The 230686-nt window shown below is 61.0% G+C and carries 195 protein-coding genes, 1 tRNA gene and 5 pseudogenes (2 of these 201 cut by a window edge); 102 read left to right on the top strand and 99 right to left on the bottom strand.

The features are described 5' to 3' along the window. A protein-coding gene (locus HGP31_RS18205; RefSeq protein WP_168758339.1) for a tripartite tricarboxylate transporter permease crosses the window boundary here: on the top strand, positions 1-982 show its 3' portion. 527 nt of this gene lie to the left of the window's left edge; only the last 982 of its 1509 coding nucleotides appear in the window; the start codon falls outside the window, past its left edge; it ends in the stop codon at positions 980-982. Positions 983-1119: 137 nt separating this feature from the next. Here the strand turns inward: HGP31_RS18205 and grxC are convergent, their stop codons facing one another. Both grxC and HGP31_RS18195 read right to left on the bottom strand, forming a co-directional pair. After that, positions 1120-1371 carry a glutaredoxin 3 gene (gene grxC, locus HGP31_RS18200; protein WP_020797723.1) on the bottom strand — a complete coding sequence of 84 codons (252 nt, stop codon included), beginning with the start codon at positions 1369-1371 and terminating at the stop codon, positions 1120-1122. A 27-nt stretch (positions 1372-1398) separates the two neighbouring features. After that, a complete protein-coding gene (locus HGP31_RS18195; RefSeq protein WP_020797724.1) occupies positions 1399-1917 on the bottom strand; it encodes a carboxymuconolactone decarboxylase family protein in 519 nt (172 codons plus the stop codon). 131 nt (positions 1918-2048) lie between these two features. Here HGP31_RS18195 and HGP31_RS18190 point away from each other — a divergent pair, with 131 nt between their 5' ends. From HGP31_RS18190 to HGP31_RS18165, 6 genes are all read left to right on the top strand, one after another. Further along, positions 2049-2861 (top strand): AraC family transcriptional regulator, encoded by an 813-nt coding sequence (locus HGP31_RS18190; protein WP_168758338.1) that lies wholly within the window; start codon positions 2049-2051, stop codon positions 2859-2861. Between the two features lie 87 nt (positions 2862-2948). Further along, positions 2949-3821, top strand: coding sequence for a mechanosensitive ion channel family protein (locus HGP31_RS18185; protein WP_033044521.1), 873 nt, complete (start codon positions 2949-2951; stop codon positions 3819-3821). 87 nt (positions 3822-3908) lie between these two features. Continuing rightward, positions 3909-6719 (top strand): amino acid adenylation domain-containing protein, encoded by a 2811-nt coding sequence (locus HGP31_RS18180; RefSeq protein ID WP_020797726.1) that lies wholly within the window; start codon positions 3909-3911, stop codon positions 6717-6719. Positions 6720-6816: 97 nt separating this feature from the next. After that, positions 6817-7197, top strand: a complete 381-nt coding sequence (locus HGP31_RS18175; protein ID WP_033044524.1) for a RidA family protein — start codon at positions 6817-6819, stop codon at positions 7195-7197. A 505-nt stretch (positions 7198-7702) separates the two neighbouring features. Continuing rightward, a complete protein-coding gene (locus HGP31_RS18170; protein ID WP_168757130.1) occupies positions 7703-8872 on the top strand; it encodes an IS4 family transposase in 1170 nt (389 codons plus the stop codon). A gap of 597 nt (positions 8873-9469) precedes the next feature. After that, complete coding sequence (locus HGP31_RS18165) at positions 9470-11467, top strand: peptidase U32 family protein (RefSeq protein WP_083349303.1); 1998 nt, start codon at positions 9470-9472, stop codon at positions 11465-11467. 58 nt (positions 11468-11525) lie between these two features. Here the strand turns inward: HGP31_RS18165 and katG are convergent, their stop codons facing one another. After that, positions 11526-13778: a catalase/peroxidase HPI gene (katG, locus tag HGP31_RS18160; protein WP_168758337.1), complete on the bottom strand. Its 2253-nt coding sequence runs from the start codon at positions 13776-13778 to the stop codon at positions 11526-11528. A 492-nt stretch (positions 13779-14270) separates the two neighbouring features. Here katG and HGP31_RS18155 point away from each other — a divergent pair, with 492 nt between their 5' ends. Beyond that, entirely contained in the window at positions 14271-14810 is a 540-nt protein-coding gene (locus HGP31_RS18155; RefSeq protein ID WP_168758336.1) for a hypothetical protein, read from the top strand. 4 nt (positions 14811-14814) lie between these two features. Here HGP31_RS18155 and msrA read toward each other — a convergent pair whose 3' ends face one another. From msrA to HGP31_RS18140, 3 genes are read right to left on the bottom strand one after another with little or no spacing between them, the layout of a single operon-like run. Continuing rightward, on the bottom strand, positions 14815-15321 hold the full coding sequence (gene msrA, locus HGP31_RS18150; RefSeq protein WP_033044096.1) for a peptide-methionine (S)-S-oxide reductase MsrA: 507 nt from the start codon (positions 15319-15321) through the stop codon (positions 14815-14817). A 53-nt stretch (positions 15322-15374) separates the two neighbouring features. Next, positions 15375-15863, bottom strand: a complete 489-nt coding sequence (locus HGP31_RS18145; protein WP_168758335.1) for a copper chaperone PCu(A)C — start codon at positions 15861-15863, stop codon at positions 15375-15377. Next, positions 15863-16468 carry an SCO family protein gene (locus HGP31_RS18140; RefSeq protein ID WP_020800942.1) on the bottom strand — a complete coding sequence of 202 codons (606 nt, stop codon included), beginning with the start codon at positions 16466-16468 and terminating at the stop codon, positions 15863-15865. The genes HGP31_RS18145 and HGP31_RS18140 overlap by 1 nt, the downstream gene beginning before the upstream one ends. Positions 16469-16708: 240 nt before the next feature. Between HGP31_RS18140 and HGP31_RS18135 the strand changes: the two genes are divergently transcribed. The 4 genes from HGP31_RS18135 to HGP31_RS18120 all read left to right on the top strand — a co-directional run bounded on the left by HGP31_RS18135 (position 16709) and on the right by HGP31_RS18120 (position 21863). Beyond that, on the top strand, positions 16709-16909 hold the full coding sequence (locus HGP31_RS18135) for a YbdD/YjiX family protein (RefSeq protein ID WP_033044098.1): 201 nt from the start codon (positions 16709-16711) through the stop codon (positions 16907-16909). Positions 16910-18455: 1546 nt separating this feature from the next. Continuing rightward, entirely contained in the window at positions 18456-21017 is a 2562-nt protein-coding gene (gene nirB, locus HGP31_RS18130) for a nitrite reductase large subunit NirB (RefSeq protein ID WP_168758334.1), read from the top strand. Then, complete coding sequence (gene nirD, locus HGP31_RS18125; RefSeq protein ID WP_020796362.1) at positions 21017-21391, top strand: nitrite reductase small subunit NirD; 375 nt, start codon at positions 21017-21019, stop codon at positions 21389-21391. Before nirB ends, nirD begins: the two co-directional genes overlap by 1 nt. A gap of 31 nt (positions 21392-21422) precedes the next feature. After that, complete coding sequence (locus tag HGP31_RS18120; protein ID WP_020796361.1) at positions 21423-21863, top strand: CBS domain-containing protein; 441 nt, start codon at positions 21423-21425, stop codon at positions 21861-21863. 87 nt (positions 21864-21950) lie between these two features. Here the strand turns inward: HGP31_RS18120 and HGP31_RS18115 are convergent, their stop codons facing one another. Next, positions 21951-22382 carry a nuclear transport factor 2 family protein gene (locus tag HGP31_RS18115; RefSeq protein WP_168758333.1) on the bottom strand — a complete coding sequence of 144 codons (432 nt, stop codon included), beginning with the start codon at positions 22380-22382 and terminating at the stop codon, positions 21951-21953. A gap of 170 nt (positions 22383-22552) precedes the next feature. On the opposite strand from HGP31_RS18115, the gene HGP31_RS18110 reads away from it, so the two are divergent. The 3 genes and pseudogenes from HGP31_RS18110 to HGP31_RS31010 all read left to right on the top strand — a co-directional run bounded on the left by HGP31_RS18110 (position 22553) and on the right by HGP31_RS31010 (position 24940). Beyond that, positions 22553-23227, top strand: coding sequence for a DUF2238 domain-containing protein (locus tag HGP31_RS18110; protein WP_420850700.1), 675 nt, complete (start codon positions 22553-22555; stop codon positions 23225-23227). A gap of 51 nt (positions 23228-23278) precedes the next feature. Continuing rightward, positions 23279-24085 (top strand): annotated as a pseudogene (locus tag HGP31_RS31015) (MCP four helix bundle domain-containing protein); the annotation flags it as partial. Further along, the gene (locus HGP31_RS31010; RefSeq protein ID WP_414896149.1) at positions 24077-24940 is read left to right on the top strand and encodes a methyl-accepting chemotaxis protein; all 864 of its coding nucleotides are present in this window, start codon (positions 24077-24079) and stop codon (positions 24938-24940) included. The pseudogene HGP31_RS31015 and the gene HGP31_RS31010, both read left to right, overlap by 9 nt. A 133-nt stretch (positions 24941-25073) precedes the next feature. Here the strand turns inward: HGP31_RS31010 and ilvD are convergent, their stop codons facing one another. Then, positions 25074-26756 carry a dihydroxy-acid dehydratase gene (gene ilvD / locus HGP31_RS18100; protein WP_083349297.1) on the bottom strand — a complete coding sequence of 561 codons (1683 nt, stop codon included), beginning with the start codon at positions 26754-26756 and terminating at the stop codon, positions 25074-25076. A 371-nt stretch (positions 26757-27127) separates the two neighbouring features. Between ilvD and mqo the strand changes: the two genes are divergently transcribed. Beyond that, complete coding sequence (gene mqo, locus HGP31_RS18095) at positions 27128-28771, top strand: malate dehydrogenase (quinone) (protein WP_020796356.1); 1644 nt, start codon at positions 27128-27130, stop codon at positions 28769-28771. A gap of 450 nt (positions 28772-29221) precedes the next feature. On the opposite strand, the gene HGP31_RS18090 is transcribed toward mqo, so the two are convergent. The 5 genes from HGP31_RS18090 to HGP31_RS18070 form a co-directional block, all read right to left on the bottom strand. After that, positions 29222-29674 (bottom strand): hypothetical protein, encoded by a 453-nt coding sequence (locus HGP31_RS18090; RefSeq protein WP_020796354.1) that lies wholly within the window; start codon positions 29672-29674, stop codon positions 29222-29224. 100 nt (positions 29675-29774) lie between these two features. Continuing rightward, a complete protein-coding gene (locus tag HGP31_RS18085) occupies positions 29775-30269 on the bottom strand; it encodes a PaaI family thioesterase (RefSeq protein ID WP_020796353.1) in 495 nt (164 codons plus the stop codon). 148 nt (positions 30270-30417) lie between these two features. Next, entirely contained in the window at positions 30418-31596 is a 1179-nt protein-coding gene (locus tag HGP31_RS18080) for a trans-sulfuration enzyme family protein (protein WP_168758330.1), read from the bottom strand. Next, positions 31593-32969, bottom strand: coding sequence for a pyridoxal-phosphate dependent enzyme (locus tag HGP31_RS18075; RefSeq protein WP_168758329.1), 1377 nt, complete (start codon positions 32967-32969; stop codon positions 31593-31595). The genes HGP31_RS18080 and HGP31_RS18075 overlap by 4 nt, the downstream gene beginning before the upstream one ends. Positions 32970-34230: 1261 nt before the next feature. Further along, a complete protein-coding gene (locus HGP31_RS18070) occupies positions 34231-34893 on the bottom strand; it encodes a glutathione S-transferase family protein (protein WP_168758328.1) in 663 nt (220 codons plus the stop codon). 362 nt (positions 34894-35255) lie between these two features. Here HGP31_RS18070 and HGP31_RS18065 point away from each other — a divergent pair, with 362 nt between their 5' ends. Further along, complete coding sequence (locus HGP31_RS18065; RefSeq protein ID WP_033044026.1) at positions 35256-36356, top strand: polyamine ABC transporter substrate-binding protein; 1101 nt, start codon at positions 35256-35258, stop codon at positions 36354-36356. Positions 36357-36476: 120 nt separating this feature from the next. Here HGP31_RS18065 and HGP31_RS18060 read toward each other — a convergent pair whose 3' ends face one another. From HGP31_RS18060 to HGP31_RS18045, 4 genes are all read right to left on the bottom strand, one after another. Continuing rightward, complete coding sequence (locus tag HGP31_RS18060) at positions 36477-36932, bottom strand: MarR family winged helix-turn-helix transcriptional regulator (protein ID WP_020801216.1); 456 nt, start codon at positions 36930-36932, stop codon at positions 36477-36479. Between the two features lie 140 nt (positions 36933-37072). Continuing rightward, positions 37073-37525: an Ohr family peroxiredoxin gene (locus HGP31_RS18055; protein WP_020801215.1), complete on the bottom strand. Its 453-nt coding sequence runs from the start codon at positions 37523-37525 to the stop codon at positions 37073-37075. Positions 37526-37590: 65 nt separating this feature from the next. Continuing rightward, complete coding sequence (locus tag HGP31_RS18050; protein WP_168758327.1) at positions 37591-38043, bottom strand: Ohr family peroxiredoxin; 453 nt, start codon at positions 38041-38043, stop codon at positions 37591-37593. 238 nt (positions 38044-38281) lie between these two features. Then, the gene (locus HGP31_RS18045) at positions 38282-38737 is read right to left on the bottom strand and encodes an outer membrane lipoprotein (protein WP_033044023.1); all 456 of its coding nucleotides are present in this window, start codon (positions 38735-38737) and stop codon (positions 38282-38284) included. Positions 38738-38934: 197 nt separating this feature from the next. Between HGP31_RS18045 and HGP31_RS18040 the strand changes: the two genes are divergently transcribed. The 3 genes from HGP31_RS18040 (at position 38935) to HGP31_RS18030 (ending at position 42477) form a co-directional block, all read left to right on the top strand. Beyond that, entirely contained in the window at positions 38935-40155 is a 1221-nt protein-coding gene (locus tag HGP31_RS18040) for a helix-turn-helix domain-containing protein (RefSeq protein WP_168758326.1), read from the top strand. A 35-nt stretch (positions 40156-40190) separates the two neighbouring features. Then, positions 40191-40820 (top strand): Vgb family protein, encoded by a 630-nt coding sequence (locus tag HGP31_RS18035; RefSeq protein ID WP_033044022.1) that lies wholly within the window; start codon positions 40191-40193, stop codon positions 40818-40820. Positions 40821-41466: 646 nt separating this feature from the next. After that, positions 41467-42477 (top strand): GlxA family transcriptional regulator, encoded by a 1011-nt coding sequence (locus HGP31_RS18030; RefSeq protein ID WP_205896175.1) that lies wholly within the window; start codon positions 41467-41469, stop codon positions 42475-42477. Positions 42478-42523: 46 nt separating this feature from the next. Here the strand turns inward: HGP31_RS18030 and HGP31_RS18025 are convergent, their stop codons facing one another. The 7 genes from HGP31_RS18025 to HGP31_RS17995 form a co-directional block, all read right to left on the bottom strand. Beyond that, complete coding sequence (locus HGP31_RS18025; protein WP_020796433.1) at positions 42524-43384, bottom strand: CAP domain-containing protein; 861 nt, start codon at positions 43382-43384, stop codon at positions 42524-42526. Positions 43385-43680: 296 nt separating this feature from the next. Next, positions 43681-44052, bottom strand: coding sequence for a RidA family protein (locus HGP31_RS18020; RefSeq protein ID WP_168758325.1), 372 nt, complete (start codon positions 44050-44052; stop codon positions 43681-43683). A gap of 28 nt (positions 44053-44080) precedes the next feature. Continuing rightward, positions 44081-44794, bottom strand: coding sequence for a DUF3726 domain-containing protein (locus HGP31_RS18015; protein WP_033042035.1), 714 nt, complete (start codon positions 44792-44794; stop codon positions 44081-44083). 1 nt (position 44795) lies between these two features. Further along, complete coding sequence (locus HGP31_RS18010) at positions 44796-46511, bottom strand: hypothetical protein (RefSeq protein ID WP_020796436.1); 1716 nt, start codon at positions 46509-46511, stop codon at positions 44796-44798. Positions 46512-46534: 23 nt separating this feature from the next. Further along, the gene (locus tag HGP31_RS18005) at positions 46535-48088 is read right to left on the bottom strand and encodes a BCCT family transporter (protein WP_240963492.1); all 1554 of its coding nucleotides are present in this window, start codon (positions 48086-48088) and stop codon (positions 46535-46537) included. A 126-nt stretch (positions 48089-48214) separates the two neighbouring features. Beyond that, positions 48215-49201, bottom strand: coding sequence for a dipeptidase (locus HGP31_RS18000; RefSeq protein ID WP_168758324.1), 987 nt, complete (start codon positions 49199-49201; stop codon positions 48215-48217). A 13-nt stretch (positions 49202-49214) separates the two neighbouring features. Further along, positions 49215-50657: an aldehyde dehydrogenase family protein gene (locus tag HGP31_RS17995; protein WP_033042041.1), complete on the bottom strand. Its 1443-nt coding sequence runs from the start codon at positions 50655-50657 to the stop codon at positions 49215-49217. Positions 50658-50748: 91 nt separating this feature from the next. On the opposite strand from HGP31_RS17995, the gene HGP31_RS17990 reads away from it, so the two are divergent. After that, on the top strand, positions 50749-51672 hold the full coding sequence (locus HGP31_RS17990; RefSeq protein WP_168758323.1) for a LysR family transcriptional regulator: 924 nt from the start codon (positions 50749-50751) through the stop codon (positions 51670-51672). On the opposite strand, the gene HGP31_RS17985 is transcribed toward HGP31_RS17990, so the two are convergent. From HGP31_RS17985 to HGP31_RS17975, 3 genes are all read right to left on the bottom strand, one after another. Then, a complete protein-coding gene (locus HGP31_RS17985) occupies positions 51635-52264 on the bottom strand; it encodes a helix-turn-helix transcriptional regulator (protein ID WP_033042045.1) in 630 nt (209 codons plus the stop codon). The genes HGP31_RS17990 and HGP31_RS17985 overlap by 38 nt on opposite strands. Positions 52265-52283: 19 nt before the next feature. Further along, positions 52284-52919, bottom strand: coding sequence for a hypothetical protein (locus HGP31_RS17980; RefSeq protein ID WP_168758322.1), 636 nt, complete (start codon positions 52917-52919; stop codon positions 52284-52286). A 330-nt stretch (positions 52920-53249) separates the two neighbouring features. Then, positions 53250-54038, bottom strand: coding sequence for an alpha/beta hydrolase (locus HGP31_RS17975; protein WP_168758321.1), 789 nt, complete (start codon positions 54036-54038; stop codon positions 53250-53252). A gap of 52 nt (positions 54039-54090) precedes the next feature. Between HGP31_RS17975 and HGP31_RS17970 the strand changes: the two genes are divergently transcribed. The 3 genes from HGP31_RS17970 (at position 54091) to HGP31_RS17960 (ending at position 57081) form a co-directional block, all read left to right on the top strand. Further along, positions 54091-55368 carry an NTP/NDP exchange transporter gene (locus HGP31_RS17970; RefSeq protein ID WP_033043839.1) on the top strand — a complete coding sequence of 426 codons (1278 nt, stop codon included), beginning with the start codon at positions 54091-54093 and terminating at the stop codon, positions 55366-55368. A gap of 10 nt (positions 55369-55378) precedes the next feature. Continuing rightward, positions 55379-56323 (top strand): aldo/keto reductase, encoded by a 945-nt coding sequence (locus HGP31_RS17965; RefSeq protein ID WP_168758320.1) that lies wholly within the window; start codon positions 55379-55381, stop codon positions 56321-56323. Between the two features lie 104 nt (positions 56324-56427). Then, complete coding sequence (locus HGP31_RS17960; protein WP_020796455.1) at positions 56428-57081, top strand: peroxiredoxin; 654 nt, start codon at positions 56428-56430, stop codon at positions 57079-57081. A 551-nt stretch (positions 57082-57632) separates the two neighbouring features. Here the strand turns inward: HGP31_RS17960 and HGP31_RS17955 are convergent. From HGP31_RS17955 to HGP31_RS17925, 7 genes are all read right to left on the bottom strand, one after another. After that, positions 57633-58580 (bottom strand): IS110 family RNA-guided transposase, encoded by a 948-nt coding sequence (locus tag HGP31_RS17955; protein WP_168757207.1) that lies wholly within the window; start codon positions 58578-58580, stop codon positions 57633-57635. Positions 58581-59178: 598 nt separating this feature from the next. Next, on the bottom strand, positions 59179-60066 hold the full coding sequence (gene yghX / locus HGP31_RS17950) for a YghX family hydrolase (RefSeq protein ID WP_020801338.1): 888 nt from the start codon (positions 60064-60066) through the stop codon (positions 59179-59181). A 54-nt stretch (positions 60067-60120) separates the two neighbouring features. After that, positions 60121-60522 (bottom strand): heme-binding protein, encoded by a 402-nt coding sequence (locus tag HGP31_RS17945; RefSeq protein ID WP_151142606.1) that lies wholly within the window; start codon positions 60520-60522, stop codon positions 60121-60123. Between the two features lie 19 nt (positions 60523-60541). Continuing rightward, positions 60542-61762 carry a glycolate oxidase subunit GlcF gene (gene glcF / locus HGP31_RS17940; protein ID WP_033044510.1) on the bottom strand — a complete coding sequence of 407 codons (1221 nt, stop codon included), beginning with the start codon at positions 61760-61762 and terminating at the stop codon, positions 60542-60544. Positions 61763-61765: 3 nt separating this feature from the next. After that, the gene (glcE, locus tag HGP31_RS17935) at positions 61766-62830 is read right to left on the bottom strand and encodes a glycolate oxidase subunit GlcE (protein ID WP_020801335.1); all 1065 of its coding nucleotides are present in this window, start codon (positions 62828-62830) and stop codon (positions 61766-61768) included. Beyond that, on the bottom strand, positions 62830-64329 hold the full coding sequence (gene glcD / locus HGP31_RS17930; protein ID WP_168758319.1) for a glycolate oxidase subunit GlcD: 1500 nt from the start codon (positions 64327-64329) through the stop codon (positions 62830-62832). The genes glcE and glcD overlap by 1 nt, the downstream gene beginning before the upstream one ends. Positions 64330-64524: 195 nt before the next feature. Then, complete coding sequence (locus HGP31_RS17925; protein ID WP_020801333.1) at positions 64525-66288, bottom strand: L-lactate permease; 1764 nt, start codon at positions 66286-66288, stop codon at positions 64525-64527. A 178-nt stretch (positions 66289-66466) separates the two neighbouring features. Between HGP31_RS17925 and HGP31_RS17920 the strand changes: the two genes are divergently transcribed. Together HGP31_RS17920 and HGP31_RS17915 are read left to right on the top strand one after the other, a co-directional pair. Beyond that, a complete protein-coding gene (locus HGP31_RS17920; RefSeq protein ID WP_020801332.1) occupies positions 66467-66703 on the top strand; it encodes a hypothetical protein in 237 nt (78 codons plus the stop codon). A gap of 250 nt (positions 66704-66953) precedes the next feature. After that, positions 66954-67901, top strand: a complete 948-nt coding sequence (locus tag HGP31_RS17915; RefSeq protein ID WP_168757435.1) for an IS110 family RNA-guided transposase — start codon at positions 66954-66956, stop codon at positions 67899-67901. A gap of 83 nt (positions 67902-67984) precedes the next feature. On the opposite strand, the gene HGP31_RS17910 is transcribed toward HGP31_RS17915, so the two are convergent. From HGP31_RS17910 to HGP31_RS17850, 13 genes and pseudogenes are all read right to left on the bottom strand, one after another. Next, a complete protein-coding gene (locus HGP31_RS17910; RefSeq protein WP_083349285.1) occupies positions 67985-69409 on the bottom strand; it encodes a gamma-aminobutyraldehyde dehydrogenase in 1425 nt (474 codons plus the stop codon). A 176-nt stretch (positions 69410-69585) separates the two neighbouring features. Then, positions 69586-71121, bottom strand: a complete 1536-nt coding sequence (locus HGP31_RS17905; protein ID WP_083349284.1) for an APC family permease — start codon at positions 71119-71121, stop codon at positions 69586-69588. 201 nt (positions 71122-71322) lie between these two features. After that, positions 71323-72363: a heme-dependent oxidative N-demethylase family protein gene (locus HGP31_RS17900; RefSeq protein WP_151142600.1), complete on the bottom strand. Its 1041-nt coding sequence runs from the start codon at positions 72361-72363 to the stop codon at positions 71323-71325. An 18-nt stretch (positions 72364-72381) separates the two neighbouring features. Beyond that, positions 72382-73350 carry a PDR/VanB family oxidoreductase gene (locus HGP31_RS17895; protein WP_168758318.1) on the bottom strand — a complete coding sequence of 323 codons (969 nt, stop codon included), beginning with the start codon at positions 73348-73350 and terminating at the stop codon, positions 72382-72384. After that, positions 73347-73949 (bottom strand): dimethylamine monooxygenase subunit DmmA family protein, encoded by a 603-nt coding sequence (locus HGP31_RS17890; protein WP_168758317.1) that lies wholly within the window; start codon positions 73947-73949, stop codon positions 73347-73349. The genes HGP31_RS17895 and HGP31_RS17890 overlap by 4 nt, the downstream gene beginning before the upstream one ends. Positions 73950-74881: 932 nt before the next feature. Continuing rightward, complete coding sequence (locus HGP31_RS17885; RefSeq protein WP_033043092.1) at positions 74882-76318, bottom strand: sigma-54 interaction domain-containing protein; 1437 nt, start codon at positions 76316-76318, stop codon at positions 74882-74884. Continuing rightward, on the bottom strand, positions 76315-77445 hold the full coding sequence (locus HGP31_RS17880; RefSeq protein WP_020800830.1) for a PAS domain-containing protein: 1131 nt from the start codon (positions 77443-77445) through the stop codon (positions 76315-76317). Before HGP31_RS17880 ends, HGP31_RS17885 begins: the two co-directional genes overlap by 4 nt. A gap of 593 nt (positions 77446-78038) precedes the next feature. Then, complete coding sequence (locus HGP31_RS17875; protein ID WP_083349281.1) at positions 78039-78458, bottom strand: organic hydroperoxide resistance protein; 420 nt, start codon at positions 78456-78458, stop codon at positions 78039-78041. Between the two features lie 152 nt (positions 78459-78610). Next, entirely contained in the window at positions 78611-79378 is a 768-nt protein-coding gene (gene phnE, locus HGP31_RS17870) for a phosphonate ABC transporter, permease protein PhnE (RefSeq protein ID WP_020800827.1), read from the bottom strand. Further along, positions 79375-80202: a PhnE/PtxC family ABC transporter permease gene (locus HGP31_RS17865; RefSeq protein WP_110755220.1), complete on the bottom strand. Its 828-nt coding sequence runs from the start codon at positions 80200-80202 to the stop codon at positions 79375-79377. Before HGP31_RS17865 ends, phnE begins: the two co-directional genes overlap by 4 nt. Continuing rightward, positions 80196-80993, bottom strand: coding sequence for a phosphonate ABC transporter ATP-binding protein (locus HGP31_RS17860; RefSeq protein ID WP_020800825.1), 798 nt, complete (start codon positions 80991-80993; stop codon positions 80196-80198). The genes HGP31_RS17865 and HGP31_RS17860 overlap by 7 nt, the downstream gene beginning before the upstream one ends. Beyond that, a complete protein-coding gene (locus tag HGP31_RS17855; protein WP_020800824.1) occupies positions 80990-81841 on the bottom strand; it encodes a putative selenate ABC transporter substrate-binding protein in 852 nt (283 codons plus the stop codon). The genes HGP31_RS17860 and HGP31_RS17855 overlap by 4 nt, the downstream gene beginning before the upstream one ends. A 104-nt stretch (positions 81842-81945) precedes the next feature. Beyond that, a pseudogene (locus HGP31_RS17850) lies at positions 81946-82251 on the bottom strand (LysR substrate-binding domain-containing protein); the annotation flags it as partial. Between HGP31_RS17850 and HGP31_RS17845 the strand changes: the two are divergent. Next, a pseudogene (locus tag HGP31_RS17845) lies at positions 82239-82449 on the top strand (extracellular solute-binding protein); the annotation flags it as partial. The pseudogenes HGP31_RS17850 and HGP31_RS17845 overlap by 13 nt on opposite strands. A gap of 74 nt (positions 82450-82523) precedes the next feature. Here the strand turns inward: HGP31_RS17845 and ahr are convergent. Next, positions 82524-83555 (bottom strand): NADPH-dependent aldehyde reductase Ahr, encoded by a 1032-nt coding sequence (gene ahr / locus HGP31_RS17840; RefSeq protein WP_168758316.1) that lies wholly within the window; start codon positions 83553-83555, stop codon positions 82524-82526. 849 nt (positions 83556-84404) lie between these two features. Here ahr and HGP31_RS17835 point away from each other — a divergent pair. After that, positions 84405-84854, top strand: coding sequence for a cupin domain-containing protein (locus tag HGP31_RS17835; protein ID WP_020798423.1), 450 nt, complete (start codon positions 84405-84407; stop codon positions 84852-84854). A gap of 6 nt (positions 84855-84860) precedes the next feature. Here the strand turns inward: HGP31_RS17835 and HGP31_RS17830 are convergent, their stop codons facing one another. Next, positions 84861-86273 (bottom strand): MFS transporter, encoded by a 1413-nt coding sequence (locus HGP31_RS17830; RefSeq protein ID WP_168758315.1) that lies wholly within the window; start codon positions 86271-86273, stop codon positions 84861-84863. Positions 86274-86405: 132 nt separating this feature from the next. On the opposite strand from HGP31_RS17830, the gene HGP31_RS17825 reads away from it, so the two are divergent. The 6 genes from HGP31_RS17825 to HGP31_RS17800 all read left to right on the top strand — a co-directional run bounded on the left by HGP31_RS17825 (position 86406) and on the right by HGP31_RS17800 (position 93458). After that, positions 86406-87299: a LysR family transcriptional regulator gene (locus HGP31_RS17825; protein ID WP_168758314.1), complete on the top strand. Its 894-nt coding sequence runs from the start codon at positions 86406-86408 to the stop codon at positions 87297-87299. 604 nt (positions 87300-87903) lie between these two features. After that, entirely contained in the window at positions 87904-89208 is a 1305-nt protein-coding gene (locus HGP31_RS17820) for a TackOD1 domain-containing metal-binding protein (RefSeq protein WP_240963491.1), read from the top strand. Continuing rightward, entirely contained in the window at positions 89205-90533 is a 1329-nt protein-coding gene (locus HGP31_RS17815; protein ID WP_033039616.1) for a glycosyltransferase family 2 protein, read from the top strand. Before HGP31_RS17820 ends, HGP31_RS17815 begins: the two co-directional genes overlap by 4 nt. 1 nt (position 90534) lies before the next feature. Continuing rightward, positions 90535-91377: a hypothetical protein gene (locus HGP31_RS17810; RefSeq protein WP_020798428.1), complete on the top strand. Its 843-nt coding sequence runs from the start codon at positions 90535-90537 to the stop codon at positions 91375-91377. 6 nt (positions 91378-91383) lie between these two features. Continuing rightward, positions 91384-92508, top strand: coding sequence for an HlyD family secretion protein (locus HGP31_RS17805; protein ID WP_168758313.1), 1125 nt, complete (start codon positions 91384-91386; stop codon positions 92506-92508). A 2-nt stretch (positions 92509-92510) separates the two neighbouring features. Continuing rightward, positions 92511-93458 (top strand): NAD-dependent epimerase/dehydratase family protein, encoded by a 948-nt coding sequence (locus HGP31_RS17800; RefSeq protein WP_168759191.1) that lies wholly within the window; start codon positions 92511-92513, stop codon positions 93456-93458. Here HGP31_RS17800 and HGP31_RS17795 read toward each other — a convergent pair. Next, complete coding sequence (locus HGP31_RS17795; protein WP_020798431.1) at positions 93430-93690, bottom strand: hypothetical protein; 261 nt, start codon at positions 93688-93690, stop codon at positions 93430-93432. The two genes, HGP31_RS17800 and HGP31_RS17795, sit on opposite strands and share 29 nt — an antisense overlap. A gap of 436 nt (positions 93691-94126) precedes the next feature. Between HGP31_RS17795 and HGP31_RS17790 the strand changes: the two genes are divergently transcribed. After that, positions 94127-95191 (top strand): hypothetical protein, encoded by a 1065-nt coding sequence (locus HGP31_RS17790; protein ID WP_020798432.1) that lies wholly within the window; start codon positions 94127-94129, stop codon positions 95189-95191. A 15-nt stretch (positions 95192-95206) separates the two neighbouring features. Beyond that, complete coding sequence (locus HGP31_RS17785) at positions 95207-95560, top strand: DUF1428 domain-containing protein (RefSeq protein ID WP_020798433.1); 354 nt, start codon at positions 95207-95209, stop codon at positions 95558-95560. Positions 95561-95574: 14 nt separating this feature from the next. Here the strand turns inward: HGP31_RS17785 and HGP31_RS17780 are convergent, their stop codons facing one another. Continuing rightward, complete coding sequence (locus HGP31_RS17780) at positions 95575-95769, bottom strand: hypothetical protein (RefSeq protein WP_020798434.1); 195 nt, start codon at positions 95767-95769, stop codon at positions 95575-95577. Between the two features lie 110 nt (positions 95770-95879). Here HGP31_RS17780 and thpR point away from each other — a divergent pair, with 110 nt between their 5' ends. After that, complete coding sequence (gene thpR / locus HGP31_RS17775) at positions 95880-96425, top strand: RNA 2',3'-cyclic phosphodiesterase (protein WP_168758312.1); 546 nt, start codon at positions 95880-95882, stop codon at positions 96423-96425. Positions 96426-96707: 282 nt separating this feature from the next. Here thpR and HGP31_RS17770 read toward each other — a convergent pair whose 3' ends face one another. From HGP31_RS17770 to HGP31_RS17750, 5 genes are all read right to left on the bottom strand, one after another. Beyond that, positions 96708-97805: a polyamine ABC transporter substrate-binding protein gene (locus tag HGP31_RS17770; RefSeq protein WP_020798437.1), complete on the bottom strand. Its 1098-nt coding sequence runs from the start codon at positions 97803-97805 to the stop codon at positions 96708-96710. 157 nt (positions 97806-97962) lie between these two features. Further along, entirely contained in the window at positions 97963-98847 is an 885-nt protein-coding gene (locus HGP31_RS17765) for an ABC transporter permease subunit (RefSeq protein ID WP_020798439.1), read from the bottom strand. Further along, positions 98844-99725, bottom strand: a complete 882-nt coding sequence (locus HGP31_RS17760; RefSeq protein ID WP_162831853.1) for an ABC transporter permease subunit — start codon at positions 99723-99725, stop codon at positions 98844-98846. Before HGP31_RS17760 ends, HGP31_RS17765 begins: the two co-directional genes overlap by 4 nt. Positions 99726-99754: 29 nt before the next feature. After that, positions 99755-100897 carry a polyamine ABC transporter ATP-binding protein gene (gene potA, locus HGP31_RS17755; RefSeq protein ID WP_110755180.1) on the bottom strand — a complete coding sequence of 381 codons (1143 nt, stop codon included), beginning with the start codon at positions 100895-100897 and terminating at the stop codon, positions 99755-99757. A gap of 335 nt (positions 100898-101232) precedes the next feature. After that, positions 101233-101994, bottom strand: coding sequence for a gamma-glutamyl-gamma-aminobutyrate hydrolase family protein (locus tag HGP31_RS17750; RefSeq protein ID WP_033044669.1), 762 nt, complete (start codon positions 101992-101994; stop codon positions 101233-101235). Positions 101995-102274: 280 nt separating this feature from the next. Here HGP31_RS17750 and HGP31_RS17745 point away from each other — a divergent pair, with 280 nt between their 5' ends. The 4 genes from HGP31_RS17745 (at position 102275) to HGP31_RS17730 (ending at position 107486) form a co-directional block, all read left to right on the top strand. Continuing rightward, positions 102275-103651: a glutamine synthetase family protein gene (locus HGP31_RS17745; RefSeq protein WP_083349274.1), complete on the top strand. Its 1377-nt coding sequence runs from the start codon at positions 102275-102277 to the stop codon at positions 103649-103651. Between the two features lie 181 nt (positions 103652-103832). Further along, entirely contained in the window at positions 103833-105323 is a 1491-nt protein-coding gene (locus HGP31_RS17740) for an aldehyde dehydrogenase (protein ID WP_110755178.1), read from the top strand. 56 nt (positions 105324-105379) lie between these two features. Continuing rightward, on the top strand, positions 105380-106663 hold the full coding sequence (locus tag HGP31_RS17735; RefSeq protein ID WP_168758311.1) for an NAD(P)/FAD-dependent oxidoreductase: 1284 nt from the start codon (positions 105380-105382) through the stop codon (positions 106661-106663). A gap of 274 nt (positions 106664-106937) precedes the next feature. After that, positions 106938-107486, top strand: a complete 549-nt coding sequence (locus tag HGP31_RS17730) for a cupin domain-containing protein (RefSeq protein ID WP_007895886.1) — start codon at positions 106938-106940, stop codon at positions 107484-107486. Between the two features lie 30 nt (positions 107487-107516). On the opposite strand, the gene HGP31_RS17725 is transcribed toward HGP31_RS17730, so the two are convergent. From HGP31_RS17725 to HGP31_RS17715, 3 genes are all read right to left on the bottom strand, one after another. Next, positions 107517-107711: a PLDc N-terminal domain-containing protein gene (locus HGP31_RS17725; RefSeq protein ID WP_020798446.1), complete on the bottom strand. Its 195-nt coding sequence runs from the start codon at positions 107709-107711 to the stop codon at positions 107517-107519. A gap of 67 nt (positions 107712-107778) precedes the next feature. Further along, on the bottom strand, positions 107779-108204 hold the full coding sequence (locus HGP31_RS17720; protein ID WP_020798447.1) for a hypothetical protein: 426 nt from the start codon (positions 108202-108204) through the stop codon (positions 107779-107781). 619 nt (positions 108205-108823) lie between these two features. Beyond that, on the bottom strand, positions 108824-110239 hold the full coding sequence (locus HGP31_RS17715) for a purine-cytosine permease family protein (protein ID WP_020798307.1): 1416 nt from the start codon (positions 110237-110239) through the stop codon (positions 108824-108826). A gap of 232 nt (positions 110240-110471) precedes the next feature. Between HGP31_RS17715 and HGP31_RS17710 the strand changes: the two genes are divergently transcribed. Beyond that, positions 110472-111383 (top strand): LysR substrate-binding domain-containing protein, encoded by a 912-nt coding sequence (locus HGP31_RS17710; protein ID WP_020798306.1) that lies wholly within the window; start codon positions 110472-110474, stop codon positions 111381-111383. A gap of 15 nt (positions 111384-111398) precedes the next feature. Here the strand turns inward: HGP31_RS17710 and argE are convergent, their stop codons facing one another. Genes argE through HGP31_RS17690 form a run of 4 tightly spaced genes read right to left on the bottom strand, consistent with a single transcriptional unit; the run spans position 111399 to position 115014 of the window. Then, positions 111399-112550, bottom strand: coding sequence for an acetylornithine deacetylase (gene argE, locus HGP31_RS17705; protein ID WP_151142588.1), 1152 nt, complete (start codon positions 112548-112550; stop codon positions 111399-111401). Next, positions 112547-113224, bottom strand: a complete 678-nt coding sequence (locus HGP31_RS17700; RefSeq protein WP_020798304.1) for a DUF1028 domain-containing protein — start codon at positions 113222-113224, stop codon at positions 112547-112549. The genes argE and HGP31_RS17700 overlap by 4 nt, the downstream gene beginning before the upstream one ends. Positions 113225-113235: 11 nt before the next feature. Beyond that, on the bottom strand, positions 113236-113652 hold the full coding sequence (locus HGP31_RS17695; RefSeq protein WP_008058648.1) for a RidA family protein: 417 nt from the start codon (positions 113650-113652) through the stop codon (positions 113236-113238). Positions 113653-113703: 51 nt separating this feature from the next. Then, positions 113704-115014, bottom strand: a complete 1311-nt coding sequence (locus tag HGP31_RS17690) for a flavin-containing monooxygenase (RefSeq protein ID WP_020798303.1) — start codon at positions 115012-115014, stop codon at positions 113704-113706. A 298-nt stretch (positions 115015-115312) separates the two neighbouring features. Here HGP31_RS17690 and HGP31_RS17685 point away from each other — a divergent pair, with 298 nt between their 5' ends. Beyond that, complete coding sequence (locus HGP31_RS17685) at positions 115313-116116, top strand: hypothetical protein (protein ID WP_168758310.1); 804 nt, start codon at positions 115313-115315, stop codon at positions 116114-116116. Between the two features lie 34 nt (positions 116117-116150). On the opposite strand, the gene HGP31_RS17680 is transcribed toward HGP31_RS17685, so the two are convergent. Continuing rightward, positions 116151-116891 carry a hypothetical protein gene (locus tag HGP31_RS17680; protein ID WP_020798301.1) on the bottom strand — a complete coding sequence of 247 codons (741 nt, stop codon included), beginning with the start codon at positions 116889-116891 and terminating at the stop codon, positions 116151-116153. 411 nt (positions 116892-117302) lie between these two features. Between HGP31_RS17680 and tssB the strand changes: the two genes are divergently transcribed. From tssB to HGP31_RS17580, 20 genes are all read left to right on the top strand, one after another. Further along, positions 117303-117806 carry a type VI secretion system contractile sheath small subunit gene (tssB, locus tag HGP31_RS17675; RefSeq protein WP_020798300.1) on the top strand — a complete coding sequence of 168 codons (504 nt, stop codon included), beginning with the start codon at positions 117303-117305 and terminating at the stop codon, positions 117804-117806. A gap of 34 nt (positions 117807-117840) precedes the next feature. Then, entirely contained in the window at positions 117841-119403 is a 1563-nt protein-coding gene (tssC, locus tag HGP31_RS17670) for a type VI secretion system contractile sheath large subunit (protein WP_168758309.1), read from the top strand. Further along, positions 119400-120755, top strand: a complete 1356-nt coding sequence (tssK, locus tag HGP31_RS17665) for a type VI secretion system baseplate subunit TssK (RefSeq protein WP_168758308.1) — start codon at positions 119400-119402, stop codon at positions 120753-120755. Before tssC ends, tssK begins: the two co-directional genes overlap by 4 nt. After that, entirely contained in the window at positions 120752-121432 is a 681-nt protein-coding gene (tssL, locus tag HGP31_RS17660; RefSeq protein WP_168758307.1) for a type VI secretion system protein TssL, short form, read from the top strand. The genes tssK and tssL overlap by 4 nt, the downstream gene beginning before the upstream one ends. A gap of 1 nt (position 121433) precedes the next feature. Then, a complete protein-coding gene (locus HGP31_RS17655) occupies positions 121434-123164 on the top strand; it encodes an OmpA family protein (RefSeq protein ID WP_168758306.1) in 1731 nt (576 codons plus the stop codon). A 34-nt stretch (positions 123165-123198) separates the two neighbouring features. Further along, complete coding sequence (locus HGP31_RS17650) at positions 123199-123690, top strand: Hcp family type VI secretion system effector (RefSeq protein ID WP_020798295.1); 492 nt, start codon at positions 123199-123201, stop codon at positions 123688-123690. Between the two features lie 138 nt (positions 123691-123828). Then, positions 123829-126492 (top strand): type VI secretion system ATPase TssH, encoded by a 2664-nt coding sequence (gene tssH / locus HGP31_RS17645; RefSeq protein WP_168758305.1) that lies wholly within the window; start codon positions 123829-123831, stop codon positions 126490-126492. A 2-nt stretch (positions 126493-126494) separates the two neighbouring features. Continuing rightward, positions 126495-128873: a type VI secretion system Vgr family protein gene (locus HGP31_RS17640; RefSeq protein ID WP_168758304.1), complete on the top strand. Its 2379-nt coding sequence runs from the start codon at positions 126495-126497 to the stop codon at positions 128871-128873. Between the two features lie 28 nt (positions 128874-128901). Further along, positions 128902-131532, top strand: a complete 2631-nt coding sequence (locus HGP31_RS30575; RefSeq protein WP_168758303.1) for a hypothetical protein — start codon at positions 128902-128904, stop codon at positions 131530-131532. Further along, on the top strand, positions 131533-131973 hold the full coding sequence (locus HGP31_RS17630; RefSeq protein ID WP_042955691.1) for a hypothetical protein: 441 nt from the start codon (positions 131533-131535) through the stop codon (positions 131971-131973). A gap of 55 nt (positions 131974-132028) precedes the next feature. Continuing rightward, entirely contained in the window at positions 132029-132838 is an 810-nt protein-coding gene (locus HGP31_RS17625; protein WP_168758302.1) for a hypothetical protein, read from the top strand. A gap of 207 nt (positions 132839-133045) precedes the next feature. Next, a complete protein-coding gene (locus HGP31_RS17620) occupies positions 133046-134170 on the top strand; it encodes a hypothetical protein (protein ID WP_151140893.1) in 1125 nt (374 codons plus the stop codon). Then, complete coding sequence (locus tag HGP31_RS17615) at positions 134171-137539, top strand: ImcF-related family protein (protein ID WP_168758300.1); 3369 nt, start codon at positions 134171-134173, stop codon at positions 137537-137539. After that, positions 137536-139122 carry a type VI secretion system protein TssA gene (tssA, locus tag HGP31_RS17610; RefSeq protein WP_033040821.1) on the top strand — a complete coding sequence of 529 codons (1587 nt, stop codon included), beginning with the start codon at positions 137536-137538 and terminating at the stop codon, positions 139120-139122. Before HGP31_RS17615 ends, tssA begins: the two co-directional genes overlap by 4 nt. Positions 139123-139146: 24 nt before the next feature. Continuing rightward, a complete protein-coding gene (gene tssF, locus HGP31_RS17605) occupies positions 139147-140916 on the top strand; it encodes a type VI secretion system baseplate subunit TssF (protein ID WP_151142566.1) in 1770 nt (589 codons plus the stop codon). After that, positions 140880-141977: a type VI secretion system baseplate subunit TssG gene (gene tssG / locus HGP31_RS17600; protein ID WP_168758299.1), complete on the top strand. Its 1098-nt coding sequence runs from the start codon at positions 140880-140882 to the stop codon at positions 141975-141977. Before tssF (HGP31_RS17605) ends, tssG begins: the two co-directional genes overlap by 37 nt. Beyond that, positions 141958-142494, top strand: a complete 537-nt coding sequence (tssJ, locus tag HGP31_RS17595; RefSeq protein WP_168758298.1) for a type VI secretion system lipoprotein TssJ — start codon at positions 141958-141960, stop codon at positions 142492-142494. Before tssG ends, tssJ begins: the two co-directional genes overlap by 20 nt. A gap of 3 nt (positions 142495-142497) precedes the next feature. After that, positions 142498-142947 carry a type VI secretion system baseplate subunit TssE gene (gene tssE, locus HGP31_RS17590; RefSeq protein WP_020799570.1) on the top strand — a complete coding sequence of 150 codons (450 nt, stop codon included), beginning with the start codon at positions 142498-142500 and terminating at the stop codon, positions 142945-142947. Positions 142948-142962: 15 nt separating this feature from the next. Beyond that, positions 142963-144150 (top strand): OmpA family protein, encoded by a 1188-nt coding sequence (locus HGP31_RS17585; protein WP_168758297.1) that lies wholly within the window; start codon positions 142963-142965, stop codon positions 144148-144150. Positions 144151-144258: 108 nt separating this feature from the next. Beyond that, on the top strand, positions 144259-144927 hold the full coding sequence (locus HGP31_RS17580) for an ATPase (RefSeq protein ID WP_083349257.1): 669 nt from the start codon (positions 144259-144261) through the stop codon (positions 144925-144927). 4 nt (positions 144928-144931) lie between these two features. Here HGP31_RS17580 and HGP31_RS17575 read toward each other — a convergent pair whose 3' ends face one another. The 9 genes from HGP31_RS17575 to HGP31_RS17535 form a co-directional block, all read right to left on the bottom strand. Further along, positions 144932-145528 (bottom strand): cytochrome c3 family protein, encoded by a 597-nt coding sequence (locus HGP31_RS17575; protein WP_020799567.1) that lies wholly within the window; start codon positions 145526-145528, stop codon positions 144932-144934. Between the two features lie 9 nt (positions 145529-145537). After that, a complete protein-coding gene (locus HGP31_RS17570) occupies positions 145538-145996 on the bottom strand; it encodes a nitrate reductase cytochrome c-type subunit (RefSeq protein WP_414896148.1) in 459 nt (152 codons plus the stop codon). Between the two features lie 50 nt (positions 145997-146046). Next, a complete protein-coding gene (gene napA / locus HGP31_RS17565) occupies positions 146047-148551 on the bottom strand; it encodes a nitrate reductase catalytic subunit NapA (RefSeq protein WP_168758296.1) in 2505 nt (834 codons plus the stop codon). Then, a complete protein-coding gene (locus tag HGP31_RS17560; RefSeq protein WP_168758295.1) occupies positions 148548-148808 on the bottom strand; it encodes a chaperone NapD in 261 nt (86 codons plus the stop codon). The genes napA and HGP31_RS17560 overlap by 4 nt, the downstream gene beginning before the upstream one ends. A 32-nt stretch (positions 148809-148840) precedes the next feature. Further along, positions 148841-149008, bottom strand: a complete 168-nt coding sequence (gene napE / locus HGP31_RS17555; protein ID WP_020799563.1) for a periplasmic nitrate reductase, NapE protein — start codon at positions 149006-149008, stop codon at positions 148841-148843. Between the two features lie 644 nt (positions 149009-149652). Then, complete coding sequence (locus tag HGP31_RS17550) at positions 149653-150936, bottom strand: NAD(P)/FAD-dependent oxidoreductase (RefSeq protein WP_168758294.1); 1284 nt, start codon at positions 150934-150936, stop codon at positions 149653-149655. 152 nt (positions 150937-151088) lie between these two features. Then, positions 151089-152453 (bottom strand): glutamine synthetase family protein, encoded by a 1365-nt coding sequence (locus tag HGP31_RS17545; RefSeq protein WP_168758293.1) that lies wholly within the window; start codon positions 152451-152453, stop codon positions 151089-151091. Between the two features lie 401 nt (positions 152454-152854). Then, positions 152855-154207 (bottom strand): chromate efflux transporter, encoded by a 1353-nt coding sequence (gene chrA, locus HGP31_RS17540; protein ID WP_168758292.1) that lies wholly within the window; start codon positions 154205-154207, stop codon positions 152855-152857. Between the two features lie 373 nt (positions 154208-154580). Beyond that, positions 154581-155432 (bottom strand): CAP domain-containing protein, encoded by an 852-nt coding sequence (locus tag HGP31_RS17535; RefSeq protein ID WP_020799556.1) that lies wholly within the window; start codon positions 155430-155432, stop codon positions 154581-154583. A 144-nt stretch (positions 155433-155576) separates the two neighbouring features. On the opposite strand from HGP31_RS17535, the gene HGP31_RS17530 reads away from it, so the two are divergent. The 5 genes from HGP31_RS17530 to HGP31_RS17510 all read left to right on the top strand — a co-directional run bounded on the left by HGP31_RS17530 (position 155577) and on the right by HGP31_RS17510 (position 159946). Beyond that, a complete protein-coding gene (locus tag HGP31_RS17530) occupies positions 155577-156197 on the top strand; it encodes a cell wall hydrolase (RefSeq protein WP_151142539.1) in 621 nt (206 codons plus the stop codon). Positions 156198-156382: 185 nt separating this feature from the next. Further along, positions 156383-157345: an NAD-dependent epimerase/dehydratase family protein gene (locus HGP31_RS17525; protein WP_033044325.1), complete on the top strand. Its 963-nt coding sequence runs from the start codon at positions 156383-156385 to the stop codon at positions 157343-157345. A gap of 46 nt (positions 157346-157391) precedes the next feature. Next, positions 157392-158132, top strand: a complete 741-nt coding sequence (locus HGP31_RS17520) for a glycosyltransferase family 2 protein (protein WP_020799552.1) — start codon at positions 157392-157394, stop codon at positions 158130-158132. After that, positions 158129-158407 (top strand): lipid-A-disaccharide synthase N-terminal domain-containing protein, encoded by a 279-nt coding sequence (locus HGP31_RS17515; protein ID WP_168758291.1) that lies wholly within the window; start codon positions 158129-158131, stop codon positions 158405-158407. Before HGP31_RS17520 ends, HGP31_RS17515 begins: the two co-directional genes overlap by 4 nt. Before the next feature lie 3 nt (positions 158408-158410). Beyond that, complete coding sequence (locus HGP31_RS17510; RefSeq protein ID WP_168758290.1) at positions 158411-159946, top strand: ArnT family glycosyltransferase; 1536 nt, start codon at positions 158411-158413, stop codon at positions 159944-159946. A 581-nt stretch (positions 159947-160527) separates the two neighbouring features. Here the strand turns inward: HGP31_RS17510 and HGP31_RS17505 are convergent. After that, the gene (locus HGP31_RS17505) at positions 160528-164016 is read right to left on the bottom strand and encodes a hypothetical protein (protein WP_020800072.1); all 3489 of its coding nucleotides are present in this window, start codon (positions 164014-164016) and stop codon (positions 160528-160530) included. Positions 164017-164218: 202 nt separating this feature from the next. Between HGP31_RS17505 and HGP31_RS17500 the strand changes: the two genes are divergently transcribed. Together HGP31_RS17500 and HGP31_RS17495 are read left to right on the top strand one after the other, a co-directional pair. Continuing rightward, positions 164219-165151, top strand: a complete 933-nt coding sequence (locus HGP31_RS17500; RefSeq protein ID WP_033042903.1) for a GlxA family transcriptional regulator — start codon at positions 164219-164221, stop codon at positions 165149-165151. Between the two features lie 95 nt (positions 165152-165246). Then, positions 165247-166209 (top strand): Nit6803 family nitrilase, encoded by a 963-nt coding sequence (locus HGP31_RS17495; protein WP_020800070.1) that lies wholly within the window; start codon positions 165247-165249, stop codon positions 166207-166209. 52 nt (positions 166210-166261) lie between these two features. Here HGP31_RS17495 and HGP31_RS17490 read toward each other — a convergent pair whose 3' ends face one another. Together HGP31_RS17490 and HGP31_RS17485 are read right to left on the bottom strand one after the other, a co-directional pair. Beyond that, positions 166262-166777 carry an HvfX family Cu-binding RiPP maturation protein gene (locus HGP31_RS17490; RefSeq protein ID WP_020800069.1) on the bottom strand — a complete coding sequence of 172 codons (516 nt, stop codon included), beginning with the start codon at positions 166775-166777 and terminating at the stop codon, positions 166262-166264. A 211-nt stretch (positions 166778-166988) separates the two neighbouring features. Beyond that, the gene (locus HGP31_RS17485) at positions 166989-167780 is read right to left on the bottom strand and encodes an N-acetylmuramidase domain-containing protein (RefSeq protein ID WP_020800068.1); all 792 of its coding nucleotides are present in this window, start codon (positions 167778-167780) and stop codon (positions 166989-166991) included. Positions 167781-167944: 164 nt separating this feature from the next. Here HGP31_RS17485 and HGP31_RS17480 point away from each other — a divergent pair, with 164 nt between their 5' ends. Continuing rightward, entirely contained in the window at positions 167945-169447 is a 1503-nt protein-coding gene (locus HGP31_RS17480; protein ID WP_033042902.1) for an aldehyde dehydrogenase family protein, read from the top strand. A 605-nt stretch (positions 169448-170052) separates the two neighbouring features. Here HGP31_RS17480 and HGP31_RS17475 read toward each other — a convergent pair. From HGP31_RS17475 to HGP31_RS17455, 5 genes and pseudogenes are all read right to left on the bottom strand, one after another. Continuing rightward, positions 170053-170382 carry a hypothetical protein gene (locus HGP31_RS17475; RefSeq protein WP_020800065.1) on the bottom strand — a complete coding sequence of 110 codons (330 nt, stop codon included), beginning with the start codon at positions 170380-170382 and terminating at the stop codon, positions 170053-170055. Positions 170383-171016: 634 nt separating this feature from the next. Then, positions 171017-171508: a GNAT family N-acetyltransferase gene (locus HGP31_RS17470; protein WP_168758289.1), complete on the bottom strand. Its 492-nt coding sequence runs from the start codon at positions 171506-171508 to the stop codon at positions 171017-171019. A 50-nt stretch (positions 171509-171558) separates the two neighbouring features. Beyond that, positions 171559-171954: pseudogene (locus HGP31_RS17465) on the bottom strand (NAD(P)H-dependent oxidoreductase); the annotation flags it as partial. Continuing rightward, positions 171930-172085: pseudogene (locus HGP31_RS17460) on the bottom strand (ArsB/NhaD family transporter); the annotation flags it as partial. The pseudogenes HGP31_RS17460 and HGP31_RS17465, both read right to left, overlap by 25 nt. 76 nt (positions 172086-172161) lie before the next feature. After that, a complete protein-coding gene (locus tag HGP31_RS17455; protein WP_020800062.1) occupies positions 172162-172719 on the bottom strand; it encodes an ATP-dependent Clp protease proteolytic subunit in 558 nt (185 codons plus the stop codon). A 260-nt stretch (positions 172720-172979) separates the two neighbouring features. Between HGP31_RS17455 and HGP31_RS17450 the strand changes: the two genes are divergently transcribed. Beyond that, positions 172980-173330: a hypothetical protein gene (locus HGP31_RS17450; RefSeq protein ID WP_020800061.1), complete on the top strand. Its 351-nt coding sequence runs from the start codon at positions 172980-172982 to the stop codon at positions 173328-173330. Between the two features lie 75 nt (positions 173331-173405). Here the strand turns inward: HGP31_RS17450 and HGP31_RS17445 are convergent, their stop codons facing one another. From HGP31_RS17445 to HGP31_RS17430, 4 genes are all read right to left on the bottom strand, one after another. Next, complete coding sequence (locus tag HGP31_RS17445) at positions 173406-173696, bottom strand: hypothetical protein (RefSeq protein ID WP_020800060.1); 291 nt, start codon at positions 173694-173696, stop codon at positions 173406-173408. Between the two features lie 119 nt (positions 173697-173815). Then, a complete protein-coding gene (locus tag HGP31_RS17440) occupies positions 173816-175675 on the bottom strand; it encodes an ABC transporter ATP-binding protein (RefSeq protein ID WP_020800059.1) in 1860 nt (619 codons plus the stop codon). Positions 175676-175946: 271 nt separating this feature from the next. Next, on the bottom strand, positions 175947-176612 hold the full coding sequence (locus HGP31_RS17435) for a GIN domain-containing protein (protein WP_168758288.1): 666 nt from the start codon (positions 176610-176612) through the stop codon (positions 175947-175949). Positions 176613-176705: 93 nt separating this feature from the next. Beyond that, positions 176706-176793, bottom strand: a tRNA-Ser gene (locus HGP31_RS17430). Positions 176794-176916: 123 nt separating this feature from the next. On the opposite strand from HGP31_RS17430, the gene HGP31_RS17425 reads away from it, so the two are divergent. Then, positions 176917-177588: a Bax inhibitor-1/YccA family protein gene (locus tag HGP31_RS17425; RefSeq protein WP_008060078.1), complete on the top strand. Its 672-nt coding sequence runs from the start codon at positions 176917-176919 to the stop codon at positions 177586-177588. 68 nt (positions 177589-177656) lie between these two features. On the opposite strand, the gene HGP31_RS17420 is transcribed toward HGP31_RS17425, so the two are convergent. Further along, on the bottom strand, positions 177657-178094 hold the full coding sequence (locus HGP31_RS17420; RefSeq protein ID WP_007987480.1) for an Lrp/AsnC family transcriptional regulator: 438 nt from the start codon (positions 178092-178094) through the stop codon (positions 177657-177659). A 136-nt stretch (positions 178095-178230) separates the two neighbouring features. Here HGP31_RS17420 and HGP31_RS17415 point away from each other — a divergent pair, with 136 nt between their 5' ends. After that, entirely contained in the window at positions 178231-179124 is an 894-nt protein-coding gene (locus HGP31_RS17415) for a DMT family transporter (protein ID WP_033045090.1), read from the top strand. 6 nt (positions 179125-179130) lie between these two features. Here HGP31_RS17415 and HGP31_RS17410 read toward each other — a convergent pair whose 3' ends face one another. Then, positions 179131-180093, bottom strand: a complete 963-nt coding sequence (locus HGP31_RS17410) for an FUSC family protein (protein ID WP_052024714.1) — start codon at positions 180091-180093, stop codon at positions 179131-179133. Positions 180094-180197: 104 nt separating this feature from the next. Next, positions 180198-181823, bottom strand: coding sequence for an NADP-dependent glyceraldehyde-3-phosphate dehydrogenase (locus tag HGP31_RS17405; RefSeq protein ID WP_020799171.1), 1626 nt, complete (start codon positions 181821-181823; stop codon positions 180198-180200). A 260-nt stretch (positions 181824-182083) separates the two neighbouring features. On the opposite strand from HGP31_RS17405, the gene HGP31_RS17400 reads away from it, so the two are divergent. From HGP31_RS17400 to HGP31_RS17360, 9 genes are all read left to right on the top strand, one after another. Continuing rightward, the gene (locus HGP31_RS17400; protein WP_033042825.1) at positions 182084-182971 is read left to right on the top strand and encodes a Dyp-type peroxidase; all 888 of its coding nucleotides are present in this window, start codon (positions 182084-182086) and stop codon (positions 182969-182971) included. A 178-nt stretch (positions 182972-183149) separates the two neighbouring features. Next, positions 183150-183902, top strand: a complete 753-nt coding sequence (locus HGP31_RS17395) for a GntR family transcriptional regulator (RefSeq protein WP_033042528.1) — start codon at positions 183150-183152, stop codon at positions 183900-183902. Beyond that, a complete protein-coding gene (locus tag HGP31_RS17390) occupies positions 183899-185629 on the top strand; it encodes a fumarate reductase/succinate dehydrogenase flavoprotein subunit (RefSeq protein ID WP_168758287.1) in 1731 nt (576 codons plus the stop codon). Before HGP31_RS17395 ends, HGP31_RS17390 begins: the two co-directional genes overlap by 4 nt. A 26-nt stretch (positions 185630-185655) precedes the next feature. Next, positions 185656-185901 carry a 4Fe-4S dicluster domain-containing protein gene (locus HGP31_RS17385; RefSeq protein WP_168759190.1) on the top strand — a complete coding sequence of 82 codons (246 nt, stop codon included), beginning with the start codon at positions 185656-185658 and terminating at the stop codon, positions 185899-185901. 148 nt (positions 185902-186049) lie between these two features. Next, a complete protein-coding gene (locus HGP31_RS17380) occupies positions 186050-187456 on the top strand; it encodes an ABC transporter substrate-binding protein (RefSeq protein WP_168758286.1) in 1407 nt (468 codons plus the stop codon). A 129-nt stretch (positions 187457-187585) separates the two neighbouring features. Continuing rightward, entirely contained in the window at positions 187586-188359 is a 774-nt protein-coding gene (locus HGP31_RS17375) for an ABC transporter permease (protein ID WP_020800864.1), read from the top strand. Next, the gene (locus tag HGP31_RS17370; RefSeq protein WP_020800863.1) at positions 188359-189207 is read left to right on the top strand and encodes an ABC transporter ATP-binding protein; all 849 of its coding nucleotides are present in this window, start codon (positions 188359-188361) and stop codon (positions 189205-189207) included. The genes HGP31_RS17375 and HGP31_RS17370 overlap by 1 nt, the downstream gene beginning before the upstream one ends. Then, positions 189204-190166 carry a HEAT repeat domain-containing protein gene (locus tag HGP31_RS17365; RefSeq protein ID WP_033041999.1) on the top strand — a complete coding sequence of 321 codons (963 nt, stop codon included), beginning with the start codon at positions 189204-189206 and terminating at the stop codon, positions 190164-190166. The genes HGP31_RS17370 and HGP31_RS17365 overlap by 4 nt, the downstream gene beginning before the upstream one ends. After that, positions 190163-190447 (top strand): DUF971 domain-containing protein, encoded by a 285-nt coding sequence (locus tag HGP31_RS17360; protein ID WP_020800861.1) that lies wholly within the window; start codon positions 190163-190165, stop codon positions 190445-190447. The genes HGP31_RS17365 and HGP31_RS17360 overlap by 4 nt, the downstream gene beginning before the upstream one ends. 110 nt (positions 190448-190557) lie before the next feature. On the opposite strand, the gene HGP31_RS17355 is transcribed toward HGP31_RS17360, so the two are convergent. Further along, entirely contained in the window at positions 190558-191295 is a 738-nt protein-coding gene (locus HGP31_RS17355; protein WP_168758285.1) for a TorF family putative porin, read from the bottom strand. A 106-nt stretch (positions 191296-191401) separates the two neighbouring features. Beyond that, positions 191402-193144: an amidohydrolase gene (locus HGP31_RS17350; protein ID WP_168758284.1), complete on the bottom strand. Its 1743-nt coding sequence runs from the start codon at positions 193142-193144 to the stop codon at positions 191402-191404. A 103-nt stretch (positions 193145-193247) separates the two neighbouring features. Between HGP31_RS17350 and HGP31_RS17345 the strand changes: the two genes are divergently transcribed. The 5 genes from HGP31_RS17345 to HGP31_RS17325 all read left to right on the top strand — a co-directional run bounded on the left by HGP31_RS17345 (position 193248) and on the right by HGP31_RS17325 (position 200040). After that, positions 193248-194159: a LysR family transcriptional regulator gene (locus HGP31_RS17345; protein WP_020800858.1), complete on the top strand. Its 912-nt coding sequence runs from the start codon at positions 193248-193250 to the stop codon at positions 194157-194159. 149 nt (positions 194160-194308) lie between these two features. Beyond that, entirely contained in the window at positions 194309-194926 is a 618-nt protein-coding gene (lexA, locus tag HGP31_RS17340; protein ID WP_020795462.1) for a transcriptional repressor LexA, read from the top strand. Continuing rightward, positions 194926-195543 carry a translesion DNA synthesis-associated protein ImuA gene (gene imuA / locus HGP31_RS17335; RefSeq protein ID WP_020795461.1) on the top strand — a complete coding sequence of 206 codons (618 nt, stop codon included), beginning with the start codon at positions 194926-194928 and terminating at the stop codon, positions 195541-195543. The genes lexA and imuA overlap by 1 nt, the downstream gene beginning before the upstream one ends. A gap of 7 nt (positions 195544-195550) precedes the next feature. Next, entirely contained in the window at positions 195551-196966 is a 1416-nt protein-coding gene (locus tag HGP31_RS17330) for a Y-family DNA polymerase (protein ID WP_033041994.1), read from the top strand. After that, positions 196942-200040, top strand: a complete 3099-nt coding sequence (locus HGP31_RS17325) for an error-prone DNA polymerase (protein WP_168758283.1) — start codon at positions 196942-196944, stop codon at positions 200038-200040. The genes HGP31_RS17330 and HGP31_RS17325 overlap by 25 nt, the downstream gene beginning before the upstream one ends. Before the next feature lie 137 nt (positions 200041-200177). Here HGP31_RS17325 and HGP31_RS17320 read toward each other — a convergent pair whose 3' ends face one another. The 7 genes from HGP31_RS17320 to HGP31_RS17290 form a co-directional block, all read right to left on the bottom strand. Next, positions 200178-200840 carry a flavin reductase family protein gene (locus HGP31_RS17320; protein WP_020795458.1) on the bottom strand — a complete coding sequence of 221 codons (663 nt, stop codon included), beginning with the start codon at positions 200838-200840 and terminating at the stop codon, positions 200178-200180. Between the two features lie 12 nt (positions 200841-200852). Beyond that, a complete protein-coding gene (locus HGP31_RS17315) occupies positions 200853-202340 on the bottom strand; it encodes an amidohydrolase family protein (protein ID WP_033044732.1) in 1488 nt (495 codons plus the stop codon). Then, positions 202337-203533 carry an amidohydrolase family protein gene (locus HGP31_RS17310; protein ID WP_033044731.1) on the bottom strand — a complete coding sequence of 399 codons (1197 nt, stop codon included), beginning with the start codon at positions 203531-203533 and terminating at the stop codon, positions 202337-202339. Before HGP31_RS17310 ends, HGP31_RS17315 begins: the two co-directional genes overlap by 4 nt. Before the next feature lie 148 nt (positions 203534-203681). Beyond that, positions 203682-204734, bottom strand: a complete 1053-nt coding sequence (locus tag HGP31_RS17305; protein ID WP_033040925.1) for an extracellular solute-binding protein — start codon at positions 204732-204734, stop codon at positions 203682-203684. Between the two features lie 17 nt (positions 204735-204751). Beyond that, positions 204752-205540 carry an ABC transporter permease gene (locus HGP31_RS17300; protein ID WP_020795454.1) on the bottom strand — a complete coding sequence of 263 codons (789 nt, stop codon included), beginning with the start codon at positions 205538-205540 and terminating at the stop codon, positions 204752-204754. Continuing rightward, the gene (locus HGP31_RS17295) at positions 205537-206454 is read right to left on the bottom strand and encodes an ABC transporter permease (protein ID WP_020795453.1); all 918 of its coding nucleotides are present in this window, start codon (positions 206452-206454) and stop codon (positions 205537-205539) included. Before HGP31_RS17295 ends, HGP31_RS17300 begins: the two co-directional genes overlap by 4 nt. 1 nt (position 206455) lies before the next feature. Next, a complete protein-coding gene (locus HGP31_RS17290) occupies positions 206456-207538 on the bottom strand; it encodes an ABC transporter ATP-binding protein (RefSeq protein ID WP_033040923.1) in 1083 nt (360 codons plus the stop codon). Positions 207539-207678: 140 nt separating this feature from the next. Here HGP31_RS17290 and HGP31_RS17285 point away from each other — a divergent pair, with 140 nt between their 5' ends. The 14 genes from HGP31_RS17285 to HGP31_RS17220 all read left to right on the top strand — a co-directional run bounded on the left by HGP31_RS17285 (position 207679) and on the right by HGP31_RS17220 (position 228238). Further along, on the top strand, positions 207679-208368 hold the full coding sequence (locus tag HGP31_RS17285; RefSeq protein WP_020795451.1) for a GntR family transcriptional regulator: 690 nt from the start codon (positions 207679-207681) through the stop codon (positions 208366-208368). Between the two features lie 297 nt (positions 208369-208665). Continuing rightward, positions 208666-211062 carry a type VI secretion system Vgr family protein gene (locus HGP31_RS17280; protein ID WP_168758282.1) on the top strand — a complete coding sequence of 799 codons (2397 nt, stop codon included), beginning with the start codon at positions 208666-208668 and terminating at the stop codon, positions 211060-211062. Between the two features lie 16 nt (positions 211063-211078). Beyond that, the gene (locus tag HGP31_RS17275; protein ID WP_020795448.1) at positions 211079-211828 is read left to right on the top strand and encodes a toxin Tle1 chaperone Tla1; all 750 of its coding nucleotides are present in this window, start codon (positions 211079-211081) and stop codon (positions 211826-211828) included. A 186-nt stretch (positions 211829-212014) separates the two neighbouring features. Beyond that, entirely contained in the window at positions 212015-212524 is a 510-nt protein-coding gene (locus HGP31_RS17270; RefSeq protein ID WP_240963490.1) for a Tli1a family immunity protein, read from the top strand. Positions 212525-212585: 61 nt separating this feature from the next. Continuing rightward, positions 212586-213095: a Tli1a family immunity protein gene (locus HGP31_RS17265; RefSeq protein ID WP_083349236.1), complete on the top strand. Its 510-nt coding sequence runs from the start codon at positions 212586-212588 to the stop codon at positions 213093-213095. 61 nt (positions 213096-213156) lie between these two features. Further along, on the top strand, positions 213157-213666 hold the full coding sequence (locus tag HGP31_RS17260) for a Tli1a family immunity protein (RefSeq protein ID WP_083349235.1): 510 nt from the start codon (positions 213157-213159) through the stop codon (positions 213664-213666). A 61-nt stretch (positions 213667-213727) separates the two neighbouring features. Beyond that, on the top strand, positions 213728-214234 hold the full coding sequence (locus HGP31_RS17255) for a Tli1a family immunity protein (protein WP_083349234.1): 507 nt from the start codon (positions 213728-213730) through the stop codon (positions 214232-214234). Then, positions 214222-216576 carry a T6SS phospholipase effector Tle1-like catalytic domain-containing protein gene (locus tag HGP31_RS17250; RefSeq protein WP_168758280.1) on the top strand — a complete coding sequence of 785 codons (2355 nt, stop codon included), beginning with the start codon at positions 214222-214224 and terminating at the stop codon, positions 216574-216576. Before HGP31_RS17255 ends, HGP31_RS17250 begins: the two co-directional genes overlap by 13 nt. Further along, positions 216576-216839 (top strand): PAAR domain-containing protein, encoded by a 264-nt coding sequence (locus HGP31_RS17245; protein WP_083349232.1) that lies wholly within the window; start codon positions 216576-216578, stop codon positions 216837-216839. Before HGP31_RS17250 ends, HGP31_RS17245 begins: the two co-directional genes overlap by 1 nt. Before the next feature lie 167 nt (positions 216840-217006). Further along, positions 217007-217999 (top strand): hypothetical protein, encoded by a 993-nt coding sequence (locus HGP31_RS17240; RefSeq protein WP_042955213.1) that lies wholly within the window; start codon positions 217007-217009, stop codon positions 217997-217999. Next, positions 217992-221378 (top strand): ImcF-related family protein, encoded by a 3387-nt coding sequence (locus tag HGP31_RS17235; protein WP_168758279.1) that lies wholly within the window; start codon positions 217992-217994, stop codon positions 221376-221378. The genes HGP31_RS17240 and HGP31_RS17235 overlap by 8 nt, the downstream gene beginning before the upstream one ends. Positions 221379-221433: 55 nt before the next feature. After that, on the top strand, positions 221434-223203 hold the full coding sequence (gene tssF, locus HGP31_RS17230; protein ID WP_033041244.1) for a type VI secretion system baseplate subunit TssF: 1770 nt from the start codon (positions 221434-221436) through the stop codon (positions 223201-223203). A 151-nt stretch (positions 223204-223354) separates the two neighbouring features. Continuing rightward, the gene (locus HGP31_RS17225; RefSeq protein ID WP_080725303.1) at positions 223355-225466 is read left to right on the top strand and encodes a hybrid sensor histidine kinase/response regulator; all 2112 of its coding nucleotides are present in this window, start codon (positions 223355-223357) and stop codon (positions 225464-225466) included. Between the two features lie 132 nt (positions 225467-225598). Next, positions 225599-228238, top strand: a complete 2640-nt coding sequence (locus HGP31_RS17220) for an excinuclease ABC subunit UvrA (protein ID WP_083349229.1) — start codon at positions 225599-225601, stop codon at positions 228236-228238. 447 nt (positions 228239-228685) lie between these two features. On the opposite strand, the gene HGP31_RS17215 is transcribed toward HGP31_RS17220, so the two are convergent. Together HGP31_RS17215 and HGP31_RS17210 are read right to left on the bottom strand one after the other, a co-directional pair. Further along, entirely contained in the window at positions 228686-230629 is a 1944-nt protein-coding gene (locus HGP31_RS17215) for a response regulator (protein ID WP_168758278.1), read from the bottom strand. Continuing rightward, positions 230619-230686, bottom strand: partial view of a sensor histidine kinase gene (locus tag HGP31_RS17210; RefSeq protein ID WP_168758277.1) — the 3' end only. 808 nt of this gene lie beyond the right edge of the window; only the last 68 of its 876 coding nucleotides appear in the window; its start codon lies beyond the right edge, outside the window; it ends in the stop codon at positions 230619-230621. Before HGP31_RS17210 ends, HGP31_RS17215 begins: the two co-directional genes overlap by 11 nt.

Here is a 230686-nt window from a genome sequence, read left to right as displayed (position 1 = left end):
ATTGACCATCGGCCTGATCGGCCTCGATTCGACGTCGGGCATTGCCCGCTACACCCTGGGCGTACCCGAACTGGTGGATGGCATCGAGGTGGTGCTGGTGGCGGTCGGTTTGTTCGCGGTCGGCGAAGCCCTGTACAGCCTGCTTTATCAAACCGAGCAGGCGGAGGGACGGCATCGCCTGACGTCGTTGTGGATGACCCGCGCCGACTGGAAACGCTCGGTGCCTGCGTGGCTGCGGGGCACGCTGATCGGTTTCCCGTTCGGCTCGATTCCGGCTGGCGGCGCAGAGATCCCGACCTTTCTGTCCTATTCCACCGAACGCAAGCTGAGCAAATACCCGAAAGAGTTTTCGGCCAACAAAGGCGAGGGCGCCATCGAGGGGGTGGCCGGCCCGGAAGCGGCCAACAATGCGAGTGCCACCGGCTCGTTGGTGCCATTACTGACCCTGGGCATCCCCACGTCCGCCACGGCGGCGATCCTGTTGGCGGCGTTCCAGAACTACAAACTGCAACCTGGGCCGATGCTCTTCGAAACCTCCGCCGACCTGGTCTGGACCCTGGTGGCCTCGCTGTACATCGGCAACGTCATCCTGCTGATATTGAACCTGCCGTTGGTGGGCCTGTGGGTCAAGTTGCTGCAGATCCCCCGGCCTTACCTCAACGCCGGGATCCTGGTGTTCGCCACCATTGGCGTCTACGGCATGCGTCATTCTTCCTTTGACCTGCTGCTGATGCTGGCCATCGGTTGGGCTGGGGTGCTGATGCGGCGCTTCGACTTCCCGGTGGCGCCGGTGATTGTCGGCATGCTGCTCGGCCCGATGGCCGAGAAACAGTTGCGCAACGCCTTGTCGATCAGTGAGGGCGACTGGACGATTTTCCTGACCCAGCCCATCTCGGCGGTTTTCATGGCCCTGACGCTGTTGGTGCTGGTGGTGCCACCGCTGTTGCATGCACGTGGTATCAAGTTGCATGAGGATGACTGAGATGTCGGTCCCCTGTAGGAGCGAGCATGCTCGCGATGAACCTGAGAGCGCCACGGGGGGCCAGGCTTCCCGCGTCATCGTTGACGACCATCGTCGGAACGCCGCCTGGAGCATGCTCGCTCCCTACGAACAGGGGATCAGGCCAGCATGGACATCAGGGCACCCTGGCGGTCCAGTTTGGCCAGGTCGTCGAAGCCGCCGATGTGCGTGTCGCCGAAGAAAATCTGCGGCACGCTGCGCCGGCCGCTGCGACTGAGCATTTCTTCGAGTTTGCCGGGCGTGCGCTGAACGTCGATCTCCTGCGGTGTCACGCCTTTGCCGGCCAGTAACGCCTTGGCGCTGCGGCAGTACGGGCAGGTGTCGGTGGTGTACAGGGTTACCGTCTTCATGAAATTTTTCCTCTGCAGCAGAGTGGTTCAGGCGTCGATAGCCGGAAAGTCGATCTCGGTCAGGGCGACGTTGTTCAGGTAGTTGGTCAGCGTCTGCGAAGCGACATGGGCGACCACTTCGACGATTTTCGCGTCATCGATGCCAGCGGCGCGGGCCGCGGCAATTTGCTCGCTGCCCAAGTGGCCACGACTTTCGGTGATTTGCCGGGCGAGCAACGCGTAGGCATCGAGCTGGCCTTCACGGGCACTGAGTATCTCCTCGCTGGAAAGCCCCGCCTTACCGGCAAACAGCGTGTGCGCCGCGAGGCAGTAGTCGCAGCCGTTGACCTGGGAGGTGGCGAGGAAAATCGCTTCCTTCTGTTTGGCGCTCAAGGACGTCTTCGTCAATGCCGCCGAGTTCTGCAGGTAGGAGGCCAGTACCGCGGGGGCGTGGGCCAGGACCCGGAACACGTTGGGCAGGAAGCCGATTTTCTTCTGTACGCCGTCGAGCAATGGGCGGGAGTTCTCGGCGGCGTGTTCGAGGCTGACAGGGTTGATGCGTGGCATGGTGATTCTCCGTGGTTGATGCGCGACAAGCGCTGGGTACGGAGTGGATGCTAATGATTCGGGCTGGCCTATTGGGTGCAAATCGTCGACGATATGCGACAGATCGTCCAGAACTGCTGCCGGGGGCCTTCATGGATCGCCTGTCCACCTTGCTTGCGCATTTCGGTGTCAATGCCGGGACCTTTCACAGCGGTGCGTTTTGCGGCACGACAGCGTTCGATGGCCGCCAGGCCTGCGGTCATTTGCATTTGCTCCAGGCGGGCGAGTTGTCCCTCAGGCTCGCGGATGACCGTGAGCTGCACATCACCGAACCGACGCTGATGTTTTTCCCCCGGCCGTATCGCCACCGCCTGCTTGCCCCACAGGACGGCGATACGCAACTGGTATGCGCGACCCTGGACTTCGACGGCGGCGCGGGTAACGCCCTCGCCATGGCGCTGCCGGATTACCTGGTGCTGAAACTGGATGAAATCCCGGCCCTGGCCAACACGTTGCAATGGTTGTTCAACGAAGCCTTCGACGGTACCTGCGGTCGCGAGGCGGTGATGGATCGGCTGTTCGAGCTGGTGGTGATCCTGTTGTTGCGGCACATCCTGAGCAGTCGCAATCAGCAGCCCGGCATGATGGCCGGTCTTGCCGATCCTCGCCTGGCGCGGCCCTTGAACCTCATGCACGAGACGCCCGGCAAGGCCTGGAGCGTGGCCGAACTGTCGGTGGCGGCCAACATGTCCCGGGCCAGTTTCGCCGAGCACTTCAAACGGGTGGTCGGGCAGGCCCCAGTGGATTATCTGGTGAGCTGGCGTATTAGCCTGGCGCAAAAGCGCCTGCGTGAAGGCAAGCCCATTGCCTTGATCGCCGAAGAGGTCGGGTATGAAAGCCCTTCGGCACTGGCCCGGGCTTTTCGTCGCAAGACCGGGGTCAGTCCCCGGCAATGGCGAGGATAAAGGTGCAGGACCTGCGGCGGCGGACTGGCGGGCCATGGGAGCTGTGCTAGCGTCTTGGGGTGAATCTCTCATTTGCGAGCCTCTGCCATGGACGAGACAATCGTTAACGTGACCACCCAGAAGTTCAATGCCCTGATTGCCGTGGTACAGGCCTACGGCGCCGCATTCGCGGTCAAGCTGCTGACCGCCATCGCCTTCTGGATTGTCGGACGCTGGCTGATCGGCTTTGCCGTCGGCATGGTGCAGAAGGCCTTGGGCAAGCAGAAGGTTGATCCGACCGTGCTGCGCTATGTGGGCTCGGCGATCACCGTGACGCTGAACATCATTCTGGTGATCGGCATCCTCGGCTACCTCGGCATGCAGACCACCACGTTCGCGGCGCTGCTGGCCGCCGTCGGCCTGGCGATCGGCATGGCCTGGTCCGGGCTGCTGGCCAACCTGGCGGCCGGCGCCTTCATCATTGTGTTGCGTCCATTCAAGGTCGGTGACTTCATCAGTGCGGGCGGAGTGGTCGGTACCGTCACCGAGATCGGCCTGTTCGCGACGGCGATCAATACCCCGGACAACGTGCTGACCCTGGTCGGCAACAACAAGATCTTCAGCGATAACATCCAGAACTTCTCCCACAATATGTTCCGTCGTGTCGAACTGAAGGCGCAATTGTCTGGCGCGGCCGACTGGAAAGCGGCGGCGGCCTTGCTCAAGGAGCGCATCGCGGCCATCCCCAATGTGCTGGCCGAGCCGGCCGTGGATGTGGAAATTCTCGAGTTCAACCTGGTCGGCCCGGTACTGGCGGTGCGGCCTTATTGCCACAATGAACATTACTGGCAGGTGTATTTCGATACCAACCGCACCATCAAGGATGCCCTCGGCGAAGCCGGCTTCCCGGCCCCAATGCCAGCGCAGACGGTGATCTTCCAGCAAGGCGCCGCGTTACCGCAGGCGATGACAAAACAATGAGTGAGCAGGGCTCGGGGCGGTCTTTCCAGACAGGCCGCCATGGGCCTGCCGTTGTGTCTTACAGGCCATGGGGAGTCAATCAATAACATGCAGGATGCGCGCCCAAACCCGACGCTGGAACTGGCGTATTGCGTCGAACGTCCGATATTCATGGACTTCCTGCAACACGCTGGACGTACCCCCGATACCGTGGCCGTGGTTTCGCAAGAGGCCACGTGTAGCTACGGTGAGCTGGAGACGATAAGCCAGCGCCTTGCCTGCTTTCTGCTGGAACAGGGCGCGAGCGCATCCGATCGGGTCGTGATCGTCTCCAGTCGCTGTGCCGGCCTGGTCTACGCCATGCTCGGTGCCTCACGGGCCGGCTTGACGTTCACCGTGGCCGATATGGCCTATCCCCGTGCGCGCATCGAACAGATCATCCAGGCGCTCAAGCCGACCTTTGTCCTGGTCTGCGGCGAGGCCACCTATGAGCCAGATCCCCAACGCGGGTCCGTCGTACGCGTGGTCGACATACCGGAAATGCCCACCGACGCGCTCAAGGCGTTCGCCGTCGAGCCAAAGGCCTTGCCCGAGGTAAACCCTGGAGACCCGGCCTATATCACCTTCACTTCGGGCAGTACCGGTGAGCCGAAAGGCATCGTCACCCATCACTCGCCCCTGGTTCATTTCATCGAATGGCATAGCCAACGTCACTCATTGACCAGGGACAGTTGTTTTTCCCTGCTGTCGGGGCTGGGCCACGACCCGGTCTACAGGGATGTGTTCACGCCGCTCTCCATTGGCGCAAAAGTCATCATCCCGGCCCAGTCGACCGTGATCGATCCAGCCGCCTTGGCGAGGTGGATACACCAGCATGGGATCACCGTCATTCACCTCACGCCGCCCTTGGGCAAACTCATTGAAACCGGCGCGAAAATCAGTGGCTTGCAGTTCAACGCGCTGCGCTATCTGTTTTGGGGTGGCGATGCCTTGAGCAGCACCCTTTACGAGCAAATACGCGCCATCGCGCCCAACGCCGTCAGCGTCAACTTCTACGGCACGACCGAAACGCCGCAGGCGATGGCTTACCATCAACTCGATCCTGCGCTCGACAATGCCAAAATCCCTCTGGGCAAAGGAATCGAGGGCGCGCAACTGTTGCTGGTCAATGAAGCCAATCAATTGGTCGGCGAAGGCCAGGTCGGGGAAATCCTGATCCGCAGCCCGTATCTGTCCCTGGGGTACTACGGCGACGCAGCACTCACCCGGGAAAAATTCGTGGTCAACCCCTTCACCCATGCCGAGGGTGATATCTGCTATCGGACCGGCGACCTGGGCACTTACCTGGCCGATGGCAGTGTCATGTTCCGCGGGCGCGGCGATAGCCAGGTGAAGATTCGCGGCCATCGCATCGAGCTGGCCGAAATCGAAGCGTCGATCTCAAGGCATCCGCGGATCAAACAGTGCGTGGTGCTGGCCAACAACGACCGTTCGAACGTGAAACTGGTGGCCTGTTGCGTTTGCGCCAAGCCTGTTGCATCGGCTGAGCTGCGTGAACAGGTGGGGCAGCAGTTGCCGGACTACATGGTGCCGGCCTTGTTCGTGTTCGTGGAGGCGATTCCACTGACGCCGAACGGCAAAATCGACAAGCGGGCGTTGCAAGCGCTTGTCGATAAACAGGCGGCACCGGTCAATAGCAGCCAAGACCTGTCGCCGCTGGCGCTCAAGTTGAGCCAGGCATGGGCGGAAATTCTTGAAGTGCCGCGCATCGATCCAGCGTTGACGTTCGTGGAGCTGGGCGGGGACTCACTCTCGTTCGTTCAGGCGTCAATGGTGCTGGAAGAGCTTATCGGTCATCTGCCCGATCAATGGGAAATGATCCCGGTACTCGAGTTGTGTGAACTGGCCAGCGACACCAAGGCCTCGAGGTTTTCGATACGGGCAATGGAAGTGCCGGTGTTTTTACGCGTGGTTTCCATCGTGTTGATTGTGATGGGGCATTTCCAGGTCGTTGAACATTGGCCGATGTTCGGCGAAACAATGGCCTTGTTCCTGGTTTCCGGGCTCAGCCTGGCAAGGTTTCAATTCAAGGCCATCAAGGAGTCCGGCAGCGTGCGCACGCTGGTCAAGTCCGTTGCCAGTATCGCGGTGCCCACGATCCTGTACACGGTGTTGGTGCAGGTGCTGTTCGATAAGGTGCATTGGCAATCCTTGCTGCTGATTTCCAATTGGTATTCGCCGAACCTGATCGGCAACTTCGTCTATTGGTACATCGAAGTATTGGTGCAGATGCTGCTGATCATCGGGTTCGTCCTGTCGTTCGAGCGCGTCAGGAACATCATCAGTGCCGACCCGTTTCGCTGTTTCGTCATTGCGACTTGCGTGTTGGCGGTGGCTGACGTGCTGATCAGTCGCTATGTGTTCGATGCAAGCGCGCTGTTCAATCGGGTGCCACAGCATTACCTGGCGATCATGGTGCTCGGAATGGCCATTCACAGTGCCAATTCGACTACCCAGAAGTGGATCGTCACGCTGGTTGCCATCGTGGTGGTAGGTTGGCAGGACATGCAGGCAATGCTGGGGTTTGGACCCCTCGCTGCCGACGTCTGGAGCCATATCGATATCGCCGTGCCTGCCGCTCTCCTGGTGATCTGGGTCCGCTCCATTCCCGTGCCCGGCCTGATGGCGAGGGGCATGGCATTGATTGCCTCCTCGACACTGTATATCTACCTGACGCACTTCCAGTTCCTGTCGGTGGCCCGGCGCATCGGCGATTATCCGCTGCTCGGGGTGGTTTTCGCCGTCGTCGGTGGTGTCGTGGTGGCTTATGCCTGGAACAAGGTCGTGCGCTGGGTATTGATGCGTGGCAACTTTGATGCCAAGAAACGTCGCGCGGATAAAGTCGAGCGGGTGGCGTGAGGGTTCCGTAAACTGGCGGCGCAACAGGCGTTGCCGCATGAATGCCGCGGCTGACATGCTTGCGCCGCCGCCTTACCACCTCAAACAAGAGACCCCCATGGCTAACCAAGACCTGACCTTCGTTCCCGATCCCGATGCGGACTCCATCTCCTCCGACGTCGCCGGTTTCGCCGGCATGCTGGTCTCCACCCAGATTCCGACCCGTGCCGATGGCAGCCTTGAACTGGGCGATATCACCCTGCAAAGCGAGTGCACCCTGCAGGCGCTGAAAGTGGCCCTGGAGCGCGCCGGCAGTTCCATGGACCGCGTATTGCACTTGACTATCTACCTCACCGACATGGCCGACCGCGCCGCCTTCAACGAGGTCTACAAGCGCTTCTTCGCCAAGCCGTGGCCCGTGCGCGCGGCTGTGGGCGTGGCGTCGTTGGCGGTTGAGGGCATGCGGGTGGAAGTTACGGCGATGGCTGCGAAGGCCTGATCTGATCCCACGCGCGCTCTGTAGGAGCCAGGCTTGCCGGCGAAGAACGATGACGCGGTTTAATTGGGTACATATCCATTGCTGCGGTAACGGCCACTTATGGTTTCGCCCTTACGGCGAGTCCCTTTTGGCAAACGCCCCAAAAGGAACCAAAAGGTCTTGCCCACCACTCGGTGCCTCGCTAAGGCTCGGCATGCCCTCACTCCGGCATTGCTCCGTGGGTCGCCGCGATGGGCCATCCCTGGCCCAGCGCGGCTAAACCGGCGTCCTGCCGGTTTACCCACTGCGCAATGCCTGCGTTCGGCCAGCGTGGTTAACGGGGCGCCCGCGATCAACAGCAAAGCGAGGCGGCCTTAAAGCCGACCTGACTTTTCCGGTTACCCCCAATGATCGTTCCCACGCTCTGCGTCACTAGTGTCCGGTAAAAACCGAAGGGGGAGCTTGCTCCCCCTTGCTGTTGGCGGCCGTCAGTCATAATCGGATTTTTCAGACTCGATTTTGGCTCATGTTTACCAGCACCCGTTTAGCCCACCTGCTCAGTGCGATCCCGCGCCAGTTCTTTCGGCAATCCACCGAAAGGCACCAGGCTGATCGCTACGTCAAACGCTGCACGTCCTGGCAATTGCTGGTGACACTGGTCAGCGGTCATGTAACCCAAGCCTTAAGCCTGCGGTCCTTGGCGACTTTCTCCGAAACTCTAAGCCCGCATAGCTACCATCTTAAAGCGGGTCCCGTCGCCCGCTCGACCCTGTCGGATGCCTTGAACAAGCGTGACTACCGGCCATTCCAGGACCTTTGCGAGTTGCTGTTGCGCGGCATCAGCCGCCAGCAGCGCAAAGAAGTCGGTGCCATGGTTAGCCTGCTTGATTCCACGTCGATCACTTTGCGCGGACCTCACTTCGATGGCTGGACAGCCGCCACGAAAACCCGCATTACGCAGGGCTTGAAAGTACATGTCGGGCTAGATTTGGCACAGTTGGCCCCGGTGTACGTCAACATCACTCCTGCCAACGTCAACGACCTGAGCGATGCACTGGAAATGCCGATTCAGGCCGGCATGACGTATGTCTTTGACAAGGGCTATTGCGATTACAACTGGTGGCACCAGTTGCAGACCAAAGGCGCTTTTTTCGTCACCCGCCTGAAGAAAAACGCCAATATCAAAGTGCTGCACAAGCACTCGACCGTAGCCGAGCAAAGCCCGGTCATGACCGATGAAGTCATTCTGTTCGGCAAAAAGCATCTGGGCGGTAAGCGTCTGAATGACTACCGAGAAACGCCGGTAAGACGCGTGGTGGTTGAGCGCGAGGGACATGCCACGCCATTAATCCTAGTGACCAACGACTTCGCAAGAACAGCTGAAGAAGTCGCGGGCTTGTACAAAGATCGCTGGAAGATCGAGCTGTTTTTCAAGTGGATCAAGCAACATCTGAAACTCAAACGCTTCTATGCCTTCTCTGAAAACGCCGTGCGCCTGCAGATTTACAGTGCCTTGATCAGCTACTTGTTACTGCACCTTTTCCATCGTCGTTCAGGATTTACCGGTTCGTTGTTCGAGCTGACGGTTCGCATATCTCACGTCCTGCACGAACGGCCCGCTACTCCAGAACTGAGGGATCGACGAAGGCAGGAGCGAGAAAAGCTGAAGGCTGCCCAAGGCAGCCTTCAGCTATGAAACATGTTTACCGGACACTAGTGACGCTCTGCGTGGGAATGCATCCTGTGACGCTCCGCGTCACCGTTGCGCATTGCTCACGTCGTGTGTCGTCTGCGGAACGCGGAGCGTCCCTGGCGGCGTTCCCACGCAGAGCGTGGGAACGATCAATGCGCACGGCTCCCGATCAGGTCGGCTGTCAGGCCGCCTCGCTTTCGCGTTTGATCTTGATCTGGCTTTTGATTTTCTTGCCCCATCGCGGCGACCCACGGAGCAGGACCGGAGCGAGGGCATGCCGAGCACTAGCGAGGCACCGAACGCCAGGGGCAAGAGCCCTTGGTTACTTGGGGCCGGGCGGCGTTCCGTTTTTCCAAGTGACTCGCTGTAAGAGCGAAACCATAGGTGGCCGTTACCGCAGGAATGGATATGTACACCGTAAAAATAGATTCGCCTATAAGGCCGCCTTCGCCGGCAAGCCGGGCTCCTACAGGGTTTATGCGGTACATGCGATGTTGAAGGTTCGCTCCCGAACCCGCCACCTGGCAGTACACGGGTGCCCCGCGCTCATTTCACCGCTACAATGCGCGCCTCGACCGTGACAGCCTGACTAAAAAATATATGTCCCTGCCCAAACATCACCTGGAATTGCTCAGCCCCGCCCGTGACGTGGCCATCGCCCGTGAGGCGATCCTGCATGGCGCCGACGCCGTTTACCTCGGTGGCCCAAGTTTCGGCGCGCGCCACAACGCCTGCAACGAGGTGAGCGATATCGCCGCGCTGGTGGAGTTCGCCCATCGCTACCACGCCCGGGTGTTCACCACGATCAATACGATCCTGCACGACAACGAGCTGGAGCCGGCCCGCCAGTTGATCCATCAACTGTACGACGCCGGTGTCGACGCGCTGATCGTCCAGGACCTGGGTGTGATGGAGCTGGACATCCCGCCGATCGAGCTGCACGCCAGCACCCAGACCGATATCCGTACCCTGGAGCGGGCGAAGTTCCTCGACCAGGCCGGCTTTTCGCAACTGGTTCTGGCCCGCGAGCTGAACCTGCAAGAGATCCGCGCCATTGCCGATGAAACAGAGGCGGCGATCGAGTTCTTTATCCACGGTGCGTTGTGCGTGGCGTTTTCCGGCCAGTGCAATATTTCCCACGCGCAGACCGGCCGCAGCGCCAACCGCGGTGACTGCTCCCAGGCCTGCCGCCTGCCGTACACCCTCAAGGACGAGAAGGGCGGGGTGATCGCCTACGAGAAACACCTGCTGTCCATGAAGGACAACAACCAGAGCGCCAACATTCGTGCACTGGTGGAAGCTGGCGTGCGCTCGTTCAAGATCGAAGGGCGTTACAAGGACATGGGCTACGTGAAAAACATCACCGCCTACTACCGCCAGCGCCTGGACGCCGTGCTCGAAGACCGTCCGGACCTGGCCCGCGCGTCCAGCGGCCGCACCGCGCATTTCTTCCTGCCCGATCCGGACAAGACCTTCCACCGAGGCAGTACCGACTACTTCGTCAGCGAACGCAAGATCGACATCGGCGCCTTCGACTCGCCGACCTTCACCGGCCTGCCCGTGGGCGTGGTGGAAAAAGTCGGCAAGCGCGATCTGCTGGTGGTCACCCACGAGCCGCTGTCCAACGGTGACGGCCTCAACGTACTGGTCAAGCGTGAAGTGGTGGGTTGGCGGACCAACATCGCAGAAGCTAAAGGCGAGTTCGAAGAAGACGGCGAGAAGCGCTATCGCTACCGCGTCGAGCCCAACGAGATGCCCAAGGGCTTGCACCAGTTGCGCCCGAATCACCCGCTGAGTCGCAACCTGGATCACAACTGGGCCCAAGCGCTGCAAAAAACCTCGGCCGAGCGCCGGATCGGTCTGTCCTGGGTCGCCCGCTTGCGCGAGGAGCGCCTGGAACTGACCGCCACCAGCGAAGAGGGCGTCAGCGCCAGCGTTGCCCTGGACGGGCCATTCGGTGTGGCCAACAAGCCGCAGCAGGCCCTTGAGCAACTTCATGACCTGCTGGGTCAATTGGGCACCACCGAATACCACGCCACCGACATCAAGCTGGATGCACCGCAGGCGTACTTCATTCCCAACTCGCAGCTCAAGGCCTTGCGTCGCGAAGTGATCGAGGTGTTGACCGATGCACGCATCCAGGCCCATCCACGGGGTGGCCGCAAGGCCGAGACCAGCCCGCCGCCGGTGTATCCGGAGTCGCACCTGTCGTTCCTGGCCAACGTCTACAACCAGAAGGCCCGCGACTTCTATCACCGTCACGGGGTCAAGCTGATCGATGCGGCCTACGAGGCCCATGAAGAAACCGGCGAAGTCCCGGTGATGATCACCAAGCACTGCCTGCGGTTCTCCTTCAACCTGTGCCCCAAGCAGGCCAAGGGCGTGACGGGCGTGCGCACCAAGGTCGCCCCGATGCAGTTGATCCACGGCGACGAAGTGCTGACGTTGAAATTCGACTGCAAGCCGTGCGAGATGCACGTGATCGGCAAGATGAAGGGGCATATCCTCGATCTGCCGCAACCGGGCAGTGTGCAGCAGGTCGTCGGGCACATCAGCCCCGAAGACCTGCTCAAGACCATCCATCGCGCACCCCACTGAGTGACCGTCGAGCGCGCAGTCAAGGCTGCGCGCTCGTCAACTCACCCTACGGGGCTGCTCACCTCAAGTCGAAGCGGTCCAGGTTCATCACCTTGGTCCAGGCCGCCACAAAGTCCTTCACGAACTTTTCCTCGCCGTTGCTGGCATAGAACTCCGACAGCGCGCGCAATTGCGAGTTGGAGCCAAAGACCAGGTCGACTCGCGTCCCCGTCCACTTTTTCTGGCCGGTCTTGCGATCGCTTGCTTCAAACTCTTCCTGGGTGTCCGACACCGGTTTCCACTCCACGCCCATGTCCAGCAGGTTGGTGAAGAAATCGGTGGTCAGTGCCTCGGGCCGAGTGGTGAAGACGCCGTGGGAAGTCTGTCCGACGTTGGTGTTGAGCACGCGCATGCCGCCAATCAACACGGTCATTTCCGGCGCTGTGAGGGTCAGCAACTGTGCCTTGTCGATCAACAGCGACTCTGCCGATACGCGGTATCGCCCCTTGAGGTAATTGCGGAAGCCATCGGCAATCGGTTCGAGAAAACCGAAGGATTCGACATCGGTCTGCTCCTGGGAAGCGTCTGTGCGCCCCGGCGAGAAAGGCACCGTGATCGTGTGTCCGGCATTTTTAGCAGCCTGTTCAACGCCTGCACAACCGGCAAGCACGATCAGGTCGGCCAGGGAGATCTTCTTGCCACCGGCGTTGAATTCCTGCTGGATACTCTCCAGTTTTGAAAGTATCCCCGCCAGTTGCTCGGGCTGGTTGGCCTGCCAGAATTTCTGTGGGGCCAGGCGCAAGCGCCCTCCGTTGGCACCGCCGCGCTTGTCCGAACCGCGGAAGCTGGATGCCGCGGCCCAGGCCGTCGAGACCAGTTGCGAGACCGACAGTCCCGAGGCCAGCAGTTTGCTTTTCAGGGCCGCGATGTCGCTGTCGTTGACCAGCGGATGATCGACTGCAGGTATCGGGTCCTGCCACAGCAGTTCTTCATTGGGCATTTCCGGGCCAAGGTAGCGCGAGAGCGGGCCCATGTCGCGGTGCAGCAGCTTGTACCAGGCGCGGGCGAACGCGTCGGCCAGTTGATCGGGGTTCTGCAGAAAGCGCCGTGCAATCGGCTCGTAGATCGGGTCGAAGCGCAGCGCCAGGTCCGTGGTCAGCATGGTCGGGTTGCGACGTTTGGTTGGATCGTGCGCGTCGGGAATAATCCCGGCGCCAGCACCGTTCTTCGGCGTCCACTGATGGGCGCCCGCCGGGCTCTTGGTCAGTTCCCATTCGAAACCGAACACGTTCTCCAGGAAGTTGTTGCTCCATTTCGTCGGCGTGGTGGTCCAGGTCACTTCCAGGCCACTGGTGATGGTGTCGGGGCCTTTGCCGGTGCCAAAGCTGTTCTTCCAGCCCAGCCCTTGCATTTCGAGGCCAGCGGCTTCGGGTTCGGCACCGACATTGTCGGCAGGTCCAGCGCCGTGGGTCTTGCCGAACGCGTGACCGCCGGCAATCAGCGCCACGGTTTCCTCGTCATTCATGGCCATGCGGCCGAACGTCTCGCGGATATCCTTGCCGGCGGCTACCGGGTCCGGGTTGCCTTCCGGACCTTCCGGGTTGACATAGATCAGGCCCATTTGCACGGCCGCCAGCGGGTTCTCCAGATTGCGTCCTTGCTCGGTACGGCTCTCCTCATTTTCCCCGGGCTCAGCGACAAGTGGGCCTTCGCCGGGCTCCTGCATGGCTTTTTGCGCCTTGTCGTAGCGTACGTCGCCACCCAGCCATTTGTTTTCCGAGCCCCAGTAGACATCCTCGTCCGGTTCCCAGACGTCAGGCCGGCCACCGGAAAAGCCGAAGGTCTTGAAGCCCATGGTTTCGAGCGCGACGTTACCGGTCAGGACGATCAGGTCGGCCCAGGAAATGTTATTGCCGTACTTTTGCTTGATCGGCCACAGCAGGCGGCGGGCCTTGTCCAGGCTGACGTTGTCGGGCCAACTGTTGAGCGGCGCAAAGCGTTGCTGGCCAGAGCCGGCGCCGCCTCGGCCATCGCCTGTACGGTAGGTGCCCGCGGCGTGCCAGGACATGCGCACGAACAGCGGTCCGTAGTGTCCGAAGTCCGCAGGCCACCAGTCTTGAGAGTCAGTCATCAAGGCGGTCAGGTCACGCTTGAGCGCGGCAAAATCCAGGGCCTTGAACGCCTCGGCGTAGTTGAAACCCTCGTCCGCGGGGGAGGACAGGGACGAGTGCTGGTGCAGGATCTTCAGATTCAGCTGGTTCGGCCACCAATCGCGGTTCGTGGTGCCACCACCAGCGGCATGATTGAACGGGCATTTCGTTTCAGTTCCCATCTGTGAGCTACCTTTGGTCGTGTTCATTCAGCCATCGTTCCGTTTCGGGCACGATGGCGGTGAGTGAAATCAATGACTCAGGCTGTTGGCCCAGCAAGTCGATCAACTGATCATCGTGGCCAAATGGGCATCTCCGGCACTGGCAAGCGAATTGCCAACGGGATGACCCACGGTATGCCTAGTCGGTTTCTGACTCCCGCGTTATCTTCTTATCAGGTCTCGACCGGCCAGACGGCACCGGCGTTAGATAAGGCTAGACCGCCCTTGGGCAGACGGCTAATAGCTGGAGTATTTGTAGCCGATAGGCGGAATCTTTCAAGGCGTCTTCGATTACTGTCGAGCACCGCTCAGTTCCTTCCCCCAAGGCAGCTGAAAGGGGGCAGGTAAGGGCGGCGACGGATTGATAGCTATTTGCCACATCAGCCGACCATTGGCATGGCGAACAGCGCCTTCCTGTGCCTTACTCGGGAATCGGTCCGGGGAGGGCAGTGGATGCGACATAGAGGCGCACAATTCTGGCTTTGGCTCAATAAACGCCTGCCCGTCAAAAGCTACGAAGACGTACTGGTGGACGGCAGGCAGATCGAGGTCCAGGCCCGCATTACCCCGCAGGGCATGACCCAGGTATTCATCGGGATCTACGCCGCCAATGGTTCTTCGATTTGCGAAGAATTTCATGACCGCAGCCTGCGCGAGCCGTTTGCGCTGGCGCTGCAGTGGGGTGGTCAGCGGGCCAGGGCGATTCTCCTGGAGACCCAGCCGTTCATTGCGCCCCATCGAGCCCAATTGACCTTGAGCACGATCATCACTGACGAAACGGTATTGGCCTTGCGTCGTCTGGAGATGAGCAAGTACGAGCGCTTGAAAATCATGGCCGACGATGCCCAGGCCGAATACACGGCGGCACTGTCGGCCATGCTCGAGCTGATGCGTTCACCCAAAGTCGATCCCCAAGTGTGGGATGAACACAGTGAACGGTTGCGCCAGGCCATTGATCGACGGGTCTGCGTACAACGCAGTTATCTGTCTTGATTCATTATTTACGTCTGGGCAGTGTCCAGTTCGGTCGTATGAAGTGGCAGGTGTAACCGTTAGGGTAATGCTCGAGGTAATCCTGATGCTCGGGCTCCGCTTCCCAGAATGGGCCGGCGGGGGCTATTTCCGTGACCACCTTGCCGGGCCAGAGGCCGGAGGCGTCAACGTCGGCCACGGTGTCTTCGGCGATGCGTTTCTGCTCGTCATCCAGGTAAAAGAGTGCCGAACGATAGCTCGTCCCCAGGTCATTGCCCTGGCGGTTTCTGGTGCTCGGGTCATGGATCTGGAAGAAAAACTCGAGGATCTGGCGATAGCTGATCTGCTCCGGGTCGAAGACGATTTCGATCGCTTCGGCGTGGGTGCCATGGTTGCGATAGGTGGCATTGGGTACATCGCCCCCCGAGTAACCGACACGCGTGGAAATCACCCCCGGGTAGCGTCGAAACAGGTCCTGCATGCCCCAGAAGCAGCCGCCAGCGAGGATGGCGGTTTCAGTGTTCGTCGTCATCAGTACGCACCTCCCATCAAAGAGCGGCCTCCATGGCGGAGGCCGTCAGACCCTCAATGCATCTTGCTGTGATCCATATTGCCATGATCCATCGTATTCAGTGCCTTTGCCGGCGCGTTCACCTGGATCGTTTCTTTCTCGCCCTTGGCGTTTTCCACGGTCAGGTTCAGGGGCACGCTATCGCCTTCCTTGATCTGGCCCGTCAGGTCCATGAGCATGACGTGGTAGCCATGGGGATCGAAGCTCACCGCCTTGCCGGCCGGCAATGCCACGGACTCGACCTGCTGCATGCTCATCACATCGTCCTTCATGCTCGACTGGTGAACCTGCACCGTCTTCGCCACGGGCGATTGCACGCTGAGCAGCTTGCTGTCGCTGTCGGCCTGCAAGGTCATGAAGGCGCCGCTCGAAGGCTGGCCGGCCACCGTCGCCCTGACCCAGGCATCGTTGACCCTGGTTTGCGCGGACACCTGCCACGCCATGCCGATCAGGGCCATTCCCAGTACAAGCTGTTTAAAGCTTGGTGCGCAAAACGAAGTCATCAGCAAACCTCCATGACGGTGAGCAGGTCTTCTGCGCACTCTTGAGCGGTAAGGGACGCGGACAGGCCGAGGCGCAAATTGCCCCGGGAGTCGAACACGAAGCTGGTCGCGGTATGGGACAGGGTGTAGGTGTCGCCGCTTGGGACTTTTTCGAAGAATACGCCGAACTCCTTGGCGGTGGCGGCGGTTTCTTCCAGGGTGCCGTACAGCGCCTCGAAACTCGGGTCGAAGGCCTTTACGTATTTGTCGAGCAACTCGGGTGTATCGCGCTCAGGGTCCAGGGTGATGAAGATCACTTGCAGGCGCTCGCCATCGCGGCCCATCAGTTTTTTCGCCTGGGCGGCGCGGGCCAGCGTAGTCGGGCAGACCGCCGGGCATTGGGTGAAGCCGAAGAAGATCATCGGCATCATGCCCTGGTAGCTGCCGAGCATCCGGGTTTCGCCCTCGGTGTCCTTGAGCTTGAAGGAGCGGCCCATGATCTTGTCGCTCAGGTCCTTGCCGTACTTGAACGACAGCTTGCTGCTGTCATCGCAGCCGGCGAGCAGGCCGAGGCTCAACAGGCTCATGCCTTGCAGGACTGTGCGGCGGGAATACAACGTACTCATGGAAAAAAGCTTCCTGTGTGCAACAGAGAAAACACAGTGCCTGACGGATCAGGCGAAAAAAAGCGCAGGGATGTTAACAAACTGTTGCCCGTTGGCGCTCAATCGATGGCCAGCCGGTCATGCGCCAAAAGGTCGCGGGGGCTTGAATACATGAAAATACAATTGGCCGGGAAGCGGACACATTGCAGATACATCAGTGGGGTTATATCGGGCTGTCCAAATCTCATCGAGAGCACTGCCATGATCCGCAAATTGCAGCAAGCCGCCAGTTTCCTTAGCCAGAGCGCGCGTTTGATGGTGGGCGTTCCTGATTACGACAACTATGTCGCACAGAGGGCGATCAGCCATCCGGGCGAGCCGGTGATGACCTACGAGGCGTTTTTCCGTGAGCGTCAGGACGCGCGTTTTGGGCGCGGGAAATGTAATACGCGGTGTTGCTGACGCTGCAAATTCCCCCGCGCCCCGAGGATGTACTCGATCTACTGTGGGAGCGGGCTTGCTCGCGAAGGCAGCCTGACAGCCGACCAATCTCTCGCGGCTGTACGCGATCCACTGTAGGAGCGAGCCTGCTCGCGATGGCGGCCTGACAGCGTACATATCCATTCCTGCGGTAACGGCCACCTAGGGTTTCGCTCTTACAGCGAGTCACTTGGAAAAACGGAACGCCGCCCGGCCCTAAGTAACCAAGGGCTCTTGCCCCTGACGTTCGGTGCCTCGCTAATGCTCGGCATGCCCTCGCTCCGGTCCTGCTCCGTGGGCCCGCCGCGATGGGCCATCCATGGCCCAGCGCGGCTAAACCGGCATCCATGCCGGTTTACCCACTGCACAGAACCTCCACTCGGCCTCACGAGGGGGCAAGAAAATCAAAAGCCAAATCAAAAGCAACAGCCAAAGCGAGGCGGCCTGACAGCCGACCTGATGGCAGGTCTGTCCGCATTCCCCTGTGGGAGCGAGCCTGCTCGCGATGAACGTCCAGACATCGCGTTCATTCAGACAGGGCGCGTTATCGTTGACGTCCATCGCGAGCAGGCTCGCTCCCACAGGGGATCAGGTGTAACCGTAAAAGTCAGGTCGGCTATCAGGGCGCCTCGCGTTTGTTTTTGATCTGGGTGCCCCGTTAACCACGATGGCCGAACGCAGCATTGCGCAGTGGGGAAACCGGCAGGACGCCGGTTTAGCCGCGCTGGGCCAGGGATGGCCCATCGCGGCGACCCACGGAGCAATGCCGGAGAGAGGGCATGCCGAGCCACAGCGAGGCACCGAGTGGTGGGGCAAAGCCTTTTGCTTCCTTTTTGGCGTTTGAAAAAGGGAGTCGCCGTAAGGGCGAAACCATAAGCCGCCGTTACCGCAGCAATGGATATGTACTCCAACAACATCGCCCACAGGCTTCGACGCATCATGGATCAACGTTGGTAGAAGCGCCGATGGCAATCGTCACAGGTTGACGGACAGGCTCATGGCATGAGGGGGTAAGAAAATCAAAAGCCAACGCAACGACGAGGCGGCCGCTGGGCACCTGACACCCCTCGGCGCTCTCAGGTTCATCGCGAGCATGCTCGCTCCTACAGGTTTTGCGCACTTTTAAAGCGCGGTGACCGAAAGCGTGCACCAGTGCGAAGCGGGTTGCCGATGCATTTTTCTCTGCGACATTTACCACTGGCAGCACCATTCATTTCGCCAAAAACCTGCCAATCTGGCGGCCAGCAAGGACTAAACACTCACGTCTGCACCACCATGATGTCTTCTTGCGTTCGGCTGGCACAAACCCTGCATAAACCCCATCAAGCCCCTCTGAAAAAGATGGGCAGCCCTCTCGGTCAACGACGATCGACTGGCCGCACAGGTCGTGGGCAACATCGGTGGATCAGGCATGGCCGTCTGGTTTTCAACACCGCAAAAGAACAGGCAAAGACGCCTGGAACCGCAAGGTTTCAGGCGTTTTTTTTTGCTTTTTTTCACCGTGATGGGCTTAGGGCAGGTGTCGTTTATGAATTCCAATGTAGCCACTTTGAACAAACAGCAAACGCTGGTCGTGATCGGCAATGGCATGGTCGGGCATCATTGTGTCGAGCAGTTGATCGAACGTGGCGCCCTTGACCGCTATCGGCTGCATGTCTTCAGCGAAGAACCAATGCGTGCCTACGACCGCGTGCATCTGTCCGAGTACTTTTCCGGTCGCGACGCCGAGTCGCTGGCACTCAGTGACGCGGCGCTGTACGAGACCCAAGGCGTCACGTTGCACCTGGGGGTACCGGTGCTGGAAATCGACCGCGCCCGGCGCCAGGTGATCACCGCTCAAGGTTGCGTGGCCTACGACAAGCTGGTCCTGGCCACCGGCTCCTATCCGTTCGTGCCGCCGATCGAAGGCGCCGAAGGCGATTCGCGCCTGGTCTATCGCACCCTGGAAGACCTCGATGCCATTCGTGCCGCGGCGGCCAATGCCCGGCGCGGTGTGGTGGTCGGCGGTGGCTTGCTGGGCCTTGAAGCCGCCAACGCCCTGAAAAGCCTGGGGCTCGAAGCGCACGTGGTGGAATTTGCCCCGCGCCTGATGCCGGTGCAACTGGATGATCTGGGTGGCCTGGCGCTCAAGGCGCAGATCGAGCGCCTTGGCGTCGGCGTGCACCTGTCCCGCGCCACGCAATCGATCAGCGCTGGCGAGCAGTACCGCTACCGGATGAACTTCGCCAACGACGAATTCCTCGAAACCGACCTGATCGTGTTCTCCGCCGGTATCCGCGCCCAGGATGCGCTGGCCCGGCAATGTGCGCTGGAGATCGGCCCGCGCGGTGGCGTGGTGATCGATGACACCTGCCTGAGCTGTGACCCGAACATCTACGCCATCGGTGAATGCGCGTCCTGGAACGGCAGCCTGTTCGGCCTGGTCGCGCCGGGTTACCAGATGGCCCGCAGTGTCGCCGCGCGCCTGTGTGACGATGCCGCCGAGCCGTTCCAGGGTGCCGACATGTCGACCAAGCTCAAGCTGCTGGGCGTCGACGTTGGCTCCATCGGCGACGCCCACGCCAATACGCCTGGCGCGCGCAGCTATCAGTTCATCGACGAAACCACGGCCAGCTATCGCCGCCTGGTGGTGGATGCCAGCGGCAAACACGTGCTCGGTGCAGTGCTGATCGGCGACAACAGCTATTACGACACGCTGTTGCAATACATGCAGAACGCGATCGCCTTGCCGGCCGAACCCGCCGCGTTGATCCTGCCGTCGTCCGAAGGTGCACCAACCCTGGGGCCTGGCGCCTTGCCGGAAACGGCCACGGTTTGCTCGTGCCACAACGTGACCAAGGGCGCCATCTGCTCGGCCATCGACGGCGGTTGCACCGACCTTGGCCTGCTCAAGTCGCAGACCAAGGCCTGCACCGGCTGCGGCGGTTGCGCCGGGTTGCTCAAGCAAGTCTTCGAACATGAGCTGATTGCCCGTGGGGTCAGCGTCGACAAGAGCCTGTGCGAACACTTCGCCTACACCCGCCAGGAGCTGTATGCGCTGGTACGGGTAGAAGGGGTGATCAGCTTCGAAGAATTGCTGGCCAAGCATGGCCGTGGCCACACCGGTTGCGACGTGTGCAAGCCGGCGGTGGGCTCGATCCTGGCGTCGTGCTGGAACCAGCCGATCATGGACCCGTCGCTGGTGCCGCTGCAGGACACCAACGACACCTTCATGGCCAACATGCAGAAGAACGGCACCTATTCGGTCGTGCCACGCATTCCCGGTGGCGAGATTACTGCCGACAAGCTGATTGCCATCGGCGTGGTGGCGAAAAAGTATGACCTCTACACCAAGATTACCGGCGGCCAGCGCATCGACCTGTTCGGCGCCCAGTTGCACCAGTTGCCGGACATCTGGGGCGAACTGATTGAAGCGGGCTTCGAAACCGGTCACGCCTACGGCAAGTCGACTCGCACGGTGAAGTCCTGTGTCGGCAGCACCTGGTGCCGCTATGGCGTGCAGGACAGCGTGCAAATGGCACTGACCATTGAGGATCGCTACAAGGGCCTGCGTTCGCCGCACAAGCTCAAGTTCGCGGTGTCCGGTTGCACCCGTGAGTGCGCCGAGGCGCAAAGCAAGGACGTCGGCGTGATCGCCACCGAGAAGGGGTGGAACCTCTACATCGCCGGTAACGGCGGCATGCGCCCGCGCCATGCCGAGCTGTTCGCCACCGACCTCGATGACGCGACCCTGATCCGCTACATCGACCGCTTCCTGATGTTCTACATCCGTACCGCCGACAAGCTGCAGCGCACCTCGGTCTGGCGCGAAAGCCTGGAAGGCGGCCTGGATTACCTCAAGGACGTGATCATCCACGACAGCCTGGGCCTGGGCGCCGAGCTCGAGTCGCAGATGGAACTGGTGGTCAATCGCTACGAATGCGAGTGGGCAAATGCCCTCAAGGACCCGGAAAAGCTCAAGCGCTTCCGGACCTTCGTCAACGATAAACGCCCGGATCCGGACATCCACTTTGTCCAGGAGCGCGGCCAGCGCCGGCCGATCATGGCGGCTGAACTCAACCTGATCCCTGTTACCGAGGAGAGTGTCTGATGAACCCGTCCAATACCCTACGCGTTGAAGCCCCTGCGTCTGTCGTCTGGCAATCGGTGTGCAGCCAGCAGGACCTGGTCAATGACTCCGGTGTGGTGGTGTGGCTGGACGGTGCCCAGGTGGCGCTGTTCTACCTGCCGGGCATGGAAGGCAAACAACTCTATGCCATCGACAACCACGACCCGCAATCGGGGGCCAATGTCATCGGCCGCGGACTGGTCGGCAGCATCAAGGGCGACCTGGTCGTTGCCTCGCCGATCTACAAGCAGCATTTTCGTCTTGAGGATGGCAGTTGCCTGGAGTACCCGCAACAGCGCTTGCGGGTCTGGCCAGTGCGGTTGAACGAAGGGTTGGTGGAAGTCGGAGTGGCCTGACGTTGCAGGCCATTTACATCAGGAGACGAACATGAAGACAGCCGCACAGTTGCTCAAGCTCAAGGTCGTGGAAAATCAGCAGGTGCACAGCATCGCACCCGACGCCATGGTGTTGGAGGCCGTGCAGAAAATGGCCGAAAAGAACGTGGGCGCGTTGCCGGTGATCGAAAAGGGCCAGGTCGTCGGGGTGATCAGCGAGCGTGACTATGCGCGCAAGGTGGTGCTGCTGGGGCGTTCGTCAGTGGGCACGCCGGTCCGGGCGATCATGAGCTCGCCGGTGGTCACGGCCGACAGCCAACAGAGCATCGAGCATTGCATGGCGGTCATGACTGACAGCCATTTGCGGCATCTGCCGGTGGTGGAAAACGGCGAGCTGATCGGTTTGCTGTCGATCGGCGATCTGGTCAAGCAAGCCATTATCGAGCAGGCCGACCTGATTCGGCAGTTCGAGCATTACATTCGCGGGCACTGAAACCAGGGTCGGCACCAGCGCAACACCCAAGGGGCGGATCGGCGGGTAGACGCCCATTCGTCCCCTTCTTCCGGGGTCACCCCCACATCAGAACTTGAACGCCTGTCGTCCTACCAGTAGCCATTTTCCGCTTTGTTTCTGCCAGATCTGGAAGTTCTCGATTTCCGTCGGGACCACCTCGGAGCCCTTGAGAGCCTGGGCCGAAAAGTGGTGGCGAACCAACGCCACATCGCCGGAGACGGTGATGGTCTGGTTCTGCATCTCAAGGGTCTTGAAGGCGCTTTTGCCGGTTTCGATATCGGCGATGAATTGTTGCTTGTCCTGGATTTTGCCGCTGGAATGGCCGTAGCTGAGGTTTTCGGCCGTCAACGCATTCAGCTCGGCAATGTCCTTATGCAGCATTGCCTGGGTCAAGTGATCGACGGCTTTTGCCACGTCCTTGTCCGCGGCCGCCGGGCTGGCTGCGACGTAGCCGCAGAACAGGCACAGAAAACCAAGCAGCACCTTTGCTTTTTTCATGAGGGTTCCTTGTTGTTATGAGTGATCGGAGCGACCGGGTAATGCGGCTCATCGGTCATCGTACAACCTAGCATGAGTCAAAGGAAAAAAGCGAACTTGCGGCGAGGGTTCCTCTCGAAGTTAAAAGTCCCTATGGATCTTGAATTCACGGGTGTCGAGGAACTCACATGATGCAGCCCAGGGAACATCCGCGATACGAATTGACGCTGTTGATTCTGTTCATGCTGATTGTCATTGCGCTGGGCTATTCCCCACGTAGCCGGGTGGATTGGGCGCTGGAAAACCTGCTGGCGCTGCTGCTGGTGGGGACGTTGGTGGTGTTCTATCGCCAGTTTCGCCTGTCGGCGGCCTCCCTTACGCTGGTATTCGTGTTCTTGTGCATTCATGAACTAGGCGCCCATTACACCTATTCCCTGGTGCCTTACGATCGTTGGTGTTCGGCCTTGACCGGCGTCAGCTTCGACAAGAGCTTTGGCCTGCAGCGTAACCATTACGACCGGCTGGTTCATTTGAGCTACGGGCTAATGATGGCCTGGCCAATCCGCGAAGTGCTGCTGCAGCTGACACCGTTGCGCGGGCGCTGGCTGTTCTTCATGGCCTTGAACATCATTTTGTCGACCTCGGCCGTCTACGAACTGGTGGAATGGATTGGCGGGGCTTACTTGGGCGACGACACGGCAAAAGCCTTTGTCGGCGCGCAAAACGACCCCTGGGATTCTCAAAAGGACATGGTGCTCGCCGTCGCTGGCGCATGGGTGAGCCTGCTGTTGGTTTCACTGCGACATACGGCAGAAAAAGCCGCTTTACCTACCGCATGTCGCAAAAACAGAAATCAGTGGGGATAGCCTTCAATTCGCGCAGCGACCCGTCGATAACCTCTTGAGACGCCATTCGCGATGGCCGTTTGGCCCATCGACATACGTGCCAGAAAGAGGAACCACAGAGTGTCCATAAAACTGCGTTTGCTGCTGCTGATAGGGACGGGGTTGCTCACCGCGTTGATCATGGGCCTGGTCGGTTACCTGGGGACTGCCCGGATGGCGGATGCGGTGCAGGAAAACGAGGTTGGCATGACCGTGCTGCGCAACCACATGGAAGCCGACATGATGCACGACGCGCTACGTGCCGACGTGTTGTCCGCGATGTTGGTCGGGCTGGGTAAAAGTACCAGCAGCAAGGCCGAAGTGCGCACGTCCATCGAAGAGCACGCGGCACACTTTCGCGAAGTGCTCGGCGACAACCTGAACCTGGCGGTCAATGTCACCCTCAAAGACGCTTTGCACAAGATCAAGCCCAGCCTCGACACCTACATCGCTGCGGCCGAGCGCATTGTTGGAATCGCCCTGGAAAACCCCGAGGCCGCGCAGAAAGAACTGGGCGCCTTCAACAGCGTGTTCAGCCAACTGGAAGACCAGATGGCGGCCCTCAGCGAGCTGATCGAAAACAACACCCAACAGACCAGTGCAGGGACCCGTCAAGCGCTCGGCAGCGCCAACCTGGCCCTCGGCGCCGTGCTTTTCGCCAGCCTGTTGTTGCTGCTCGTTCAGGGACGCTGGGTGATCCTGAGCATCATGAACCCCTTGCAAACGGCCAGCCGCATCGCCGAACGCATCGCCCATGGCAACCTGAGCGAGACGATTGCAGTACCCGAGCGCAAGGACGAAGCCAGCACCCTGATTCGCAGCCTGGCGACCATGCAGCGTGATTTGCGCGACATGATCGAAGCAGTACGCAGCAACGCCCATGGTGTCAACGGCATGAGCACACGCCTGAGCGAGGGTTGCCACGAAGTGGCCGGCAGCAGCCAGCAACAAAGCGCCGCCGCCAGCACCATGGCCGCCGCTGCCAGCGAAATGACCGCGAGCATCGAGGAAATCACCCGGCATGCCGGAAGGGCGCTGGACATGGCCAACCAGGCCGAGGCGCTGGCCAAGGATGGTGGGCGGGTGATCCATCAGGTGGTCAGCGACATGGACGGCATCGCCCGTTCGGCGCAGCAGTCGGCACAGGTGATTCGCACCCTGGACAAGGAATCCGAAGGAATTTTCAGCATCATCCAGGTGATCAAGGGCATCGCCGACCAGACCAACCTGCTGGCGCTCAACGCCGCCATCGAAGCCGCCCGCGCTGGGGAGCAGGGCCGTGGTTTTGCCGTGGTGGCCGATGAAGTGCGCAGCCTGGCGGGCCGCACCAGCGCTTCGACCCAGGAAATCGCCGCCATGGTCTCGCGCATCCAGCAAAGCACCCGCGAAGCGGTGATCAGCATGGAGGAGGGCGTGTCCCAGGTCGACAAGGGCATGGCCGTGACCGCCGACGTCGAGCGTGCCATCCGCGAGATCCTCGAGGCCACGCTCAACACCACGCAACTGGTCAACGACATCAGCCGCACCATCGGCGAGCAGAGCCTGGCCAGCAATGAAATCGCCCATCAGGTGGAGATGATTGCCGGCATGTCCGAAGGCAACAGCAAGGTGATCGGGCAGACGGCTTTGACGACGGATGAGTTGTCTTCGCTGGCGGGGCAACTGTCGCAGTCGGTGGATCGCTTCCGCCTTTGATACATCCTTTCATTTTGCACTGCCTTTAAGGGCCCCTTCGCGAGCAGGCTCGCTCCCACAATGGAATGCATTAGAAAATGTGGGAGCGAGCCTGCTCGCGAAGGCGGTAGATCAGACAACACAAATCCAGGTTTCAAAGGTACTTGTCAGTCACCGCCCCCTCCGAAGCACTCGACACGGTCTTCGCATACTTGGCCAGCACCCCGCGCTTGTACTTCGATTCCGGCCGTACCCAACGGCTCTTGCGCTCGGCCAGTTGAGTATCGGACACATCAACGGTGATCTGCCGGGTTTGCGCATCGATGGTGATCCGGTCGCCATCTTCGATCAACGCGATCGGGCCGCCTTCAAACGCTTCGGGTGTGATATGCCCCACCACGAAACCATGGGAGCCACCGGAAAAACGCCCGTCGGTGATCAGCGCCACATCCTTGCCCAAACCCTTGCCCATCACCGCCGATGTCGGCGAGAGCATTTCGCGCATGCCCGGCCCGCCCTTGGGCCCTTCGTAGCGAATCACGATCACATCGCCCGCCTGCACTTCGCCGTTGAGGATGCCGGCCAGGGCGCCTTCCTCGCCGTGGTACACACGGGCCGTGCCTTCGAAGCGCAGGCCTTCCTTGCCGGTGATCTTGGCCACGGCACCGGTGGGCGCGAGGTTGCCGTGCAGGATCACCAGGTGCGAGTCCTTCTTGATCGGCTGATCGAAAGGCAGGATCACGTCCTGGCCAGCGGGGTAGTCGGGCACGTTTTCGAGGTTTTCCGCCAGGGTCTTGCCGGTCACGGTCATCACATCGCCGTGCAGCATGCCAGCGGCGAGCATGCGCTTCATCAAGGGCTGGATGCCGCCAATGGCCACCAGCTCGCTCATCATGTATTTGCCACTGGGGCGCAGGTCGGCCACCACCGGCGAAATCTTGCCCAGCTCGACGAAGTCATCCAGGGTCAGTTCGACATCCACGGCATTGGCCATGGCCAACAGATGCAGCACGGCGTTGGTCGAGCCGGCGAGGGCGATCACCACGCGAATGGCGTTTTCGAAGGCCTTGCGGGTCATGATGTCCCGGGGCTTGAGGTCCAGCTTGAGCAATTCCATCACTTGCTGGCCGGCGCGGAAACTGTCCGAGGCCTTGTCGCCGCCAACGGCGTCCTGGGAGCTCGAACCGGGCAGGCTCATGCCCAGCGCCTCGATGGCCGAGGCCATGGTGTTGGCGGTGTACATGCCGCCACAGGAGCCGGGGCCGGGAATTGCCACTTCCTCGATCTGCTTGACCTGGATCTCGCTGATGTCACCGCGCGCGTGCTGGCCCACGGCTTCGAACACGGAAATGATGTCGGTGTGGCCGGCGCCCGGGCGGATGGTGCCGCCATAGACGAAGATCGAAGGGCGGTTGAGCCGCGCCATGCCGATCAGGCAGCCTGGCATGTTCTTGTCGCAACCCCCCACGGTCACCAGCCCGTCGAAGCCTTCGCAGCCGACCACCACTTCGATGGAATCGGCTATCACCTCGCGGGACACCAGTGAATATTTCATGCCTTCGGTGCCATTGGCGATGCCGTCGGAAATGGTGATGGTGTTGAAAATGACGCCCTTGGCGCCGGCGGCATTCGCGCCTTTTTCCGCTTCGATCGCGAGTTTGTCGATGTGCATGTTGCACGGCGTGACCATCGCCCAGGTGGAGGCGATGCCGATCTGTGGTTTCTTGAAGTCTTCGTCGGTAAAGCCCACGGCACGCAGCATGGCACGGGCGGGGGCAGCCTCCACGCCGTCGATTACCTGGGAGGAATATTTGCGCAGATCGTCTTTGTCGCTCATGGCGGCTCCCACATGCTCAACTGATGACCAGTGAGTATAGTCGCCACCTACATCCATCACGCGCGGGCTGGGCTTGTCGTGATATTCTTCGCAACAACTTGGTTTGATCTATTCAGTTTTCCTGCCCTTGAGGCGGGCGAGCAGAATCACTGTCGCTCAAGTAGCTGAAGCCAAAAAAGATAAAAAGTCAGTTCAGTAGGGACATATAACTGGGGTCGATGCAGTCAATCGGCCTTGTGTGCCCACCTTCCAGCCGTCATGTGCAGCCGTTATGTACGAGAACCCGCGGCAGACTTGCCTGAATGCCGTGAGACAAGCGGCCTGCAACCGCAGTTGGAAGGGCGGATGGCGTTTTATCATAGGTGCTACAGATGTTTAAGAAAGTGAACACGGCCCTGCTGGGGCTGGCCTTGTCGTTGGGGATGACGACAGCCCAGGCCGAAGAAGCCAAGAAAGTCGACGTGCTGTTGATCGGCGGCGGCATCATGAGCGCAACCCTCGGTGTGTGGCTCAATGAGCTGGAACCCGGCACCTCGATGGAAATGATCGAGCGCCTCGACGGCGTCGCCCAGGAAAGCTCCAACGGCTGGAACAACGCCGGTACCGGTCACTCTGCCTTGGCCGAGTTGAACTACACCCCGGAAGACGAGAAAGGCAACGTCTCGATTCCCAAGGCCGTTGAAATCAACGAAGCGTTCCAGATCTCCCGTCAGTTCTGGGCCTGGCAGGTCCAGCAAGGCGTGCTGAAGAACCCGCGTTCGTTCATCAACTCCACACCGCACATGAGCTTCGTGTGGGGCGATGACAACATCAAGTTCCTGAAAAAGCGCTACGAAGCCCTGCAGGCAAGCCCGCTGTTCGCCGGCATGCAGTACTCCGAAGACCCGGCCGTGATCAAGAAGTGGGTCCCGCTGATGATGGAAGGGCGTGACCCGAACCAGAAAATCGCGGCCACCTGGTCTCCGATCGGTACCGACGTGAACTTTGGCGAAATCACCCGCCAGTTCGTTGCACACCTGCAGACCACGCCGAAATTCGACCTGAAACTGTCCAGTGAAGTGCAGGACATCAGCAAGAACGCCGACGGCAGCTGGCGCGTCAGCTACAAAAACCTGAAAGACGGCAGCAAATCCGAAACCGACGCCAAGTTCGTGTTCATCGGCGCTGGCGGCGGTGCCCTGCACCTGCTGCAGAAGTCCGGCATTCCTGAAGCCAAGGAATACGCAGGCTTCCCGGTGGGCGGCTCGTTCCTGGTGACCGAGAACCCGACCATCGCCGAACAACACCTGGCCAAGGCCTACGGCAAGGCTTCGGTTGGCGCACCGCCGATGTCGGTTCCGCACCTGGATACCCGCGTGCTGGATGGCAAGCGCGTGATCCTGTTTGGCCCATTCGCGACCTTCAGTACCAAGTTCCTGAAAGAGGGTTCGTACCTGGACCTGCTGACCACCACCACCACGCATAACGTGTGGCCAATGACCAAGGTCGGCATCAAGGAATACCCGCTGGTCGAGTACCTTGCCGGTCAACTGATGCTGTCGGACGAAGACCGCCTCAACGCCCTGAAGGAATACTTCCCGAATGCCAAGGCCGAGGACTGGCGCCTGTGGCAAGCTGGCCAGCGCGTGCAGATCATCAAGCGTGATGAAGCTGCCGGTGGCGTACTGAAACTGGGCACCGAAATCGTCGCTTCGCAAGACGGCACCATCGCCGGCCTGCTGGGCGCGTCCCCAGGCGCTTCGACCGCCGCACCGATCATGCTGACCGTGCTGCAGAAAGTGTTCAAGGACAAGGTCGCGACCCCGGCCTGGCAGGAAAAACTGCATCAAATCGTGCCGAGCTACGGCACCCAGCTCAACGCCAGCCCTGAAAAGGTTGCCGAGGAATGGGCCTACACCGCCAAGGTGCTGGAACTGACTCCACCACCTGCGATCGGCCAGGCTGTGGCTCCGGCTGTCGAGGCTGAAAAAGCCAAGGCACCGAAAGAGAATGCTGCGGCGGACATGGCGCTGTAACTGAGCGCTTGATCAAAAAGCCCACTGAGCCAGGGATGGCCAGTGGGCTTTTTTGTACACCTGCAATAAATCCCTGTAACTGTAGGAGCGAGCATGCTCGCGATGAACCTGAGATCGCCGCGGGGTGTCAGGTTTCCAACGTCATCGTTGACATCCATCGTCGGAACGCCGCCCGGAGCATGCTCGTTCCTACAGGTTCATGGGTTCGTTGGTTCCATCTGTTTCATCTGATCCGTATTTTTCAGCGCTTTCTGACGCTGTAATGCAATCAGTTCGAGCCCCACAATGACGGCAAGTTGCGCAGCGGTAGCCGCGGTGCACCGCACTTTCGAAATGTTGGAGGCTCTATGGGCAAGATGGCGATTTTCCTCGGTGGTTTTCTGGTGTTGACCATTCTGATCGGCGTGCTCGCAACGATTTCGCCGGTGTGAGGCCCGCAGGTGCAAGCGCCTACTTCGCCGGCCCTTGTGGCTTGATGTCCCCGCAGAAAATATCGACGTTGCCGTCTGTCGCTGCGGTTCGCACGACGATGTGGTAGTCGCCGGCCAGCAGCACAGACAAGGCCACAGGCGCGCTTCTCGAGAAGGTCCAGCCGCGAATCGCCTGGCGCTCGGTGTTGACCTTGTCATTCATGGCGTACGCGACGGGGCCGGGTTGCTGGCAGCTGCCTTTGTTGATGAAGCTGTAGAGACGCAGGGGCAGGGCGGCACCGCTTGGCACACCGCTGATGAAGAAACTGAGTCCGGTTTGCTTGTCCCAGTCCGACAACGCGACGTTGCCGATCTGCCCGGTGTTCTGCCGGGTGGCATTCAGCGTGACCGACACGCCCTCCTTGGATGAGGTGGCACAGCCGAGCAGGCTGGCGCAAATCAACAGCGCCGCCAGTGAATGTCTGAGCTTCATGGCCAAACTCCTGTGTTGAAAAACGGCAAATGGAGATTAGCGGGTATCGCTCATTTTTCGAGTGCTGGCGGCTTCCACAGGGATCTGCGGCAATAAACACCTACCGCCCGTGCGCGGTGTCTGCCAGTTGCGCGGTATCGACCCGTACGAAGATGGAGTCGCCCACCGCGGTCAGCACATCCCCGGCAAAGACTTCGCAGATGACCCGCGTCTTGCGTCCGACTTCACCTTCCACCCGCGCCCGCAGAGTGAGCGGGATGCCCATGGGCGTCGGCTTGATGAACTTGATGCCGAGGTTGCCGGTGACGCAATTGATGCGCGGCAGGCTGGCCACTTCGCGGTTTTCCGCGCGGTAGTGATAAGCCATGACCGCCCAGTTGGAGTGGCAGTCGACCAACATGGCGATCAGTCCGCCGTAGACCAGGTCCGGCCAGCCGCAGTATTTGGCATCGGGCACGTGCTCGGCCATGACATGCACGCCGTCCTCATGCCAGTAGCTCTTGATGTGCAACCCGTGGGGGTTGCTGCTGCCGCAGCCGTAGCACACGCCATCGGGCGCGGCGGCGTCTTGCAGGGAGGTGTCGAGGTTGGACATGTGTCGATTATCCGCAAAAATTTAGACCAATAATGGGTACCACCGTAGGAGCCAGGCTTGCCTGCGAACCAGACGCCGCGGTGTATCTGTCGCACCGCGTTATCGTTCTTCGCCGGCAAGCCTGGCTCCTACAAGATTTGTATACCCCTTAAATCCGGGTTAACGCCTGCGCCAAGTCTGCACGCAAGTCTTCGATATCCTCAACCCCCACGGACAACCGCACCAGCGCATCGCCGATGCCCAACTGCGCGCGGGTTTCCACCGGGATGGTCGCGTGGGTCATGATCGCCGGGTGTTCGATCAGGCTTTCCACGCCGCCCAGGCTTTCAGCCAGGGCAAAAATGTGCACGTTTTCCAGGAAGCGCCGGGAGCCGGCCAGGTCAGTGTTCAAGTCGACAGAGATCATCCCGCCGTAGCCGCGCATCTGCTGTCGCGCCAGCTCATGCTGCGGGTGCGAGGGCAGGCCCGGGTAATAGACGCGGGCGACTTGCGGTTGACGTTCCAGCCATTGCGCCAGATCCAGCGCATTGCTGCAGTGGCGCTCCATGCGCAACGCCAGGGTCTTGACCCCGCGCAGGGTGAGGAAGGCGTCGAACGGCCCGGCGATGGCGCCCACCGCGTTCTGCAGGAAGCCCAGGCGCTCGGCCAGCTCGGCGTTCTGCCCGACCACGGCGATGCCGCCAATGACGTCGGAGTGGCCATTGAGATACTTGGTGGTCGAATGCAGCACGATGTCGAAGCCCAGTTCCAGCGGGCGTTGTATCCACGGGCTGGCAAAGGTGTTGTCCGCCACGCAGATGATGCCGCGGTCGCGGCAGGTGCGGGCGATGGCGGCAAGGTCGGTGAGGCGCAGCAGGGGGTTGCTCGGCGTCTCGACCATGACCATGCGTGTGTCGTCCTGCAAGGCGGCCTCGAAGGCGGCGAGGTCGGTCAGGTCGACAAAGCTGAAGCGATGCCCGGCACTGCGCTGGCGCACCTTGTCGAACAGGCGGAAGGTGCCGCCGTACAGGTCATTTCCGGAGACGATGTGCGAGCCGGCGTCGAGCAGTTCCAGCACCGTGGAAATGGTCGCCAGGCCCGAGGCGAAGGCAAAGCCCCGGGTGCCGCCTTCGAGGTCGGCGACGCAACGTTCCAGCGCCCAGCGCGTCGGATTGTGTGAACGCCCGTAGTCCAGCCCCTTGTGCACGCCAGGGCTCTGCTGCAGATAGGTGGAATTGGCGTAGATCGGCGGCATCAGCGCGCCGGTCGACGGGTCCGGCGTTTGCCCTGCATGGATCACGCGGGTGGCGAAGCCCCGTGGCGGGGAATTTTCATCGTGCTGACTCATGGCAGGGATCTCCGCAGGTGATTGAGCATGTCGGTTCGGGTGATCAGGCCGTGGAAACCTGAGGCATCCTGGATGATCGCCACCAGCCCACGGCCCAGTTCCGCCTCCAGATCCGCCAGTGAGGCGTCGGGGGCCAGGGTTTGCAATTTGTCGGTCATTGCGCTGGAGACGGTCTTGCGAAAGTGCGTAGCGTCTTCATGCACGCCCAGCAGGATGTCGGACTCGTCGATTACACCGACCAGTTGCTTGCCGCTCACCAGCACCGGCAGTTGCGACACATCCGCCAGGCGCATGCGCTGGAACGCGGTGAGCAGGGTGTCGTCGGGGCCGACGCTGATCACCCGGCCGTCCTCGAAGCGCCGCGCGATCAGGTCGCGCAGGTCGCCGTACTGCTTGCTTTTCAGCAGCCCCTGATCGTTCATCCACTGGTCGTTATAGACCTTCGACAAGTAACGCGTACCGGTGTCGCAGACGAAGCTGACCACCCGTTTCGGTTGGGTCTGCTCGCGGCAGTAGCGTAATGCCGCCGCCAACAGGGTGCCGGTCGACGAACCGCCGAGAATGCCCTCGGCGCGCAGCAACTGGCGGGCATGATCGAAGCTTTCCTCGTCGCTGATCGAATAGGCGTGGCGCACGCTGGACAGGTCGGCAATCGACGGAATGAAGTCTTCGCCGATGCCTTCGACGGCCCAGGAGCCCGGCGTGCCAAGGGTGCCGCTGCGGCTGTATTCGGCCATCACCGAGCCGACCGGGTCGGCCAGGACCATTTCCAGTTCCGGTTGCACACGGCTGAAGAACCGGGTCAGCCCGGTCAGCGTGCCGGCTGAACCCACGCCGACCACGATGGCATCGACATCATGCTGGGTTTGCGCCCAGATCTCCGGTGCGGTACTGCACTCATGGGCCAGTGGGTTGGCCGGGTTGTTGAACTGGTCGGCGAAGAAGGCGTCGGGGATTTCACTGGCCAGGCGTCCGGCAACGTCCTGGTAGTACTCCGGATGGCCCTTGCCGACATCGGAACGGGTGATATGCACCTCGGCGCCCATGGCCTTGAGGTGCAGGACCTTCTCGGTGGACATCTTGTCCGGCACCACCAGCACCACCCGATAACCCTTGGCGCGGCCGACCAGTGCCAGGCCGAGGCCGGTGTTGCCGGCCGTGGCTTCGACGATGGTGCCACCGGGTCGCAGGCGGCCGTCGCGTTCGGCGGCGTCGATCATGGCAAGGCCGATGCGGTCCTTGATCGAACCGCCGGGGTTCTGGGATTCGAGCTTGAGAAACAGCGTGCACGGGCCGGTATCGAAACGGCTGACGCGCACCAGGGGCGTGTTGCCGATCAGTTCGAGTACGGCGGGGCGGGAGTCGTTGGGCATGTCGTCACCTCGTTGCGCTAGCACAATGGATGGACAAAAAAGGCCGGCGTCGGGTTGTCGCGCCGGTCGTGACAATGTTGTGTCTGGACCATAGGCCGGGATCGCCAGACTCGCAACCGTGCGGGTGAAAGTGGCCCTGACATTGGCAATGCTGTTCACTTAGGTATGGGGTTGTGTATAAAAACTTGGTGTGTACATATCCATTGCTGCGGTAACGACCACTTATGGTTTCGCCCTTACGGCGACTCCCTTTTTCAAACGCCGGAGTGCCGGCCCAGCAAAAAGGAAGCAAAAGGCTTTGCCCCACCACTCGGTGCCTCGCTAGGGCTCGGCATGCCCTCACTCCGGCATTGCTCCGTGGGTCGCCGCGATGGCCCGTCCCTGGCCCAGCGCGGCTAAACCGGCGTCCTGCCGGTTTCCCCACTGCGCAATGCCTGCGTTCGGCCATCGTGGTTAACGGGGCGCCCCAGATCAAAAACAAAAGCGAGGCGGCCTGACAGCCGACCTGACTTTTACGGGTGTACCTCGATCCCCTGTAGGAGCGAGCATGCTCGCGATGGACGTCAACGATTACGCGCCCTGTCTGGATGATCGCGTTGTCTGAACGTCCTTCGCGAGCAAGCCCGCTCCCACAATGGGATCGCGGACAGACCTGCAATCAGGTCGGCTGTCAGGCCGCCTCGCTTTCGCGATTGATCTTGATCTGGCTTTTGATTTTCTTGCCCCCTCGAGAGGCCGAGTGGAGGTTCTGCGCAGTGGGTAAACCGGCATGGATGCCGGTTTAGCCGCGCTGGGCCAAGGATGGCCCATCGCGGCGGGCCCACGGAGCAGGACCGGAGCGAGGGCATGCCGAGCCTTGGCGAGGCACCGAACGCCAGGGGCAAGAGCCCTTGGTTACTTAGGGCCGGGCGGCGTTCCGCTCTTCCAAGTGACTCGCTGTAAGAGCGAAACCCTAGGTGGCCGTTACCGCAGGAATGGATATGTACTCCGGCAACAAATAATAGGTCAGCTGTCAGGCCGCCTTCGCGAGCAAGCCCGCTCCCACAGTTGATTCGAGTACATCCGTCGAAGTCAGGTCGGCTATAAGGCCGCCTTCGCCGGCAAGCCGGGCTCCTACAGGCTTTTCCAAGTGACTCGCCGTAAGGGCGAAACCCTAGGTAGCCGTTACCGCAGGAATGGATATGTACACCTGAAGGAGGTGGCCGTTACCGCAGCAATGGATATACACCCGATAAGCGCCTTCAGTGTGCGCATGAGGTTGTTAGCGAAACCGTTGGGGAATGGCCTCGGCAAATGGATAGAAGGCGAACCAGGGCCTGGCTTCGTCGATGACGCGCCGGAATGAAGGCCGTTGTACCAGCCTGTCGAAATACGTGCTCAGGTGTTGGCAGTCGTCGGAGAAGGGCACCAGGGTACTGGCATAGAACAGGGCCGGGGCCGCGGCGCAATCGGCCAGGCTGAAGTCCGGGCTGGCCACCCAGGTTCGCGTAGCCAGCTGGCGCTCGAGCATGCCGTAGGCCGTGGTGAGCATGGCCCGTTCCCGGCTCAGGTCGCCGTTCGTCGCGCGAATGCGATCGGCGACTATCTGCTGCAGCGGTACTTGCACGTACTGGTCGAAAAACCGATCCCACAAGCGCACTTGCAAGGCAGTATCCCAATCACCGGGCAGCAGGCAGCGCCCACCTCCATGGAAGCGGTCCAGGTATTCGATGATGACACTCGATTCCGCCAACCCCTGCGGGTGCGTGTGATCGCGGATGACCGGGAACTTGCACAGGGGCCATAACGCCTCGAGCTCCGCGCGGTCTGCTGCACTGGAAAGATCGATGACTCGCCGCTGGAAATCGATGTCGTACTCGTAGAGGGCGATCAGCACTTTGTGGCAGAACGACGAAAGCGGGTGGTAATAGAGGGTCAGCGGCATCGGTCAACTCCTCGGGCGGGAGGGCGCCCCACGGGGTGATTGCTGTGACAGGCAGATTAAGTCGCAGGCACGGTATTCGCCATGCCTGCAGGTTTGCGCCGCATTCCAGGCTGCCGAAAACGTTTCGCGTAGCGACCATTGGCTATGCTCCCGGACACCGATAATGGCCATTACGATCTCCTTTTGGCCAACCCCGCGCTATGAACCTGCGGGGCTGTCGGCAAGAATCGAAAACCGGTGGCTGATGCGCAAGAGCCTCCCATCGATAACTATGAACCCGATCTTCCTTGCCTTGGCTGTTTTGCCGGGCGCTGCCGTGTACAGCACATAAAAACCATCGAGCTGACTTGGGGAATTGATCCATGGACACAATCAAACGCCTATTGGGTGCCACCGTTTGCGGCCTGACGCTGCTGGCCAGTGCCGTACATGCCGAGCAGCGCGAATTGCGGGTGTACAACTGGGCGGACTATATCCTGCCGTCCGTGCCCAAGGACTTCGCCGAGAAAACCGGGATCAAGGTCACCTGGGACACCTTCGACACCAACGAATCCCTGGAGGCCAAGCTGCTGACCGGCAACAGCGGCTATGACTTGGTGGTGCCGTCGAATCAGTTCATCGAAACCCAGATCAAGGCCGGTGTGTTCCAGAAACTGGACAAGACCAGGCTGCCCAACTGGAAACACCAGGACCCGGCGCTGCTCAAGTTGCTGGACAAGAACGACCCCGGCAACCAGTACGGCGTGCCTTACATGTACGGCACCGTGTTGATCGGCTTCAACCCGGCGAAGGTCAAGGCCGTCCTGGGCGAGAATGCACCGGTGGACAGTTGGGACTTGGTGTTCAAGCCCGAGAATATGGAAAAACTCAAGGCCTGTGGTGTTGCCATGCTCGACTCGCCCTCCGAGATTCTGCCGCTGGCCCTGCATTACCTGGGGCTGGACCCCAACAGCCAGAACCCCGAGGACTACGAAAAGGCCAAGGCGCTGATGCTGAAGATTCGCCCTTATGTCACCTACTTCAACTCGGCCAAGTACATGACCGATATCGCCAACGGTGACATTTGCGTGGCCATCGGCTACTCCGGCAGCTTCTACCAGTTCGGCAACCGCGCCAAGGAGGCCGGCAATGGCGTGGTGGTCGATTGGCGCTTGCCCAAGGAGGGCGCGCCGATCTGGTTCGACACCTTTGCCATTCCCAAGAGCGCGAAGAACGTCGATGAAGCCCACGCGTTTCTCAACACCTTGCTCGACCCGACCGTCATCGCACCGATCAGCGACTTCCTCGGTTACCCGAATGCCAACAAGGACTCGCTGGCGCTGATCAACAAGGAAATCACCGGCAACCCGAACCTGACGCCGACCCCCGAGGCTCTCAAAACCCTGTATGTCGTGCAGCCGTTGCCGCAGAAGCTGGAGCGGGTGCGCACGCGGGTGTGGACGGCGATCAAGTCGGACAAATAACCCTAAACCCCTGTCGGAGCGAGCATGCTCCGGGCGGTGTGCCGACGATGAGCCTGAGAGCGCCGCGGGGTGTCAGGTGCCCCGCGTCATCGTTGACGACCATCGCGAGCGTGCTCGCTCCTACACGGCTTTGGTGTTGCGGATGAGGTTGTTGCGCAACGCCACGATCGCCTGCTGCATCTGCACGAAATCGTCGGGATCGAGGCCGGTTTGCGGAAAGCCGTCTTCCGTCAGCTCTGTGCGCAGCTGGCGACCGGCGTCGGTCAGGCTGATTCGTACCTGGCGTTCGTCTTCCGGGTCGCGCTGACGCAGCAGGTAACCCATCGCTTCGAGCTTTTTCAGGATCGGGGTGAGGGTGTTGGATTCCAGGAACAGTTTTTCCCCGAGGCTGCCGACGGTCTGGTTGTCTTGCTCCCACAGCGCAACGAGGGTGATGTATTGCGTATAGGTCAGGCCGAGTCGTTCGAGCATCGGCTTGTAGGCCTTGCCAAAAGCGAGGTTGGTGGAATAGACCGCAAAACACAGGAAATCGGAAAGCTTGAGATCCAGGGCGGACGTTTTGTCGGTGGTTTTCATGGGGTCTCTCTTTGGGCAGGCTGCGACGCTGAAATTATACGTCGTATGCGATGGTGTCGGAAGTGCTCCAAACCTCCGGGTCCCGCCCCCCAAGCGGCCGGTTACCGGGGATAACCCTGGCGAACCGGCCGTGCGGTGCATCACGCGGTCTGCACGTTGATGCTCACGTCAATGTTGCCGCGGGTGGCCTTGGAGTACGGGCAGATCGCATCGGCGTTGTGCGCCAGTTCGGTCGCCACTTCATGTGACAGGCCTGGCACCCGCAGGGTCAATCGGGCTTGGAGGAAGTAGGCTGCGCCGGTCTGGCCCAGGTCGACTTCGATGTCCACGGCCGTGTCGGCCGGCAATGACACCTTAGCCTGTTGGGCGGCCAGGCCCACCGCGGCGATGTAGCAGGCCGACCATGCTCCGGCGAAGAGTTGCTCGGCCTTGGGGTGCGGTTGTACGCCGGTGAACACATGTGCCGGTGTGACGCTGCCAGGGGACGACAATTCGATGTCGAGGTTGCCCTTATGGCCGCGCGAGGTGGTGCCGGTGCTGCTCAGGGTGGTGTGGGTCTTGCCGGTGGCCAGGACTTTTTCGATCTTGCTCATGATGAGTTCCTCAAGTTTACTGTGGGTATATTATTCGTATACGCTAGCATCGCATGCGATATTAATTATGCGGTAATGACGTTCAGGGCAACGTCGATATTGCCGCGGGTGGCCTTGGAATAGGGGCAAATGGAGTCGGCGATATGCGCCAGTTCCGTTGCAACGTCCTGTGCCAGCCCCGGCACGCGCAGGGTCAGTCGGGCCTGGAGGAAGTACGCTGGGCCCGTCTGGCCAAGGTCCACTTCGATGTCGACCGCCAGATCCGCCGGCAGCGCGATGTTGCGCTCTGCGGCCACCAGGCCGACGGCCGCGGTGTAGCAGGCAGACCAGGCCCCGGCGAACAGTTGCTCGGCTTTCGGGTGCGGCTGGGTGGCGGCGAACACATGGGCTGGCTGGGCAGAGCCCGGGGTCGACAGTTCAATGTCGAGGTTGCCGTTGTGGCCGCGCAAGGCATTGCCGGCGCTGCTCAGGGTGGTGTGGGTCTTGCCGGTGGCCAGGACTTTTTCGATCTTGCTCATGGGTCAATCCTCAAGGGTGCGGTCAGGTTGTATGTAATGTCGTGTGCGCTTAGATCGCATCCGATGGAAATAATAGTCCTCCAGATCTCAATCGACGTCAAGCGGTATTTTCATGCCCGGACGACGGACGGTCGAAGCTAATGCTGTCCGCTTATTCAGAAAGAAAAATGCCCCGAGCTGTTCAGGCTCGGGGCATCAGCATTGACGCGTGACCATGGATTTCGAGTGCAACAGGCGATCAGCTTTGCGGCACTACCCGGGCTTCGTTGCCGGTACCTTCGATATAAACACTCTGGCCTTTGCTCAGTGCGGCATTGACCGGCTGCGTTACCGATACCAGGACGCCGCTCTTGGTACGCACGATAATTTGCTGGGCCTGTTGCGGTTGATCGTATTTTTTCTTCTCGGCGTAGTTGCCACCCGCCGCACCCGCAAGGGCGCCAGCGACCATGGCGACATCTCGCCCGGTGCCCGAACCGATCAGGCTACCGATTCCCACGCCCGCGAGTCCGCCAAGGATGGCGCCGACGCCGCTGTCGTGGTTGGTCTGCATTTGCGTCATGGTGATCTGCTCGATTTTTCCTGAGCGGATTTCCATCTCGCCGGCGCCACCGCTGCCAGCATCGACGGCGGCGCAGGCGCAAAGCACTAGACTTACAAGCGTGATCGTTAACCAGGAAGCGATGTTTTTCATGTTGAACTCCATCATCCGGGGGAAGCAGTTCGTTCAAACGCATCAGTGCGCGTTTGACGAAGGAGACTAGCACAGGGCCCTCGACGCGCTGCCCTGTGGCGGCGGGCCTGGCTGTACTGCCGGATACGCTCACTGAGGGGTGAGATAGACTCATACGGACTTATCACGGCAGGAGTGACACGCGTGGCAGGACTGCAATGGATTCGCTGATCACCGCCGCAGCGCAGGCGTTGGCGGCGGGCGATCCGCTGGGTGCGCTGGACCGGATCGCGCTGCGTGACGATGCGCCCGCGCTGGCACTGCGCGGTATCGCCATGGCGCAACTGGGGGATTTGGTGCGGGCCAAAGCGCTGGTACGCATGGCCTCGCGGGCCTTTGGGCCGAAAGAAGTCGTGGCGCGGGCACGCTGCACCGTCGCCGAAGCCGAGATCGCACTGGCCTCGCGGGATCTTGGTTGGCCGGTGAAGGCGCTGGAAGCGGCGCGGGTCACGCTGCAAGCCCACGGCGATCTTATCAATGCAGCCCACGCGCGTTATCTGGGCATCCGTCGCTTGTTGCTGATCGGCCGGCTCGATGAGGCCCAAGGGCAACTCGTTGACCTGGACCCGGCAACGTTGCCGCCACCCTTGCGGGCGACCCATGAGCTGGTCGTGGCAGGGATCGCGATGCGCCATCTGCATTCCCAGGCCGCACGGGCCGCGCTCGCCAGGGCCGAACTCGCCGCGCAACTCGCCGGCATTCCCGCGCTGTCTGCAGAAGTCGAAAGTGCATCCTCCATTCTCGACAGCCCCGCCGCGCACCAGCTCGTGCGTGGTGAAGAACGGCCTCTGTTGCTGGACGAGGTGGAAGCGCTGCTCGCCTCGACTTCACTGGTGGTGGACGCTTGCCGCTATGTCGTGCGTGGCGCGGGCATGTCGGTTTCCCTGTCCAGGCGTCCGATCCTGTTTTCCCTGGTGCGAGCACTCGCTGAGGCCTGGCCGGGCGATGTGCCCAGAGAGACCCTCATCGCGCAGGCCTTTCGGTTGAAGCTCAGTGATGAATCCCATCGAGCCCGGCTGCGGGTTGAAATCGGACGCTTGCGCGCGGCGTTGAAACCCTTGGCTACGGTGATCGCCACCCGACGCGGGTTCACATTGGTTGCGCAGGTTTCACCGGACGTGGTGCTGCTCACGCCACCGGTCGAAGAAAAGTATGCAGCGGTATTCGCCTTGCTTGGCGACGGCGAGTCCTGGTCGAGTTCGGCCCTGGCCCTGGCGTTGGGTAGCAGCCAGCGCGCGGTGCAACGCGCGCTCGAAGCACTGGCAGCCAAGGGCAAGGTGCAGTCGTTCGGACAGGGACGGGCACGGCGCTGGGTGACCCCGCCGGTGCCCGGTTTCGCGACGACCTTGTTACTCCCGGTTCCGCTGCCCGGTGGCTAGGATGATCCCGTCAACCCCTTTGGAGGAACACCGAGATGAAACAGTCAGCCGCCAAAATTGTGCGTGAATATGGCCCCTTTGCCGATGTCGACGATGTGCACGGCGTCACCTGGGACGGCCGGCAGGTGTGGTTTGCAACCACCGACAAGCTCTACGCCCTGGACCCCGACAGTGGTCGTACGGTGCGCTCGCTCGATGTCGCTGCGCATGCCGGGACCGCCTTCGATGGTAAGCATCTGTTCCAGATTGCCGAGGACCGCATCCAGAAAGTCGATCCTCGCAGCGGAGAAATCCTGGCCACAATCCCGGCCCCTGGCGGTGGCAACGATTCGGGGCTGACATGGGCCGAAGGCTCATTGTGGGTCGGTCAGTACCGCGAACGGAAAATCCACCAGATCGACCCCGAGACCGGGACTATCCTGCGCACCCTGCAATCCAACCGTTTTGTCACGGGGGTGACCTGGGTCGAGGGCGCGCTGTGGCATGGCACCTGGGAAGACGAGGAGAGCGAATTGCGCCGGGTCGACCCGAACACCGGCGAAGTGCTTGAAAGCCTCAGGCTGCCGGACGGCATCGGGGTGTCGGGGCTGGAATCCGACGGTGGCGAGCGGTTTTTCTGTGGGGGCGGCAGCAGTGGGCGGCTGAGGGTGGTGCAGCGGCCTTGATGGGTTGATTTGGATTGGGTGTATATCCATTGCTGCGGTAACGGCTACCTAGGGTTTCGCACTTACTGTAGGAGCCAGGCTTGCCGGTGAAGGCGTCCTGACAGACGATGATTGTCTTTCAGGTGTGCATATCCATTGCTGCGGTAACGGCCACTTAGGGTTTCGCCCTTACGGCGAGTCACTTGGAAGAACGGAACGCCGCCCGGCCCTAAGTAACCAAGGGCTCTTGCCTCTGGCGTTCGGCCCCTCGCTGGGGCTCGGGGTACCCTCGCTCCGGTCCTGCTCCGTGGGCCCGCCGCGATGGGCCATCCATGGCCCAGCGCGGCGACCCACGGAGCAGGACCGGAGAGAGGGCATGCCGAGCCCTAGCGAGGCACCGAGTGGTGGGGCAAAGCCTTTTGCTTACTTTTCGGCGTTTGGAAAAGTGAGTCGCCGTAAGGGCGAAACCCTAGGTGGCCGTTACCGCAGGAATGGATATGTACACCCCCAAGTTTATATACACAACCTCATGGTTAAGTGAACAGCATTGCGCTTGCTCATAGGGTACAACTGGCGTAAACAGAGCGCGCATCGATAGCCGCCGCGAGAGACGGCTATCGATGCGGGAAATATCTCATCTTGATCAACACGAAAGGCGAGGCGAACGTTGGTAGAGCGACGTCAGTTCAGCGGTGCCATGAAGGGTAAAAACCTTCGCTACCTCAAAGACCATGAAGGCCAGTCCGTGCGGGCCCGGGCCGGCTTCCTGTTGCTGGAACATTTTTCCTTGCCGGCGTTCACCCAGGCGCTCGACACCATCGTCACCGCCAACCTGCTGCGACCCGAGCTGTTTTCGACGAAAACCTTCGGGTTGTCCGAAGGGGAAGTCGTCAGCGACCTGGGGTTGGTGATTCGACCCGATGCGCGCCTGGACCCGATCGAAATACAAGCGCTGGACCTGTTGGTTGTCTGTGGCGGCTACCGCACGGCCCTCAAGGCCGACGACGGTTTGACCGGCTTGTTGCGCGACGCGGCCGAACAGGGGGTTGCGCTGGCTGGCATCTGGAACGGCGCCTGGTTTCTCGGGCAAGCCGGATTGCTCGACGGCTATCGCTGCGCCATACACCCGGAGCATCGTCCGGCGCTGGCGGAAATCGCCAGGCTCACCCAGGTCACCAGCGAAGCCTACGTGGTCGATCGCGACCGCCTGACGGCGTCCAGTCCAACGGGGACTTTCTACATGGCGCTGGAGTGGATCAGGGGTTTGCATGACAAGGCGTTGACTGACGGTATCGAAGATATCCTGGCGTTTGAAGCGTCCCGTTACCGGCGCATCAAACCCACCTTGAATGTGTCCGTCAGTGGCCCGCTGAGGGAGGTGGTCAATCTGATGGACGCCAATCTGGAAGAGCCGCTGGAGATGGAGGCGCTCTGTCTTTATGCCGGTCGATCTCGCCGGCAGATCGAGCGTCTGTTCAAGGAGCAACTGGGCACGACACCCCAGCGCTACTACATGGATCTGCGTATCACCGAGGCACGTCGATTGCTGCAGCACACCACGTTGACCATCGTTGAAGTCTCGGTGGCCTGCGGTTTCGTATCACCGAGCCACTTCAGCAAGTGCTACAGCGCCTATTTCGGTTACCGGCCGTCTCGGGAAACCCGGCTGGTGAAGTAACCGCTTGCCGAAGTACCGGGCATCGCGATGATGCCCGGTGCAGCGGTCATTGCGCGCCGAACAGCATCGTCCAGTAAACGCCTTGATCACTGCGTGCGTCCGTCGCATAGGCGGCACCCACTTGCGTGAATATCGGGTTCATCAGGTTGGCACAATGCCCGGGGCTGGCCAGCCAGCCGGCCATGGCCTTGTTCGGTGAACCTTGGCCGGCGGCGATGTTTTCACCAATCTGTCGGCCACGGAAACCTGCGGCGCGCGCGCGGTCGGCGGGCATGTCGCCATCGGGGTCGCGGTGGGCGAAGTAATTGCCGTAGGCCATGGCTTTGCTGTGCCCTTGCGCCGCCGCGCCGAGGCTGGCATTCCAGGCCAAGGGCCGCGCGGCGGCAAAGCGCTGGCGACCGCACAGGCGCGGTTTGGCCCGGGCGGCATTGACCTGGGCGAGCAAGGTTTTGCCGACGCTGCGCGGATCGCTCATCCGACTGTCCAGCACAGGCCGCGCCAACACCACTTGCCATTCACCGCGACTGCGACTGACGCCTATGTCGGCATACTGGTTATCCAGCAAGGCGGCGCAATGATCACTCTGCAGCATCTCAAAGGCCTCCTCGGCATCTTGGGCACCCACCACGCGAATGGAGCGCACCGCCACGGCCTGGTACCCGGAAGCTTTCAAGCGGTCGCGCAAGCCACCGCCGTAGCCGACCGGCAAGGCCAGGCTCGACTTCAGGGCCAGCGGCGACAAGCGTTGGGCGGGACGCCTTGCGCAATCTTCCGGATGGGCTCGGTAATCGTTGATGGCGTCCACCAATTGTCGCTCCGCACCGGCGTGGGCGGGGGTGGAAATCAGGGGCAGCGAGGTCAACAGGCACAGCGAAGTGAAGCGCAAGGCGAGGGCGGTTGGGCGCATGGTGCGGACAGCTCTGATGAGATGACAACGATGGGTAGGAGGAAAAAATGCCCGTCTAAGACTGGCGTCTTGGGACAAGGTTCAAGGCGGCGGGGAGGCGTTTTGCTTGCCGGATCGTGCACCCGACGAAGGGTATGGGGCGACTCTGTGGGAGCGAGCCTGCTCGCGATGGAGGAGCAAGCACCGCGGGGTGTCAGGCAGCCAGCGTTTTCGTTGACGACCATCGCGAGCAGGCTCGCTCCCACAGGGTTTTCATCAAACCCTAAGTGGCCGTTGCGGCAGCAATTGGTGGGCCGTCAGAGACAGGCGTACACCACCAGTTCCACCAACATCTCCTCCCGAGCCAACCCGGCCACGACAATGGCTGCCCGGTTGGGGTAGGGCGCCTGGAAATACTCGCCATAGATCGTGTTCACCGTCGCCAGGTAGCTACGGTCGGTGACGTAGATCAGCACCTGGGTAACCGCGTCCAGGTCGCTGCCGGCGGCTTGCAGGGTATGGCGCAGATTGTCCAGGCTCTGCCGGGTTTGCGCTTCGATGCCGCCGCTGACGACCTGGCCTTCGCGGTCGATGGGGATCTGTGCGGTGTACAGCGTGCCGTTGCCGACCACCGCCCATTCCAGTGGCGCGCGCGAGGCGAAAAGGTCAGTCTTGATCGCGTGTTTCATTGATTGATTCCTGGAACATTGCAAGGTTTTATCGGGCATCGCTGCTTTCGCCAGCACCGCGCCGACGCGACTCCTCGGTGCTTTCCACCAGCACCCGTTCGCCCAGTTTTTTCAGTTGGGTCCAGACGTCATCGTCGACGACCAGCCCCTCTGCGGGCTGCGGGTAGGTGGCAGGCAGGGCATCCTCGGCACTGAGTCGCGGCAGCAGCGCGAAGTGCCTGGAGATCAGCACATTGATGCTTTGTTCGTCGCTCTGCGCCAGTTGGGGCAGGTCATACACCCGCAGGGTCGGGCGGGTTTGCCCGGCGCTGAACGTGGCAACCATTTCCTGGCGTGCATCACGCCAGTACACGCAAAAATTCAGCGCCTCCGGGGCACAGCGCGCCAGGTAGCCGAGCAGCAGGATGCGGTTATGGCAATGGCGAATGCGGATCAACGCACTGCCGCCGCGCAACGCCTTGCCGACACCCAGCTCCACCGCCTGGGCGGCGCAGCGCAAGACACTTTGGCCGTGGGCATCGAGGGTCAACTGCGCGGCATCTTCGTAGCAGGTTTCGATCGGGCGATCGACTTCGTCGTGGAGAAAGGCCAAGGCCTTTTTCAACGCGCCGATGCCATCGAGGCCTTGCAGTTGCAGGCGCGCGATCATCTCGGCGGCGTCTTCGCAGTCACCGGGGGCGAAGCCGATACCCTCGAAGGCCTTGCGGCAGATCACCTGGATTTCATTGAGCGAGACGCGCATATCAGTGTTCTCCGGCAGCGGTGGGCAGTGTCGGCATCACGGCGAAATTCCAGTCATCGGCGAAAGGCTGGCCAATCTCACTGACCAGTGGCGCACCCTGGAACAAGGTGATGCGCACCCAGCGGCTGGACTTGGGGTCGAACTTGCCAGCGCCGAAGAACGCCAGTTTGCAACGCAGCAAGTGGATCGGCAGCATGTTGCGTTCCATCAGGTTGGCGCGGATTTCCCCGAAGGCGCAACGGGCCATGCCCTGCAGCCGGCATACGGTGCCTTTGAACGACGGCTGGGCGAGCAGGAAATGCGCGGTCAATTGCTGCGGATGGCGTTCGCGGTAGGCCAGCAAGGCACGGTGGCAACGCTGGAGGTTGTGGGCGATGCCCAACTGCATTTCCTTTTCCGCGCCAGGCTCCATGGCCCGTTCGCCCAGGCGTGGCTCTTCCTTTTCCGCCGAGCGATACCAGAAGAAGTGGTTGGCCTCGGCCCCTTCAAGGTCGTAGTCGAGCGCCCAGCGGTAGTGGGTCTCGATCAGGTTGCACAGCGCGTCCAGCGGCATCTCGGCGTTCAGGCGAAAGCCCTCGTTGACCGACATCTGCTCGGCCAGCGGATCGACCTGTTCGGGGTACAGCTCCAGCAGCAGGCTGACCAGCAGTTCCTGGCAGCCAAAGCCGGTGTTCAGCTCAACCCAGTCTTGCAGCCGTGACCACAGTTCGGCGCTGACGGGCTGACAGGCGAACCACTCGCTCAAGCGGTCGAGATCGGCCAGGGTCTGCCGATCGATCGCGCTTTGCCGTTGATCCTCGGTACTGGTTTGTTGCAGGTGTTGCCGAGCCCGCTGCAGCAGTGCCTGGAAACGCTGCGCGCGGGGCACGTCGGCCGGTTGAGCCACCACCTTCGCCAGTGCGGTTTCACGGGCACACACCCACTGATTGACCAGTTGTGGGTGATTGATCAGGAAGGGCGCCATGCCCAGCCCCGTGGAGTTGCCAACCCCCAGGTAGCGTTGCAGCTCGATGTCCAGCCCGACCGCCCGTTGCGGATTGCGCGCCCGGGCCATGTGCTCGATCTGCTCGATGCTGAAATGCCGCAGCAGGTACACGGTGAACATCTGCGCGCTGAACGGTTGGGTGAAGTCGGCATTGCCTTGCAGGCAACTGAAGTCGGCGATGCCGAACTTGCCGTTGCCGTACACGGCGGTGGTGCGATACAGGTAGCCGACCTCGGCCAATTGCCGTGGGTCTGGCTGGCAACCTTCCGCCAGCGCCCCGAGGAAGCGCTCGAAGTTGCGCAGGCTGCGGTTGGCCCGTGACAGCACCAGCACCCGCGCATCGAAACGCCCGGCTTCCTGCAACGGCACGTTGCGCCGCAAGTCGGCCAGTTGCGGCTCGTCGACATCGCCGGCCAACAGCACGAAGCTGACGTCCCACTGATCGGCAATGACCCGGTCACTGCGTTTTTCCGGCGGCAGGTACATCGAGAAAATCACGCAGTGATAGTGGGCACTGGCGGTGTCGATCCGATAGATCGCCGTGCCGAAGCCCTCGGCGTCAAGATCGAAGCGAGTGCGCTCGATACGCCATTGCTCGTTCATCATCTTGCGCATGCTGCTGCGCACGAAACTCAGGCGGCTCTGGAAGTGACTGCCCAGCCGTTCCAGGTCCATGACCCGGGCGGCGGGGCGCAAGGCCGAAGAGGTGTCTGTGTCGGTGTGCGACATCATTGCGATTCCTGGACTGTTCATTATCAGACTGCCTGTTCACGAGCCATCTGCCGGGCGATGCGCAGTGCATCCCAGAGCGAGGGCAGGATCAGCAGCGAAACCGGTACGGCAGTGATGACGATAAAGGATTGCAGCGCCGTGACCCCACCCGAGCCGATGGTGATCAGCACCACGGCGGCCAGGCCCATGCCGATCGCCCAGAAGGCGCGCAGCCATGCCTTGGGCTTGTCATTCGCGGACATCGCCATCGCCACGGTGAAGGCCATGGCATCGCCATTGGTGGCTACCGAGATGAAGCTCAGGAACAGGAACAGCGCCGAGATCAGCCCGCCCAAGGGCAGGTTCTGGGTCACGCCCAGCAGCAGGTCTTCCGGTTGCGCGCCGTGGGCGGTGACGATGCCCGGGTTCTGCAATTCCATGCCGATGCCGGCGCCACCGACAATGGTGAACCAGAACATGGTCACCAGCGGGGCGATGATCGACAGGGTCATGATCACTTCGCGGATGGTCCGGCCCCGGGAGATCTTCGCCACGTAGAGCGCCACCATTGGCGCGTAACCGATGAACCAGCCCCAGTAGAACACCGTCCACCAGTCGAGCCATTTCGGGTCGGCACGGAACAGGGTCATCGGGATGAACTGTTCAATGTGCAAGGCGAACGCCGTGGGGAAACCGCCGAGAATGAACGCGGTCGGGCCGAACAACACCATGAACACCGCCAGGCCGATCATCAGCCACACGTTGATTTCACTGACGAAGCGAATGCCCTTGAGCCCCACAAGGCACGATGTTGTGTACATCACCGTGACCAGCACGATGGTGATGGACTGCACCATCAGGTCGTTGGGAATGCCCCACACCGAGTGCAACGCGCTGCTGATCTGCAGGCCGAGGAAACCGATCGGGCCGATGGTGCCGGCGACCACGGCGATAATCGACGTGGCGTCGGCCAGGGTACCAATCGGCCCCTTGAGTGCACGTTCACCGAACAGTGGATAGAGCAAGGTACGCGGTGCCAGTGGCAAGCCTTTGTCGTAGTGCAAGTGCATCAGCACAATGGCCAGCAAGCTGCCCAATACCGCCCAGGCGAGGAAGCCCCAGTGCACGAACGATTGCGCGAGCGCGGTGTGGCCTGCCGCTTCGGTATGCGGTTGCATGCCCGCGAACAGCGGTGGCGGACTGGCGAAGTGCATCATCGGTTCCGCCGCCGCCCAGAAGGCACCCCCACCGGCGAGCAGGGCGCACATGATCACCGCGATCCAGTTGAAAGTACTGGTATCGGGACGTCGGTCGACGCCGCCGAGCCTTACGCGCCCGCACTTGCTGAAGCAGATGAACAGGCTCATGGCGAAGGTCGCGAGCATCAGGATCTGCCAGTACAAGCCAAAGAACTTCGTCGACCAGGCGAACAACGTGTTCACCAGTAGCGACACGCCGTCGATGTCGACCAGGGCTGCGATCAGGAAGGCGCCGAGGAAGCCGCCACTGATCAGGAACAGTGGCCAGTCGATGTTTGTTTTCGGCGGCGCAAGGTCCAGTGGCTGGACGTCGCCCTGCAGGGTGTCGGATGTTTTCATGATGCCTCCAAAATACGCGCCTGGGGCTGTGCACCGCCGCTTTGGGGGATGAACGGGAGGCTATTGTTATTATTTTTCATGCTGTGCTGTCCTCACGGTGTGAAACCAGGGTCAGTGGATCAAGGGTCAGTTTTTTGCAGGTGTCGCGCTTTCCAGCAGGCGCAACCAGTTGAGTCCCATGATGTTGCGTACCTCGTCCTCGGCGAACCCACGGTCGCGCAGGCCCTGGGCGATGACCGGGAAATCCCGGCTGTCGCGGAACCATTGCAGCGGTGACGGCCAGTGGGCGTTGTCCTTGGAGCCTTCGCCGTAGTCCTTGTCTTTGCTCCAGCGCCCGTTGCGCATCCATTCGAGCACTTGCAAAGGTTGCTGCTGGCACAGGTCGGTGCCGATGCCGATATGCTCCACGCCCATCAGTTCGGCCGTGCTGGCGACCATGTCGCAGAACGATTCCAGGCTGCAGCCCGAGGCTCCCTTGAGGTGGAACGGGTAAGTGCTGAAGCCGAGCAGGCCGCCAGACTCGGCAATCGCGCGCAGCACGGCGTCGGACTTGTTGCGTTTGGCGGCGTGGAAGCTCGACGGGTTGGCGTGGGAGACGATCACCGGCCGGCTCGACAGCTCAATGGCTTCAAGGGTGCTGCGCTCGGCGCTGTGGGACATATCAATGAGCATGCCGACGCGGTTCATCTCGGCGATGACTTGGCGACCAAAGCGGCTGATGCCGTTGTCTTCGTTCTCATAACAGCCGCTGGCCAGCAGGCTCTGGTTGTTATAGGTCAGCTGCATGATCAACACGCCGAGCTGGCGGAAGACTTCGACCAGGCTGATGTCGTCTTCGATGGGCGAGCAGTTCTGGAAGCCGAAGAAGATCCCGACGCGGCCTTCCTCGTGCGCCAGGCGAATGTCCGAGGCCTCGCGCACCGGGCGAATCAGCTGCGGCCAGGTTTCGAAACGGCGGTTCCACTCGCCGATGCGCGACAGTGTTTCCCGGGCGCTCTCGTGGTAGGCGATGGTGGCGTGTACTGCGCTCAGGCCACCTTCCTGCATCTGGCGGAAGATGTCTTCGCTCCAGTTGGAATATTGCAGGCCATCGATCATCAATAAATCGTGCATGGTGATCTCCCGTTCAAGGTCGCACGTAGGTGGTCTTGACCACGGTGTAGAACTCGCGGGCGTATTGCCCTTGCTCGCGCGGACCGAAGCTCGAGTTTTTGCGGCCGCCGAACGGCACGTGGTAATCGGTGCCGGCGGTGGGCAGGTTGACCATCACGCAACCGGTGCGGGCGCGGCGCTTGAAGTCGCTGGCATAACGCAGCGATTGGGTGATGATCCCGGCGGTCAGGCCGTACTCGGTGTCGTTCAACACGGCCAGGGCTTGCTCGTAGTCGCTCACCCGGATCACGCAGGCAATCGGTCCGAACACTTCTTCACGGTTGATGCGCATCTGGTTGGTGGTGTGGGTGAACAGCGCGGGGCGCATGTAGTGCCCGGCTGGTTCCAGGGCGAGCAATTCGCCGCCTTCGACCAGGGTCGCGCCGTCTGCCTTGGCCAGCTGCAGGTAATCAAGGTTCTGTTGCAGTTGGCGAGCTTCGGCAACGGGGCCAATCTGTGTTCCTTGTTCAAGGGCATGGCCGACTTTCAGCTGGCGCATGCGCGCGACCAGCGCCTCGACGAACCGGTCATGGATGCCATCGCAAACGATCAGGCGCGAGGAGGCGGTGCACTTTTGCCCGGTGCCGAAAAAGGCACCGTTCAAGGCGCATTCGACGGCGATGTCCAGGTCGGCATCGTCGAGCACCACCAGGGCGTTCTTGCTGCCCATCTCCAGTTGGCAGCGCACCAGGTTGCCGGCGGTCGCAACCGCGACGCGGCGACCGGTCTGCAGGGAACCGGTGAACGTCAGCGCATCGATATCGGCCGACTGGATCAGGCTTTCACCGACCACGCTGCCGCTGCCCATCACCAGGTTAAAAGTGCCTGCGGGCAAGGGCTGGCGGCTGATGATCTCGGTCAGGGCCCAGGCGCTGGCAGGCACCAGGTTGGCCGGCTTGAACACCACGGCGTTACCGAAGGCCAGGGCCGGGGCGATCTTCCACGCGGCGGTGGCCATCGGGAAATTCCACGGGGTGATGATGCCGACCACGCCTACCGGTTCGCGCTGGACGTCGATCTCGATCCCGGGGCGTACCGAGGCTGCCGTCTCGCCCATCTGGCGCAACACTTCGGCGGCGTAGTAGTGGAAGAATTGCGCGCTGCGATGGACCTCACCGATGCCCTCGGCCAGCGGCTTGCCCTCTTCGCGCGAGAGCAGTTCGCCGAGCTCTAGCTTGCGCGACATCAGCTCGTCGCCGATGGCCATCAGGATTTGCTGGCGTTGTTCCAGGCCGGTGGCGGCCCATTGCGGCTGGGCGTCACGGGCAGCCGCGATGGCGTCCTGGGTCTGTTCGGCGCTTGCCTGGTGGTAATGCCCGATCAGGTCTTCGACATCCGAAGGGCTGTGGTTGGCGACAAGGCCCTGGCCTTCACACCAGTTGCCGCCAATGTAGTTTTTGCAGGGTTGCAGTGCCATGGGAACCTCCGATTGCGTTGGTCCCATCTTGAGAGTATTACTCTGCAAATAAAAATTAATAATAAATATGAAACGATAAGGAAAACTAACCGTGCCACCCGAGCTGAAGATCACTCAACTGCGTTATTTCGTGCTCGTCGCCCAGCTCAAAAGCTTCCACGGCGCGGCGCGGCAGGCGTATCGCACGCAACCGGCGTTGTCGTTGGCCGTGCGCGAGCTCGAACAGAAGCTCGGCCAGCCACTGTTCGAGAAGGGCGGTAAAACCGAGCTGACGCCATTCGGCGCGCACTGTCTGCCGCTGTTCCAGGATTTGCTCGCCCATCACGATCGCATCGCCCGGGAAGTGAGCCTGCTGGCGCGGCACGAAATAGGCCAGGTGAGCATTGCCACGGTGCCGTCGGTCGCCAGCCGCCTGTTGCCGCACCTGCTCGCGAGGTTTGTGAGCGAGCACCCGAAAATGCAGATCAGCATCCAGGACGGCACCGCCGACAGCGTGCAGCAGTTGTTGGTCCAGGGGCAGGTGGACTTTGCCATCAGCAGCGTGTGGGTGGCGGATGACAACATCGAGTTCGTGCCGATCCTGAGCGACCGGGTGGGGGTGGTCTGTCGGCATGATCATCCGTTGGTGGCCAACGGCGCGGCGCTGCATTGGTCCAGCCTGCAAGCGTACCCGTTGGTGCGCAATGGCACCTCGCGCCTGCTGGCGGGAACCGAGGCGGAAAGCTTGCTCGACAACAGCCTGCTGTTCGTCTCCAACATGATTTCGCTGATCGCGATGCTCGAAGAAGGCATCGGCATCACCACGCTGCCGTCCCTGGCGTTTCCCAAGGGCAATGAACAGCTGGTGTTTCTGCCATTGGCCGAGCCCCGGGTGGAGCGCCAGATTGGCATCCTGTGTCGCAAGGGCCATAGCCTGTCGCCGGCAGCGGCCGAGTTGAGGGGGTTCCTGCGGGCGCAGATGCAGATGCCCGGGCAGGTCAGTGATGGGTCGGTGGTTCCGTCGGCCGCAGTTTGAAACGACAGACATTACCGCCGCGCACCATGCATTCGGTGTGCTCGACTTCAGCGCCGCCCAGCGCCCCGATCAACGCCAGGTCCAGTTCACAAACGACCGGGTGCGCGGCGGCGAGACGGTGGAACACGCAGTTGTGGGCGACGATTTCCTGATCGCCGGATGAGCGGAAAAACACCTCGGCTTCATAGCCCGCCTGATTCATGTGCTGCACGATCTTCGTTTCATCGACCACCTGCTGTTCGCGGTCCAGGGCCAGTTTGCGGCCCAGGTTGCGCATCAGCGTCGCCAGCGCCTCGGGGCCGATGATGTCGGCCACTTCATCGATCAGCGCGCTGGCGAGCAGTTGATACTGGCGCGGGAACTGTTCCCTGGCGTGGTCGGTGAGTTGATACAGCTGCTCAGGACGACGCCCCGTCGGCCGGGTTTCGCCGCGCAACACCAGGCCATCCCGCTCCAGCGCCGCCAGGTGTTGGCGAATCGCCGTACGCGTGACGGCCAGGTGCTCGGCCAACTCATCGATGCTCATGCCGCCGGCTTGATGCAGCAGCGCGTTGAGCAGGTCCTGCTGGGTTCGACCCAGTCCTTGCAGCATGGTGTACCCTCGCGCCGTGTCAGAACTTGTCGGGGAATTGCTTGACCAGCGCCGCGGTCAGTGCGTCCGCCAGCGCCAATATATGCGTGCGCATCATCGACCAGGTACGTGCTTCGCCGGCGTAATCGTGTGCGGCGAATTCATCGATCTGGGCGACGTGATGGCCGCCATGGGCCGACAGCAGATTGACCAGCGTCGCTTCCGGCAGATTCGGGTTGGCCCTGGCCAGGAACGCCGCTATCGCCTTGGCATTGCTGGTCAACTCGGCAACGGCGGCTTGTTTGCCTTTGCTGTCCTTGGCCACCGTGGCATCGCTGTAGTGTTTCACCGCGCCCCAGTGACCGGCAAGCAACTTGAGCAGTTGGTCGGCGGCCGGTTGGCCATAGAGCGGCGCGATGCTGTTGGCGATTTTAGTCGCGTTGTCGACCACCTGGTCAGTCGCCACTTTTGCCTGCTGGCGGTCGGCGGCCTGGTTGGCGAGCGCGTAGTTCCTGATCCAGAAGATGTGTTCGACCCAAAGATCCCGTAGCGCCAGGCGCGTTGTCAGCGCGGCGCTATCGGCGGTTGGAGCAGGCGCGGGAGCGGGCGCGGTCTGGCTCCAGGCCGGTGGCACGCAGAAAGCCAGGAGGATCAATGCAAGTGTCTTGATATTCATGACGGCAGCCTCTGAATGGGATGGATCGACAATATCAATTAAAGCATATAAATATGTTTTTATTGGGTGTGGCTGAAATCCCCGATCAATGGTGGCGCAAGAGGCTGGGCATTTCGGGTGAATCGGCGTGCCGGTGTCTTGGTTCGCCTGTAGGAGCCAGCGGTGCGGCGATCCGACTTGACGGCGAAGAACGATGACTCGCTAATACAGATACACCGCAGCGTCTGGTTCGCCTGTAGGAGCGAGGCTTGCCCGCGAAGAACGATAAAGCGGTAATACAGTTAAACCGCGGCATCCGGTTCGCCGGCAAGCCTGGCTCCTACAAGGTAGTTACAAACCATCCCTCAGTGCCTTGACGTAGTCGGGGCTATTACCTATCGAGTTGTGCCCGGTGCCTGCAATCACCTGCAGCGTCGCCACGCCCGGGCGGAAATGGCTGTAGAGGCGCCGGGTGCTTGCGCCTGGAATCACCTCGTCGTGCTCAGCGGCGATCAGGCGCGTCGGCACAGTGATGTGCTCGGCGTAGCGCCAGGATTCGAATTTATCCTTGAGCAGCCACCGCACCGGCAGCCAGCGGAACTGGCGCTCAGCCAATTCCTCCAGGCTGTTGTACGGCGTGATCAGCAGCAGTTTCGCCACCGGCCGATAACTGGCCAGGCGCACCGCGACCCCCGAGCCCAGGCTGCGTCCGACCACCGCCACCTGCGGGTGGTCGGCGTAGACCTTGTCGAACAAGCTCATGGCATCGCGAGCAATCGCTTCTTCGGACGGTGAACCGCTGCTGCCACCGTATCCACGGTAATGCAGCAGGTACAGGGCATGCTCGGGAAAGGCCCGGTCTAACTCCGGCAGGCTGCGCGAGACGTCTTCGGCATTGCCACCGAAATAAATCAGCGCCTTGGGCCCGGCATGCGATCGCACCGACACCAGCACCTGCGCCTCGTCCACGGGCAACGTCAGCAGTGTCTCGGGCGAGTCGACGGCGCGGGGCTGCGGGTAGTAGATCAGTGCGCGCTGAAACGCGAACAGGGCCGCGCAGAGCGCCAGGTACAGCACAGCGGCGATGACGACGAGTAACACCAGGGTACGAGACATTCGGCTAACGTTAGTGGGCAACATTGACGGCTCCGGGGTGCTGTCAGAGTGTAGCTGGCGGTAAAGGAGGGCACCGATGCCCATGGCGCTCAAGTGGCTCAACGTGTTGCCTGCAGAAAGAGCGGCCCTGGCCTTGGGTTTTGCGTTCCATTTCTGCGTGCTTGCCAGTTATTACCTGGTACGACCGTTGCGCGATGCCTTGGGTCTTGAGGGCGGTGTCGAGAAGTTGCAGTGGCTGTTCACCGCCACCTTCGTGGTGATGCTGCTGATGGTGCCGGTGTTTGGCACGCTGGCGTCGCGGTTGCCGGCCACGCGCTTCGTACCCTTGATTTACCGGGTGATTGCCGTGTCGATGCTGGTGTTTGGCCTGTTGATCGGCAACCACGTCGCGCCGGTGACGGTCGGGCGGGTGTTCTTTGTCTGGATCAGCCTCTACAACCTGTTCATCGTCTCGATTTTCTGGAGTGTGCTAGTCGACCGTTTCTCCAACGAGCAGGGGCGACGGCTGTTCGGCTGCATCGCGGCCGGCGGCACCCTGGGCACCTTTATCGGGCCCTTGCTGGCGGCGACCATGGCCACTCGTTTGGGCCCGCTGGCGTTGACCGTCGGCGCGGCGCTGCTGCTGGAACTGGCGGTGCATTGCTATCGGGGGCTGCTGGCGAGGACGCAATCGCAGCAGGCCAACCGGATATTGGACGAACGGCGCCTGGGGGGCAGCATGCTCGCCGGGATCACGCTGATCCTGCACTCGCCTTATCTCTTGGGGTTGGTGGCCTTCATGCTTCTGCACACCAGCGCCGCGACTTTGTTGTATTTCGAGCAGGGACGGATCGTCGCTGGCAGCTACGCTGATGTAGGCAGCAGGACGCAATTTTTCGCCGTGGTCGATTTGCTGGTGTCGGCGCTGACCCTGGTCTGTCAATTGTTGCTGACGGCGCCGTTGATTCGCCTGGTGGGCATTGGTGGCGCGTTGCTGGCGCTGCCCCTGGCGACAGTCGTGGCGTTTTGCGCCATGGCACTGGCACCGGTGCCAGCCAGCGTGGCACTGGCCCAGGGACTGCGCCGCGCGGTGGAGTTCGGCGTGGTCCGGCCGGCGCGTGAGGTGCTGTGGACGGTGGTCAGCCGTGAAGAGAAATACAAGGCCAAGAATGTGATCGAAACCCTGGTCTATCGTGGCGGCGACGCTGCCAGTGGTTGGCTGTCGGCCGGTTTGACGGCCCTGGGCGCAGGCTTCGGCCTGGTCGCGCTGGCGGTCGTGCCGGTGGCGGGAGTGTGGGGCGGGTTGTGCCTGTGGCTGGCCAGGCGCCAGGCGCGATTGGCCGAAGCTGGACCACAGGAGCCGGGCCACCGGTGAGGGAATCGTCATGAGCCATGCGCAAGGTTTGACCCGCAGGCAAATACTCACGCTGGCTGCCGCCGCTTCGGCGGTCTTCACGCTCGGCCCGAGCGGTGCGCAAACCTCGCCAGCGGCGGGAACAGGAGGCAAGACCATGATGACCCGCGTCATTCCTTCCAGCAAAGAGCCATTGCCCGCTGTCGGCCTTGGCACCTATCGCGGCTTCGATGTGGCGCCTTCGGATCCAGCGTACCGCAGCTTGCCAGCCGTGCTTGACGCGTTGTTTGAAAAGGGCGGCAAGGTCATCGACAGCTCGCCCATGTACGGTCGCGCCGAGCAGACCACCGGCGAGTTGCTCTCGATTCACGAGCCACGGTCGCCGGCGTTCCTGGCGACCAAGGTGTGGACCCGTGGCCGCGAGGAAGGCATTGCGCAGATGGAGCAATCGTTCAAGCTGCTGCAGACCGACCGCATCGACCTGATGCAGATCCACAACCTGCTGGACTGGCAAACCCACCTGCCGACCCTGCGCCAGTGGAAGGAAGAAGGACGCATTCGCTACATCGGCATCACCCATTACACCGCGTCGGCCTATGACGAAGTGGAGGCCGTGCTCAAGACTGAGCCGCTGGACTTCCTGCAGATCAACTATGCGCTGGATGATCGCGGCGTCGAAAAACGCCTCCTGCCACTGTGTCGCGACCGGGGTGTCGCGGTGATCTGCAACCGGCCGTTCGGCGGCGGTGGATTGATCGCGCGGTTGCAGGGCAAACCGTTGCCCGGTTGGGCCGCGCAAGTCGGGATCAAGAGTTGGCCGCCCCTGGCACTCAAGTTCCTGTTGTCGCATTCGGCGGTGACCTGCGTCATCCCCGGCACTGGCAACCCGCGCTACATGACGGAAAACGCCAGCGCCGGTTTCGGCCCGATGCTTACCGATGCGCAGCGTCATCAGTTGATCGCTTTGCTGGATTGACGCCAGGGAAGGTTTTGAAAAGCGTGTTCCTGACTACACTGATTGAGGTCCGAAAAACCTGAGCATGCAAGACATCCCCGACCATTACACCAAGGAGATCGAACATGACTATCCGCATTGGCGATGAGGCACCGGATTTCACCGCCGACAGTACCGAGGGGCCGATCCACTTCCACGAATGGATCGGCGACAAATGGGCCATCCTGTTCTCGCACCCCAAGGACTTCACGCCGGTCTGCACCACCGAGCTTGGCTATATGGCCCGGCTGAAGCCCGAGTTCGACAAACGCAACACCAAGATCGTCGGCTTGAGCATCGACCCGGTCAGCGACCACCGCGCCTGGGTCGGCGACATCGAGGAAACCCAGGGCCATGCGGTGAACTATCCGATGATCGGTGACGACAACCTGGTGGTGGCCAAGCTCTACGACATGATTCACCCCAATGCCAGCGGCGGCCAGCGCACCGCCGTGGACAACGCCACGGTGCGTTCGGTGTTCATCATCGGCCCGGACAAGAAGGTCAAGGCGATGCTGATCTACCCGATGAGCGCCGGGCGTAATTTCGACGAAGTGCTGCGCCTGCTCGACTCACTGCAACTGAACGCCAAGCACACCGTCGCCACGCCTGTGAACTGGCGTCCGGGCGAAGACGTGATCATTCCGACGTCGGTTTCCGATGAGGATGCGAGGAAGAAGTATCCGGATGGCTTCAAGACCCTGAAACCGTATTTGCGCGTGGTGCCGCAACCCAAGTAGGCCCTGGTGGGTGACCTGTACACCGCTCCTGCGGGGACGGTGTGCAGGGGAATGCTGTTCGATTTGATCGTTCCCACGCTCTGCGTGGGAATGCCGCCAGGGACGCTCTGCGTTCCATTGACGACGCGTTAATTGAGCCGTGCGCAGCAGTGATGCGGGGCGTCACAGGAAGCCCTGTGTGAAATTGGTTGTCGGAGTACATATCCATTGCTGCGGTAACGGCCACCTATGGTTTCGCTTTTACAGCGACTCCCTTTTTCAAACGCCAAAAAGGAAGCAAAAGGCTTTTGCCCCACCACTCGGTGCCTCGCTTAGGCTCGGCATGCCCTCACTCCGGCATTGCTCCGTGGGTCGCCGCGATGGGCCGTCCCTGGCCCAGCGCGGCTAAACCGGCGTCCTGCCGGTTTCCCCACTGCGCAATGCCTGCGTTCGGCCAGCGTGGTTAACGGGGCACCCAAATCCAAAGCAAAGCGAGGCGGCCTGACAGCCGACCTGACTTTTCCAGATATCCCCAATCCACTGTGGGAGATTCTATGGTTGAGGGGAAGCCCTCAACTGGTTTTCGGTTGGTATTCACTCTGCCCCTTCAGCAGGGCGAATACGATACGAGCGAGCTTGCGAGCCAGCATCACCAGGGCTTGAGTGGTGCTGAAACCCCGATTTCTTTGTTCTTGGTAAAACCCTTTCCAGGCTTCGGTTCGACTCGCCGACATAGCCGCATTGTGCAGAAGGCGGCGGGCTTCTGGATCGCCTCGCTTGGTCAAACTCCGGCGACCATCTTTTTGCCCTGATTTTGACACCCGCAAGTCCATTCCAAGAAAGGCGATAAAGGCATCTGCGTTTCGGAAGTCTCCGCGCTGGAACGCCGTGAGCAAGCGCGCGCCAGTCAAAAATCCAACCCCTTCAACTTTCAAGCAACGCTTCAACTGCCCCAGCAAACCGGCTTCTTTCAGCTGATCGTTGATCGTCTTTTCGATCAGCGTCTCAAGCTGCTGCATGGACTTTATTTGCTCGGAAAAAGCAGCCTTCAGCAAGGGCTCATTCGACCAGCTTTGCACTAGGCCGACCCTGGCCTGGACCAAGGCCGCCCGGCGGCGAAAAAGACTCAGGAGTTGGCGATACAGCGGTGTCGGCGGCGTCCATGGGTGAAGTTCTTCATGCTCGTTCTTCAGATAGCGAGCAAGCAGTTTGGCATCCAGTGCATCGGTTTTGGCACGGACCTTCACACCTTCTCGGTAATGTTTGAGCTCATAGCCGCCCACCATGTAAATCACGCAGCCGGCCTCAAAGGCCAGGTCAGCGAACTCCAGGTGGTAGATGTTGGTGGCTTCAATAGCAATAGCCACACTCCCCGGCAAGTCCTTTAACCACTTGTTGATGCTGGTTTTGTTGTTGGGAATCTCTTCAAGCAGGTCCAGTTCGGCGTGATAAATCACCAATTCTTTCTTGGCGACATCCACGCCCACGATCGGCTTTGAAACAGAAACCGGCATTGCCATAGGTTTTCCTCCGGGATAAGGTTTTAAGCACTTGAAGGGCTCACCCAGAGGCGCAGGCTTGTTCCTATCGTCGGTCTAGGCCAGATGCATTCTTTATCGGCGCTTGGGTGAAAGGAGGAGGGGCGAACTCTCCCACAGTCTGTACTGCGTCAACAGTCAGAATCGAGCCTTGTCCCTCCTCCTCCCTTCAAGTCCTACCATACAAGCGAGCCTGCTCGCGAAAAATGTCCAGACAACGCGTTCATCCAGAAAGGGCGCGTTATCGTTGACGACCATCGCGAGCAGGCTCGCTCCCACAGGGGGAATGCGAACAGACCTGCGATCAGGTCGGCTGTAAGGCCGCCTCGCTTTGGCTGTTGATTTGGCTTTTGATTTTCTTGCCCCATCACGGCGGGCTCTGTAGGAGCGAGCATGCTCGCGAAAAACCTGAGAGCACCACGGGGTGTCAGGCTTCCCGCGTCATCGTTGACCTCCATCGTCGGAACGCCGCCCGGAGCATGCTCGCTCCTACGGGCTTCTCCAAGTGACTCGCCGTAATGGCGAAACCCTAAGTGGCCGTTACCGCAGCAACGGATATACCTCCAATCCAAACATTCAATCAAACCAGATATTTACGAAACCATCCCAGCGTCCGCTCCCAGGCCAGCTTCGCCGCCGCCTCGTCATAACGCGGCGTGGAGTCGTTGTGAAAGCCATGGTTGGCGCCGGGATAGATATAGGCTTCATAGGTCTTGCCGCCGGCCTTCAGCGCCTGCTCATAGGCGGGCCAGCCTTCGTTGATGCGCGTATCCAGTTCACCATAGTGCAGCATCACCGGCGCCTTGATCCGGGGCACATCCTTGGCGTCCGGTTGTCGGCCGTAGAACGACACGGCGGCGCCCAGTTCCGGGTAAGCCACGGCTGCCGCATTGGTGACGCCACCGCCATAACAGAACCCGGTGATGCCGACTTTTCCACTGGCGTCGGGATGCTTCATCATCCACTCGACGGCGGCGAAGAAGTCATTCATGAGCTTTTGCGGGTCGACCTTTTCCTGAAGTGCACGGCCCTTGTCGTCGTTGCCGGGGTAACCGCCGACCGAACTCAGGCCATCCGGGGCGAGGGCGATGAAACCGGCCTTGGCCAAGCGCCGCGCGACGTCCTCGATGTAAGGGTTGAGCCCGCGGTTTTCATGGACGACCACCACCGCCGCGACCTTGCCGGCGGCTTTTGCCGGACGCACCAGATAGGCGCGCACCTGCCCGTTGCCCTTGGGAGAGGGGTAGGTGACGTACTCGGCGATGATGTCCGGGTCGGTGAATTCGACCTGTTCGGCAAGGGCGTAATCCGGGCTCAGGGACGCCAGCAGCGCACCAGCGGTCAAGCCACCCAGGGTGAACAGCGCGGCGCGGTCGAGAAATTCGCGCCGGTTGATCAGGCCATGGGCGTAGTAGTCGTAGAGTTCCAGCAGTTGCGGGGAAAAGTCTTTTGCAGTGAGACGGGGCATCGGTGCGCTTCCTCTTCGGCGGATTGATGGTTCTTGCAGCGACATGCCCTGTGGTCAACCGAGGCACTGCGCCCCGGCTTTCGCCACTTGTGCATCCTGTTCGGCCTTGACCCCGGACACCCCGACCGCGCCGATCACCTGGCCGTCGACCGTGATCGGTACCCCGCCTTCGAGCGAGGTCAGCAGCGGTGCCGACAGAAAGGCCGTGCGCCCGCCATTGACCATCTCTTCATAGCCTTTGGATTCACGCCGCCCCAGGGCCGAAGTGCGGGCTTTTTCGAGTGCGATGTAGGCGCTGATGGGCGAGGCGCCATCGAGGCGTTCGAGGGCCAGGGGATGCCCTCCGTCATCGACCACGACAATGGTCACCGGCCATTGGTTGGCCTGGGCTTCGGTGCGCGCGGCAGCGAGGATCCGGCTGATTTCGACCTGGCTCAGGACGGCTTTGCGGTTCATGGGCGTTCTCCAGTGGGCGTTATTGGGACAAGGCGTCTTCGACCAGTTCGATCCAGTGCCGAACGGGGGTGCGACCCGCGCCGTCGAGGTGCGACTGGCAACCGATATTGGCGGTGACGATGACTTCGGGGTAGCCGCTTTCCAGGGCATTCAACTTGTTGTCGCGCAGCTGTCGGGCCAGTTCCGGTTGGGTCAGCGAATAGGTGCCCGCCGAACCGCAGCACAAATGGCTGTCTGGAACAGTGGTGAGGTTGAACCCCAGGCGGATCAGCAGCTTCTCCACCGCGCCGCCGAGTTTTTGCGCGTGCTGCAAGGTGCAGGGGCAATGGAACGCCACGCGGTGGGCGTTGTGGATGCCCAGTTGTTCCAACGGTTCGTCGCGCAATACTTCCACCAGGTCCCGGGCCAGCGCGCTGACCTTTTTCGCCTTGTCGGCATAGGCTGGATCGCGTTCGAGCAGGTGCCCGTAATCCTTGATAAAGGCACCGCAACCGCTGGCGGTTTGCACGATGGCCTCGGCGCCTTGTTCAATACCCGGCCACCAGGCGTCGATGTTGTGCCGGGCCCGATCGAGGCCAGCCGCCTGGGCGTCCAGGTGATAATCCACGGCACCGCAACACCCGGCCTCGCGGGCCGGCATGACGCTGATGCCCAGCCGGTCCAGTACCCTGGCGGCAGCCACGTTGGTATTGGGCGACAGTGCGGGCTGCACGCAACCTTCGAGCATCAATACCTGCCGGGCATGGCGGGTGGCGGGACGCTGCTTGGGCACCGGGAGGTTGCGCGGCAGTTTGCCCTGCAGCGTACCGGGCAGCAGCGCGCGCAGTGTCTGGCCACTGTTGACCAGGTGTTTGAACAGGTCCGGATGCGGCACCAGCTTGCGCAGTCCCTCGCGCAACAGGCGCTGGCCAATCGGACGCGGCACCGCTGCATCGACCACGGCGCGACCAATGTCCAGCAAATTATGGTAATCGACCCCCGAAGGGCAGGTGGTCTCGCAGTTGCGGCACGACAGACAGCGATCCAGGTGCAGTTGGGTCTTTGCCGTGACTTCGTTGCCTTCCAGCACCTGCTTGATCAGGTAGATGCGCCCGCGCGGGCCATCGAGCTCATCGCCGAGTAACTGATAGGTCGGGCAGGTAGCGTTGCAAAAACCGCAGTGCACGCAGGTGCGCAGGATGCTGTCGGCTTCTTCGGCGCGGGGCAATCGGCGGGCGCGTTCGCTCAAGGTGGTCTGCATGATTCATAACTCCGCGTACAGGCGTCCGGGGTTGAAGATGCGCTGGGGGTCGAGTTGCTGCTTGAGGCTCTGGTGGTAACGCAGCAGCGCGTCGGGCAGTGGCTGGAAGGGCGTGTCCGTGAGCCCGTGGCTATAGCAGGTGACGTGCCCGCCAGCCTCGGCGACGACCTGGCGAATGAACGTTGCCCGGGCATCGGACTTGAGCCAGCGCTGGGCGCCGCCCCAATCGATCAGTTGCCGACCGGGCAGGGACAGGCGCGGTGTGTTGTTGGGCACGGACAGGCGCCACAGTGGCTGGTCTTCATCGAAGAACGCCAGGCGCTGTTCGTTGAGATCGGCCCAATACGAAGCGTCGAGCACCTCGCCACCCAGGCGATCGCGGGCCGCCGCCACCGAGCCTTCGCCGCCCTCGAGCCGCAAGTGCAGGCACTCGCCGTCATGACAGGCGGCGCTGATCGGCAGCGGTTGCTGGCCCCATTCCGCCAGGCGCAGCAAAGCTTGCTCGACGTTCATTTGCAGGCTGATGCTCAGGGCCTGCCGGGGCTTGGGCAGGACCTTGAGCGAGACCTCGGTGATCAGGCCCAAGGTGCCGTAACTGCCGGCCATCAGGCGCGACAGGTCGTAACCGGCGACGTTTTTCATGACCTCGCCACCGAAACGCAAATGCTTGCCCAGCCCGGTAATCACCCGCGTACCCAGCACGAAATCCCTCACCGACCCCGACCACGGCCGACGCGGCCCGGACAGCCCGCAAGCGATCATGCCGCCGACGGTGGCGTCATCGCCGAAGGCCGGCGGTTCGCAGGGCAACATCTGCTGCGCGGCGTCCAGCACGCTTGCCAGTTCCGTCAGCGGTGTGCCACAGCGCGCTGTGATCACCAGTTCTGTCGGGTCATAGCGGACAATGCCCCGGTGCGATCGTGTATCGAGTATTTCCCCCGCCGTCACGCGGCCCAGGAACGCCTTGCTGTTGGCGCCCTGAATCCGTAACGGCGTGGCGTTGGCCAACGCCTGGTTGACCTGCTCCAGCAGCGCTGTGCTGTCATCGAGATCAGCAGGTGGGTGCATCAGAAACGCTCCAGGTCGGGGAAGGGCAGTTTTCCTGCGTGCACATGCATGGCACCAAACTCGGCGCAGCGGTGCAGGGTCGGTATGTTCTTGCCGGGATTGAGCAGTCCGCCGGGGTCGAAGGCCGCCTTGACCGCATGGAACAGGGTCAGCTCATCGCTGTTGAACTGCGCGCACATCTGATTGATCTTTTCCCGGCCTACGCCGTGTTCCCCGGTAATGCTGCCGCCGACTTTCACGCACAGCTCGAGGATCTTGCCGCCCAGGGCCTCGGCGCGATCCAGTTCGCCCGGTGTATTGGCATCGAACAGGATCAGCGGGTGCATGTTGCCGTCGCCGGCATGGAACACGTTGGCTACTCGCAGGCCGTATTCGGCCGAGAGTTCGGCGATGGCCTTGAGCACGCCCGGCAGCTCACGACGCGGGATGGTGCCGTCCATGCAGTAGTAATCCGGCGACAGGCGGCCCACCGCCGGAAAGGCGTTCTTGCGTCCGGCCCAGAAGCGCACGCGTTCGGCCTCATCCCGGGCCTGGCGCACTTCGGTGGCGCCGGCCTGCTCGAGCACCTGGCGCACACGGTCGCAATCGTCACGCACGTCGGCTTCGACGCCGTCGAGTTCGCACAGCAGGATGGCTTCGGCCTCCACCGGGTAACCGGCGTGGATAAAGTCTTCGGCAGCGCGGATGGCCAGGTTGTCCATCATCTCCAGGCCGCCCGGGATGATGCCGGCGGCAATGATGTCGCCGACGGCGTGGCCGGCTTTCTCCACGGAGTCGAACGCGGCCAGCAGCACCTTCGCGGACTGCGGCGTGGGCAGCAACTTGACCGTGACTTCGGTGATCACCCCAAGCATGCCTTCGGAGCCGGTGAACAAGGCCAGCAGGTCAAGGCCGGGGGAATCCAGGGCGTCGGAGCCCAGGGTCAGGTGTTCGCCGTCGACGGTGAGGATGTCGACCTTAAGCAGGTTATGCACGGTCAGGCCGTACTTGAGGCAATGCACGCCGCCGGCGTTTTCGGCGACGTTGCCGCCAATCGAGCAGGCGATCTGCGAGGACGGGTCGGGCGCGTAGTACAGGCCGAACGGCGCGGCGGCCTGGGAGATCGCCAGGTTGCGCACTCCCGGCTGCACCCTCGCGGTACGGGCGGCGGGGTCGATCTGCAGAATCTGGTTGAAGCGGGCCATCACCAGCAGCACGCCTTTTTCCAGGGGCAAGGCGCCGCCAGACAGGCCGGTACCGGCACCCCGGGCGACGACCGGTACCCGGCGTGCGTGACACAGGCGCAATACGCCCTGGACCTGGGTGATGTCCCGCGGCAGCACCACCAGCATCGGCGTGGTGCGGTAGGCGCTCAGCCCGTCGCATTCGTACGGCTTGAGTTCTTCCTGCTGGTGCAGGATTTCCAGGTCGGGCAACTGCGTGCGCAAGGCCTGCAACAGCGCGGCCTTGTCGACCTCTGGCAGAGCGCCATCAACGCGTTCATCGTAGAGAATATTCATAGTCGTTTTACGATACTCCGTTCATGAAAGCCCGGGCGATTGCCGTAATGCTGGGTCACTGTAGGAGCGAGCATGCTCGCGATGGTCGTCAACGATAACGCGTGTTTACTGACTAAACGCAGCGTACTTGAGTCCATCGCGAGCATGCTCGCTCCTACAGTGAACAGCATTTGGGTGATTGCCCGGGTTGTCCGATCAATGGCCGCCCACCACCATATTGCTGAACGGTGCGACATAGGCCTGCAACGTCACCAGGCCGCCGACCAGGATCGCCAGGACGATCGAGTGGAAAAACACATAGCGCAGGATTTCCCCTTCATGGCCATACCAGCGGGTGGCGGTGGAGGCAACGACGATCGACTGGGCGTCGACCATCTTGCCCATGACCCCGCCGGAACTGTTGGCGGCGGCCATCAACACCGGGCTGAGCCCCAGTTGCTCGGCGGTGACTTTTTGCAAGCCGCCGAACAGCACGTTGGACGCGGTGTCCGAGCCGGTCAGCGCCACGCCGAGCCAGCCGAGCAGGGTGCCGAACATCGGATAGAAAATCCCTGTCGCGGCAAAGGCCAGGCCCATGGTCGCGTCCAGCCCCGAGTAGCGGGTGAGGAAGCCCAGGGCGAGCATCGCGGTAATGGTGACCAGTGAGTAGCGCACCACCCACAGCGTGCGTAGGTACTGGTGAACCAGCTGCGGGATGGAGTAGCCCATCAACAGCCCGCCGAGAATCGCCGACAGCAGAATGCCGGTGCCAGTGCTGGTGAACCACGTGAACTTGTAGATCGCTTCTTCGGTTTTCGGTGCAGGCACTACGGGCGGAATCTTTTCGATCTGCTGGTGAATCGTAGTGAAAGTCAGGACCGGGGCGAAAATCGGATTTGCCTCGCGCAACGGTTTACCCTGGGGATCCAGTTTGGCCGCGCTGGTGGCCGGATCGATCGCCGGGCGGGTGTCGAACATGTTCTTGAAGCCTTGGGTACCCCAGGCGAAAACGAAGACCGTGAGGATGATCCACGGCATCCAGGCGCGCATTACCGCGGGCTTGGCATCGCTGGCAAAGGCTGCGCTGGCGATCGGCTTTTCGTCATGCTCCTCGGCGATGGCCGAGTTATCGACGCGCCCGGACAGGGCGGCGGAGGTATGCACGGTGGCCGGTTTCCACACTTTGAGGAAACCCGTCAGGCAGGCCATGGAAATCAGCGCGGCGATCACGTCCACCAGCATCGGCCCGTGATAGTTGGACACGATGAACTGCGGGACGGCAAAACTGACCCCGGTCACCAGGATCGCCGGCCAGATTTCCAGCATCTTGCGCCAGCCGGCGAAGGCCCAGATCAGCCAGAAAGGCACGATTACCGAGAAGAACGGCAGTTGCCGTCCGACCATCATCGACAGCTCCATTTCATCGAGCCCGGTGACTTTGGCCAGGGTGATGATCGGCGTGCCCAGGGCCCCGAAGGCCACGGGCGCGGTATTGGCGATCAGCGCCAGGCCCGAAGCGGCCAGTGGTGAAAAGCCCAGGCCGATGAGGATCGCCCCGGTCACCGCCACCGGCGTACCGAACCCCGCTGCGCCTTCGAAGAAGGCGCCGAAACAGAAGGCGATCAGCAGCAATTGCAGGCGGCGATCGTCGGTGATCCGCGCCAGGGAGTCCTGCAGCACTTTGAACGAGCCGTTCTCGGTGGTCAGCCGGTGCAGGAAAATGATGTTCAACACAATCCAGCCGATGGGCAACAAACCGTTGGCGGCGCCGTACAACGCGGCCGACCCCGCCATGCCGGCGGGCATGCCGAAGGCGAAAATCGCGATCACCAGGGCCGAGGCCAGGGCGAGCAATGCCGCCAGGTGCGCCTTGACATGGAAGAAGGCCAGGGCTGCGAGCATCACCACCACCGGCACGGCTGCCATGAGGGTCGAAAGCACCGGGTTGTTGAACGGATCGTAGATTTGCTGCCAGACCATGTTCCACCTCTGCTTTTTTGTTGTTGGGAGTGCAGCCCCTTGGGGGGGAGGTGGCCTCTAGTATAGGTGCCATTGCGCCGCTGTCAGGGCGCGGTGGCCGTCGCCTCGATCAGCGCTTGGCAGGCGGCTGAGCTAGCATTGCCGATAGGTCGAAACCAACCGTGGGAGGGGAGCAGCAATGACTGAGCGCCATATCGAGCACAAGGAGACGCTTTCGAACGGATGCAGCATCAAGGTCAAGGCCGAGATACTGAAGGACGGCTCATTGGGAATGTTCATCGGTGTTTACCGGCCGGACGGCTCGGTCATTGACGAAAACCACGATCCAAAACCCCATATGCTGGACATGGAAGCAGCGATGGACTGGGGAATTGACATTGCCAAGGGTATCGGCAACAGCCAGAGAACCTTGTAACGCATGGCTGGGGATTGGCGATGCGATATTCGCGAGCAGGCTCGCTTGTATGGTAGGACTTGAAGGGAGGAGGAGGGACAAGGCTCGATTCTGACTGTTGACGCAGTACAGACTGTGGGAGAGTTCGCCCCTCCTCCTTTCACCCAAGCGCCGATAAAGAATGCATCTGGCCTAGACCGACGATAGGAACAAGCCTGCGCCTCTGGGTGAGCCCTTCAAGTGCTTAAAACCTTATCCCGGAGGAAAACCTATGGCAATGCCGGTTTCTGTTTCAAAGCCGATCGTGGGCGTGGATGTCGCCAAGAAAGAATTGGTGATTTATCACGCCGAACTGGACCTGCTTGAAGAGATTCCCAACAACAAAACCAGCATCAACAAGTGGTTAAAGGACTTGCCGGGGAGTGTGGCTATTGCTGTTGAAGCCACCAACATCTACCACCTGGAGTTCGCTGACCTGGCCTTTGAGGCCGGCTGCGTGATTTACATGGTGGGCGGCTATGAGCTCAAACATTACCGAGAAGGTGTGAAGGTCCGTGCCAAAACCGATGCACTGGATGCCAAACTGCTTGCTCGCTATCTGAAGAACGAGCATGAAGAACTTCACCCATGGACGCCGCCGACACCGCTGTATCGCCAACTCCTGAGTCTTTTTCGCCGCCGGGCGGCCTTGGTCCAGGCCAGGGTCGGCCTAGTGCAAAGCTGGTCGAATGAGCCCTTGCTGAAGGCTGCTTTTTCCGAGCAAATAAAGTCCATGCAGCAGCTTGAGACGCTGATCGAAAAGACGATCAACGATCAGCTGAAAGAAGCCGGTTTGCTGGGGCAGTTGAAGCGTTGCTTGAAAGTTGAAGGGGTTGGATTTTTGACTGGCGCGCGCTTGCTCACGGCGTTCCAGCGCGGAGACTTCCGAAACGCAGATGCCTTTATCGCCTTTCTTGGAATGGACTTGCGGGTGTCAAAATCAGGGCAAAAAGATGGTCGCCGGAGTTTGACCAAGCGAGGCGATCCAGAAGCCCGCCGCCTTCTGCACAATGCGGCTATGTCGGCGAGTCGAACCGAAGCCTGGAAAGGGTTTTACCAAGAACAAAGAAATCGGGGTTTCAGCACCACTCAAGCCCTGGTGATGCTGGCTCGCAAGCTCGCTCGTATCGTATTCGCCCTGCTGAAGGGGCAGAGTGAATACCAACCGAAAACCAGTTGAGGGCTTCCCCTCAACCATAGAATCTCCCACAGGGGAAATTCGATCAACTGTGGGAGCGAGCCTGCTCGCGAAGCGTTTGATTTTTAATGCTTGAACATCACATGCCGCACAACGGTGTAATCCTCCAGCCCATACATCGACATGTCCTTGCCATACCCCGACAACTTCTGCCCGCCATGGGGCATTTCGCTGACCAGCATGAAGTGCGTGTTGACCCAAGTGCAGCCGTACTGCAAGCGCGCCGACAGGCGATGCGCGCGGCCGACATCGGCGGTCCACACCGAGGACGCCAGGCCGTAGTCGGAATCGTTGGCCCAGCCCAGCACCTGTGCCTCGTCACTGAATTTGGTCACCGACACCACCGGCCCGAACACTTCGCGACGGACAATCTCGTCGTCCTGCTGCGCATCGGCCAGCACCGTTGGTTCGAAGAAGAAACCGTTGCCTTCCACGGCCTTGCCGCCGGTGACCAGGCGGATGTGCGGCTGTGCCACGGCGCGCTCGACGAAGCCGGCGACGCGGTCGCGGTGTTGCGCGGTGATCAGCGGGCCGAGTTCGGTCGATGGATCGTCCTGCAAGCCGTACTTGATGCTGCTCACGGCGGCGCCGAGCTTCTCGACGAATTTCTCGTAGATGCCTGCCTGGGCATAGATGCGGCAGGCGGCGGTGCAGTCTTGACCGGCGTTGTAGAAACCGAAGGTGCGAATGCCGTCGACCGCGGCGTCGATGTCGGCGTCGTCGAAGATGATCACCGGGGCCTTGCCGCCCAGTTCCATGTGCATGCGCTTGACGCTGTCGGCGGTGCCGGAAATGATGTTCGCGCCAGTGGCGATCGAACCTGTCAGCGACACCATGCGCACTTTCGGATGGGTGACCAGCGGGCTGCCAACCGTAGGGCCGCGGCCGAACACCAGGTTGAGCACGCCAGCCGGGAAGATTTCCGCTGCCAGTTGCGCCAGGCGCAACGCGGTCAACGGCGTCTGTTCCGAGGGCTTGAGCACCACGGTATTGCCGGCGGCCAGGGCCGGGGCGATTTTCCAGGCGACCATCATCAGCGGGTAGTTCCACGGCGCGATGGAGGCGATCACCCCGACCGGGTCGCGGCGGATCATCGAGGTGTGGCCGGGCAGGTATTCGCCGCCGGCCGAGCCGCTCATGCAACGGCTGGCGCCGGCGAAGAAACGGAACACGTCGGCAATCGCCGGGATCTCGTCGTTGAGCGCGGCGCTGTAGGGCTTGCCGCAGTTGTCCGATTCGAGCTTGGCCAGCTCTTCGCCGTGGGCCTCGATGGCGTCGGCGAGTTTGAGCAGCAGCAGCGAACGTTCCTTGGGCGGGGTCTGCGACCAGCTATCGAACGCGGCATCGGCGGCGCGCACGGCGGCATCGACCTGGGCTTCGCTGGCCTCGTTGATTTCCACCAGCACGCGCCCTAGCGCCGGGTTGAACACCGGTTGGGCGGGGCCTTCGCCGGTGAGCAGTTGGCCGTTGATCAAGAGTTGGGTTTGCATGACATCGTCCTCGTCAGAACTGTTGTTATTTCCCCTGAAGAAACCGATTCAAACTGTGGGAGCGGGCGTGCTCGCGAAGAGGCCATCACATTCAATATTGATGCTGGCTGATGCACCGCTTTCGCGAGCAAGCCCGCTCCCACATTGATTCGGTTTCCACAGTGGGTATTGGGTTGTCAGATCGCTGGTTTGTTTACCGCAGCACCGGAAAGCTCACCACCCTTGGCCAGCGGCTTGGAAAACTTCCACGCATCCCCCGCCGGCGCCGTGCCCTTGTCGTAGGGCTTGCCCAGCAGCATGTAGACCAGGCCCGCACCCATCACCACCAGCGTGGTCAGGATCATCGAATAGTTGATGTACCAGGCTGCATCCGGCGAGCGCGGCCAGACCATGTTGACGATGGCGCACACGCCATAGACCAGTGCGCCGAGGTTCACCCAGAGGCCCCAGGCCCCGAGGGTGAACTGGCCGTTCGGGCGCCAGCCCTTGGCGCGGGCGATCAACGCGGCAACCACGATCAACTGGAAGGCGACGTAAATGCCGATCGCAGCGAAACCGACGATCGTGGCCACCGCATCGGCCATGAACATTCCCAGGCAGACGATCGCTGCCGGCACCAGGCCGCTGACCAGCAGCGCGAACGACGGCACATGGTTGGCCGACAGGCGCTTGAACAGCGAACTGCCGACGATCATCTCGTCCCGGGCATAGGCGAACAACAGGCGGCTGGCGGCGGCTTGCAAGCTCAGCACGCAGGAGATGAACGACACCATCACCACTGCCATCACCAGGCGCGAACCGATCGGGCCGAAGGCATTGGCCAGGATCGTGGCGACCGGGTCGGTGTCTTCACCGGCCAGCACTTTGGCCATGTCCGGCACCGACAGGATCAACGCCAGGCACGCGAACATCGCTGCTGCACCGCCGATGTAGATGGTCATGCGCATGGCCTTGGGAATGCGCTTGCCCGGGTTCGGGGTTTCTTCCGCGACATCGCCGCAGGCTTCGAAGCCGTAGTACTGGAACAGGCCAGCCAGGGAGGCCGCAAGGAAGGCCGGCAGGTACGAGCCGTTTACCTCAAGATTGAAGGTGTCGAACAGCACGCTGATCGGTTGATGACGCTCGAAGATCAGCAGGTAGCCGCCGACCAGGATCGCGCCGACCAGTTCGCAGAGAAAGCCGAACATCGCTACCCGCGCCAGCAATTTGGTGCCCACCAGGTTCAGCGCGGTGGACAGCAGGATGATTGCCAGGGCGATAATGATGTTGGCATCCGGGCCGGGATTGAAGCCGAGCATGATCGCCAGGTACGGACCGGCACCCACCGCAACCCCGGCGATGGTTGCGCATAACGCCCAGGCATAGACCCAGCCGACCATCCACGCCCAGCGCTTGCCCACCAGGCGACGGGCCCAAGGGTAGACACCGCCGGAAATCGGGAACTGCGATACCACCTCGCCAAAAATCAGGCAGACCAGCATTTGCCCTGCACCGATCAGCAAGTAAGACCAGAACATCGGCGGGCCGCCGGCGGCCAGGCACAAGCCGAACAGGGTGTAGACCCCGACGACGGGTGACAGGTAGGTAAAGCCCAGGGAAAAGTTCTCCCACAGGCTCATGCTGCGATTGAAATCCGAGCTGTAGCCGAGGGCGCGCAGTTGTTCCGCGTCCTGATCGGCGCTGCTTGCACGCGTGTTGGATGAGCCACTCATGTTATTTCCTCATTATCAATGGCAGTGGATTAGTGCTGGCGGGTTGACCCCGCCGTTGCTCCTGTGGAGCTTGTTGTTATCAGGTTGTCGCCGACCCTATGTGGGAGCGAGCCTGCTCGCGAAAGCGGCTTATCAGCCAACATCAATGTTGAAGGTGATGGCCCCTTCGCGAGCAGGCTCGCTCCCACAGGGACTGAAGGTTCAGGCTTGTTTTTTTGTCTCGCTCTCACGCCCATCGTCGTACTGCGACAGCCACTCCACGGCAGCATCGCGATACCGGCTGAACCCCTTGTAATCGACCAATTGCTGATTCAAATCACGCAGCACCCGATGCATGCGCCGCGCCCATGCCGGGTTGGTGGCGATGTCTTCGAGGCTGAGCAGGTAGGTGCGGATCGGAAAGACAATCGCGTTGCTGCGCGGCAAGCGGTGCAGCGGTTGCAACTCGATGCGCAGGTACACCAGCTTGCCGGCGTTTTCGGCCGTCACGATGGTTCGGTCCGGTGCCCATTCGGGCAGGCTTTCGGCCGATACTTCAAGGCGCGGGTTGACCGTCAGCGACCAGTTAAGGCGGCGCACCGGGTGGCCGGTGCGCAGGCGCAGGAGGAATTTCAGGGCGCGGTCGAGCATGCCGATTTCCTTCACCAGCGGCACCGGGCCGTGGAATTCCTCCCAGCTCATGCCCAGGTTGAAGCGCAGCGAATAGTCGGCGCGTTGGGTGGCGATCCCGGCGCCCCAATACAGCGTACCGTCGCGTTCTTCCTGCAGTACCCAGTCGCCCTGGGCCTGGCGGGTCACGTATTCCATCGGCTCATACGGCAGGGTCGCCGGGTCGCCGAAGGTGAAGTGATCGTCGATGTCCAGCAGGCGGTTGATCCAGTGCCATTGGCGGCCTTCACGGGACAGGGTGAAGTACTGTGGGTAGTCGCGGGCGTAGGACTCCATGATCAGTTCCAGCAAGTCCCACTGCGCCTCCATCATGTGCGGCGCCGAGACGTAGTGCATGCCCGGGTCCTTCTCCAGGGTGATGGCGCGGTCCCGGCATTCGCTGATGTAGTGCTCGTCGATATCGAACGCTGCGCGGAAGGCGCCGTCGCCGACCGAGACATGGGGCTCGAGGTTCATCGAGTACATGTAGTCGTCATCGGGGAACGGGAAGGGCGCGCGGGCGATGGTTTCCGGGCTGTTGGCGAAGGTGTAGTCGTCGCGGTAGGTTTCGTCGCGGTTGAATTCGATAGTCATTGTTATGTCTTCCGTCGATCAGAGGTCGATGACCAGGCGATTGCATTTGGCGCGGGATACGCAGGGCATGATTTTCTTGCGGGCGGCTTTGTCGTCGTCCGACAGCCAGTCATCGCTGTGCAGCAGTTCGCCGTCGAGCTCCAGGACCTCGGTTTCGCAATGGCCACAGGCGCCGCCACGACACAGGTAAGGCATGCTGTAGCCCGCGGCCTCGACCGCTTCGAGCATGGTCTGGTCCGGCGAGACCTCGATGGTTGCGCCACTGCGACCTAAGGTGAAGCTGAAGGCTTCGCCGCCGCTGCTTTGCTCGAGGAAGCGCTCGAAGTGCACGTGACTGTCGGTCCAGCCCAGCTCGCGGGCACAGGCCAGGGTGGCGTCGATCATGCTGTCCGGGCCGCAGGCGTAAACGTGACTGCCGAGCGGGCGATTGGCGAGAATCCGCCCGATGTCCATGCGCGCTTCGATGCCTTTGCGATACAGGTTGACCTGCTTGCCGTAGGTGTCCTGCAACTCTTTGCCCAGCTGTGCGTGTTCATCGCCGCGAACCGCGTAATGCAGTTCGAAGGGCACCTTGCTCAGGCGCAACTCTTCGAGTTGGGAGATTACCGGGGTGATGCCGACACCGCCGGCAATGAACAGGTGCAGGCGCGCCTGCTTGATCAGCGGAAACAGATTGACCGGTGGCGTGACCTCGATCAGGTCGCCTTCACGGACATTGTCGTGCAGCGCGATCGAACCACCGCGGCCGCTTTCTACCCGGCGCACGGCGATCTGGTAGCTGCTGGTGTCATAGGGCGAACTCAGCAGCGAGTAGGGGTTGCGCAGCGTATTGTTCGGGTTGGCGATGAGTACCACCACGTGGCTGCCACCGGAGAACGCCGGCAGGTGCTCGCCGGTCGGCGAAACCAGGGTGAAGCGCCTGATTTCCGGCGTCACCTCTTCAATGCGAGCGACGCGCAGGTTCAAAGTCCCATTGTTCTGGCTCATGTATCGAGCTCCTCGGCTGGGGGCAGTTCGCCCGGTACTTCTGCATCGGCCTTGACCGCCTGGAAAGCCGCCAGGCGTCGGGAGTAGTGGTCGCGCACCACCAGCGTGAGGCTGCATCCGGGACATTCGTAGACGCGTTGGGTGACGTTCTCGGTGTAGGTGTCGCAGTGCACGCACCAGACCCGACGCACCAGCGTGCCGGAGTGTTCGCGAAGCACTTCGTCGCGATTGAGGTCGTAACGGGTGGCCACCTGCATGGCGCTGCCGAGGAAGCTTTCAGAGCCGGCGAGGTAGAGGCGGGTGCCCATCCGCGCGTTGCCGAGCAGGTCATCAAGGGCGTCAATCAAGGCCTGGTTGCTGGCATACACACGTAGATCGTGACCTGGACGCTGCTGTAATTGGGCAAGGAAGTCCTGCCCGGAAAACGACTCCTGGGAGTACAGCAAGGTCACGGGCTGCTCCAGCCCGGCCAACTCGTCGAGCAAACGCAACATGGCGTGCCCGCCACTGCCTTGCCCGGCAACGATGTGCCGCAGACCTCCTGGCAGAGGTTGCAACCGGTCGTAGACCGGTCGACTTTTGATCCCGGTGATCAACATTTCTTGTTATTCCTCCTGGCTATCGGCTCGACGGGTGAAACGTCGGCACAGATGCAAAGCCCAACGATGGTGGGTTGCATAGCAGGAGCACAGGGCGTGCCAAGTCTTTAAGGTGTTGATTTTAAAGGGTTAATGGTTTTTTGAGAGGAGAAGTGTAAGCAGAAATAACTATGGTTGTAGGCGTTTTTGCAGCGGTTTTTTGTAGGAGCCCGGCTTGCCGGCGATGGCGTCCTGACGGGCAATGGGAATTTTGTTGACTGCGTACATATCCATTCCTGCGGTAACGGCCACCTATGGTTTCGCTCTTACAGCGAGTCACTTGGAAAAGCCCCAAGTAACCAAGGGCTCTTGCCCCTGGCGTTCGGTGCCTCGCTAAGGCTCGGCATACCCTCGCTCCGGTCCTGCTCCGTGGGTCGCCGCGATGGGCCATCCATGGCCCAGCGCGGCTAAACCGGCATCCTTGCCGGTTTACCCACTGCGCAGAACCTCCACTCGGCCTCTCGAGGGGGCAAGAAAATCAAAAGCCAAAGCAACAGCAAAAGCGAGGCGGCCTGACAGCCGACCTGATTGCAGCTTTGTCCGCGATCCCATTGTGGGAGCGGGGGGTATCTGCAAAAGTCAGGTCGGCTGTCAGGCCGCCTCGCTTTTGCTGTTGCTTTGGGCGCCCCGTTAAACCACGATGGCCGAACGCAGGCATTGCGCAGTGGGTAAACCGGCAGGACGCCGGTTTAGCCGCGCTGGGCCATGGATGGCCCATCGCGGCGACCCACGGAGCAATGCCGGAGTGAGGGCATGCCGAGCCTAAGCGAGGCACCGAGTGGTGGGGCAAAGCCTTTTGCTTCCTTTTTGGCGTTTGAAAAAGGGAGTCGCCGTAAGGGCGAAACCATAGGAGGCCGTTACCGCAGCAATGGATATGTACTCCATCCCCCCAGTCAATCCCGTTGCAGCTTGCGAATCAGCGTCCCAATATCAATCCCCAAATGCTGCGCAGCCTTACGCTTGCTCCCACACAAATGCACCGCGCGCAAAATCACCTGCCGTTCAAAATGCTGAACCTGAAGCTTGAGGTTTTGCTGAGGGTCGTCCGAGGCTTCATCCTGCACGACTGAGGGGGCTGACTGTTCCCGTGAACGCACCGGTTGGAGGAGTTCAGCCGGCAGGTGATGCTCCTGCGCCTCATCGTCAGCCAGCACCGCCAGGCGTTCGAAGATGTTCACCAACTCGCGAATGTTGCCCGGGAAGTCGTAGCTCAGCAGACGCTTGCGACACCCGGCGGACAGGCTCAGGGACGGTACGCGATCGCCATTGATTCGGCTCAGCAGGATGTCGATGAGAAACGGCAAGTCATCGCGGTGCTGGCGCAACGGCGGAATCTCTACCGGCAGCACGGCGAGACGATAATAAAGATCGGCGCGAAACTCACCCATGTCCACCAGATGACGCAAGTCCTTGTTGGTGGCGGCAATCACCTGTACCTGCACGGATTTGCTCAGGGGCGAGCCGACCGACTGGATGGTGCTGTCTTCGAGAAATTTCAGCAGCTTGGCCTGTACGTGCAGCGGGATCTCACCGATCTCGTCGAGGAACAAGGTGCCGCCGGACGCTGCTTCGATATAGCCTTGCTTGCCGCCCGCCAGGGCGCCGGTGAAGGCGCCGCGCTCGTAGCCGAACATCTCGGACTCGAACAGGCTCTCCGGGATGCTCCCGCAATTGACGTGGATGAACGGACGATCCCCCCAGCCAGCCGCACGATGAATGTGCCGGGCGATGGCGGTCTTGCCGACGCCGGGTTCACCCAGCAGCAACAGACGCGCGCGCCGGCGAAAAGCCCGAACGCCAGTGTCGGCGATGCTCGACAGCTGCGGTGACAGGTGCAGGGCGTTGTCCTGGGGATCACGCAGGCCTTGAGGCTCCGGTGGCCGGGTATTGAGCGAAGCCCGGCGCTGCGGCTGGCTGGCGTCGAAGTCTTTCTGGGTGAGCATCCTGAACGGTTTTTCGTAGGCCCCCGTGGGGATCGCGTGGGTACTGCTGAGCAGCACCCGGCCTTCCCGAGAGCGGGTCAACGCACTGTTGCCACCGCGGTTCAACGCTGCCAGCAAATCGTCGTAGTTCAACGCCGAGCGCTGGAAAAAATCACTTTCGGACAGCCCCACGGCCTGCTGCTTGGACAGGCGGTTGACGCGTTCGGCGGCCAGGTTGATAAAGCGCAATCGGCCCTCGCCGTCAGTGACGATCAGCGCTTCGCTGAAGCTGTCGAGCAAGGCATGCAAGGCCGGCGTTTCCAGCAGCGCGCCCAGCACTTCGCTGCTGACATTGACCGAAGAACGCATGCCCATCTGCAGCGTGGGTGGCAGGTTGGAGTCTTTCATGGGTGCAACTCTTGGGGGGTGCGAACGCCCTGGCATGCGCGAAACACCGCCACGCGCCAGGCCACGCCTTCGCGAATCAGGATGCGCGAGCAATGCACATTGAAGTTCAGGCTGCGCCCGCTCAAATCCGGCAGGGGCAGGCTGTGCCAGGTGCGTTCGGGCAAGGCATTGTCCAGCAGCAAGCGGGCGATACCGGCGCCATGGGTGATGCCGAAGGTGTCCTCGAAGGCCGCGTTGCGCCATTGCGGCTGCAGGTGTTCATCGATGACCAGCACCGCGTCAGGCACGGCATCGAAGACCCGGCGCAAGGCGTCGATGCGCTGCTCGGCATCGTGCTGCATGCGCAACTCCTGGCTGACGTCACGAATACTGCCCCACATGCGCAACAGCTGGCCATTGACGATGGTGGCCCGGACGTCATTCTCCACGTAGGCAGGCGAACCGTCGTGGCGGCGATCCACCGACAGTGCTCCGTCGACATGGAACCCGGCCTCGATCAGGCGTCGCACGAATTCTTCGTTGGCCGGGCTGCGCGGCCAGTACAGGCGCACCGGTTGCTGGTTGAAGTCGACATCCGACGGCATCTCGTACACCTCGGCCATGGCCCGGTTGCACAGGCGCCAATGAGAGTCGTTTTCGAACACCTGGCGCACAATCTCATCCGGGGCATGGTTGATGTCCACCGCCTCGGCGAATTCGATGCACCAATAGGCGACCTTGGCGCTTTGCAGCATCTGGTTCATCACCTCATTGGCGTTATGCATCTCCCGCAACCGGTGCCCCAGCGTGCCCAGCGCAATCATCAACAGGTGCAGGCAGGCTGGTTGCACGTCACGCCATTGCAGCAATCCGCTGGCAATCACAGGCAGCAGGCCGCCGTTGCGCCGTATTAGCGTCAGTTCCAGGCTGTGGACCAGCTCGTCCGCGGGCGGGTTGGCAAGCAGCGCCTGTACCGTGCGCAACGATTCGAGACTCAGTACACGTTCGATCGGCTGATTGAGCAGTTCTTCAGGTGCATAGCCCAATTGATCGCTCAGGCTGGAGGACAGGCTGAGCAGTTGTCCGTCGGCGGCAAAGGTACTGGTCAGGGGCTGGGTTTTGTTTGCCAGCAAATTCAGGATATCCATCGGTGGATCGGCTCGATTCGGCTAATGGGACCTGGGCACACAGTGCCAGGGCAATTTGACAGGGCATTTCGCATGCCAACTCAAAAACCATTGAACAGGAGGGCATACGCGCAACCGTGATGATCGAGTGCTGCGTTATTGCAGCATAATCGGCAAACCCGCAGCGTGTTGAAAAATCAATGGTGATGCGCAGGCGCTGGGCTGTCAGTGAAGGCGTGGGTAAATTCACGTTCGCCATCAAGCCGGCGCCTACAGGAAAAAATCGATCTAAAAATACCGGCCCACACGCCGGTTGTTTTGCTAATCTGAGGTTGTAGGTGAGAACGCAGACTGATGCGCAAGCGGATAGCGAGGACGCGTGGGGCGCGCTCCGAAGGGTACACGGTTAGAAAGATCTCCGCGCTGAGATCCAGCCCTTATGCCGTGTGAAGCAGGATAGCGCTTATTGCTGTTGCTGTGGGAGTCCTGAAAAACCTCGTAAGCCAGAGACCAGCGCTGGCCACCTACTTGGCTCTTGAAGCCGACTTGTGCAGCTGGATATATACAGCTAGCCAAGATCAAATGCCCCGAACTCCGGGGCATTTGTTTGTCTGTCATACCAGGTTGATCGTGACATCGATATTGCCACGGGTTGCCTTGGAGTACGGGCAAGTCTGATGCGCCGCGTCCACCAGCGTCCTGGCCAACACAGGGTCCAGGCCCGGCAGGCTGACATTCAGGCGCGCCTGAAGGAAATAGGCATTGCCGGTATTGCCCAGGTCCACTTCAGTAGCAACGCTCACGTCAGCCGGCAAGCTCACCTTCAACGCAGTGGCTGCCTTGCCCATGGCGCCAATGAAGCAAGCCGACCAGCCCGCACCCAACAGCTGTTCCGGATTGGTGCCGCTACCGGAAGAACCGGGCGGGGATAGCTTGATGTCCAGGCGGCCGTCGTCGCTTCGCGATTCGCCTTGACGGCCGCCAGTGGTCACGGTCCTGCCGGTGTAAAGGACAGTTTCGATTTGATTGATCATGCAAGACTCCTGCTGAGGTTGGGGGCTTCAGTCCTGGCTGAAGTGCGACCCACCCACTGTTTCATCTTCATGTCATGGAAATGTGTCCTGAACCGACGGATGTGTATCGCTGTGTACGTTCGCTGGCGATCAATACACATTGATACAAAAGCTCAGGCTTTCACCCAGCGCTGGCGACTCCAGCTGCTCAGGGTGTCGACGGCAAACACCAATACCAGCATCGCGAGTATGACCGTACTGGCCTGGGCCTCCTGGAACAGGCTGAGGTTGAGGTAGAGCATTTGTCCCAAGCCACCGGCACCGACGAAACCGAGCACGCTGGCCATGCGGATGTTGTTTTCCCAGCGGTACAGGATATAGGCCAGCAACTGCGGGAACAGATTGGGCAGGGTGCCGTAGCAGAACGCCCCTATGGCGTTGCCCCCCTGCAGGCGGATCGCATCGGCAGGTTCTGGCGGGGTATTTTCCAGTGCTTCGGCAAATAGCCGGCCCAGCACACCGGTCGTGTGCAGCGCCAAGGCCAGGGTGCCGGCATTGGGGCCGAGCCCGGCGGCCAGGACCATCAGCACCGCCCACACCAGCTCCGGAATTGCGCGCAAGGCATTGAGTATCAGGCGCGACAGTCCCTGCAACGGCCAGCCGAATCGACCCGCCGCGGGCAACGCCAGCAGCAAGCCGAACACTGTTGCCAACAGCGTGCCCAGGGCTGACATCGCAAGGGTTTCCAGCGCGCCGCGGGCAATGGCCTGCAAATGCCCCGTGCTCAGGTCCGGGCTGAGAAAGCGCTGCACATAGGCGGCCATCTGTTTCAGGTTGCCACTGGCGCCCAGTTCACCGAGGTCGATACCCAGGTAGCGGAACGAAGTGAGCACCGCGGTGCCGATGCACAGCACCAGCAGCAGGTTGAGCAGGCGCTTCATGCCAGCCTCCAGCGCAGCAGCCTGCTCAACTGATCGGCGAACAGCACCAGGACGAGGAAGGTCAGCAACAGGCTGGCCACCTCACCGCCGGCGAACATGCGCATCGACAGGTCGATTTGCTGGCCCAGGCCACCGGCCCCGACGAAGCCCATCACCACCGAAGCGCGAATAGCGCATTCCCACCGGTACACCGTGTACGACAACAATTCCGCCGCGACATTGGGCAGGATCCCGTAGCTGAATGCCGCCAGCCGACCACTGCCGGCTTGCAGCAACGCGTGGGCGGGGCGTTGGTCGACCGACTCGAAGATTTCCGCGTAGACCTTGCCCAGCATGCCACTGTAGGTAATCGCAATGGCCAGGACCCCGGCCGTCGGGCCCAGGCCAACGGCGCGCACGAACAGCAGCGCCCAGACGATTTCCGGCACGCTGCGCAGGAAAATCAGCACGCCGCGCACCGGCCAGCGCAGCAGTTGCCCCCACTGGCTCGGGCGACCGGCGCGGGACGCAGCCGACAACGACAGCGCGCGGCTGGCCAGCAGGCTGGCGGGGATCGCCAGGAGCAGCGCCAGGGCCATGCCGGCCGTGGCGATGGCCAGGGTCTGCAAAGTGGCTTGCCACAACAGCTCGAGGAATTCTGCGCCATGGGCGGGCGGCCAGAAGGTCGCGACAAAGCGACCCATCTCGCCCCGGTTGTCACTGGCCAGCAACACACTCAGGTCCAGTTCGCTCAAGCGCATGCCCGGCCACAACAGGGCAATCGCCAACAGGCTTAGGAGCAGGCGTGGTCGGGCGGCGGGGTCACGGGTGTCACGGCTCAGCATCGGGGAATCTGCACACTCAAGGGGAGGACCGGGGGCGGTGAGGGCTGCAACTGTTCGTTGGCGTAGAGTGCATCGAGCTGCTCGCGGTCGACGGCGCTGGCCGGCAGGTCGAAGAGGATCTGCCCGTCACGCAAGCCGATGATCCGCGAGAAGTGCGCCAGCGCCAGGTCCACCGCGTGCAGGCTGGCGACCAGGGTCACGGCGTGCTCGCGCGCATGCTCGCAGAGGACCTTGAGCGTATGGCCGGCCAGCACCGGGTCCATGGCCGACACCGGTTCATCGGCCAGCAATACCTCGGGGGCCTGGTACAGCACCCGGGCAATGCCCACGCGTTGCAGTTGACCGCCGGACAATTGCTGGCACTGGGTGAAGAGCTTGTCGTGCAGGTCCAGCCTGGCCAATGCCGCGCGAGCCCCCGGGACATCCAGCGGATGCACCAGGTTCAACAGGCTCTTGCCCAATCCCCATTGGCCGATTTTTCCCGCCAGCACCGCAGTGATCACCCGCTGGCGCGGTGGCAGCGGCGGTGCTTGATGCACCAGGCCGATACGCGCGCGCAGGCGTTGGCGCTGGCGCGCCGACAGATGCCAGGGCTGTTCACCCAGCACCTGCAATTCGCCGTTGCCAGGGCGCAGGCCGGTGGCAAGGACGTTGAGCAGGCTCGACTTGCCAGCGCCGGACGGGCCGATGATGGCGACGTGTTCACCGGCTTCGATGTGCAAGTCCAGGCTGTGCAGCGCCTGTACGCCGTTGGCGTGGGTGAGGCTGACCCGGGTCAGGTGCAAGGTCATTTGAGCAGGTCGGCGGCGCGTGCGGCTTCCTCGATGCCCTTGTAGTTCTCAGGCTTGGTCTCGATGAAACGGCTGGCAGCCTGCAAGTCCAGGATCGCTTTTTGCTCAGGGTTCGCAGGATCGAGGGCGAGGAAGGCGGCCTTGATCTTTGCCGCCAGCGCCGGGTCGAGGGTGCCGCGCACGGTCCAGTTGTAGTCGTAGTAGGCCGGGGTGGTGGCAAAGACCTTGACCTTATTGGTGTCGACCTTGCCGGCCTTGACCAGCTTTTCCCAGACGCTGGCGTTCAGCACACCGGCGTCGACTTTGCCCGCCTGGACCCAGGCAACGGTGGCGTCATGGGCACCGGAGTAGCCCACGCGACTGAAGAACGTTTCCGGCTTGATGCCGTCCTGCAGCATGAAATAGCGCGGCATCAAGCTGCCAGACGTCGAGGACACCGAACCGAAGGCGAAGGTCTTGCCCTTGAGGTCGGCGAGGGACTTGACGTTCGGGTCGGCGGTGATGAACTTGCTGGTGAACTGGGCATCCTGTTCGCGCTGCACCAAGGGAATGGCATTGCCAGTCTTCAGCCGCGCCTGGACAAAGGTGAAACCACCCAGCCAGGCCATGTCGATCCGGTCAGTGGCCAGCGCCTCGACCACGGCCGGGTAGTCGCTGACAGGCACGAACTCGACCTTCATGCCCAATTGCTGTTCCAGGTAACTGCCCAGGGGCTGGAACTTGCGTAGCAGTTCGGTGGGGGCTTCATCCGGAATGGCGCTGACCTTCAGGGTGTCGGCCGCCTGCGCCAGCAGGGTGGAAAGCGACAGGGTCAAGCCGACAGCCAAGGCCAGGGTGCGTTTGAGCATGGAAGTTCTCCGGTTCATTAGCGCAAATATGTGCAAGCGCCTGACACGCATGGATAGCCGCCAGATGCTTGTTGAGGGTAGACGAAGTGCGGCGATTGTAAGGGTTACGGGCCATTGTTCCCACTACCCGTTTCCGGGTTTTGGGCTTGCAGCTGGCGCAGCAACCAATCGCTGAAGCTTCGCGCACTGTTCTCGCTATCACGATGGGTCAGCAGGGCCCAATTAGGTCCGCGGATGGTCGGTTCCACCATCGGCTGCAGCAAGCCATTGGCACAGGCTTGCCGGCTTAGCAATTGGCTGACCAGCGCAATGCCGAGCCCCGCGCAAGCCGCATCCAGCAACAGACCGGGATCGGAGAAGTTCATCCCCTGATCCTGCTGGCCGACATCCATGCCGGCCTCCACCGCCCAGGCATCCGGAGCATGCCTATACATTCATCAACTTCGTCATGCGCCCAAGAACATGGCCGCCATCAGCAACACAACCCTGACATCTACATCGACGAAGCCACGTATGCGCGGCTGATTCCCGGCAAGGATATCCCCCAGGCGGACATGCGGGCGCGCATGCGTACCTGGACCAAATTCAAGACGGCCACCGCGCCCTGACGTCATCGACCACTGCCCGCACGGGTACAACGCTGTAGCGCAAGGCGCATCGGGATAACCCGATGCGCCTTGTGTCATTTGCTGGCATCGAGCACGACGCGGTAACGCGCCTTGCCACTGCGCAGGTGATCGATGGCCGCATTGACCTGGCTCATGGGAAACATCTCGACCTGCGGCAGGATCTGATGACGGGCGCAGAACTCGAGCATGGTCGCGGTGTTGCTCGGCGAGCCGACCGGTGAGGCGGACAGGTTCTTTTGTTGGGGAATCAGGTCAAATACATGCACCGGGATGGCGTTGGGCACGATACCGACGAAATGCAGGCGTCCTTTACCGCGCAGGGTCGCCAGCATGGCCGGCCAGTCGAGGTCGGCATTGGCGGTGACCAGGAGAAAATCCAGGCTGCCGGCAATGGCTTTCAAGGCGTCGCTGTCGGTGGAGGCGACGACCTTGTGCGCGCCCAGGCGTCTGGCTTCGTCCTCCTTACCCTTTGATGACGTGAAGGCAGTCACTTCACAGCCCCAGGCGTTGAGGAAGCGCAGCGCCAGATGACCGAGGCCACCGATGCCCACCACACCGACCCGGTCGGTGGGCTTGATGGCGAACTCCAGCAGCGGGTTGAACACTGTGGAGCCTGCGCAGAACAGCGGTCCGGCCATCGCCGGATCGAGACCATTGGGTATTGCCAGGGCCCAGGCCCAGTGGGAACGCAGTCGATCGGCAAAGCCGCCGTTGCTGCCGATGATGGTCGGCTGTGCGGTGCGGCACAGATTATGTGAGCCTTCGATGCATGAGGAGCAATGCATGCAACTGCCCTTGTACCAGCCAATACCCACCCGTTGTCCCACTTCGAGACCGTGCACCTGTGCACCCGCGCGCACGATTCGGCCCACCACTTCGTGGCCGGGGATGAAAGGGTAGTGGCTGATGCCCCAATCGTTATCGATCAATGACTGGTCGGAGTGGCAAACGCCGCAGTACTCCACGGCGACTTCCACCTCTTCTTGCCCCAGCGGGCCGGGATCATAGCTGTAGCGCTCCAGCGGCGCGCCCGCCGCGGTGGCGGCCCAGCCGGTAAAGGTGGTGAGTTCGGTGTTGTCGCTCATGGTGTACCTCCAGATCCAGGGAAAGGGGCGGCGCACAAGCATTGTAGGAGCTAGCCAGCGGTGCGGCGTGCAGACTTGTTGGCGAAGGCGTCCTGGCAGCTGACCTGGATTTTGTTGACTGTGCACCTATCCATTCCTGCGGTAACGGCCACTTAGGGTTTCGCCCTTACGGCGAGTCACTTGGAAGAGCCTGTAGGAGCGAGCATGCTCCGGGCGGCGTTCCGACGATGGTCGTCAACGATGACGAGGGCTATCTGAATGCCCGTGTTGTTCTGGCGTTTTTCGCGAGCATGCTCGCTCCTACAGGGCCCGCCGCGATGGGCCATCCATGGCCCAGCGCGGCTAAACCGGCATCCATGCCGGTTTAGCCACTGCGCAGAACCTCCACTCGGCCTCTCGAGGGGGCAAGAAAATCAAAAGCCAAAGCAACAGCAACATCGAGGCGGCCTTAAAGCCGACCTGATTGCAGATCTGTCCGCGATTCCATTGTGGGAGCGAGCCTGCTCGCGATGGACTTCCAGACAACGCATTCATCCAGACAGGCCGCGTCATCGTTGACCTCCATCGCGACGGTGCGACGATTCGACATGCTCGCTCCAGCCCGGGCGGCGTGCCGCTTTTCAAAGTGACCCGCTGTAATAGCGGAACCCTAAGTGGCCGTTACCGTAGCGCTGGATCTACACCCCAAGTTCCCGATCATCCGCAAGACGTATCGCAACGTATCCGCCATTCACAAAGCTACAGTCACATACAAAAACCGGGGTGACAGGACACGAAGGCGTTACACGGCGAGTGCGTAATGCAACCGCCCCCTAACGGCTTTTACCTAACGCACACCGGAGAATCAGCATGTCCCGAACCCCCACCCGCTACGCGGCAGGCCTGCTCGGCGTTGCCCTCGTCACTGCAACATTGACCGCTTTCACCGGCCTTGCCCAAGCCCAGGAGGCGGGCCAGCCGCCGGCGAAAAACTGGCAGGCCGGCCTCAAGCGCACGGACCTGGTGCGCCGTGACCTGGATGTCGCCGGGCGCGAAGTCATCCAGGTGCGCGTTGATTTCGACCCGGGCGTGGTGTCGCCGAAACACTCCCACCCCGGGGTGGAAGTTGCCTACGTCATCGACGGCACCTTCGAGTATCAACTCGAAGGGCAACCGGCCGTTACGCTCAAGGCCGGTGACTCCTTGTACATCCCCGCCGGCACCGCCCATGTGGCCAAGAATGTCGGCCAGGGCAAGGCGTCGGAACTGGCGACCTACATCGTCAAGAAGGACACACCGCTGGTGGTACTGGAGCAGTAATCGCGTTTACCGCCCGTTAGCCTGCCTGCGCCATGCGATCAGGCAGGCGACGACGATCAGCCCCAGCGCGACCAGAAACGTCGTGCGCAGGCCGCTGGCGATGGCCTGCGGATGCGCGGTGCCGATGTCGACCGCCCTTGAGGCCAAGGCGAACACGGCGCTCAAGGCCGAGGCCCCGGTGACCAGCCCCAGGTTGCGCGAAAGGTTGAGCAGGCCAGACACTACACCGCGTTGATAAGGCGCAACGTCGAGCATCACGGCGGTGTTGTTGGCGGTCTGGAACACCGCATAGCCCAGGGTGAGGACGACCATGGGGGCGAGGTAGCCGCCCACGCCGAACGACTCGGGCACGAGCGACAACATCAAGCAGCCCAGCGCCATGCCCAAGAGCCCAGCGAGGGTCATGCCAGGGGCTCCGCAACGGTCGACGATGCGCCCGGCGGGCGCGCCGGTCAGCGCGGCGACCAGTGGCCCGACCGACAACACCAGGCCGATCTCCATTGCCGACAACCGCAGGGTCTGTGAAAGGTAGAACGGCCCGACCAGCAGCGTGGCCATCATTACGGTGGTCACCAGCAGGCTCATGGCGAGGCTGCCGCTGAGGCGGCTGTCACGAAACAAGGCCAGGCGCACCAGGGGTGCCGCGACCCGCGATTCAACCCGCACGAACAATCCGAGACCCAGGCAGGCCGCCAGCAGCAGGACGATATTCGGCAGGCCGAAGTGCGCGCGTCCAAGGGTCATGGCCAGGGCATAGGCGGCGAGGCTCAGGGCCAGCAACAGCGTGCCTGCCGGATCGAACCCCGTACGCCCGGATTGCGCCGGGCGATCATCGGGCAAGTAGCGTTGCGCGAGCAGCCATGTCGCCATGCCCAGAGGCACGCTGATGAGGAACATCGAACGCCAGCCGAATTCGCCGATCAGCACACCGCCGAGCGCCGGGCCCAGCGCGGTGCCAATGGCCGACATCGTCCCCAGCAGGCCCATGGCGCCGCCAGTCTTGCCCTTGGCCACCGTTTCGCCGACAAACGCCAGGGTCAACGCCATCATGATTGCCGCGCCCAGGCCTTGCAGCGCCCTGGCAGCGATCAGCAGACCGAGATTGGGCGCCAGTGCGCAGCAGGCCGAAGCCAATGTGAACAGGGCAATGCCGCACAGCAACAGGCGGCGTCGACCGACCAGGTCACCGAATCGACCGACGCTGACGATCAAGGTGGTAATGACCAGCAGGTAGGCGATGACGACCCACTGCACTTGTTGAAAGGACGCGCTGAATGCCTGGGCCAGGGATGGCAGGCCGACGTTGGCGATGCTGGTGCCCAGCGATGACAACAACATCGCCAGCGACAGGCTGGCCAGCGCGCCTTTCACCGACAACGACTGTTGAGTAACTGCGGCGACTGCAGAACCGTCATTCATGATGTTCTCCTCTCTGGTCACTCCCGATTGGAGCTAACAGAAATCTACGCCCGGGCCTAACATGGCGGAAGGCGCACGAATCGCACTTGATACATGCATACAGCGCCACATCAGCCGACCATGGGGCCACGTATGTCCACACCCGATCTCAACTTGCTGACTACCCTTGATGCGCTCCTGGCAGAAGGCAGCGTCGCCCGTGCCGCCAAGCGCCTGCGCCTGAGTCCATCGGCGATGAGCAGGGCCCTGGCGCGACTGCGTGAAACCACTGGCGATCCGCTGCTGGTCAGGGCCGGGCGTGGCCTGGTGCCTACACCGCGTGCGCTGGAGTTGCGCGAGCGGGTCGGTCAGCTTGTGCAGGAGGCAGAAGCGATGCTGCGCCCGGCCGAGCAACCTGACCTCATGCACTTGGTGCGCACATTCACGTTGCGCACCAGCGAAGGCTTTGTCGAAAACTTCGGCACCGCGCTGATCGCCCGCGTCGCTGAACAAGCGCCGGGCATACGCCTGCGCTTCATGCACAAGCCCGACAAGGACAGCGCTGCACTGCGCGACGGTACGGTCGATCTGGAAACGGGTGTGGTGGGCCAGGCCGCAAGCCCGGAACTGCTTACCCAGGGATTGTTCCGCGATCGTTTCATCGGCGTGGTGCGCACGGGGCACCCGCTGTGCGATGGCGAGATAACGCCCGCGCGTTTTGCCGCGCACGACCACATCAGCGTGTCACGGCGAGGACTGGACAAGGGGGCGATTGACGAAGCCCTGGAACTGCTCGGGTTGCAACGGCACATCGCGACCATGGTCGCCGGCTTCTCGACGGCACTGGCACTTGCCCGATCGAGCGATCTGATTGCCAGTGTGCCCGAGCGGCATACTGCCAATCTGCGGTGCGGTATGCACAGCTTTGCACTGCCATTGTCACTGCCTCCATTTTCCCTGGCCATGATCTGGCATCCCCGACTGAATGCCGATCCAGTGCATCGATGGCTGCGTGGCTGTCTGCGGGAAGTTTGTACTTTTGATTAACTACCGATTCACTTGTATTTACCTGATTTGATATTAAAGTAATGGCTGTATCATTGTTGTAACTGTTTGCGGATATGTTTTGGTTTGGTTATATGTCTCGGCTTCGATGATATAAAAAACTTTGAACTTATAAGATTGTTTGCGGTATTCGTGGATCATAGTGTGTTGGGAAGTTATTCTGAGTAATTGGAAGAGTCTCTCAGTTGCAATTGGGGCGCTTGAAGCTATCAATGTTCGATGCTCACCGGTAGTTTTGATTGATAGGGCTTTTTCTTAATTACAATGTTTAAATTTTTGATTTAAAACGTTTTTTGTAATAATTTGTTTGTATTGAAGGCGCCGTCTGTCTCATGAATGCCGCGTCAGAATTTATCGACGAATGGCGACGAATTTTTGGCGCTGGCCGAGTCAAAAAATAACTTGAACAATAAAATCGGACACTTCGCAAATGTGATGCTAGTGTTCCTTCCTCCAATTAACCGCACTTGTCTGTTTGTAGAGGACGTGCGTCATGCCGACTTCAAACCCCAGGGTTGCGATATTCGGTAACAGAGTTCCGAGCCTGAATCTTCCAGAGCTTGAGCACTTTACCGATCTGGGCAGCTTGCTGGCTGCCGAAGCATTTGATGTGGTGTTACTGGACATGCCAGCCGCGTATGCTGGCAAAGTGCTACGAAAATTGCGCACGCTTGCCCCTTACCGCTACACGCTGATTTTCTGCTGCCGTGATCAGGATGGCTGGTGTGAAGCCTTGGGCGATGGCGCGTGTCCCGTCGAGACTAGCGAAATAAAAAGGCTCTGGAGCGTGTGGCAGGAACGCTTCCGGCTGTTCGAACATGGCTCGGCCCCCGAACGTTTCGAAAGCCGGGTGCTTTCCTGGCTGTGGTTGCGCGAAGGCGCTCAGTTGCTTGCCTTACGCGATCCGGAGGTGCCTCAGCACTATCGTTATCCGTTGCTGGACGCCCTGGCAGACAGCGAGCAGGTCAACGCGTTCGTCTGGCTCAGCCTGATGGTGCAACAGGACTGGCTGGAAGAGGGGGTTCTGGTGGATCGCGTCCGGCTCTGTTCGGATTGTGGTTCGGGCCGCCTCAATTACATTGATGTGTGTACCGAATGTCACGCCATGGACATTGCACGGCAACCTTCATTGCATTGTTTTACCTGTGGTCATGTTGGCGCACAGGAGTCATTTCTCAAGGACGGGGTGTTGCTGTGCCCCAACTGTTTGAACCGGCTGCGCCACATTGGTAGCGATTACGACCGCCCGATGGAGAATTATCGTTGCCGGTCGTGTCAGGCGTTTTTTGTCGATGCCGAGGTGCAGGCGCGCTGCCTGGATTGCGGCCTGTCACACACACCCGACAAGTTGCGCATACGGGAAGTCAGGGATCTGCGCCTGTCCGAGGCCGGGCGATTCCGCTGCCGCCAGGAGTTCAGTGAAAAGACGGTTGAGCATTTCGGTCGGCTCAGTCTGTTAGGTGGCAAGGACTTCTATGATTTGCTGACCTGGCAGATGCAGATCGTGCGTCGCCACCCTGTGCCTGAGTTTTCACTGATCGGCCTGCGCTTCGTCAACCTTGCCGGTGCGTTGTCGCACCTGGGCGAACAACGCGGCCATGCCTTTATAGATAGTGTGGCCGATCGATTGCAGGAATCTGTCAGGGAAACGGACCGTTGCTCGCGCAGTACCGAAGAATTCTTCTGGATCATGCTTCCCCATACCGACGAGAAGGGGCTGGAAGTCGTCAAGCGCCGCTTGGGTCGGGTCGCCGAATTGTTTTCAGCGCCGGAGGTCAGCGACATTACCTTGCGTGTCATCAGTATCACTGCACCCCGGGATCTACTCGATCAAGAAGATGGCGAGCTGTTACTGGCGCGTATGGCCGGTGAGCTGGGTGACACGGCATGAGCCCATTCCTGGAGCAACTCTTGAGTGCACTCAGCGCGCTCGCAGGGCCGGATGGATTGAGCCGCTTGTTCTACATGCTTTTTCCAGCGTTCATCCTGTTCGAACTGCCCATGATCATCATCGTGTTGCTGGGCGTATTGCGTTGGTTCACCCGTCGGCGTACCAGTGTTCCGAAGATCAGTATTTACCGACCCAAGGTCTCTTGCATCATTACCTGCTACAGCGAGGGCATGGACGTTCAGACCACGCTGTTGAGCCTGTGTGAGCAAACCTATGGCGGCCACATCGAGATGATCCCGGTGGTGGATGGCGCCACGGTGAACCAGGCCACACTCAGCGCCGTTCGCAATTTCCATGTAGACCCGCAGTTATACCCCAAGCGCCATTTACGGCCGATCGCCAAATGGCAGAGGGGTGGCAGGGTGTCGTCCCTCAACGCCGGCCTGTCGCTTGCCGGCGGCGAAATCGTGATGGCGCTCGATGGCGATACATCCTTCGACAACAACATGGTCGCTTCCATCGTGCGGCATTTCGAGGACCCTAAGGTGCCTGCGGTAGCCGGTAGCCTGCGTGTGCGCAATGTCTGGGGTTCCTGGGTGACAGCGATGCAGGCGCTGGAGTACCTGCTGTCGATCCATATGTCGAAAATCGGTCTGGCCGAATGGAACCTGGTCAATAACGTTTCCGGGGCCTTTGGCGCGTTCCGTCGCAGTTTCCTGGTGAAAATCGGTGGCTGGAACACGCACACCGCGGAGGATCTGGACCTGACGTTGCGCATCAAGAGTTACTTCAAGCGGCATGACCTGAGGATTCCGTTCGAGCCCGAAGCGGTAGGACATACCGATGCACCGGCGACGCTGAGCCAGTTTCTGATGCAGCGCTTGCGCTGGGATGGCGACCTGTTTTTTCTCTATATCAGAAAGCACAACCACAATATCAGCCCCACATTATTGGGCTGGCCCACCTTTGTGATGATCCTGATCACGGGCTTTTTCTTCCAGTTGGTGCTGCCGTTTGTCATCTTCATTTATACCTTGCTGGCGCTGTTCATCCTGCCGGGCAAGACGCTGTTGTTCCTGTTTGCGCTGATCTACCTGCTGTACCTGTTGATCACCCTGCTGATGTTCGCAGCCATGCTGGTGATGGTCTCCGACCGGCCTCGACAGGACATGGTGCTGGGGTTGCTGGTGCCTCTGTTCCCGATGTTCATGCTGCTCCTGCGGTGCTGGAGCGTCGTGGCCATGCTCAACGAGATGTTTCGTCGCGGCCATGAAGAAAGCTCGATGGCGCCATGGTGGGTGCTTAAACGTGCCACGAGGTTTTGACATGCGATCGATAATTCTGGCCGCGTCGCTGTGGATGCCCACGGTGTTGCTGGCGGTACAACCCATGACGCTTGAAGCGGCACAGGCACAAAAATGGTCCCAGGCCAGTTATGTCTGGGACAGCGAGGTATTGCTCGATCCCGATCATCGCGCGGCAGAATTGACGGCCCTGCGCAGAGCCGGAATGGACAAGATTTATCTTGGCCTCAAGGGCGCGCAGTTGGAGGACCTCGCCACGACGCGCCAGCGCCTTGAGCAATTGCTGCAGGAGGCAGCCGGCGAGGGGCTGCAAGTGAGCCTGTTGCTGGGCGATCCTGAATGGATGAAGCCGCAGGAGCGCCACCAGCTCACCGAGCTGCTGGACAAACTCAAAGGGCTTTCATTCACCAGCCTGCACCTTGACCTGGAGGTCGAGCAGTTGGGCGTGCCTGTGCCTGACCAGCGTTTGAAGGACTTGCTCGATACCTTGCGCGCGGCATCCCGAGAGAGCCCTTGGCCGGTCGAGATTTCCAGCCATCATCGCTGGTTCGCCGAGACCAAGCCCGGACAAACCTGCGTGCCATGCGGGCTTCCCGCCGCCGGTGTGCGCCAGGTCAGCCTGATGATTTACACCCGCAACCCAAAAAACAGCGCTCGGATGGCAGAGCAGATAGCCCGGCGCTGGCCCGAACTGCAATTTCGCCTCGCCCAAAGCACGGAGCCACAACTGGATGCCACGGAATCCTGGGCCGGCGCGTCGACCGAACAGTTGCAACACCAGAGCAGTGTCTGGCGTGAGCAACTGCAACCCCTGGGGATTGCCGGCATCGACTGGCAAGCCTGGCGAGACTTTCCAAAACGGTGAGCCGTCATGAAGATTCGTTTCGATAGTCGTAAAGAACTGCGTCCGACTCAGGAACAGGGTTTGACCGTGCTCTACGCGCCAGGCAAACGCATGGCCTTTCGCGTGCGCTGGTACCTGATCCTGCTGCTGGTCGCCAGCCCGTTGATCTGGCTGGGAGGCAAGCTGGTCTACGGCATGCTGATGATCGACGCGCCGGCACAGTTGCGCCTGCCGATTCTTGAGGTGCGTGCGCGTGATACCGGTCGGGTCGAGCAACTGTTCGTCAAGGCCGGTGATCAGGTCCGGGCTGACCAGCCCCTGGTCAATCTCGACAACCCGGAATGGCGCGCCAGGTTATCGCAACTGGCGGCCATGCCGACCAATACCAAGCCTGCGCGCAATATCAAATTGGGCGGCAGCGAACGGGCATTGCTGCAGACCCGCATAGGCCGCGCCCAGGAACGGGTGAAGGTGCTCGAAGACCTGGTTTATCGAGGTGCTGTGTCTCCCGGTGAAGTGTTGACGGCCAAATCAGAACTCGACGGTTTCAGGGCGGACCTGCTGGCATTCGAGCGCCGTGAACAATTGGCTAACCAGGCGCCGTTGAGCGTTGAGCGCGATGTTATCCAACAGCAGGCCGAGCAACAGTGGTTGAAGACTCGCCTTGCCGCGCTACCGATCAACGCCGCGCAAAGTGGACGCGTGGCGGAAGTACTGGTCAATCCCGGCGAGAACGTTGGTGCTGGCACATTGCTGATGCGCATCGAGCGACTGGAAGACCCGCTGCTGTGGATTTATCTGGAACCGTTGAACATCAGCTACGCCGCGATTGGTCAACCGCTGCGGGTACGCATGCCGGACGGCGAGTGGTTGAGCGCTCATGTGGTCCAGGCAGTCGACAGCGCGGGTCGCACGCCAACAGTATTGCGCGGGCCGTTCGCAGCCAGCGAAATGGGCTTGCAGGTCGCCGCGCGGTTTGATCAGCCGCTGTCGCCTCGTTGGCGCATTGATCAATTGCCGTTGAATGTTCGTTTTCCCACTGATTGGCCACAATTGCTCAGTGACAGCCGTGAGTTCATCAACCAATTAGGGGACTTGATTGCAATGGATCGACCACAAAACCCCAGCACCCGCGTATCGGAGGCTCAATGATGATGACTGCTGAGCGAATCCTGGTCACCGGTGGCGCCGGCTTCATCGGCTCGCACCTTGTCGAAGCCCTGCTCGAATACGGCTACAGCGTTCGAGTCCTGGATGATCTTTCCACCGGGAAATTATCCAACCTGCCGATTGATCGTTGTCATTTGACCTTGGTAGTGGGGGATGTCGCCGATGCCTCGACGGTAGCGCGCGCCATGAAAGACTGCACCGCGGTGGTCCATCTGGCCGCAGTCGCCTCGGTGCAGGCCTCGGTCGATGACCCGATCGCCACGCACCAGAGCAACTTCATCGGTACGCTCAATATCTGTGAAGCCATGCGCCAGGCAGGTGTAAGGCGGGTGGTCTACGCCTCCAGTGCAGCGATTTACGGCAACAACGGCGAAGGCACCGCGATCAGTGAAGACACACCAAAAAATCCCCTGACGCCGTACGCCGCCGACAAACTGGCCAGCGAATACTTCCTTGATTTCTATCGCCGCCAGCACGGACTGGAACCGGTCATCCTGCGCTTCTTCAATATTTATGGACCGCGCCAGGATCCTTCGTCGCCTTATTCCGGCGTCATCAGTATTTTCAGCGAACGGGCACAAAAAAAACTCCCCATCACCGTTTATGGTGATGGGGAGCAAACAAGGGACTTCGTCTATGTCAATGACCTGGTCAAGATCCTGGTACAGGCGGTCACTGAATCAAAACCGCGTAATGAACCGATCAATGTCGGGTTTAACCGCTCCACCAGCTTGAACGATCTGGCGACGATGCTGGGCGAACTGCTGGGTTGGCCGCTTTCGCTGGCCTACGATGCGCCGCGATCCGGTGACATCAGGCACTCTCTCGCCGACAACAGTCGATTGCTGAGGCATTTTTCGTTGGAAAAACCGACCTGTTTTGCAGAGGGGCTGGGTCAGCTTCTCAGAAGTATTGATGCCGGCGGGCGCTAGAGGCGACTTCGGTTGCCAGCAAATGCTCGGCCAATACGTCATTGAGAAAGCGGAACTGATCGTTGAGCCCGATCACTTCGTTACTGAAGTGATGACCGGCTGCCGGAATCAGCAGTGCCTCGAATTTTTCGTCGAACATCAGGGTCAATACTTTACGAGACTCGAATTGCTGCGAGTAGTAGTTGTTGCCGAACACCGGAAAGCTCACGGCCAAGGTGACGTTGGTGATCATGACGTGCGCTCCTCAGAGAGAAAGAACCAGCCGAATACGCTTAACGTGAAGGCCGTCAGGGCCAGGCAGGTCAGGAGATGGATCAGCATGGTTCTACCCTCCGCTACAGGGTTTTGTGTTGGGTTGGAACTGATCCTACGCTGACGGTGCGTGGGCGGAAGGCAATCGTGGCGATGGTGAATATCGATGGGAGTGATGGTCTGATGTTGTGGGTGTTTCTGATGGCCCCATCGCGGGCAAGCCCGCTCCTACAGGGGATCGGGTTGGAACACGATTGTTGTGTACACCTGTAACCATTGTGGGAGCGGGCTTGCCCACGATGGCAGCCTCAAGAGCACCATCAATCCTGAGCGGCTACCCGCCGCCACCTATACTCAAACCAGGGGCCTCAGAGCGCCGAACCTCCCGTTCGGCTTACACTTCAGGAACCGCGATCTTGAACCTGCGTTCGCTGATCGTCGCCGTGCTGGTAGTGTTGGCGGGATGCGTCACGGCTCCGCCTGCCCCGGTAGAAGTGCCGCAGATCATGATTTCTCCAAGTACCTGGCAGCAAGTGGACCGGGAAATTATCGATGCGTCGCAGTCGGCCACCGAGCAGGCAAAAATCTACGCCCACGGCGCCATGGATTACTGGCGCACCCGGGTCTATCAGCTGACCGAAGAAAATTTCATTCCTTGGTTCAGCAGTTACTGGACCCAGGAATGGCTATCGATGAAGGTCAGTTGGTACACCATCAGTGCCAAGGGCGAGCAGGATGCCACGGAGAAACGCCTGGCAGCGTATCTGCTGGAGAAGTACCAGGAAAAGGTGCTGGCTCCGGCGGCGCTTGAGGTGGATCCGGATGCGATTCTCACCCTGGCAGCGGCGTTCTACCTGGACATAATGAAGGAAGAACTGCAGAAAATTTCCCAACGTCATGGCGTGCCGATGGCGCAGCTCAATGGTCGCATCCGCAAAGTTCCCGCGATTGCCCTCGGGCCGCCGCCCGCCAGGGACGCCTCGCTGTACCAGGTGGTGCATGCTGAGCAGTTGAGCGCGTTGCCGGCGTACGCCGCGCTGGTCGACAAGGTCCACAAGGCCGGTGGCGACAAGGGTGTGGGCTCGACGGACACCGCCATGGCACCGGTGGCCAAGCGCGCCAGTCAACGCATCGAAGCCGAGATGGCCCCGCGTGGGGCGGCCAGTGCGGTAGCGGCGGCAGCCGGCAAGTTGGCCGGCGCGTTGATTTCCGTCGGCGTCGCGGGCGTTCGGGCGATCATCCAGGCCAACGATCGACCGGACAGCGAAGCGTTGATCCGCAGCAGCCTGGGCAACACGTTCGACAAGGCCTGGACCAAGCTGCTGCAGAACCCGACCACCGGTGTGATGGCGGGCACCTTGTACATGGCCTCGCAGATAGAGGGGAGCCTGGCGCAAAGCGCCCAACCGTCGGTCGGTACGGACCCAGGGTCTGTCGATTGGAGCCCGACCCAGTCGACTAATCAACAGATCAACCCATGACCCAAGGAGAACCTCATGTCCTATGTTGATGGCTTTGTCATTGCCGTACCCACCGCCAACCGCGAAAAATTCCGCAAGCACGCCGAGATGGCCGCTGCCATTTTCATCGAGAACGGCGCGCTCAGCCTCGCCGAGTGTTGGGGTGACGACGTGCCTGACGGCAAGGTGACCTCGTTTCCCATGGCGGTGAAACTCAAAGAGAACGAAACCGTGGTGTTTTCCTGGATCGTCTGGCCGGACAAGCCCACGCGTGACGCCGGGATGGCGAAACTGATGAGCGATCCGCGGGTGCAACCGGACGTCAATCCCATGCCATTCGATGGTCAAAGGATGATCTTCGGCGGTTTCGAAATGATCGTGAAGGCTTGATCCGAACCGCCGGATCACTCCGCCGCCGGGGTGATACGGCAACTCTTGCGGTTGCGGATTTCGTCATCGGACGGTCGCTCGCGGACAAACTCGAAGCGCGGCTCGCCTTCGCTGTAATGCACCAGCCAGCCCCATTCCAGCTTGAGTTCATCCTGACCGGGTTCTGGGGGGGTGGCCCACCAGGGTTCCTTACTGAGGATCTGTCGCATGCTTCCCTCCGGTTGGTTCGCCTGCATCAACTATAACTTGCATGCCGGCAGACGCCAGAAGCGGCCTTGCAGGTTGTAGACTCAGGTTATTTCCGGCAGAGATATCTGGCATGAATGACGAAACCCATGAGCCGTTCAAGCGCTTGTTTTTCGCGCTCGGCTGCGCGCCGGCGCAACGCAAGGCCATCGCCCAGTGGCGCAGCGCCTTGCAACTGCGCAGCGGACGTGCGGTGCCGGTCGAGAACTTTCATCTGACCTTGAAGTTTCTGGGGGCGGTCGCGATCGCGCAGATTGCCGATATCTGCACGGCTGCCGCGTCTGTACGAACGTCGGGCGAACGCTTGACCGTGGAGCTCGATCGACTCGACGTCTGGCGCAGGGCAGGGGTCTTGGTGTTGGCACCCGAGCAGGCATCGCCCGCGTTGTTGCGGCTGGTGTATGACCTGGAGCAGGCCCTGTTGCCCTTTGGCCTTGAGGATGCACCACGGGAATTTCGCCCGCACTTGACCTTGGCTCGAGACTATCGGGCGCCGGTGCCGGAGTCTCCCACGCCACCCGAGTTTGTCCTGCGTGCTGATCGCTTCGCGTTGTTCGAATCGCACAAGGGCCGTTACCGGGCGCTGGCCGAATGGCCGTTGGGGGGGGGGGTGACTTAAAGCTGGAACGCGGAGCGTCCCGGACTGCATTCCCACGCAGAGCGTGGGAACGATCACAAAAAAAGGCGCCCGAGGGCGCCAAACTTCACCTTAACCGAGGAGCCAGGTGAGGGATGCAGCGGTGGTAAGGCGCTGCATGAATAGAAAAGCTAAAGCTGAAATCCAGGTTGAATGTTATGGCCTCTTCGCGAGCAGGCTCGCTCCCACAGGGGGACGTATTCCATTGTGGGAGCGAGCCTGCTCGCGAAAGCGGCATCAAGTTCAACACTTATGTGCAGTGAATTACTGGCCGAGTTTCACCTTGGTCCAACCCCGGGTCATGATCCGCTGTACCGCAATCGGCTGGTCAGGGATGGCATACAAGGTTGCCATCACCGCTTCGGGCGGATACGAACCCGGCTCATTGCGAATCGCCTCATCCACCAACGGCGTTGCGGCCGCATTGGCGTTGCTGTAGCCGATGTTGTTGGTGATCTCGGCGATGATGTCCGGGCGCATCAGGAAGTTCATGAACAGGTAGGCGTTCTCGACGTTGGCGGCATCGCGCGGGATGGCGACCATGTCGTAGAAACTGCCGGCGCCTTCTTTCGGGATGCTGTAGTCGATCTTCACCTTGTCCCCGGCTTCCTGGGCGCGAGCCTTGGCCTGCAGCACATCGCCGGAGTAACCGACGGCCACGCAGATGTTGCCGTTGGCCAGGTCCGAGATGTACTTCGAGGAATGGAAGTACGCCACCGATGGGCGGATTTTCATGAACAGTGCTTCGGCTTCGGCGATGTGCGCCTTGTCCTTGTCGTTCACCGGGTAGCCCAGGTAGTGAAGGGCGGCCGGGATCATCTCGGTGGGCGAGTCGAGGAAACTGATGCCGCAGGCTTTGAGTTTTTCAGCATTTTCCGGTTTGAACAGCAGGTCCCAGGAGTTGGTCGGGGCGTTGGCGCCAAGCACATCCTTGACCTTCTGCGGGTTGAAGCCGATGCCGATCGAGCCCCACATGTACGGGAAGGCGTGGGCGTTGTCCGGGTCGCTGGCGGAGGCGTTTTTCAGCAGCACCGGATTGAGGTTCTGCCAGTTGGGCAGCTTCGACTTGTCCAGCTCCTGATAGACCCCGGCCTTGATCTGCTTGGCCAGGAAACTGTTGGACGGCACGACGATGTCGTAGCCGGACTTGCCCGCCAGCAAGCGAGCTTCAAGGGTTTCGTTACTGTCGAAGACATCGTAGGTCACGCGGATGCCGGTCTCGTCTTCGAACTTCTTGACGGTGTCCGGGGCAATGTAATCCGACCAGTTATAGACGCGCAGAACCTTGTCATTGGCCTGGGCGCCCGAGGCGATCACGCCCAATAAGGACAGTGTCAGCAGAGTCCTGCCAAACATTTTCATGTACAACTCCATTTCTTTTCTTATTCAAATCCTTGTAGGAGCGAGCCTGCTCCGGGCGGCGTTCCGACGAAAAACTCAAGGACAACGCGTTCATTCAGATTGCCCAAGCCATCGTTGACGTCCATCGCGAGCATGCTCGCTCCTACAGGGAGTGGTGCTAGGCCGTTGCTCCGACCATTTGCTTTTTCGGTTGTTGCCAGGATTCGCTGGCAGTCTGGTCCATCGCTTCCTGGATCGCCCGTTTACGGCTGGCTTCGGCGCGGCGGCTGAAGTACCAGACCATGAAGGTCACGATCGACACAGCCAACAGGATCAGGCTGGCCACGGCGTTGATCTCCGGCTTCACGCCCAGGCGCACCGCCGAGAACACTTCCATCGGCAGGGTGGTGGAACCCGGGCCCGAGACGAAGCTCGCCAGTACCAGGTCATCCAGCGACAGGGCAAACGACATCATGCCGCCGGCCGCCAGTGACGGCGCGATCATCGGGATGGTGATCAGGAAGAACACCTTGAACGGTTTCGCACCCAGGTCCATGGCCGCTTCTTCGATGGACAGGTCCAGCTCGCGAAGGCGCGCGGAGACTACCACTGCCACGTAGGCGGCACAAAACGTGGTGTGGGCGATCCAGATCGTCACGATGCCACGCTCCATCGGCCAGCCGATCATTTGCGCCATGGCCACGAACAGCAGCAACAGCGACAGACCGGTGATCACTTCCGGCATCACCAGCGGCGCGGTCACCAGGCCACCGAACAGCGTGCGGCCCTTGAAGCGCGTGACGCGGGTCAGCACGAATGCAGCCAATGTCCCCAGCGCCACCGCGGCAATCGCGGTGTAGCAGGCGATTTCCAGCGAACGCACCACCGAGCCCATCAGTTGCGAGTTGTCGAGCAGGCCGGCGTACCACTTGAACGACCAGCCACCCCACACCGTCACCAGCTTGGAGGCGTTGAACGAGTAGATCACCAGGATCAGCATCGGCAGGTAGATAAACGACAGGCCGAAAACCAGCATGAACTTTGAAAATCCGAAGCGTTTCATCCCCGTGCCTCCATCTCTTTGGCCTGGCTGCGGTTGAACAGCAGAATCGGCACGATCAGAATCAACAGCATCACCACCGCCAGGGCGGACGCCACCGGCCAGTCGCGGTTATTGAAAAACTCCTGCCACAGCACTCGGCCGATCATCAGGGTCTCGGGACCGCCCAACAGCTCCGGAATCACGAACTCACCGACCACTGGAATGAACACCAGCATGCACCCGGCGATGATGCCGTTCTTGGCCAGCGGCACGGTGATTTTCCAGAAGCTGTTGAAGGTGCTCGAACCCAGGTCCGAAGCCGCTTCCAGCAGGCTCTGGTCGTGTTTGACCAGGTTGGCGTACAGCGGCAGGATCATGAACGGCAGATACGCATACACCACGCCGATGTAGACGGCGGTGTTGGTGTTGAGGATCTCGATCGGGTGATCGGTCAGCCCGATCCACATCAAAAAGCCGTTGAGCAGGCCGTTGTTGCTGAGGATGCCCATCCACGCATACACGCGGATCAGGATCGCGGTCCAGGTCGGCATCATGATCAGCAGCATCAGCACGTTCTGTGCTTCCTTGCTTGCCTTGGTAATGGCATAGGCCATCGGAAAACCGATCACCAGGCACATCAGCGTACTGAACAGCGCAACCTTCAACGAACCGAGGTATGCCGAGAGGTACAGCTCATCTTCGCCCAGCAACGTGTAGTTGCCGATGTTGAGCAGCAGATTGAATTTCTGCTCGGCGTAGGTGTAGATCTCCGAGTAGGGCGGAATGGCCAGGGCTGCTTCCGAGAAGCTGATCTTCATCACCAAAAAGAACGGCAGCATGAAGAACAGGCACAGCCACAGGAACGGAATGCCGATGACCAGTTTTCGTCCGCTGGGCACCAGGCGCAGGAATTGCTGATTGAAGGTTCTCATGCGCGCAGTACCACGCCGCTGTCGTCTTCCCACCACACGTAGACCTGATCGTCCCAGGTCGGACGTGCGCCACGGCGTTCGGCGTTGGCCATGAACGATTGCACGACCTTGCCGCCAGGCAGCTTGACGTAGAACACCGAGTGGCCGCCGAGGTAGGCGATGTCATGCACGGTGCCGCTGGACCAGTTGTAGCGGGTGTCGGGCTTGGTGGTGCTGACCAGCAGTTTTTCCGGGCGAATGGCGTAGGTGATCGACTTGTCCTGCACCGAGGTGCTGACGCCGTGACCGACGTAGATCTTCTGCTCCAGATCCGTGCTGTGAATGATCGCGTGACCTTCCAGATCTTCCACCACGGTGCCTTCGAAAGCGTTCACGTTGCCGATGAATTCGCAGACCATGCGGCTGACTGGCGCTTCATAGATGTCCACCGGGCTGCCGATCTGGGCGATCCAGCCCAGGTGCATGATCGCAATGCGCTGGGCCATGGTCATGGCTTCTTCCTGGTCGTGGGTCACCATGACGCAGGTCACGCCGACGCGCTCGATGATCTCGACCAACTCCAGCTGCATTTGCGAACGCAGTTTTTTATCCAGCGCGCCCATCGGCTCGTCGAGCAGCAACAGCTTTGGACGTTTGGCCAGGGAGCGGGCCAATGCCACGCGCTGACGCTGGCCGCCGGACAACTGATGCGGCTTGCGCCTGGCGTACTGGGTCATGTGCACCAGGCGCAGCATTTCTTCGACGCGGGCATCGATTTCACTGGCGGGCAACCGGTCCTGCTTGAGGCCGAAGGCGATGTTCTGCGCCACGGTCATGTGCGGGAACAGGGCATAGGACTGGAACATCATGTTGATCGGCCGCTCGTACGGCGGCATGTCGGTGATGTCCACGCCGTCGAGCAGGATGCGCCCTTCAGTCGGGCGCTCGAAGCCGGCGAGCATGCGCAGCAGCGTCGATTTACCGGAACCGGAACCACCGAGCAGGGCAAAGATTTCACCCTGATGGATTTCCAGGGACACATCGTCCACTGCGGTGGTCTCGTCGAACTTCTTGGTGACGCGGTCGACTTTCACCAACACCTTTTTCGGTGCCTGGTGACCTTCAAGAGCCTTCCTGTAGATGCTGGAGGCGTTTGCCATGTGAAACTCCCAACAGGTTTCGTTCGCCGGGCCAACGCGGCCTGGCTTAATAGTTGATTGCAAACCCGAGCGGTCAGTGGGTCGCGATCCCTGTAGGAGCTGGCGAAGCCTGCGATCTTTTGACTTTGCTTTTCAAAATCAAGATCAAAAGATCGCAGGCTTCGCCAGCTCCTACAGGGGATTGCGCTGGATGCCCCGTCCGGGTTTATCCGGTGCCGCCTTCCTGGCTGCGGTACTTGTTGTTATTGCAGTGTGTTGTTGTCGTGAGTCACGGATGCGCGCAAGCGCACCCGCCAGACCCACGGGGGCAGTAAATTGATTGATCTTTTATGACGTCAGCGCGAGTTACGAAGCGCCGCCCGTTGTCGGCACGCGTCACCAAACGCCTGGAAAATTCTCAGGTAGGGCGGGTTTTCAAGAACCTGCCATTCCGGGTGCCATTGCACGCCGAGGGCAAAGGCCTTGCTGTGCTCCACCGAGACCGCTTCGATCAAGCCGTCCGGCGCGAGTGCTTCGGCGCGCAGGCCAGGCGCGAGCCGGTCGATGCCCTGGCTGTGAATCGAATTGACCTGGAACTGCGGGGGCAGGTCCATCGCCTGGAACACGCCACCGGGCTGCACATCGACGGCGTGCGCCGGAGCGTATTGCACCGCGAGGTCGGGATGGTCGGCTTCACGATGATCGAGCAATCCCGGCAGCTCATGGACCTTCTGATGCAGGCTGCCACCGAACGCCACGTTCATCTCCTGAAAGCCGCGGCAGATGCCGAGCACCGGAACGCCAGCGGCAATCGCCGCGCGAATCAGGGGAAGGGTGGTTTGATCCCGCTGGGGATCGTGTTCGGTGCCGGGAGCGCTGGCGGGGCCTTGATAGTGGAAGGGCTCCACATTCGACGGCGAGCCGGTCAGCAACAGACCGTCGAGCTGCGGTAGCAGGTCTTCGATTTCGGTCAGGTCGCCCAGGGAAGGAATGACCACGGGCAGTCCCAGCGCGGCAACGCTGACAGCACGCAAGTACTTGTCACCGCTGACGTGGTAGGGGTGCAGGCCAATCTGTTTGACGCATGCAGTAACGCCGATCAATGGCTTGAATGCCATTTTTATCACCTCGAAGTTTCACACTTGAACGAGCTTTTCTGGAGCTTAGCCTTGTTGATTTTAATTAACAACTCTCATGTAAAAAATTCTAAACGCCGCACGTCTGAAGACGAGGATTTACGCGTGTTTCAAGGATGATCTGGCACTCTCGTGCCTCTGAGAGGCCCGAAAATAAACGCTTAAAGGCTGAGTGTTCGCTATTGACTTCACTTTGCCTTTCGGATTGACTGGCTACGTGAAAGGGCGGTGAACATAATAATTAACAGCTAATAGGTGCATCATGTCGGTCCCTCTGCGTACCGTTCAACTCAACGAAGCAAACGCATTCCTTAAGAAATATCCTGAGGTTTTGTACGTCGACCTTCTGATTGCGGATATGAACGGTGTGGTGCGCGGCAAGCGCATCGAACGCACCAGTCTTCATAAGGTTTACGAGAAAGGCATCAACCTGCCAGCGTCCCTGTTTGCGCTGGACATCAATGGCTCCACGGTGGAAAGCACCGGCCTGGGCCTGGACATCGGCGACTCCGACCGGATCTGCTATCCGATCCCTGGCACCCTGAGCATCGAGCCATGGCAGAAGCGCCCAACCGCGCAACTGCTGATGACCATGCACGAGCTCGAAGGCCAGCCGTTCTTCGCCGACCCGCGGGAAGTGTTGGCAAATGTGGTGCGCAAGTTCGACGACATGGGCCTGACCATCTGCGCCGCGTTCGAACTGGAGTTCTACCTGATCGACCAGGACAACGTGAACGGTCGTCCACAGTCGCCGCGTTCGCCGGTGTCCGGCAAGCGTCCGATGTCGACCCAGGTGTACCTGATCGACGACCTCGACGAATACGTCGACTGCTTGCAGGACATCCTCGAAGGCGCGAAAGAGCAGGGCATCCCGGCTGACGCCATCGTCAAGGAAAGCGCCCCGGCGCAGTTCGAAGTCAACCTGCACCACGTGGCCGATCCTATAAAGGCTTGCGATTACGCGGTGCTGCTCAAGCGTCTGGTGAAAAACATCGCCTACGACCACGAGATGGACACCACGTTCATGGCCAAGCCGTATCCAGGCCAGGCGGGTAACGGTCTGCACGTACACATTTCGATTCTCGACAAGGAAGGCAACAACATCTTTGCCAGCGAGGATCCCGAGCAGAACGCCGCGCTGCGTCACGCGATCGGCGGTGTGCTCGAGACCCTGCCAGCGCAGATGGCGTTCCTCTGCCCGAACGTCAACTCTTACCGTCGTTTCGGCGCGCAGTTCTACGTGCCGAACTCGCCGAGCTGGGGCGTCGACAACCGTACCGTAGCGGTTCGCGTGCCGACCGGTTCACCGGACGCCGTGCGCATCGAGCACCGCGTGGCCGGTGCCGACGCCAACCCGTACCTGTTGATGGCTTCGGTTTTGGCCGGCGTGCACCACGGCCTGACCAACCAGATCGAGCCTGGCGCCCCGGTGGAAGGCAACAGCTACGAACAGAACGAGCAGAGCCTGCCGAACAACCTGCGCGATGCCCTGCGCGAGCTGGACGACAGCGAAGTCATGGCCCGTTATATCGACCCGATGTACATCGACGTGTTCGTGGCGTGCAAGGAAAGCGAGCTGGCCGAGTTCGAGAACTCCATCTCCGACCTTGAGTACAACTGGTACCTGCATACCGTTTAAGACGGATCACGCCGATCAACTGTGGGAGCGAGCCTGCTCGCGAAGGCGGCGGTTCAGTCAGCATTGATGTTGTCTGACACACCGCTTTCGCGAGCAGGCTCGCTCCCACAGGGGACCGTCTTTCAAATCCTTGGATGACCGGTCAGTTCGACTACATATTCCCCTGCGTCGAGTCACAACCATGACAATCACTCGCAGCGACTGGGAGCAACGCTTCCAGTCCCTCAACATCGAAAGCCGCGCCTTCATCGACGGCCAGTACTGCGCGGCCGCCAGCGGCGCCACGTTCGAATGCATCAGCCCGGTGGACGGTCGTTTCCTGGCGAATGTGGCCAGCACCGACGAAGCCGATGCCAACGCCGCCGTCGCCGTTGCCCGTCGCACCTTCGAATCCGGCGTCTGGGCCAACCTGGCTCCGGCCGAGCGCAAACGCGTGCTGATCCGCTTCGCCGACTTGATCCTGGCCAACCAGGAAGAGCTCGCGCTGCTTGAGACCCTCGACATGGGCAAGCCGATCAGCGACTCGATGAACGTCGACATTCCGGCGACCGCCAACGCGATTCGCTGGACCGCCGAAGCCATCGACAAGATCTACGACGAAGTCGCTGCCACGCCCCGCGATCAGCTTGGCCTGGTGACGCGCGAACCGGCCGGCGTGGTCGCGGCCATCGTGCCCTGGAACTTCCCGCTGATCATGGCCAGCTGGAAATTCGCCCCGGCCCTGGCGGCTGGTAACTCGTTCATCCTCAAGCCTTCGGAAAAGTCGCCGCTGACGGCCATTCGCATCGCGCAGCTGGCACTGGAAGCGGGCATCCCGAAAGGTGTTTTCAACGTCTTGCCGGGCTACGGTCACACCGTCGGCAAGGCGCTGGCGTTGCACATGGACGTCGACGTGCTGGCCTTCACCGGCTCCACGGCGATTGCCAAGCAACTGATGATCTACGCCGGGCAAAGCAACATGAAACGCGTCTGGGCAGAAGCGGGGGGCAAAAGCCCGAACGTGGTGTTCGCCGATGCACCGGACCTGCGCGCGGCGGCACAAGCGGCAGCCAGCGGCATTGCCTTCAACCAGGGCGAAGTCTGCACCGCCGGTTCGCGCTTGCTGGTGGAGCGTTCGATCCGCGAGCAGTTCATGCCATTGTTGGTGGAAGCCCTGCAAGCCTGGAAGCCGGGGCATGCACTTGATCCGTCGACCACCGTCGGCGCGGTCGTCGACCAGCGTCAACTGGACAACGTATTGCGCTACATCGATATCGGCAGGGAGCAGGGCGCCGAGTTGATCGCGGGCGGCCAGCGCACCCTCGAAGAAACCGGTGGCCTGTACGTGGAGCCGGCGGTTTTCGACGGCGTGACCAACGCCATGACCATCGCCCGGGAAGAAATTTTCGGCCCGGTGCTGTCGGTCATCACCTTCGACACCGCTGAAGAAGCCCTGGCGATCGCCAACGACAGCATCTTCGGCCTGGCCGCCGGCGTGTGGACCAGCAACCTGAGCAAGGCCCACACCTTCGCCCGTGGCCTGCGTGCCGGCAGCGTCTGGGTCAACCAGTACGACGGCGGCGACATGACCGCGCCGTTCGGCGGGTTCAAGCAGTCGGGTAACGGTCGGGACAAATCGCTGCACGCGTTCGACAAGTACACCGAACTCAAGGCGACCTGGATCAAGCTCTAAGACCTATAAAAAAGCGACGGTCACCGGCCTCTTGCCGGTGCCCATCGGAGAAACCTATGAAACAAGCACATGTTAATAGCTACTACGCCGCCACCCGCAACTTCACCGGCGATTTCCCGGTACTGGAAGGGGCGGTTGACTGCGATATCTGCGTGATCGGCGCCGGCTACACCGGCCTGTCCTCGGCGCTGTTCCTCGCCGAAGCGGGCTACAGCGTCACCGTGCTCGAAGCGGCCAAGGTCGGCTTCGGCGCCAGCGGTCGCAACGGCGGGCAACTGGTCAACTCCTACAGCCGCGACGTCGATGTCATCGAAGAGCGCTACGGCGACAAGACCGCCGAAATCCTCGGCAGCATGATCTTCGAAGGTGCGGACATCATTCGTCAGCGCATACAGCACTACGACATCCAGTGCGACTACCGTCCCGGTGGCATCTTCGCGGCGATGAACAAAAAGCAACTCAAGGGCCTGGCCGAGCAGAAGAAGAGCTGGGAACGCTACGGCAACAAGAACCTGACAATGCTCGACGCTGCCGACATCAAGCGCGAAGTGGGTTCCAATGCCTACGTCGGTGGCCTGCTGGACATGCAGGGCGGCCACATTCACCCGCTGAACCTGGCCCTCGGCGAAGCCTCGGCGATCATCGGCCTGGGCGGCAAGATCTACGAGCAGTCGGCGGCGGTGGAAATCACCTACGGCGAGCCGATCACCGTGCGCACCGCCAAAGGCGTGGTAAAGGCCAAGTACCTGCTGATCGCTGGTAACGCCTACCTGCCGCAGGGCCTGGACAATCGCGTGACCAGCAAGAGCATGCCGTGCGGTTCGCAGATCGTTGTGACTGAACCGCTGCCGGAAAAAGTTGCCCGCAGCCTGATCACCAACAACTACTGCGTCGAAGACTGCAACTACCTGCTCGACTACTACCGCCTGACCCGCGACAACCGCCTGCTCTACGGCGGTGGCGTGGTCTACGGCGCCCGTGAGCCGGACGACATCGAACAACTGATCCGCCCGAAGATCCTCAAGACCTTCCCGCAGTTGAAGGATGTGAAGATCGACTACCGCTGGACCGGCAACTTCCTGCTGACCATGTCGCGCATGCCGCAATTCGGCCGTATCGAGAAAAACGCCTACTACATGCAGGGCTACAGTGGTCACGGCGTTACGTGCTCGCACCTGGCCGGCAAGCTCATCTCGGAAATGATTCGTGGCGACGCCGAGCGTTTCGACGCGTTTGCATCCTTGCCGCACATGCCGATGATCGGCGGGCGCACCTTCTCGGCTCCGTTGACCGCCCTCGGCGCCGTGTACTACTCGCTGCGCGACCGTTTCGGCATCTAGACTTTACCTCACCGGCAGGCACCCCAATCAGGTACTGCCGGCTTTTTTACCTGAAACACCACGTACCCCTGTAGGAGCAGCCGCAGGCTGCGATCGTTTGATCTTGCTTTTGACGATCAAAGATCAAAAGATCGCAGCCTGCGGCAGCTCCTACAGCAACACCCACAAACGTGATTTAATAGCCGCCTTTCACGTTTCCGGGACCGGAAAACGGCGCGATCTACGCCTGCTCTCCACCCCCATTACCCTTGCGTACCAAGCACATAAGGCTGTCATGGACACGGGCTCACGACTCAAATTAGTACGCGAAAGCTACAAACTGTCCCAGCGCGAGCTGGCCCGGCGTAGCGGCGTCACCAATGCCACCATTTCCCTGATCGAACAGAATCGCGTCAGTCCTTCCGTCAGCTCGCTGAAAAAGCTGCTTGAAGGCATTCCCATGTCCCTGGCCGACTTCTTCACCTTCGATCAGCCACCGCGCGAGCATCAATACGTCTTTCGCGCCAACGAACAGCCGGACCTCGGCCGCCACGGCCTGCGGCTGCTGCTGATCGGTGCGTCCGTGCCGAGTCGGCAGATGCGTCTGTTGCGCGAACAATACGCGCCGGGTGCCAGTTCCGGCGAAGAGCCGATCGTGCACTCAGAAGGCGAGGAGTGCGGGCTGGTCACCCGTGGCACCGTCGAGCTGACGGTGGACGGGCAGATCAGCGTGCTCAATGCCGGTGACGGGTACTATTTCCCCACGACCTTGCCGCACCGGTTCAGGAACATCGGCGCGGATGAGGCGGAAATCATCAGTGCGAACACCCCGGCGAACTTCTGACGAACCGGCCCCAGGACGTCAATCGCCGCATTACGCCTGGGCAACGTGCTTGGGCCCCGCCAGGGCCCACAGTACCAGGCCAATCAACGGTACAAACACGATCAGCACCATCCATACCCCTTTGTTGCTGGCGTTCCCTGCGCTTTTGCGCACCCGGTTGATCGCCCACAGTTCAAGCGCCAGCAGCACTGCCGCCGATACGATCCATAGCGTTTCTATTTGCATGAGCCACCTCCTGATAGTCAGTCAGTTAGGTGGCCGTGCAATCGCGGGGTTCATTTAATTTTCGCCGCTACCTGGCTTTCCAGTGTCCGCCACCGGACTCGCAATCGATCCTGGCCTGGTCAATGTGCTGCGCATCGTAGTAATAGGTGGTGACCTTGGCGCTGTCGGGAATGTTCAGCGACGTGCTGTTCTTGTCCTTGCTGGTGGAATGTGGGTTGGCCAGGGATTCCTGGGTCAGCGTAGCGACGCAGGAGGCTTGATAGTGATCGGCGCACTGTTCGACCTTTTTCTTGGTGCTGGCCAGCATGTCCTTGCTCTCATTGCTGCAGGACCAATCGATGGCATTGACCGGCATGCCTTCGTATTCATAACAGCTGTGGGTTTCGACCACGGGGACGGCAGCGCTTTGCGATCGCGTCAGCACGTCACAGCCTTCGGCAGCGGCCAGGCCGGGAACGAGGCTGGCGATCAGGAGCAGAAGTCGACGGTTCATCGGGATTTCCTCTGCAATGGCGCCTTTGCCTGATCGGGAAGTGGCGCCGACAGAGATTTGAAAACGCGATGAGGTACGGGGTTCCCTTCATTTCAAGGGACCCTGTAGGAGCGAGCATGCTCCGGGCGGCGTTCCGACGATGGACGTCAACGATAACGCGCCCTGTCTGGATGAACGCGTTGTCTGGACATTTTTCGCGAGCAGGCTCGCTCCTACAGAGGGATGAGTACATCCGCGAAATCAGGTCGGCTGTCAGGCCGCCTCGCTTTCGCGTTTGATCTTGATCTGGCTTTTGATTTTCTTGCCCCCTCGAGAGGCCGAGTGGAGGTTCTGCGCAGTGGGTAAACCGGCAAGGATGCCGGTTTAGCCGCGCTGGGCCATGGATGGCCCATCGCGGCGACCCACGGAGCAGGACCGGAGCGAGGGTATGGCGAGCCCTAGCGAGCCACCGAACGCCAGGGGCAAGAGCCCTTGGTTACTTAGGGCCGGGCGGCGTTCCGTTTTTCCAAGTGACTCGCTGTAAGAGCGAAACCCTAGGTGGCCGTTACCGCAGCAACGGATATACACCCAATCTAAATTACAAATCTGCGGGGCTTCATCATGCGGGTTATCGGCGCGATTAAACGTTGGCCGCCAGCTTCCCACCCGCCAACCGTCGCTTGTACGCACTGTCACGATTGGCCAGCCACCAGTACAGCGGCGACGTAATCAACAGGCCCACCAACCAGGACAAATCCGCGCCGTTGATGTGCTCGGAAATCGGTCCGACATACAGCGGCGTGTTCATGAACGGGATCTGCACCACGATGCCGATCGCGTAGGCCAGCAGCGCCTGCGGATTGTAGCGACCGTAGATACCGCCATCGACGTGGAAGATCGAATCGATGTCGTACTTGCCTTTGTGAATGGCGTAGAAGTCGATCAGGTTGATCGCTGTCCACGGCACCAACACCACCAGCAATACCAACACCATGTCGACGAAGTGGCCGATGAAGTCAGCGGAGGCACCGACGGCGGCAAAGCAGCAGGCCGCGAGCACAATGACCGAGAGCACGGCGCGGCTCTTGGCGGTGGGGATCCAGCGGTAGGCGAAGGTTTGTACCAGGGTGATCAGCGACAGCACGGCGCCATAGAGGTTGAGTGCGTTGTGGCTGATGACGCTGAGCAGGAACAGCACCAGCATCAGCGGGCCGATGGAACCGGTGGCGAGCTTGACCGCGTCCATGGTGTCCATGCCGACTGGCGTGGCCAGTACGGCGACGGCGCCGAAGACGAACGAGAGGCTGGAACCGAGCACTGTGCCCAGGTAGGTGGTCCAGAAGGTGGCCGCCACGGGCACGTTGGCCGGCAGGTAGCGCGAGTAGTCGGACACGTAGGGCGCGAAGGCGATTTGCCACAGCGCGGCCAGGGAAACCGTTGCCAGCCAGCCGGAAATGTTGAAACCGCCACGGGTGAGGAAATCGTCAGTCTGCACGTGGGTCAGGATGTAGCCGAAGCCCAGCACGATGCCGATGCCCAATACCCAGGTGCCGATACGGTTGAGCACGTGGATGAAGCGATAGCCGATGATGCCGATGATGCCCGAACCCAGGGCACCAATGACGATGCCCACCGGTACCGGCACGCTATCAACCACGCCGTGCAGGGATTTGCCGGCCAGCACGATGTTGGACGCGAAGAAGCCGATGTACATGACGCCGGCGATCAGCACCACCAGCAGGGCACCCAGGGAACCGAACTGGGCGCGGCTCTGGATCATCTGCGGGATACCCATCTGCGGTCCCTGGGCCGAGTGCAGGGCCATCAGCACGCCGCCGACCAAGTGGCCGACGAGGATGGCGACGATGCCCCAGACCAGGTTCAGGTGGAACATCTGCACGCCGAGGGCGCCGGTGACGATGGGCAAGGGGGCGATGTTGCCACCGAACCACAGGGTGAACAGGTCTCGGGTCTTGCCATGACGATCTTGCGGCGGCACGTAGCCGATCGTGTGTTTCTCGATGAGCGGGGCGCTCGTTGCTGCAGTGGTTACCATGATGAACTCCAAGGCAAAGTGAGTACGTGGACGTACTTCGGTGAGCGTCGCGCGAACGACGCTTTTCTTGTTGGAGCGATCATGTGCAATGGATCGGGATAGATAAATTAGTAAGTTTGTTGCCTCAAACCTTAAAAAATATATGCCGTGGCTGCGCTCGCCTCCGGTATGTTCAGCCTTGACGCAAAACCCTTGTGGGCGCTGTCGATTCCTTGACTTTCCGGAGGTCCCCATGGCCGCTTACAACCTGCGCCAACTCAGATATTTCGTCACCACGGCCGACTGCGGCAGCGTGGCCGAGGCTTCGCGCAAGCTCTATATCGCGCAACCATCGGTGTCGACGGCGATCAAGCACCTGGAAGAGAGTTTTGGCGTGCAACTGTTCATCCGACATCACGCCCAGGGCGTTTCACTGACGCCGAGCGGCTCGCGGTTCTACCGCAAGGCCCAGGAGCTGCTGCGGGTCGCCCATGAGTTTGAGCAAAATGCCCTGGCGGACAATGACGTGGTGGCGGGGCAGATCGATATCGGCTGTTTTGAAACCGTGGCGCCGCTGTACCTGCCGCGCCTGATCGCCGGTTTCAAGGCACGTTGGCCGGGGGTGGAAATCCGCATTCGCGATGGCGAGCAGCAGGAGTTGGTGCAAGCGTTGACCGCCGGCAGCATCGACATGGCCATGGTCTTCGAACACGACCTGGACAGCACGATCGAGACGGTGGCACTGATGCCGCCGCAGCAACCCTACGCCTTGCTTCCCGCGGACCACCGCTTCGCGCAGCAGGCGAAAGTTTCGCTGCACGACCTGGTGCTGGAGCCGATGATCCTGCTGGATGTGGTGCCCAGCCGAACCTATTTCGTGAGCATCTTCGAAGAGCGCGGGCTGACGCCGAATATCGTCTTCAGTTCGCCTTCGATCGAAATGGTCCGGGGGATGGTAGGACGGGGTTTCGGCTTTTCGATCCTGGTGACCAAACCGTTTTCCGAATACACCTATGACGGGCAAAAAGTCGTGTGCGTGCCGCTGGCCGAAGCCGTGACCGGCTCCGGGTTGTCAGCGGCGTGGTTGCGCAGGGCGCAGCTGACCAAGCCGGTGCAGCTGTTCGTGGACTACTGTCAGGAAGAACTGGCCCGGCTCTATACCTGAGCATCGGGCCAGCCATCAGTTGCCGATCGCCAGCAGCATCCGTTGCAGCATGGCATCGCAGCCATGCAGTTGCTCCAGGCTGACGAACTCGTCGGGTTTATGACCTTGCTCCATGCTGCCGGGGCCACACACCACCGTCGGGATTCCCGCCGCGTCGAACAGGCCGCCCTCGGTGCCGAACGCCACCGTACCGAAATCCCGAGAGCCGGAGAACGCCGCGATCAATTCAGCGGCTTCGCTGCGGGCATCGGTGGCCAGGCCGGGGTACGCCGACAATTCACTGAAACGGATCTCGCTGTGCTCACTCACGGCGCGCATGCGCGGCAACAGTTGCTGCTCGGCGTAGGCCTGCAGTTCCTGCGCCACCCGGCGCGGGTCATGTGAGGGCAGGGCGCGAACCTCGAAGTCGAAGCGGCAGTCGGCCGGGACGATGTTCAAGGCCTTGCCGCCGCCAATCACGCCGGTCTGCACCGTGGAGAACGGTGGATCGAAACGCGCGTCATGGAGTTCGGGGGCCTTGAGCCGTTGGCCGATGCGCCCCAGTTCACTGACCAGCTCGGCCGCGTATTCGATGGCATTCACCCCAAGCGGGGCGTAGGCCGAATGGCAGGCGTGACCGTGGATGTCACAGCGCATCGCCAGCTTGCCCTTGTGGCCCAGCACCGGTTTGAGTTCGGTGGGTTCGCCAATGATGCACAGCATGGGTTTGACCGGTCGTTGTTCCAGGGCCTTGAGCAGGGAGCGCACGCCCAGGCAGCCGACTTCTTCATCGTAGGACAGGGCGATATGCACCGGCAGTCGCAACGAGGCCTGCACCAGCGATGGCACCAGGGCGAGCACGCAGGCGATGTAGCCCTTCATGTCCGCCGTGCCGCGACCGTACAGTTTGCCCCCCAGCTCGGTGAGCTGAAACGGCGCGACGGTCCACGGCTGGCCGTCGACGGGCACCACGTCGGTGTGCCCCGAGAGCACGATGCCTGGCCGGTCCGCCGGGCCGATCGTGGCAAACAGATTGGCCTTGCTGCGCTCCTGGTTGTAGACCAGTTGGCACGGCACATCGAAACCTGCGAGGTAGTCGCGGACAAACTCGATCAGCTGCAGGTTGGATTCGCGGCTGGTGGTGTCGAACGCCACCAGCGTTGCGAGCAGATCGCGGCTGGCGCTCATCGATCGTCTCCGGCGACACCATAGCCAGGGGACCTGTCGGGCGCCAGGGCGCGGTCGATATAGTCCTGGACTTGCGGACGGTAGGCCTGCCAGAGTTTTTGCAGCTGGCCAATCGGGTCTTCATCGGCCCAGTCGACCCGCAGGTTGACGATCGGCCAAGTCAGTTCCCCGACAACCAGCACCGCGGCCGAATGCACTGGCCCGGCTTCGCCACCGGCCGCCATGCCGCCTTGCATCGCCGCGAGCAAACGGTCGGCCAGATGGCCTTCGGCCTGTTCGAAGGCGCTGACCATGGCCTCGATTACGCCGGGGGCCGCGAGCATGTTGCCGGCCGCCACGCATTGCTCGCCGGACACCGCATTGTGCTTGCCCAGGGTTTGCGCACCGCTGAAGTGCGCGGTGCGGCCGAGGTGGTCGATGGCAGTGATCTGCCGGTACTGGCTGTAGCCGTTGCGGGTCAGCACCTTGTCCAGGGCCTCCGCAGGTGCGAGGCCTTGCTCCATCAAGGCGAGGGTTTCCGGGCCAAGGGAGGGCAGGGTGATGTTTTGCGTGGAGACGGCACCCACACCGGGCAGCAACCAGGGGCAGCGCGCGCCGACGGCGATGCTCGAGGAGCTGATGGCGATGCCGAACTGGCCGGTTTCGGGGCAGCGGGCGGCGATGGAAAAGGTCATGGCTGTGCTCCTTATTCCGGGATCACCGCGATCACATCAATCTCCATCAGCCACTGCGGCTGACCCAATGCCGTCACCACCAGCCCGGTGGAAATCGGGAACACGCCTTTGAGCCACTTGCCCACTTCCTGATACACCGGTTCGCGGTAGCGCGGGTCGATCAGGTAGGTGGTGGTCTTGACGATGTGGCTCAGGTCGCTGCCGGCTTCTTCCAGCAGTTGCTTGACGTTGCGCATGGCTTGCTCGGTCTGTGCCCGCGGATCGCCGAGGCCAACGAGGTTACCTTCGAAATCGGTGCCGACCTGGCCACGCACATAGACGGTATTGCCGGCGCGGACGGCCTGGCACAGGTCGTTGTCCAGGCTCTGGTTCGGGTAGGTTTCCTTGGTGTTGAACATGCGGATGCGGGTATGGGTTGGCGTAGTCATTTAAAACTCCTGAGGTATGGGGGCCGGCGCGGTTCACGCGCCGGGCAGATATCAAGCGCTGACGGTTGTCTTGTTAGCGGCCGGGGCGTTTTCGGCCTCGCGTTGGCCAGCATCGCGGTACTCGAGGTAGGTGCGCTGGATGGCGATGTGATCGGCCACATACTTGGCGTCATGCCACACGCCCCAGATGAACGAGGAGCCACGGCGGGACTGCCAGGGCAGGCCAAGGAAATACACGCCAGGTTCGCTGGACACTCCGCGCTGGTGCTGCGGCTTGCCGTTGTCGTCAAAGGCGTCGACCTTCAGCCAGCTGTAGTCCACGGCAAAACCGGTGGCCCAGATGATCGATGTCACGCCGGCCTTGGCCAGGTCGAGCTCGAGGATCGGCTGGGTGACACAGTCCGGCTCCGGGAAGGTATGACGTGCTTCGGGTTCTTCCGGCAGGTCCAGGCCATTGCGTTCGATGTAGGCATCGGCGGCATCGAGCAAGGCCAGGTAGTTTTCATCGCCCCGGGCCAGGTTCTCCGCCAGGTTCGGCTGGAAGGTCGCCACGCTGCCATTGAACGCTTGGGTCAGGCCCACCAACACCATGCCGGCATGCGCCAGGCCACGGAAATCCACGGTACGGCCACCCTGGGCGCCACTGACGGCGATGGTCACGTGTTCGCGGCCGGGTTTCATGGCGGCCTGGTCCCATTCGCCGAGCACGCCCAGCCACCAGCAGAAATCGCGATTGCGATAGGCGCGGGGCGGCCGATCGTGGGCGCCGACCGACAGGTAGACCTGCTTGCCCGAGCGCTGCAGTTCATCGGCGATCTGCACCCCCGAGGAACCTGCGCCCACCACCAGCACGGCGCCCTCGGGCAATTGTCCGGGATTGCGATAGTCGGCGGAGTGGATCTGCAGCAATTGTGCATCTTTGGGGGCGATCGGCGGGATCACCGGACGCTGGAAGGGCCCCGTGGCAGCCACCACGCGGCTGGCCTCGATCACGCCTTGGGAGGTCTCGATGGTGAAGCCCGGGCGGCCGACATTGCGTTCGACTTTCTTCACTTCCACACCGGTGCGGATCGGTGCCTTGAACTTGCGGGCATACGCTTCGAAGTAATCGGCCACGCGCTCCTTGGGGGCAAAACCATCGGGGCTGATATCGTCGAATTCCAGGCCCGGAAAACGGTCGTGCCAGGCCGGACCATTGGCCACCAGCGAATCCCAGCGGCCGGTGCGCCAGCGCTCGGCGATACGGTTGCGCTCCAGCACCAGGTGCGGCACGCCGAGCTTGCTCAGGTGTTCACTCATGGCGACGCCGGCCTGGCCGGCGCCAACAATCAAGGTATCTATTATTGTTTTATCAATGGTCATCTCTTTGCCCTTCGAAGTTGGATTAAGGTCTATGTCGACCTGCCATTTCTTGGGCTCAAGACTAGGGATCAGCCTGATATCGGTAAAATATTATTAAGCTGGCATTTGAGTATAAATAACTGATGCAGAGCGTTTGCGGCGTGGGGTTGGCGAGGGTGGGATTGAACGTTCGTCGGCCGGCACCCTGCAATCGCTGCCCATTCCATCACGGCTGCTAAGCTTCGACCTTGCCACGTACTGGCCTGCCCAGGGCCCGGAAGGGGCAAGCGATTGTCGGCAATCTGCACGGAGGCAGGCAATGGTGATCAAGCACACAGGTCCTGCAAGTGCAGAGGGTACTGCCGTGCCGCTCGATCCTGAAGAGATGGAGCGGGTGCTGGCGTTGCTGCTGGCCAGTCCGTTGTTCGCCAGGTCCCGGCGCATGGGCAGTCTGTTGCGGTTTCTGGTCGAACACGACCTGCAATCGGCCCATGTTCCCCTGACCGAACACGCCATCGGTATCGCCGTGTTTCGTCGCGATCCGGCGGTGTATTGCACCGGTGACGATCCGGTGGTGCGGGTGCAGGTGGGGCGGTTGCGGCGCAAACTCGCCAGCCATTACGCCACGGTGGGGCAGCAGGAACCGGTGCGACTGAGCATTGCGCCTGGTTGTTATCGCCTGGCCTATCAGCGACTGCGCCCCAATGCAGGGGCCGCGTACCACCCTGTCTTGCAGATCCAGCCCTTTACCTGCATTACCCGCGAGGGCGATGACTTTACGCGTGGCCTGTGCGAGGAGCTCAGTTGTCGCCTGTTCGAGTCGTTCGAGCAGGCACAGACCAGTGGCAACCATGTATTGATAAGGATGCCGCGCAGCAGTGTGAAAACAACGAATGCCCGGCGTGGCGGCCGCTACTGCTATTGCCTGGAGGGCAGCGTGCGGGTCGAGCCGGCACGGGTTCGGGCATCGCTGCGGTTGGTGGATGCGGCGCAGGGGCGGATTCGCTGGTCGGCCCAGTTTGATCGCAATCAGCCCTATGGCATTGCTACCCAGGAGGATCTGGCAGCCTCTATCTGCCTGTCGCTAGCGGGTTATTTTGCCCAAGCTCCATTCGATGAATAGAGGGGGCAACGCGTGGTTGCCCCCGCTGCGCTCATCAAACGGTTTTCCATTGACCGCCTTCGTAAAGGCGACCTGCGGTGTTATCGAAGGTCAGGTCGATTTCGATCGCCTTTGAGCGTGAGGTACTGAACATGGTACTGGTCTGCACATCCTGTTCGAACCATACGAGGATAGTTTCCACGGGAGTCAGTACGGTATTGCCGGTGACCACCCGATTGACGGCCACGTAGATGGGTGTACTGACCTGATTGCCATCGATGCCGGTGGACAACTGGTTGATCCCCGGATGGATCGGCGCGAAGTTGTTCACGAACGTCACGGAAACTTCGGGCCCGCCCGTGACTGCCGGGCTCAGCAAGCCGTGTTCATCGAGTGTCGAGGTTTGCCCCAAACCGATATTGACGACATTGGTCGAGACTTTGACTTGTACGTTTTCCTGGAACACGTTGGTGGCGAACAGCTGATACAGCGGCGTCCAGCTGAATTCGTTATTGCTCAGGTAGGCGGAGTAGGACTGCCAGACCACGTTGTAGTCGGCAGTACCGACTTTCTTGGCGAAGCACAGCTTGTAGCCGGACTTCTTCAGCTGGGTCAGGTCGTCTGGGGCAATTTCAATGGTTACGGTTTTTTGCGAAGCCGCCAGGGCGGACCTCAAGACCCGACCGTAATCGGTGGATTTCAGCGCAGTGGCAGCACCCATGATCGACTTGACGGCTTCTTGCACATCATTGTGAAGCTGCTGGCTTTGTTGGCTGACAGCGATTGATTTGCTCATGGTTTCCCTCTTCCTTGGTGGTGTGTCGGGCAGACGATGGGCCGCTAGCGGTCAAGCCGGTCGGTCCATCGAGGCTTTCAATCTAGGCGCATGGGGCAGGGTGCCCAAGTGTCTTGGCGTTACAGGCGGGTATCGGGGTTGTATCAAACGTTATTACGATTGGTTTGTAGGCTTTTTTCCGCATCTAAGTGCGAAATTTCCTAAAGTGCATTTGAGGTGAGAAAAGTTGAAAGTAGGATACTTCATTGATGCTGTAGGATGCCTAAATATGTCCTGAGGACAGACTTAAATTGAAACTGAATTTCCAAATAACCTCGACATCTTTCTTGTTTGATTGTCTAGGCTTGTCGAACGTAGTCCTTGCAATTTTATTGTCAAGGAAGTGGTTATCACGAAAAAACGGGAGGGGTTATGGCTTCAAGCAGCTTTCAGAACGAAGTGCCAAAGGCACGGGTCAACATAAAACTCGACCTGCATACCGGCGGTGCGCAGAAAAAAGTCGAATTACCGCTGAAGCTGATGGTCATGGGTGACTACAGCAATGGCAGGGAACAGCGCCCCTTATCAGCCCGAAGCAAGGTTTCAATCAACAAAAACAACTTCGATAGCGTCTTGGCGGAGTTTACTCCGGTGTTGAAAGTGGCCGTGGAAAATACCCTGGTCGATGACGCTGGCGACGCCTCGGTCGAGCTGAAGTTCCAGCGCATGAAGGACTTCGAGCCGGAGCAGGTGGCGCGGCAAATCCCGCATCTGCGCGCGCTTTTGGCCATGCGCAACCTCTTGCGTGACCTCAAGTCGAATCTGCTGGACAACGCCACCTTTCGTCATGAGCTGGAACGTATCCTCAAGGATGATGCGCTCAGCGACGAGTTGCGCGCCGAGTTGGCCACGTTGGTACCGGAAGAAAATCGTTAATCCACTTCGGTTCGTTTAAAGGGAAGTTACTTTAATGTCCATCGAAAGTTCTAACGTGCAATCGCGCGACGCTACAGTGTTGTCCGAAGAAAGAGGCGTATATGGCGCACTGTTTGGCAAGATCAATCTCAGTCCGGTCGAAACCCTGAGTAGTATCGAAGTATTTCAAAATACCGAGGCGCTCTCCGAAGTGTCCGCCGATGAGCGAGTAACGGCGGCTGTCAGTGTATTTCTGAAACTGCTGGGGCAGTCTTCGCAGAAATTCGAACGCCTGGATAAAGTCCTGCTCGATGAACACATTGCAGCCCTGGATGCGCAAATCAGCCGGCAACTCGATGCCGTGATGCACCACCCCGATTTCCAGCGGGTGGAGTCAACCTGGCGTGGGGTCAAGTCGCTGGTCGACCAGACCGATTTTCGTCAGAACGTGCGCATTGAATTGCTCGATATCAGTAAGGAGCATCTGGTCCAGGATTTCGACGATGCACCGGAAATTGCGCAAAGCGGCCTGTACATGCATACCTACACCCAGGAGTACGACACTCCCGGCGGGGAGCCCATTGCCGCCGCGATCTCCAACTATGAGTTCGATTGCAGGCCGCAGGATATCGCCCTGCTGCGCAACATTTCCAAAGTCGCGGCCGCCGCGCACATGCCCTTCATTGGCACGGTTGGCCCGGCCTTCTTCGGCAAGCGCTCGATGGAAGAAGTGGCCGCCATCAAGGACATCGGCAACTATTTTGACCGTGCCGAATACCTGAAATGGAAGGCGTTCCGCGACAGTGACGACGCCCGCTACATCGGCCTGGTCATGCCCCGTGTCCTGGGGCGCCTGCCTTATGGGCCGGACACCGTTCCGGTGCGCAGCTTCAACTACGTCGAGAGCGTCAAGGGCCCGGACCACGACAAGTACCTGTGGACCAGCGCCTCGTTCGCCTTTGCCGCCAACATGGTCAAGAGCTTCATTGCCAATGGCTGGTGCGTGCAGATCCGCGGGCCGCAGTCGGGCGGCGCAGTCACCGAATTGCCGATCCACCTCTATGACCTGGGCACCGGCAACCAGGTGAAGATTCCTTCGGAAGTCATGATCCCGGAGACTCGCGAATTCGAATTCGCCGACCTCGGTTTCATCCCGCTGTCGTATTACAAGAACCGCGACTACGCGTGCTTCTTCTCCGCCAACTCGACCCAGAAAGCCGCCCTGTATGACACCGCCGATGCAACCGCCAACAGCCGCATCAATTCGCGCCTGCCGTACATTTTCCTGCTGTCGCGCATTGCCCATTACCTCAAGCTGATCCAGCGCGAGAACATCGGCACCACCAAGGACCGGCGCTTGCTGGAGCTGGAGCTGAACAAGTGGATTGGCGGGCTGGTCACCGAGATGACCGACCCGGGCGACGACCTGCAGGCCTCGCACCCGCTGCGTGACGCCAAGGTCACCGTGGAAGACATCGAGGACAACCCGGGCTTCTTCCGCGTCAAGCTGTACGCCGTGCCGCACTTCCAGGTGGAGGGCATGGACGTCAACCTTTCGCTGGTATCGCAGATGCCCAAGCGCAAGGCTGATACCGTTCGCGGGGAATCCAGGTCTTGAAAATCGACCGTCCCGTATGGTCTGCGGGGGCACTGCTGTGCCCCCAGCAGTTCCAGCAACAGGCACGCTGGGAAGCCTGGTCCAACGATCGCCTGGCACATTTGTTTCTGGTCCACCCCTGGGGGGTTCAGGCGGTGGCGTTTGATACGGAGGCCCTGCGCCTGGGCAAGCTCAAGGCCACGCAGTTATGCCTGCGCATGCCTGATGGCACCTTGGTTGATAGCGATCTGGTGGATCGTTTGCCCTGTGCTCTGGAATTGACCCACCTGCTTTCCGGTGAAGTTCAGGACGCTACGGTGCTCTTGGCCTTGCCGCTGGAACAGGCCAATGGCAACAACTGCTTGCTCGATAGCACCAAGGTCGAGCGACCGACGCGCTATCGGCAGGACTGGCGCAATGTGCAGGATTTCTACGATGGCGAGTTGCAACAGATCGGCGTGCTCGAACACGCGCTGAGCCTGCGCTTTGCCCACGACGACAACGCCGATTACCTGACCTGCCCAATCGCGCGCTTGATGCCGGACGGGCAGGGTGTATGGGGCCTCGACAGCGCTTATGTGCCACCACTGCTCGAGTTCGCGGCTCATTCGGGATTGCTGGCTCAGCTGGATAACCTGCTGACCCAGTTGTCCGCCAAGCGTCAACGGTTGATGGGCATGCGGCGTGAAAGCAACCAGCGCATGGCCGATTTTGCCGTAGCCGATGTGTCGCTGTTCTGGCTGCTCAATGCCTTGAACACCTATCAGCCGATTCTGGCGGATCTCAAGACCCATCCGGCACAGCATCCCGAGCTGGTCTATCGGGAGCTGGCCAAGTTGGCCGGAGGCCTGCTGACCTTTTCCCTGGAACACGACATCGAGCAGATCCCGCCTTACCGGCATGAGCATCTGGAAAGCGTCTTTCCACCGCTGTTGCGCCTGGTTTCCACCTTGCTGGAGGCCAGCCTGCCTTCGCGTGTCATTGCCCTGGAGCTTGCGGAGGACGGCGCCAACCGCTGGAAGGTCAGCCTCAATGATCCACGTCTGCGCGAGCGTGAAGGTGCCGACTTTTATCTGTCTGTGCGTTGCCGCTTGCCGGCAGCACAGGTGCAGAGCCAGTTCCCGCGCTTGTGCAAGATCGGCACGCCTGACGAAGTCGATCAACTGATCAACGCCGCGCTCGACGGTGTGCCGTTGCAGTCGCTCAGCCATGTCCCGGCAGCCATTCCACTGAGGCTGGAAAACCAGTATTTCGCCCTGGATCTCGACCACGCCAAGGGCCAGGCGGTGCTGGCTGCGGGGGTCTGCGCCTTCTACGTCCCGAGCACGCTGGCCGAGGTCAAACTTGAACTCTTTGCGGTGTTGCGCACATGAACCTGAAAGCCTCAAGAAAACCTACCGCACTGACGGTGGATATCGACGCGTTGCTGCAGGACAGCTACCTGCTGGTGGTGGAACTGCGCCAGGGGGCATCGACGCTCGCTGGCACGGCGCTGTGGGACCTTTGCGTCAAGCAGGTCGAGCATGTTCGCCAGTTGCTCGAGCTGGCAGGCCTGAACCCGCGCAGCATCGATCACATCAGCCATGCCCAGTGCGCCTTGCTCGATGAAACCGTACTCCGTGTCGAAACGCAGGCTCGCGATGCCTGGACGAAAGAGCCCTTGCAAGCGAAGTTCTTCAATCGCCACCAGGCCGGCGAGTTCCTGTATGAAGACATGCGCGAAGTCTTGCGTGATCCTGCGCCTGATCCACTGGTGCTGACAGTGTTCCATCGGGTGTTGATGCTGGGCTTCCAGGGGCGTTACCGCGATGGCGGCGACCCTGTGCGCGAGCAGTTGTTGAGCACCTTCCATGCGCAGGTCGCCCCTTTGGGAATCAGCCGCTCGCTGGCGACAACAGTGAAGATCGGACAGCGACTGCGCATGCGCTTGTGGCCACATTCGCCGCTGGCCCATGGTCTGCTTGTAGGGCTGCTCTTCGTCGGTCTGTGGTGGGGGCTTGACCAACTGTTGGCCAATCTCCTCAACTCGGTTTTGCCTGGTGAGGCCTGAAATGAGGCCAATAACCCTGGCCCAGATGCGCGGTCTCTGGTTGTGGGCGGGCGCGCTGTCATTGACATTGTTGATAGTCGTGCCATTGGCCTGGGGCCTGCGGGCAACAGCTGTTCTGGCCGTCGTCTGCGTCATGGTCGTGGCCTGGAACCGGCTGGGGCGCCGTGCAACGTCAATGAGCGCATCATTGATCCTGGCCGAGAATACATCGTTGCCTCCGGCAGCCTACCGCCAACCAGTGGTGCTGGTCTGTGGCGATGGTCTTGTGGAGTTGTTCGGCGAGACACCCGTGGAACAACTGGCCTTGCGCACGACCCACCAGGGTTGCTATGTGCGGGTACCCGAGCTTGAGCAACTGCCTACGCTCACCGCCGGCCTGATGACACTGCGCCCGGAATGGAGTAGGCAGCTCAGCGTCATGTTCATCGTCAACCCGGCCGAGCAGGACGACAGCGCCGTACTGGCTGCACGGGTGCGTGCTTTGCGTTATCAGCTAGGTATCGTCCGAAAGGGCGACATTGCGCTGCCGCTACTGTTGGCGACTTACTTGCAAGCCCCGACCGCAGAGGCTGTCTGGTTCAGTTGGGAGGACGCAGAGGATAGCCCCAGGGTACGCGAGGCCGGAGCCTGCACCAGCCTGGCCGACTGGCAAAGTCACCCTTCAGACAGTGCAACGCGCGCTGCCCGCATGCACGCCAGCGTAAAGCTGAACAGTGTCGTGGCATGGCTCGATCACACGGTATTGCCTCACTTGTCGCCCCGCGATGCCCGCGATCCTGACGGTCTGCCGAAGGTTTGTGCTGTCACCTTCGTACCGCTGCTCGCGCAATCAGTCACGGGCAACTTATGGCAACAATGGCTGCGCAACAAGGTTGCACTGCTTGACGCCAGGCAAGCTGAGCCAGGGCAGTGCATATCCATGCCTTTCCCCGATCCCTTGCTGGCGCTGCTTCCCATGCAGGCTCAACGCGCTCCCTCGCGCCGTGCGAGCGTCATCGCCTGGTGGTTGTTCGCCGTTGCCGGGATAACAGCGTTGGCCAGCTCGGCCTGGCAGAACACCCTGTTGGTCCGCCAGGTCAGTGACGACTTGCGTCGTTACAACGCCCTCCCGGTGACTGGGCAACCTGAACGGCCTGAATACATCCTGCGCGAGCAGGCGCTGACGGTGCTGCGCGAGGATGCCCTGCGCCTGGACAGTTACTACCGACACGGCGCTCCCTTGTCGCTGGGACTCGGCCTTTATCGAGGCGAGCGCTTGCGCATCCGGCTGCAGTCGACGATTGCCGGTCACCGTCATCCTTTGTTGGCGCCAAGACTTGCGGGCAATTCAACGCCGGTGCGCCTGGACAGCCTGTCGCTGTTCAACACGGGCAGCGCCCAGCTCAAAGCCGGCTCGACGAAGATCCTGGTCAACGCCCTGGTCGACATCAAGGCCCAGCCTGGCTGGCTCATCGTGATCAGCGGCCATACCGATGCCACCGGCAGCACCGAGCAAAACCTGCAGTTGTCCCGCGCCCGAGCTGCCGCCGTGCACGACTGGATGCAGCACATGGGCGGCATCCCTGGAAGTTGCTTTGCGGTTCAGGGTTTCGGTGCGAGCCAGCCCATCGCCAGCAATGACACCGAGGCCGGGCGAAGCGCTAACCGCCGTGTCGATATTCGTCTTGTGCCGGAGCCGGGAGCCTGCGTGTTCCCTGCTGCGGGATCAGACTTGCAACCCCCTGTCGCCTAACGCGGCATTCATGTTCTTAGAGAAGGAGCTTCACATGGCAATTCCCGTTTACCTGTGGCTGAAAAATGATGGCGATGCGGACATCAAGGGTTCGGTCGATGTGATAGGGCGTCAGGGCAGCATCGAGGTGCTGGCCCAGGATCATGGCTTGACCATTCCCACTGACAACAACACCGGCAAGCTGACAGGCACACGGATCCACACGCCGTTCAGGTTCACCAAGGAAATCGATGCTGCCAGCGTCTACTTGCTCAAGGGCGCGTCCCAAGGACAGACGTTCAAGAGCGCCGAGTTCAAGTGGTATCGCATCGATGACGCGGGCCAAGAGGTCGTTTACTACACCGTTCTGCTTGAAAACGTAAAGGTCGTGAGCGTCGTGACGAAAATGCACGACATCAAGGACCCGACAAAGGAAAAACACAATCACCTGGAAGACGTCCAGTTGCGTTACGAGAAGATCACCTGGAAGTTCGCCGAGGGCAACTTCAGTCACTCCGATGCCTGGGACGAGCGTCAGGGCGCTTAGCCCACTGAGCTCGCAGGTACTCATGCCTGCGGGTTCGATTTTCCGAGTTGAGCGTCCGAACGCGGGCGCTCAGCCAGCCCCATCGAGTTTCGGGCTCGTCGATGACCAACCGCACACTCAAAACAAGGACGTACCCCCATGGTACAGAATGCCTCCCGCTTGCTTCGCCGTCTCAATCCCTACTGTGCCCAGGCGCTGAGCGCGGCGGCGACCCTGTGCCAAAGTCGCGCCCATGGCTACATCAGTATCGAGCACTGGTTGCTTAAATTATTCGAACAGGGCGAGGGCGACCTGACGCTCATTGCCCGTCGCTACGAATGGGATCTGGACGCGCTCTGGCGCGGACTGCTTGAACACCTGGACAAACTACAGCGTAGCGTGCACGGCAAGCCGCAGCTGTGTGGCAAATTGCAGCAATTGATCAGGAGCGCCTGGCTGCGCGCATCGCTGGACAGCCAGGAACAGCTGCGCTCGGCCCACTTGCTCGGCGCGTTGCTGGAGTCACCCGAGCTGCTGGCTTGTGACGCAGCCTGGCCACTGTTCAGCATCAGCGAAACCCAACTGCAGCATTTGTTCGTGCTGCTCGATCAACATTCCGAAGAGCGCCCCCAAGTGCAGCAAGAGGCTGCCATTGATCAGGCACCGGTCTCGATTGATGGGCTGGCGACGCCTTCATCCGCTTCCGGCAACCACGATGCCTTGCAGGCCGTGCTGGACAGGTTCACCCAGGACGTCACCGCAAAGGCCCGGGAAGGGCAGATCGATCCGGTGTTCGGCCGTGACGATGAGATCCGCCAGGTCATCGATATCCTCAGTCGTCGGCGCAAGAACAATCCGCTGTTGGTTGGCGAGCCCGGCGTCGGCAAGACCGCACTGGTCGAAGGTTTGGCGCTGCGCATCGTCGAGGGCAACGTTTCGGACAGCCTCAAACCGGTCAGCGTACGCACTCTCGACCTGGGGTTGCTGCAAGCGGGTGCCGGGGTCAAGGGTGAGTTCGAGCAGCGCCTGAAAAACGTCATCGATGCCGTGCAGCAATCGGCAAACCCAGTGCTTTTGTTCATCGATGAAGCCCATACCCTGATCGGCGCCGGCAACCAGGCGGGCGGTGCCGACGCGGCGAACCTGCTCAAGCCCGCACTCGCCCGGGGCGAATTGCGCACTATTGCCGCCACTACCTGGAGCGAATACAAGCAGTACTTTGAGCGCGATGCCGCCCTGGAACGACGCTTCCAGAAGGTCAAGGTCGACGAGCCGGATGACCACGATGCCTGTCTCATGCTGCGTGGCTTGAAGGCGCGTTACGCCAGCCATCATGGCGTGCACATTCAGGATGCGGCGGTACAGGCCGCGGTCGCGCTTTCGCGGCGTTACCTGACCGGTCGACAACTGCCCGACAAGGCCGTCGACCTGCTCGACACCGCCAGTGCCCGGGTGCGCATGAGCCTTGATTGCGAGCCCCAGGCACTGGTCAGGCTCAAGGCCGGGCTGGCGGCCCTGGGGCTTGAACGACAAGCACTGGCAGAGGATGCACAACTCGGCGATTGCAGCGTTGACGAACGCCTTGCCTTGATCGATGCGCAACGGGTCGACCTGCAAGACCAGCACACTGCGCTGGTGCGTCAGTATCGCGACGAACTCGACCTGACCCGCCAACTGCTTGATGCACGTCAGGCTGACCCCCTGCAGATCTCGCTTTGTACTGGACTGCAACAGCAGCTTGCGAAGGTGCAGGGCAGCCAGCCGTTGCTCTCGCTGGACGTCAACCCACGCAGCGTGGCCGAAGTGATCGCTGACTGGACCGGCGTGCCGCTGGGCAGTCTGCTCAAGGACGAACAGGCCAGCCTGCTTGAACTGGAGCAACAATTGAGTGACCGCGTCGTCGGCCAGAATCACGCTCTCGGCGCCCTGGCCCAGCGCCTGCGCGCGGCCAAGACCGGCCTGACCGAAGAGCAGGCTCCCTTGGGCGTGTTCCTGCTGGTAGGCACCAGCGGCGTTGGCAAGACAGAAACCGCCCTGGCGCTGGCCGACTGTCTGTTCGGTGGCGAACAGTCGCTGATTACCCTGAACCTCTCCGAGTACCAGGAGGCCCATACCGTCAGCCAACTCAAGGGCTCGCCACCGGGTTATGTAGGTTACGGCCAAGGTGGCGTACTCACCGAAGCGGTACGCCGGCGCCCCTACAGCGTGGTATTGCTCGACGAAGTGGAGAAAGCTCACCGCGACGTGCTCAACCTGTTCTACCAGGTCTTCGATCGCGGTTTCATGCGTGATGGTGAAGGGCGCGAAATCGACTTTCGCAACACCGTCATCCTCATGACTTCCAACCTTGGCAGCGATGAACTGCAAGCCTGCGTGCAGCAATATCCTGAAGCACCTGACAGCACCCTGCAGGAGTTGCTGCGGCCACTGTTGCGCGAGCACTTCCAGCCGGCATTGCTCGCGCGCTTCCAGACCCTGATCTACCGCCCTCTGCAAGTCGAAGCATTGGAACGCATCGTCGCGCAAAAACTTGCCAAGGTCGCCAAACGCCTGCAACGCCACTACGGCCTCAGCTGCCAGATCGAAAACGCGCTCAACCAAGCCCTGGTCGCCGCCTGCCTGCTGCCCGATACCGGCGCGCGCAACATCGACAGCTTGCTCAATCAGCAGATTTTGCCAGTGCTTAGCCTGCAGCTTTTGCAGCGGCAGGCGGCCCATCAGCAAACCCGGGGAGTGACCTTGGGTTACAGCGACGATGAAGGCATCACGCTGCGGTTTATCGATTCCCGGGAAGCGATGCCAAGCGTCGCCAAGGAGGCCTGACCATGAGCACCCAAACGCGCATCTTCTTCAATCACACCCGCCACAAGTTCGCGATCCGCTGGTTCGACGCCGCGTTCGATGTCCTCGCCTTCGAAGGCGAAGAACACCTCAGCCAACCCTTCACCTACCGCATCGAATTCACCTGCAGCGAGCAAGACCTCAGCGCCGAGAAGATGCTCAACAAGGACGCCAGTTTCAGCCTCTATCCGCCGCCGGCAAAGCCTCCTTACCCTGGCCTGCCAGTGCCCGAGGTCAAGCCGTTGCGCAGCCTGTATGGGATGGTCAATAGCTTCCAGCGCCTGTCCGCCTCCCGCGACGAAGCGCGCTATGAAATCACCCTGCAACCGCGCCTTGCCCTGCTCGATCGTGGCCGTCAGTACCGCCTGTACCAGCAGCAGTCGGCGCCGGAGATCGTCGAGCACATCCTGCGCAGCCGCCACGATTTCCTCGGCCAGCACTTCTTGTTCCAATTGGTGCGCGAATACCCCCGGCGCGAGCAGGTCATGCAGTACGGCGAAAGCGACCTGGCGTTCATCGAGCGGCTGCTGGCCGAGGTCGGCATCTGGTACCGTTTCACGCATGACGACCGCCTGCGGATCGACGTCGTCGAGTTCCACGACGACCAGCGCCACTACCAGTTTGGCGTGAAATTGCCACTGCGCTCACCGGCCGGTTTCGCCAGCGGTGAGGACGGCGTGTGGGGTTTGCAGACCCGCCACCAGGTGGTGGAAAAATCCATCAACTTTCGCGCCTATCACGCCCTTGACGCCCGCGCCTTTCTCGATGGCGAGGTCGACCAGACCCGCGGGACCACGACCAGCACCTACGGCGAGGCCTACCACTACGCCGAACCCTATCGCGTGCTCGGTGACAAACTGGACCAAGACGAAGACCTGCTAAGCGAAAGCGGCTTTTTCTACGCGCGCCTGCGCCACGAGCGCTACCTCAACAGCCAGACCCATCTCAGCGGCGCCAGCAGCAGCGCCACCCTGGCGCCGGGCCAGGTGCTGAAAATCGCCGGCGCGCCCCAGGCCTTTGCCCCTGGCGCGGTGATCACCAGCCTGCGCACCCGCGCCGCCCGCGACCGCAACATCGAAGTGCATTTCGAAGCCATTCCCTACGCCGAGATGGTCTGCTTCCGCCCAAAGGTCCCGCCCAAACCGATCATCGCCGGCACCCTGCCGGCACGGCTGAGCAGCCCCGAGCGCAACGACCGCTACGCCGAAATCGATCTCGAAGGCCGCTACCGCGTGCGCTTCCTGTTCGACCGTGACACCTGGAAACCCGGCCAGGAAAGCACCTGGCTGCGCCTGGCCCGGCCTTACGGCGGCGACACCCACGGCCTGCACCTGCCAATGCTCGCCGGCACCGAAGTGGCGGTGGCTTTCGAACAGGGCGACCCGGACCGCCCCTACATCGCCCACGCCCTGCACGACAGCGAACACCCGGACCACGTGACCCTGCGCAGGCGCGACCACACCCGCAATGTGCTGCGCACGCCGGCGAACAACAAGCTGCGCATGGAAGACCTGCGGGGGCAGGAGCACGTCAAGCTCAGCACCGAATATGGCGGCAAGAGTCAGCTGAACTTGGGGCATCTGGTGGATGCGAAGAAGCAGAAGCGCGGGGAAGGGTTTGAGCTAAGAACGGATGATTGGGGGAGTATTCGTGGGGGCAAAGGGTTGTTCATCAGTGCCGATGAACAACCGAAAGCCCAGGGCCAGGTGCTGGAAATGAGTCCGGCCCTCGAACGCCTACAACAGGCCGGCGAACAACTGCAAAAACTCTCGGTCGACGCCCAGGCCGCCAACGCCGATCCGGCGGACGTCAGCGCGCAACTGAACCTGCTGCGCCAGGACCTGGAGCAGCTCAAGGCCTCGGTCCTGCTGCTCAGCGCCCCGCAAGGCATCGCCCTCACCAGCGGCCAACACCTGCAACTGGCAGCGCAGGACAACCTGATGCTCAACGCTGGGGGCCAAGCCGATATCAGCGTGGTCAAGCGCCTGTTCATGGGTGTGGGCCAGGGCCTTAGCCTGTTCGTGCGCAAGCTGGGGATCAAGCTGATCGCCAATCAGGGCGCCGTAAAAATTCAGGCGCAGAACGATGGCATGGAACTGCTGGCTCGCCACGGGCTATCGATCACCAGCACCGAAGACGAAGTCCATATCACTGCGAAAAAGAAAATCACCCTCAATGGCGGCGGCAGCTACTACATCCTCGATGCGAGTGGCATCGAGTCGGGGACGGCGGGGGATCACAAGGCCAAGGCTGCGCATCACGAGTTCAAGGGGCCTGGCGAGCAGGTTCGGCAAATGCCGTCGCTATCTCAACGGTCTGAACACCCTGTCCAGTTCCTGGACCGTACGGATTTCTCTGGCTGATTCTTTCGCAAAACTGGAGCGACACACCATGGCAAAGCTGCTCGACTGGATTTTCGGACGCCTCTACGACTCAAGTACCCCCAGTGCCATGCCCCCGGTCTGGCCAACGCACGATACCCAGCCCATCCCCTCAACGACGGCTTCGAAAGCCGATCAATTGCCACCCCTGAAAAACTGGTGCCACCCGTTCAAAGACACGCGCGACCCGTTGCAGCAACTGACCCATCTGGCTAACGCCACCGCCGGCTTCTACCCTTTGGGCTGCAATGGCCTGTGGCACGGCGGTGTGCATTTCGATAGCGGCACCGCCGCGGGCCTGAAGCAGCAATCCGCCGTGCACTGCCTGGCCGACGGCGAAGTGGTGGCGTACCGCATCGACCGCGAATCGCCGAAGACCACTTACTACGCCCACAAATTGACCGTCCAGAAACCCTTTTCGCGCAACTTAGTGCTGGTGCGCCATCGCCTGCAGCCGCCGAAGCTCCCGAACAGCACCGATAAGCCGCCGAGCCTGATCTTCTACAGCCTGTACATGCACCTGGAGGATTGGGCGAAGTATGAGAAAAATTCGACCCTCGCGCGCCCTGGGTTCTGGCCCGAGAGCGAAGTGCATCGGGTCAAGGCATCGGCGAACGATCCCCACCCCGACGATCCTGAACAGCGCGGCCTGAACGTGTACTACCGCCCCTGGTCCGGCAAGGTCGCCGACTTCTTGCCCTGCGGCGCCGAGGTGATCATCAGTGACAAGGGCGATTACCGCCGCCTGGAAAACCGCCTGGGCCCGGCCAGCCTGAGCGAAGCCGACGGTTCGCTGCGCGGTTACCTCGCCTCCCGCTATCTGCATCCGTTGGTTGACGGCGAGCACCGCATCGAAACGAATGGCGATGCGCTCAAAGTGCGTTCCGGAGCGAGCCTGCACAACCAGGAAATCAGCAAATTGCCCAACGGCACGATCGTCACCGTCAGCGGTGAAGGCGAATTTCGCAAACTGGAACGGGTCAGGCAGTACGTCCAGTTCGCTTCGTTGCAAAGCGCAATGGAACCGCAGGCGACGGACCAGATCGTAGTGCTCGACACGCCCGTCGCTATCCAGGCCGGCGCGCTGATCGGCCACGTCGGCGATTATCACAGCGAAGGGGCCGAACGAGCGGAAAAAAAGCTGCACCTGGAAACGTTCAGCGAACAAGACGTGGAAGTCTTCATTACGGCCAGTCGCGCCTGGGCCCAGCGCCTGCCAGCCCGCGAACGCACCTGGCTGAAACTGGCCAAGGGCACCGCCGTGATGGCGCCTCTCGAGGGTGCGAACGTCACGCGCTGGCCAGTGCCGAGCAAGACTGACCCGCTGAGCGCCGCCGACCTGCTGATCCCCAAAAGCCAGCTTGAGAGCCTGCCGGCCGAGGACAGGATTGCCGTACCCGCCACCCCGGACCGAAGGGCCTTCAACTGGTACCACCTCAAGGACCTGCTGCACGACGCCGATGGCAACCCGCTCAACGGCTGGGTCCGCGAAGACGTGGGGCTCACACCCTGGGTCAGTCCCTGGGATTGGGTAGGCTACGAGGTCCTGCACGACTACGGCCGGCCCATCCACGCCATGGCCTCGTTCATGCGCGGCATGCGTCGCTTCAGCGAAGCGCAGCTGGAACGCTACCAGACTCTGGCTGACGACGAGGACCGGGGGCCGATCAGGAGCCGCTTGTTCGACATCATCGACCGCAACCGCGACGGCAAGATCACCGCCGAAGAACTGCAAGCGGCGCTCAGAGTACCCGCGCAGGCACAAGCCATCGCGCAGATGATCATCCGCAAGGAAAGCGAGTGGTTTCACCGGGCGCATGTCTGGGACGTGCTGGATGAAATGCTCGGGCATAGCGGCTCGACCCCGCACTTGAACTGGTTGGCGGAGAAGGAGCGGATCAAGGAAATAAGTTGGTGGGAAGAGGTGGCGGAGAAGGTGGGGTTGCCGTCGTGGGGGAAGGTTTATCACTTTCATCCGATTGGGCTGATTGCTAGTTTCTGTGCTGCTATCGATGAAGACGATTTGGGCTGGCTGATAGTCCCTTATGGTCAACTGACTTTCGATGCAGAGGGGAACGACATTGATGATGAACTACATCCATTGTCTAAATACTTCAGCCGGGTTGCTCATTGGCCAGGTGGCGTGTCTGGCGTAACAATTGGACGTGGTTACGATCTAGGGCAACGACCTAATCCTGGAAGAGATCTTAATGATGCCGGCGTTCAGGAGCCATTACGATCTTGGCTGATTGGTGCTAAAGGCCTACAGGGTGCCGCAGCGAGGGACTACATTGCCAATGCTTCGGACGAAATACGAAAACACCAAATTAACAGGTGGCAACAATATTGCTTGTTTTTGCTAGTTTACGATCATATGAAAAAAGAAGTGATTCGTATATCGAATTCAAATATTAATAAGGCTGATTATGGTGTGCTCCGTTGGGATGAGGTGAGTGGCAAAGTACAGGATATTGTAATTGATCTGATTTACAGAGGTGACTACACCACAAATTCAAGATCCTATATTCAAAAGCCTTTTGTAGATAACAATATTTGGGCGGTGAGGAGCATCATATCCAACCGGGTTTATTGGGGAGGTGTTCCTGATGATAGGTTTAAACGTCGTGCGGAGTATCTGTAGATGAATATATCAATTTTCCTTGTGTTACTAATTTGTGCGGTGAGTCTGGTTGAAGCTAAGGAACATGACTATAAAAGAGTAATTATGGCTGGTACGGGAGATGTAGGAGAGCTGTTTGTACGATTTTTGCTTCTGTCGGGGGAGTCTTGCCTTATTGTTCAAAGCTTAGTTCCGGGAGGCGGTGGGGAGATATTAGGCGAGAAAGATATCTGCTCGATAGATGGAAAGAAAATTGCAGATGATTATGCAGCGGTGGATTTTAAAGTTGGAGCTTTTAAAGCTGGGAAACTTGTTTTTGAGGTTGGGGTTACACCGCTTCAGCCTATTGGTGAAATAGTAATGTCCTGCGAGATAATATTTTCAAATGGTTTGGCAGATCACCTCTCCTGTAAGGAGAAAGATTTCGTGCGTAAAGAGTTTTGTGCGGATTTCGAGAGGTAGTCGCAGTCTGAAACGGGTTCAGTTAAAGGGCGTTGGAAGCTACTTTGGTGGAGTGATGAAATTCTTAAAAAGTAAATTTTCTGTGTTAATGGTATTTCTGCTGATTAATTTGAGTGCGCAGAGTTGTGCAAGTATTGATGGCAATGCTGAAGTTTACAGTTCCAATTTGGCTGATGATTTTTTTATTGAGGTAAAGCTCGAGCGAGGTAAGTATTGGTTTCGAATTGTTGGCAGTGAGTGGGAGCTACTCAAGGAGGGCGTTCAGAGAACTGGGAGATCGAAGGAAGTCTTGTTTGTGGATGTCAATGATAATGATGTTAAGGATATATTTGTGAAGGTGTTCGAGGCAGGGCCAAATAGCGTGTACGCTTTATTTTTTTCTGAAATAAAAATCGGCTTGATTTCCTTTGTTGAGCAGGATGAGTTATTTGGTTCTCCTTATGTCAATGAAAAAGGTCAGATGGTTAGTGTTAAGCGCGATGGACCCTTTTCGACGCTAGAGACGTACAAGGGCTATCAAGGGAGGTTTTATAAATTTGAGTTAAGGGAGCCCATAAACTCCGATTTGGATAGAGTGACTATTTATGATGAGGGTGGCATAGGAAAATTTTCGATTAAATTTCTTGGTGCAAGTATAGATGCTTTCGCCTGTATATCTGTTGAGCGTGTACATCTTTCAAGCACGCCTTCAGTTTCAAAAAAATCTCAACCATACCTGGTAAAGGGAGACGCCGTTTCAATACTTGATGTTCAGGGCGAAGGCGAATGGGTGAAGGTTCGTTACTCTGCGAAAAATATTTTTGAGGCATGGGTGCCGCAAAATTCGATAAAACTTAATGAGACGGGCCATTGTGAAAAAGAATAGGCATCGATGGGGTCAGAATTCCATTATTTTCTGCTCGTCAGGTAGTGTATTAACCTCTTTCGCCTCAGTATTATCGGGTGAAAGGTAATCATGCCTATCAGACTGGATAAAATCTCTCCTCCGGCCCCACGTCCCGCGCCCCCTCGTATCGGGTTCTGGGCATGTTTGTTGCCACTGCTTCTGTTGTTGGGCGTGGGGGAGTCCTTATTGTTCAGCGGTGAACCGTTGCATACGCAATCCATTGATGGCTGGCAGCGAGCATTGGGCTTACCGCTTCTCCTTTGGTGCGTACTGCTGTTCGGTCGGCTGCTCTTATACAACGGTCAATACGGCGCAGCCGAGGGCTGGGACGCGGCCCGCGATGAAGATCTGCGCCGCAAAATGCGCCGAGGTCGGCGCTCCCAGCAGGTGTTAAGCACGAGCCTGTTCACTGCCCTGCGAAGTCCGGGTGAAGAGGGGGCCATACAACTCGATGGCTTGCTGAGCAGGATAGAGGTACTGACGTCGCAACCAACCCGGTTGGATGAAGCCGTCGTGCGTCATAGCCGCTTATCTGGCGCAAAGCATGAGGATTTGGAAAAGGTACTGCTCGGTATCTTCAGTCAGGTTCTCGCTGAACTGGCGCAAACGCTGACACATCTTCCGGACGAAAAGCCGTTGGCATTGTTGCTGGAGGTTGAGAGCGGACTGTCGCCGGGACAGTGGCGTCCGGCATGGCAACGGGCGTGGAACGCCTCCGGAATCCGACAGTCAGCGGTGCCCGTGGAGGGGCAAGGGTTAGTTGCATTGGACCAGTGGCTCGATCAGCGCATTGATGATCAGGCGCTACTGCTGGTGGTGGCATTGCAGTTTGCTCTGCTACAGCCTGAAGGCAAGGCAGAAGCGGCCGTAGGGCTACTGCTGGGCAACCGATTGACGCAAACCACTTTACCGCCAATCGCCTACCTTCACCGGCCGGAGCAGGCGCGAGCGCCCACTCCTGAGGCATTGATGTATGCCACTCGCCAAGCGCTGGATTGGGTGCCACTGGATGCCCAGTCGATTGAGCAGATCTGGCGGGCGGGAACTGCTGCGCAATACCAGACGGCAATAAGCACCGTTCTGGCTGAAGTGCCGATGCCGGTCAAGCACAACCAAGGCTTGATCGACCTGGATGCGTTGTTGGGACACCCCGGTACCACTTCACCATGGCTGGCAATCGCAGCCGCGACACAGGCCATTCAGCGCAGTGCTGGGCCGCAATTCATTTTCAGTGGTGACAGCGCCGTCGACGCGGGGCTGTGGAGTACGGTGCTGGTGCCCGTCCTGCCGCTTTCAACGAAGGAATCTTGAATGCAGTCTCGACGCTCTCCAAGGCCGGATTTACGGGGCGGCCTATTGATCCTGACCGGAGTGCTCCTCGAAATTCTGGTCTGGTATTTTCCTCAGTGGCTAGGAATGGGTTCTGGCAGTGACCGACAAAACACTTGGTTGTTGGCGATACCAGCGCTCACTTTTATCGCGCTGATAGGCCTGGGAGCCTACCGCCTTTTGTGGTGCCGTCTGGGATACTCGGTGCATCGCGCAGAGGCTGCGGATGATGTGCCCAAGCGAACGCGTTCGGAGAGTCCGAAAGCCCCGAGCACCCATCAAGTTAGCGTGGCTCAGGTGTATCTTAATAAATACTACGGCCCCTTCTGGCGCTTCAAAGTCCGCCTGCTCCTGGTCGTCGGCGAACCCGAGCAGATCGAAGCCATCGCCCCCGGACTGACCACCCGACAGTTCCTGCATGGGCAGGACACCGTGCTGCTCCATGGTGGCAGCGTACAGTCGCCAACCCTGTTCAGCCAATGGCAGGGCTTGAGCCGCTGGCGTGCTCTCGATGGCGTGGTCTGGGCCTTGAACAAGCAACAATCCACCGACGCCGCAACGCTGGGCGACAGCGTGCGGCGCCTGCGCGATCTGGCGCGGACGCTGCATTGGCAGTTGCCGCTGCACGTGTGGCAGGTCTGCGACACTCAATGGGACCAGTCCATGCGGCAGACGCAGGCGGTGGGTTGCGCGTTGCCCGCCGACTTCACCGCGGTGGAGTTGGAGAGTCGCCTGAATCAATTGGTCGAGCCCTTGCGCCAGGAGGGCTTGGAACAGATGCGCGGGCAGATACCGCATGACTTTTTGCTGCGCCTGTCCCGCGATTTGCAGGTCGAAGGCATTCCCCGCTGGCGTCAGGCGCTGGCACCGTTGCTCGGCGAGTTGGCCGGGAGCGTGCCGGTGCGCGGGTTGTGGTTCAGCCTGCCGTTACCGGAAGTGTCGCCGGATCCCAATAACCGCAGTCACTTCTGGTCGATATCACCGGTCTGGCACGGCGTGCTCGGCGATCAAAAATCGCGCCCGCGTCGCCTCGGCTGGCCCGCGACCCGCATCGCGCAAACCCTGATGCTCGCCCTGACTCTGGCATGGGGCGCCGGCCTGCTGCTGTCCTTCGCCAGCAACCGCGTACACATCGCCCAGGTGCAAACCTCCCTGGCGACCTTGCAACACTCATCCACCCGTGACGAACAATTCCTCGCCCTCAACGAGCTGATCCGCGAACTCGGCCGCCTGGATTACCGCGCCACCCACGGCACGCCCTGGTACCAGCGCTTCGGCCTGAACAAGAACACAGAACTCCTGCAACTGCTCTGGCCCGCTTACGTCGAGGCCAACCAGCGCCTGTTGCGCGACCCGGCCGTGGCCAGCCTGCAACAACAACTCACTGCCCTGATCAAGTTGCCCGCCGACAGCCCCGAACGCCTCAAGCGCGCGCCCCAGGCCTACGAACAACTCAAGGCTTACCTGATGCTGGCGCGGCCGGAAAAAGCCGATGCGAGTTTTCTGGTCAAAGTGATGGGCTCGCTCGAACCGAGCGCCGACGGGGTTTCGCCGGGGCTGTGGCACGGTCTGTCGCCGCTGCTCTGGCAGTTCTATGGCGAGCAGTTGGCGGCGCACCCGGACTGGCGCATCGCCACCGATCCGCAGCTGGTGGCCCAGGTGCGCCAGCTGCTGCTCGGCCAGTTGGGTCAGCGCAATGCCGAAGCCAGCCTGTACCGCCAGGTGCTCGACGCCTCGGCCAATCATTACCCGGCGTTAAATCTGGCGAAGATGGTCGGCGACACCGAGGCGCGAGCGTTGTTCGTCAGCCCGGCCAGCGTGCCGGGGGTGTTTACCCGCCAGGCCTGGGAGGGCCAGGTGCGCCCAGCCATCGAAGCTGTCGCCGAGGCGCGGCGTGAGGAAATCGACTGGGTGCTCAGCGACCGGCCGGGCGACATCGCCACCGAGTTGACCCCGGACATGCTGCGCGAACGCCTGACCCGGCGCTACTTCCAGGACTACGCCAGCGCCTGGCTGAAGTTCCTCAACCGCCTGCGCTGGCAGCCGGCCAACAACCTCGGCGAGGTGATCGACCAGCTGACCCTGATGAGCGACGTGCGCCAGTCGCCGCTGATCGCGCTGATGAACACCCTGGCCTACCAGGGCCAGGCCGGCACCCGCAGCCAGGCGTTGGCCGACTCGCTGATCAGCTCGGCGCAGAAGCTGATCGCCCAGGCGCCGGCGCCGTTGATCGAGCAGGCGCAGCAGGGGCCCAAAGGCCCCTTGGACGCCACCTTCGGTCCGCTGCTGGCCCTGCTCGGCAAGCCCCCCGAAGGCCAGAGCGATAACGAGCGCCTGAGCCTGCAAGCCTTCCTCAACCAGGTCACGCGCACCCGCCTGACCCTGCAACAGGTGAACCACGCCGCGGACCCGCAGGACATGACCCAGACCCTGGCGCAGACGGTGTTCCAGGGCAAAAGCATCGACCTCACCGACACCCGCGCCTACGGCAGCCAGCTCGCCGCCAGCCTCGGGGCGGAGTGGGGCGGTATCGGCCAGACCCTGTTCGTGCAGCCACTGGAGCAGGCCTGGCAGCGGGTCCTGCAACCCTCGGCCAGCAGCCTCAACCGCCAGTGGCAACGGGCGATCGTCAGCGAATGGCACGAAGCGTTCACCGGGCGCTACCCCTTCGCGGTCACCGCCAGCGACGCCTCGCTGCCGATGCTCGGGCAGATGATCCGCGCCGACTCCGGGCGCCTTGAGCAATTCCTGCAGCGCGAACTGGGCGGCTTGCTGCGCAAGGAGGGCAGCCGCTGGGTAGCCGACGCCCAGCACAGCCAGGGCCTGCGTTTCAATCCGCAGTTTCTCACGGCGATCAACCAGCTCAGCCACCTGGCCGACGTGCTGTTCACCGACGGCGGCATGGGCCTGAGCTTCGAGTTGCAAGGCAAACCGGTGCGCGACGTGGTGCAAACCACCTTCACCCTCAACGGCGAGAAACACGAGTACTTCAACCAGAAGGAAAGCTGGCAGCGCTTCAACTGGCCGGGTCGCAGCCAATACCCCGGCGCGAGCCTGACCTGGACCAGCGTGCAGGCCAACGAACGGCTGTTCGGCGACTACGCAGGCACCTGGGGCCTGATCCGCCTGCTGGAACAAGCCCAGGTCACGCCGCTGGACGACGGCGACAGCCGTTTTCGTGTGGTGCTCAAGGCGCCGGATGGGATTGGCCTGACCTGGTATTTACGCACCGAACTGGGGGCGGGGCCGTTGGCGTTGCTGAAGTTGCGTGGCTTTAAGTTGCCGACGCAGATTTTTCTCGGCAAGGACGAGAAAGCTGTGCCCTATGCAATGAACGGGAGGTTTGAATGAGCCTGGAGCGATTGATCGAACGTTGCCTGGGAGCGCGCGATGCCTTGGGCCTTGCCCGAGCGCAGGCAGCGCACTGGCAATCCTGGTTGCAGCCCATCAACGCGGACTTGCCCGTAGGCGAAGACCCGGCCTGCGACGATGACTTCCAACGCATGCGTGAGGAGGTCAACAAACTGTCAGGGGCCGATATCGAACAGGTCATTCACCTGGCGCAGACGCTGCTTGCCGGATCGTCCAAGGATCTGCGGGTAGTCACGTATTACATATGGGCACGCTTGCACAGGGATGGCGAAGCAGGCTTGGCCGACGGCCTGAACCTGTTGGCCGCATTGCTGGAACGCTATGCCGCTCTGGTGCTGCCCGCGCGTCCCCACAGCCGGAAAATGGCGCTGGAGTGGCTGGCGAGCAGCAAGGTGCTCGATACTCTGTCGCGCTACCCCGAGGTGGTCAGGGACGAAGCCGAGCGCACGGTGGCGGCGCTGGCCTGGCTGGAGCGTGAGTTGGCCGCCTGGCCCCAGGATCAGCGTCCCGACCTCGGCGCGCTATATGCCGCGTTGTCTGCGCGGCTGGCGCAATCGGGCGGGGTCGACGCGCTGGTACCGCAGAACAGCGCCAGCCACGAGACGAACGCGCGAGCGGCTGCCCCCGACGCGACGGTCATCAGATCCGGGCGCGATTTGCTGGACAGCGGTCGAGCGTTGGCAGGTTATTTGCGCGAACAATCCCAGGGTTGGTTGGCGGCTCATCGCCTGATGAAAAGCCTGCGCTGGGATACCGTGCATGCAGCACCACTGCAGGACGCCAGTGGCAAGACGCGCCTGGCACCCCCCCGTGGCGAATACCGCGCACAACTCAAGCGCCTGCACCTGCAACAGAGCTTCAATGAACTGTTGGATCTGGTGGAGCGGATCTACGCCGAGGGTGTGAACCATTTCTGGCTGGATTTGCAGTGGTACCTGTACCAGGCACTGATCAAACAACCCGCGCCACAGGACAGCTGGGCCGACATTGCCAAGCGCGACCTGGGCATGTTCCTCGAGCGCTTGCCGGGGCTGGAGGCGTTGTGCTGGAACGATGGCTCGCCCTTGGCGGACGAGGTGACACGCGAGTGGATCAGCCAGCACGTCTGTGGCAATCGGCCTCAGCAATGGCTACCGGCGCCGACCGTTGCCGCAACCGGCGAGGACCCCGGGATCCTGTCATTGGAAGGCGAAGCGCTGGCCCAGGCCGACAGCGATGGCGTCGAGCACTCATTGGCCTGGCTGGCCGCGCGTCCGGGCATCCATACCGGCCGCCAACGCTGGTTGTTGCGCCTGTTGATGGCGCGGGTGGCCGAGCAATACGGCAAGAGCGAACTGGCCATTCACCTGCTCGGCGAACTGGATGCCAGTGGACAACGTCATGGGTTGGCCGAATGGGAAACGGAGCTGAGTTTCGAGGTCAAGGCGCGCCTGCTCAAGCTGTTGCGCCTGAAGGTTCAACGCAATGACGCGGACAAGCCCAGCCTGACCCGGCGCATGGAGGCGCTGCTGGCAGCGCTGGTGGCAGTCGACCCGGTACGTGCCGCAGTGCTCTGTGGCTAAACCTCATTGATCAGGATTCTAACTTTGAGCATCGACAATCTGACATTGCAGTATTTCGAGGCCGAAATGCGCTACCTGCGCGAGGCTGGCAAGGAGTTCGCAGAGGCTTATCCCGACCGGGCGGCCCAACTGAACCTCGACAAGTCGGGCGCGCGCGACCCGTATGTGGAGCGGCTGTTTGAAGGGTTTGCCTTCCTGATGGGGCGGTTGCGCGAAAAGCTCGACGATGACCTGCCGGAGCTGACCGAAGGACTGGTCAGCCTGCTCTGGCCACATTACCTGCGCACCATACCGTCGCTCTCGATTGTCGAGTTGCTGCCCGAGCTCGCGCAGATGAAGCGCAGCGAGCACATCGGCAGCGGTTTCGAAGTGCTGTCGCAACCCATCGGACCATTGCGCACCCGTTGCCGCTATACCACCACCCAAGGGCTGACATTACAGCCGCTGGCCCTGGAGCGCGTGCAGGTGGCCCATGAACCGGACGGTCGCTCGCTGCTGAGACTGCGTTTTGCCTGTGGTGCAATGGTCAACGCCAGCGAGATCGACCTGAGCCGCCTGCCGTTGTACCTCAATGCCGATGCGGCGCTGGCCAGTGCGCTGCATCAGGCGCTGACCCTCAACGCTCAAGCCTTGTATGTACGCCTGCCTGACCAGACGGGCCGCTCTCTGCTGGAGGGTCATTTTTCGCCCAAGGGATTCGGTGACGAGGATCGCCTGTGGCCCAAGGGCGACAGTGCCTTCAGTGGCTATCAGTTGCTGCTGGAGTATTTCACCTTTCGCGAGAAGTTCATGTTCGTGACCCTCTGCGGGCTCGAGCGCCTGGAGCTGCCACCGAATACCCCCTGGTTCGAACTCGAGGTGGTGCTGCGCGAGCCGTTGCCCCAGGCGTTCATTCCGAGCGCCGAGCACATTCGCCTGCATTGCGTGCCAGTGATCAATCTGTTCACGCTTGAGTCCGACCCAATGACCCTGGCGCCCCTGCAAACAGATTACCTGCTTCGTCCCATGCGCTTGCAGGACGGGCATACGGAGATTTATTCGGTGGATCGGGTCAGCGGCTCGAAGAGCGCCGTACGCCACGAATACGTGCCATTCACCAGCTTTCGTCACAAGGGCGGCATGTTGCGTGATGAAGCGCCGGAGCGGTATTTCCATACACGACTCAAGCGTGGCCCCAATGGTCTGCATGACACTTGGCTGATCCTGGGTGGCGCAGGTTTCGATCAGGATCGGCTGGACAGCAGCGAAAGCCTGTCGCTGCGCTTGACCGGCACCCACGGCCAACTGCCGCGCAAGGCACTGCAAGGAACTTTGCTCGATACGCCGGTGCAATCGATCCAGGTCGACTTGCGGGTGCGCAACTTGTGTGCGCCGACCTTGCCGTGCTATCCGCCCAACCGCGACCGCTTCCACTGGCGGGTGCTGAGTCATCTTGGGTCGAACTTCCTGCCGATGCTCGACAATGCCGAAGTGCTGCGCGGCACGCTGGCGTTGTATGACTGGACGGGCAGTGAGCTGAACAGACGTCGCCTGGCGGCGATTGTCGAGGTCGGCCACCACCTGGTCCAGCGCTTCGAAAGAGGCTTTCTGCTGCGCGGGGTGGATATCGAAGTCACCCTGGATGCCAACGGCTTCAGCGGTGAGGGCGACATCAGCCTGTTCGGCGAAATGCTCAATCGCTTCTTCGCCCTGTACGCCGACATCCACCTCTACAACCAGCTCACGCTGATCCTGCAACCTACTGGAAAGTGCCTGCGATGGAACGAGAACCACAGTCAGCGTATTCCCGGCTGAAAGCCAGCGGTTTACTCGAAGCCCTGAAGGGGCAGGTGGCCGAGGCGAATCTGTATCGCTTCTGCCAGTTGCTTGAACAGGCGCTGCCCGATCACCCGCCACTGGGCAGCACCACGTCACCCGCGGATGATCCGGTGCGCTTTCGGCCAGACCCGGGCATGGGCTTCCCTGCCGGTGAACTGAAGGCCATTGAAACCGACGATAAGCATCCTTGGCGTCCGCCCACGGTGCGCACGCGCCTGTTGGGTCTGTACGGCGTGGACTCGCCATTGCCGACGGCTTTTCTGGACGATATCGCCCAGCGACGCGAGGGACACGAGGCGCTTGAAGCGTTCCTCGACATTTTCAACCACCGGATCTTTACCCAGTTCTACCGGATATGGCGCAAGTACTCCTATCCGGCCGCCTTCGAAGCCGGTGGTACGGATGCAACTTCGCAATGCCTGCTGGGACTGATCGGCCTGGGCATACCCGGAACAGCCAGCCAGGTTGCCACGCCGATATCGCGCTTCCTCGCCTTGCTCAGCGTGATGCGACTGCCCACTCGCAACGCCGAAGGCATTACTGCGCTGGTGAAGTTGCTGGCTCGCAAAACCCGGACGCAGGTAACGCCACACTGGCCGCAGAAAGTGCTGCTGGCGCAGCCGGCGAGCCTGTCCGCCGAGCATCCGGTGCGCTTGTCGCAGGGCACAACCCTGGGCGCTGTCGGCTACGACGCCAACAGTCAGTTGCATCTTTCGCTGTTCACCGAAGACCGGGACGAGGCCCGTGGCTGGCTGCCGGGTGGCCAGTTGTACAACGATCTTTTGGTATTGCTGCGCGTGTACCTGGGCTGGCGTTGCACGGTAAAGCTGCAGTTATCGTTGCCCCTGCACAGCCTGCCGCAACCGCTATTGGGACGAGCGCAGGTGTTGCTGGGCATGACCGCGGTCCTGGGCCTGGGCAGTGATGCCAGGCAGGCCTGCGAAAGCACCACCATCACGATCAATCTGGGCCGCTATCAAGGCCTGCAGAAAAACCGCCAGGACAGGGAGACACAGCATGTCGCGTACAGTTTCTAAATCATTGGGGGTCACCGCGTTCGGTGTATTGCTCAGCGCTTGCGGGGTAACCCAGAGCGTGACAGATGCGACGACCTCGACCACCGAGGCGATCTTCTACAAGCAGGTGAAAACCCTGCACCTGGACCTCAGCGGGCGCGCGGCGCTGAACACTGCCGGGATCGACATGAACGCGTTGTCCGTGCCGACCCTGGTGCGGGTTTATCAACTGCGTGACCGCAAGGTGCTGGAAAAGGCCAACTACGATAGCTTGCTCAGCCAGGACGAGCACGTATTGAGTGCGGACCTGCTGGACAAACGAACCCTGGTGGTCAAGCCCGACCAGGGTGTGCAATTGAACATCCCCCTGGACAAGCAGGCACGCTATATCGCCGTGGTCGCATTGTTCCGTGAGTTCGATAACCGAGCCGATACCTGGCGCCTGACCCTGGCACGCGATGACCTCGACCCGGACCGGGTGCGGGTGATCGAACTGGGGGATAACCGACTGACCCTGCGCCCACTGGCCAAGGAGTGACGGATGAGCGATCTCAATCCCTCGTTGTACGAGACGCTTCTGCAGAATTTCGACGGCGAACTGGATCTGCACCTGGTCGCCGATGAGGATCAGTGCACGCTGTCGGTGCTGGACAACCTGCGCCGCATCTTAAACAGCCGGGCCGGTGCGCTCGACCATCTGCCCGATTATGGCCTGCCGGACATGGGCAAGATTCTGCAGGGCCTGCCGGGGACGGCACATGGACTGATGAGTGCCATGGCCGACACATTGGCCAAGTACGAGCCGCGCCTGGGCACGATTGGCATCGAGCTGCTGCCCCAGACCCGACCGGGTCATCTGGAGTACAGCCTCGAAGTGCAACTCAAGGGGGGCCGTCGACTGACCTTCGGCACCACGCTCACACCAGGCGGCCATGTCCTGGTACGTCACTTGAAGCGACAGCACTATCTATCGATGTCGGGAATTGATTAACCAAAGGAATGCGCAATGACAGCGTTGTTTGAGATGCGAATCAGGCTTGGCGGCGACCCAAGCGCCTTCATTGAGTTCAAGGCACTGCGTGAAGAGTTAGCCAGACTGAGCCATCCGGCCTGCCCCGATGTGGATTGGGTCAAGGTGGAACAATTGTGCCTGGTGTTGTTCCAGCGCAACGGGGCGGAGTTGCAAACAGCCGCTGCATTCGTACTGGCCCGTAGTCACCTCCACGGTCTGGAAGATATGGTCCAGGGGATCGCGCTGGTCGAGGCGCTGGTCTGCGAATGGGCAACGCTGTGGCCGGCGATGGAGCCGGCGCGCCTGGAAATCCTGGCTTGGCTGTTCGCGCGCCTGCAGCCCCTGCTGCGCAGCCTGGAGCCGCAACCCTGGGGGCTGCCAGCGATCGCTCAACTGGGCGCGGCACTGGAGTGCTTGCACGCACGGCTGAATCGACAGGCACAGCATTCGCCGGGCACATTGCAAGCGCTGCGTCAGCAAGTCGAAGGTCTGCTACAGAGGCTGGCGCAGACCCACACGCAGCCCCACTCGTTGTTCGACGCGGTGGCATTGTCGGCAAGACTGCCGCAACCGCTCCCGGCGATGCCAATTGTGGTCCTGCCGACGCCGCCGATGCCTGTCGTGTTGGCTGGCGGTCAACAGAAGCAGGCGCGACGGCTTGGCCCTTGGCTGTTCGCCGCCACCGCGATGATTACCTTGGCCGCGGGCGCCTTCTGGACGACCTGGCTGGCGAGCCCGGACAAGGAGGGTGTTAATCGCCTGACCAGCGTTTTCGAGGCGCCACCCAGGGTGCCCGAGCCCGTACGCCTCGACAGCCTCTCCCTCTTCGCCCCCGGCAGCGCCGAACTCAAGCCCGGCTCGACCAAGGTATTAATCAGCGCCCTGGTCGACATCAAGGCCCAACCTGACTGGTTGATCGTCATTGCCGGGCACAGCGACGCCAAGGGCAATGCCGAACAAAACCTGCAGCTGTCCCACGCTCGGGCCTCGGCCGTGCGCGGCTGGATGCAGCGGATGGGCGATATTCCCGACAGCTGCTTCGCGGTTCAGGGCTTTGCCGACAGCCAGCCGATCGCCAGCAACGACAGCGAGGCCGGGCGCGCGGCCAACCGGCGTGTCGATATCCAACTGGTGCCCCAGGCGGGAGCCTGCGGGAAAACAGGCGAGCAGGCAGCGTCATAGCAACCATTCATTCGCTCGATACCCATCATCAAGGAATGCAAGTTCTGTTTTTCCGCCAAGGGAGGAAGATAGCGCCATACCGATCTCGCCATTGAAGGAATAAGCGCGATGAGAATCTCGACCCTGCTGGCTTTTTTCGCCCTGTTCAGCGCCAGTGTGGCTGCAACCGCGCCGGCCATGGCTGGCGATGCGTCCTGCCGTTTCCTGCCGATTGCCGACAGCACTGTGCGTTTGCAACACGCGCAGAAGGTGGCGGTGCTCTACAGCGAAAACACGCTCAACACCCAGCAATATCTCGAGAGCTATCACGCGGTGGCGGTAAAGGGGGCGCAAAACCCCGGGCTGGATAAGCGAATCAGCCAGGCGTTCGTCGACAGTTCCGACCCGCAACGGGCGATTGGTTGGTTGATGACGTCGTTGCAGAAGGAGTTCGCCGCGGTGACGGTCTATGACAACCTCGATGCGGCGCTTCAGGCTCATCCGGACGTGGTGGTGATGCTCGACACTTTCAGTCGTCTGGTGTCCAAACGCAATAGTCAGGTTGAGGCGCGGTTTGTGGCCAGGTTCTACGATTCGAACCTGCAATACATCGGCCAGGCGCAAGGTTCACGTGCCGAGCAGATGCCCTCGGTGTGGGTGCATGGCAAAGCCGCGCCACAGATTGCCGCGCAAATCAATCAGCAGACCGAGTTGCAAATGAAGGCGTTGAAACAGTTCGATGCGTCGTTGCAGACACTGGTGACCACCGGTCCAGTGGATCATGTGGCGAGCAACTGAACCGCTACCAGCCTTTGACACCGCTCATATCCGGCAGCTTGTGCGCAATGCCCTTGTGGCAGTCGATGCAGGTGGCCTCGCCCTTGGCCAATGACGTGGAATGCATGGCCGCTGCCCGTTTGCCCTGGCGGGTGAAGTCCATGAATTCGAAGTTGTGGCAATTGCGGCATTCGCGCGAGTCGTTGGCCTTGAGCCTGGCCCATTCGTGTTCCGCCAGCTCACGGCGCAGATTGAGGAATTTGTCGCGGGTGTCGATGGTGCCGAAAAGCTTGCCCCAGACTTCCTTCGATGCCTGCATTTTACGCGCGATCTTGTGGGTCCATTCATGGGGTACGTGGCAGTCCGGGCAGCTCGCGCGCACACCCGAGCGGTTGGTGTAGTGGATGGTGTCCTGCAATTCGACGTACACGTTGTCGCGCATTTCGTGGCAGGAAATGCAGAACTTCTCGGTGTTCGTCAGCTCCAGTGCCGTGTTGAACCCACCCCAGAAAATGATCCCGGCGATGAAACCGCCCAGCGTCAGGAATCCCAGGCTGAAATAAACGCTCGGCCGACAGAGGATGCCCCAGTAGTCCTTAAGCAGGGCGAACAGTGCTTTCATGGCGCCTCCTCAACGTTTCTGCGCAGCGTTGGCGTCGTCTTGCAGGATTTTGTCGATGGTCTCGAAGCTGTTGCCCACCAGTGGCAGCACATCTTTTTGCGGCACATGGCACTGGTTGCAAAAGTAGCGACGCGGTGAGACAGCCGCCAGCGCCTGGCCGTCGCGGTCCATGTAGTGGGTGATGCTGATCATCGTCGCCTGGCTGCGTGGACTGTTGGCCCGGCTGTGGCAGGACAGGCATTTGTTGCCGTTCTTGTCGATCTGATAGCCGCGAATGCTGTGCGGGATGGTCGGTGGCTGGTCAGGGTAGTTGCGCTCACGCTTGAGGTCCTTGTTTTCATCGTCGGCCAGGGGCGGCGCTGGCGCGTTTTGCGTCAGGGTGCCGCCTGGCCGGCGTCCGTCCGGGCCCGGTGCATCCAGGGGGTAATCAATCTCGGCGGCGATCGCAGCGCCCAAAAAAGTGCCCATCACGGCAAGCAGGAACAACGGCAGGATTCGAAAAGTCATGGCGGTTCTCCTCAAGCCACGCTGATCAACTCGATGCGGATCGCGCATTTCTTGTAGTCGGTCTGCTTGGAGATCGGGTCGGTGGCGTCGAGCGTGACCTTGTTGATCAGCTTGTTGGCATCGAAAAACGGCACGAACACCAGGCCGCGCGGCGGTTTGTTGCGCCCGCGGGTTTCGATGCGGGCGCGGATTTCCCCGCGGCGGCTGATCAGCTTCACTTCGCTGCCACGGCGTGCGTTCATAGCCTTGGCATCCTCGGGGTGCATGTAGACCAGCGCGTCGGGCACGGCTTTGTAGAGTTCTTCCACCCGTTGGGTCATGGTGCCCGTGTGCCAATGCTCCAGGACCCGGCCGGTGCTCAGCCAGAACGGGAAGTCGGCGTCCGGCGCTTCGGCCGGTGGCTCGTAGGGCAGGGCGAAGATGATCGCCTTCTTGTCCGGGTAGCCATAGAACTGCACTTCGCTGCCCGTTTCCACATAGGGGTCGAGTCCCTCGCGGTAGCGCCAGCGGGTTTCCTTGCCATCGACCACCGGCCAGCGCAGGCCGCGTTCGCTGTGGTAGCGATCGAAGGCCGCGAGGTCATGGCCATGACCGCGACCAAACTGCGCGTACTCTTCGAACAGGCCCTTTTGCAGGTAGAAACCAAAGGCCTTGGCTTCATCGTTCTTGTAGCCGGTCTCGATTTGCTCGACGGGAAACTCGTCGACCTGGCCGTTCTTGAACAACACTTCGAACAGGGTTTTGCCCTTGTACTCCGGGGCCTTGGCCAGCAACTCCGCGGGCCAGGTTTCATCGGTCTTGAAGCGTTTGGAAAACTCCACCAACTGCCACAGGTCGGACTTGGCGTCTCCCGGCGCGCTGACCAACTGATGCCAGAACTGCGTGCGGCGCTCGGCGTTGCCGAAGGCGCCTTCCTTTTCCACCCACATCGCGCTGGGCAGGATCAGGTCGGCGGCCTGGGCGGAAACGGTGGGGTAGACGTCCGAGACGATCACGAAGTTGTCCGGGTTGCGCCAGCCCGGCAACACTTCCTGCATGATGTTGGGCCCGGCCTGCATGTTGTTGCTGGCCTGAGTCCAGTACACGTTGAGCACACCGTCCTTGAGCATGCGGCTTTGTTGCACCGCATGAAAGCCGACTTTCTCCTGAATGGTGCCGGCGGGCAGCTTCCAGATTTTTTCCGCGGTGGCGCGGTGCTTGGGGTTGGTCACCACCATGTCGGCGGGCAGGCGGTGGGAGAAAGTCCCGACCTCGCGAGCAGTGCCACAGGCGGATGGCTGGCCGGTCAACGAGAAGGGGCTGTTGCCCGGTTCGCTGATCTTGCCCGTGAGCAAATGGATGTTGTAGATCAGGTTGTTGGCCCAAACTCCACGGGTGTGCTGGTTGAAACCCATGGTCCAGAAGGACACGACTTTACGGTTGGGGTCGGCATAGAGTTCGGCCAACGACTTGAGGCGATCAGGCGCAACCCCGGTTTCTTTCGCCGTGCGTTCCAGGGTGTAGGGTTTGACGAACTCGGCGAACTGCTCGAAGGACATGTCCGTCCAGGTATTGGCCTTGTCGGCGTTCTTCGCCTGTTTTTCCAGCGGGTTATCCGGGCGCAAGCCGTAGCCGATATCGTCGGCGCCCTTGGCGAAGCGCGTGTGCTTGCTGATGAAATCCTGATTGACCGCGCCACTTTCGATGATGTGATTGGCGATGTAGTTGAGGATCAGCAGGTCGGTTTGCGGCTTGAACACCATGGGGATGTCGGCCAGTTCGAAGCTGCGGTGTTCGAACGTCGACAGCACCGCGACTTTCACGTGCGGATAGCTCAGGCGCCGGTCGGTGACGCGGCTCCACAGGATCGGATGCATCTCCGCCATGTTCGAGCCCCACAACACAAAGGCGTCGGTGGCTTCGATGTCGTCGTAGCAACCCATCGGCTCATCCGCGCCAAAGGTGCGCATGAAACCCATCACCGCCGAGGCCATGCAATGGCGGGCATTGGGGTCGATGTTGTTGCTGCGAAAGCCGGCCTTCATCAGCTTGTTGGCGGCATAACCTTCCCACACCGTCCATTGTCCCGAGCCGAACATGCCGACCGATTCGGGGCCCTTGGTTTTCAAGGCCTGCTTGAATTTTTCTTCCATGATGTCGAAGGCCTTGTCCCAACTGATCGCCTGGAACTCGCCCTGCTTGTCGTACTGGCCGTTGTTCATGCGCAGCAGCGGCTGGGTCAGGCGGTCGACGCCGTACATGATCTTGGACAGAAAATAGCCCTTCACGCAGTTCAACCCGCGGTTGACCTCGGCCTTGACGTCGCCATGGGTGGCGACCACCCGGTTGTCCCGGGTCGCGACCATCACGCTGCAACCGGTGCCGCAAAAACGGCAGGGCGCCTTGTTCCAGTCCAGGGTGACCATGTCCGCTTCGGTGACCAGGTTGCTGGCAGTGGTGAATATCGGCAGGCCGGCCGCGGAGGCTGCAATGGCGGCGGCCTGGGCCTTGACGAATGCTCGGCGCGACATGCTCATTGGCTGTCTCCCGCGGGATCGAGAATTTCGTGATAGATCAGCGCAGCGTTGAGTACGCCCGGCAGATTGTTGATTTGATCGATGCGTTGCAGGATCTGGTTTTCGTTTACGGCCTCAAGGACTACCACCAGTTTCCCGGCGGCACTTTCCTGATGCAATTCCACGCCGTCCAATAGTCGCAGGTTGGCTTTGACGGCGTCGAAGCGTTCAGGTCGGGCAAGTACCACAAGGCTGGCGATGTGCAGGATTTCGTCCATGGTTGACTCCAACAGGCTCTATTGAAGGGCTTTTAGTTGGGCGGTCCGGGAGGGCCGTAGAGCATTTGGAAAAACCAGATAAGGAAACCGTAACTGCCGACGATAGCGACTGAAAGTAACGGGAAAAGGCAAATGACAAGAAACAGGAACAGGCGCATTTCCTTGCGTCGTTGCGGTTTTTGCTCTTCAGTCAATGACATGGAGTGCGCTCCAGCCGAACGTGCACTCCAGACTAGATCACGGAATTATAAGGGGAGGTGTTGTTACGACTTTTATCGACCGGCGGTGTCGGATGCACACCGGTCTGCCACATGTAGTTATAACACTGCGAATCGTTACAGCGCTGAGTTACAAATATGCAACGAGTTGAAAGGGTTTCTTGTTTGATAATTGTTCGTTTAGCCGATCGATAAGTGCTTTACCACTTCGGCTTCGACTGCCCCTTCGTTGGCACCCTCATCAAACTTGCTGAAGCTCCACCAGGGCACCCTTGTATCCGGCTGTTCAGGCGTGAGGAGGGCGCCGTTCGATACAAGGGCAAAAAGCATGGGGAGACTCTGGATGGAAAGGGAGCGCGTTGATGCGAATCAGGTGTGCACCAATGCGATGGTGAATGAAACCACGATCATGCAGGCAAAGGCGAAATTTAGATTCATGTCGTTTCCATCCGAGTCAGGGGTGATGGCGCTCATCTTGAACAGGTCGGACGCAAATAAAAAATTCGCCTTGGTGATTTGAAAGATCGAAGGAATTGATAGCTGGCGCGTGAATCGCGGCTTGAGTCACTGCAGACAAACTGTGGGGGCGAGCAGGCTCCCACAGTCGGGTTTTAGCTGTCGCACTATCAGCGCAGTCGCTCCAGCATCTGGTAGTACCACATGCCCGCCGCCAGCATCGGGTTGCCAAGCAGGTCGCCCATGGGCACGCGGATATGCTGGCAGGCAGCGAAGGTGTCGTACTGCTCAAGCTGCCCGGTGATCGCGCGGCCCATGATTTCGCCCATGATGTGGGTGGTGGCGATGCCGTGCCCGGAGTAGCCCTGGCAGTACCAGACGTTGTCCGAGAGTTTGCCCACTTGCGGGATGCGGTTGATCACGATGCCCATCGCGCAGCTCCACTGATAGTCGATGGCCACGCCTTTGAGTGCCGGGAACGTCTGCTCGATGCACGGGCGTAACTCGGCGGCGATGTCGCGCGAATCCTTGCCGCTGTAGTTGGCGCCGCCGCCGAACAACAGGCGGCCGTCGGCGGTCAGGCGGTAGTAGTCGAGCACGAAGCGGCAATCGTAGACGGCGAGGTCTTCAGGGTTGATCTGTTTGGCCAGGTCGCCCAGCGGCGCAGTGGTGACGATGCCGCCCATTGCCGGGAAGATCTTGCCCTTGAGCTTGCCCGGTTCCAGCTTGTGGTAGACGTCACCGGCCAGCAGCACCTGATTGGCATCGATGCGACCTTGGGCGGTGCGCACGCCTGGTTGGTCGCCGTGAATGATTTCCAGCACTTCGCTGTTTTCGAAGATCAATGCGCCCAGGCTTTCTGCCGCCTGCGCTTCGCCGATGCACAGGTTGAGTGGATGCAGGTGCATGTTGCGGGTGTTCTTGATCGCGCCGTGGTAGAGGTCGCTCTGCAGCAGGTCGCGTACCTGGCTGCGGTCGAGCAGGCTGACGTCGTCACCCATGCCGCGGCGCAGCGCTTCGTCGTAGTCCTTGCGCAAACCGTCCATGTGGGCAGATTTGTACGCCGCGTGCAGGTGGCCGTGCTTGAGGTCGCAGGCAATGCCGTATTTCTCCACCCGTTGCTCGATGATCTGGTGCCCGCGCCAGCGCAGGTGCCAGATGAAATCGTCGACTTCATCGCCGAGGCTGCGACGCATCTGCTTACGCATGGCTTCCTCGCCCGAGAGGCTGCCGGTGACCTGGCCACCGTTGCGCCCGGTGGCGCCCCAGCCGATCTTGTGGCTTTCGACGATGGCGACCTTCAGGCCTTTCTCCGCCAGTTCGACGGCCGTGGCGACGCCAGTGAATCCGCCGCCGATGATGACTACGTCGACGCGGTGCTGGCCTTGCAGGGTTGGGCAATCGGTTTCGTGGTTGAGGGTGGCGGTGTAGTAGGAGTTGGTGCGTTGGGTCATGTTTTTGTCCAGGCGAAATGAGGTCGAGAGACAGCGCGATCCTTGTGGGAGCGAGCCTGCTCGCGAAGCGGCCGGCACATTCAGCACTTGTAGTGACTGACACACCGCTTTCGCGAGCAGGCTCGCTCCCACAGGGCGGGGCGGATGGCGGTTTACGCCTCAGTCAAGTACCAACGCCAATCCTGCTCACCCACTTCAGCCATGAACTGCCGATACTCCGCACGTTTGACCGCCAGGTACACTCCCAGAAATTCCTGCCCCAACGCATCCCGCGCCCACACCGAATTTTCCAGCGCCGTCAGTGATGTCAGCCAGTCGGTCGGCAGCAACTGCGTGGCCTGCGCGTAGCCATTGCCTTGCACCGGTTCGCCCGGGTCGAGGTTCTCGCTGATGCCGCGATGGATGCCAGCCAGGATCGCCGCTGCTGCCAGGTACGGGTTGGCATCGGCACCGCAGATGCGATGTTCGATGTGACGGCTGTTGGCCGGGCCACCGGGCACCCGCAGGCTGACGGTGCGGTTGTCGACGCCCCAGGTCGGGGCCAGCGGCGCATAGCTGTTGGCCTGGAAGCGCCGGTAGGAGTTGGCATTGGGGCAGAACAGCAACAGCGAATCGAGCAGCGACGCCAGCATGCCGCCGATGGCGGTGCGCAGCAGCGGGGTGCCGGCCGGGTCCTCGGACGCGAACAGGTTGCGGCCTTCGGCATCGGCGATGCTGACGTGCATGTGCATGCCGGTGCCCGCCAGATGATCGAAGGGTTTAGCCATGAACGTCGCCTGCATGCCGTGCTTGTGGGCCACGGCTTTGACCAGGCGTTTGTAACGCACCGCCTGATCCATCGCCTGCAAGGCATCGCCGTGTTCCAGGGTGATTTCCACCTGCCCCGGCGCGTATTCGGAAATCGCCGTGCGTGCCGGAATGCCATGGAGTTTGCACGCGCCATAGAGGTCGGCGAGGAAAGGCTCGATCTGCTCCAGCTCACGCAGGCCATAGACCTGGGTATGTCGCGGTCGACCGCCGTCAGCGTCCAGCGCCGGTTGCGGGCGACCATTGTGATCGCGCTTGGCGTCCAGCAAATAGAACTCCAGCTCGCACGCCATCACCGGGTGGTATCCCTCGGCTTGCAACCGCTCGATGACCTTGATCAGCAGGTGACGTGGATCCGCGATGCTCGCCGGCATGCCTTCTTGCGGGTGCATGCTGACTTGCACCGCCGCGGTCGGAATCTGCCGCCACGGCAAACGCACCAGGCTGCCTTCGAGCGGGTAGGCACGGCAGTCGATGTCACCCACCTCCCAGACCAGTCCGGAGTTCTCGACGTCATCGCCTTGCAAGGTCAGGCCGAGGATGGTGCTGGGCAGCGGGCGACCGCTTTCATACACCGCCAGCAGTTCCTCGCGGTGCAACAGCTTGCCGCGCGGCACGCCGTTGGCATCGAGAATGAACAGCTCGATCATGTCGATATCGGGGTTGTTCGCCAAAAAGCGTTGGGCGTCTTCAAGGGCTGCGAATTTCATTGTTCATCACTCACGTTGGCGTCCCGCGGACGCACGGATTCAGGCCCGGGCGCGACGGCGGATAAAGACCCGCGACGCGCTGGCAGCGATAGCGAAAAAGTAAGGGGCTCGACGCGTCGTGGACGCAATCAGGCGAGCAGGGTGCTATCCGGCGGGCGTGCGGAGTGACGCAGTTTGGAGCGGCGCAGGGCCATGGGCAGGTTGACGATGCGCTTCATGAGGCAATGCCGTCCACGACCCCTGCAGAGGGGGTCAGGAATGAGACGTCCAGCAAGTGGTGCTCTGACGGTGCGGTGCTCATGACTCAGGTTTCCAGCAGGGGAAATCGTCGGTGGCGGATAACACGCTATCCGCAGTGACTGGATACTAGGGGTGAAAGCGCAACCTGTAAACGTCTGTTTTCAGCGCAGAAGGTGCACGGCCACCCCGATCAGCCCACAACCGGACAATACTTCGATGACCCCGCGCTTGAACTTCAGCAGGGCAATCGCGGCCGCAATGGCGATCAGCAGCGACGGCCAGTCCAGCCGATTGGCGAAGCCCTCAGGCCACAGCACATGATAAGCAAAGAAGCACGCCAGATTGACAATCACGCCAACCACCGCAGCGGTAATCGCGGTCAGCGGCGCGGTGAACTTGAGTTCGTTGTGCGTCGATTCCACCAGCGGGCCACCGGCGAGAATGAACAGGAACGAAGGCAGGAAGGTGAACCAGGTCACCAGCATGGCGGCGACGGCACCGGCGACGAAGGCCTGATCGGGACCGAACACCTGATGCACGTAGCCGCCGATGAAACCGACGAAGGCGACCACCATGATCAGTGGCCCGGGTGTGGTTTCGCCGAGCGCCAGGCCATCGATCATCTGCGTCGGCGTCAGCCATCCATAGTGGCCGACCGCGCCCTGGTAGACATACGGCAGCACCGCGTAGGCACCGCCGAAGGTCAGCAGCGCCGCCTTGGTGAAAAACCAGCCCATCTGGGTCAGCGTGCCTTCCCAGCCGAACAGGGTGGTGAGGGAGGCCATCGGCAGCGCCCACAACAGCGCGCCGATCAGGGCCAGGCGCAGCAGTTTCCAGCTGCTGAAACGGGCATGCTCGGGCGTGGGTGTGTCGTCGTCGATGACGGCGGCGCCGAAGGATTTTTGCGCGGCGCCGTGCCCGCCGGTACGGAATTTTTCGGGGGCCAGGCGCCCACCGAAATAACCGATGATTGCTGCCCCCAAAACGATCAAGGGAAACGGTACGTTGAGCGCGAAGATGGCCACGAATGACGCGGCGGCGATGCCCCACATCCAGGCGTTTTTCAAGGCCCGGGAGCCGATCCGATGCGCCGCCTGCAGCACAATGGCGGTCACCGCCGGCTTGATCCCGTAGAACAGCCCGACCACCACCGGCACCTCACCGAAGGCGACATACACCCAGGACAAGGCTATCAGGAGAAACAGCGACGGCAGCACGAACAGCACGCCGGCAATCACGCCGCCCCAAGTCCGGTGCATCAGCCAGCCGATGTAGGTCGCCAGTTGCTGGGCCTCGGGGCCGGGCAGCAACATGCAATAGTTGAGCGCATGCAGGAAGCGTCGCTCGGAGATCCAGCGCCGGCGTTCGACCAGTTCCTGGTGCATGATCGAGATCTGCCCGGCCGGCCCGCCGAAGCTTATGAAACCGAGCTTGAGCCAGAAACGGAACGCTTCTCGCAGACTGATTGCAGCGGGCTTCGCGGGTTGCTGTGCTTCGACGGGGGCAGGGCTCAAACGGCGATTCCTTTTGCAGGGACTCTCTGACACGCGACTTTAACCATGAGCACGCGGTTTGAATAGCCAGGCACTGCGTCAACTCAAAACGTAGTCCACCGGCATGAGCGGCGGCGGCAATGTCGTCTCACCCATGGCCGCCAGGACATCGCGCTCGATATCAGGTTGGGTTTGGGTCTCACGATCATGGTTGTGCGCCTGGGCAAGGACAGTGATGGAGCTGGCATTTAATCGCCGGTCATGGGCATGACGCGGCGCAGGCTAGGAGCAACGAGTCCGTACGTCCAATCACTATGAGTGACTGGGTGATCGACGGAGTCTATGAAGGATTTTCAAGCGCGCAGCGATGGTGCGCCGCTGCGGCTGTCGTCATTCATTGCGCCCCGAACATCACCGTCCAGTAAATCCCCGCATCGCTCTTCGGATCAACCGCATACGCCGCGCCGAGGTCGCGGAACTGTGGGTTCATCAGGTTGGCGCAATGGCCGGGGCTGGCCAGCCAACCGTCGACCACCTTGCGTACGCTGTCCTGCCCGGCGGCGATGTTCTCGCCGATCTGCTGGAAGTCGTAGCCCGCCAGTTCGGCGCGATCGCCTGGGGTACGGCCGTCGCGGTCCTTGTGATCGAAGTAATTGTTGTTGGCCATGCTGCGCGCCTGGGTTTCGGCGGCGCTCGCCAGGGTGGCGTTCCAGGCCAGCGGCGTGGTGGCGTTGAAGGTTTGTGCGCCACATTGGCGGGGGCGGCTGCGCGCGACGTTGAGTTCGGCGAGCAGTTTCTGCCCTTCGGTCTGCCAATCGCCCAGGCGTGCGCTCAACAATGGCCGGGCCAGTACGATGCGCCACTCGCGGTCCTGGCGGCTGACGCCGACGTCGACGAACTGCGGGTCGAGCACTATCTGGCAAAAACTTTCCTGGATCGCCTTCATCGCCGAGGGCGCATCACGCGGCCCGGTCAGGCTGATCGCCTGCACATTCTTCATCGGATACCCTGCACTGGCCATGGCCTGTTGCAGGTTGCCGACGCTGGCGGCGGACAGCACCAGCCGCGGGTCGGCCGACAGCGGCGGCAGTTCCGATGACACCTGGCCTGCGCAACGCTGCAACTGGGCGCGGTAGACGTTGATCGATTCGATCAGTTGCGACTCGTCGCTCGCCAGCGCGGTGGCGGCAAACAGAAGTCCCAGTGAAACCCCGGCAAGGCGCAGGGTGGACGATAGGAAAGGCATGGAAATCCTCCTTGAGCTGACTGCGCCCATGATGCGCGAAGTGCCCCCCTTGAGCGCAATGCCTTTTTCCGGGTTGTTGCATCCTCCGCGCCATCATTTCACTACTACACTCAAGCGATACTGCCTACGGAGTAGTGTCCGATCATGCGCCACGCCTGGATTTCCACCTGCCTCGCCCTGACCCTGCTCGCTGTCCCGGCATTCGCCACTGACCAGGAACAAAAACAGAAAGTCGCCGAAGACAAGGCCCAGGTGCTGGAGCACAAGGCCGCAGAAAACAGCGGCCCCGCGGCAGTGCCCAAGTCTCAAGCCATTACCCAGCCTGAGGTCCAGGCCGTGGACCCGGCGGGCAAGGCGCCGCTGGATGACGCCATCACCTGTCTCGCCCGTTCGATCTACTGGGAAGCCAAGGGCAAGGACTCGGCCGACATGGAAGCGGTGGCCAACGTGGTCATGAATCGCCTCGGCCATGAAGGTTTTCCCGATACCGTGTGTGCTGTAGTCAAGCAGGGCTCGGAGACCAGGAGCTGCCAGTTTTCCTGGTGGTGCGATGGGCGCCCGGACTCCGTTCAGGAGGAGGTGCCTTACGCGATGGCCAAGGAAATCGCACGCAAGGCGCTGAACAAGCAATTGCCGGATCGCACCAAAGGCGCACTGTATTTCCATGATCGCACGGTGAAGCCGGACTGGGCCAAGGAGTACACCCATACGGCGGACATCGGATTGTTCAGGTTTTACAAACCCCAGGGCGGTGATGCGAAGTAATCATATTTACGTGAAAAACCCTTGAAATTTATCCAGGCCCGCGAAACTGCAATATTTCTGTTTTACAAGCTTCATGACGGAGCAACGCGTTAGAAATGTCATGAGTGGAAACAGAACATGAAGCAGGCGTGGTTTTTCAGCAGTCATTCGGCACCGCCAGGTGCGTCCTTTGCGGTTTGCGCCTCGTGACGGTACTTGTCACCGGCGCCGCCGGTTTCATCGGCTTTCATACAGCCAGGCGCTTGTGCCTGGACGGTCATGAAGTCGTCGGGATCGACAACCTCAACGACTATTATGACGTAGCGCTCAAGCAGGCACGGCTAAAGGCGCTTGAGTCGTTGCCGGGCTTTCGCTTCCGGAAAATGGACATCGTCGACAAGCCGGCATTGCTGGACTTGTTCGGCGAGTACCGATTCAGCGAAGTGGTGCACCTGGCCGCCCAGGCCGGCGTGCGTTATTCGCTGGACCAACCGGATGTGTACGCCCAATCGAACCTGGTGGGCTTCCTCAATGTGCTGGAAGCCTGTCGGCACCATCGCCCCGGGCACCTGATCTATGCCTCGAGCAGTTCGGTCTACGGCAGCAACTGCAAAATGCCTTTCAGCATCGAAGACGCGGTCGATCAACCGGTTTCGTTGTACGCGGCCACCAAGCGTGCCAATGAACTGCTCGCCCACAGTTACTGCCATCTGTACGGCCTCAAGGCCAGCGGTCTGCGCTTCTTCACGGTCTACGGACCCTGGGGCCGGCCCGACATGGCACCGTTCAAATTCGCCCAGGCGATCCTCAGCGGCCAGCCCATCGACGTCTACAACCAGGGCGAGATGGCGCGGGACTTCACCTACATCGATGACATCGTGGAAAGCATCGCTCGCCTGCGCACTCGACCGCCGGGCGAGGGGATCAATCGACTCTTCAACATCGGTCGCGGTGAACCGATGGCGCTGCTGGATTTTATCGAGTGCCTGGAGTCGGCATTGGGCACCGAAGCCCGGCGTCACTTCATGCCGATGCAGGATGGTGATGTGGTCAAGACCTGGGCCGATGTCTCGGCACTGCAAGCGTGGATCGACTTTCGCCCGCAGGTGTCGGTGGCAACCGGGGTCGGGGCCTTTGTGCAGTGGTATCGGCAGTTTTATCAGATCTGAATCGTTCGCCGCTGATAACGGTAAAACCATAGGGCGAGGGGACTCCATGAGCCAAGACATATTTGTGTCGGTATTGATTCCGGCAAAGAACGAAGCGAACAACCTCAAGCCACTGCTCGAGGAGGTGCGCGAGGCAATGGCAAACGAAGCGTATGAAATCATCGTGGTCGACGATGGCAGTACCGATGCCACCTTGCACGAGCTGCGGCAGATCAGGAACAGCGGTTTGAGCGCCTTGCGCATCCTCCATCATGAACGCTCGCTGGGGCAAAGCACCTCGCTCTACCACGCGGCACGGGAAGCGCGTGGGCAATGGCTGGCCACCCTCGACGGCGACGGCCAGAACGATCCAGCGGACATCCCCGGCATGTTGGCGCTGGTGCGCGGTGAGCAGGGCAGGGGCAATGTGCAGCTGGTGGCGGGTCACCGTACCAACCGCCGCGATACTGCGAGCAAGCGCTGGGCTTCGCGTTTCGCCAACGGTCTGCGCCGGCGCCTGCTCAAGGATGCCACGCCGGACACCGGCTGCGGCCTGAAGCTGATCGAGCGCGCGGCGTTCCTGCGCCTGCCGTATTTCGACCACATGCACCGATTCATTCCGGCATTGATCCAGCGCCACAACGGCCGAACGATCAATTACCCGGTCAACCATCGAGCGCGCACCGCAGGGGTGTCCAAGTACGGCAACCTCGACCGTGCCCTGGTGGGCATTCTTGACCTGGCCGGTGTCTGGTGGCTGATCAAGCGCACGCGGCTGAACACCCACGCCCAGGAGCTCGAAGGATGATCATGACCCGCGAAACCCTGTGGCTGGTGATTGGTTTTGCCGGACAGATCGCGTTTACCGGACGGTTCGTCCTGCAGTGGTTGTACAGCGAATACAAAAAGCGCAGCGTCATCCCGGTGAGCTTCTGGTACCTGAGTATTGTCGGCAGCACCTTGTTGTTTGCCTACGCCATCTACCGCCAGGACCCGGTGTTCATTATCGGGCAGGCATTCGGCTCCATCGTGTACCTGCGCAACCTGCAATTGATTGCCAAAAACCGACAATCCAGGGAATAGACCATGCGCCGAAAACTCTCGCCCCGGGTCGAATGCCTGGTCCTGATGCTGCTCGCCTTGCTGTTGATCGGTGCCGGGCTGGGCTTGCGCCAGGCACACAACGTCGATGAGGAGCGCTTCCTTGGTGTGGCCCTGGAGATGCTGCACAACGGCTCGTGGCTGATTCCGCATCGGGCCGGGGAGATCTACGGCGACAAGCCGCCGATCTTCATGTGGACGGTGGCATTCTTCATCTGGCTGACCGGCCTGCCCAACCTCGCCCTGTACATTCCCGGGCTGTTGTCGGCGACAACCGTCACGGCACTGGTCTATGACCTGGGTCGTCGGCTCTGGAGCCAGCGTATCGGTCGCATCGCTGCATTGTTGTACCTGGCGACCTACCAGACCCATAGCATCCTGCGCACCGGGCAAATCGACAGCTTCCTGATTCTGTTCACCACCCTGGGCCTTTACGGGCTGGCACGCCATCTACTGCTTGGACCCGCGTGGCGTTGGTTCTACGTCGGATGCGCGGCGATGGGCATCGGCGTGATCACCAAAGGCGTCGGTTTTCTGCCGGTGTTGCTGGTGATCCCCTATGCCTATGCGGTGCGTAAGGGCTGGCCGGGGGTGGTGGCGATGCCGGGCGAGTCGCGCAGATGGCTGCTTGGGTTTGTGTTCATGCTGGCTGCTATTGCGATCTGGCTGCTGCCCCTGGCCTTGTCCATCGCGCTCAATGGCAGCGCTGAGGAAATCGCCTATGCGCGGGAAATCCTCCTGCGCCAGACCGCCGGACGCTATGCCGCCGCCTGGCATCATCGGGAACCCTTCTGGTACTTCTTCACCAACGTCATTCCACAGTACTGGCTGCCACTGGTATTGGTGTTGCCGTGGCTGGTGCCGGCCTGGCGCCGCCAGCTGCAAAAGCGCGATGGCCGGGTGCTGGTGTTGCTCGGCTGGGTGGCGCTGGTGGTGCTGTTTTTCTGTATCAGCAGCGGCAAGCGCAAGTTGTATATCTACCCGGCATTGCCAGCGCTGGTCCTGGTGGCAGCGCCGCTGGTGCCCTGGTTGCTGCAGCGTTGGTTCAGGCAGCGCCCGCGCTTGCGACGAGTGTTCCCGGCATTGGTCGCGACCTGGTTCGTGCTGTGGTTCGCCCGGGGTTTCGTCGAACCGGTCAGGGATGGGGTCAATCCCAATCAAACGCTCATGGCCCAGGCCAACAGCATGACCCATGGCGCGAACCTGGTCCTTGTCAACTGGAGCGAAGGGCACTGGCTGTTCGCCCGGCAGCCGATCGTGCACTTCGGTATGCTCGACTCCACCGTCGAAAGAGCCGCGCAATGGCTGCGCGAACACTCGCATGACTACGCCCTGGTGCCGGACGACGTGCTGGACCGCTGCTTCAAGCCCGAGGCTGCGCGGGAACTGGGGGAGAACTCCCGGGCGCAATGGTCGATTGTCGGGGCGGATGCGGATAATGGGTTGTGTCATGCGCAAGCGTCATCGACGGTGTATCGGTTTTCGTGGGCTGATCCGCAGGTGCAAGTGTCCGTGCCCTAGCGAAGCTCATGCATATTTGGATTGATCGTTCCCACGCTCTGCGTGGGAATGCATCCTGTGACGCTCCGCGTCATTCTTGCGCACGGCTCACGTCATGTGTCGTCAACGGAACGCGGAGCGTCCCTGGCGGCATTCCCACGCAGAGCGTGGGAACGATCACAAGCAAAGCGAGGCGGCCTGACAGCCGACCTGATTTTGCGGGTGTACCCGACCCCCCGTAGGAGCCAGCGGTGTTGGGGGTAAATGCAAAAGTCAGGTCGGCTGTCAGGCCGCCTCGCTTTGGCTTTTGATCTGGGCGCCCCGTTAACCACGCTGGCAGAACGCAGGCATTGCGCAGTGGGTAAACCGGCAGGACGCCGGTTTAGCCGCGCTGGGCCATGGATGGCCCATCGCGGCGACCCACGGAGTAATGCCTTCGTTCTGGCATGCCGAGCCTAGGCGAGGCACCGAGTGGTGGGGCAAGAGCGCTTTGGTTACTTTCGCGCTTTTCGAAAGTGACTCGCCGTAAGGGCGAAACCCTAAGTGGCCGTTACCGCAGCAATGGATATACACCCCGTCCCCTACTTGTGAACAGCAACTGATCAAAACTTCGCATAGTTCAACGCATCGACAATCGCCGAACCGCCGATACCTGTCAGGGACAGCAGCAACGAACGGATCAATGGGTCTTCGGAATAGCGCGAAAACGAACCGGTGTTGAGCGTTGCAACCCGTTCGCGAATCATCTTGAACTTGGCATAGCCCGGCGTCGATTCCGGTGTTTCCAGTAAATAGGCGTCGATTCGTTGCAAGGCCACCGTGCGGGCCTTTTCCGCGGCTCGACGCAGGGTGAGCGCAGAGCCGAGCAGCAGCAACGCGGTCAGCAGGTAGGAAATCATCAGCCCTGGCGGTGTTGGCCAGTTGTCGAACAGGCTGCTGCGTGAGGCCAGCAGGATCAACAGCACCACGGTCGGTGCGTAGATCAGCCGATTGACCGCCGACGTACGCTTGGCGATCAGTTGCAGATCCACCCACTCGTCGATGCAGGGATGCTTGAGCATGCCGAAGATTTTCTTGTGTTCGGCCTGCAACGTCCCTGGCCAGATCGCATGGTGCTCGCTCAGATGACGGATGAAGCGCGTCAGCAACAGGTTGGCATCCATGACCCAGAACACCAGCACCTGGAACGTCAGCGTCGGAATCAGCCAGTTCAACATCCACCAGTCCGATGCACCGCGCACGGGCGTGCCTTCCATCGGCCAGATCACGAACAACACGCTGGTGACCACGACGTAGGCCCAGGTAGCGAGTAACGCCCGCAACAGACGGGCACCGAATGAACCACAGATGCAGTGCTCACCCCAGAAGCGCGCAATGACGATCATCTTGCGTCCGTCCGTGCAGCGGGCCTGGGCGGCCGCGCAGGACTTCGACCAGTCTTCGTTGGCACTCATCAGCGGGAAGAAAATCAGCAACAGCCAATGGCCAAGCTCATTGCACCAGCGGCGCAGGCTCCAGCCTTTGCCGCGGCGGATCAATCGCTGTACCTGGCCCCACAGGGTTGTCTGGTATTTGCGCATGTGCAGGCGCAGATGGAAGGCACTTTCGATCTCCGCGCGATTGATGCGCAGCTTGCGCCACCCCCAGGTCAACGCCGAGAGCGAGATCAGCACGGCCAGCAGGCGCAATGCTACGGTCGGCCAGGCGCTGATGCCTTCGAGCAAGAACATCGGCTCGCCCAGGCCGTTGTCGGTCAAGGTGCTGCGCATCTGGTACGCCAGCATCAACGCGAGAATGAACACCACCAGCGGGACCACGAAGTACCACGCCCAGGCATCGTATGAACCTGGGGTCACACTCGACGTCGCGTCCTGGGCCAGTGCCAATCGCCGCGTGGAGCGACGGAGCAGGTTCGACGACAGGATGCCCAGCAGCACCAGCACGAAGGTGAACCACAGGAATTCCGCATGCCAGTAGCGCGTGGCAATGAAGGCGCAGGCCGCCGCGACCATGAACAGCGTAATAGGCACGCCGCGCACCCACGCCAGGCGTGTGTCGTGTTCGTCCTGGGGGCCCTCGATGCGCCACCAGAGAATGAACGCAGCGATGCTCAGCAGGGTGAGTGTCAAAGGTCCGGCCCAAAAGAACGATTGGCTGTGTTTGAAACGCTCGCGCAGTGACTGGGAGGGCTCAGGGTAGGGCGGCGGCGAGGGATCTTGCAGGCAGCGCAACGCCATCAGATCGTGGGGCAGCACACCGCGCTCCGACTGGGCTTGGGTGGGCGCCTGGCAACTGGTCGGGCGTGAGGCGCCCAGTCGCGTGGCCAGGGGAATAAAGCCACTGATGCCCACTTCGTAGATGCCCGGCGAGAGCAGCTCCGATTTGGAATAGTCGAATTTCGCGCGCTTGGCATCAAAGGATTGCGGCGCCAAGGCCGCCAGTACTGAAATGAACACGGCACTTTGCAGGCTGTCGCGAAATGGCGGCACGTCCTGTTGCAGGGCGCGAGTCAGCGTCAGGCCATAGGGTGCGGCGAGGATCAGGTTGCGCGTGGTTTGCGCCTGGCCCCGTTGCAGCATGCGCGCGTCAAGGTCGGTGGAGAAGTACAGTTTGTAAGGCATTCGGCTCTTGAGGGCCTGCAGCACCAGCAGCTTGTCGTAGGCATCGACACCCAGGATACCGATGGCGCCGATGCCACTTTCGCCATCGCGTCGATAGGCCGCGTCTTCGCTGGCGATGTGGTCGGCGAGGCGTCGCAGATAATCGAGCTGGGAGTTGCCGTCGGATTTCTCCAGCGGGCTGAGGTCGATGGCGGATGCGCCACGGGCGTTTTTGCTGGCATCGTAGCTGGCGGTTTTATCGGTGCTCGCTGATTCTTCCGGCAGACGCCCGTCGAGCCCGCGCAAGTAACTGAAGCGCAAGATCCACTGGTCGACGGCACCCTTATGGTTTTCACCGTCGCCGAGTCGGGCGTCCCTGGCCACCTGCAGCTTGAAGCTTTCGATCAGGGCACGGCTGTAGAAACTGTCCCACTCGGAAATCAACGCGATGCGGTTGGCGCTGCGGCGAAGATTGCCGGTGCAGGGTGAGCCGATCCGGCTCAGTTTGCCTTCGCTGCAACGCACGCCGGCGGCCGGGTCGACGCGGCGCAGCTTCAGTTCTTCAAGCATCAGTTGGGTCATGGTGCCATCGTCACTGACGGTGCGCAGCAGCTTCATCGGCTCGCGGTTGGCCAGCGGCGGCGACAGCTTCTGGTAGCCACGATCCAGTGTCTCGTTGTCGGCCGTGGCCAGCGGCGAATAGATTTCGATGTTCGGCGAGGCCTTGCCGATGTCCTGGTCCTGGAACATGTCGCGCAGCACGGTCGAGGTCGAGGGGCCTATGACCTTCAAGACGGCATTGGCCGAGGGTTCGATGCAAGGTGCTGGCGTGCAGGCCATGGCGACTTTTTTTTTCAGGCTGTCACGAAGCGTTTCGAGCTGTTGCAGCGGCATCGAGCCGAGCGCGTCCTGTTTCAACCAGAACACGATCGTTCGGTCGGAGGGTGCGGGCTTGCCTTCAAGCGCCTGCGGTGGATCGAACGGATTGGACACGAACACTTCGTAGGGCGTATCGACGAAAGCGTTTTTCTGCGGTGCCTCGAGTGACAGGTTGGCGGCCAGCTTCAGGCAGTGGATGTACTGCTCCTGATCCGGCACCCGGTGGGAATTCTTGAACCCGGCCAGCAAGGCATAGCGAATGCGCCGGCGCCTTTCGACTTCATCGGCGTAGGGGCCACCCTCGACCAGCGCGACCATGATGTCGGGCGCCGATTGTCCTGCGCTCAGGGGCGAGAGGTCGGGGCTGCAAACGTTCTCGGCGTCCGGGTTCTTGCTGTCGGCAAGCTTCTTGCGATAACGCTCCACCGCGTCGAAAGGGTCCTGCCACAACCGGGCCTCGATGGGCAGTTGTGCCTGGAACTGGGCACCGATGGGGCGCGGCTCCAGGAAGGGTTCGCGGGTGAGGGCGAACATCGATACCACCAGACTCAGGATGACTGCACTGCCTGGCAACCAGAGGGCCAGATTTGTGCCCGAATCCTTGCTGTCCATGGCCTGTGCCTCTTGTTTGCGGCCAACTGTGTACTGTTATTTATAGACCCAATAAATGAAGGGGAATGGCCTGAATGAACGATTGCCTGACCGAATTGCCGTCGATCGGCTATTCACCCGCACTACGGCGGCAGGTGTACAGTGCGGTGCTCTGGCTGAATAATCGGTCATGCCTCCTTTAAGGTCATTCTGGACGAACGCCATGCATCGCATCGGACTCATCGTTTACCCCGGTTTCCAGGTTCTGGGCCTGGCCATGTGTGCCACATTCGAACTGGCCAACAGTGCGGCCGATGAACCGGTGTACAGCATTGTCCTGGTGTCCGAACACGGCGGCATGGTGCAAACCTCCGCAGGGTTCGCTGTGGAGACCAAGCCATTTGACCCGTGTTCGTTCGATACGCTGTTGGTCATGGGCGATAACTTGATTCGCCCGCCATCGAAAGGGCTGGTGGACTTTTTGCGCCATGCCAGCCAGGGCACCCGCCGCCTGGGTTCGATCTGCACCGGTGCCATTGCCCTGGCCGAAGCCGGTTTGCTCGATGGCCGGCGAGCAACCACCCACTGGTGTCATGCGGCGTCGTTGCAGCGGGCGTTTCCGAAGGTGAAGGTTGAGGAAGACCGGATTTTTATCAACGACGGAAATATCTGGACCGCCGCCGGCATGAGCGCGTGTGTCGATCTGGCGCTGGCCCTGGTGGAAATCGATCTGGGCGCGGAAGTCGCGCGCCGGGTCGCCCGGCAGTTGGTGGTGTATCACCGCCGGGCGGGCGGGCAGTCGCAGTTTTCGGTCATGCTGGAGTTGCAGCCCAGGACCGATCGCATCCAGGCAGCATTGACGTACGCCAAGCAGAACCTGAAGTCCGATTTGTCGGTTGAGGAACTGGCCAACGCCGCCAATCTCAGCCCGCGACAATTCAGCCGAGTGTTCAATGCCGAAACCGGGCAATCGCCGGCCAAGGCTATCGAAAGCCTGAGGGTGGAGGCCGCGCGGTTGATGATGGAAACCGGCCGGCACTCGATCGATGTGGTGGCAACCGAAACCGGCTTTGGTGACAGGGAGCGAATGCGCCGGGCTTTCCTGCGAGCTTTCGGGCAACCGCCCCAGGTGATTCAGCGGGCCAATCGAGGTTGATGACCTAAAAGGTGGTGTATACGACATTCAAGTCGCAATATTATTTTCGTAATATTTGTCTCGTTGAAACCCATTCCCTCAATGAGATCGCCGCCATGACCTTTGTCAAAGCCGCCGCCGTACAAATCAGCCCCGTGCTCCACAGCCGTGAAGGCACCGTCAACAAAGTCGTCGAGAAAATTCTCGAGCTGGGTGAGCAGGGCGTGCAGTTCGCCGTGTTTCCCGAAACCGTCGTGCCGTACTACCCGTATTTCTCGTTCGTCCAGGCGCCCTTTGCCATGGGCGCCGAACATCTCAAGCTGCTGGACCAGGCCGTGACGGTGCCGTCGGCGGCGACCGATGCCATTGGCGCTGCCGCCCGAGAGGCCGGCATGGTCGTGTCCATCGGTGTCAACGAACGAGATGGCGGTACGTTGTACAACACCCAATTGTTGTTCGACGCCGACGGCTCACTGATCCAGAGCCGCCGCAAGATCTCCCCGACTTACCATGAACGCATGATCTGGGGCATGGGCGACGGGTCCGGCCTGCGCGCCACCGACAGCGCGGTGGGGCGCATCGGCCAACTGGCGTGCTGGGAACATTACAACCCGCTGGCCCGCTACGCCTTGATGGCCGATGGCGAACAGATCCACGCCTCGATGTACCCCGGCTCGTTTGCCGGCCCGCTGTTCACCTCACAGATGGAAGTCAGTATCCGCCAGCACGCATTGGAAGCGGCGTGCTTCGTGGTCAACTCCACCGCCTGGCTCAGCCCTGAGCAACAGGCGCAGATAATGGCCGACACCGGCTGCCCGATCGGGCCGATTTCCGGCGGTTGCTACACCGCGATCATCAGCCCGGATGGCGTGGTACTGGGTGCGTTGACCGAGGGTGAAGGCGAGGTGATCGTCGACCTCGACATGAGCCTGATCGACAAGCGCAAGCGCATGATGGATTCGCGCGGCCACTACAGCCGTCCGGAACTGCTCAGCCTGCTGATCGACCGCACCCCGCATGCCCATGTGCATGAACGCAGTGCGCATCCGGAGACAGTGGAAAAGGTAGATCCACTGTAGGAGCGAGCATGCTCGCTCCTACAGTAAGGCGGTAAGGCAGTACTCCGTTGTTTCAGTGCTGGTTGCGGCGCCAGAAAATCCGGGCCAGCAACGCATCGACGCTGAACTTGCCAGGACCCGAAAGCAGCAACGGCACAAGGGCGGCGAGATAAATCAGCGGCAGCTTGAAGTTACCAAAACCTTTGTTGCTGATGGAGTAACCCTGGGCCAGTTCGCTCAAGGTCGACCAGTCTGCCGGCCAGTGCACCGCGGCGGTCGCGACGATGGTCACCACGATCAGGCTGATCGCCGAGAAGCGTGTGGCCAGGCCCACCAGCAGGGCGAGCGCGCAGATCAGCTCGACCCACATCGACAGTTCCCAATTCAGCGTGGCCGGCAGGTGGTTGAACGGGAACAGGAAGCGGTCCTGGATGTCGGCGAACCAGTTTTCGCCATTGAATTTTTCCAGGCCCGACTCGAAGAACTCCCAGGCGAGGAACACCCGCAAGGACAGTGGCGCGATCCAGCTGCCGGCACGGTCAAGGTTCAGGTGCAGGCCTTTCACGGCCGATGAAATAGTGGCGTTCATGGTTGATCTCCTTCAAGACAGGGATGTCGGACCGGGGGGGCCGTTGAGAGGTATTTCATCAACCGGGTGTATCTGCGGTATGTCGTTGGCACGGGAATTTGAAGGCCTGGTGTGTCAGGGGCGGGGCTGTACACACTTTGATACGTTCAGTTCGAATGCATTTAAATGTGGGAGCGGGCCCGCTCCCACAGGGACCTTTGTGGGCATCAAGTCAGAGCGGCAACGCCAGAACCCGGCTGCGCAGATGCGCCAGCGTCTCGTCATCGAGCACCGTGGTCAGTTCCAGGCCTTCTTTGGCCTGATACAGGTTCATCGCATCCCGGGTCTGTTTGCCGACAATGCCGTCAATTGTGCCGGGGTGCCAGCCCAGGTACGTCAGGTAGGTTTGCGCGGTGCGAATCCTCAGGTCGGGCGTTCCGCCGTAAGAGAACTTCTGATACGCGGCACTGAGCCGCACGTCGTAGTTGTTGATGGCGTAGTTGGGGCCGTTGTAACGACGGGCGAAGTTCGCCCAATCCTTGGCCCGTAGCGCGGCGATGGAGCCGCCACCGATCAACGTGCCGACCATACACAACAGTTGTTCGTTCTCTGACAGGACCATGCGCCTGACCATCGATTCAACGTCTGCAGAACCGGTGGAAGCGAAGTTGAACCCCATGATCTGGCCCAGCCCCCACGACGTGCTTTGCAGCGCCGCATTGCGGTCAAGCTCGATCGCCTGGTTGAGCCGGTCGTACTGGTGGTCCCCCGACGCACCATAGTTGCCAGGGCTTTTGCTGCTGATATCGGGGTGTTGTGCGTCAAACGCCTGGTGGGTCAAGCGGCTGAAGACGTGACGCTCGAAAAGGATTTTCGGACGGCGATCGGAAAAGAATCCGTTGCCGGAGGTTTCTACTGCCAGAACAGCCCACAGTTGTGCAGCGCTGACTTTGGCCAGGTCCAGGGCGTTTTCCAGACCTTCGTCGTCAAGGGCTGCGCCATGGCTTCTGAATTCGTTGCTCATGACGGCCTCCTTCGAAACAGCAAACGCGGGGGTACGCTTTAAGCGTAGGTGGGCCAGGCTGGCACCGGCGGGTTTGCGATTATCGGCGCAGGGCTGTGGCGGATGACGCTCGGCGGCTTTTGCTATACATTTTCTGCCCGCCCATTGCATGGTGATACCGCTTCATGTCTCTTGCGCTCGAACGTCTAGTCGCTGGCACGCCGATCCCTTTCGCCGGTAATCGTGTCACTGTGGTCAGCCCCGAACTGGCGGCACGCTTTGCGCCCGGTGACCACCTGTTGGTGGAGCAGGTCAGCGGCGAACTGTTGCTGATTCCGGTGGCTGACCAGCAAGCGGCAGCGGTGGCGATCGAACGTGCCGAAGCGGCGTTCAAGGCGATGTCGACGGTGTCGGACCAGGCCATCAGCGCCTTCTTCGATGAGTTTGCCCAACGCCTGGAGACGCCTGAGTGCTGGGCCTTGATCGAGGCCGCAAACCTGGCCGACATCGAGCGGGCCAAGGCTCGTGGCCGCTCGACCACGCGTTTGCTGGCCGATGAGCGCATGCGTCGCGACATGATTGCCGGCCTGCGCGCCTGGCGCGATGCATCGGCCACCCGCGGCAAAGTGATCAGTTGCGTTGAGCACGACGGCTGGAAAGTCGAACAGGTGGTCTCGCCGCTGGGTATCGTCGCGTTCGTCTTCGAGGGCAGGCCGAATGTCTTCGCCGATGCCGCCGGTGTGTTGCGCACCGGTAACACCGCGGTGCTGCGCATTGGCAGCGACGCGTTGGGCACGGCCCAGGCCATCGTCACTCACGCATTGAACCCGGCATTGAACGCCACCGGATTACCAGCCGGTGCGGTGTCGTTGGTGGAAAGCGTCAATCACGCCGCCGGGTGGGCGATGTTCGCCGACCGCCGTCTGTCCCTGGCCGTCGCCCGTGGTTCGGGGCGCGCCGTCAGTCAATTGGGCAGCATCGCGCAACAGGCCGGCACCGCCGTCAGCCTCCATGGCACCGGTGGTGCCTGGTTGATCGCCGACATCGACGCAGATGCCACGCGCTTCGCCGCTGTGGTGCGCAACTCCCTGGACCGCAAGGTCTGCAACACCCTGAACGTCTGCCTTATCCAGCGCGACCGCGCCGCTGACCTGGTGCCGCTGTTTCTCGATGCGCTGCAACAGGCAGGCAAGGCACGGGGGCAGGGCTGCAAGTTGCACATCGTGGAAGGCAGCGAAGCGTTCCTGCCGGCGGATTGGCAAACCGCCAGCGTCGAGGTCTACCGCGCCGAAGGCTACCGCACCGAAGCACTGGCCGAAGCGTTGCCGGAAGATCAACTGGGTCGCGAGTGGGAGTGGGAAGAAACCCCCGAAGTCAGCCTGAAGATCGTCGACGACCTGGACAGCGCCATCGCCTTGTTCAATCGCTACAGCCCGCAGTTCACCGTGTCGCTGCTCAGCGAAGCTGCAGCGACTCAGGAACGCTTCTACAACGCGGTCAACGCGCCTTTTGTCGGCAACGGGATCACCCGTTGGGTCGATGGTCAGTACGCACTCAACAAGCCGGAGCTGGGCCTGTCGAATTGGGAGAGCGGGCGGCTATTTGCGCGCAGTGCAATTCTTTCAGGTGATGGTGTGTTCACCATTCGCAGTCGCATGACCCAAATAGATCTGGGCATCAAACGCTAAAAAAGGCCTGTCGCAGCATCGAACGTGAGAGGCACCTTTACGGTTTTCTCTGCAAAAGGTGGGGTTGTCTACTGTCAAGTTTGACAGTAGACGCGCCATGCTTTTCGCCGACTTAATAAAGCTCCGGGGCTGAACCCGTGTAGTCACCATGGAAATCAGTCATCCCACTGCCTGACGAATCCCCAGGTTCCGACGATTTTAAGGGTGAGCTATTAATCGACGGCGACCCGTCGACCCCCTTCTGATATCTGCCGATGAAAAGATCTTGATGGTGTATGGGGGGCTTCTCATACGTCTGCTGAAAAATGGTCAACCTGATCCGAGTTTCAACGGGGTAAATATTACGTAGATACCCGACATTCGGAATATCCATCAGTCATCCTTCGCATGGTGCAAGTTTGTGAGGATAAACTTGTGTTGTCGGGCAACGCCAACGTGAACGGTGAGCGTGTCGTCATGTTTACGTGTTTCTTCTCAATGGAAAACTGGACACGGATTACGGGCAAAACGGACTGCTGCTTCGCTACCTTGCTTGATTTTACGTAGTAAACAAAAAAGTCCCCGCTCAAAAAACTTGAGAGGGGACTTCTTATGGCTATGGATTATCAGTAGAACCGGTCAATCACCCGAACTTCGTTCTGGCCCTGCAGCGAGTCCCAGGCCTGTTTCAGCGTTTGCAGGACATTACCGATGAAGTCCTTGTCGGCAGCGGCCTTCTTGCCAACATAGCCATGGCCGCGACGGTACATTTTCAGTCGGGCCAGCAGGTTCTGGTTGTTCTGGTCGAACTCCGCTTCATGGGCATGTGGCGACAGGCAGTCGATATGCACCTGGCCCGATTTGCTGATCCACAGGATATGGCTGTCGTGACTGTCTTTTTGCGCCGCGAACATGCGAGCCAGCTCTTCGATAGTCGGTTGATTGTTCAGATTCATGATAAAGCCCCCTTGACCATTTGGTGATCTTTCAAAGTTGATTCGCTAATACATGTAGCCCATCGGTTAGTTGATCCCTGGCACCGAAACCAGGACGTCAGCAGTCGTCCGCCGAAATCGACGGGGTCCCGCGTCTGTTGCATGTAGTCGTGTTGAATAACTGCTACGCAATAGCGTCACAACGAAGAGAAGCGGCGATAACCTTTGGCCCCTGCCGACGTTTTCAGGGTCGGCCACAAGCATCATGAGGATGGATCGCCAGCGCTTCTCGCCCTTGTACTGGACGTTCAGGCCAGGTCAGCTTCTTCAATCTGCCTTGTGGGCAGCGTGTATCCGGAAAAAACAGCTCGGCGGTCAGACGAGCTTGCTCAAGCGTGTTACCAGTACTCCCGATCGGGGAGACGTCTGCATCATGCAAGGGCAAATCGAAGGCGTCAACGGTTTTGTAGTGAATATTTTTAGTCACTACATATTGTCTGACAAAGCCGATTTGGAATTAGGCGGGAGGTCTTTCTCTCCCCCCGTGTAGGAGCGAGCATGCTCGCGATGGAGGTCAACGATGACGCGGGGAGCCTGACACCCCGCAGTGCCCTGAGGTTTTTCGCAAGCATGCTCGCTCCTACAGGGACAGGGCTTACGCTTTCTCAAAACAGTAAACAGTGCACGGCAACCCCTGGATGTACAGTTGATGAGCGCTGAACCGGTTTTGCGTCGCCTCAGGAATCACCGCCGCCCAGAACAGCCGTGCCGGCTGGTTCGCTTCGACATGGAAAATTTGCCATCGACCGGGGAGTCGGTTCAACAGGGTGGACACGACAAACCTGGCGACGCCCTGGCCACGAAAGCCCCGACTGACGAACAGATAACCGATGTTGTAGCGGGCATCGGGCATGTGGATTTCGTCATCCACGGTGACGAACCCGGCCAATTCCCCATCGACCCGGATCAGAAATGCCTGGGTCGCGGGTTTTCGCCAGTAGTCCGAGAGGGGCAGGATATTGAAGAAGCCATGCTCACCCAGCTTCAGTGGCACCCACTCGCTGAAATCATAGGTGTAGAACTGCATCAGGTTTTCAATGGTCTGCAGTTCGTCGCGTTGGGCCGCGTGCAGTTCAATCGAGATCATCTGAAAGGTTCCCGCCGATGGCTGTGCATGACAGGTCATTATGGCCGAAGAAGCTGATTGACCACGTTGAACGTCTGCGAGCCGCCACACACCTGCATCACTGCAAGCGTCTTGCCCTGGGTGGGGCGAACGGCACCGAGTTCCAGGGGAACCCAGTCGATCTGCGCCTTGAACAAGGCCGACATCGCGCCATGGCGTTCCGGCGAACACCCGACCTGGCCTTTGGACCACTGCAACAGTTCGCGCAGCTCCTGGACTTTGGGGTGGGCGGCAGGAGCATCGTCGGGCAGCGGCAAACTGGACGGATTGAAGATGCGCGTCTCTGCGCCGAAATGCTCCAGCAGGCGCGCGGCTTCTTCGACCAGCAGGCGGCTGAACGAGCGTTCGCGGGTCGAGCCGTACAACAGCAGGATGTGTGGATACCAACCTTGAAGTAGTAGCCCCAGGTGATGCGCATGTCCTTGCGTTCGAGCACGTGCAGCCAGAGGAGGGTGGCGAGACTGCCGATGGGGGTGATCTTCGGGCCGAGGTCACAGCCGATGATGTTGGCGTAGATCATCGCCTTGCGAATCAGTCCGTCCGCGCCCAGGGGTTCAGCAACAGGCAGCATCGCGCACGGGACGCCCGTCCATGGCGGAACCATTGCACCCGGTTCATCCACCGCTGACTTTCCAATGCTTGACATCGTCAGCGAACATCATCTGCTTCATCTCATGGGCAATGCCATAGGCCAGGGATTCGTGTGCAGCGATGACTTTTTCTTCCGCCGAAAGGCAATGGAAAATGTCGAGCTTGGTCTCTGCCTCAGCCGTTTCGAGGGTGAAAATCTGCACGTAACGCGCAAGGTCGTTATCAAGGCTCGACAGGTATTCGCGCAGGCGCTGGTGGTCGACCGATTTCTGGCTGAAGTACCAGTTCATCGGGTGGATCAGGAAGCGTGAGTGAGGGGAGGTGATGCGCCGGCCTGCCGCCAGGAACATGATGATGCCCATGGATTCGATGTTACCCGCGTTGATTGCGCACAGCGGTACCGGCAGTGACTTCAGGAACGTATAGAGGGTGAATCCAAAGTTGGTGCTACCGCCGCTCGTAGACAGATTGAGGAGTAGGGAGGTGGCGCCTTCATCGATGGCTTCGAGGCAACAGTCCCGGAAGCGCTCAGTCGTTCCCTGATCGATCTGGCAATGAAAATGCACGATATGTTCAGTCATCGATAGACTACCTGGATGATGCCTGGAGGACTTCCACGCGTTATCAAGTCTAGTAAACATCGAGCGGTTGATCTTGAAACCCTCGCAGATTGCCGCTCTATCCGATGCTCGCCATCCATCGAATGAGCGCAATTCCAATTGAACCAAATGCCCGGATCCACTCGTCGCAAGTACGATAATTCGGTTCAAACTTTCTGTTTTGTGCGTCCTCCGACGTATACGGGCCCAAGCTCGTACCAACGATGCAGAGGTGAATGAAAATGGCCAATACAGGAAATAAAAATCCCGGCAGCGACTGGGACAAGACCAATGAAGCCGGCAAAAAAGGTGGTCAGGCTTCCGGCGGGCAACAATCGCGCGATAACGATCGCATGTCCGGAGGCGGGCAAGGCAATCGCGGAGGCGAATTTGCCGATGATAAGGAAAATATGACCAAGCCAGGCCAGAAAGGCGGCCAGGCTTCAGGCGGACAACAAGGCAACAGGGCTGACCAATCGTCCAGCACTGGGCAAGGAAGCGGACGCGGCGGTAATTTTGCCGATGATCGCGATAAGTCTGATATGGGACGCAAAGATGACGGGATGAGCGGAGGTGGAGGACGCAAACCCTGATGCTGTCTGAATCATCAAGCCCCGATTTTTTCGGGGCTTGATTTCGATAGGATTGAGATCAGTCGCAAGGACGCGCTAATTGATCTGCACAATCACCGGACCTTCCGTCACGATCGGCGGGTTCGCGTGGATATTCGATGCATTTTTCTGAATCCATTCGCGTGCAACTTTCAAGCTCGCATCGCTGCCGGCCTTGTCCGTGCAAACCGTCACTGAGGTCCCACCATCCCCGGTATTGAGCAGTGTGTAGCTGACGAGGCCAGGCACTGTCCGCAGGAGCGCTTCGACGTCGGTCTGGCGCTGTTCCAAAAGGTCGAAAAGCTGTTTGGCTCCTGCACCGAGGTAGGTTCTTATTACCGCATACATGATCGTCTCCTTTGGGAGTACCCAGGTTTCAATTCTCCCCGATTCATTAAGCTTAGCCACAGGCCGGTGGCAGGCGAGATGCTACGACCATCGGCGGCGTTCGCTCTCGCCATTCACTCTCACGCCTGATCCATCGCCTCAGCCACCCCCTGATCCTCTCCCAGGAAACCACCACTTTGATGCTGCCACAGCCGCGCGTAGGTGCCGTTTTTTGCCAGCAATTGCGCATGGGTACCCTGTTCGATGATACGTCCCTCGTCCATGACAATGAGTCGATCCATGGCCGCAATCGTCGACAGCCGATGGGCGATGGCGATGACGGTCTTGCCCTGCATCATTTCATCGAGGCTTTCCTGGATGGCGACTTCAACTTCAGAATCCAGGGCACTCGTGGCCTCGTCCAACAACAGAATTGGCGCGTTCTTGAGCATCACCCGGGCGATGGCAATGCGTTGGCGCTGGCCGCCCGAGAGCTTGATGCCGCGCTCACCCACCAGGGTGTCATAGCCGCTATGGCCTTGCCGATCACTCAGTTGGCTGATGAAACCGTCGGCTTGGGCATTAATCGCGGCGCTGCGCACCTGGGCGTCGGTCGCGTCCGGGCGGCCGTAGGCGATGTTGTCGCGAATCGAGCGGTGCAGCAGGGACGTATCCTGGGTGACCATGCCGATAGCGGCCCGCAGACTGTCTTGTGTCACCTGAGCGATGTTTTGCCCGTCGATGCGAATCTCACCGCTGTCGACGTCATAGAAGCGCAGCAGCAGATTGATCAGCGTCGATTTGCCTGCGCCGGAACGGCCCACCAGGCCGATTTTTTCGCCTGGGTGGATAGTCAGGCTCAATCCGTCGAGCACCTGGCGTTCACCGTTGTAGTTGAAGCTCACGTTGTCAAAGGTCACCGCGCCGCCAGAGGGCACCAGTACGCCAGCGTTCGGCGCGTCCTGCACCTTGGGACCTCGGGTCAGGGTTGCCATGCCATCCTGCACGGTGCCGATGCTTTCGAACAGCGAAGCCATCTGCCACATGATCCAGTGCGACATGCCATTGATACGCAACGCCATGGCCGTAATTGCCGCCACCGCTCCCGCGCCGACCTCGCCCTGGTGCCAGAGCCACAGGGCATAGCCGCCAGCGGCCATGATCAACATCACCACCAGCGCCTGGTTGACGATCTCGAACTGGCTGACCAGGCGCATCTGGCGGAAGCCGGTTTGCTTGAAGTCCTCCATTGCCGCGCGCGCAAAATGCGCTTCACGATTGGAGTGCGAGAACAGTTTCACGGTGGTGATGTTGCTATAGGCATCTGAAATACGCCCCGTCATCGACGATCGCGCATGGGCCTGTTCCTGCCCGACTCGCCCCAGGCGCGGCACAAAGTACAGCATGGCCAGCCCGAACAACGCGACCCAGGCAATAAAAGGCAGCATGAGTTTCAGGGCGAAGCCGCCGGCCAGTGCGATGATCGCAATGAAATAAACGCCAATTCCGGGTGCGATTTCGATAAGGGTGAACAGGACTTCGCGCACGCCCAGTGCAGTCTGCATCACCTTGGTGGTGACCCGACCGGAGAACTCATCGGAAAAGAACGAAAGGCTTTGCCGCAGCATCAGTCGATGGAAGTCCCAGCGCAGCCGCAACGGCAGGTTGATGGCCAATATCTGGTGCTGCACCATGGTACGTAGCGCCACCAGCCCAATGCTGGTGACCAACACTGTCGCGATACCCCACAGCACAGAACTTTCCTGCCCGTTCGCATCGCCACCGGCCTGCCAGGTCGAGAGCAGGTCCACGACCTGCCCAAGAAAGGAAAATAACCAGGCTTCGTAGATCGACACACTGGCACTGAGCAGCGCCAACGCAAGGATATAACCGCGGGCGCCGCGCGTGCAGGCCCACAGGAACCGCATCAGGCCGACAGGCGGCGGCGGTGCTTCGTCGGGAGGGAATGGATCGAGCCTTCGTTCAAACACGCGAAGCATTGTGATCTCCGAAATGATCTGGGTAAGCGGATTTTGCCATTGAGTGGCTGCTTTGAGGGTTTGCGGGCAGGCGTCGTATCCGCCACCGCCAGACTAACGGTGCCGGGGGATGCAGGGGGGCCGCGTCCAAAGCGCTCGGTTGAACTTTTACAGATGTAAGGCTGTGAAGGGTGTAAAGGAGTGTAAAAGGAGGTAAAGGGAGGGGGGCCACAAACGGAACAATTCGTCCCGTTTTCCATCAAGCGGAGAGTGGCCTGTTCATTCCTGCCGTTTACAAACACTCGGAGGTTGAAATTTCGCTGGCGTAGGCGCCTGTGGCGCTGTTGTCGACCTGAGCCGATGGACTGACAGACATACGTGCGCCGGCAGACAGGTTGCCGTTGATCCGGGGGATATGGCACAGGGACGATGCCGCCCCCATGCTCATGCGCACATTGGCCACATCCGCAATGAAGGGCAACGGTTTTTTGTTGAAGGTGCTGCCCATCGCCAGGTCAAGGACCAGTTCACCCGTCTTGCCCTCGATCTGGATGTCAGTGCCCATGCTGCCTGCCACCGTCAGCCTGGACGGATCGACGGCACAGGCAGGTGCCACGATTTTTACCCCTGCTTTTCCCGTCAACCCCGTCAGTGGCGCGCTGGTATATAGCGTGATATCCAGGGTAGGGGAGACGACGCGAACATTTTCCACTGCGTCATTCACCAGAAATAACGCCTTGTTGTCTGTCGTCACCTGAAGCTTGTTCAGCGTATCGGCAGAGCCTGAGACCACCATTGATGACGTTGCAGCGCATTTGATCGACAGGTTCACTCCCTGCCGGACCTCAACACTGCTGAATGCGGTCAGCGCAAAGGTTTTTTCGGCGGCCAGTGCAGCGCAGCTGGTCGTGCTGGCCAGCAGCATAAGCATCAGCTTCATCGTGTCCATGTTGTTCATGCAACCTCCTTGTTTTACAGAAGTACCGAAAGGGAAATCCAAATCCCGGAAACGACAAAGCCCTGAATAATCAGGGCTTTGTCATACATAAGATGGCGGAGGCGATGGGATTCGAACTCATGGACCTGTTACAGTCGACGGTTTTCAAGACCGTTGCCTTAAACCACTCGGCCACACCTCCGTTTGTGTTGCGGGCGCCATAATACCTGAATGAAACACACTGTCAAACTCTCTGCATAGCTTGTTACAGGGCGTCTGTTATGATCTTTGCGACTGAACGTTTCAAACCAACAGGAGTGTCGCCATGCGCGAACAGGATTACGCAGTGAACAACAGCGTGCAGGCTGAGCAGCTAGAGGTTAGCCGCGTCCTGCGCAACACATACGGCTTGCTGGCTCTGACGCTCGCCTTCAGTGGTGTGATGGCGTACGTTGCCCAGCAGATGCGTGTCGGCTACCCGAACATTTTCGTGGTGCTGATCGGCTTCTACGGCCTTTTCTTCCTCACCAATAAGCTTCGTGATTCCGCCTGGGGCCTGGTGTCGGCCTTTGCCCTGACCGGTTTCATGGGTTTCCTGCTCGGCCCGATCCTCAACCGTTACCTGGGCATGCAGGGCGGCGCCGAAGTGGTTAGCTCGGCCTTTGCCATGACCGCACTGGTATTCGGTGGCCTGTCGGCTTATGTGCTGATCTCGCGCAAGGACATGAGTTTCCTCAGTGGCTTCATCACGGCGGGTTTCTTCGTGTTGCTGGGTGCGGTGGTTGCGAGCTTCTTCTTCCAGATCAGCGGCCTGCAACTGGCGATCAGCGCGGGCTTCGTGCTGTTTTCCTCGGTCTGCATCCTGTTCCAGACCAGCGCCATCATCCACGGCGGCGAGCGTAACTACATCATGGCCACCATCAGCCTGTATGTATCGATCTACAACCTGTTCATCAGCTTGTTGCAGCTGTTTGGCATCATGAGCCGCGATGATTGATCGCCAGCCATGATTGAAAAAACCCGCTTCGGCGGGTTTTTTTTTGTTCTTGGCAAATGTACCGGCGGCTAGGCCATTGGCGGCAGGCGTCGCTTGACCGGGGTTTTCTTGACGATGGCGGTGTTGGTTTCGGCGTGAGTGTTGAGGCGGTCGAGCAGGGTGTCCAGTTGTTCCATCGAGCGTACATGCAGGCGGGCGATGAAGCAGTCGTCACCGGTGACCTTGTCGCATTCGGTGAACTCGGGAATCGCCATGATCTGCCGTTCCACTTCCTGCAACTGGCCGGGCAGCGGGCGAATGCGCACGATGGCCTGCAGCTGATAACCGAAGCATTTCGGGTCGATTTCCACGGTATAACCCTTGAGCACACCGCGCTCTTCGAGACGCCGCAGGCGCTCGGCGACGCTGGGCGAGGACAGGCCGCTGATTTGCGCCAGGGCCTTGAGCGAACGTCGCGAGTCTTCCATCAAGGCGGTGATCAGCACCTGGTCGATGTCATCGGTCATGGCGAAAACCTCAATTAGGCAATTTTGCGAAATCGCCTTCGCATAAAAGGCAGATTCGAAGTTTAGCCTGCTTTTTGCGCTGGAGCAGCCCCCGGTCGATTGGCATACTTTGCCCATCAACCACAGGAGTCTGATGATGGACAACTCAATACGTCGCGGCTCGTTCGAAATGACCGCCGCCATGCTGATCTCCGGGACCATCGGCTGGTTCGTGCTGGTGTCCGGGCAACCGGTGCTGGACGTGGTGTTCTGGCGCTGCCTGTTCGGGGCCGGTGCGCTGCTGCTGATTTGCGCGGCGTTCGGCTTTCTTCGCCCTGGCATCCTCACCCGTACCACCTTCCTGTTGGCGGTGCTCAGCGGTGTGGCGATCGTCGGCAACTGGGTGTTGTTGTTCGCCTCTTATTCCCGGGCTTCGATAGCCATCGGTACGGCGGTCTACAACGTCCAGCCGTTCATGCTGGTGGGGCTGGCGGCGGTGTTCCTCAACGAGAAAATCACCCTGCAGAAACTGGCATGGCTGGGCGTTTCGTTTCTCGGCATGCTGGCGATTGTCAGCGCACATGGCGGGGAGGGCGAGAGCGGTAACGAGTACCTGATAGGGATCGTCCTGGCCTTGGGCGCCGCGTTCCTCTATGCGATTGCCGCGTTGATCATCAAGCGCCTGACCGGTACGCCACCGCATCTGATTGCGTTGGTCCAGGTCAGCACCGGCGTATTGCTGCTTGCGCCATTCGCGCACTTTTCGGCCCTGCCGCAGGAACCGAGTGCCTGGGGCAGCCTCGTCACCTTGGGCATCGTGCACACTGGCGTGATGTACGTGCTGTTGTACGGCGCGATCCAGAAATTGCCGACGGCATTGACCGGCGCGCTGTCGTTCATCTACCCGATCGCGGCGATTTTCGTCGACTGGTTTGCCTTCGGCCATCGCCTGGAACCGCTGCAATGGATCGGGGTGGCCGCAATCCTGCTGGCCGCGGCCGGCATGCAGCAGGGCTGGAGCTTGAAATTGCGGCGCACCGTTACCTCGTAAGGCGTTTCAGATGTTCCAGCGCGGCGCCGTCCTGGCCAGTCGCTGGCGCATCTCGCCAATGTTGGCAAGCAGTTGCTCAGTCAACAAGCGGTAACCGTCCAGGGCGTTGTAGACCGGCACATCGAGCCTGACCATCGGTAGCGCCACGGGGCGCTCCAGCCGGTGGGGGACGCCGGACTTGAGCGCCCGGGCCATGGCAATCAGTTGCACGCGAATCAGTCGATGCTCTGCCTTCAAGGCCGACTGCAGGTCGCCGGCATCCGGTCGGGTATTGCCCAGTATCTCAAGGGTGCTGACACACAGGCGCAGTTGACGTTGAATGGCATCGAGTTCGGTCATGGAAATCTTCACTTCCTTGGACACCGATGGCATCAGGGAGCGCAGTTGCACCATCACGGTGTTCAGTCGCCCCATCAGCCTGAGGTGTTCGTCGCCAGTCACCGATTGGCCGGTGATGATACGACTGTAGACCGCCGCGCAATCACGCAGCGCATCTGCCAGGTTGTACCGCCAGGAATAGACCGCATAGAGCGGCAGGGCGAAGGAAAATGCCAGGGCCAGGGCAATGCCGATCAGGATATCCACCCCACGCCACAACCCGTCAGTGACCGGATTGTCACCATGCCCGGCGACGATGAATACGGTGATGCCGGCCAGCAGCGCGGTGTATCCGCCTTTGCCGATGGCATGGTACGAGAAGAATCCGCACACCACCGCCATGGCGAAATAGGTCAGCCACGGCATGCCGAGCCAGGACTGTTGCACCACCAGGACCAGGCCGATAGCCGCCCCGACCAGGGTGCCGATGGCCCGTTCGGCGGCTTTCTTGCCGATGTTGCCATGGTGCTGCAAGCCGCCGATCACCACCAGCATCGTCACTGAGGCCCACTCGCCGTGGGGCAGGTGGATGCCGGTGGTCAGCAGGATCGTCGCCAGCAACCCGAGCGACACGCGCACGGCATGGATCATCCGCGCGTGGCGATAGCGCTGGTACGGGTCCAATAGCGGACGCAGTAACCGGCGCAGTAGTGGTGGCAGGCGAAGAGCCGTGGATGCGCTCAGGTCGGCTCTCCTCAGAAGATGTAGTCAGTGGTCAGGAAGCTTGAACTGCGGCCACTGATGATCTCGCTGATGAGATCCTTGTTGGTCTCCTGGAATTTGGTCGCCACCAGCGTGCGAATCGAAAACACCCGCAGGGCGTCGTGCACCGACAGCGTGCCCTCGGCGGAGTTTTTCCGGCCATTGAACGGGTAGGTGTCCGGGCCGCGCTGGCATTGGGCGTTGAGGTTGATGCGCCCGACCTGGTTGGCGAAGGTGTCGACCAGTCGACCGACCGCCACCGGGTTCGTGCCGAAGATACTCAGTTGCTGGCCGAAGTCCGATTCGAGGACGTAGTCGATCACCGTGTCCAGGTGACGATAGGGCACGATCGGCACCACCGGGCCGAACTGTTCTTCCTGGTAGACCCGCATCTGCGGCGTCACCGGGTACAACACGGCGGGGTAGAAGAACGATGCGCGCGCCTCGCCGCCATTGGGGTTGACCACTTTCGCGCCCTTGCCCACGGCATCGGCCACCAGCGAGTGCAGGTAATCGACCTTGCCCGATTCCGGCAAAGGTGTCAGCGCCACGCCACTGTCCCACGGCATGCCGGGTTTGAGCGTGGCCAGTCTGGCGTTGAATTTCTCGATGAAGGCCTCGACCACGTCTTCGTGGACAAACAGGATCTTCAGGGCGGTGCAGCGCTGGCCGTTGAATGACAGGGAGCCGGTGAGCGCTTCAGTCACCGCATTGTCCAGGTCCACTTCCGGCAGGACGATCCCGGGGTTTTTCGCGTCGAGTCCCAATGCCGCGCGCAAGCGGTGAGGGCGCGGGTGCAATTTCTTCAGGTCGCTGGCGGCCTTGTTGGTGCCGATGAAGGCAAAGATATCGATGTTACCGCTGGCCATCAGCGCACTGACCGTCTCACGCCCGCTGCCGTAGATCACGTTGATCACCCCGGCCGGGAAGCTGTCGCGGAAGGCCTCCAGCAACGGGCGAATCAGCAGCACGCCAAGCTTGGCTGGCTTGAACACTACGGTATTGCCCATGATCAGCGCCGGGATCAGCGTGGTGAAGGTTTCGTTCAGCGGGTAGTTGTAGGGCCCCATGCACAGCGCCACGCCCAGCGGTACGCGACGGATCTGACCGAGAGTGTCCTGCTCGAGTTCGAAGCGGCTGGAGCGGCGGTCGAGTTCCTTGAGGGCGTTGATGGTGTCGACGATGTAGTCGCAGGTACGGTCGAACTCTTTTTCCGAATCCTTGAGGTTCTTGCCGATTTCCCACATCAGTAGCTTCACCACCGCGTCGCGCTGTTCACGCATGCGCCCCAGGAAGGTCTCGACATGCTGGATGCGCTCGGCCACGCGCATGGTAGGCCACAAACCCTGGCCGCGGTCATAGGCACGCACGGCGGCGTCGAGGGCGGTCAAGGCGGTGGCGGCATCCAGCAACGGCGTGCTGCCGAGGATGACCTGTTCATCGCCGCCAGGGCCGCTCAGGTAAACCGGGCTGCGCACCTGGGCGAGTGGACCTGGCCAGGTTTTCAACACGCCATCGACCAGGTACTCGCGTTGTTCGGTCTGGCCGTCGAGACGGTATTTTTCCGGGATGCTGCCGGCGTCGGGAAACAGGTTGCCAAGAATCTGTGCGGTCGTCATGTCGCTACCCCGTGTGTAATGTCAGCCGTGCGCTTATGGCTAGCCGTTGAAGAATCCAGTTCAAGGGTTATACGCCTTGTTGATGAGTTTTTTTAACTGCAATCGAGCGCTGATGGGCAGAATAGAGGGGTGAAGGTGTGATTATTGTGCTTCAAGCGTAGACCGCAATCGGCGTTGGGGTGAAACGCGATCTTTTGACCTGGGAGCACACAATGGCTGGTGCCGAGGTTAAACTCCGCGCTCTTTCATAAGGAGTTCACATGAGTCACTACCAGCCGGGCATTCTTGCCACCCCTGTTCCGCCTCTCGCCCGTCACATGTTCTTCGCCCTGGAATCGGCCGCGGCGCTGCCGGCTGCGTTGGACAAGCTGACGCAACTGGTGGATGGCAAATCGGCGGTGGTCGGCTTCGGTGAGTCCCTGGTCAAGGCCCTCGGCGGGCATGTCGAAGGCTTGCGGGCGTTTCCAGCGCTGAGCGGTGTCGGCGTCGATAACCCGTCGACGCAACAGGCGCTCTGGTGCTGGTTGCACGGTACCGACCGTGGCGAACTGCTTAACCGCAGCCACGCCTTCGAAGCAGCGTTGGCCCCGGCCCTGCGCCTGGTGCAAGTGACCGAGGGTTTCCGTCACCGTGACGGCCATGACCTGACCGGTTACGAAGACGGCACTGAAAACCCCCGTGACGAAGCCGCCGCGGCCGCCGCGCTGGTGGGTGAGGGCGCCGAAGGCATGGTGGGCGGCAGCTTCGCCGCGCTCCAGCAGTGGCAGCATGACCTCAAGGGCTTTCGCGCGATGGCGTCCCATGAGACGGATGACATCATGGGACGTCGCCTGAGCGATAACGAAGAACTCGACGACGCACCGATCTCGGCCCACGTCAAACGCACCGCCCAGGAGAGCTTTGCCCCTGAGGCGTTCGTGGTTCGCCGCTCGATGCCATGGATCGAAGGCGAGCGAGCCGGGTTGATGTTCCTGGCCTTCGGTTTTTCCCTCGACGCCTTCGAAGTCCAGCTGCGCCGCATGAGCGGCCTGGAAGACGGAATCACTGACGGCTTGTACCGCATCAGCCGGCCGATCACCGGCGGCTACTACTGGTGCCCGCCGCTGAAGGATGGTCGTTTGGATCTGCGGGCCATGCGCATCGGCTGAGTAAAAGCAAAAGATCGCAGCCTTCGGCAGCTCCTACAGGTGGAACGCATAAACCTGTAGGAGCTGCCGAAGGCTGCGATCTTTTGATCTCCATCTAACCTTATGCCCAAACAGTATTTCTCAGCCATTCCTTAGAACTCTATGATCACGTCATAACTCGTTATGACAAGTGATCTTCATGACCGATAACGTTCTATCGCTTAGTAGCGTTCCGCTGCACACCCAACTGCGCGATGTGTTGCGTGCGCGCATCCTCGACGGTGAATACCCGCAAGACAGCCAGATGCCTTCCGAAAGCGAGCTCGGTGCGCTGTTCAAGGTCAGTCGCATCACGGTGCGCCAGGCTCTCGGCGATCTGCAGAAGGAAGGGTTGATCTTCAAAATCCACGGCAAGGGTACCTTCGTCGCCAAGCCGAAAACCTTCCAGAACGTCAGCACCTTGCAAGGCCTGGCCGAGTCCATGACCGGTCGCGGATATGAGGTGATCAACCGCCTGCGCAGCTTCAAGTTCATCGCTGCCGACAAGCTGGTCGCCGATCGCTTGCAGGTCGCCGAAGGGGAGACCGTGGCGCAGATCAAGCGGGTTCGCCTGATCAACCGCGAACCGATTTCGCTGGAAATCACTTACCTGCCCAAAGCCCTTGGCGAGCGCCTGGAGAAGGCCGATCTGGTAACCCGCGACATTTTCCTGATCCTGGAAAACGACTGCGGACTGGCCCTCGGCCACGCCGACCTGGCCATCGACGCAGTACTGGCCGACAGCGACTTGACCCAGGCGCTGAACGTCGAGGCCGGCTCGCCGATCATGCGCATCGAGCGCCTGACCCACGACGCCGAAGGCCGCCCAGTGGACTTCGAACACCTTTACTACCGTGGCGATGCCTTCCAGTACCGCCTGCGGATCGACCGGCAAAAAGGGGCGCAGGCATGACCCGAACGACTCTCGAGCAGGAATACGACATCGTGGTGATCGGCGGCGGCACGGCCGGGCCGATGGCGGCGATCAAGGCCAAGGAACGCAACCGCGATTTGCGGGTATTGTTGATCGACAAGGCCAACGTCAAGCGCAGCGGCGCGATCAGCATGGGCATGGACGGCCTCAACAACGCGATCATTCCCGGCCACTCCACGCCGGAGCAGTACACCAAGGAAATCACCATCGCCAACGACGGCATCGTCAATCAGGCCGCGGTGTATGCCTACGCGACCCACAGCTTCGAGACTATCGAACAGCTAGACCGCTGGGGCGTGAAGTTCGAGAAAGACGAGACCGGCGACTACGCGGTGAAAAAGGTCCACCACATGGGCGCCTACGTGCTGCCGATGCCGGAAGGCCACGACATCAAGAAAGTCCTGTATCGCCAGTTGAAGCGGGCGCGGGTCAGCATTACCAATCGCTTGGTCTGCACCCGTTTGCTCAAGGACGAAGAGGGCGCGGTCAACGGCGTGATGGGCTTCGATTGCCGCACGGCCGACTTCCATGTGATCAAGGCCAAGGCCGTGATCCTCGCCTGCGGTGCCGCCGGACGCCTGGGCCTGCCGGCTTCGGGTTACCTGATGGGCACCTACGAAAACCCGACCAATGCCGGCGACGGTTACGCCATGGCCTACCACGCCGGAGCCGAACTGGCGAACCTGGAATGCTTCCAGATCAACCCGCTGATCAAGGACTACAACGGCCCGGCCTGCGCCTACGTCACCGGTCCCTTGGGTGGCTACACCGCCAACAACAAGGGCGAGCGCTTCATCGAGTGCGACTACTGGAGCGGCCAGATGATGTGGGAGTTCCATCAGGAGCTCGAAAGTGGCAACGGCCCGGTGTTCCTCAAGCTCGATCACCTGGCCGAAGAAACCATCCAGAACATCGAAGAGATCCTGCACAGCAACGAGCGCCCGAGTCGCGGTCAGTTCCACGCCAATCGCGGTACCGATTACCGCACGCAAATGGTCGAGATGCACATCTCCGAGATCGGTTTTTGCAGCGGACATTCGGCGTCGGGCGTGTGGGTCAACGAGAAGGCCGAGACCTCGGTCAAGGGCCTGTATTCGGCCGGTGACATGGCCGCGGTGCCGCACAACTACATGCTCGGTGCGTTCACCTATGGCTGGTTTGCCGGCACCAACGCGGCGGACTTTGTCGCCGGACGCGAGTTTACCGCGCTCGATGCCGAGCAGGTCGCAATTGAAAAGCAGCGAGTCTACGCACCCCTTGATCGCGAACACGGCCTGCCACCGGCCCAGGTCGAGTACAAGCTGCGCCGCTTCGTCAACGACTACCTGCAGCCGCCGAAAGTGACCAGGAAGATGCAGATCGGCCTGCAACGCTTCAGCGACATCCAGCGTGACCTGGATCAGATCAAGGCCCACAACGCCCACGAACTGATGCGCGCCATGGAAGTCAGCATGATCCGCGACTGCGCCGAAATGGCCGCCCGTGCTTCATTGTTCCGCGCCGAAAGTCGCTGGGGGCTTTACCACTATAGGGTCGACCACCCGCAACGCAACGACAGCGACTGGTTCTGCCATTGCCACTTGAAGAAGGGCGAAAACGGCGTGATGACCAGTTTCAAGAAAGCCATCGAACCTTACATCATCCCACTGGACGCCGATGAAATGCAGGCCTACGACCGGTTGCGGGTCGGTGCCGACACGGCTTGAGCATGACACTAGAGAGAAACCGTGAAATGGCCTACCAACCCCAGGAAATATTCTTTCGCTCCAAGGCTCCGGTCACCGTCGACGAGGACCTTTGCATCGCCCACAAGGGCTGCACGGTGTGCGTCGACGTCTGCCCGATGGACTTGCTGGCGATCAACCCGGCCACGCAAAAGGCCTACATGGCCTTCGATGAATGCTGGTACTGCATGCCGTGCGAAAAGGACTGCCCGACTGGCGCCGTGAAAGTGGATATCCCTTATTTGTTGCGTTGAAGCACAGCCCAAATGTGGGAGCGAGTGCAGACAATAAAATGCTACCCGGAAACCACCGGACGCTTGCTTCAAGACACCCCTCGTTTCCCACCACGCCCTGATCGTGGCGGAGACGAACATCCTATAAATGATTCGAGGGGAAACACCCATGATATTGCGTGCAGCTTTGGCCGGTCTGGTACTGGCATCATTCACCCTGTCGGCGCAAGCCGAAACCATCCGCATCGCCATCGGCACCCAGGACACCACCATCAATTGCGCCGCTGGCGGCCTGTTGATCCGCGAGCTGGGCCTGCTGGACAAATACCTGCCCCACGATGGCCAGTACAAGGACGCCAAGTACGAGGTGCAGTGGAAGAACTTCACCAGCGGCGCGCCGCTGACCAATGAGATGGTCGCCGGCAAGCTCGACTTCGGCGCCATGGCCGATTTCCCCGGGTCGTTCAACGGCGTGGCGTTTGAAACTGCCGGCAAGCACAGCCTGTTCATCAGCGTGCTGTCGGGCAGCACCCAGGGCAGTGGCAACGGCATCGTGGTGCCGAGCGCGTCGGGCGTGCAGTCACTGGCCGAGCTCAAGGGCAAGACCATTTCCGTTCCGTTCGCGTCCACTGCCCATGGCATGTTGCTGCGCGCTGTAGCGGCCCAGGGTTGGGACCCGCTCAAGGACGTGAACATCATTGCCCAGCCACCGGAAGTCGCCGGTTCCGCGTTGCAGGCCGGCAAGATCGACGCCCATGCCGACTTTGTGCCGTTCGCCGAACTGTTCCCGAGCCGGGGGTTCGCACGCAAGATCTACGACGGTTCCCAGGCTGGCGCGCCGACCTTCCACGGTGCGCTGGTGGACCAGGCCTATGCGAAAAAATACCCTGAAATCGTCGTCGCCTACCTGCGCGCGAGCATCGAAGCCAACCAACTGCTGGCCGCCGAGCCTGAGAAGTACAGCGAGTTGATCGCCAATGTCACCGGGGTCGATGCCGAGGTCAACTACCTGTTCCACGGCCCGCTCGGCGTGCAGACCCGCGACCTGACCTGGAAACCGGAATACCGCCAGGCCGTCGGCACCGCCATCGACACCCTCAAGCTGTTGAAGAAGGCTGATCGCGGCCTCGACCTGAATACCTTCATCGACGACCAATACATTCGCGCCGCGTTCAAGGCGTCCAATCTGGACTACAGCGCGCAGTTGGCGAATTACCAGCAGACGCCGCTCAAGGCCGTCGATGCAGGCAGTGGCCAGGCCATCACCGACTTCAGCCACGTGGCCGAGATCTGGGTGCGCGGCGAGCCGAAAGTCCGTCAGTACGCCTCGGCGCAAGCGGCATTCACCGCGCTGGCCGCGCTGAAGCAGGAAGGCAAGAACATCCGCGCGGTGTATGCCCAGGCCAGTGACAGCGGGATCAAGTTGCTGGCCGACCAGGCGTGGTTTGCCAGTGATGCGCAAGGTCGCCTCAGCGCGTTTCTGCTCAAGGGCCAGGCCCAGCAATTCGCCACGGCCCAGGGCGGCAAGGTGTTCGATTTCACCGATGCCACGACCCAGGCCGTGGCCAGTCGCTGAGTCAGTGATCGTTCCCACGCTCTGCGTGGGAATGCCGCCAGGGACGCTCCGCGTTCCGCTTTTGAATGTGACGCAGAGCGTCACTGGATGCATTCCCACGCGGAGCGTGGGAACGATCGGAGGTGTTATATGTTTGCACGATGGCTCCCCCGAGCCGCCTCGCTGCTGCTCTGCCTTTTATTCTGGCACCTCGCCGCCAGCCACCACTGGAACCTCGGCCTGGTGACTTTCGCCAACGTCCCGACACCCCTTGCCGTGATTGAAGCGGCACTGGGCCTCGGTGACTCCGGCAAACTCGCCCGACACCTTGGCAGCAGCCTCAGCCGGGTCTTCGCCGGTTACCTCGCGGCATTGGTGATCGGCGTCGCGCTGGGCCTGGCCATCGGCCGCTCGAAATGGGCCGAAGACTTGCTGCTGCCACCGCTGGAAGTGCTGCGCCCAATTCCCGCCGTGGCCTGGATTCCCCTGGCGATCCTGATGTTCCCCTCGTCCGAGCTGTCGATGGTCTTCATCACCTTTACCGGCGCCTTGTTCCCGATCCTGCTCAACACCGTGCACGGCGTCGAAGGCGTCGATCCACGGCTGATCGCTTCGGCGAAAAGCCTCGGGGCAGGGCGACGGGCGATGCTGCTGGAAGTGATTCTGCCGGGGGCCGCACCGAGCGTCATCACCGGCCTTTCCATCGGCATGGGCACGTCGTGGTTTTGCCTGGTGACCGCCGAGATGATCTCCGGCCAATACGGCATCGGCTATTACACCTGGGAGTCCTACACCATCCAGAACTACCCCGACATTGTGGTCGGCATGTTGCTGATCGGCGTACTCGGGATGGGCAGCAGCCTGCTGATCAAACGCCTGGGCGGTGTATTCACACCCTGGCATCGACCACGAGGAAAAGCCTGATGAGTGTTTTTCAACAGCCCGAAGGGCGGATCGATATTCGCGGTTTGTCGATCAGCCTGGGCGAGGGCAGCGCGGCCTTCGAAGCCGTGCAGGGCCTCGATTGCCTGATCGAACCAGGGCAGTTCGTGTGCATCCTCGGGCCGTCCGGTTGCGGCAAGTCGACCTTGCTCGGCGCCCTGGCCGGGCACCTGCAACCACGCGCTGGCAGCCTCAAGGTTGATGGCGCGGCGGTGTCCGGCCCGTCGCCGCAACGCGGCATGGTGTTTCAGCAGCACACACTGTTCCCTTGGCGCACGGTGCGCGACAACGTTGCGTTCGGCCTGAAAATGCGCGGCATCGGTAAAGCCGAACGCGACAAGGCCGCCGATGAAATCCTCGCCCTGGTCGGCCTTGAAGGCTTCGCCGAGCGCTGGCCGGATCAGTTGTCCGGTGGCATGCAGCAACGGGTGGAAATCGCCCGGGTGTTGGTCAATCGGCCACGGCTATTACTCATGGACGAGCCCTTTGGCGCTCTCGATGCCCTGACCCGCTTGAACATGCAGGAACTGCTGCTGGACATCTGGACGCGCATTCGCACCACCGTGGTGTTCGTCACCCATGACATCGACGAGGCGCTGTTCCTCGCCGATCGCCTGCTGGTGATGAGTACGCGTCCCGGTCGGATCATCGAAGACCTGCGCCTGGATTTCCCCCGGCCACGCACCACCGCACTGGTGACCAGCCACGAATTTTCCCGCTTGAAACGTCACTGCCTCGAACTCCTGCGTCACGAAGACGGTCGGCAGCTGCCCCGCCTGAACCCTCTCGGACTTCCCCCAGAAAACAAACTGCCGCGATTTGCCCTATGACCTCACTATTCGATGTAACCGATAACGATGACATTCTCGCCCTGCAACCACGCCTGACTGACGACGATGCCGGCGTGCGCCGCATCGCCCTGATCGAACTGGCCGACCTGGAAGAAGCGGACGGGCTGCTGTGGCTGGTCAACCGGCTGGCTGAAGACCCGGCGGAAGACGTCCGTGCCGAAGCCGCGCGGTTACTCGAAGCCTGGGAGGACGAGCCTGTGGTCGAAGCGCTGTGCCAGGCCCTGACCGATCCATCCGCAGCGGTGCAAGCCGCCGCGGCGCAAAGCCTCAGCCTGCTCAAGAGCGAAGCGGCGGGTGAGGTGATCCTGCCGTGGACCGGGCATGCCGACATCGGCGTGCGCATCGCTGCGTTCAGGGCCTTGCGTGAATTGCGCTACCCGCAAGCGGCCCCGGCGGCACTGGTTGCGTTGAGCGATCAGGAGGCCAATGTCCGCCGTGAAGCTGTCGGCGTGCTGGGTTGGCTCAAACAGCTCGACGCCTTGCCGGCCCTGGCTCGACTGGCAAGTGCAGACCCGGACACCGAAGTGCGCCGCGCCGCCACCGGTGCACTCGGCCTGGCGTCTGACGAGCAGGTGCTGCCGGCCCTGCGCCAAGCCTTGCAGGACCAGGCCTGGCAAGTGCGCGAGGAAGCCGCCACCACCCTGGGCAAGGTCGGCCACATCGACGCCGGCCCGGCATTGGTCCAAGCCCTGAGCGACGATTACTGGCAAGTCCGCCTGCGCGCCACCCGCAGTCTCGGCCGCTTGCGTTACGCCCAGGCACTGGACGCGCTGATCGAAACCCTCGGCCACCGCATCAGCAACCTGCGCAAGGAAGCCGCCCTGGCCCTCGGCGAGTTGAATGAAAAAGGCGCGATCGCACCGCTGCAGGCCGCGCAAGACGATGGTGATCCGGAAGTGCGCAAGGCGGTGCGCATTGCCCTGAGTCAGCTGCAATGAACCCGGTGGCCATCGGCAATTCCCGGAGCAGGCAGCAGCTGCGACTGAACTGGCCGGATGGCCGCGAGCAGTGGCTGGACCATGCCGAACTGCGCCGCCAGTGCCCGTGTTCGCAATGCCGGGCGTTTCGATTGCGCGGGATGGCGCCGCTGGTCGATGCCCGCGTTCGGCTGATCGAGGTGAATTCCCAGGGGTATGGGTTGCAACTGGTGTTCAGTGATGGTCATGAACGCGGAATATATCCATGGGCCTATCTCGAAGGATTAACTCCAAACCTGTAGGAGCGAGCATGCTCGCGATGGTCGTTAACGTTAACGCGTGGTTTCTGGTTAAACGCGGCGTTCTTGAGTCCATCGCGAGCATGCTCGCTCCTACAGGGGAGCCAGCGCAGTCAGAAGGACTTGCTGACGCTCGCCACTACCGTCGCGCTGCACACATCGTCGAAGCCCCAATTGCTCAGGCATTGGTTCTTCGACAGGTCGGTGTCGATGTAGCTCAGGCCCAGCATCACACCCGCCAGTTCATGGGTCAGCTTGAGCTCCCACTCACGGTACGAGTCTTCAGCTTCACCCGAGCGTGAGTACAGGTGCGGGTCCTTGAAGTCCATGTCGCCGTAGCGCAGTTTGAGGCCAACGCCGTAGGGCAGCTCGGTTTCGTAACCGATATAGCTGTAGAGCGAGTTCTGCTCGCTATCGATACCCGGCGCATCGGCGGAGTAGTAGGCGCCGAGTTTTACCCCGTAGACGCTGAGAATGCCGTAGGCCTCGCTCTGGTTGAACTGGCTCTCTTTCGGGTAAGAATATTTGAGGTAGCCCAGGTCGAGGCTGACGTCATCGGTGGCCTGCCACAACCAACCGGCATAGTAGTCGACCTCCTGCCGGGTTTTCAGGCCGCCGCCAAAGTCGACGTTGGAGGTCCATGCGCCCAGGTACAGGCCGCTGCTGTGGGCCAGGGTTGCGCCGGCTTGCAGTGTCGGGTCGTTCTGAGTCTGCGAGATGCCGCGGGTTCGATAATCGCTGGCCAGTGTCACGTCCAGCAGCAAGGCGAAATCATCGTTCAAGGGGATGGCTTGGCTGCTCAAAGGCAGCAGGCTCAAGGAGCCGAGGGCGAACAGTGTGAAAGCTTTCATGGTACGTCCCGCTATTGTGATTGTTATGGGCAGAAATCGGACAAGGCTGCGCCGTGCCCCGTGTTGAAAAACACGAGGTCGGGCAGGGGTGTGGTTGTGGTTTTTATTAGAGGGGTTGCGCGTAGACCTGCCGACCGGCGAACCAGGTCTGTAGCACTTGGGTTTCATGCAGGGCTTTTTCGTCGATGCTGAACACATCACGATCGACCACGATGAAGTCGGCCTGTTTACCGGCGCTCAGCGAGCCGATCTGTTTATCCAGGCCAAGGGTGCGTGCGGCATTGAGCGTGTAGGCATAGAACATGGTTTCGCGGTCGATGCGTTCATCGGCGTTGAGCACCCCCAGCGGACCCACCCGCGTCATGGCCTGGGCCATGGCGTTCCACGGGTTGGGCGAAGACACTGGCCAGTCACTGGCCCCGGCGATGGTCGCGCCCTGTTTGAGCAAAGAATGCGCCGGGTATTGGTAACGGAACGCCAGGGCGCTGACGTAAGGCTTGATCATGTCCGTGGTGTAATCGTCGGCGCTGGCCCAGAGCAGTTGCATCGAGGCGATGACGTCGAGCGGTTTGAAGCGGGCGAATTCTTTCGGATTGACGATCTGCAGGTGCGTGATGGAGTGGGTCACACCGCTCTGTCGGTCTTTGCGCGCCTGGGCGATGCCGTTCAGCGATTCGCGGACCGCGCGGTCGCCGATGGCATGGATGTGTACCCGCCAGCCGCGCTGATCGATGGCGCTGACCAGCTCGCCGAAATGCTTCGGGTCGATCAACAGTTCGCCCGGTTTGTGCGAGTTGGTGTACGGATCGATCATCGCGGCGCTCTGGGCCGGGTACTCGATCACGCCGTCAGCGAAGATCTTGATACCGGGCAGCGTCAGGTTGGGGATGCCCTGGAATTGTTGGCGGACCTTGTCCAGGGTGTCGAGATCGGACGGCACGCTTTTGCCGTTGGCCACCAGCAGCGCCGCGACGTGAGCGGTCATGCCGCCGCTTTCGGACAGGGCCTTGTACACCGGCAGGACACCGACGGTTTTCTCCGTGGGTTTGAGTGCAAACACCGGCTCGCCGGGCGCGGCGTTGGCGGCCGGGTCCATCCAGGCGGTGATGCCCAGGCTGTTGTTGTAGCTCACGGCGGTTTGCGCCGCCTTGAGCATGTCAGTGGCGCTCGGCGAGGGCATTTTCGCGGCCACGCGGTCCCAGCCGGCGTCCACCAGGAAGCCGTTGGGGCGGCCGTCGGCGAGTTTGCCGATGGTGTCTTTCTCGGCGCCTGGCAGTGTTTTCAGCAGCGCCGCATCAATGCCTGCGCGCTTGAGCATCACGTTGTTGGCCCAGGCCGTGTGATGGTCACTGCCGGTGAACACCACGGGCACGTCGGCCCATTCGCCGCTGTTGAATTTCTTGCCCAAGGCATCAGATTGCGCCCAGTAGGCCGAACTCATACCGGCCACGCTCAGGATGTCGCCGTGTTTGGCCTTGCCGTCTTCACGCCAGGCCCGCAGGCGTTTTTCCAGTTCGTCCAGATCGACCACTTCATCTTCCATGTTGGCCGAAACCATCTCCAATCCGCCGAAGATCGCGTGGGAGTGGGTGTCGATCAGGCCTGGCATCAGGGTCTTGCCACCCAGGTCGACGACCTTGGTTCCCGAATCGATCAGGGCCTTGATCTGCGCATCGCTGCCTGCTTGCAACACTTTACCGTCCTGTACCGCCAGCGCCTGGACCTTGGGCTGGTTGCGGTCGGCAGTGAAGATCTTGCCGTTGAACAGCACCAGGTCAGTCGCGGCCATGGCTTCCAACGAGGCAAAACTGACTGCCACCAGCAACAGATTCGGGATGAATTTTTTCATTGAATGTTTCCTTGTTATTGCGTCTGATGGCCAGACTAGTGGCTTACCGCGCTCGGCAGAACGCCTCGCTCACGAAAAACGTTTTTGCCTGAATGGAAAAAGAATGGACAAGCTGGGTGCACTGAAAATGTTCGTGGTCACCGCACAACTGGGCAGCTTCAGTCGCGCCGCCGAGCAGTTGGGCAAGACCCCGTCGGCCCTGACCAAAGCGGTCAATCACCTGGAAGCGGAACTCGGCGCGCGATTGTTCGAGCGCAGTACCCGGCGGATCTTGCTCACGGAATCCGGGCGGCTGTACCTGGAAACCGCGCGCCAGGTATTGCAGCGACTGGACGAGGCCGGCGAGGAAATCGAGCAGTTGCAGCACGGTTTGCGCGGCAGTCTGAAAATCACCGCGCCGCTGGCCTATGGGCAGGCCTTTCTCGATCAGGTGTGTGGCGGTTTTCTCGAGCAATACCCGCAGATCAACCTGCAAGTGGACCTGTGTGACGAGTTCGTCAATCTGCTGGAAAGCGGCTACGACCTGGCCTTGCGTGAAGGGCATGACGACTTGCCGGGGTTGATTGCCCGCGTCGTTGGCAGCAATCGCCTGGCGCTGTGCGCCAGCCCGGAGTATCTGGCGCGCAAGGGGCTGGCGGTCACCCCGCAGACCCTCGATGAGCACGAATGGTTGCTGTACCGCCATCCTTTGCTCAGCCGCGAATTCTGGTGGGCCGAGCGCGACGGCCAACGTTTGAGCTTGCCGCAACCCCAGGCACCCCGCTTGCGCAGCGACAACTACGACTTACTGCTGGCCAATGCCCTGGCCGGGCGCGGGTTGCTGCATACGCCGTTGTGGAGCGCGGCGCCGTACATTGCCGAAGGGCGCCTGGTGCGGGTGATGGCCGACTACGACATCGACCCGGACAGCTTCGGTCCGCACATCCTGGCGGTGTACCCCAGCCATCGGCGGGCCACGGCCAAGGTGCTGGCGTTCATCGATTACATCACGGCGTTTCTGGCGGAGCCTCTGTAGGAGCGAGCATGCTCCGGGCGGCGTTCCGACGATGGTCGTCAACGATAACGCGGGGGGCCTGATACCCCGCAACGGCCTCGGGTTTTTCGCGAGCATGCTCGCTCCTACAGGGGGTAGGGGCTTGCCAGGAAATTGCGGAAAGAGTACAAATGTACTCCATGACGACATTAACTCCCCGCCGTACCGCCATCCTGACTTTTATCCGTGATCGAATCGCGGAGCATGGTCAGTCCCCGAGCCTCGCTGAAATCAGCGAGGCGTTCGGCTTCGCCTCCCGCAGCGTCGCGCGCAAGCATGTGCTGGCGCTGACCGAAGCCGGTTTTATCGAGGTCAATCCACATCAGGCCCGGGGCATTCGCTTGCTCGGCCAGCCGCCGCGTCCCGAGCTGCTGGACATCCCGGTGCTCGGCCGGGTGGCGGCCGGTGCGCCGATCGGTGCCGATGCCGAGGTCCATAGCCGCTTGTTGCTCGACCCATCGATTTTCTCGCGGGTGCCGGACTACATGCTGCGGGTGCGCGGCGACTCGATGATCGAGGACGGCATTCTCGACGGCGACCTGGTGGGCGTGCACCGCAGCCCCGAGGCCATCAATGGCCAGATCGTCGTGGCGCGGCTCGACGGTGAAGTCACCATCAAGCGCTTCGAGCGGGTTGGCGACCAGGTTCGCCTGTTGCCGCGCAACCCGGCCTATCAACCGATCATCGTCGAGGCCGACCGGGACCTGGCCATCGAAGGGGTGTTCTGCGGCCTGGTGAGGCAAGGCTGATGGGTGCCGTCGTTGCGCTGGATACGCTGTTCAATGGCGGCCAGGTCTGGAGGGGCCGGCCTGCGCCGCCGGCCGCCAGCCCGCAACCCACCGGCCATGCCGCACTGGATGCGGCACTGCCCACGGGCGGTTGGCCGGAGGCGGCGCTGACGGAAATCCTCCTGGCCGGGCAGGGCGTGGGCGAGTTGCAACTGGTGTGGCCGGCGCTGGCGCGGCTATCGGCGGCGGGCGAGCGCATTGTGCTGGTGGCGCCGCCCTGCGTGCCATACCCCCAGGCCTGGCAGAACGCCGGGGTCGATCTGCGCCAGTTGTCGATCATCCAGGCCAGCGAGCGCGATGCGTTGTGGGCGGCGGAACAATGCCTGCGTTCGGGCAGTTGTGGTGCGGTGCTGTGCTGGCCGCACAAGGCCGATGACCGCGCCTTGCGCCGCTTGCAGGTGGCGGCGGAAACCGGCTCGACCCTGGCGTTCGCCTATCGCTCGCTCAGCGAAGCGATCAACCCTTCGCCAGCGGCCCTGCGTATCGCCATCGATGCCAAGCCCGCGCAATTACGGGTGCTCAAGTGCCGCGGCGGATTGGCCCGCTCGGCGCCGATTGCCTTCGCCGTGGGGCATTGAGGTTGCCATGCGCTGGGTCTGTATTCTGTTTCCGCAATTGGCGCTGGACGCGGTACTGCGTCAGCGCGCCGACCCCCAGGAGCCGCTGGCACTGCTGACCGGCCCGGCCCAGCGGCGGGTGCTGCAGGCGGTCAATGGCCCGGCGCGGGCGCTGGGTCTGCGCCCTGGCCAGTCCATGAGCGCCGCCCAGGCCTTGAGCAAGGGCTTTGCCACCGCCGAGTACGACGTCGCGGATATCGAACACTGGCAGCAATTCCTGGCCGCCTGGGCTTATCGCTTCAGCTCCCAGGTCAGCGTGCATTATCCGCGGGCGCTGGTGTTCGAAATCGAGTCCAGCCTGGGACTGTTCGGCCCCTGGCCGCAATTCGAGGCGCGCCTGCGCAGCGAACTCGGCGAACTGGGGTTTCGTCACCGCATCGTCGCGGCGCCCAATCCGGTGGCGGCGCGGATGCTGGCCAACGCCTACGACGGCCTGGTGGTGGCCGACGAGCAAGCCTTGCAGCATCACCTGGGGCACATGCCCATCGACCGCATCGGTCTGGCGGCCAGCGTGGCCACGGCGTTGTCGCGCATGGGCCTGCGCACCTTGAGCCAGATGCAGGCGTTGCCCCGGCACAGCCTGGCCCGGCGTTTCGAGGCCCAGGTGCTCAAGCACCTGGATGAATTGCTGGGCATACGACGCCTGGCGCTGGCGTTCTACCTGCCGCCGGACCGTTTCGATGTGCGCATCGAGCTCAATTTCGATGTGCAGTCCCATCAGGCCTTGCTGTTTCCGTTGCGTCGCCTGACGGGGGATCTGTCGACGTTCCTGTGCGGTCGGGACAGCGGTGTGCAGCGTTTCGACCTGCACCTGGAGCACGCCGGATTGCCGGACACGCTGATCAAGGTCGGCCTGCTCAGTGCCGAACGTGATCCGGCGATGCTGTTCGAACTGGCTCGGGGACGTCTGGAGCAAGTCCAGGTCGAAGCCCCTGTGCGCGGTTTTCGCCTGCGCGCCGAAGATTTGCCGAGCTTCGTTCCGCAGTTTCAGGAGCTGTTCGACGATCGCCCGCAGCAGACCTTGCCCTGGGAGCAACTGCGCGAACGCCTGCGCGCACGGCTGGGGGATGATGCCGTGCAGGGCCTGCGCTTCCAGGCCGATCACCGGCCTGAGTGCGCGTGGCAGGCCAGTGCCGACAGCCAGCCCGGTGCGCGATTGCCGACCGTGCAGCGACCGGGCTGGCTGCTGACCGAACCGCTGGCGGTGCACGAAGGCTCGACGCGCATCCTCATGGGGCCGGAACGCATCGAGTCCGGTTGGTGGGACGGCGATGACGTGCGCCGTGATTACTACTTGATCGAAACCCGTGCCGGCCAGCAGGGTTGGGCCTACCGTGCGGTGGGCGAGGGTGGTCAGTTGTGGCTGCAGGGCTGGTTCGCGTGAACGCCGGATATGCCGAGCTGCACTGTCTGTCGAACTTCAGTTTCCAGCGCGGTGCTTCCAGTGCCCTGGAATTGTTCCAGCGGGCGAAAAAACAGGGCTACCAGGCCCTGGCGATCACCGACGAGTGTACCCTGGCGGGTATCGTCCGCGCCTGGCAAGCGGCGAAGTCCGTGGAGCTGCCACTGATCATCGGCAGTGAAGTGCGCGTTGAGAACGGCCCGAAGCTGGTGTTGCTGGTGGAAAACCTCGAGGGTTACCAGACCCTGTGCCGACTGATCACACGAGCTCGACGTCGTACGCAAAAAGGTCAGTATCAAGTGCTGCGCGAAGACTTCGACGAAGCATTGCCAGGACTGTTGGCGCTGTGGGTACCGGACGCGGTCAATGACCTTGAGCAGGGCCATTGGTTGAAGCAGGTCTTCGCCGAACGCCTGTGGCTGGCGGTCCAGCTGCATCGCGGCCAGGACGATACCCGACGACTGAATGATCTCCTGGCGCTGGCCGGGGAACTGCGGATACCCGCGGTGGCCAGCGGCGATGTGCACATGCATGCGCGCGGGCGCCGGGCCCTGCAGGACACCATGACCGCGATCCGTCATCACCTGCCGGTAGCCGATGCCGGACTGCGCCTGCACCCCAATGGCGAACGGCACCTGCGCGGCCTCGATGTGTTGCGCGAGCTCTATCCGCCAGCCTTGCTCGACGAAACCCTGGACATTGCCCGGCGCTGCACCTTTGATCTGGGTCAGTTGCGTTATCAGTATCCGCGCGAACTGGTGCCCGATGGGCACAGTGCAGCGTCCTGGCTACGGGAATTGACTGAGCGGGGCATGCGCCAGCGCTGGCCCCAGGGTGCGAGCGAGAAGGTCCGCGGGCTGATCGACAAGGAGCTGGGGCTGATTGCCGAGCTGGGCTACGAGAGTTATTTCCTCACTGTCCAGGACATCGTCGCCTTCGCCCGGCGCGAGAAAATCCTCTGTCAGGGCCGAGGCTCGGCGGCCAACTCGGCGGTGTGTTTCGCCTTGGGCATTACCGAGATCGACCCCGACCGGATGAACATGCTGTTCGAGCGCTTTCTTTCCAAAGAGCGCGACGAACCGCCGGACATTGATGTGGACTTCGAGCACGAGCGCCGTGAAGAAGTCTTGCAGTACGTGTTCCAGCGCTATGGGCGGACCCGCGCGGCACTGACTGCCGTGGTCAGCACCTACCACGCGGCCGGCGCTGTGCGTGATGTGGCCAAGGCGTTGGGGTTGCCGCCGGACCAGATCAATGCCCTGGCCGATTGCTGTGGTCACTGGAGTGATGAAACACCGCCCGTGGAGCGCCTGCGCGAAGGCGGTTTCGATCCCGAGAGCCCGGTGTTGCGCCGGGTATTGAGCTTGACCGGGCAACTGATCGGTTTCCCCCGGCACCTGTCACAGCACCCCGGTGGTTTCGTGATTTCCGAGCATCCCCTGGACACCCTGGTGCCGGTGGAAAACGCTGCCATGGCGGAGCGCACCATCATCCAGTGGGACAAGGACGATCTGGACGCGGTCGGCCTGCTCAAGGTGGATATCCTTGCATTAGGCATGCTCAGCGCGATTCGTCGTTGTCTCGATTTGCTGCGTCGTCATCGCAACCTGGACTTGAGCCTGGCAACGATCCCCTCCGAAGACCCATTGACCTACGACATGATTGGCCGTGCCGACACCATCGGCGTGTTCCAGATCGAGTCCCGGGCACAGATGTCGATGCTGCCCAGGCTCAAGCCCCGCGAGTTCTATGACCTGGTGATCGAGGTGGCCATCGTTCGCCCCGGTCCTATCCAGGGCGGCATGGTGCACCCGTACCTGCGGCGGCGGAACAAGGAAGAGCTCGAAAGCTATCCCTCCGAAGAGTTGCGCGAGGTGTTGAAGCGCACCCTCGGCGTGCCGCTGTTCCAGGAGCAGGTCATGCAGATCGCCATCGTCGCCGCCGACTACAGCCCCGGCGAAGCCGATCAGTTGCGCCGCTCCATGGCGGCCTGGAAACGCCATGGCGGACTGGAACCGCATAGGGATCGCCTGGCCGCCGGGATGAAGAAAAAAGGCTACACCGCCGATTTCGCCGCGCAGATCTTCGAACAGATCAAAGGCTTTGGCAGCTACGGTTTTCCCGAATCCCATGCCGCCAGTTTTGCCTTGTTGACCTACGCCAGTTGCTGGTTGAAATGCCACGAACCGGCGGCCTTCGCCTGTGCCCTGATCAACAGCTGGCCCATGGGTTTCTACAGCCCGGACCAGATCCTGCAGGACGCGCGCCGTCACCATTTGCAGATTCGTCCGGTAGACGTGCGGGCCAGCGACTGGGATTGCAGCCTCGAACCGATTGCCGGTGCGCAACCGGCGATTCGCATGGGCTTGCGCATGATCAAGGGCTTTCGGCAGGACGATGCCCGGCGCATCGAGGCGGCGCGTTCGAAAGGCGCCTTCGTCGACATCGCGGACCTTGGCGAACGGGCATGCCTGGATGCCCGCGCCCAGGAACAACTGGCCGATGCCGGTGCCTTGCGCGGGCTGGCCGGTGACCGGCATAGGGCGCGCTGGGAAGTGGCGGGGGTGCAAAAGCAGCTCGGCCTGTTTGCCGGCCTGCCCCGTCAGGAGGAAGGCGCGGTGGCGCTGCCCAAACCCACGGTCGGCGAAGACCTGTTGGCCGATTACAACAGCCTCGGCACCACTCTCGGGCCGCATCCGCTGGCCTTGTTGCGTGGTGAGTTGAAAGCCCGTCGCTGCCGCAGTTCGAAGGAGTTGCTGGAGGTGGAGCACGGGCGACCGGTCAGCGTCGCCGGGCTGGTAACCGGCCGACAACGCCCGAGCACCGCCAGTGGCGTGACCTTCGTCACCCTGGAAGACGAGTTCGGCAACGTCAACGTGGTGGTCTGGCGCGACCTGGCCGAGCGCCAGCGCCAGGTGCTGGTGGGCTCGCAGTTGCTCAAGGTCGATGGGCGCTGGGAGAAGGAGGGAGAGGTGCGGCATTTGATTGCCGGGCGCTTGAGCGACTTGAGTCCACTGCTCGACGGCATCAGCGTGCGCAGCCGGGATTTCCGCTGACCCCCGCACACAGATCGTTCCCACGCTCCGCGTGGGAACGCCGCCGGGGACGCTCCGCGTTCCGCTTCTGTAGGTGACGCGGAGCGTCACGGGATGCATTCCCACGCGGAGCGTGGGAACGATCAGTGGGAAGACGGTTACTTGGCGATTGGCCAAAACCGCTCGCCACCCCCCGGCGCATCCGTCCACGCCTGCAACGAGCGGGTCGGCAGGTCGAAATAATCCCGGGTACGCGCATACCCATGCCCACCCATCCGCCCGATCGCATCAAGCCCGAGTTGATCGATGTACAACGTCTTCGGGTCGATCAGCTCATCACGCACATGGGCCATCAGCACTTCACCAAAAATGATCTCCCGCGACTGACCGATGTTCAGCGCCATCATCCGCCGGCATTCCAGCGCCACCGGTGCCTCGCCGATGCGCGGGCATTTGACCGAGGTGCCAGGGATGGCGGTGAGGCCGGCGGCGGTCAGTTCGTCGAAACCGGGGGCGAAAGGTACGGCGCAGACGTTCATGGCTTCCACCAGGGCATCGCTGACGATGTTCACGGTGAACTCCTGGTTGAGCTGGATGTTGCGCGTGGTGTCCTTGGGACTCTGGTCGCCGTAGTTCTCCACGCCCAGCGCAAGGATCGGCGGATCGGCCGACAGCGCGTTGAAAAAGCTGAACGGTGCGGCGTTGACGCGGCCTTCAGCGTCGACGGTGGTGACCAGTGCAATCGGTCGTGGCACCACGCTGCCGATCAGAATCTTGTACTTGTCCCGTGGGCTCAGTTGGCTGAAGTCGAAGCTTTGCATGGGCAGAATTCTCTAAAGGAGTGGATCGATGGCGCACAGCGGCACCTGTGCGCTGTAGTCGTCGGCGAACGGGATGGCCGGCTGGAACAGAGTCCTCCAGTCCGGTTGGCCGAAGGCCCGGTCGCTGTGGCTGCGCATCAGTTTTTCGAATTGCTGTTGGGCCTGGCGTTGCAGGGCGGGGTAGTCGACACCCCGTACCTGACCGTCCTGCATCACGCAGCGGCCATCGATGTAGCTAGCGATGCAATCGTCACCGCGCCCGGCCAGGAGCAGGTTCTTCAGCGGGTCGAACAGCGGCCCCAAGTGCAGTCCGCGCAGGCTGAACACGCTGATGTCGGCCTTGGCCCCCGGTGCCAGGCGACCAATATCTTCGCGGCCCAAGGCCTTGGCGCCGCCGAGAGTGGCGGCGTTGTACAGGTCCAGCGCGCTGGTGAGCGTATTGCCGCCCTCCATCAAGCGCGCGATGTTCAAGCCCTGGCGCATGTTGTCCAGCAAGTCCGCCGGCCAGGTGTCGGTGCCCAGGGCGAAATTGACTCCCTTGGCGCGATAGCGACCAAACGAATTCAGCGCCTCGCCATCGCGGGCAAACACCACCGGGCAATGCACCAGGCTGGCGCCACCATCGACCACGCGTTGCAGGTCGTCATCGCCGTGGGTGTAGATGCCGTGGGGCAACAGGCTGCGCGGGGTCAGCAGGCCCAGATCCTGCAGCCAGCCCAGCGGCGAACAACCGCGAAGTTGTTCCACCATCGCCACTTCGCCGAGCCCCTGGCAGCAATGCAAGCGCATCGGCGCGTTGAGTTCCCGGCTCAGTGCAGCAGTGCGTTGCAGCAACGCTGGCGTGCACGTCTGGATGCGATCCGGCAGCAGAGCGCCGCGGATCAACCCTTGATGAGCACCGTCGAAGTCCTGGAAAAACCGCTCGGTCGCATCGAGCCCGGCCAGGCCCCGGGCTTCGTCCCAGTGATGGGCCAGCGTGCCGTCGGCCTGCCAGTAACTCATGCCGCTCATGTAGCAGGGGCCGAGGTAGGTGCGCAGTCCCAACTCGGCCGCCACGCCGGCCACCGCGGCAAACTCGTCGTAGGTCTCGGCCCACTCGCGGTAGTACATCGAGGTGATCGGCATGGCTGTGGTGATGCCGTTGCGGATCAATTGGGTGAAGGCGTAGCGGTACTTGAAGACTTCTTCTTCGGGGCTGTAGCTCTCCCGTGGACCGCGCGCCAGATACTGCGCCGACCACATCCGGCCCATGTCGCGCTCGTCGCCGTTGTCCAGGGTCAGCACCGTGGAGTCGAGATCGCCCAGGGCATCCAGATCGATGAAGCCTGGACCGATCAGCGCGTTGCCGTAATCAATCCACTGATCCACCGGCCCGGGAAAATCACGCCCGACAAACACAATGCGCGAGCCTTCAAACACCACTTCGCCGTTGCGCCACAGCACATGTTGCGTGCCGTCGAAGCCGACCACGCAACTGGCCCGAAGTCCGATGCGCTTCACAAACGACTTTCCAGTAAACGACCGCCGGAAGCGATCAACTGCCCGCCGCGATAGACCTCGCGCGGTGGCCGTGAAACCACGGCTTCGCCCAACGTCTGCACGGGCATCAACAGGAAGTTCGCCGGTTGGCCAATCTCCAGGCCAACACCGTCATGACCCAGCGCCCGGGCACCATTGACCGTCGCCGCCTCAAATGCCGCCGCCAGTTCTTCGTCCTTGTTCAGATCGAAACGAAACGCCAGCAACATCGCCCGCTCCAGCATGTCGCCGTTGCCCATGGGCGACCAGGCGTCGCGGATGCCGTCCGAACCCAGGCACACATTCACGCCAACCTCGCGCAACGCCAGGAACGGCGGCACCGCGCAATCGGCCGGCGCCGAACTCATCAGCGAAATGCCCAATATTGCCAGGCGTTCAGCCACCGGTTTGACCTGGCTCCACGGCAACATCCCCAGGCAATAGGCATGACTGATCATCACCCGGTCTTGAAGACCGAAGCGCTGGGTGTAATCGGCGATCAGGGCGATCTGCCACAGGCCCAGCTCACCCTTGTCGTGCAGGTGAATGTCGACGCCACGGTCGAACTCGCTGGCCAGTTTGAACACAAAGTCGAGTTGCGCGATCGGGTCGTTGTCGATGCCACACGGGTCAAGGCCGCCGACGTTCTCGACGCCCAGGGCCATGGCTTCGCGCATCAGTTCGGCGGTGCCGGGGCGGCTGATCAGGCCGGTTTGCGGGAATACCACCAGTTGCAGGTCGATCAGGTCGCGGTATTGTTCCTGCAGTTGCTGCATGGCTTCGACATGGCGCAGGCCGAATTCCGGATCGATATCGACGTGGCAGCGCAGGGTCAGCGAGCCGCGGGCGATGCAGTTTTCCAGCAGGGCACCGGCGCGTTGCGCGATCGGTACGGTGACTTCGCGCAGGATGCGCCGCTCGTTGGCGATGTAGTCCTTGAGGGTGGGACCTGCGCTGTTCGGGCGCCAGGGCTGGCCCCAGAGGGTTTTGTCCAGGTGCACGTGGCTTTCCACCAGGGCGGGGGTCAGCAGCTGGTTTTGGCCGTCGATGTCGGTGGCCGACAAGGCTTCGTTCGAAGCGGGACGGCGTTGGCTGAACCGGCCGTTCTCGATCAGCAGGTCTTCGGCGGGGGCGCCGTAGGGGCGCACGTTGCGCAGCCAGCGGGGTTGGGTCATTGCATACCTCAAATTCTGTGTTGTTTGGGCGGGCCTCTTCGCGAGCAGGCTCGCTCCCACAGTGGTTTTATGTGGGACACAGAATCTGGGGTAACCCCCGAACCCTGTGGGAGCGAGCCTGCTCGCGAAGCCGCGACTCGGTTTCGGATCAGCCCTTGAGCTTCGCCCAAATGCGGTCCTGCAGCTCACGCGCCTTGTTGCTGCATTCCTTCTCCGGGCGCAGGCGCGAGGCGAATTCGTCGGGCATGTTGATGGCGTCCATGACTCGCCACTTGGCATCGATCAGCTTGTCGCTCTGGATGCCGTTGGCGTAGGCAATGGCGTTGGACACGGCGGCGGCGTTTTCCGGTTTCATCATCCAGTCGATGAAGATCTTCGCGTTGCCGGGGTGCGGTGCGCTTTTCGGCACGGCGAAGTTGTCCTGGAACATCGCCAGGCCTTCTTTCGGATACACGTACTTGATGGTGCTCTTCTGCAAGGTGGCCCGGGCGGTGGAGCCGTTCCAGTTCTGCATCATGATCACTTCACCGGAAGCCATGCGGTCGACGGTGTTGTCCGAGCTGTACATCTTCAGGAAGGGCTTCTGTTTTTGCAGCAGTTCGAGAATGCGCTTGGCGTCCTGCGGGTTTTCCGTGCATTCGTCGACGTTCAGGTAATGACTGGCGGCGTTGATCACGCTGCTGGAGGTGTCGAGGGCAGCCAGCTGCCCTTGCAGTTCCTTGCGTGGTTCGAAGAACTCTTTCCACGAATCGTCCAGCTTGCCGCCAGGCACCCGCGCGCTGTCATAGGAGAACCCGGTGCTGCCCCACAGGTACGGTGCCGAGAATTTGCGGCCAGGGTCGAAGCTTGGGTCGCGGAACGCCGGCTTGACGTACTGGAAGTTGGGCAGGGTCGAGGCGTCGATTTGCAGCAGCAAGTCCTGGTTGATCAAGGTGCGCATGATCGATTGCGACGGCACGATCACGTCGTACGCCGCACCACCGGCCTGCAATTTGGCCAACAGGGTTTCGTTGCTGTCGTAGCCGTCCATGGTGACCTTGATCCCGGTCTCCTTTTCGAACTTGGCCAACAACTCGACCGGGTAGTAATCGGTCCAGTTGTAGAAGAACAGCTCCTTGGGCTCGGCGGCGTGGGCGCTGAATGCGGTGAAGCAGCTCAGGGCCAGACTGGCAACGGCGAAACGCAGGCTTTTCACTTTCATGGACGAACACTCCAGGCTCATTGTTGTTTGCCGCGCTGTCCCAGCCAGAAGGCCAGCACCACCAGCACGATGGAAATCACCAGCATCAGGGTCGAGATCGCGTTGATCTCCGGCGTCACGCCGGCCTTGATCGCGGAGAAGATGTACACCGGCAAGGTGGTCGAACCGGGGCCGGCGACGAAGAAGGTCATGATGAAATCGTCGAGGCTGACCACGAACGCCAGCACCGACCCGGACAGCACCGCCGGCCACAACAGCGGCAGCGTCACCCGGCGAAACACCTGCCACGGGTTGGCGTACAGGTCGTTCGCCGCTTCCAGCAGGCTCTTGTCCAGGTCATTGAGCCGCGCGCGAATCGGCAGGTAGGCGAAGGGAATGCAGAAGCCGATGTGCGCGACGATCACCGTCAGCAACCCCAGCTTGATCCCCAGCGCCATGAACAGCAGCAGGGTGGCCACCGCGGTGACGATCTCCGGCAGGATCAGCGGCAGGTTGATCCCCCCTTCGACCATCTTCTGGCCGTAGAACGGCCGGTAGGTCGCCAGCGCCGCGAGCAAGGCAATCGCCGTGGCACAGACCGTGGCGATGCCGGCGACGATGATCGAGTTCAGCGCGGCGGTCTGGATAGACGGGTTGGCCAAAATCCGCCCGTACCAGGCGAACGAGAACTCGGTCCACACCGTCGCCGAGCGGTTGGCGTTGAAGCTGTAGGCGATCAACACGAAGATCGGCAGGTACAGGTAGGCCAGGATCAGCAGGCTGACTTCCCGGGTCATTGGCAGTTTTTTCAGGTGCAGGGCGATCATGCGGTAGCTCCCCGACGAAGAGTTTTGGCGGCGCTGCGGCTATACAGGGCGTACAGCACCAACGACAGCAGCAGAATCCCCAGTAGCAGGAACGACAGCGAACTGCCCAGGGGCCAGTTGCGCGCGGTGCCGAACTGTTGCTGGATCAGGTTGCCGATCATCAGGGTCTTGCCGCCGCCGAGAATCGCCGGGGTGATAAAGGCTCCCAGGCTCGGCACGAACACCAACAGGGAACCGGCAATCACCCCTGGCATCGACAGCGGCAGGATGATCCGCCGCAGTGCGTGCCAGCGATTGGCGCCCAGGTCATAAGCGGCTTCCACCAAACGCCAGTCGAGTTTTTCCAGGGTCGAGTAAATCGGCAGGATCATGAACGGCAGGAAGCTGTAGACCAGCCCGACGCTGACCGCGAAGTCGTTGTAGAGCAGGGTGATGCCGCCGGCACTGGGGAGCAGTGCGTTGAGGCTCTGGGCGACCCAGCCCTGTTCGCGCAGGATGATCAACCAGGCGTAGTTGCGGATCAGCAGGTTGGTCCAGAACGGGATGGTGATCAGCAACACCATCAGATTGCGCCGACGCGGGGTCAGGCTCGACATCCACAGCGCCACTGGAAAGCCGAACAGGAAACACAACACCGTGGTGCCACCGGCCTGGAACACCGAGCGCAACAGCGCCTGGGCGTAGACCCAGTTGAGCTCCAACTCGCCATCGAAACCTTCTTGGAAAAACAGCTGCACGTAGCTTTGCAATTGCCAGTCGGCCTGCCAGTCGACGCCGCCATAGACGTTGCGCGGTAGCAGGCTGATGTAGCCCATGATGCCCAACGGAATGGCGATCAGGGCCAGCAGGGTCAGGACCACCGGGCTGAGCAACAGCGCGCGGTTGAGGGCTGGGGAAGTGCTACTGACGCTCATCTCAAGCCTCCATCAACAGGCAGGCGTGGGGGGGCAGGTTGACCGCCACCCGATCACCGACGCCACGGTTGCGATTGAGGCCCTCGTTGTTCTCCCGCAGCATCACCTTGATGTCGTTGTTCAGGCGGCACTGGTACAAGGTCGCGGTGCCGACGTACAGCACGGCTTCGATCACGCCGCGCAGGTGGTGCGGTTGCGCCGGGTCCACCAGTTGTGAACGTTCCGGGCGGAATGCCAGTTGCACCTTGCCGTCGATGCCTTGAGGCAGGCAGGGGATTTCCACCGGCATGCCGTTGGGCACGAACAGGTTTTCATTGTGCTGGCCGCGCTTGAGGTGGCCGGGCAGGAAGTTGATATCGCCAATGAACTGCGCGACGAACTGATGCTGCGGCCGTTCGTAAATGTCATTGGGCGTGCCGACCTGCAGGATCTTGCCGGCGGACATCACCGCAATGCGATCGGACAGGGTCAAGGCTTCTTCCTGATCGTGGGTGACGAAAATGAAGGTAATCCCGGCTTCCTTCTGCACCCGCTTGAGTTCGACCTGCATTTCCTTGCGCAGCTTGAGGTCCAGCGCCGACAGCGGCTCGTCCAGCAACAGCACTTTCGGTTTCGGCGCCAGGGCCCGTGCCAGAGCCACCCGTTGCTGCTGGCCGCCGGACAATTCGGCGGGTTTGCGCTTGGCCAGGTGCTGCATTTGCACCAGCGCCAGCATTTCATCGACCCGCTGCGCGATCAGCGTGCGATCAAGACCCTGCATCTCGAGGCCGAAGGCGATATTCTGCGCAACACTCATGTGCGGAAACAGCGCGTAACTCTGGAACACCGTGTTGACCCGGCGCTTGAACGGCGGCAGTTCGTTGACCGGTTCACCGGCGAGGCGAATCTCACCCTCGCTGACATGCTCGAAGCCGGCGATGGTGCGCAGTAAAGTGGTCTTGCCACAGCCGGAAGGGCCGAGCAGTGTGAAGAACTCGTTATCGGCAATGTCGACTGAAACGTTGTCCAGAGCGGGTGCCAGCCCTGGATCGTCGGAATACCGCTTGGAGACATTACGCACTTCGATTGCAACTGGATGACCCATAATGGTGCATTCCTCTAATTATTGTATGCAAAATCTGGATGCAATTTAGAAATACCCGGATTAACCTGCTCGTGCAACCCCCTTTTTCAAGGCTGTTGATTCGCCTGGGGCCGGTTGCACAGCACTGAAGGAGTCTTCGAATGGCGGAAAAGAAACTGGAAACCACGGTGGATCGCGTCTACCAAGGGGTTTACGAGGCGATCAGCAAACGCTCGCTACGTCCCGGCATGAAGCTGGGCGAGGCTTCGTTGGCCGAACTTTTCAATGTCAGCCGTACGTCAGTTCGTGCCGCGCTCAAGCAATTGGAAGCCGATGGACTGGTCACCACCGAGCCCAATAAAGGTGCGTCGGTGTCGCTTCCGAGCGACGAAGAGATCCGCTCGTTGTTCGAAACCCGGCGCCTGGTCGAGATCGGCATCGTCAGTGAATTGTGTCGCCGGCGCGATACGGCGGTGACCCGGGATTTGCGCGATCACTTGCTGCTCGAGGATGAAGCGCATCGCAACGGTGACCACGAACGGTTGATCCACCTGCTCGGCGAATTCCACATCAAGCTGGCCCGCAGCCTGAACAACCCGGTGTTGCTCGACTGGTTCCAGAAGCTGATCTCCCGGGCCTCGCTGTACGCCGCCGCGCTCGATGACGACAGCCACGAAGCCTGCCGCGATGACGAACACCTGCGTTTGATCGAGTACATCGAGGCGGGCAACCAGAGCGCGGCGATCGAGCTGACGTGCATCCATTTGAATGGCATCGAGAAGGCGATTCTGGATGTGGCGGCGACCTTGAAAAGTAGCTACAACCCGCTCAAGCATCTGATTGAGGTGTAACCAGCCGGTCTGAATCTGCAGATGCAATCTGTGGGAGCGGGCTTGCCCGCGATGAGGGCCTGACAATCAATATTTGGTTGAACGTTACGCCGCTATCGCTGGGATGGCGGCGGCAGAGAGGCCTGGCGCCAAGAGCGGGAAAACTCCTACATATCAGATACACCAATCAAAGACGCGTCCTACGCACAAAAAGGAAACGTCTTATTTTCAGCACGTGTCAGCTTCCCTAAAGCTGTCGAGCACTTGAACGAGGGATGGAAATGAAGCCTCCCCGTATGCTCTCAGGGAGGTCTGTACATGAGCACCGCACCAACCGTTTTCTTCAACCACAGCCGCCATAAACTCTGGGTCCGCAACCTGGAGCCCCACCTCGATGTCCTCGCCTTCCGCGGCGAAGAACGCCTCAGCCAACCCTTCACCTACGAGATAGAGTTCACCAGCGCCGAGCTCGATCTTGAAGCCGAACAGCTGCTGGGCAAGGACGCCTCTTTCAGCTTGCACGCGGCGCCATCGAACGTCGCGCCGATGCCTTGGGAAGTGCCCGAGGTCAAACCGTTGCGCACGCTGCACGGCGTGATCACCGGCCTCAAGCGCCTGTGTGCCTCCCGTGACGAAGCCCGCTACGAACTCATCCTGCAACCGCGTTTGGCCTTGCTTGAACGCGGCCGGCAATACCGCATCTACCAGGATCAGTCGGTGCCGGAAATCGTCGAAAGCATCCTGCGCAGCCGCCACGACTTCCGTGGCCAGGACTTCCTGTTCCGCCTGGTGCGTGACTACCCCCGGCGCGAGCAGGTCATGCAGTACGGTGAAAGCGACCTGGCTTTCATCAGCCGGCTGCTGGCCGAGGTCGGCATCTGGTACCGCCTCACCAGCGACCAACGCCTGCACATCGACGTCGTGGAATTCTGCGATGGTCAGCGCGGCTACCAGTTCGACGTCGAGCTGCCGTACTACTCGCCCGCGGGGCTCAGCAGCAGCGATGCGGACGGCGTGTGGGGCCTGCAAACCCACCACCAGGTAGTGGAAAAAAACGTCAACATCCGCACCTACCACCCCCTTGACGCCAATGCCCACCTCGACGCCGACGTCGACCAGACCCGCGGTGCGAAAATCACCTACGGCGAGGCCTACCACTACGCCGAACCCTACCGCGTGCTCGGCGACGCCTATGACCGGCACGAAGGCCTGGCAAGCGAAAGCGGTTTTTTCTACGCGCGCTTGCGCCACGAGCGCTACCTCAACGAGCAGACCCGCCTTCGCGGCATCACAAGCAGCGCCACCCTCGCACCGGGTCAGGTGCTGACCGTCACTGGCGGCGCACCCAAGGCCTTCACCCCGCGGTGCGCGATCATCGCCGTGCGTACCCGTGCCGCCCGCGATGCCAGCTTCGAGTGCCGCTTTGAAGCCATGCCCTATTCGGAAACCCTGTGCTTTCGCCCGCCACTGCTGCCCAAACCACAAATCGCCGGCACCGTCCCGGCCCGGGTCACCAGCGGCGAAGCCCATGACAAATACGCCGAAATCGATCTGCGAGGCCGCTACAAGGTCAACTTCCTGTTCGACCGCGACCCGTGGAAGCTCGGTGAAGAAAGCATGTGGCTGCGCCTGGCGCGTGCCTACGCCGGCGACACCCATGGCCTGCACCTGCCGCTGATCTGCGGCACCGAAGTGGCCATCGCCTTCGAACAGGGCGACCCCGACCGCCCCTACATCGCCCACGCCCTGCACGACAGCGAACACCCGGACCACGTGACCCTGCGCAGGCGCGACCACACACGCAACGTGCTGCGTACACCGGCGAACAACAAGCTGCGCATGGAAGACCTGCGCGGGGAGGAACACGTCAAGCTCAGCACCGAGTATGGCGGCAAGAGCCAGCTGAACCTGGGGCATTTGGTGGATGCCACGAAGAAAAAACGCGGGGAGGGGTTTGAGCTAAGGACGGATGATTGGGGGGCGCTGCGCGCGGGCAAAGGGTTATTCATCAGCGCCGATGAACAGCCCAAGGCTGCTGACGATGTACTCGCCATGGCGCCGGCCAGCCGCCAGATCGAAAGCGCCCGACAACAAATGGCCCAGTGGCAGGAAATTGCCCAGGCCCATAACAGTCGACCACCCGCCATCGACGGTCTGCAGCAACTACAAACGGACGCCAAAGACCTGTCCGCCCCAGCCATCCTCTTGAGCGCCCCCGACGGCATCGGCGCAGTCACACCGGCCAGTCTGCTGCTCAACAGTGGCGACGGGATGTACCTGCAAAGCCGTGACGACATCCACCTCGCCGCCGACCAGCGCCTGTCGGCACACGCCAAAAAAGGCATCTCACTGCTCGCCCAGCGCGAAGGTATGCGCCTGGTCTCCGGCGAGGGCCCACTGGAAATCGAATCCCACGGCGACCTGATGAACCTGATTGCCCAGCAGGACATCACCGTGCAGTCGGTGCAGGGGGAGCTGCAGTTGTTGGCCAAGAAGGGCATCACGCTCGGCAGCGGAGAAGCATTAATCCGCCTCAGCCCAACCGACGGAATTCTATTCGATAGCCCCACCAAACTACTGTCCAGAGGACAGCACGTTTGGGAGGGGCCTGGCGGCCAGCGTTTTCCGTTGATGGAGCTGCCGAAGTCGGTGTGCGAGGAGTGCCTGCAAAAGGCTCGGAAAAACGCCATTGGCTTGCTGATGCGCCAAGGCTGATCGAGGAGATATACAGATGAAATTGCCTATCCCATGGCTGGAGCAGATCGAGCAGGTGTGCGCCAGAACGGAAGTACAGGAAGTTGATCTTTTGCTCGATCAAGCCACGTGGAGCAAATGCGCTGTTCCCGGGCTGCAGCAATTGAGTCCCAAGGTGCCTTGGTTCTCATTGTTCACCGGTACACCAGAGGAAAACCTGCTGGACCAGGCACCGCTGTTGATGCGCCTGGACCTGACTATTTGGCAGCACAAGGCTTGGCTGGAAGAACTCATCGAGCACTGCGCAGCAGATGCTCGCCTGATGGTTCTGATTTCGAACCTGCCGTTTGAAGAACTGAGTCATGCCTTGCGAGCCCTGTCCCAACTGCAGTGGGGTGGACAAGCTGGCTTGTTGCGTTTCTACGATCCGCGAATCTTTCCCGTGCTGGTGAATTCCATCCTCACCACCGAACAGCGCGCCGAGTTCCTGCGAGTCGCTTGCTTTTGGGGCTGGCTTGATCGCGACGACCAGCCGCAATGGCTACAAAGCAATTGCTTGACGAAACAGAGCAGCATCGAAGTCGAACCCTGCGTGGAACTTAATGATGAACAATGCGAAATGATCGGATGTATTAGTGATGCCCAGAAACTTCTGGTGCGCGTTGAGTTTGATTATCTGGACGATAGCAAGGAAAGACGTTTTGAGATGTTGTACACGATTGCCATGCAAGCAAGTCGAGAGAATTACTTTGGCAATATAGTCGAGTACGCGCGCCAACGACTTTGAGCTGACTATGAAATGGTGCACCTCGGTATGCATTCCGATGTCGGCGGAGGGTATTCGCAAAACGAACGACCAGGATATGGGCCAGGTATAACTTTTATCGTCCGGTTTCATGGGAGAGACGCTCATTCGGGATTTTCCCATACAGCCTGAACTGAAATCAGGGAATGGTCGGTGATGGAGATGACAATGAAAACAATGTGGGCGATATGGTTGTTGGGTTTATTTGGATTGGCGTTGGTGGGATGTTCCACGGCGGACAACGAAATGGCGGGAGGGAATATACAAGCGGTTAATCATACGCTGAACAATATCAATTGGCTCTCGGTGAATGGCTATCGGGCTGATGGGGGTGGGGGACGTTCTTGCTGCATTATTATGCCTACGAAATGGCGTCCTGGTTTGAAGGCGCATATTGAATGGGAAGTTGATACTGATCCTTATGCTTATTCTAAATGGCCGCCGCTAGGGACTGATGGCTATAGAGTGGCTCAAGCTAAGCATAAGGCCAACTATCAGCGCTACAGCACTGTCGTGGAAATTCCAGAGTGGCCAGGAACGGAGTCGTGCGATCTTAAGGTGCATTTTTTCACCTGTAACCAAGTAAAGGTTACGACTTCTTGCTGGGCACCCAGTTCACCTAATTATCCGATAAAAGTACCTACGGGGATGAAGGAGCCATCCGTATGCCCGAAGTAAAAATTAACTCGAGGGCTAAGGTCTGGATATCGCCCGTCTTTCCGGTGCTGGGGAATCGACAATGAAAATAACCTGGGTTCGATGGTTGTTGGGTGTGTTTGTGTTGGTGTTGGTGTTGGTTGGATGTTCCACGGCGGATAACGAAATGGCGGGAGGAAATATACAAGCGGTTAATCATACGCTAAGCAATATCAATTGGCTCTCGGTGAATGGTTATCGGGCCGACGGGGGTGGGGGACGTTCTTGCTGCATTATTATGCCTACGAAATGGCGTCCTGGTTTGAAGGCTAATATTGAATGGGAACTTGATCCTGAGCCTCATGCAAAATTGCCATCCGTTACTTCTATAGAATTTCGAGATGCGTATGCTAAACACTCCGCCAATTATCGACGGTACGCCGCGGTCGTAGATATTCCAGAGTGGCCAGGAACGGAGTCATGCGATCTTAAGGTGCATTTTTTCACCTGTAACCAGGTAGAGGTTACGACTTCTTGCTGGGCACCCAGTTCACCTAATTATCCGATCAGAGTACCTATGGGAATGAAGGAGCCTTCCGTATGCCCGAAGTAAAAATTAACTTGAGGGCTAAGGTCTGGATATCGCCCGTCTTTCCGGTGCTGGGGAATCGACAATGAAAATAACCTGGGTTCGATGGTTGTTGGGTGTGTTTGTGTTGATGTTGGTTGGATGTTCCACAGCGGATAACGAAATGGCGGGAGGAAATATACAAGCGGTTAATCATACGCTGAGCAATATCAATTGGCTCTCGGTGAATGGTTACCGGGCCGACGGGGGTGGGGGACGTTCTTGCTGCATTATCATGCCGACTAAATGGCGTCCTGGCTTGAAGGCGCATATTGAATGGGAAGTTGATCCGGAACCGTTTGCAAAAATAAAAAGAAAAACTACTGGGTATGGGTTCGATGAAGATGCGTGGGCTGCGCATGAAGCGAATTTTAAACGTTACAGCACCAAGGTGGATATTCCAGAGTGGCCGGGAGTGGAGTCATGTGATCTTAAAGTGCATTTTTTCACCTGTAACCAGGTAAAGGTTACGACTTCTTGCTGGGCACCCAGTTCACCTAGTTATCCGATCAGAGTACCTATGGGAATGAAGGAGCCATCCGTATGCCCGAAGTAAAAATTAACTCGAGCGTTAAGGTCTGGATATCGCCCATCTTTCCGGTGTTGGGGGATCGACAATGAAAGTAACCTGGGTTCGATGGTTGTTGGGTGTGTTTGTGTTGACGTTGGTTGGATGCTCCACAGCGGACAACGAAATGGCGGGAGGGAATCTAAAAGCGGTTAACCATACCTTGCATGCGATCAATTGGTTTTCAGTCAATGGTTATAGAGCATACGGTGGCGGCGGAAGTTCTTGCTGTATTGTCATGCCAATTAAATGGAGGCCTGGTTTAAAGGCTTACATTGAGTGGGAGGTGGATACCGATCAATTTGCGTACTCGAAGTGGCCATCTGATCCAGAGGGATATCGGCTGGCTCAATTGGAACATAAAGCTAAATATAAGCACTACAGCGCCACGGTGGATATCCCCGAGTGGCAAGGTACGGACTCTTGTGGTTTGAGTGTGCATTTTTTAAGTTGCAATCAAATAAAAGTTACAACTTCGTGCTGGGGGTACGGGTCACCCAATAACCCTATTAAAGAACCTAAGCGGATGAAGGAGCCAGCTGTATGTCCGAAGTAAAAAATAATCTGAGTGCTAAGGTCTGGGCACCGCCCGCTTTTCCCGTGGTAGGGCGTTTGCCGGGGGAAGTTCTTACGGTGACTTGCAACTGCGACAAGCAAACTGCCGAGGAAGACAGTCACCATCAACAGGTCAACTCCAAAGGGAGGTCCCAGCGGTTCGAATGCGTTCAAAGTTTGCATATCAGTTTGTTTTTCGATGGTACTAACAATAATGAAGATAACGATACCAAGAAAAACCACCCCAGTAATATTGCCAAGCTTTTTCATGCGTCGCTCAGGGGTGAACAGGCAGAAAAAGAGGGCTTTTTTTCTATTTACATGCCTGGTGTAGGTACTCCCTTTCCCGAAATTGGCGAACTGGATTACAGCGCGGAGGGGCTGAGGTATGCGACGGGTGGTGAAGATCGCATCAATTGGGCATTGGTGTCATTGGCCCATGCGCTGAGGTTTGCATTAACTAAGAAAGAGTTGTCCAAAGCCGACAGGAAAAAAGCAGTCAATGCCATGAGCACCTGGCAGGCACCGCTGATGAGCGGCCTGGGGGAAGGCAAACGACGACGAGTCATGCATGGGCTTTTGGGCCCCTTGGAGGCCTGTAAAGAAAAGTCCCTGCAGCCTAAAGTATTGGCAGTCAAACTGTACGTGTACGGATTCTCGCGCGGGGCGGCGGAAGCTCGTACTTTCGTGAACTGGCTGAGCCAGTTGTTCGACACCCCGACCGGGGCCCAGCTTCCTGAGCAACGTCTGATCGGCTTGCCGGTCAGCGTCGAGTTTCTCGGTGTGTTGGACACCGTCGCCTCGGTCGGCATCGCCCATGCGGCGCCTTTTTTTGCGGGGCACATGGACTGGGCCGATGACAGTCAGTTGCTGCCTGACGCCACGAAGTTTCCGAAGTTCGTCAAATGCTGCCGGCACTTCGTCGCGGCCTTCGAGCAGCGCTCGTGTTTTCCGCTGGACTCGATCCGCAACGAGGACGGTCACTACCCGCTCAACACCTATGAAGTGGTGTATCCCGGCGTGCATTCCGATGTCGGGGGTGGCTATCCACAGAATGATCAGGGCAAAGCCCGAGGCGGCACCAATGAACTGGTGTCACAAATCGTTCTGCATGACATGTATGCCGAAGCTTTCGCTGCGGGTGCGCCGTTGCAGGTTCCGGAAACGGTGCTACCAAAATGCCTGCAGCCGTCTAGACAATGGCGTGTTATGAGTCCTGCAACCGAAAGAGAGTTTGGACTTAGTGAGACACTAGTCGAACGATTCAACGCCTGGCGCCACACCCTCCCAGGCATCACCACCGACATCCCCACCCACACAAAACCCCGGGAATACAAACCACAACAACTGCGCATCACCGTAGAAGAAACCCTGGCCGATCAACTCGGCTGGATCACCGGTTGGCGCATCGGTCGGTACGCCGATGACCCGTTGCAGAACAACGACAGCTACAAACATCAGCCGTTCTTCATCCAGGCCAATGAAGTCACTGTGTTCGACACCAGTGATCAACGCGAGGCCTATGAAAAACAGAAAAAAATCATTTTGGCCAATCGGCTGAAAACGCCCGCGGCGGCGACGAACCACCCCGGCCCGCCCATCTACGAACCGCAGATCGACAAGACCCAGCTCAGCCAGGCGGCTGCGGAGTTCAAGCGCGACTACAAGGGCTTCGACCGCAAGCAAACCAGTGCAGTTGGCACGGTCACCGATGTGCTGTTGCGCGACGCCATCTATCTGCTCAACGAAAACGATGAGTTGCAAGACCACGCTGCGATCAAGGCGGCAGGTGAACGGCGCACCAAACAATTGTTCAGCGATGCCCGGGGCACGCCCAGCAAGGACCCGCGCATGGCGCTGGTGGTCGCGTTGTTCGATGACCAGATACACGACTCACGTGCTTGGTTCATGCATGACGCGTTGGGTTCGCGTGAGATATGGGCGGGCTACTTCTTCTATCGCATGACGTATTTCGGCAATGACAACAGCCGGGACCTGTCACCGGTGGTAGTGGCCGGGCGAATACTGGGCGTTGCGATGCTGGCCGGCGCCACGGTGTACGGCATTAAGCGGGGTGGGGCGCTGGGCGGGGTTGGTGGGGTGGTCGCGGGCATCGGTGGCGCCACCATCGGCTATCAAGTGATCGACAAGGCGCGCGGTGTAGCGCTGCCGTTCCTGCCGGAGGCCGCGCAGTTGCTGAAGCCGACAGCGCATATCGGCCAGGTGGCGGCTGAGCTGAAGCAACAGATTGCCCAGGAAGACTATGCGCAACGCATCGACCGCACCGCCGCCTTTCTGCGCGAGGCCGGCAGTCTGTTCGAACTCACCGGGGAGGTCGTCTGATGTTGCCTCTGGTACGCATGGGGGACTCGATGAGCCCTTTCGGCGGTGAAGTGCTTGAAGGTCACTACGAGGCATTCGGCCAGCCGGTTGCCTGCGTGGGGGATCAGGCTCGCTGCGATTTGCACGGCATGACGCGCATCGCGGAGGGTACCTCGGTGGCGATCATGGACGGCAGGCTCGTGGCCCTGCACGGGTATGAGTGTGATTGCGGTTGCACCCTGGTCAGCTCGCTTGCGGCTTCGTTCATGGTCGTGGCGCCATGAACCGCGCGCCGCAATACCCGGACCTTGTCGAACCGCATGAACCGCATGAACCGCATGAACCGCATGAACCGCATTGGCGCCGTTGGTGGCTGGTTTTGCTGTTGCTCTGGGGGTTGCAGTCGGCGGTTTTGTTGTCGTTATGGCCAGAGGAGCAGCCAAGGGGAGAACTGTGGATGTGGAGTGCAGTCATGCCTTTTTGCTGGGTGTTGGCCCTAGCGCTGCGCGTGTTGGGGTGGCAAATCTGCCTGTTTAACCGCGATGTGTATCGACGCACGGTGGAGGCTGCGGTGCAGCGTTGGTGGGGACGTCGCCGCTTGGGTTTGCCGGTGGAACACGTGCTGCTCCTGGGGCCCGTGGGCGATGAGCAAATACATTACAACGGCTTGATGGCCGGTGTTCCCGCCCCCAAGCCATCGAAGCCCGACGGCGCTACACAGCGCATGTTGCGCTGCCCGGTGTCGCTGGGTTCGTCCAGTGAGCGTGCGCCAGCATTGGCCCGGCGCCTGGCCAGGATGACGCTTGAACTCCCCGAGTTGAAACAACGCTGGCCGTCGTTGCGCGGGATTGCGTGGATCGGGGATGAGGCCAGTCAAAGTGCGTACTTGAAGGCCGTGGCCAAGGGCGACGTGGTGTTGCCCGAAGCGCGCATGCCTTTGGATGACCTGGCCGATCTGGACACGCTCATTGATGCGTTTCATCACGACTGTCGCGATGAGGCGGATTGGTTGCTTTGCGCCGGGGTGGTCTCGGTGCAGAGCGCTGGCGAGCCGGATCTTCCCGGTGAAGCTGGATTTCTCTGGCTGGTGAGCCACCAGGGTCGCCAGTTATTGCACAGGGGCGAGTACTTGTTGAGTGAGCTCGACGAGTCGCCCGCTGAGCTCTGTGTACAGATCCAGCGCTATGCCGGGTTGGACGCAGCACCGCCCGATTGCCTGGCGCTGGATAAAACCAGCCAGGGCACTTTCCTGAAAGGTGGCTGGCAGTCTGGCGAACATCAATTGTCCGGGTACTGGGGCGTGTTGGCGCAATTGGCGCCTTTCATCGGCATGTCCCTGGCGTTGTTGCAGGCAAAGGAGGCCGGACAACCTTGTGGTTGGCTGAGTCAGGACGGAAACGATCGATTGGCTATTGGAATGGCGGTGCCTCATGGCAATGAATAAGCAAGCGAGCGAAGGCTCTCTGATCAAGGTGGGATTGGGCTATCTGCTGGTCGTGACGGTCGTGGTGGTGTTCGGTTGTCTGCTGTACGACTTGACCCACGAGTACTTCGGCTGGCCAAGGCTGCCCCTCAAATCGTTGGCGCTGTGGGGGGGTGGAAGCTGGTTTGCCTTGTGCTGGTTCTGCCCGGTGATATTGCTCGCCTGGGATCGATTGGCGGTGGCACGGGCGATGCGCGTGACGGGCGCGGCTGTTGATGCGCCGATTTCGCCATTCAGCAAAGAGCCCGTTCCGGACGACGATTCATGGGTCGCTAAGTTAAAGGAACACCTGCACGAAAATCACGGTTTCCTTTGGCGCCGCAAAATCCGCCTGCTGCTGGTCGTCGGCGAACCCGCTCAAATCGCCGCCATCGCCCCCAACCTGAAAGATAAAAAATGGCTCGCCGGCCACGACACCGTTCTGCTCTGGGGCGGCAGCACCCAAACCAAATTCGCTGATGGCCGCTTCAGCTCGTGGCAAGGCCTGAGCCGCTGGCGCGGTCTCGACGGCGTGATCTGGGCCTTGAACAAAGAGCAGAGCATGGACGCCAGCGCGATGGACGCCGGTGTGCGTCACCTGCAAGACCTGGCGCGCCAATTGCGCTGGCAGTTGCCGCTGCACCTGTGGCAGGTCTGCGACAGTGGATGGGAACAGAACAAGCGCCAGACCCAGGCCATCGGTTGTTGGCTACCGTCACAGGTGACGCCGCTGGCCTTGGAAAGCGGGCTGGAGAGCCTGGTGCAACCCCTGCGCGACGGTGGTTGGGTGCAGATACGGGGCGCGATGAACCATGACTTCCTGCTGCGTCTGTCCCGCGATTTGCAGGCCGAGGGCATTGCCCGTTGGCGGCAAGTTCTTGCGCCGTTGTTCCGGGTGTTCGACCGTGGCGTGCCGTTACGCGGGTTGTGGTTCAGCCTGCCGGTGCAGGGGGGTCAAGAAACTAAAGAAAATACGGATAACCTTTGGCACGCCACACCACCCTGGGACGGCGTGCTCGATGACAAAAGGGTTCGCCCTGAGCGCCTCGGCTGGCCCGCGACCCGCATCGCGCAAACCCTGATGCTCGCCCTGACTCTGGCCTGGGGCGCCGGGATGATGCTGTCCTTCGTCAGCAACCGCGTACACATCGCCCAGGTGCAAACCTCCCTGGCGACCTTGCAACACTCAGCCACCCGCGACGAACAATTCCTCGCCCTCAACGAACTGACCCGCGAACTCGGCCGCCTGGATTACCGCGCCACCCACGGCACGCCCTGGTACCAGCGCTTCGGCCTGAACAAGAACACAGAACTGCTGCAACTGCTCTGGCCCGCCTACGTCGAGGCCAACCAGCGCCTGCTGCGCGACCCGGCGCTGGCCAGCCTGCAACAACAACTCACTGCCCTGATCCAGTTGCCCGCCGACAGCCCCGAACGCCTCAAGCGCGCGCCCCAGGCCTACGAACAACTCAAGGCTTACCTGATGCTGGCGCGGCCGGAAAAAGCCGATGCGAGTTTTCTGGTCAAAGTGATGGGCTCGCTCGAACCGAGCGCCGACGGGGTTTCGCCGGGGCTGTGGCACGGCTTGTCGCCGCTGCTCTGGCAGTTCTATGGCGAGCAGTTGGCGGCGCATCCGCAGTGGGGGATGCCGGCCGATCCGCAGTTGGTGGCCCAGGTGCGCCAGCTGCTGCTCGGCCAGTTGGGTCAGCGCAATGCCGAAGCCAGCCTGTACCGCCAGGTGCTCGACGCCTCGGCCAATCATTACCCGGCGTTAAATCTGGCGCAGATGGTCGGCGACACCGAGGCGCGAGCGTTGTTCGTCAGCCCGGCCAGCGTGCCGGGGGTGTTTACCCGCCAGGCCTGGGAGGGCCAGGTGCGCCCGGCGATCGAGGCCGTCGCCGAGGCGCGGCGTGAGGAAATCGACTGGGTGCTCAGCGACCGGCCGGGCGACATCGCCGCCGAGTTGACCCCGGACATGCTGCGCGAACGCCTGACCCGGCGCTACTTCCAGGACTACGCCAGCGCCTGGCTGAAGTTCCTCAACCGCCTGCGCTGGCAGCCGGCCAACAACCTCGGCGAGGTGATCGACCAGCTGACCCTGATGAGCGACGTGCGCCAGTCGCCGCTGATCGCGCTGATGAACACCCTGGCCTACCAGGGCCAGGCCGGCACCCGCAGCCAGGCGTTGGCCGACTCGCTGATCAGCTCGGCGCAGAAGCTGATCGCCCAGGCGCCGGCGCCGTTGATCGAGCAGGCGCAGCAGGGGCCCAAAGGCCCCTTGGACGCCACCTTCGGTCCGCTGCTGGCCCTGCTCGGCAAGCCCCCCGAAGGCCAGAGCGATAACGAGCGCCTGAGCCTGCAAGCCTTCCTCAACCAGGTCACGCGCACCCGCCTGACCCTGCAACAGGTGAACCACGCCGCCGACCCGCAGGACATGACCCAGACCCTGGCGCAGACGGTGTTCCAGGGCAAAAGCATCGACCTCACCGACACCCGCGCCTACGGCAGCCAGCTCGCCGCCAGCCTCGGGGCGGAGTGGGGCGGTATCGGCCAGACCCTGTTCGTGCAGCCACTGGAGCAGGCCTGGCAGCGGGTCCTGCAACCCTCGGCCAGCAGCCTCAACCGCCAGTGGCAACGGGCGATCGTCAGCGAATGGCACGAAGCGTTCACCGGGCGCTACCCCTTCGCGGTCACCGCCAGCGATGCCTCGCTGCCGATGCTCGGGCAGATGATCCGCGCCGACTCCGGGCGCCTTGAGCAATTCCTGCAGCGCGAACTGGGCGGCTTGCTGCGCAAGGAGGGCAGCCGCTGGGTAGCCGACGCCCAGCACAGCCAGGGCCTGCGTTTCAATCCGCAGTTTCTCACGGCGATCAACCAGCTCAGCCACCTGGCCGACGTGCTGTTTACCGACGGAGGCATGGGCCTGAGCTTCGAGTTGCAAGGCAAACCGGTGCGCGACGTGGTGCAAACCACCTTCACCCTCAACGGCGAGAAACACGAGTACTTCAACCAGAAGGAAAGCTGGCAGCGCTTCAACTGGCCGGGTCGCAGCCAATACCCCGGCGCGAGCCTGACCTGGACCAGCGTGCAGGCCAACGAACGGCTGTTCGGCGACTACGCAGGCACCTGGGGCCTGATCCGCCTGCTGGAACAAGCCCAGGTCACGCCGCTGGACGACGGCGACAGCCGTTTTCGCGTGGTGCTCAAGGCGCCGGATGGGATTGGCCTGACCTGGTATTTACGCACCGAACTGGGGGCGGGGCCGTTGGCGTTGCTGAAGTTGCGTGGCTTTAAGTTGCCGGCGCAGATCTTCCTGGCTGAAGGGGCGGCGGCAGCACAAAACGGGAGGTTTAAAAAATGACAATGCACAAATTGTTTGCCCGATGCCTTGGCGAGCGCGACTCAGGAATCTTTTTATGAGCAAGGACAATCTGACACTGCATTACTTCGACGCCGAGATGCGCTATCTGCGTGAGGCTGGCAAGGAGTTTGCCGAAGCCTTTCCAGACCGGGCGGCGCAACTGAATCTGGACAAGCAGGGCGCTCGTGACCCGTCTGTGGAACGCCTGTTCGAGGGTTTTGCCTTCCTGATGGGACGCTTGCGCGAAAAGCTTGACGATGACCTGCCGGAGCTGACCGAAGGCCTGGTCAGTCTGTTGTGGCCGCATTACCTGCGCACCATTCCGTCGCTCTCGATAGTCGAGTTGGCACCGGAGCTGGGGAAGATGAAGCGCAACGAGTTGATCGAAACTGGTTTTGAAGTGCTGTCGCAGCCCATCGGTGTGCAGCGCACCCGTTGCCGATACACCACCACCCAGGACCTGACACTGCGGCCACTCGCCCTGGAGTCTGTGCGTCTGGCCCACGAGCCGGACGGGCGTTCAGTGCTGCGCTTGCGCTTCGCCCGCGGAGCGATGAGCACCTGGAACGAGATGGACCTGAGTCGCCTGCCGCTGTACCTCAATGCCGACGCATCGCTGGCCAGTGCGCTGCACCAGGCACTGACCCTGAACGCTCAAGCCTTGTATGTACGCCTGCCTGACCAGTCGGGTCGTACTCTGCTGGACGGTTATTTTTCGCCCAAGGGGTTCGCCGATGACGATCGATTGTGGCCCAAGGGCGACAGCGCTTTCAGCGGCTATCAGCTGTTGCTTGAGTATTTCACCTTCCGCGAGAAGTTCATGTTCGTCACCCTGTGTGGACTGGAGCTTGTGCTCATCAAGCCAGGCGATCTATGGTTCGAACTGGAGGTGGTGTTACGCGAACCGTGGCCGCAAGCGTTCAACCTGAGCACCGGGCACATTCGCTTGCATGCGGTGCCGGTGATCAATGCGTTCACACTGGAGTCCGACCCGCTGGCACTGCAGCCGCTACAAACCGACTACTTGCTTCGCCCCATGCGTTTGCAGGACGGTCATACCGAAATCTATTCGGTGGATCAGGTCACTACGTCGAGTAATGGCGACCGCCAGGACTACATACCGTTCAGCAGTTTCCGCCACAAGGGCGGCATGTTGCGGGATGAGATGCCCGAGCGTTATTTCCATACCCGCTTGAAACGAGGCACCAATGGCCTGCATGACACCTGGCTGATCCTCGGCGGCGACGGATTTGACAAGGACCGGCTAGACGTGAACCAAAGCCTTTCGCTGCGCCTGACCGGCACCCATGGCCAGCTTCCGCGCAATGCGTTGCAAGGCACACTGCTCGATACGCTGGCACAAACCTCAAAGATCGGTTTGCAGGTGCGCAATCTGTGCGCACCCACATTGCCGTGTTACCCGCCGAACCGCGACCGCTTCCACTGGCGAGTGCTCAGCCACCTGGGCTCAAACTTCCTGCCGATGCTCGACAATGCTGAAGTATTGCGTGGCACACTGGCGTTGTATGACTGGACGGACGACGAACTGAACCGGCGGCGCCTGGCGGCCATCGTCGAGGTCAGGCACCACCTCCTGCAGCGTTTTGAAAAAGGCTTTCTGCTGCGCGGTGTCGACATCGAAGTCACACTGGATGCCAACGGTTTTTCCGGCGAAGGTGACATCAGCCTGTTTGGCGAGATGCTCCATCGCTTCTTCGGTTTGTACGCCGATATCCACCTGTTCAACCAGCTCACGCTGATCCTTCAACCTTCTGGAAAATGTCTGCGATGGCCCGAGAATCACAGTCAACGTATTCCCGGCTGAACGCTCGGGCTCTCTTCCAAAGAGGGGTTTGCCAGCCACAGATTTCGGTCGTTCCAGATAGACCGCGAGAATCAGCTACCCTCTATGAAACCATTGTCATCCGCGAAGCTCGAAACAAACGGGTGCAGTTACCGGGGCGCAGAGCGAGTCGATGCCGTTTCTAGAAGATAACCACGGGTGTGCCGGCTGGAACGGCGAAATGGCCGGGCGCATTCGTGCGTTCGACTGGAGCCGGACTGAGCTTGGGAGCCTGGAGAACTGGTCCAGGAGCCTGTGCAGCGCGGTACAGCTGATGCTCGCCTCGCCGCTGCCGATGGTGATGCTCTGGGGCCGGGCCGGCTACATGATCTACAACGACGCCTATTCGATATTTGCCGGCGGGCGCCATCCCTACCTGCTGGGTTGCGCGGTGGAGCTGGGTTGGCCGGAAGTCGCCGACTTCAACCGGCATGTGGTCGACACCTGCCTGGCGGGGGGGACCTTGTCCTACCGTAACAAACAGCTGGTGTTGCTGCGCGACGGCGTGCCCGAAGACGTCTGGCTGGACCTTTACTACAGCCCGGTTGCCGATGATGACGGGCATCCTGCCGGCGTTATGGCGATGGTGGTCGACACCACCGAATTCGTGATTTCCGAACGTCTGCGCCAGGCAGCGGAAAATGCCTACCGCGCCGACAACGAGCGGGTACGCCTGGCACTCAATGCCGGAGCCTTGCTCGGCTCATTCGTCTGGGATCTCAAGGCCAATACCCTCAGCGGCGATGAACGCTTCGCCCGCACGTTTTCCTTTCCCCCAGGGCAAAGCCTGGACAATTTGCCCCAGGACCTCGCACAAGCCCATATCCATCCCGATGATCGCAGTTGGGTTGAGGAACAAGTCAGGCAATCGATACAGACCGGTGTGCCGTATAACGCCGAGTACCGGGTGCTACGTCCCGACGGCAGCTACCTGTGGGTGCTCGCCAGCGGCTGCTGCGAATTCGATGAGCAGGGCCAGGCCTTTCGTTTCCCCGGCGTGTTGATCGACATCCACGAACGCAAATCCGCGGAAGAGTCCTTGCTCAGGTTTACCCGCAACCTGGAGCAGCGTGTGGCCGACGAAGTCGAAGCGCGACTGGCGGCAGAAGAGCAACTGCGCCAGTCACAGAAGCTAGAGGCAATCGGCGGCCTGACCGGCGGCGTGGCCCACGACTTCAATAATCTGCTGCAAGTGATTGCCGGAAATCTGCACTTGCTCGCCCGTCATGAACCGGACAATGCCAACGTGCAGCGCCGGGTCAATGCGTCCATTGCCGCGGTTGAGCGCGGCGCAAAACTGTCCTCGCAGTTGCTCGCGTTTGCCCGGCGCCAGCCCTTGTCTCCGGCGGTTTGCACGGCGCAGCAGATTTTCGATGGCCTGGGTGAACTGTTGCAGCGTGCGCTGGGGGAAACCATCCATGTTCACATGAGCACCCCCGTTGACCCCTGGTCGGTCTTCGTCGATCGCAACCAGCTGGAAAACGCCATCCTCAACCTGATGATCAATGCCCGTGATGCCATGGAGGGCGAGGGCACGATTGAACTCAGCGCCGAGAATATCACTCTCGACCGCGGGTTCTGCCTGGGCAAGGGCATCGTTGCCGGTGACTACGTGCGGGTCACGGTTGCGGACAGTGGCCTGGGCATGTCGCCGCAAGTGCTTGGGCAGGCGTTCGAGCCGTTTTTCACCACCAAGCCCGATGGCCATGGCACAGGACTGGGCTTGAGCATGGTGTTCGGTTTCGTCAAGCAGAGTGGCGGACATATCGAGATGGCCAGCGTCGTTGGGCAGGGCACCCGGGTGCAGATGTATTTTGCGCGCAACCTGCGCTCGATGGACAGTGAACTACCCAGTGCCGATGTGCTGCAACGGGGCGCGAACGAGCGGATCCTGGTGGTCGAGGACAATGAGGCAGTGCGCGTTTCAACCGTGGAGCTGCTGCGCGAAGAGGGCTATCAGGTGCTCACCGCCGCCAATGCCGACGCGGCCATGCAGATGTTGCTGGAGGGGGCGGCGGTGGACTTGATCTTCACCGACGTGGTCATGCCCGGGCTGATAAAAAGCTCGGATCTGGCGGCATGGGCCAAGGTACAGAATCCCCCGGTGGCGGTGTTGTTCACCTCGGGCCACACCCGTGACATTATCTCTCGCAATCATCAGCTGAGCCCGGATACCCATTTGCTGAGCAAGCCCTATGGGCCGCAAGCGCTGACCCGGACGATTCGTACCGTACTCAACGGCTAAACATTTCTTCACTGTAGGAGCTGCCGCAGGCTGCGATCTTTTGATCTTGCTTACAAAAATCAAAGTCAAAAGATCGCAGCCTTCGGCAGCTCCTACATGTGTATCGCGACCTTCTTGACTCAAGGCTACCCCATGACCGACAAGCGCATCCCTAACCCTCCCTCCGGCATGGTCAGGGTGCGCGGCGCCCGGGAGCACAACCTCAAGAACGTCGATGTCGACATTCCCCGCGATGCCCTGGTGGTGTTCACCGGGGTGTCCGGTTCAGGAAAGTCGTCCCTGGCGTTTTCGACGTTGTACGCCGAAGCACAGCGCCGCTATTTCGAATCCGTGGCGCCTTATGCGCGACGCTTGATCGATCAGGTGGGCGTGCCGGATGTCGATTCCATCGAAGGCTTGCCGCCCGCGGTGGCCTTGCAGCAACAACGGGGCACGCCGAGCACGCGTTCCTCGGTGGGCAGCGTGACGACTTTGTCGAGCCTGATCCGCATGCTGTATTCGCGCGCCGGCAGTTACCCGGCGGGCCAGCCGATGCTCTACGCCGAAGACTTTTCCCCGAACACGCCACAGGGTGCGTGTCCGCAATGCCATGGCCTGGGCCGGGTGTACGAGGTCACCGAGGCGTTGATGGTCCCGGACCCGAGCCTGACCATACGCCAGCGTGCCGTCGCCTCCTGGCCGATGGCCTGGCAAGGCCAGAATCTGCGCGACATCCTCGTGACCCTGGGCTACGACGTCGATGTGCCCTGGCGCGACCTGCCGAAAAAGCAGCGTGACTGGATTCTGTTCACCGAAGAAACCCCGACGGTGCCGGTCTACGCCGGGCTCACCCCGCAGGAAACCCGGGTCGCCCTCAAGCGCAAGATGGAGCCGAGTTACCAGGGCACCTTCACCGGCGCACGGCGCTATATCCTGCACACCTTCACCCATTCGCAAAGTGCGCTGATGAAGAAGCGCGTCTCGCGCTTCATGCTCGGCAGTCCTTGCCCGCTGTGCGAGGGCAAGCGCCTCAAGCACGAAGCCTTGTCGGTGACCTTCGCCGGCTACGACATCGGTGAGCTGTCGCAGATGCCACTGCTGCAAGTCGCCGAAGTTCTAAAGCCGGTGGCAGCCCGGCATTACCTCGAAGAGGGCGATGAGGCGGGAGAGGTATTGACTCACCTGCAGACCCGTCAGGCCCGCGAACAGCGTGTAGCCCACGGCGCCAGTGGTCACGCCAACGCCCCCGATGTGCGCCACACGCCGAATCTCTCGGTGGAAAAACGCCTCGCCGCGCAACGCATCGCCCAGGACTTGCTGGAACGGGTCAGCACCTTGATCGACCTGGGACTCGGTTACCTGGCCCTGGAGCGCAGTACGCCGACGCTGTCGTCCGGCGAGTTGCAACGCCTGCGCCTGGCGACGCAACTGGGCTCGCAGTTGTTCGGCGTGATCTACGTACTGGACGAACCCTCGGCCGGTTTGCACCCGGCCGATGGTGAGGCGCTGTTCGAAGCCTTGCAACGCTTGAAGGCGGCGGGCAATACCTTGTTCGTGGTCGAGCATGACCTGGAAACCATGCGCCGCGCCGACTGGTTGATTGATGTTGGCCCGGCGGCGGGCGAGCATGGCGGGCGGGTGCTGTACAGCGGTGCACCGGCGGGATTGGCAGAAGTGAGGGATTCGCAGACTCGCGCCTACCTGTTTGCCGAGCACGTCAGCCAACCCCGTCGCGCGCGCAAGGCCAGCGACTGGCTGCGCCTGGAAGGCATCACGCGTAACAACCTGGACAACCTCAATGTTGAGTTTCCGTTGGGCTGTTTTACGGCGGTGACCGGTGTGTCGGGTTCGGGTAAGTCCAGCCTGGTCAGCCAGGCATTGCTGGAACTGGTCGGCGCGCAACTCGGGCGCCCCGGCGTCGACAGTGAACCGCTGGAGGAACTGAGCCTGGAAGACGATGCACCGACCGTCGTTGGCGGGCAGGTCACGGCGGGGCTGGCGTCGATCAAGCGGCTGGTGCAGGTCGATCAGAAGCCCATTGGCCGCACACCGCGCTCCAACCTCGCGACCTATACCGGGCTGTTCGACAATGTGCGCAAGCTTTATGCGGCAACGCCCGAAGCGCAGGCGGCAGGCTACGACGCGGGGCAGTTTTCCTTCAACGTTGCCAAGGGCCGCTGCCCGACTTGTGAGGGGGAAGGTTTTGTCAGCGTCGAATTATTGTTCATGCCCAGCGTCTACGCACCCTGTCCGACCTGCCACGGCGCGCGCTACAACCCCGAGACGCTGGCGATCACCTGGCAGGGCCGGACCATCGCCCAGGTGCTGCAATTGACCGTGGACCAGGCCGTCGAGGTGTTCGCCGAACAAGCGGCGGTGCGTCGTTCCCTGGAGGTGCTGCGCGATATCGGCCTGGGTTACCTGCGCCTTGGCCAACCGGCAACCGAGTTGTCCGGAGGCGAAGCCCAGCGCATCAAGCTGGCTACGGAACTGCAGCGCAACCCCCGCGGGGCGACGCTCTACGTGCTCGACGAACCGACCACTGGCCTGCACCCACGTGACGTCGATCGCTTGTTGGAGCAATTGAACAACCTGGTGACGGCGGGGCACACGGTGATCGTCGTCGAACATGAAATGCGCGTGGTGGCGCAGAGTGACTGGGTGATCGATATCGGACCCGGGGCCGGGGATCAGGGTGGCAAGGTTGTGGTGGCGGGTGAGCCGCAGAAAGTGGCCAAGAGCAGAAAGAGCCGGACGGCGCCGTTTCTTGCCAGGGTCCTTGGTGAGGCTTGAGCCAATGTCGTTCTTGCGGGCCTCTTCGCGAGCAGGCTCGCTTCCACAGGGGATCCAGGTACACCGGTAAAAGTCAGGTCGGCTTTAAGGCCGCCTCGCTTTGCTGTTGATCTGGGGCGCCCCGTTAACCACGCTGGCCGAACGCAGGCATTGCCCATCGCGGCGACAATGGATATGTACTCCGACAGCAAATTTCACACAGGGCTTCCTGTGACGCCCCGCATCACCGTCGTGCACGGCTCAAGTCATGCGTCGACAGCGGAACGCGGAGCGTCCCTGGCGGCATTCCCACGCAGAGCGTGGGAACGATCAATCGTCGGAACGCCGCCCGGAGCAGGCTCGCTCCCACAGGGGATCCAGGTGCACCCGTCATCCACAATGGATCTATGGCGTTCGCAATTCCAATGTGGGAGCAGGTCGGCTCCGGGCGGCGTTCCGACGAATCTATCAGGCGCTGTCGAGGGTGCGTCGTACCTTGTCCAGCAGTTCATTGATCTGGAATGGCTTGATCAGCATTTCCATACCGTCGCCGAGAAACACCTGGCGGTTGATCGCGGTTTCGGCATAGCCGGTCATGAAGAGGATCGGCAGATGTTCGCGCCACCCCCGCGCAATATCGGCAAGCTCGCGGCCGCTCATGCGCGGCAGGCCGACATCGGTCAGCAACAGGTCGATGGATTCGTCGTTCTGCAGGCGTTCGAGGGCGCCTTCGATGTCGCCCACCTGGGTGCAACGGTAGCCGGCATCCACCAGCACTTCGGCAACGAACATGCGCACTGACGGCATGTCTTCGACGATCAGCACGTGCTCTCCGCCACCCTGGGCGGGCGTCGCCGTGGGTTCGACGGTGACGGCGCTGGGGTCGGCGCTGGCCGGCAACATGATGGTGACTTCGGTACCGCGCCGCGCCACGCTGCGGATGTGCGCATCGCCGCCCGACTGGCGGGCGAATCCGTAGATGGTCGATAACCCGAGCCCGGTGCCCTGGCCCAGGGGCTTGGTGGTGAAGAATGGGTCAAACACTTTATCGATGACGTTGTGTTCGATGCCGGTGCCGTCGTCGCGCACCGACAGGGCGACATAGGCGCCATCGGCCAGGTTGGGGTCACCGTGGGAATAGGCGGCATAGGTGTTGACCCAGATATTGCCACCCTGGGGCAGGGCATCGCGGGCATTGATCACCAGATTGAGCACCGCGCTTTCCAGTTGAATCGGATCGACCAGCGCAATGGCCGGCTTGCTCGTCAGTTCAAGCTTGAGGGCAATGCGTTCGCCAATAGTGCGTACCAGCAATTCCTCGAGGGAGCGGATGTGCTCGTTGATGTCCACGGGCCGGGTATCGAGTGGTTGCTGACGGGCGAAGGCGAGCAGGCGGTGGGTCAGGGAGGCGGCACTCATGGCCGAGTTCAACGCCGCTTCGGCATAGAAGGACACCTTGTCGGTGCGGGACTCGGCGACACGTTTCTGGATCAGTTCCAGGCTGGTGATGATGCCGGTGAGCAGGTTGTTGAAATCGTGGGCAATACCGCCGGTCAGCTTGCCCAGCGCGTCCATTTTCTGCACCTGCAACAGCTGGGCTTCGGTGCGCGCGCGCTCGGCGACTTCGTTGGCCAGTTGTGTCGTGGCATCGTCCAGGCGCGCCAGGTGCGAGCGTTCACGGTGACGGTGCTCGGTGACATCCTCGACGAACACCAGGCTCAGTGCCGGCGTGCGATAGGGTGAAATCTGCCACTCGGTTTCGCGAATTTCGCCCTGCACCCGCATGCTCAAGGTGCCTTTCCAGCGCTCGCCATACGCCAGGCGCAGGCGCAGTTCCTCGATGACCGCGCACTGGTCGTCGGCGAAACACTGGCGCAGGGTATCCGGGTCGAGGTTGTCCTGGATCAGTTGGGCAAACGCATGGTTGCATTCGTGAACCTTGAGTTGTGCATCCAGCACGGCGATGGGGGCCGATACGTTGACGAAAATCTCGCGAAAGCGTGCCTCGCTTTCACGCAGGGCATTCTCGGTTTCGCGCACCCGCAGCAAGGTGCGCAGGGTCGCCAGCAATACATCCGGGTCCACCGGGTGGATCAGGTAAGCGTCGGCTCCGGCGTCGAGGCCGGTGATGATATCGCCGGTCTGGATCGACGCCGCGGACACATGAATCACCGGGAGCAGGGCGGTGGCAGGTTCCGATCGCAGTTTGCGCACGATGTCGAAGCCACTCATGTCCGGCAGGTTGACGTCGAGGATCAGGGCATCGATCGTCACGCTGGCGATCAACTCCAGGCCTTCACTGCCGGTGCCGGACTCCAGCACTTCATAACCGTGACGCTCCAGGCGCCGACGCAAGGCGTAGCGCGTGGCAACGTTGTCATCGACGATCAGCAAGCGCAGGTCACGTTTCATCGGCAGGCTCCATGGCGATGGCCAGCGGGATGATCACGAAAAAGGTCGAACCCACAC

It is taken from the genome of Pseudomonas umsongensis, assembly GCF_012647205.1.
GTDB lineage: Bacteria > Pseudomonadota > Gammaproteobacteria > Pseudomonadales > Pseudomonadaceae > Aquipseudomonas > Aquipseudomonas umsongensis.
Note: the sequence above shows the minus strand (reverse complement) of the source record. Positions and strands in the feature narration are given on the sequence as shown.

Bases quoted from the DNA above. Each gene is read 5' to 3' on its own strand.
- HGP31_RS17905 (WP_083349284.1), bottom strand. From the start codon at position 71,121: ATGAGTGGCTCATCCAACACGCGTGCAAGCAGCGCCGATCAGGACGCG.
- HGP31_RS17730 (WP_007895886.1), top strand. From the start codon at position 106,938: ATGGACACGGGCTCACGACTCAAATTAGTACGCGAAAGCTACAAACTG.
- HGP31_RS17380 (WP_168758286.1), top strand. From the start codon at position 186,050: ATGATATTGCGTGCAGCTTTGGCCGGTCTGGTACTGGCATCATTCACC.
- HGP31_RS17630 (WP_042955691.1), top strand. From the start codon at position 131,533: ATGAATATATCAATTTTCCTTGTGTTACTAATTTGTGCGGTGAGTCTG.
- HGP31_RS17780 (WP_020798434.1), bottom strand. From the start codon at position 95,769: ATGCGACAGATCCTCAGTAAGGAACCCTGGTGGGCCACCCCCCCAGAA.
- HGP31_RS17570 (WP_414896148.1), bottom strand. From the start codon at position 145,996: ATGGGCACTTTTTTGGGCGCTGCGATCGCCGCCGAGATTGATTACCCC.
- HGP31_RS18085 (WP_020796353.1), bottom strand. From the start codon at position 30,269: ATGTCCAACCTCGACACCTCCCTGCAAGACGCCGCCGCGCCCGATGGC.
- HGP31_RS17415 (WP_033045090.1), top strand. From the start codon at position 178,231: ATGGACAACTCAATACGTCGCGGCTCGTTCGAAATGACCGCCGCCATG.
- HGP31_RS17495 (WP_020800070.1), top strand. From the start codon at position 165,247: ATGACCTTTGTCAAAGCCGCCGCCGTACAAATCAGCCCCGTGCTCCAC.
- HGP31_RS17290 (WP_033040923.1), bottom strand. From the start codon at position 207,538: ATGGGTCATCCAGTTGCAATCGAAGTGCGTAATGTCTCCAAGCGGTAT.
- HGP31_RS17900 (WP_151142600.1), bottom strand. From the start codon at position 72,363: ATGACTATCGAATTCAACCGCGACGAAACCTACCGCGACGACTACACC.
- HGP31_RS18120 (WP_020796361.1), top strand. From the start codon at position 21,423: ATGAAGACAGCCGCACAGTTGCTCAAGCTCAAGGTCGTGGAAAATCAG.
- glcF (WP_033044510.1), bottom strand. From the start codon at position 61,762: ATGCAGACCACCTTGAGCGAACGCGCCCGCCGATTGCCCCGCGCCGAA.
- HGP31_RS17945 (WP_151142606.1), bottom strand. From the start codon at position 60,522: ATGAACCGCAAAGCCGTCCTGAGCCAGGTCGAAATCAGCCGGATCCTC.
- HGP31_RS17690 (WP_020798303.1), bottom strand. From the start codon at position 115,014: ATGACCATTGATAAAACAATAATAGATACCTTGATTGTTGGCGCCGGC.
- HGP31_RS17855 (WP_020800824.1), bottom strand. From the start codon at position 81,841: ATGCTCAAACGCACCCTGGCCTTGGCTGTCGGCTTGACCCTGTCGCTT.
- HGP31_RS17245 (WP_083349232.1), top strand. From the start codon at position 216,576: ATGTTGCCTCTGGTACGCATGGGGGACTCGATGAGCCCTTTCGGCGGT.
- tssF (WP_033041244.1), top strand. From the start codon at position 221,434: ATGAGCAAGGACAATCTGACACTGCATTACTTCGACGCCGAGATGCGC.
- HGP31_RS17280 (WP_168758282.1), top strand. From the start codon at position 208,666: ATGAGCACCGCACCAACCGTTTTCTTCAACCACAGCCGCCATAAACTC.
- katG (WP_168758337.1), bottom strand. From the start codon at position 13,778: ATGGGAACTGAAACGAAATGCCCGTTCAATCATGCCGCTGGTGGTGGC.
- tssG (WP_168758299.1), top strand. From the start codon at position 140,880: ATGGAACGAGAACCACAGTCAGCGTATTCCCGGCTGAAAGCCAGCGGT.
- HGP31_RS18045 (WP_033044023.1), bottom strand. From the start codon at position 38,737: ATGAAAAACATCGCTTCCTGGTTAACGATCACGCTTGTAAGTCTAGTG.
- HGP31_RS17830 (WP_168758315.1), bottom strand. From the start codon at position 86,273: ATGAATGACGGTTCTGCAGTCGCCGCAGTTACTCAACAGTCGTTGTCG.
- tssA (WP_033040821.1), top strand. From the start codon at position 137,536: ATGAGCCTGGAGCGATTGATCGAACGTTGCCTGGGAGCGCGCGATGCC.
- HGP31_RS17220 (WP_083349229.1), top strand. From the start codon at position 225,599: ATGACCGACAAGCGCATCCCTAACCCTCCCTCCGGCATGGTCAGGGTG.
- HGP31_RS17985 (WP_033042045.1), bottom strand. From the start codon at position 52,264: ATGCTGCAAGGACTGGGTCGAACCCAGCAGGACCTGCTCAACGCGCTG.
- HGP31_RS18055 (WP_020801215.1), bottom strand. From the start codon at position 37,525: ATGAGCAAGATCGAAAAAGTCCTGGCCACCGGCAAGACCCACACCACC.
- ahr (WP_168758316.1), bottom strand. From the start codon at position 83,555: ATGAGCGACAACACCGAACTCACCACCTTTACCGGCTGGGCCGCCACC.
- HGP31_RS17895 (WP_168758318.1), bottom strand. From the start codon at position 73,350: ATGAGCCAGAACAATGGGACTTTGAACCTGCGCGTCGCTCGCATTGAA.
- HGP31_RS17810 (WP_020798428.1), top strand. From the start codon at position 90,535: ATGCGATCGATAATTCTGGCCGCGTCGCTGTGGATGCCCACGGTGTTG.
- HGP31_RS17450 (WP_020800061.1), top strand. From the start codon at position 172,980: ATGGCCAATACAGGAAATAAAAATCCCGGCAGCGACTGGGACAAGACC.
- HGP31_RS17345 (WP_020800858.1), top strand. From the start codon at position 193,248: ATGGACAAGCTGGGTGCACTGAAAATGTTCGTGGTCACCGCACAACTG.
- HGP31_RS18025 (WP_020796433.1), bottom strand. From the start codon at position 43,384: ATGCGCCCAACCGCCCTCGCCTTGCGCTTCACTTCGCTGTGCCTGTTG.
- HGP31_RS17885 (WP_033043092.1), bottom strand. From the start codon at position 76,318: ATGAAAGACTCCAACCTGCCACCCACGCTGCAGATGGGCATGCGTTCT.
- HGP31_RS18140 (WP_020800942.1), bottom strand. From the start codon at position 16,468: ATGAGTACGTTGTATTCCCGCCGCACAGTCCTGCAAGGCATGAGCCTG.
- HGP31_RS18070 (WP_168758328.1), bottom strand. From the start codon at position 34,893: ATGCCGCTGACCCTCTATTACCACCCGCTTTCGTCGTTCTGCCACAAA.
- HGP31_RS18115 (WP_168758333.1), bottom strand. From the start codon at position 22,382: ATGAAAAAAGCAAAGGTGCTGCTTGGTTTTCTGTGCCTGTTCTGCGGC.
- HGP31_RS17960 (WP_020796455.1), top strand. From the start codon at position 56,428: ATGACTATCCGCATTGGCGATGAGGCACCGGATTTCACCGCCGACAGT.
- HGP31_RS17360 (WP_020800861.1), top strand. From the start codon at position 190,163: ATGAACCCGGTGGCCATCGGCAATTCCCGGAGCAGGCAGCAGCTGCGA.
- HGP31_RS17255 (WP_083349234.1), top strand. From the start codon at position 213,728: ATGAAAGTAACCTGGGTTCGATGGTTGTTGGGTGTGTTTGTGTTGACG.
- HGP31_RS17385 (WP_168759190.1), top strand. From the start codon at position 185,656: ATGGCCTACCAACCCCAGGAAATATTCTTTCGCTCCAAGGCTCCGGTC.
- HGP31_RS17295 (WP_020795453.1), bottom strand. From the start codon at position 206,454: ATGAGCGTCAGTAGCACTTCCCCAGCCCTCAACCGCGCGCTGTTGCTC.
- HGP31_RS17785 (WP_020798433.1), top strand. From the start codon at position 95,207: ATGTCCTATGTTGATGGCTTTGTCATTGCCGTACCCACCGCCAACCGC.
- napE (WP_020799563.1), bottom strand. From the start codon at position 149,008: ATGTCATTGACTGAAGAGCAAAAACCGCAACGACGCAAGGAAATGCGC.
- HGP31_RS17980 (WP_168758322.1), bottom strand. From the start codon at position 52,919: ATGAATATCAAGACACTTGCATTGATCCTCCTGGCTTTCTGCGTGCCA.
- HGP31_RS17370 (WP_020800863.1), top strand. From the start codon at position 188,359: ATGAGTGTTTTTCAACAGCCCGAAGGGCGGATCGATATTCGCGGTTTG.
- HGP31_RS17480 (WP_033042902.1), top strand. From the start codon at position 167,945: ATGTCTCTTGCGCTCGAACGTCTAGTCGCTGGCACGCCGATCCCTTTC.
- HGP31_RS17890 (WP_168758317.1), bottom strand. From the start codon at position 73,949: ATGTTGATCACCGGGATCAAAAGTCGACCGGTCTACGACCGGTTGCAA.
- HGP31_RS17400 (WP_033042825.1), top strand. From the start codon at position 182,084: ATGAGTCACTACCAGCCGGGCATTCTTGCCACCCCTGTTCCGCCTCTC.
- phnE (WP_020800827.1), bottom strand. From the start codon at position 79,378: ATGAAGCGCCTGCTCAACCTGCTGCTGGTGCTGTGCATCGGCACCGCG.
- HGP31_RS17955 (WP_168757207.1), bottom strand. From the start codon at position 58,580: ATGGCAATGCCGGTTTCTGTTTCAAAGCCGATCGTGGGCGTGGATGTC.
- HGP31_RS17250 (WP_168758280.1), top strand. From the start codon at position 214,222: ATGTCCGAAGTAAAAAATAATCTGAGTGCTAAGGTCTGGGCACCGCCC.
- HGP31_RS18005 (WP_240963492.1), bottom strand. From the start codon at position 48,088: ATGAAAACATCCGACACCCTGCAGGGCGACGTCCAGCCACTGGACCTT.
- HGP31_RS17485 (WP_020800068.1), bottom strand. From the start codon at position 167,780: ATGAGCAACGAATTCAGAAGCCATGGCGCAGCCCTTGACGACGAAGGT.
- HGP31_RS17445 (WP_020800060.1), bottom strand. From the start codon at position 173,696: ATGTATGCGGTAATAAGAACCTACCTCGGTGCAGGAGCCAAACAGCTT.
- HGP31_RS18010 (WP_020796436.1), bottom strand. From the start codon at position 46,511: ATGATGTCGCACACCGACACAGACACCTCTTCGGCCTTGCGCCCCGCC.
- HGP31_RS17685 (WP_168758310.1), top strand. From the start codon at position 115,313: ATGGTGATCAAGCACACAGGTCCTGCAAGTGCAGAGGGTACTGCCGTG.
- HGP31_RS17310 (WP_033044731.1), bottom strand. From the start codon at position 203,533: ATGACCCAACCCCGCTGGCTGCGCAACGTGCGCCCCTACGGCGCCCCC.
- tssJ (WP_168758298.1), top strand. From the start codon at position 141,958: ATGTCGCGTACAGTTTCTAAATCATTGGGGGTCACCGCGTTCGGTGTA.
- HGP31_RS17880 (WP_020800830.1), bottom strand. From the start codon at position 77,445: ATGGATATCCTGAATTTGCTGGCAAACAAAACCCAGCCCCTGACCAGT.
- HGP31_RS17300 (WP_020795454.1), bottom strand. From the start codon at position 205,540: ATGATCGCCCTGCACCTGAAAAAACTGCCAATGACCCGGGAAGTCAGC.
- HGP31_RS17795 (WP_020798431.1), bottom strand. From the start codon at position 93,690: ATGATCACCAACGTCACCTTGGCCGTGAGCTTTCCGGTGTTCGGCAAC.
- HGP31_RS18145 (WP_168758335.1), bottom strand. From the start codon at position 15,863: ATGACTTCGTTTTGCGCACCAAGCTTTAAACAGCTTGTACTGGGAATG.
- imuA (WP_020795461.1), top strand. From the start codon at position 194,926: ATGGGTGCCGTCGTTGCGCTGGATACGCTGTTCAATGGCGGCCAGGTC.
- grxC (WP_020797723.1), bottom strand. From the start codon at position 1,371: ATGAAGACGGTAACCCTGTACACCACCGACACCTGCCCGTACTGCCGC.
- HGP31_RS17725 (WP_020798446.1), bottom strand. From the start codon at position 107,711: ATGCAAATAGAAACGCTATGGATCGTATCGGCGGCAGTGCTGCTGGCG.
- HGP31_RS17720 (WP_020798447.1), bottom strand. From the start codon at position 108,204: ATGAACCGTCGACTTCTGCTCCTGATCGCCAGCCTCGTTCCCGGCCTG.
- HGP31_RS18180 (WP_020797726.1), top strand. From the start codon at position 3,909: ATGCAGGATGCGCGCCCAAACCCGACGCTGGAACTGGCGTATTGCGTC.
- HGP31_RS17455 (WP_020800062.1), bottom strand. From the start codon at position 172,719: ATGACTGAACATATCGTGCATTTTCATTGCCAGATCGATCAGGGAACG.
- HGP31_RS17920 (WP_020801332.1), top strand. From the start codon at position 66,467: ATGACTGAGCGCCATATCGAGCACAAGGAGACGCTTTCGAACGGATGC.
- glcE (WP_020801335.1), bottom strand. From the start codon at position 62,830: ATGCACCCACCTGCTGATCTCGATGACAGCACAGCGCTGCTGGAGCAG.
- HGP31_RS31010 (WP_414896149.1), top strand. From the start codon at position 24,077: ATGCAGCGTGATTTGCGCGACATGATCGAAGCAGTACGCAGCAACGCC.
- HGP31_RS18195 (WP_020797724.1), bottom strand. From the start codon at position 1,917: ATGCCACGCATCAACCCTGTCAGCCTCGAACACGCCGCCGAGAACTCC.
- HGP31_RS17320 (WP_020795458.1), bottom strand. From the start codon at position 200,840: ATGCAAAGCTTCGACTTCAGCCAACTGAGCCCACGGGACAAGTACAAG.
- HGP31_RS17970 (WP_033043839.1), top strand. From the start codon at position 54,091: ATGCCCATGGCGCTCAAGTGGCTCAACGTGTTGCCTGCAGAAAGAGCG.
- tssE (WP_020799570.1), top strand. From the start codon at position 142,498: ATGAGCGATCTCAATCCCTCGTTGTACGAGACGCTTCTGCAGAATTTC.
- HGP31_RS17285 (WP_020795451.1), top strand. From the start codon at position 207,679: ATGGCGGAAAAGAAACTGGAAACCACGGTGGATCGCGTCTACCAAGGG.
- HGP31_RS18080 (WP_168758330.1), bottom strand. From the start codon at position 31,596: ATGAGTCAGCACGATGAAAATTCCCCGCCACGGGGCTTCGCCACCCGC.
- HGP31_RS17215 (WP_168758278.1), bottom strand. From the start codon at position 230,629: ATGAAACGTGACCTGCGCTTGCTGATCGTCGATGACAACGTTGCCACG.
- HGP31_RS17390 (WP_168758287.1), top strand. From the start codon at position 183,899: ATGACCCGAACGACTCTCGAGCAGGAATACGACATCGTGGTGATCGGC.
- HGP31_RS17735 (WP_168758311.1), top strand. From the start codon at position 105,380: ATGAAACAAGCACATGTTAATAGCTACTACGCCGCCACCCGCAACTTC.
- HGP31_RS17545 (WP_168758293.1), bottom strand. From the start codon at position 152,453: ATGAAATTCGCAGCCCTTGAAGACGCCCAACGCTTTTTGGCGAACAAC.
- HGP31_RS17710 (WP_020798306.1), top strand. From the start codon at position 110,472: ATGGCCGCTTACAACCTGCGCCAACTCAGATATTTCGTCACCACGGCC.
- HGP31_RS17470 (WP_168758289.1), bottom strand. From the start codon at position 171,508: ATGATCTCGATTGAACTGCACGCGGCCCAACGCGACGAACTGCAGACC.
- HGP31_RS17425 (WP_008060078.1), top strand. From the start codon at position 176,917: ATGCGCGAACAGGATTACGCAGTGAACAACAGCGTGCAGGCTGAGCAG.
- HGP31_RS18075 (WP_168758329.1), bottom strand. From the start codon at position 32,969: ATGCCCAACGACTCCCGCCCCGCCGTACTCGAACTGATCGGCAACACG.
- lexA (WP_020795462.1), top strand. From the start codon at position 194,309: ATGTACTCCATGACGACATTAACTCCCCGCCGTACCGCCATCCTGACT.
- HGP31_RS17275 (WP_020795448.1), top strand. From the start codon at position 211,079: ATGAAATTGCCTATCCCATGGCTGGAGCAGATCGAGCAGGTGTGCGCC.
- nirB (WP_168758334.1), top strand. From the start codon at position 18,456: ATGAATTCCAATGTAGCCACTTTGAACAAACAGCAAACGCTGGTCGTG.
- HGP31_RS17520 (WP_020799552.1), top strand. From the start codon at position 157,392: ATGAGCCAAGACATATTTGTGTCGGTATTGATTCCGGCAAAGAACGAA.
- HGP31_RS18050 (WP_168758327.1), bottom strand. From the start codon at position 38,043: ATGAGCAAGATCGAAAAAGTCCTGGCCACCGGCAAGACCCACACCACC.
- HGP31_RS18165 (WP_083349303.1), top strand. From the start codon at position 9,470: ATGTCCCTGCCCAAACATCACCTGGAATTGCTCAGCCCCGCCCGTGAC.
- HGP31_RS17835 (WP_020798423.1), top strand. From the start codon at position 84,405: ATGTCCCGAACCCCCACCCGCTACGCGGCAGGCCTGCTCGGCGTTGCC.
- HGP31_RS17615 (WP_168758300.1), top strand. From the start codon at position 134,171: ATGCAGTCTCGACGCTCTCCAAGGCCGGATTTACGGGGCGGCCTATTG.
- tssH (WP_168758305.1), top strand. From the start codon at position 123,829: ATGGTACAGAATGCCTCCCGCTTGCTTCGCCGTCTCAATCCCTACTGT.
- HGP31_RS17375 (WP_020800864.1), top strand. From the start codon at position 187,586: ATGTTTGCACGATGGCTCCCCCGAGCCGCCTCGCTGCTGCTCTGCCTT.
- HGP31_RS17535 (WP_020799556.1), bottom strand. From the start codon at position 155,432: ATGCCTTTCCTATCGTCCACCCTGCGCCTTGCCGGGGTTTCACTGGGA.
- HGP31_RS17915 (WP_168757435.1), top strand. From the start codon at position 66,954: ATGGCAATGCCGGTTTCTGTTTCAAAGCCGATCGTGGGCGTGGATGTC.
- HGP31_RS17510 (WP_168758290.1), top strand. From the start codon at position 158,411: ATGCGCCGAAAACTCTCGCCCCGGGTCGAATGCCTGGTCCTGATGCTG.
- HGP31_RS17625 (WP_168758302.1), top strand. From the start codon at position 132,029: ATGAAATTCTTAAAAAGTAAATTTTCTGTGTTAATGGTATTTCTGCTG.
- HGP31_RS17995 (WP_033042041.1), bottom strand. From the start codon at position 50,657: ATGGCACTGCAACCCTGCAAAAACTACATTGGCGGCAACTGGTGTGAA.
- HGP31_RS17405 (WP_020799171.1), bottom strand. From the start codon at position 181,823: ATGACGACCGCACAGATTCTTGGCAACCTGTTTCCCGACGCCGGCAGC.
- tssB (WP_020798300.1), top strand. From the start codon at position 117,303: ATGGCTTCAAGCAGCTTTCAGAACGAAGTGCCAAAGGCACGGGTCAAC.
- napA (WP_168758296.1), bottom strand. From the start codon at position 148,551: ATGAGCATGTCGCGCCGAGCATTCGTCAAGGCCCAGGCCGCCGCCATT.
- HGP31_RS17750 (WP_033044669.1), bottom strand. From the start codon at position 101,994: ATGGCATTCAAGCCATTGATCGGCGTTACTGCATGCGTCAAACAGATT.
- HGP31_RS17765 (WP_020798439.1), bottom strand. From the start codon at position 98,847: ATGAAACGCTTCGGATTTTCAAAGTTCATGCTGGTTTTCGGCCTGTCG.
- tssC (WP_168758309.1), top strand. From the start codon at position 117,841: ATGTCCATCGAAAGTTCTAACGTGCAATCGCGCGACGCTACAGTGTTG.
- msrA (WP_033044096.1), bottom strand. From the start codon at position 15,321: ATGACGACGAACACTGAAACCGCCATCCTCGCTGGCGGCTGCTTCTGG.
- HGP31_RS17260 (WP_083349235.1), top strand. From the start codon at position 213,157: ATGAAAATAACCTGGGTTCGATGGTTGTTGGGTGTGTTTGTGTTGATG.
- HGP31_RS17575 (WP_020799567.1), bottom strand. From the start codon at position 145,528: ATGAAAGCACTGTTCGCCCTGCTTAAGGACTACTGGGGCATCCTCTGT.
- HGP31_RS18110 (WP_420850700.1), top strand. From the start codon at position 22,553: ATGCAGCCCAGGGAACATCCGCGATACGAATTGACGCTGTTGATTCTG.
- mqo (WP_020796356.1), top strand. From the start codon at position 27,128: ATGTTTAAGAAAGTGAACACGGCCCTGCTGGGGCTGGCCTTGTCGTTG.
- HGP31_RS18090 (WP_020796354.1), bottom strand. From the start codon at position 29,674: ATGAAGCTCAGACATTCACTGGCGGCGCTGTTGATTTGCGCCAGCCTG.
- HGP31_RS17235 (WP_168758279.1), top strand. From the start codon at position 217,992: ATGAATAAGCAAGCGAGCGAAGGCTCTCTGATCAAGGTGGGATTGGGC.
- HGP31_RS17800 (WP_168759191.1), top strand. From the start codon at position 92,511: ATGACTGCTGAGCGAATCCTGGTCACCGGTGGCGCCGGCTTCATCGGC.
- HGP31_RS17420 (WP_007987480.1), bottom strand. From the start codon at position 178,094: ATGACCGATGACATCGACCAGGTGCTGATCACCGCCTTGATGGAAGAC.
- HGP31_RS17875 (WP_083349281.1), bottom strand. From the start codon at position 78,458: ATGATCAATCAAATCGAAACTGTCCTTTACACCGGCAGGACCGTGACC.
- HGP31_RS17225 (WP_080725303.1), top strand. From the start codon at position 223,355: ATGCCGTTTCTAGAAGATAACCACGGGTGTGCCGGCTGGAACGGCGAA.
- nirD (WP_020796362.1), top strand. From the start codon at position 21,017: ATGAACCCGTCCAATACCCTACGCGTTGAAGCCCCTGCGTCTGTCGTC.
- HGP31_RS17350 (WP_168758284.1), bottom strand. From the start codon at position 193,144: ATGAAAAAATTCATCCCGAATCTGTTGCTGGTGGCAGTCAGTTTTGCC.
- HGP31_RS17965 (WP_168758320.1), top strand. From the start codon at position 55,379: ATGAGCCATGCGCAAGGTTTGACCCGCAGGCAAATACTCACGCTGGCT.
- HGP31_RS17270 (WP_240963490.1), top strand. From the start codon at position 212,015: ATGAAAACAATGTGGGCGATATGGTTGTTGGGTTTATTTGGATTGGCG.
- HGP31_RS18175 (WP_033044524.1), top strand. From the start codon at position 6,817: ATGGCTAACCAAGACCTGACCTTCGTTCCCGATCCCGATGCGGACTCC.
- yghX (WP_020801338.1), bottom strand. From the start codon at position 60,066: ATGCCCCGTCTCACTGCAAAAGACTTTTCCCCGCAACTGCTGGAACTC.
- HGP31_RS17330 (WP_033041994.1), top strand. From the start codon at position 195,551: ATGCGCTGGGTCTGTATTCTGTTTCCGCAATTGGCGCTGGACGCGGTA.
- HGP31_RS17865 (WP_110755220.1), bottom strand. From the start codon at position 80,202: ATGCTGAGCCGTGACACCCGTGACCCCGCCGCCCGACCACGCCTGCTC.
- HGP31_RS17475 (WP_020800065.1), bottom strand. From the start codon at position 170,382: ATGAATCTGAACAATCAACCGACTATCGAAGAGCTGGCTCGCATGTTC.
- HGP31_RS17560 (WP_168758295.1), bottom strand. From the start codon at position 148,808: ATGGACGAAATCCTGCACATCGCCAGCCTTGTGGTACTTGCCCGACCT.
- HGP31_RS17975 (WP_168758321.1), bottom strand. From the start codon at position 54,038: ATGTTGCCCACTAACGTTAGCCGAATGTCTCGTACCCTGGTGTTACTC.
- HGP31_RS17365 (WP_033041999.1), top strand. From the start codon at position 189,204: ATGACCTCACTATTCGATGTAACCGATAACGATGACATTCTCGCCCTG.
- HGP31_RS17505 (WP_020800072.1), bottom strand. From the start codon at position 164,016: ATGGACAGCAAGGATTCGGGCACAAATCTGGCCCTCTGGTTGCCAGGC.
- HGP31_RS17585 (WP_168758297.1), top strand. From the start codon at position 142,963: ATGACAGCGTTGTTTGAGATGCGAATCAGGCTTGGCGGCGACCCAAGC.
- HGP31_RS17490 (WP_020800069.1), bottom strand. From the start codon at position 166,777: ATGAACGCCACTATTTCATCGGCCGTGAAAGGCCTGCACCTGAACCTT.
- HGP31_RS17440 (WP_020800059.1), bottom strand. From the start codon at position 175,675: ATGCTTCGCGTGTTTGAACGAAGGCTCGATCCATTCCCTCCCGACGAA.
- HGP31_RS17655 (WP_168758306.1), top strand. From the start codon at position 121,434: ATGAGGCCAATAACCCTGGCCCAGATGCGCGGTCTCTGGTTGTGGGCG.
- potA (WP_110755180.1), bottom strand. From the start codon at position 100,897: ATGGCAAACGCCTCCAGCATCTACAGGAAGGCTCTTGAAGGTCACCAG.
- HGP31_RS17650 (WP_020798295.1), top strand. From the start codon at position 123,199: ATGGCAATTCCCGTTTACCTGTGGCTGAAAAATGATGGCGATGCGGAC.
- HGP31_RS17515 (WP_168758291.1), top strand. From the start codon at position 158,129: ATGATCATGACCCGCGAAACCCTGTGGCTGGTGATTGGTTTTGCCGGA.
- HGP31_RS17530 (WP_151142539.1), top strand. From the start codon at position 155,577: ATGCGCCACGCCTGGATTTCCACCTGCCTCGCCCTGACCCTGCTCGCT.
- glcD (WP_168758319.1), bottom strand. From the start codon at position 64,329: ATGAATATTCTCTACGATGAACGCGTTGATGGCGCTCTGCCAGAGGTC.
- HGP31_RS17715 (WP_020798307.1), bottom strand. From the start codon at position 110,239: ATGGTAACCACTGCAGCAACGAGCGCCCCGCTCATCGAGAAACACACG.
- HGP31_RS18060 (WP_020801216.1), bottom strand. From the start codon at position 36,932: ATGAAAACCACCGACAAAACGTCCGCCCTGGATCTCAAGCTTTCCGAT.
- HGP31_RS17700 (WP_020798304.1), bottom strand. From the start codon at position 113,224: ATGACCTTTTCCATCGCCGCCCGCTGCCCCGAAACCGGCCAGTTCGGC.
- HGP31_RS17770 (WP_020798437.1), bottom strand. From the start codon at position 97,805: ATGAAAATGTTTGGCAGGACTCTGCTGACACTGTCCTTATTGGGCGTG.
- HGP31_RS17680 (WP_020798301.1), bottom strand. From the start codon at position 116,891: ATGAGCAAATCAATCGCTGTCAGCCAACAAAGCCAGCAGCTTCACAAT.
- HGP31_RS30575 (WP_168758303.1), top strand. From the start codon at position 128,902: ATGGCAAAGCTGCTCGACTGGATTTTCGGACGCCTCTACGACTCAAGT.
- HGP31_RS17815 (WP_033039616.1), top strand. From the start codon at position 89,205: ATGAGCCCATTCCTGGAGCAACTCTTGAGTGCACTCAGCGCGCTCGCA.
- HGP31_RS18015 (WP_033042035.1), bottom strand. From the start codon at position 44,794: ATGCGCGTCTCGCTCAATGAAATCCAGGTGATCTGCCGCAAGGCCTTC.
- thpR (WP_168758312.1), top strand. From the start codon at position 95,880: ATGAATGACGAAACCCATGAGCCGTTCAAGCGCTTGTTTTTCGCGCTC.
- HGP31_RS17410 (WP_052024714.1), bottom strand. From the start codon at position 180,093: ATGATCCATGCCGTGCGCGTGTCGCTCGGGTTGCTGGCGACGATCCTG.
- HGP31_RS18035 (WP_033044022.1), top strand. From the start codon at position 40,191: ATGAAACAGTCAGCCGCCAAAATTGTGCGTGAATATGGCCCCTTTGCC.
- HGP31_RS17910 (WP_083349285.1), bottom strand. From the start codon at position 69,409: ATGCAAACCCAACTCTTGATCAACGGCCAACTGCTCACCGGCGAAGGC.
- HGP31_RS18185 (WP_033044521.1), top strand. From the start codon at position 2,949: ATGGACGAGACAATCGTTAACGTGACCACCCAGAAGTTCAATGCCCTG.
- HGP31_RS18020 (WP_168758325.1), bottom strand. From the start codon at position 44,052: ATGAAACACGCGATCAAGACTGACCTTTTCGCCTCGCGCGCGCCACTG.
- HGP31_RS17860 (WP_020800825.1), bottom strand. From the start codon at position 80,993: ATGACCTTGCACCTGACCCGGGTCAGCCTCACCCACGCCAACGGCGTA.
- HGP31_RS18000 (WP_168758324.1), bottom strand. From the start codon at position 49,201: ATGCACGATTTATTGATGATCGATGGCCTGCAATATTCCAACTGGAGC.
- HGP31_RS18155 (WP_168758336.1), top strand. From the start codon at position 14,271: ATGCGACATAGAGGCGCACAATTCTGGCTTTGGCTCAATAAACGCCTG.
- HGP31_RS17435 (WP_168758288.1), bottom strand. From the start codon at position 176,612: ATGAACAACATGGACACGATGAAGCTGATGCTTATGCTGCTGGCCAGC.
- HGP31_RS18040 (WP_168758326.1), top strand. From the start codon at position 38,935: ATGGATTCGCTGATCACCGCCGCAGCGCAGGCGTTGGCGGCGGGCGAT.
- HGP31_RS17695 (WP_008058648.1), bottom strand. From the start codon at position 113,652: ATGACTACGCCAACCCATACCCGCATCCGCATGTTCAACACCAAGGAA.
- HGP31_RS18190 (WP_168758338.1), top strand. From the start codon at position 2,049: ATGGATCGCCTGTCCACCTTGCTTGCGCATTTCGGTGTCAATGCCGGG.
- HGP31_RS17740 (WP_110755178.1), top strand. From the start codon at position 103,833: ATGACAATCACTCGCAGCGACTGGGAGCAACGCTTCCAGTCCCTCAAC.
- HGP31_RS17825 (WP_168758314.1), top strand. From the start codon at position 86,406: ATGTCCACACCCGATCTCAACTTGCTGACTACCCTTGATGCGCTCCTG.
- HGP31_RS17580 (WP_083349257.1), top strand. From the start codon at position 144,259: ATGAGAATCTCGACCCTGCTGGCTTTTTTCGCCCTGTTCAGCGCCAGT.
- tssL (WP_168758307.1), top strand. From the start codon at position 120,752: ATGAACCTGAAAGCCTCAAGAAAACCTACCGCACTGACGGTGGATATC.
- HGP31_RS17500 (WP_033042903.1), top strand. From the start codon at position 164,219: ATGCATCGCATCGGACTCATCGTTTACCCCGGTTTCCAGGTTCTGGGC.
- HGP31_RS17265 (WP_083349236.1), top strand. From the start codon at position 212,586: ATGAAAATAACCTGGGTTCGATGGTTGTTGGGTGTGTTTGTGTTGGTG.
- HGP31_RS17805 (WP_168758313.1), top strand. From the start codon at position 91,384: ATGAAGATTCGTTTCGATAGTCGTAAAGAACTGCGTCCGACTCAGGAA.
- argE (WP_151142588.1), bottom strand. From the start codon at position 112,550: ATGAGCGCCAGCCGCGATCTGCTCGCAACGCTGGTGGCGTTCGACACC.
- HGP31_RS17640 (WP_168758304.1), top strand. From the start codon at position 126,495: ATGAGCACCCAAACGCGCATCTTCTTCAATCACACCCGCCACAAGTTC.
- HGP31_RS18170 (WP_168757130.1), top strand. From the start codon at position 7,703: ATGTTTACCAGCACCCGTTTAGCCCACCTGCTCAGTGCGATCCCGCGC.
- ilvD (WP_083349297.1), bottom strand. From the start codon at position 26,756: ATGAGCGACAAAGACGATCTGCGCAAATATTCCTCCCAGGTAATCGAC.
- HGP31_RS18065 (WP_033044026.1), top strand. From the start codon at position 35,256: ATGGACACAATCAAACGCCTATTGGGTGCCACCGTTTGCGGCCTGACG.
- HGP31_RS17550 (WP_168758294.1), bottom strand. From the start codon at position 150,936: ATGACCCAACGCACCAACTCCTACTACACCGCCACCCTCAACCACGAA.
- HGP31_RS17925 (WP_020801333.1), bottom strand. From the start codon at position 66,288: ATGGTCTGGCAGCAAATCTACGATCCGTTCAACAACCCGGTGCTTTCG.
- HGP31_RS17745 (WP_083349274.1), top strand. From the start codon at position 102,275: ATGTCGGTCCCTCTGCGTACCGTTCAACTCAACGAAGCAAACGCATTC.
- HGP31_RS17355 (WP_168758285.1), bottom strand. From the start codon at position 191,295: ATGAAAGCTTTCACACTGTTCGCCCTCGGCTCCTTGAGCCTGCTGCCT.
- HGP31_RS18135 (WP_033044098.1), top strand. From the start codon at position 16,709: ATGATCCGCAAATTGCAGCAAGCCGCCAGTTTCCTTAGCCAGAGCGCG.
- HGP31_RS17395 (WP_033042528.1), top strand. From the start codon at position 183,150: ATGACCGATAACGTTCTATCGCTTAGTAGCGTTCCGCTGCACACCCAA.
- HGP31_RS17305 (WP_033040925.1), bottom strand. From the start codon at position 204,734: ATGAAAGTGAAAAGCCTGCGTTTCGCCGTTGCCAGTCTGGCCCTGAGC.